This window comes from Bradyrhizobium elkanii USDA 76, from assembly GCF_023278185.1.
GTDB classification, from domain to species: domain Bacteria; phylum Pseudomonadota; class Alphaproteobacteria; order Rhizobiales; family Xanthobacteraceae; genus Bradyrhizobium; species Bradyrhizobium elkanii.
This window is the reverse complement of record NZ_CP066356.1, coordinates 627,034-850,074: the sequence shown is the minus strand read 5'-3', so window position 1 is coordinate 850,074 and position 223,041 is coordinate 627,034. Positions and strand designations below refer to the sequence as shown.

Genomic DNA, 223,041 nt, shown 5'->3' with positions numbered 1-223,041 from the left:
CCGGACCAACGCCATGAGCAATGTCCGCGGCATCGCGGCGGATGCGGCCGGCGCCATCGTCCAGCAACTCGCCGGCGTCACGCCGGACGCCAATGCGGTCAACAGCGCCGTCGACGCGTCGCTGAAGGGATAGACGATGTTTTACGAACCGGAAACCTGGGTTGCGATCGCCTTCGTCATTCTGCTGGTCGTGTTCGGCTATCTCGGCGTCCATCGCACCCTGCTGACGGCGCTCGACCACCGTGCCGAGCGCATCAAGGCCGAGCTGGAAGACGCCCGCCGCCTGAAGGACGAGGCCAATAAGCTGCTCGGCGAGTACAAGGCGCGCCGCGCCAGCGCGGAGCGCGAGGCCGAGGAGATCATCTCCAGCGCCAAGGCCGAAGCCGAGCGGATCGCGGCCGAAGCCAAGATCAAGATGGAAGATTTTGTCGCCCGGCGGACCAAGACCGCCGAGAGCAAGATCGCCCAGGCCGAGGCCCAGGCCGTGGCCGATGTCCGCGCCGCCGCGGCCAACGCCGCCGTGACCGCCGCCTCGACCATCCTGTCGCAATCGGTCAAGGGCTCGGTTGCCGACGACCTCGTCGGCAAGGGCATCGCCGAAGTCCGCTCCAAGCTGAACTGACGCGATCTCAACCCCTTCGACAAAAGGCCGGCGCGAGCTCATCGCGCCGGCCTTTTCGTTTGTCCAGATTCGTCCGTTTGACGCGTTTTCTTCACGCGAACCGGTATCCGCTTCGCTCGAAAACGCGCTGTTACTTCTTCTTGTGCGGCGCGCGGGCCTTGGGCTCCGGCTTCAGGGCCTGCGGGTCGAAGCCGATATAGAAGATGTAATTGTCGTTGTCGGCCGGCGACGGCGCTGGATAGACGACGTCCTCGGCAACCAGGCTGAACGGCACGCTGCCGCTCTCGTCCATCTGCACCGTGGTGGTGTAGGCCTTTGTCATGATCGTCTTCTCGCCGACGCCGCCCTGCACCACGGCGACGCGAAGCGGCACCTGGATACTCGGCGGCGCGCCCTGGGGACCGACAATGATCCGCCCCTGAATACCGATCTTGGCCGTGATCTGGCCGCTATTCAGATTGCATTGCCGCGCCGTGCGCGTGATCGAGGCCAGGAACTTGACGTCGTTGCCGACCGCTTCCTTGCCGTTCGCGGCCACGGAATAGGTCGAGGCCCCGGAGCGGATCTGCACCGGCGGGCAGGTCAGCTCGGCGTCGGCATCGTTGAGCTGCTGCGGCGCTGCGGGCGCGGCAGGCTTGTCCTGGTCGGACGAGCCGCCGCCGAACAGGCTCTTGAAGCGGTCGCTCAGCGACTGCGCGGAAGCTGCCGACGGCAGCAGGGTGGCACCGAGACCGATCGATACCGCCGCCGCGAGCGCGAACCTGATCACCCTGTCACCCATCAATTTCCTCAAATCTCCAAGCCCGGTTCCCCGTTTCGCGGGCGTTATAGCAAGGCAATGGCGGCGAACCCAAGGCATGGAATCGGTATCGCCATCAGCCAATAGGCTTATGATTCAGCCGCGGAAATCCTCGTGCAGCAGGCCGAACAGCAGGTGGTCCTGCCAGATCCCGTTGATGCAGAGATAGCGCCGCGCCAGGCCCTCGCGGGTGAAGCCGCACTTCTCCAGCACGCGGATCGACGAGGCATTGGAGGGAATGCAGGCGGCCTCGATGCGGTGCAGATTGAGCTCGCCGAACAGCGAGGGCAGCAAGACCCGCAGCGCCGTCGTCATGTAGCCGCGATGGGCGTGCGGCAGCCCGACCCAATAGCCGATCGTGCCGGCCTGCACGATGCCGCGGCGGACATTGGCGAGCGTGATGCCGCCGATCATCACCCCGTCCGATTCGCGGAAGATGATGAACGGATAGGACCGGTCGGCGGCGATATCCTCGGTGTAGCGGCGCAACCTCCGGCGGAAGCCCGCGCGGGTCAGGTCGTCGGAGGGCCAGATCGGCTCCCATGGCGTGAGATAGGCGCGGCTGAATTCGCGCAATTGCGCCCATTGCGGGAAATCCGACATCTGCGGCGCGCGCAGCAACAGCCCGTGACCGCGCGGCATCAGTGCAGCGGGTCCATTGGACGGCAAACGAAACAGGGCCATGGCCCAACACTCCCCCGCCCATTCGGGCGTGACACCCTGCCCCCGAGCCTCGCGGCCCCCTTAGTGCAGCAGCGTCTTTGCCTTCGACTTCGTCAATCCTTCCGCAAAAGCCACCGCCGTGTCCAGACCCCTGCCGCTGCCGAGCGCGACAACGGCGGGCCGGCTGCGCGCCAGCAGGGCACGGGCGGCGTTGCGGCTCGATTCGACGCTGACCGCGTCGATCCGCGCCACCAGCTCTTCCACCGTCTGCGGCCGGCCATAGGCTAGCACATGGCGTGCCAATTGTTCGGCCCGGGATGAACAGCTTTCCAGCGCCATCAACAGGCCGGCCTTCATCTGCGCCTTGGCGCGGGCGACCTCGGCCTCGGTCAGGGTTTCGACCGCGTCGCTGATGACGTCGACGATGACTTCCATCATTTCCGGCGCATCCGCCGGATCGGTCCCGGTATAGAGGCCGAAGAAGCCGGTGTCGGTGTAGGGTGCGTGGAAGGTGTAGATCGAGTAGCACAGCCCGCGCTTTTCGCGCACCTCCTGGAACAGCCGCGACGACATCCCGCCGCCGAGCGTGTTGGTGAAGACCTGCAGCGAGAACAGCGACGGGTCGGTCTGCGGCACGCCTTCGAGCGCCAGCGTCAGATGCGCCTGCTCGAGGTCGCGATGCACCACCCGCGAGCCGCCCTTGCCGAACATCGCGGCCTGCGGCTTCGGCGGCGGCGTGGCCTCGAAGCTTGCGAATTTCTGCACGACGTCCTCGACGATGCGCGCGTGATCGACCGCGCCGGCGGCCGCGACCACCATGTCGGGGGCGCGGTAATGCGTCGAGAGATAGCCGCGCAGCATGTCGCGATCGAAGGCCTTCAGCGTCTTGGCGGTGCCGAGCAGCGAGCGGCCCATCGGCTGCTCCGGATAGCAGAGCTCGTTGAGATGCTCGAACACGACGTCGTCGGGCGTATCCTGCGCCGCGCCGATCTCCTGCACGATGACGCTCTTCTCGCGCTCCAGCTCGTCCGGCACGAAGGAGGGGTTGGCGAGGATGTCCGAGAGCACGTCGAGCGCCAGCGGCACGTCCGCCTTCATCACCCGCGCATAATAGGCCGTGGTCTCGGTCGAGGTCCCGGCATTGAGGTCGCCGCCGACCGCCTCGATCTCCTCGACGATCTCGCGCGAGGAGCGCCGCGCCGTGCCCTTGAACGCCATGTGTTCGAGCAGATGCGAGATGCCGTGCTCGTTCGGCTTCTCGTCGCGCCCGCCGACGCCGGCCCAGACCCCGAGCGCCGCGGTTTCCAGATGCGGCATGGTGTCGGTGACGATCGTCAGGCCGCTCGGCAGCTTGGTGATTTCAACGCCCATCAGGCAACTCCCTGCTTGGCAGCACGGCTGACCGACAGCACGAAGCGCTCGACCTCGGCAGAATCATTCTTCATGACCGTGATGTGTTCGGATTTGCTCATCAGGCCTCCGAGCCAGACCGGCAGCTGCGGACGCACCCCGCAGGCGGCTTCCACCGCGTCGGGGAATTTGGCCGCGTGCGCGGTCGACAGCACGATGTTGGGAATCCTGGAATCGGAGGTGTCGCGGTCGGCGACCGCGAGCGCCACCGCGGTGTGGGGATCGACCAGATCGCCGGCCTCGCGCCACGCGGCGCGGATCGCCGCCGCCGTCTCGGTCTCGTCGGCGCGGCCGGCGTCGAAATCACGGCGCACGGCGGCCAGCGTCGCATCCGGCAGCACGAAGCGGCCGGACTGCTTCAGCGAGGCCATCAGGCGGCGGACCTGATCGGCGTCGCGGCCGCTCGCCTCGAACAGCAGCCGCTCGAAGTTCGACGACACCTGGATGTCCATCGACGGCGACGTCGTGGCGTGCACCTCGCGCACCTCGTAAATGCCGGTCTTCAGCGTGCGCGCCAGGATGTCGTTGACGTTGGCGGCGATGCGCAGGTTCCGGATCGGCAGCCCCATCCGCTTGGCGACGTAGCCCGCGAAGATGTCGCCGAAATTGCCGGTCGGCACCGTGAAGTCGACGGTGCGCTGCGGCGAGCCGAGCGCGACCGCCGAGGTGAAATAGTAGACCACCTGCGCGACGATGCGCGCCCAGTTGATCGAGTTGACGCCCGACAGCGCCACCGTGTCGCGGAAGCGATGGTTGTTGAACATCGCCTTCACCAGCGCCTGGCAATCGTCGAACGTGCCTTCGATCGCCAGCGCGTGGACGTTGGCGGCGCCGGTCGTGGTCATCATGCGGCGCTGCACCTCGGAGATGCGCCCGTTCGGGAACAGCACCACGAGGTCGACATTGTCGAGATTGGCAAAAGCCTCGACCGCGGCGCCGCCGGTATCGCCCGAGGTCGCGACGACGATGGTGGTGCGCTGCGCGCGCTTGGCCAGCACGTGATCCATCAGCCGCGAGATCAGCTGCATCGCGACGTCCTTGAACGCCAGGGTCGGCCCGTGGAACAGCTCGAGCAGGAACTGGTTCGGCCCGGCCTGATCGAGCGGCACCACCGCGGGATGGCGGAAGGTGGCATAGGCCTCGTTGGCCATGCGGCCGAGTTCGGCATCGGAAATCTCGCCGGCGACAAACGGCCGGATGATCTCGACCGCGACCTCCCAATAGGGACGGCCGAAGAAGGTGGCGATGGTCTCGGGCGACAGCTGCGGCCAGGTCTCGGGCACGTAAAGCCCGCCGTCACGGGCAAGCCCGGTCAGCATCACATCGCAGAAGCCAAGCACCGGGGCTTCACCCCTGGTCGAAATATACCGCGTCAAACCGCCCTCCAAAGGCTTCGATCCGAGCCTTAAGCCTTTGATATCGTGGAATTATCGAGTTCGCCTCGTGCGACCCGAACGGTTCACCATAGAAGATCGGACTGGCAATGGGTAGCCCGAAGCACGCGCTTCGGCGTCGCGGGGAGTGGTGAATGGCGCTGCGTGCGAATGACCACCGCCGTCGTCCCGGCGAAAGCCGGACCCATACGCCGCAGCGGACGTTGTGAGCGGGACTCGTCGTATCAGCATCGCACAATGATCGGCATTTAGGGTAATGGGTCCTGGCTTTCGCCAGGACGACGTTGAGTGTGTGGCGCGGTCCGTGAGTCACACATCCGCATTCTCGCGACATGTTTTGTCCGAGCTTTGCTCTTCGTTTCGCCCTCTCTTGGACAGAGGGCGCAGGGAAAGCCGGGTGCCGATCGCACCCATGGGCCCGTGCAAAGGATAGAAAGCACGGGGGTAGGACCACAGGTGTAACCGGAAACAACCCGGCTTTCCCTGCGCGATGGGTTACGGCTTACTTCGTGCTCTCAGTACTTCTTCCCTTCACTCCGGCTTCGCTTGTTCTTTTGTGCTACATCAAATGGTGATCCTGCCGATCGGGCTAGAGTTAAGTTGCATCCGAAATAGCCTGACTATTGAATGGGGCTCAAGCCCTAACACTCCGAGCCCCGATTCTTCCGAGGAGGCTCGCATGCCCATAAGCAGCCAAACAAATGATTTGCGTTCAGCCGTGCACTACGCGCTGGAAACGACGCGCGCCGTAGCAGTATGTCCTTTCCACCTTGATGTACTCGTGCGCGTCGGTGATGACGCCGCTGAAAACCACGCCTTTGCGCGCGCCAGAAAGCTTATCAAGTGCGACGGCACGACTTGGGAGGGAGAAGCGCTCCGAAAGGAGTTCGAGCGCCAACTCGGCAAAGCTGCTGATCGGTATTGTCCTCGCTGCGCTCTCTTCGGTGATCCGTATCATGGCTCGTCCGAGCACCGGCGAAACTGACGGCCTCATGCCATCGCGGTAACGCCATCCAAGTAGGTAGCCTTGGCTGTGAATGGCCCGGCTGATCTCCATTGAGAGCAAAAAACCCGGCAGCCAACGAAGGCCGCCGGGTGAACGTCAGTATGTCTCGGGGATGAAATGTGCCTCCCTTCTGCCCGGTTTTTGCCGGGCTGGCTATCCGGGCGACTACGTCCGGGAAACATACGTAGATCGTTGGTCCGAGCATGCTTGAAGTCTGGTCGCTGCGGCGTGTCATCTTACAATCCGGTACGCCTTCGCAGGCTTCTTGCGTGGCCCTGCGGTCGGCTTCTGGTGTAAGTCCACTGCCGGTCGTGGTTGTTGAAAATTCGGTAGGCAGCTAGAGTGCTGGTGGCGGGCTACGCCGGAACCCCCTCTTGATCAAAGACTAGATGGTTTTTGATCCTCCATCGATACGGCTGCCCTCTGACGCTTCATCGATCGCCAGCGCGGCCATCATTTGCGGGATCCATTCGTCCTCCATCAACCTTCGCAATGCCTGGAATTGCGGGGCATCGGGGCCGTGCATGATGCGCGGTCCGGGCTGGGCTTCCGGGGAATCCGGGCCTTGCCGTGGCGTATCGATGGGTGTCGGCGCCCCAGCCCAGATGACGCGTCCGGTACAGCACGTCCTTGACGCCCATCTTGAGGATGACGTCGGGATGTGCGCTGACCCACGGTCCCTTCGCCGCGACGTCGCGCAGCAGCGGATCGAGGGCCGCGCGCGTCTTGCCCTGATGGATCGGATCGACCCAGACGAGAACGCCGTCCATCGTCAGCAATTGGTCGCGGACCGTATCGACGAATGTCTCGTCATAGACGACGGGAACGGCTTCGATGCCGGTGGCAGCGAGCGCTTCGAAGACGCGGACGAAACGGCTGTTTTGCGCCGTCGCCTCCCGGCGCGACGTGGCGTCGCCACGCGACAGGATAGCGATTTTGCAACGACGATTTTCGGAACGAAGAAGTGTGTGTGGTTCGGTGTCCATGTGAAAGCTCCACGACGGTGAATGTCGCGCAGAGCTTGGACCGAGGTCTCACGGGGAGTCTGCCTTGTCCCCTTGAGGCAAATCTAGACCACCGCACGCAGGTTTCAAGATGGAAGTGGGGTGAAGCGGATCACGCCGTGATCCCATGCAACCCGAGCCAGCCCGTGTAGAGGCCGACGAGCACGATCAGCGCGGCCGACACGTAGGGAGCACGATGGGCAAAGCGGCTGAAGCCGGCCCAATGGCGCTCGACATGACGCAGGCTCAGCGCGGCCGCAACACCGGCGGAGACCATGGTGATCGCAAGCCCGATGCCGAAGCAAAGCACCAGCACGAAGCCGAGGCTGAACTGCTTGAGCTGGAGGCAGAGCAGCAGCACAGTGATCGCCGCCGGACACGGAATCAGCCCGCCGGTCAGGCCGAACAGGATGATCTGCCACGTCGTGACGGTGCGTCCGGCAAAGCGCTTGCGGATGTCGGCGGCGTGCGCGCGCGCATGCGCGTCGTCCTCGTCGCCGAGATCCATATGCGCATGATCATGCTCCTCGAACAGGACTTCCGCCATGTCCGCCCGCACCGAGACGCGCGCCTTGAACGCATGCGGCTCCGGAATTTCGTCGATGCTTTCCAGATAGCCGCCGTGGCCGGCGAAACGAAAGCGTTGCTCGCTGCCGTCGGGACGGATCGTCACGACGGCAACGTCGCCGGCCGCGGGCAGCACACCGGCCTCGCTGCGCAACCGCCAGCGCGGCGGCACGCCGTCCTCGAAGACCTCGAGCGAAAGCGATTGTCCGGCCAGGACCAGCCGGCGCGTTTCGTCGTGATGATGGTGATGATCGTGATCGTGTTCGGCAGTCTGCTCGCGCCAGGTGCGCCAGGCCATCCAGGCCGCGATCGCGATGATGATCACCGCCGACACCAGTTGCAGCCAGGCTTCGCTGCGTTCTCCGGACCATTGCTGGCCGAAGTGAAGCCCGGCGAGCGCGACCAGCCAGACGATGGCGGTGTGCGAGATCGTCGCCGACAGGCCGAGCAGCACCGCCTGCACCACGGTGCCGCGGATCGCGATGATGAAGGCCGCCATCATCGTCTTGGAGTGGCCGGGCTCGAGCCCGTGCAACGCACCGAGCAGGATCGCGCTGGGTACGAACAGCCATGCATGCGCGCTGCCCTGCTGGAGCAGCTGAGACAGATCGGTCATGGCATTCACTTCAAGTAGGTACGAACGACGTCGATCAGGTCCGCGGCGCCCTGCGCCTTCTCGGGATCCTTTTCCCGGGCAGGATCCACGACGTGGTGGCGGATGTGATCCTCGAGCAATTCCGCGGTGAGCCCGTTGATGGCGCCGCGAACCGAGGCCACCAGCATCAACACGTCGGCACAACCAATCTCGGACTCCAGCGCGCGCTCGACGGCCTCCAGCTGGCCCTTGATGCGGCGAACCCGGCCGACGAGCTTGGACTTGTGCTTGATGGTATGCGACATGATTGTAATATAGGGGGGTACCCTATATTAGTCAAGCGCGCCGTCGTCCAGCCGGGCGCGCATCAGAGATGGCGGGCGGGATGTCAGCGGCGGGTGTCAGCCCATGCTTCCAGGCATGAAGCAACGCGCCTTCGGATGACCGTCTATGTAGTAGGGCCACACGATGGGCCGGCCGGACAGGTTTGGCCCGGGCACGACGGCCTCGTTCGGAACATCAACCCACTCGCCATCGATGCGCACCCGATAGTGGCCGTTCCTGGTTTCCCAGTCGACGTCGTCGATGTGCTGCGCATCCGTGCCATCGCAGCAGGGGCCCTTGCTGCTATGCAAGCCCTCGTACCAACCGTTCAAATCGGGGTGCTGATGATCGTGGGCGAGAGCGCCGCCGGTTGTTGTGATGAGCAGCATAGCGACAAGAGCAACAGGCGTCGCATGCCAATAATGACTGTCCATCAATCGGCATTGCTCCAATGAGTGCAGGCGGGAGTGCGACATGTTCGCGGTGTCGGCATCTACCTGAGCTGGTCCCTGCCACCGCGCAACTCGGCAGCGAATTGTATGTTCCTATTCGCAACTCGCCGGAGATGGAGATGTGACCCATCGGCTCGAGCCGGCTTCGGTTGGCGATTGAAGGGGCAGCCTGCCGCTCCTGCAGCGGACGTTCGTTCCAAGCTGCGCGATGAAGTTTTCGTGACTGTCGATCGGCGATTGCTGCGGGATTTGGCAAAGCCCGGTTGACAGCCCGGGGATCAGGGCTTTTGATACGGCTCCGGGGATGTGCGATCTCCCCGCGAGGCGACACGCCCAAGAATCGCGTCCTGTCACCAAGGGCGCACCATGTCGTCATACACATCGATCTCATCCGAAAAATTGTCCCGTCTCATCGGCACGGCCAAGGCGCCGACGCTCGTCGACGTTCGCCTCGATGAAGATTTCGCCGCCGATCCGCGCCTGATTCCGGGCGCGGTCCGCTACTCCCATCTCGACGTCCAGGACTGGGCTTCCCGCCTCACCGGCCAGTCCGTGGTCGTGGTCTGCCAGAAGGGGCAGAAGCTTGCCGAAGGCACCGCCGCCTGGCTCCGCTGCAGCAACATCACGGCCGAGATTCTCGAGGGCGGCCACCTCGGCTGGCGGGAAGCGGAGCTACCGACCGTTCCCGCCGACAAGATTCCGAAACGCGACGGACGGGGCCGCACCGTCTGGGTGACGCGATCGCGGCCGAAGATCGATCGCATCGCCTGTCCATGGCTGATCCGCCGCTTCGTCGATCCCGCGGCGGTGTTCCTGTTCGTCACATCGGCAGAGGTCGAGGGGGTCGCCGAACGGTTCGACGCCACGCCGTTCGACATCGAGAACGTGTTCTGGAGCCATCGCGGCGAACTCTGCACCTTCGACGTGATGGTCAAGGAATTCGGCCTCGCGACGCCGGCGCTGGAGCGGCTCGCGACGATGGTGCGAGCGGCCGATACCGCGCGGCTCGAGCTTTCGCCGGAGGCGCCCGGGCTGCTCGCCGCCTCGCTCGGGCTGTCGCGCATGTTCGACGACGACCTCGAGCAGTTGAGCGCCGGGCTGCTGCTCTACGACGCGTTCTACCGATGGTGCCGCGACGCGACCAAGGAGACGCACAACTGGCCGACCAGCAAGGTGAAGCCATGACCGACGTCGCAACGACAGCGAAGGCGCGCGGGCATGAGCCCGCGCACGGCATCTCCTTCAACGAGGCGCTGCTGGTCTGGATGCGCGTCGCCATCCTGAGCTTTGGCGGACCGGCCGGCCAGATCGCGGTGATGCATCGCATCCTGGTCGAGGAGAAGAACTGGATCTCGGAGGGGCGTTTCCTGCACGCCCTCAACTACTGCATGCTGCTGCCGGGGCCGGAGGCGCAGCAGCTGGCGACCTATATCGGCTGGCTACTGCACCGCACGCTCGGCGGCATCGTGGCGGGCGGGCTGTTCATCCTGCCCGGCATCTTCGCCATCATGGGCCTCAGCTATATCTATGCGACATATGGCAATGTCGGGTTTGTCGAGGCGCTGTTCTTCGGCCTGAAGGCCGCGGTGCTGGCCATCGTGATCCAGGCCGTGGTGCGGGTCGGCAAGCGCGCGCTGCGCAACCGGGTGATGATCGCGCTCGCGGCGATCGCCTTCGTCGCCATCTTCTTCTTCGCCGTGCCGTTTCCGGTGATCATCGGAGCCGCCGCGGTCACAGGTCTGATCGGCGCACGCCTCGGCCGGAGCGAATTTGCGGCGATCGAGCATGGCGGCAAGAATTCCGCCGTGATCGACGGCATGCTCGGTGAAGCGGTGCCGGATCATGTCCGTCCCAACGCATCGCGCACCTTGCGGGTCGGCGCGATCTGGCTCGCGCTCTGGCTGGTGCCGGTGTTCGCCCTGCTCGTTGCGCTCGGGCCCGGCGACGTGTTCACGCAGATCGCGATCTTCTTCAGCAAGATGGCGATGGTGACGTTCGGCGGCGCCTACGCCGTGCTCGCCTATGTCGCGCAACAGGCCGCGGACTACTATCACTGGGTCAGCCCGCGCGAGATGCTGGACGGGCTCGGCATGGCCGAGACCACGCCCGGCCCGCTGATCATGGTGGTGCAGTTCGTGGGCTTCATGGCCGCGTTCCGCGAGGCAAGCGGGCTGTCGCCGATGCTTGCCGCCACGCTCGGCGGGTTGCTCGCGACCTGGGTGACGTTCACGCCGTGCTTCCTGTGGATCTTCGTCGGAGCGCCCTACATCGAGGCGCTGCGCGGCAACAAGGCGTTGGCGGGCGCGCTCTCGGCGATCACCGCCGCCGTGGTCGGCGTGATCCTCAACCTATCGATCTGGTTCGCGCTGCATACGCTGTTCCGGCAAACCTTCGCGGTGCACGGGTTTGGCCTGTCGTTCGACGCGCCGGTACCCGGCAGCGTCGACTGGCCGGCACTGGCGCTGTCCATCGCCGCCGCGATCGCGATCTTCCGCTTCAATGCGGGGATGCTCGGTGTCCTTGCCGCGTCCTGCATCACGGGCGTGCTGCTGCGCCTCGCCGGCGTCATCTGAGCGGAACGGCACGCATCGCAAGAACCTGGGGCAGCACACAACACAACCAGGAGAACAACCATGCATAAACGAAGACTCTCCCACTTGATTCTCGCACTGACGATCGCAGGTGCGGCCGTGCCGGCCCATGCCCTGACGCAGGACGAGCTGGTCGCGAAACTTCGCGCCGCCGGCTACGCCGAGATCAGCGAGGTCAAGTCGACGGCCGAGGGCACGACGGCGAAGGCGATGAAGAACGGCAAGCCGGTGCGGCTCGTGATCGACAGCAGCGGCCAGGTCAAGGAGCGTGACTGAGCTTGCGCGCGCGAAAGTCGTCGACCAATCGATGGAGTGACAATCATGATGAGAGCTATTGTGGCCCTGTGCATGGCCGTGCTGGGGCCGGGCGCAACCCTGGCAGTACCGGCCGCCCTCGACGAGCAGCAGGACGCGGCCGTCACATTGCAGGCGGCGATGGTCCATCCGCAGGCGAGCGAGACGCTGCGCGGCGTCGTCGATCGCGTCGATGAACGCAACGACGCGCTGTTGATACGGCTGTCTCCGGACCGGATCGAATCGTTCAAGGTTCAGGACGGCCTGATCTTCAATGCCGTCCGCTTCGGCGATCCCGTCGAAATCGCGGTGCAGAGCATCGCCGGATTCCGGACCATCGTCGGGCTCTCGAAGCAATAGAGCTACGATCCGAAGCATCGAAAGAGGTTCAAGGGAGCAATCCAATGCGACACACGATTTCGGCGCTGATCGGCATCGGTGCCTGTCTCTTCGCCACAGGCGGGAGCGCGCAAAAGATCGACTGGCAGGTGTTTGCCGAGCCGTTCGTCTCGTCGGCGCATGCGCAGGCGATCGACTGGCAGAAGGTCGACGACACGCTGGGCAGAAAACCCGCCGTTACCGGCGACGTGCATCGCTACGGCTTTCCGCGGAGCGACCTTGCGGTGACGCTCGACGGCGTCACCATCAAGCCGGCGCTGGCGCTCGGCGGCTGGGTCGCCTTCAAGCCAATGCACGACGGCGTCATGGCGATGGGCGACCTGGTGCTGCTCGAATCCGAGATCAACCCTGTGATGCTGAAGATGATCAGCAACGGTATGCAGATCACGGCCGTGCACAACCATTTGCTTGGCGCGAGCCCGGCCACCTTCTACATGCACGTCGCCGGCCACGGCGACCCGGTCAAGATCGCCGCCGCGATCCGGGATGGGCTCGCGGAAAGCAAGACACCGCTCACGGCCGCGGCGCCGGCCGCGCCGCCGCCGGCCATCGATCTCGATACCGCGCAGCTCGACCAGATCATCGGCGTCAAGGGCCAGGCCAATGGCGGCGTCTATCAGTTCAACGTGCCCCGCCGCGATCCGATCACTGAAGAGGGCATGGCATTGAGCCCGGTCGGTCCGTTGGGCGTCGCCATCGGCATCAACTTCCAACCGACCGGCGGCGGCAAGGCGGCGATCACCGGCGATTTCGTGCTGACCAATGACGAGGTCAACCCCGTCATCATGGCGCTGCGGACGCACGGCATCGACGTCACCGCGCTGCACAGCCACATGCTGGATGAACAGCCGCGCCTGTTCTTCATGCATTTCTGGGCCAATGACGACGCCGTCAAGCTCGCCAAGGGCCTGCGTGCCGCGCTGGACAAGACGGCCACGACAAAAAGCTGACTTTGGTCTTGGAGGGATCAACGATGCGAAGCCTCACGGTCATGTCCATGGTTGTCGTCGGAGTTCTTGTGGGCATGGACGCTGCGATCGGCCAGACCAGCTGCCAGGTCTGCGCCGATCAGCAAAAGGCGTGCATGAAGAACTATGCCGGGCCAACCTGCAAGTCTGAGTATCAGATGTGCAAGAAAGCCTGCAAGAAATGACAGGGGCGCTCTTGCAACCGGCGTGGGTGCTAGCCGGGCTGAAGTGAGATGCTGACGATGCGAACGCTGCTCAGGAGTGCCGAGGCGACGCTGCGCATTGCCGCCATATTGCTTGCGATCGCGCTGACATCGGCTCGGCCGGCGCCGGCGGACGATGGCAAGATCGTTGTCTTTGTTTGCCTGCACGGCGTGGTGAACAGCCAGATGGCGGCGGCCTATTTCAACAAGGCTGCCCAGGAGCGCGGATTGCGATTCAGGGCGGTCTCACGCGGCATCGACCTTTATCGGTCGGTTCCGGTCAGGGTCCAGGATGGCCTTGCACTCGATGGTCTGGAGGCAGCCAACACACCGCAACAGCTGACCATCGACGACATGGCCGCGGCAGACCAGGGGGTCGCGTTCGATCAGATCCCCGAGCGGCACGGACGGGCCGACGTGACCTACTGGTCCGGCATTCCCTTGGGTATCGATGATTATGAGTCGGCCCGGGATCAGATAGCCCGGCGCATCGACGCCCTCATTCCGACGCTGGCAGCGGCAACTGAACCGGCAGGAGACAAAACGCCCCTTCAGCTCGAAACGAAGATCCTGCTCGGCGATGTCCGCGGTCGGATTGATCACCTGGCGGTCGACCTGAAGCGGCAGCGACTGTTCGTGGCCGAGCTCGGCAATGACAGCGTCGGCGTCGTCGATCTGGCTGCGCGCAGTCTGCTTCGAACCATTACCGGATTGAACGAACCCCAAGGCGTCGGCTATGAGCCGTCGACCGACAGCCTCTACGTCGCCAACGCCCGCGACGGATCGGTACAACTGTACGAAGCCAATCAGTACAAGGCGACCGGGCGAATCGAACTCGGCAGCGACGCCGACAATATCCGGGTCGATGCGGCGGCCAAGCGCGTCATCGTCGGCTATGGCGATGGTGGCCTGGCAGTCGTCGACCCATCCACCCGGACGAAGGTCCGGAGCATACTCCTTAAGGCACATCCGGAAAGCTTCCAGCTTCAGCCCGATAGTGGGCGCATCTTTGTCAATCTGCCTGACGCGCGAGCCGTCGCGGTGGTGGACGTTGCTTCCGGGAAACAACTCACCAGCTGGCCGTTGGACAAGGGCGGTAATTTCGCGATGGCCATCGATCACGAACGAAGTCGCGTTCTCCTGGTGTATCGCAGCCCAGCCGAGCTTGCGGCCTTTTCGACCGACGGCAAGGCGATTGCAGCCATCGGCACTTGCGGCGATGCCGACGACCTCTTTGTAGATGCAAAGCGCGGACGCATTTATGTGAGCTGCGGCGGTGGATACGTCGATGTATTTGAGATTGATGGAGCGGCCTATCGACTGACCGCGCGGCTGCCGACGGCGACGGGCGCACGAACATCGCTCTTTGTGCCGGAGATGGACCGTCTGTTTGTTGCGGTTCGCGCGGGGCCTGCCGGACCGGCGGCAATCTGGGTGTTCAAGCCAATGCCTTGAGATCGACTTTGTGGGGAGACGGCGCATGTGGAAACGCAGCCGGAGCTTTTGCAGCTGTTCGAGATGCCTTGCGCCTCGCTTCATGATCGCTCTTGGACTGATCGCCTGGTCTGCCCCCGCCTCGGCCTATCGCCCCTTCGATGGCACCGATGCCGCCGTTGCCAAGAAGGGGGAAATGGAGGTCGAGCTCCAGCCGGCCGGACGTTTACGTGATGAGAGCGGAACAAGCCTGATCGCGCCGGCCTGGGTTCTCAACTACGGTCTGAGCGAGAGTTGGGAAGCCGTCTTCGAAGGCCAGGGACAAACGTCGCTCTCTCCGCCCGGGCCGACCAGCCTGACTGCAGCCGGAGCGTTTCTCAAGCACGTGGTCGTACCCGGTAGCCTGCAGGACAAGACCGGCCCGAGCATTGCGACCGAATTTGGCGTCCTTCTTCCTGACAGCACGGGCAATTCGGGCGCTGGCGTCAGCCTGGCCGGCATCGTCTCGCGGCGCTGGGATTGGGGCACCATTCACCTGAATGCCGAGACCGCTATCACCCGCGACCATCATGGCGACGTGTTCGTGGGTGCTATCGTCGAAGGACCGACGAGCTGGACGGTGCGCCCTGTCGCCGAAATCTTCTACGAGAACGAGTTTGGCAAAGAGGAGACTTTCTCGGGGTTGGTCGGGCTGATCTATCGTGTGCGCGACGACCTCAGCTTCGACATCGCGGTCCGGCACGCGCTCACAGGAGGCCATCCGGTAAACGAGATACGTGCGGGATTGACCTTCGGCTTTCCGCTTTCCTTCTTCGAAGGTCACGCCACGCACCAAGCGTCGCCAATTGCGCCTCGATAGCTACTGGCGGTCCCGGTTCTCTGGATGGGCTCGCCAGTCTCGACCGACAGTCTGACGGCTGTCGTCAGGTGTTGGCTGGCCGGCGTGGTCCTTCTCGCCGCCTTGAGCCTTCCAGTCACGCCCGATCTTGACGTCCTCGGCGCGACTGCGATCCTGCTCGCGGGATTGCTCCGACTGCTGAGGCGGCTGGGCCTGTTGGACAGGCGTAGACTGTGCTTTTGCATCGCTTCCGGCGAATGCGAAGGTCATTGCGACCGCGGAGATGAACGCAACCGATATAGAATTCTTCATGGTGTTGTCCCTTCCTCTTGCTCTGCACTAACGCTCCGTCATCGCCTTTGTTCGGAAACAAACGGGTTTCTGGCCCGGAACCGGGCGCTCTGCACGCGAACCGTGACGGTCAATATTTCGGCCGGTGCGAAGTAGCCCACTCGCGCGCGTGTTCGATCGGCACCCGCTGCACGGCGGCGCGAACTTTTTGCGTTGCGGACAGATTGTCCATGCGTTCCCGCCAGCGGCAGAATGCCGGGAATTTCGGATACATCGATTGCCCTTCGGCGGTGAGGCTGAAGGCGAACGTGCTCGGCAGCAGATAGAAATCCGCAATCGAGAGCTCGTCCCCGAGCAAGAAATCCTTGCCGTGCGCAAGCTGGCGCTCGGCCACCGCAAGCCCGGTCTCGACCTTGGGCAGCGCATGTGCCACGACCTTCTCGTCGGAGGCGATGCCGAGCTCCGGGAAAACCAGCCGCTCATGCGTCACGTGATAAATCATGTAGGGGTAGTAATAGTTGTTGACGGCGCTGATCCACTGGTTCATGCGCGCCCGCGCCTTGATGTCTTTCGGCGTCAGCGACACGCCGCCGAAGGCTTCGTCGACATAGGCGGCAATCGCACTCGTCTCGTAGACGGTGAGATCGCCGTGTTTCAGAATTGGGACACGGTTGAACGGGTGCAGCGCCAGGTGATCGGGCTTTCCCATGACCCGTTCAAGGTCGTGGAATTGGTAAGCTACGTCCTTGTGCGTGAGGATCAAGCGGACGATGTTGACAAAAGTGCTGCGTAGGAAACCGTAGACGATCGGATCGGACATCCGTTTCTCCTTTCTGATTTGGTCTCAGCGCCAGAACGGCTTGGAGGCCTCGCGCAGCGCCTCTTCGCGCGTCAGGCCGAGATCGCGAAGCAGGTGCGGGTCGTCGGCAATCGCGCGTAGCGCCATGCGCTGAAACGGCCGGTCAAGCAAGCTCCACCATCCGGGGCGCGGAGCGCCTGGCGACGTTCCTGAGCTGGATTGATGATGTGGAGCGGCCGGGTCGGCGGCGGGCACCGGCGGGATCGACCATGTATCGGTTAATAGGACGGACATGAGGGGGCTCCAAATTGCTTGAAAATGCTGCACTGGAGCTGTTCAATAATGGCGCAGGGCGGTTTCCCGCAAAGCATCGTTTCTCGTGCCTGCCCTAATTTTTCTCATGAAGTATTGCGATGCGCCCACGCCTGCCGCAACTGAACGCCCTGAAATCCTTCGAGGCCGCCGCGCGGCACGAGAGTTTTACGCGCGCCGCTGAAGAGCTTTGCGTTACGCAGGGCGCGGTGAGCCACCAGGTCAAGGCGTTGGAGGCGGAGCTCGCAATAAAGCTCTTCAACCGCGAACGTCAGCGACTGATCATCACAGAAGCCGGACGCGATTATCTGGCGGTCGTGCGCGACGCGCTCGATCGCATCGCGATCGGCACCGAGCGGCTGTTGCAGCGGCAGAATACCGGTGTGCTCACGGTTTCGACCTCGCCGGATTTTGCCGCGAAATGGCTGGTGCACCGACTTGGCCATTTTGCCGAGGCGCATAGCGGCATCGACCTGCGCGTCTCCGCCACGTTGCATCACGTTGACTTCGCGCGCGAGGAAGTGGATCTCGCGGTGCGCCATGGCGACGGCAACTGGCCGGGGCTTGACGCGGTGCGGCTGAGCCCGGAGCGGCTATTTGCCGTGTGCAGCCCAAAGCTATTGTCCGGCAAGCGACGCCTGAGCAACCCCGCTGACATCCTGAAATTTCCTCTGATCCATATGGACAGTCGCGCCGACTGGAAGAACTGGCTTCAGGAAGCGGGACTTGACGATGCTGCCGCCACCCATGGCCCGGTCCTCAATCGCGCCAGCATGGTGATTGATGCCGCCATCAATGGGCAAGGCATTGCGCTGGCGCGCACCACGCTGGCGGCATGGGACCTCATCAACGGCCATCTGGCGCGCCCGTTTCCGCAGTCGCTGCCGTTGTCGAAGACCTACTGGATCCTCTGCCCGAAGGCGACCGCAAACCTGCCGAAGATCGTGACGTTTCGCGATTGGTTGCTCTCGGAGGCCGCAAGCGACCTGCGCCGGCTGAGAAAGCTCGGCGGAACGTCTCGACTGAAGTGAGTGCCGGCAGGCTTCCAAATGCATGGAACGGCTTTGCTGTCCTCGCGATTGTCGTGGGACGCACGACCCACCATGCATGGAGCCCGATCATTGCTGAAGCTGTACAGGTCGGCGACCTCCGATTGGCGAAGCATCGGCGCGGAATTGCCGTCCGAGATCATCTGGATCGATCTGCTCGATCCCACCGAGGACGAAAAGCAGTTCGTCGAGCGCGTGCTCGACATCCGCGTCCCGTCCGAGCGATCGTTGAGCGAGATCGAGGCGTCGAGCCGCCTGATCACCGACCATGACCGGCTCTATCTGAGCTCGCCGGCGGTGCGGCTCGACGACAACGACGAAGCCGAGATCACCAATATCGGCTTCGTGATCGGTCCCAGGGTGCTGGTCACCGTGCGGTTTGCGCAGCTGACCACGTTCGACGACGTCATGAAGCGGATCGGCACCGACAAGAGCCTGCAGAACGGCATGTGCGTCTTCACCGCGCTGCTCGAGGCCATGATCGATCGCGGCGCCGACGTGCTGGAGCATCTCGGCGCCAAGACCGACAGGCTGTCGCGCGGTGTCTTCAAGGGCGGCCTGGTGCGGAGCAAGCGTCCGGTGCGCTCCAGCCGCAGGCTGCGCGAGGCGCTGGAGAGCATCGGCGAACTCGCCGATCGGCTGGCGAAGGCACGCGACGTGCTGCTCGGCGTCGGCCGGGTCGCGAGCTTCGCCGACGACGTCGGCAATGAATGGATCACTTCGGCATCGAAGCGCCGGCTCGAGGCCGTCACCAAGGACGTCGCCTCGCTCGGCGACTACGAGACCCGGCTGTCGGACAAGATCCAGCTGTTGCTGGACGCCGTGCTCGGCTTCATCAACATCCAGCAGAACGACCTGTTCAAGATCCTGACCATCGTGTCGGTGGTCGGCGTTCCCCCGACCATCCTGGTCGGGGTCTGGGGGATGAACTTCAAGGCGATGCCGGAGCTGAGCTGGACGTTTGGGTATCCCTTGGCCTGGGCCGCGATCATCGCCAGCGGCATCCTGCCGGTGCTCTGGTTCAAGCGGCACGGCTGGTTCGATTAGACAAGCGAAGTTGAAACGCCGCGGCTTTATCGGCGTTGAGAACCTGGCTGCGCGCCTATAAATCTGAAGCTGCCCCACCCGCCCCTGCGGCGCGGTCATCCCCCATCGAAGAGTTCAGCCTATGCGCCCCCACATCATCTGCCACATGGGCACGTCGATCGACGGCCGGCTGCATCCCAGCCGCTTCACCAAGGCCGCCGCCGGGATCCCGGCCGACGTGCTGCGCTCGCACTACGAACGGATCCATGACGGCTTCGATGCCGATGGATGGATCATCGGCCGCGTCACCATGAACGAGATGGCCAAGGGAACGGAGCGGCATATCGCCAACCCACCGAAGCTGCCGCGCGAGGCGCATCGCGGCAACCGTAACGGCCGCAAGCTTGCGATCGGCATCGATCCGTCGGGCCGCGTGCATTTCGGCAAGGACAATGTCGGCGGCGATCATGCCGTCGCGGTGCTGGGCAAACAGGTGTCCGACTCGCATCTCGCCGAACTGCGCGAGGACGGTGCGTCCTATCTGTTTGCCGGCGCGAAGGGCGACGATCTGCCGGGCGCGATGGCGCAGCTCGCGTCGCTGTTCGGCGCCAGGACGCTGCTGCTCGAAGGCGGCGGCGGGATCAACGGCGCCTTTCTCAAGCACGGGCTGATCGACGAGTTCAGCACATTGATCTTTCCGGCGGTCGACGGCGTCGCGGGATCGCAAAGCATCGTCGACTATCACGGCCCGGACGGCGACCGCCCCGGCGCCGGCCAGTCGCTCCGGCTCACCCATTGCGAGACGCTGGAAGGCGGCATGGTCTGGCTGCGTCACACCGTGGAGCGCGCGCCGGATTGAGCGCGCTTATGGCTTGGGATTCTCCACCCAGCCGGTCCGGCATGCAGCGACGAAAAACGCGACGCCGCGCGCGACATGGGCGTCGATCTCGGGATCAAGCGCCTTCAGATCCACCTCGAACAAGGCCCGCAGCAGCATCGGCACGGCGATGATGTCGAGAAACATCCGCGCCGTGGTCGGCAGCTGCTCGGGCGCGAAGGCCGGCAGCTTGCCGAGCTCGTCGGATTGCGTCAGGTCGCGCAGCAGGTGAATGCCGAGCTCGGTGCTGAGCGCGCGCGCCCTGCGGTTGACGTTGGCGGCGAGATCCGGGAAGCGGTGCGCCTCGGCGATGGCGAGCCGCATCAGGCCGATCCGGTCGGCATCGAAGCCCCAATGCAGCAAGGTCGAGGCAACGCTGGTGAGGCGCTCCTCGATGGTCGCGCCGACCGGCGGATCGGCCTTGAACTCGGCGATGCGTGAGAGGATGTCCCGCGTCACCACTTCGGTGAACAGCGCCCGCTTGTCGCGGAAGCGCGCGTAGATGGTGCGCTTGCCGGAGCGCGCGACTTCCGCGATCTCGTCGATGCTCGCGCCCTCGAACCCGCGCTGCAGGAACAGCTTGCGCGCGGCATCGAGAATGCGCGCATCGACCTCGCCGGCAAGCTCCTTCGGCGGCCGCCCGGCGCGCACCTCGACCGGCCTGGCTTTGGCTGCCCGCGGCTTCTTCAGGGTACTGGTGGTCATCGCATCGACCCAGGTTCGATGGGCCGGTCAGGCCGGCAATATCGACCAATATAGCCCTATCACATCTAGTTGTAAATAGAACGATACAGTTCCGTTCTTATTGACGCTGCGCCGCAGCGGGACTATTTGTCGCGTAGAATGGAACGGTACCGTTCCCTTTTGCGAAGGCCCTGCGGACCTCGCTCGTCAGCCAGGAGCAGCCATCATGTTCGAAGACACTGTTTTGGAGCGCGACCAACCGGGCATCGAGGGCGCCCCTTCGGCGCCGGCCTCGCATGAGCCCCATGTCACATCGGAGCGGCCGGAGATCACGACACGGGCTCCGGCGCAGGAGCACCCCGCGGGCAAGCAGCCCGCCCCGCCGGCAGCCGTCCCGCCCGAGGTCACCGGCACGGCGCCGAAGCGCGGCTTCCTGCGCCGCCGTCCGGTCATCTCCGCGATCGGCGCCGTGCTGCTCACGGCGGCAATCGGCGGCGGCTATCTCTACATGGACTACAGCGGGCATTTCGAATCCACCGACGACGCCTTCATCGCCGCGCGGCAGTCCGCGCTCGCGCCGAAGATCTCCGGCTACATCACCGCCGTCCCGGTCACCGACAACCAGCATGTCGCGGCCGGAGACGTGATCGCCCAGCTCGACGACCGCGACTATCGCGTCGCGCTGGCGCAGGCCGAGGCGCAGGTCGCAGCCGCCCGCGCCAGCATCGAGAATGTCGATGCGCAGCTCGACGTGCAGCAGGCGCAAATATCGGCCAACCAGGCCCAGGTCGACCAGGCGCAGGCGGCGCTGGTGTTCGCCCAGCAGCAGGCGACGCGCTACCAGCATCTGGAGCAATCCGGCTACGGCACGGTGCAGAATTCCGAGCAGTTCACCTCGCAGCTGCATCAGCAGCAGGCTGCGCTGCTGAGCGCGCAGGCGACGCTCAACCTCGCACAGCGCCAGGTCGAGTCGCTGAAGGCGCAGCGCAAGAGCGCGGTCGCCAACCTCGCCCAGGCCGAGGCGCAGCGCGACCAGGCCAAGCTCAATCTGTCCTATACGACGGTCACCGCCGCGCAGCCGGGCCGCGTCGTCAACCTGTCGGCCGCGGTCGGCCAGTTCGCGCAGGCCGGCACCAATCTCACGATGTTCGTGCCCGACCAGACCTGGGTCACCGCGAACTTCAAGGAGATCCAGCTCAACAAGATGCGGCCGGGCGAGAAGGTGACGATGAAGATCGACGCTTATCCCGGACGCACCATCCAGGGCCATGTCGAGAGCGTGCAGCCGGGCTCCGGCACCGCGTTCTCGCTGCTGCCGGCGCAGAACGCCACCGGCAACTACGTCAAGATCGTGCAGCGCGTGCCGGTGAAGATCGTGATGGACAACCCGCCGGCCGACGTCGCGCTCGGCCCTGGCATGTCCGTCGTCCCGACGGTGCGGATCGATGCCACGCCGTCCCTCGTCGAGCGCCTTGAGAAGTCGAGCTTCGGGAGGCTGTGATGAGTGCCGCCGCGATCGATGCCAAAGGCATCCCGGCTCCGAGCGTCACCGTCAATCCCTGGCTGATCGCCATCGTGGTTGCGCTCGCGAGCTTCATGGAGGTGCTCGACACCACCATTGCCAATGTGGCACTGCCCTATATCGCCGGCGGCATGGGCGTGAGCGAGGATGAATCCTCCTGGGTGGTCACCACCTATCTGGTGTCCAACGCCATCATCCTGACCGCCTCCGGCTTTCTCGCCCGCACGCTCGGGCGCAAGACCTTCTTCCTGATCTGCCTCGGCATCTTCACCGTCAGCTCGATCCTGTGCGGCTTCGCCCCCAATCTGAACGCGCTGCTGCTGTTCCGTATCCTGCAGGGTCTCGGCGGCGGCGGCATGGTGCCGGTTGCGCAATCTATTCTCGCCGACGCCTTCCCGCCGGCCAAGCGCGGGCAGGCGTTCGCGGTGTTCGGCATTGCCGTCGTGGTGGCGCCGGTGGTCGGGCCGACGCTCGGCGGCTGGCTGTCCGACAACCTCTCCTGGCACTGGTGCTTCCTGATCAACGCACCGGTCGGCGTGTTCGCGATCGCGCTGATCGCGGCCGTGCTGCAGGAGCCCGCGACCGCGAAAGCCAGGGGTGCGCAGCCCCAGGGCAACAGGTTCGACTTCATCGGCTTCGCGCTGGTCGCGACCTTCCTCGGCGCGCTCGAGGTGGTGCTCGACCGCGGCCTCGAGGACGACTGGTTCGCATCGCCCTTCATCATCACCTTTGCAGTGATCTGCGCTACGGCGTTCGTGCTGATGATCCCGTGGGAGATGACCCGGCGCAATCCGATGATCGACCTGCGCATGGTCGCAACCCGGCAGTTCGGCGCCTGCTTCCTGGTGATGCTGGCGACCGGCGCCATCCTGCTCGCGACCACGCAATTCTTGCCGCAGCTGGTGCAGCAGGATTTCGGCTACACCGCGACCTGGGCCGGCCTCGTGCTCTCGCCCGGCGGCGTCGTCACCATGATGATGATGTTCGCGGTCGGCCGGCTCGCCGCCCGGGTGCAGCCGAAATACCTGATCGTTGCCGGCGCGCTGGTGATCGCCGCCTCGATGTACAGCATGACCAACGTCTATGCCGATCTCGGGTTCTGGTTCATGGCGCGCTCGCGCATGCTGATCGGCGTCGGCCTGCCGCTGATCTTCGTGCCGATCATGGCGGCGTCCTATGACGGCATTCCGCCCGACAAGACCGACCAGGCCTCCGCGCTGATCAACGCGGCGCGCAACACCGGCGGCTCGATCGGCGTCTCGATCGTGTCCAACGTGCTGACGCATCGCCAGCAATTCCACCAGAGCCGGCTGGTCGAGCAAGTGACGCCCTCCAGCCCGCAATACCAGGACACGCTGCACCAGATCACCGACTTCTTCGTCGCCCAGGGCAGTTCGCTGGCGCAGGCACATCAACAGGCGATCCAGTGGATCGGCCAGCAGGTGCAAACCCAGGCTTCGTTCCTGTCCTACATGGACGCGTTCTGGGTGCTGATGCTGATCGCGCTGTCGGCGATCCCGCTGGCGCTGACCTTGCGCAAGGTCAAGCTCGGCGGCCCCGCCCCCATGGGTCATTGATCCCGGCGCGGACATGCATGAGCTACGGCGGAATGCAGGCGTGGCGAAGCCGCGCTATCGACCGGACGGGTCCGCGCGCCACGCGCGGGCCTTCACGGTCGTCTCCTCGACGAAGCGAGTTTTGCCGTTGCGATAGGCCGCGATGTCCTCTCTTGAGGAGGCAGCAAGGGCCTGCTTGATATCCGCGTAGGCGCGGGCCGCCTCGGGGTGCGCGCGAAGATAGTCGCGAAACACCAGCAGCGTTTCCCAGCGCGGATTGGATGGCTCCATCACATGCAGATGATGGGTCCACGGGCCCGGAGGGCCCTTGCGGAAGAACAACTCGCCAGGCAGCCACGCCGCGTATTCTGGTATGTAGGTGTAGCCGAGCGCCTCAATCGACTTGATGCAGCGTTCCCGTGCCTCCGCGAGGCTGGGGACACCGACCATCAGGTCGATGATCGGCTTCGACGGCAAGCCCGGAACCGCGGTGCTTCCGACATGCTCGATGGCCAGGACCAACGAGCCGAGCGCATGCTCGATCCTCGCGCGCTCCGTCTCGAACATGGCCGGCCAGTGGGGGTCATAGTCCAGGACAACGATTGGCCCGGCGCCGTATTTCTCCATGGCACACCCTGATTTGCTCGCCGCGAAGTCCCCTTCGCGGGCCAATCAAACCATGATGAGGCTAGGTTCGACCAGAGGCGCGCCGCCGATGGCCGCGCCACCACAGGCCGAAGGCGATCGTGACCGCGGCGGCCAGCGAGAACCAGGTGATGGCGTATTGCATGTGGTCGTCCTTGAGCCGCACCTTGAGCGGTCCGGGCTTCGGCGTGCCGCTGTCGGGCACCGGCGCCTCGAGATCGATGTAGAACGGCGCGACCTGGCCCCAGCCGAGCGCTTGCGCCATTGCGCGATGATCGCGCACGAACCACAGCCGCTTCGGTGGATCTTCCTTCGGCGTCAGCCGGCCCGGCGGCTCGGGAAAGCGGATATAGCCCGTCAGCTCAACCGGCGCGCCGGTGACGAGGCGGCCGACCACGCGATCCTCGAAGGCGCGATCCTGCATCGTGTTCTGGACAAAGCCGGTGTTGATCACGACGGTCTCGCCGCTCGCGAGCTTCGCCGGCAGCAAGGCCCAGGTGCCGGGACCCGCAATGTCGTCGCGCACCGCGGAGCCGGAGCTGAACACCATCGCGTCGGGCTGCTTCGCATAGGTCGCGGTCAGCGTGACGCGGCGGAACTCATCCTTGGCGGAGGTCAGCGTCGGCCATGCCGACGGCGGCGGTAGCGCCTCGGTCGGGGCGGCCAGCCGCGCGTCGAGTGCCGCGATCAGCGCATGCTTCTCGACCCGGCGCTGCAATTGCCAGAAGCCGAGGGCGATAAACACCGCGATCAGGATCAACGTGAAAATGCCGAAGCCGGCCGCGCTCGGCCGGCGCGTCGTCACATCATTCATTTCGGGTCGCGCTCGATCAATTGGCCTTCGGCGGCCTTGTGGTGGAATTGCAGCGCGATCAGAAGTGCCTTCATCGATCGTAGCGGCAGGATCGTGGTGACCAGGATCAACGGCAGCCACAGCGCAGCATGCACCCAGAACGGCGGCTGGTACTTCACCTCGACGATCAGCGCCGCCGCGACCACGATGGCGCCCGCCAGCATGATGACGAAGATCGCCGGCCCGTCGCCGGAATCGATGAAGGCGAAGTCGAGGCCGCAGGCCTGGCAGCGCGGCGCCAGCGTCAGGAAGCCGGAATAGAGCTTACCCTTGCCGCAGCGCGGGCAGCGGCAGGCGATGCCGCGCAGTGCACTCTCGGTCACAGTCGGGGGGGTATCGGTCATCTGTTCTCTTCAAAAGCAAAGGGGCGGCCATTCGGCCGCCCCCTCTTAGCACGTCGGCCGGCAATTAGTGTGCGCCGTGGGCCATCGTCTCGGCGCCGTGGCCCCAGACGTAGATGCAGATGAACAGGAACAGCCAGACCACGTCGACGAAGTGCCAGTACCAGGCGGCAAACTCGAAGCCGAGGTGCTGCTTCGGCGTGAAGTGGCCGGCATAGGCGCGGATCAGGCAGACCAGCAGGAAGATGGTGCCGACCAGCACGTGGAAACCGTGGAACCCGGTCGCCATGAAGAAGGTCGCGCCATAGACGTTGCCGCCGAACGAGAACGTCGCATGGGCGTACTCATAGGCCTGCACGCAGGTGAAGAGGGCGCCGAGGATCACGGTGAGGATCAGGCCCTGCTTGAGGCCCTGACGGTCGTTCTCGAGCAGCGCATGGTGCGCCCAGGTGACGGTGGTGCCCGAGGTCAGGAGCAGCAGCGTGTTGAGCAGCGGCAGATGCCAGGGATCGAAGGTCTCGATGCCCTTCGGCGGCCAGGTGCCGGGCACCGAGCAGGCGCCCATCGCCGTGCCGGCGCCGCAGCCGAACACCGCATCGCGCGTGGCGTGCACCGCGTCAGCCGGGAACAGCGCCGAGTTGAAGAAGGCCCAGAACCAGGCGACGAAGAACATCACCTCGGAGGCGATGAACAGGATCATGCCGTAGCGGTGGCTGATCTGCACCACGCGGGTGTGGTCGCCCTTGTACTGGGCTTCCCTGATCACGTCGCCCCACCAGCTCGCCATGGTGTAGAGCACGCCGATGGTGCCGACGCCGAACACGATCGGGGCCGCGGAGAACATGTGGTGCATCCAGCCGATCGCGCCGAACGCCATGATGAAGGCCGAGAACGAGCCGACCACCGGCCACGGGCTCGGGTCGACGAGATGATAGTCGTGATGCTTGACTTGCGCCTCAGCCATTGCCGTCTCTCCATTCGCGTGCCGCAAGGCACGTCTTAAATCTCAAATTCCAATCTCTACAGCATGATCTTCTCGGAAAATCGGTCTCCACTTTTCCGGATCATGCTCTAGCCGCCCTTGCGCTGCTCCGCCTCGCCGGCCGCCACGGGCTTCGGCGTGGCGTCGCGCACGGGGAAGAAGGTGTAGGACAAAGTGATCGTCTTCAGCGTATCGTTCTCGCTGTCCCTGGCCAGCGCCGGATCGACATAGAACACCACGGCCATCTCGCGCTTTTCGCCCGGCGCCATGGTCTGTTCGGTGAAGCAGAAGCAGTTGATCTTCTGGAAATAGGCGCCGACCGTCAGCGGCGCGACATTGTAGGACGCCTGGCCGGTCGTGGTGCGCGCCGACTGGTTGGTGACGGTGTAGTAGACCGTGACCACCTGGCCGATCTTGACGTCGATCGTGTTCTGCTCCGGCTCGAACTTCCAGGGCAGGCCCGGCGCGACGTTGGAATCGAAGCTGACCGCGATGGTGCGATCGAGCGGCGCATCCGAAGGCACCGAGGTCGCGACCTGGGTGGTGCCGTTGAAGCCGGTGGTGCGGCAGAACCAGTTGTAGAACGGCACGGCCGCGTAGGACGCGCCGACCATCAGCACCACGACGAAGCCGCAGATCGAGGCAACCACGGCGTCGCGCGTCAGCGTGCGGCGCGTGACCTTGGCGGCCTCACCCTGCTGCGGTCCCTGGTTCGCCATCTCACTCACAGCGGCCGCACCAGCACGGCCGGCCCCTTGACGAGGGTGACGGCGAAGAACAGTACGACCAGGATGCCGAGCGCGAGCGCGATAGCGATCGAGCGCTGGCGGCGGCTCCTGAGCTGCGCCTCGGTGAGGACGATTCCTTCTGGTTCGCGTTTCTCGTCCATTGATATCCCATGCGCCCCCATCTCGCCCCCGGCTCCCTATCCGATGAAGACAGGCGCAATGGCGCGGACCACGACCTCGGCGAGCAGGACGGCAAACAGCGCGAACAGATAGAGGATCGAGAAGGCGAACAGCCGGCGCGTGGCGCGGTTGGCAGCCGTGCCCTCGCGGCGGCGATAGACCTCGATGGCGAGCCCCAGCATGCCGGCGCCAAGCACCAGCGAGGTGACGCCGTAGATCGCGTCGAAATAGCCGAGCGGCCACGGCGCCAGCGCGATCGCGACCAGCACGATGGTGTAGAGCAGGATCTGCAGCCGGGTCGCGTCGGGTCCGGCGACGACCGGCAGCATCGGGATGCCGGCGCGCGCATAATCGTCGCTGCGGAACAGCGCCAGCGCCCAGAAATGCGGCGGGGTCCAGAAGAAGATGATCAGGAACAGCAGGATCGGCTCGACAGACAGCGATCCGGTCGCGGCGGCCCACGCCACCACCGGCGGCAAGGCACCGGCGGCGCCGCCGATCACGATGTTCTGCGCGGTCCAGCGCTTCAGCCACATCGTGTAGATCACGGCATAGAAGAAGATGGTGAAGGCAAGCAGCGCGCCCGCCACCCAGTTGACCAAAATGCCGAGCGTCATCACCGAGAAGAAGGCGAGCGTGATGCCGAACGCGGCCGCCTCGGTCTGCGTGATGCGGCCGCGCGGGATCGGCCGGTTGGCGGTGCGCGTCATCAGTGCGTCGACGTCGCCCTCATAGGCCATGTTGAGCGCGCCGGAAGCGCCGGCGCCGACCGCGATGCACAGGATCGAGGTGAATGCCAGCACCGGATGCACGTGCACCGGCGCAATCATCAGCCCGACCAGCGCGGTGAAGATCACCAGCGACATCACGCGCGGCTTCAACAGCGCGATGTAGTCGCCCACTTCGGCCTCGGAGATCCGGGGCAGCTCGATGGCGTTGTGATCGACAACCGACAAGATCAGGTCTCGCTTCTCTCAAAAGGCGCGGCGCACCCTTAAGTGCGCCGCGTTGTCGTGGACTTACTGCACGCGGGGCAGCACTTCGAACTGGTGGAACGGCGGCGGCGAGGTCAGCGTCCACTCCAGCGTGGTCGCACCGGCGCCCCACGGATTGTTCGCGGCCTGCTCCTTGCGGACGAAGGCATCGATCACGCCGTAGATGAAGATCAGGACGCCGATGCCCGAGATGTAGGAGCCCCAGGACGAGATCAGGTTCCAGCCGGCGAACGCATCCGGATAGTCGACATAGCGGCGCGGCATGCCCGACAGGCCGAGGAAGTGCTGCGGGAAGAACACCAGGTTGACGCCGACGAAGGTGAACCAGAAGTGCAGCTTGGCGATGCGCTCCGAGTACATGTAGCCGAACATCTTCGGGAACCAGTAGTACCAGCCGGCGAAGATGCCGAACACGGCGCCGAGCGACAGCACGTAGTGGAAGTGCGCCACCACGTAATAGGTGTCCTGCAGCACGCGGTCGACGCCGGCATTCGCCAGCACGACGCCGGTGACGCCGCCGACGGTGAACAGGAAGATGAAGCCGATCGCCCAGATCATCGGCGCCTTGAACTCGATCGAGCCGCCCCACATCGTGGCGATCCACGAGAAGATCTTCACGCCGGTCGGCACCGCGATCACCATCGTGGCGGCGACGAAATAGGCCTGCGTCGCCGAGGACATGCCGACGGTGTACATGTGGTGCGCCCACACCACGAAGCCGATGCCGCCGATCGCGACCATGGCGTAGGCCATGCCGAGATAGCCGAACACGGGCTTGCGCGAGAAGGTGGAGACGATCTGGCTGATCATGCCGAAGGCGGGCAGGATCAGGATGTACACTTCGGGGTGACCGAAGAACCAGAACAGATGCTGGAACAGCACCGGGTCGCCGCCGCCGTCGGCCGCAAAGAAGGTGGTGCCGAAATTGCGGTCGGTCAGCAGCATGGTGATCGCACCGGCGAGCACCGGCAGCGACAGCAGCAGCAGGAACACGGTGACCAGGATCGACCACACGAACAGCGGCATCTTGTGCAGGGTCATGCCCGGCGCGCGCATGTTGAAGATCGTGGTGATGAAGTTGATGGCGCCGAGGATCGACGAGGCACCCGCGAGATGGAGCGAGAGAATCGCGAAATCGACCGCCGGTCCCGGATGGCCCGAGGTCGACAGCGGCGCGTACATGGTCCAGCCCGCGCCGACGCCGTTGGCGCCCGGCTCACCCTCGACGAAGGTGGACATCACCAGCAGCGCGAACGAGGCCGGCAGCAGCCAGAACGAGATGTTGTTCATGCGCGGGAACGCCATGTCCGGCGCGCCGATCATCAGCGGCACCATCCAGTTGCCGAAGCCGCCGATCATCGCCGGCATGACCATGAAGAAGATCATGATCAGGCCGTGCGAGGTCACGAACACGTTATAGGTGTGCGTCTCGTGGAATATCTGGACGCCCGGATACATCAACTCGGCACGGATCGCGATCGACATCGCCGCGCCGATGATGCCCGCGATCACCGCAAAGACCAGGTACATCGTACCGATGTCCTTGTGGTTCGTGGAGTAGAGATAACGCCGCCATCCGGTCGGATGGTGGGCGTGATCATCATGGGCGTGATCGTCGTGTGTCGCTGCGCCTGTCGCCATGTTCAAAATCCTGCCTTGCAGTCCCTCTTGGACCTTGCGGTCCCGTCGCCCTTATTCCATCCGCGCCGTAAGCCGTGAGGCTTACTGCGCCGCCTGACCAGCCGAGGCGTAGGAATTCGCCGGGTTGGTCGCAAACTTCTTCTTCGCGCCTTCAACCCAGGTCGCGAATTCCTGGTCGCTGACGACCCGCACCGCGATCGGCATGAAGGCATGGTCCTTGCCGCACAGTTCCGAGCACTGGCCGTAGAACACGCCGGTCTTGGTGGCCTTGAACCAGCTCTCGTTGAGGCGGCCGGGGATCGAATCGATCTTCACGCCGAAGGCCGGCACCGCGAAGGAGTGGATCACGTCGGCGCCGGTGGTCTGGATCCGCACCACCTTGTTGACCGGGACCACCATCTCGTTGTCGACGCCGAGCAGGCGCGGCTGCTTGTCCTTGTCGAGCAGCGAGTCGAACTCGAACTTGCCGTTATCCGGGTAGGCGTAGGACCAGTACCACTGCTTGCCGGTGACCTTCACCGTGAGGTCCGGCTTCGGCACGTCGAGCTCCAGGAACAGCAAGCGGAACGACGGCACCGCGATGCCGACCAGAATCAGCACCGGGATCAGCGTCCAGGCCACCTCGATCAGGGTGTTGTGGGTGGTCCTGGAGGGGACCGGGTTGGCCCTGGCGTTGAACTTCACCACCACGATGATGAGCAGCGCGAGCACGAACAGCGTGATCAGGGTGATCAGCACCAGCAGGAAATTATGAAACCAGATGATGTTTTCCATCACCGGAGTCACGCCTTCCTGCAGCGTGTGCTCCCACGGCGCCGGCTGCCCCATTTCGGCGAAGGCCGATCCCGCGGCGACAGACGCCACACCCGCCACCGCCAACCCCAGCAATTGCCTGCCCAACCGGCCAATCGACATCTTCATGCCGCTCGCGCTCCCTTGCATTATTCCCCAAAGCACCCCCGGCATGTGGCCGAAAATGCAGCACGATCCGCCCTGACAAACGGCCTTCCGGACATACCCGTCTCTGAGTCAAGGTGGGTACGGGAGCCAGATCGCTAGAACGCGTCGAAATCCAGCCTCTCAAACCATAATTCTCCGGCGCTCGCAATGCAGTAGTGGGGCCGAAAGCCATGCGCCTGCGATGAAGCTGCCGCTTGCGATTTTTCCCGCAAAATCAAGCGAAAGCACTTGGACCAATTGTCCATGCCGCTTGACAGGGGGATTACCGGATGTACCCACAGGCGGGGTACCCTACAGAAACCTGATTCGCTGCGGGCTGCCGCAATCCGGCGCGAGAATGGCTTCAAGATCGCCTTCAAGGCGCCGTCATTGCGGTATCAGTCGACGCCTGAGCATGATCCGGAGAAGTGGAGACTGGTCTTCCGAAAGATCATGCTCAAACAAGAAGATGAGATCATGATTCGCTTCCGGGAAGCGCATCATGGCGCGCGTGCTGCCGGCGGCCGGACGGCCGGACCGACCGAACATCTATAAGGATCGACCCGGATGGGCGCTTCGAACATTCGTTTGACGATGGCCAGCCGGCTCGGCGGCCTCGCAATTCTGGCCCTTTGCCTTGGCCTTTCTCTTCTCCTTTCCCTTGGCCTGACCCAGCCGGCGAACGCGCAAGGCGCGGTGCGCTCGGTTCACGGCGACTGGCAGATCCGCTGCGACACCCCGCCCGGCGCCCAGGCCGAGCAATGCGCACTGATCCAGAGCGTGGTAGCAGAAGACCGCTCCAATGCCGGCCTGACCGTGATCGTGCTGAAGACCGCCGACCAGAAGAGCCGCCTGATGCGCGTGGTCGCCCCGCTCGGCGTGCTGCTGCCCTCCGGCCTCGGCCTGAAACTCGACAATCAGGACGTCGGCCGCGCCGGTTTCGTCCGCTGCCTGCCCAATGGCTGCGTCGCCGAGGTGGTGATGGACGACAAGCTGCTCGGCCAGCTCAAGAACGCCAAGACCGCGACCTTCATCATCTTCGAGACCCCGGAAGAAGGGATCGGCTTTCCGCTCAGCCTGAATGGCCTGTCGGAGGGGTATGACAAATTGCCCTAGGGGTTAAGGCTGGCGTCGCAAATACAGAGGCCGTAGCCCGAATTTCGCTTCGCTTCATCCGGGCTACGCCATCTCAGCGGACGCCCGCATAGTAGTCGAACAACCCGCCCGCCTCCGCGGACAGCCAGTCCGCCTCTCCCGTCATGTAACCTTCGACCTGGCCGGTGACGCCGATCAAAAATGAGATCGGCATGCCGTAGAGCGCGAACGGCGTGTCGACCTCGGCGGCGTCGACGCGCGAGACGAGACCGCCCGGATCGAAGCCGATCGCAAGGTGGCGCAGCTTGAGCTGCTTGACGTAGGGCGCGACCAGCGCGCGATTGCGATCGGTGCTAACAGCGACGACCACGAGATCGCTGCGGCCGCTGGCCGCAAGGCGATCAAGCATCGGCAACTCGGTCCGGCACGCCGCGCACCAGGTGGCCCAGAAGTTGACCAGCACCAGCTTGCCTTTAAGCGCGGTGAGATCGAGCGCGCCGCCGGCAAGCGCCGGAATCGCGACCGGCGGCACCGGGCGGGCGCCTTCGACCTGCGTGAACTGGTGCCGGATGGAGCCGAAGTGCGGCGGTCCCGACGCTGCGCGCACTCCGGCGGGCATTGTGAGCGAGGCGCCGACGCCGATCATGCCGGCGACGACGGCGCGGCGCGTCGGTGCGTGAGCTGACGTCATGACAAGTTCTCCGCTTGGCTTGATGGCCATATCGCTCAGGACCGGATGTAGGACCAGCCGGCTTCCTGCAATTCGATGATGCGCCCGGGCCCGTTCGGCACCAGGTCGACATTGTCGAGCAGGACGAGCGGATGTCCCTCGGCGCGCTCCATGCCGAGCTTGGTGGCTTCGCAGACCACGAAGCGGATGTCGGGCGTGAGCCCCCGCACCACCCGGAGCAGGTCCTTCACCGGCGAGGTATCGGCCCGCAGCATGTGGACGCCGGCATTGTAGGCGACGACCTCGATCTCGAACGGCTCGTTGCGCTCCCGATAATATTTCGGGAGGTTGAGCGCGGTCGAGATCAGCGCCCGCATCGTGGTCGGGTCGTCGCTGTTGATCGGCAGCACCAGACGGTGCATGCGCGGCTCCGGCTTGCTGGACTCAGGTTTCTTGGGCTCGGGTTTCGAGACCGCCGCGACCGAACCGGTGAGCAGCATTGTCGCGGCGAACGGCACCGCGAAGGCCAGCACCATACCGGTCACGACTGCCAGCTTGCAGCGAGAGACGCGCATCGCGCTCACCTCACGGCGCGCTCGAAAGCAGGGCGAACTGGCTGCGCTTGGCGTAGGCGACGATCGCGCTCAATGTCAGCAGCACGAGGGCGGGCACCGGCGAACCGCCGATCACGAACAGATGGCTGATGGTGGCACCGACCATGATGCAGCTGAGCAGCACGCCGCCGAACGCTGCGACCGGGGGCAGCAGGATCAGGATGGCGCCGAGCAGCTCCAGCGATCCGGTGAAATAGCGGAACCACTGGCCGAGCCCGATATGCTCGAATTCCTCGACCAGCATTGGCACGCCGTAGAGCTTGGCGGCGCCAGCGGCGGCAAAGGCCAAAGCGAGCAGCCCCCTGACGACCCAGAGGCTGACGGACTTCCAGCGCGACGGCGCCGCGGCAACTGCAACTGACATTGATGACTCCCGAGTTGTTCGTAAGGCCGGACCGCGCGGCCACCCGACCGATCGGCGGCTGGCCCGCGGCTTTCGGTGGTCTAAATTCGGGAGTAAGATGAAAAGAACAAGTAGGATGCTTTTTGTGAGGTAGTATGAAAAAACTGACCATTGAGCCTGCCGAGCCTCCGGCGGCGTCCGAGCCGTGCAACGGCGACCTGTCGGCGCAATTTCATCGCGCGCTGTCGGTGCTGGCCGGGAAATGGAAGGGCGACATCCTGTGGCAATTGGTCGAGCGCAAGCGGCGGTTCGGCGAGCTGCGCCAGTCGATCCCCGGCGTGACCCAGCACATGCTGACCACGCAGCTGCGCGATCTCGAAGCCAACGGCCTCGTCAAGCGCACGGTCTATCCCGAGGTGCCGCCACGGGTTGAGTACGAGATGACGCCGTCGGCCAAGGCGCTCAAGCCGGTGTTCGACGAACTGTACCGCTGGGCGCAGGAGCATGGCTTTCCGACCTCGGCGCAGGGCACCGCGCAGCCGAAGCCGCAATCGGGCGATATAGCCGAGCGCGAAGGCCGGCCGCGGAAGGCGGATCGGCGCTCAAGGTGATGACGACAAGGTGAGGACACCGACGGGGCACTGTGATCGACCGCATGGTCGCAGGCACTCCCGGTTTGCCACCCCAACCACTATCTTCGATGATCGCCGTCCGGGCCTGAACCGGGACCGGTACAGGTTTCCGGGTTGTAAGATGAGTTTTCCCCTCGTCTCTGCTTCAATCCCCCGAAATCCCTGCTGCGGGTTCCCCACTGGCAATCAGTTGCGCTTCAGGCAAGGATGACCAGGAATCGCCAAGCAATCGCATTGCGTCGGAGTGACCATGACCAATCCCGCCACCACCTCCCTGCTCGACCGCGCCAATCTGGACCGCGATGCCGTCCGCCGCGAGGTGGCGCGCGGACTTGAAGGCGCCGACGACGGCGAACTGTTCCTGGAGTTCGGGCAGACCGAGGCGCTGGTGTTTGACAATGGCCGGCTGAAGCAGGCAACCTATGACACCTCGCAGGGCTTCGGCCTGCGCGCGGTCAAGGACGACGCGGTCGGCTATGCACATTCCTCCGACGTCTCGATCCCGGCGCTGATCCGCGCCGCCGATGCGGTCGCGGCCGTGCGCGGCGGCTATGCCGGCACTTTCGCCGCGGCGCCGGCCCACACCAACATCAAGCTCTATGGCGACGAGAACCCGCTGGATGGCCCCGCGTTCGAGGCAAAAGTAAAACTGCTCGGCGAGATCGACGCCTATGTCAGGGACAAGGACCCGCGCGTGCGGCAGGTTTCCGCCAGCCTCACCGCGACCTGGCAGGTGGTCGAGATCCTGCGGCCCGACGGCGAGAGCTATCGCGACATCCGCCCGCTGGTGCGCGTCAACATCTCCGTGGTCGCCGGCCAGGGCGACCGGCAGGAAAGCGGCAGCAAGGGCTATGGCGGCCGCGAGGGCTATGCGCGCTTCATCGAGACCAAGGCCTGGCGCGACGCCGCCGACGGCGCGCTGCGCGAGGCGCTGGTCAATCTCGAATCGGTGCCGGCGCCCGCCGGCGAGATGGACGTGGTGCTCGGCGCCGGTTGGCCCGGCGTGATGCTGCATGAGGCCGTCGGCCATGGGCTCGAGGGCGATTTCAACCGCAAGCAGACCTCCGCCTTTGCCGGCCTGATGGGCCAGCAGGTCGCGGCCAAGGGCGTCACCGTGGTCGACGACGGCACCATGGCCTCGCGCCGCGGCTCGCTCTCGATCGACGACGAGGGCACGCCGACCAACCGCACCGTGCTGATCGAGGACGGCATTCTGGTCGGCTACATGCAGGACCGCCAGAACGCCCGGCTGATGGGCATGAAGCCGACCGGCAACGGCCGTCGGCAGAGCTATGCCCATGTGCCGATGCCGCGCATGACCAACACCTACATGCTGTCGGGCGACCGCGACCCGGCCGAGATCATCGCCTCGGTGAAGAACGGCATGTACGCCGCCAATTTCGGCGGCGGCCAGGTCGACATCACTTCGGGCAAATACGTGTTCCAGTGCACCGAGGCCTACAAGATCGAGAACGGCAAGCTCGGCGCGCCGGTGAAGGGCGCGATGCTGATCGGCAACGGACCGACCGATCTCCACAGGATCACCATGATCGGCAACGATCTTGCGCTGGATACGGGAATCGGCACCTGCGGCAAGAACGGCCAGGGCGTGCCGGTCGGCGTCGGCCAGCCGACGCTCAGGATGGAACGGATTACGGTCGGAGGAACGGGCTAGTGAGCAGCGGAAACGAAGTCGTGACGGCCAAGCCGACCAGCTGGCGCGGACAGGCCGTGCAACTGGCCGCGATCGTGGCCGTCGTGTTCCTCGCCAAGGGCGCGATCGCCGAGCCGTTCTACGTGCCGTCGGGATCGATGGAGCCGACGCTGCTGATCGGCGACGCGCTGGTCGCCTCGAAATATCCGTATGGCTACGGCGCGGCTTCGCTGCCGATCCAGATCACGCTGCCGGAAACCGGCCGCGTGTTCGGCGAGACGCCGAAGCGCGGCGACGTCGTGGTGTTCCGCTGGCCGGGCGACCGCTCGCAGGCCTGGGTCAAGCGCGTGGTCGGGCTGCCCGGCGACCGCATCCAGATGCGGCAGGGTCAGCTCTTCATCAACGATCATGCGGCGACGCTGAAGCCCGACGGCACCGGCTTCGCCGAAGACGATCGCGGCGGCGGCGAGGAGGCGTATCGCTATATCGAGACGCTGCCGAACGGCGTCAACCACGCGATCTTCAAGATCCGCGACAACGGCCGGCTCGACAACACCCAAGAGGTGACGGTGCCGCCCGGCAAACTGTTCGTGCTCGGCGACAACCGGGACAATTCCGCCGACAGCCGCGTGCCTGTGCGCGACGGCGGCGTCGGCCTGTTGCCGATCGACAATCTGATCGGCCGCGCCGACGCCGTGGTCGGCTCCTGGGACCTCGGCATCCGCAGCCAGCCGGTCTGGACCTGGCTCTCAGGCTTCCGCCTCGCGCGCTTCTTCACCTCGGTCCAGTAGACGCATAGCGCGTAGCCCGGATGAGCGCAGCGACATCCGGGGCATGTGTCGAGGCCGTCCCGGATATCGCTGCGCTCATCCGGGCTACATTCCCCGCGAGAGGTCAGTCGTGACCTTCGACGACATCAGACACATCGCGCTGGCGTGGCCGGAGGTCGAGGACGGTTCTTCCTACGGCACGCCGGCGCTGAAGGTGCGCAACAAGATGCTGGTGCGGCTCAAGGAGGACGGCGACAGTCTGGTGATGCCGGGCGTACCGCCGGATGAGCGCGACATGCTAGTCGAGCATCAGCCCAAGGTGTTCTACTTCACCGATCACTACCGCGACTACCCGACGGTCCTGATCCGCCTGTCGAAGGCCAAGCGCGCCGCCGTCGAGCCCTTGCTGCGCCGGCGCTGGCGCACGCTGGCATCGAGGAAGGCGGTCCGGGACACCGACGCGACCGCCTCGTCGTGACGCAGGACGAATTCCTCACGGCCGCGCTGCGCAACCCGGCCAATCAAGCCGTCGCTGACGAGCTGTACCGCTTTGCGCTGCCCGATGCATGGCTGGTCGCCGGCTGCCTGGTGCAGACCGTGTGGAACGTGCTGACCGCCGGCCGCTCGATTACGGCATCAGCGACCACGACATCTTCTATTTCGATCCGGATACCTCATGGGAGGCCGAGGACGCGGTGATCCGCGAGCTCAAGGCACGGCTTGGACATCTGGGTGTCGCGATCGAGGTACGCAACCAGGCCCGCGTCCATCTCTGGTATCCCGAAAAGCACGGCCTGCCCTACCCGGCGCTGTCGCGTTCGACCGACGGCATCGACCGCTTCCTCACCGAAAACACGCAGATCGGCATCCGCCGCACCACGCGCGGCTACGACGTCTATGCGCCGAACGGCTTCGATGATGTCGCCGGCATGATCGTGCGGCCGAACCGGACCCCCAATTTTTCGCCGGCGAACTATGCGACGAAGGCTGAGCGGTGGAAGGCGCTGTGGCCGGAGCTCACGGTGCTGGCGGCGGAGTAGCCTGTCGTCGCTTCGTAGCCCGGATGAAGCGCAGCGAAATCCGGGACTGGTCCATCCGCGGTGAGCGCGGCCCCGGATTGCGCTTCACTCCATCCGGGCTACGGAGTCACCGCACCACGCCCGACGTGAACCCCGCCTTGCGGCGCGGCGGCTTGATCTCTTTTTTCAGGAAGCAATGCGCGTCACGGCCGGCATAGCCGGGGCGGGCGTAGGTCCAGGCGCGGCACTTGTTGTCAGCGGTGCAGGCGGCCTGGCAGGCCTCGTCGCCGCCGTCGCTGCCCTTCAACTCGAAATTCTTGTAGTCGCCGCCGAGGCGGTCGATCGAGGTTTCGATGGCGCCGTTGCGCGGTTCGACCACGCCTGCGCCGCGCACCCCGGAGACGCAGCAGACGTTCTGCACCCGTGGCGGCACGGTGCTCTTCAGCCAGCACACCGCGCCGTTGTTGGCGTCGGTCGGATAGTTGAAGCTCCAGGCGCGGCAGCGGCGGTCGCGCTCGCAGGTCAGCGCGCAATCGGCCGGATCGCCCGTCGTCACCGGCGCGTTCAGATAGTCGCCGCCGGGACGGTCGAAATTGGTCTGCGCCAATGCCGGGCGCGCGACGACAGCGGCCGCAAGGACCGCAAACATCACCACACACGCCCTAAAGTGGCGGCCTATCCCCATGAGATTGCTTTCAAATTCGCGCAGTCCCGCGCGTTTAGCGGGGCGTCATTTGAACGCCATGAACCTGTACGGCGGATGAACGGCGGGTGCGACACCACCGCCGTTCACGCGCGTTTCGGGCTCGGATTGGGACCAAGCGGGGATTAGAACGCGTACTCCTGATAGGCCGGTTCCACCGAGCCCTTCCAGGGGCCGTTGAACTTCTCCAGCATCTCCTCCGCCGGCGAGCGGCCGGTCTCGATGATGCGCTCGAGCGGCTCGAGGAAACGGCTCTCGTCGCGTCCGAGATGATCGATCCGTCCGCGCCGCCGCAATCCGGCATGCGACAGGATCAGGCACTCCTTGGCGATCTCGAACAAATAGCGGTCCTTGATCCGCGACTTGAAGCCGAAACGCGGCACGTCGTCACGCAGCGCCTGCCGCTCCGGCGCGGTCCAGTGGCGGACGATGTCCCAGGCGGCATCGAGGTTGTCATTGTCGTAGAGCAGCCCGACCCAGAACGCCGGCAGCGCCGGCAGCCGGCCCCACGGCACGCCGTCGGCGCCGCGCATTTCGAGGTAGCGCTTCAGCCGCACCTCGGGGAAGATCGTCGAGAGGTGATTGGCCCAGTCCGACAAGGTCGGACGCTCGCCCGGGAGGGCGGCATTCTTGCCGGCGAAGAAATCCCGGAACGAGGAGCCCGAGACGTCGATATATTCCTCGCCGCGCTTGACGAAATACATCGGAACGTCGAGCGCGTAATCGACATAGCGCTCGAATCCCATGCCGTCCTCGAACGCGAACGGCACCATGCCGCTGCGCGCATTGTCGGTGTCGCGCCAGATCTCGGAACGGAACGACAGGAAGCCGTTGGGCTTGCCTTCGGTGAACGGCGAGTTGGCGAACAAGGCGGTCGCGATCGGCTGCAACGCCAGCGACACGCGCAGCTTCTTCACCATGTCGGCTTCGGAGGAGAAGTCGAGATTGGTCTGCACCGTGCAGGTCCGGAACATCATGTCGAGGCCGTATTTGCCGACCTTAGGCATGTAGTTTCGCATGATCTTGTAACGCCCCTTGGGCATCACGGGGATCTGCGCGCGCGACCAGGACGGCGTCATGCCGAGGCCGAGGAAGCCGATGCCGAGCGGGGTTGCGATCTCCCGCACCTGCGCCAGATGCGCCATCAATTCCGACTGCGTCTGATGCACGGTTTCGACCGGCGCGCCCGACAGTTCGAACTGCCCGCCCGGCTCGAGCGAAATCGCGCCGCCGCCGGTGACGTCATAGAGGCCGATGATGTTGCCGCGCTCCATGATCGGCTCCCAGCCGAGCAAGAGCTTCATGCCCTCGAGCAGCGCGCCGATGCCCTTGGCGCCCTCATAGGGCACGGGCTGATGGCCCTCGAGCGTGAACGGAGTCTTCTCGTGCTCGGTGCCGATCCGGAATTCGGACTCAGGCTTCACGCCGGCTTCAAGCCACGCCACGAGCTCGTCGCGCGACTGCAGCGGCGTCATATCGATCTGGTCACGCGCCATAGATAATCCAACTCAAGGGCGCTTCGATCGAAGGCGCGCGGTGGCAGGGACATCCGCGAGCCACAACGGCTGCGGATGATGGAATCAGCAATATCATCGGGCAGGCACGCCGTCTCGCGCAGGCGCAGCCTTGCTATCAGCCTTGGTCTCGTTCTTGACGTCGCCTTTGGCGTCGCCGCAGGCGCAGCCGAGCCGGTCGAGCAGACCGCACAGCCTGGTCGCGTCGGCGTCGGACAATTTGGAGCCGACATGCTTGTCGATCGCGGCCGAATAGGCATTCCACATCCGCTTCTGCAGCTCGCGTCCGGCCTCGGTGATCTCGACGAACTGGCCGCGCTTGTCGATCTTGCATTCGCGCCGGGCGGCGAGCCCCTCGTCGACCAGCTTGTCGATCAGCCGCGAGGTCGAATATTGCGGGATCAGCATCTGGCGCTCGAGCTCGACCGGGCGCAGTTCGCCCGACGGCGCGCGGGACAGCTCGAGCAAGGCGTCATACCAGGCGAGCGGCGGAAAACCGGCCTTCTTCAAATCCTGCTCGACGCAGTCCAGCACCCGGCTCGGCACCCGCATCAGGCGGATCCAGGCGGCCGTCGCTTCGCTCGATAGCTTGCGTTTCATGATCTAGCTCATAGGGGTCCGGCACCGACTGTACCGCACTGAATGCATCTGCATCAATCTTGACTATTTCATGCAGGCGCATGTAGGCAATCCCTCTCCGGACGCCAAGAACAAGGGAAGGAATACCCCCATGAAGCTTTATTACACCCCCGGTGCCTGCTCCCTCTCCCCCCATATCGCCCTGCTCGAGGCCGGGCTCCCGTACGACCTGGTCAAGGTCGATCTGCGCGCCAAGAAGCTCGAAAACGGCGACGATTTCCTCCAGGTGAACCCTAAGGGCCAGGTGCCGGCGCTGGCGCTGGATACCGGCGAGATGGTCACCGAAGGGCCGATCATCATCCAGATGATCGCCGACAAGGCCGCCGACAAGAAGCTGGCGCCGGCGAGGGACTCCAACGAGCGCTACAAGCTGCTCGAATGGCTGAACTACACCACGACCGAGCTGCACAAGAATCTCGGCCCGATGTTCTCGCCCGTGCTCGCCGACGACGCCAAGGCCTTCTTCAAGGACCGCGCCATGGGCAAGTTCAAATATGTCGAGAGCCAGCTCGCCGGACGCGACTATCTGATGGGCAACCAGTTCACGGTCGCCGACGGCTACCTCTTCACCATGATCATGTGGGCGCAGGACCGGCTCGGCTTCGATCTCTCCGGCCTGCCGCACGTGACCGCCTACAAGGCCCGCGTCGCGGCGCGCCCGAAGGTGCAGGAGGCGCTGAAGAAGGAAGGCCTGCTCAAGGCGGCCTGAGCTCGCTCACCACGACCGCGAAAGAGCCGGGTCGGCCGATCCGGCTCTTCTTTGTTGTGGATTCGCCGATCCCTTTTCTCGACACCGGCGGCGGAACGTCCCAATTTAACCTGCATTATACCGATTAATACTAAGTCGGTGTAGTTCCGGCTGAGGGCGTGGCCGTCCTTGTTCGAGCGATCCAACTGACCGACTATGACCTGCGGCGCGCCCTCCGCTCCAACTGGTCTAAAAATGTGACGATCGCCTTTACCCTTTTATTGACCAGCACCCTGGTTGGGCTGGCAACCAGTTTGTACTTTCGGGTTTGGACATTGATGCTGGAGTCGCCGCTGGTCGCGGTGCTCGCGGCGATCGTGCTCCAATCCGACGGCTTTTCCTTTGCCACCGGCGCTCCGATCGTCGTCGCCTGCCTCGCCTTCAACCAGTTCGCCTATCTCGCCGGCGCCTTGCTCTCGCCGGGGACCGACGGCTCAATGGCTGAAGAAATTGACGGCCTGCCAGACCGCCGCGGCGAGCACAATATCCGCGGCCAGAACGAGTAGCGCGAGGCCGGTCCATGACGGGCCCTTGCCCCGCAAACGCAGCGGCTTCCACCACCGCGACGGCGGCAACGAAGGCAACGGATCCTTCGCCACGACCTCCGCGGCATTTTCCCTGAGCGCAGAACTCATCGCACGACACCCTCACGCTGATCGTCGCCCCGGCGATCGACCAGCAAGAGTGATGCCAGCAGCGTGGTGCCAGTGGGGAACAAGCGTGGCGGGACTTTGACCGGCATGACCGTCGCACAACAGGATCAAGTCGGATCGATGACCGGCTTGATCCTGCGCGAGTTTGCCCCGGAAGTTTACGCCGCCTGTTTCTTCGGCGGGAAGCGGCCGTAGAAGGTTTCGCCCTTGGCGGCCATCTCCTCGAGCAGCTTCGGCGGCGTGAAGCGCGAGCCGTACTTCTTCTCGAAGCTGTGGCAGAGCGCTACGAAGTTCTTGGTGCCCATGAAGTCGATGTAGGACAGCGCACCGCCGGTGAACGGCGCGAAGCCGAAGCCGAGGATCGAGCCGACATCGGCCTCGCGCACGTCGGTGATGACGTGATCCTCGACGGTGCGCGCGGCCTCCACCGCCTGCACCACCAGGAAGCGCTGCTTCAATTCCTCGACGCTGAGCGTGTCGGGATCGAGCTGCTTCGGCTGCAGATTGGCGAGCCCCGGCCACAGGTTCTTCTGGCCCTTGCCCTTCTCGGGATAGTCGTAGAAGCCCTTGCCGTTCTTGCGGCCGAAGCGGCCCTGCTTCTCGACCATCTCGACCATCAGCTTCTTCTGCGCCTGGTCGATCGCGTTGGGGCCGAGATCGGCCTCGGTCGCCTTGGTGATCTTCAGGCCGAGATCAAGCGCAACCTCGTCCTGCAGCGACAGCGGCCCGACCGGCATGCCGGCCATCTTGGCGGTGTTCTCGATCATCGCCGGCGGCACGCCTTCGAGCAGCATCTCGTTGCCCTCGGAGATGTAGCGCATCACGCAACGGTTGGCGAAGAAGCCACGGGAGTCGTTCACCACGATGGGCGTCTTGCCGATGGCGCGCACATAGTCGAGTGCGGTCGCCAGCGCGACGTCGCCGGTGTTCTTGCCGAGGATGATCTCGACCAGCATCATCTTCTCGACCGGCGAGAAGAAGTGGATGCCGATGAACTTGCCCTGGTCCTTGAACTCCTCGGCCAGCGAATTGATCGGCAAGGTCGAGGTGTTGGAGGCGAAGATCGCGCCCTCCTTGAGCAGCGGCTGCGCCTTGGCATAGGTGTCAGCCTTGACCTTGCGGTCTTCGAACACGGCCTCGATGACGAGGTCGCAGTCTGCGATCACGTTGTAGTCGGCCGTTGCCGAGATCCGCGCCAGGATGGCGTCGGCCGCGTCCTGCTTCATCCGCCCCTTGGCGATCAGGCCGTCGACCACGGTCTTGGCGTGGCCCTTGCCCTTGTCGGCGCTCTCCTGGTCGCGATCGACCAGCACGACGTCGATGCCGGCCTGCGCCGAGACATAGCCGACGCTGGCGCCCATGAAGCCGGCGCCGATCACGGCGAGCTTCTTCACCTTGGTCGGCGGCACGCCCGCCGGGCGGCGGGCGCCCTTGTTCAGTTCCTGCATCGACAGGAACAGCGAGCGGATCATCGCCGCCGCTTCCTTCGAGCGCAGCACCTTGGTGAAGTAGCGCGACTCGACCCGCAGCGCAGCGTCGATCGGCAGCTGCAGGCCTTCATAGACGCAGCTCATGATGGCGCGAGCGGCCGGATAGTTGTCGTAGGTCTCGCGGCGGTAGATCGCGTTGCCGGCCGGGAACATCTGCATGCCCATCTTGGAGAAGACCGGGCCGCCGGGCAGTTTGAAGCCCTTCTCGTCCCACGGCGCGACCGCCTTGCCGCCGCCCTTGATCCAGTCCTTGGCGGCCTTGATCAGATCGGCCGCGGGCACCACGGCGTGAATCAAGTTGAGCGCCTTGGCGCGGGTGAGATTGACCGCCTCACCCTTGAGCAGCAATTGCATCGCGTCCGCCGGCTGCACGAGACGCGGCACGCGCTGGGTGCCGCCGGCGCCGGGGAACAGGCCGACCTTGATCTCGGGCAGGCCGAGCCGGGTCTTGGGGTTCTCAGCCGCGACGCGGTAGTGGCAGGCCAGCGTGATCTCGAAGCCGCCGCCGAGCGCAAGGCCGTTGATCGCGGCGACCCACGGCTTGCCCGAGGTCTCGATCGCGCGGAACGACTGCGACATCCGGCGGCTCTGCTCGAACAGCATCTGGTTCGCGGCTTCCTCGCCCTTCTCCTTCAGAAGCTGCGCGTAGCTGCGGTTCATGCCCTCGAGCATCGAAAGGTCGGCGCCGGCGCAGAACGCCTCCTTGGCCGAGGTGATCACGACGCCCTTGATCGCGGCATCGCCGGTCGTCTGCTTGATGATCTCGTCGATCTCCTGGGTCGAGAGCTCGTCGAACACGTTCATCGAACGATCAGGGATGTCCCAGGTGACGAGCGCAATGCCGTCGGCGTCGACTTCGAACTTGAAATTCTTGTAAGCCATGTTGCTCGCTCCCTCGCCTCAGACGCGCTCGATGATGGTGGCGGTGCCCATGCCGCCGCCGATGCACAGCGTCACCAGCGCGGTTTCCTTGTTGGTGCGCTCGAGCTCGTCGAGCACGGTGCCGAGGATCATCGCGCCGGTCGCCCCTAACGGATGGCCGAGCGCGATCGCGCCGCCATTGACGTTGATCTTGGCGTTGTCGATGTCGAACGCCTGGATGTAGCGCAGCACCACCGAGGCGAAGGCCTCGTTGAGCTCGAACAGGTCGATGTCCGACTTCTTCATGCCGGAGCGTTCGAACAGCTTTTCGGTGACGTCGACCGGGCCGGTCAGCATCATCGCGGGCTCCGAGCCGATATTGGCGAAGGCGCGGATTTTCGCCCGCGGCTTCAGGCCATACTTGGCGCCCGCCTCCTTGCTGCCGAGCAGTACGGCGCCGGCGCCGTCGACGATGCCGGAGGAATTGCCGGCGTGATGCACGTAATTGACCTTCTCGACCTCGGGATGCGACTGGATCGCCACCGCGTCGAACCCGGCCATCGCCGCCATCGCCGCAAATGACGGCTGCAGCTGCGCCAGCGACTGCATCGTCGTGGTCGGGCGCATGTGCTCGTCCTTGGCGAGAATGGTCAGGCCGTTGACGTCCTTGACCGGCACCACCGACTTGCCGAAGCGGCCCTCGTCCCAGGCCTTGGCCGCGCGCTGCTGGCTCTGCACTGCGTAGGCGTCGACGTCGTCGCGCGAGAAACCGTATTTGGTCGCGATCAGGTCGGCCGAGATGCCCTGCGGCATGAAATAGGCCGGCACCGCCATCGAGGGATCCATCGGCCAGGCGCCGCCGGAGGCGCCGATGCCGACGCGGCTCATCGATTCCGCGCCGCCGCCGATCACGAGCTCATGCTGGCCGCTCATGATCTGGGCTGCGGCAAAGTTCACGGCATCGAGGCCGGAGGCGCAGAAGCGGCTGATCTGCACGCCTGGCACCTTCTCGCCGAGGCCGGCGTTCAGCGCCGCGAAGCGGGCGATGTCGGATCCGGCCTCGCCGACCGGGTCGACCACGCCAAGCACGACGTCGTCGACGGAATCCGCGGGAAGATTGTTGCGCTCCTTGAGCGACTTCAGCGGCACCGTGGCGAGCGCCAGCGCGGTGACCTCGTGCAGCGCGCCGTCGGCCTTGCCGCGGCCGCGCGGGGTACGAACGTGATCGTAGATGTATGCCTCAGGCATGACGCCCTCCTTGATATGAGGATCATAATATATATGGAAGGACCCGCCGCCGCAGCGGTGCGGCGGCAATTTTCAAGGCTTTCTTGTTTGACGCATTTTCTTCACTCGAACCGGTCTCCACTTCGCTGGAAAACGCTTCAGAACGCTTCCGCGGCCAATTCCATCGTGGTGGCGCTGCCGCTCTGGATCCGGGCCAGATGCACGGCGGTCTCCGGCAGCAGCTTCTCCATGAAGAAGCGGCCGGTCACGAGCTTGGTGTTGAGGTAGGGCGTGGCGCCGGCGGCGGCCTTGTCCTGCGCCACCTTGGCCATCTTCGCCCACATGTAGCCGAGCGCGACCAGGCCGAACAATTTCATGTAATCGGTCGCGGCGGCGCCGGCATTGTCGGGCTTGGTCAGCGCGTTCTGCATCAGCCAGCCGGTGGCCTGCTGCAGATGGCCGAGCGCGGTGGAAAGCGGGGTGATGAACGGCTTCATCGCTTCGTCGGCGCCGTGCTCCTTGGCGAAGGCGCCGACCTCGCCGAAGAACGCCATCGCGGCGCGGCCGCCGTCGCGCGGCAGCTTGCGGCCGACCAGGTCGAGCGCCTGGATGCCGTTGGCGCCCTCATAGATCATCGCGATGCGCGCATCGCGCACGAACTGCTCCATGCCGTGCTCGGCGATGTAGCCGTGGCCACCGAACATCTGTTGCGCCGAGACCGTGTTGGCGAACCCGGTGTCGGTCAGGACGCCCTTCAGCACCGGCGTCATCAGGCCCATGTGATCGTCGGCGGCCTGGCGATCCCCAGCGTCGTTGGAGCGGTGCGCGACGTCGCTCTTCAGCGCGGTCCACACCACCATGGCGCGCGCCGCCTCGTTGAAGGCGCGGATGGTGAGCAGGGTGCGGCGAACGTCGGGATGCACGATGATCGGATCGGCCGGCTTCTCGGGCTCCTTGACACCGGTCAGCGAGCGGCCCTGCAGGCGCTCGCGGGCATAGGCGACCGCGTTCTGATAGGCGACCTCGGACTGCGCGAGGCCCTGCACGGCGACGCCGAGGCGAGCCTCGTTCATCATCACGAACATGCCCTGCATGCCCTTGTTCTCTTCGCCGATCAGCCAGCCGGTGGCGTTGTCGTAGTTCATCACACAGGTGGAATTGCCGTGGATGCCCATCTTGTGCTCGATCGAGCCGCAACTGACGCCGTTGCGCGCCCCGAGCGAGCCGTCGGCATTGACCAGCACCTTCGGCACCACGAACAGCGAGACGCCCTTGATGCCGGCCGGCGCGCCTTCGATGCGCGCCAGCACGAGATGGATGATGTTCTCAGTGAGGTCGTGCTCGCCGGCGGAGATGAAGATCTTGGTGCCGGTGATCTTGAAGCTGCCGTCGGCCTGGCGCACCGCCTTGGTGCGGAGCAGGCCGAGATCGGTGCCGCAATGCGGCTCGGTCAGGTTCATGGTGCCGGTCCACTCGCCGGCGACCATCTTCGGCACATAGGTCTGCTTCTGCTCGGGGGTGCCGTGCACCAGCAGCGCGGCGGTCGCGCCCATGGTCAGCCCGCCATACATCGAAAACGCCATGTTGGCGGAGATCTGGAATTCGTTGACCGCCTGCGAGAGCGTCACCGGCAGGCCCTGGCCGCCAAACTCCGTCGGCGCCGACAGGCCGAGCCAGCCGCCTTCAGCGACCTGCTTGAAGGCGTCCTTGAAGCCCTTCGGCGTGGAGACGCTGCCGTCGTCGTTGCGCTTGCAGCCTTCGAGATCGCCTGTGCGATTGAGCGGTTGCAGCACCTCTTCGCTGAGCTTGGCGGCCTCGCCGAGGATCGCCTCGCGCACATCGGCCGACGCATCGGTGAAGCCGGGAAGATTGCCGTAGCGGTCGATCTGGAAAACGTCGTTGAGCAGGAAGCTGACGTCTTCGACGGGGGCTTTGTAGGTTGGCATGCTGGTCTCCCGGCTGGCACGTGGCCGCATGTGCGACGGACGCTGCGCAGCGTGTCCTTGGGTTTGTTGGAGCGGACCTTATCCGGTTCCGGAGGTCCGCGGCAGATGCTATCGCGACTGTGATTGCGACGTTGCGCCGCTTTGCTTCATCAACTCCTCGCCCATCATCCGATGCAGCAGGTTGATCGCCTTGAGCGGACGCACCATCACCTTGAAATGCGTGATCCGGCCGTCACCATCGAACGTGATGATGTCGACGCCGTTGAGCTTGATGCCGTCGATCTCGTTCTCGAATTCGAGCACCGCGCCGGCGTCACTCTGCCACTCGCCGAGATACTTGAAGGTCGGGCCGCCGAGCACCTTGGCGGCGCTGGTGAGATATTTGAAGGTGATGTCACGGCCGCGCTGCGGCGTGTGCACGACCGGGCTTTCGAACACCGCGTCGGGATGCAGCAGATCCCACAGAGCGGCTGTGTCGTGGGACTTCATGTAGGCGTACCACTTGTCGAGGCCCGGCTTGCTCATTCGGACGTCTCCTGCGGCGGGGTTTAAGAAAAGCCTGAACCACCGGCGCGCGCGACAGGGCGGCACGCCGATCACCATATGCATATTGACGCATATGCACAGTAACGCATAAAGTCAAGCGGACTTCAGAATGGTCTTCCTGGGAACTGAGATGGAGGTGGGCGTTGGCACTCGGTGACGCAATCCTCGCCTGCCTCACGGAACGTCCGATGACGGGCTACGAGCTCGCCAAGACGTTCGACGCCTCGATCGGCTTCTTCTGGAAGGCCGACCACCAGCAGATCTACCGCGAGCTCTCGCGGCTGCGCGACAAGGGCCATGTCCAGGGCCGCGAGGTGGTGCAGTCGGGCAAGCCCAACAAGCTGGTCTACACGCTGACGGCCGAGGGCCGCGCGGCGCTGAAGCACTGGGCGGCGCGACCGAGCGTTCCGCCCTCTATCAAGGACGACCTTTTGGTCCGGCTCTATGCGCTCGATTGCGTCGACATCGAGCCGCTGCGCACCGACCTGATGGCGCGGCTGGAGCATCACCGCGACCGCTATGAGCGCTATGAGCGCCTGCTCAACAAGCGCTTTCCCGACGGCACCGCACCGCCGGCCGACGTCGGCAAGATGCTCAGCCTGCGCCTCGGGATGCGCCATGAGCGCATGGTGGTGGAATGGTGCGAGGAGGCGCTCGACGCGCTGTCGGCGATGTCCGGCCGCGGCAATGTGCTGCCGCTCGACGACGGCAAGCGCGAAAGCAACGGCTAGAAACAATCGCAAGCCTGCGGTTGTGCGTGCCGTCACACAAAGCGGAAATCGCACTGCCTGAAAACGATAGCCCTGTCCTGATCCGGCGCAACAGGTTCCCGGATTCCCTAACTTTAGAGCCCGTCGGCCGCATTCCTTAACCCGTTATTTACCGTGACGGGAAAAAGTCAGCAGCTGAGGCAGACGCCCGGCGCAGAATTCGATTGTCTCTTAACGGGAATGCGCGGGGAGGCTGCGGGCGCAGGGTGTAGCGCCGGAGTCGGGACCGGACGGAATCATGAATTCGCGCGTATCGTGGAGTGTTGACGGCATCGATCCCTCCGTCCGCGAAAGGGCCGAGGCGGCTGCGCGCCGCGCCGGCATGTCGCTCAACGACTGGCTCAACTCCACCGTCGGCGAACCGAGCCCGCCGGATTGGCGCATGGAGCAGCGGCAGCCGATGCCGAGCCGGGAAAGCCGCGAGGTCGCCGATATCCACCAGCGGCTCGACGCCATCACCCGCCAGATCGAACAGATTGCAAAGCCGTTGACGCGCGCCGAAGCGGTGCGCGCCGAAGTGCCGCGCGGCCAGCCCGCCGTCGCACGACAGCTGAACGACGCGATTTCGCGCCTCGATGCCCGGCTGTCGCAAATTTCGCGGCCGCAGCCGGCGCGCGAGCCGCAGCCGCAGCCGATGCGTGAATCGCAGATGCAGCGTGAGTCGCAGATGCATGACCGGCAACTGGAGGAGAGGCTGCGCCAGGCAGAGGCGGTCGAGCGCGCCGCGGCCCAGGTCTATCGCCCCTCGCCGCCGCTGAGCCCGGCCTCGTTCGATTCCGCGATCGCGGAGATCGCCGCGCGCCAGAACGAGCTCGATGTATCAGCACACCGCCAGATGCCGCCGCGCAGCGCGCCGCCGATGGCCGCCTATGCGCCGCCACCGCCGGCTGCGCCGGCCGGGCCCGACTTCTCCTCGCTCGAGCGTCACCTGCTCAAGATCACGAGCCAGATCGAGGCGCTGCAGCGGCCCGACCATATCGAACAGTCGATCGCGGCCTTCCGCGGCGAGCTTGCGGAGATCCGCCAGGCGATCACCGAGGCGATGCCGCGCCGGGCGATCGAGTCGATCGAGAACGAGATCCGCTCGCTGCATCACCGGATCGACGAGCTCCGCCAGGAGGGCCGCAACGGCCAGGGTCAGGCGATCGCCGGCATCGAACGCGCGCTGTCGGAAATCCGCGAGGCGCTGCGCACGCTGACGCCCGCCGAGCAGCTCACCGGCTACGACGAGGCGATCCGCAATCTCGGCGCCAAGCTCGACATGATCCTGCGCGCCAACGACGATCCGTCGACGGTGCATCAGCTCGAGAGCGCGATCGCCGCGCTGCGCGCCATCGTCTCCAACGTCGCCTCCAACGACGCGCTGCTGCAGCTCTCCGGGGACGTGCATGCGCTGGCCGCGAAGGTCGACCAGCTGTCGCAGATGTCGCGCGCCGAGAGCCATGGCGATGCCTTCGCCGGGATCGAGCAGCGCATTGCCGCATTGGCCTCGACGCTGGAGACCCGCGAGCGGCCGGCCGGCTACGACAACACCGACGCCATCGAAGGCGCGCTGCGCTCGCTGTCGGAGCGGATCGACCGCCTGCAGGTCGGCAACGACAGTTCGTCGGCATTCACCCATCTCGAGCAGCGCATCTCCTATCTGCTCGAGCGCCTGGGGTCCGCCGACCAGCGCTCCGGCAATCTCGGCCGGGTCGAGGAAGGTCTGCATGACATCATGCGGCACCTCGAGGCGCAGCACGCCCACATCGCCTCGCTGGCCGACGCCGCCCGCAACGTCAGCACCTCCTCGCCGCAGCCGATGATGGACAGCGGCATCGTCGACATGGTGAAGCGCGAGCTGTCCGACATCCGCTTCAGCCAGTCGGAGACCGACCGCCGCACCCAGGATTCGCTGGAGACCGTTCACAACACGCTCGGCCATGTCGTCGATCGTCTTGCGATGATCGAGAACGATCTGCGTACGGTGCGCACCGCGCCGCCTGCTCCCGCGCCGGCCGAACCGCGGATGGAAGCTCCGCGGATGGAGATGCCGCGCGCGGCGATGTCGCTGCCGATCGCGCAGCCCAAAGCTGAAGCGTACAAGCCTGAATCGTACAGGCCCGAATTGCCCAATCCTGCGCTGGCGCAGGAGCACTTCATGTCCGCGCCGCGCGAATTCCATGCCGCGCAGCCGGTCGAGAGCGCGCCGCCGCCGCTGCCGCCGCGCGCGATCAGCGAGATCCTCGAGCCGCATGCGGCGTCCGCACGCGCCGCGATCGCGCCGGAGCTGCCACCGGATCATCCGCTCGAACCGGGCACACGCCCCTCCGGCCGCGTCGCTTCGCCGTCGGAGCGGATCGCGGATTCCGAGCGCGCGATCAGCGATCTTCCCGCCGGCAAGAAGGAGCCGGTCTCGACATCGAGCTTCATCGCCGCCGCGCGCCGCGCCGCGCAGGCCGCTGCCGCGCAACCCGTCAACGAGAAGGCGGCGCGCGCCGCGAGCAAGGCTGCAGCCAAGGCCAAGGAGAAGGCCGACAAGGCCGCGAAGGCGGCTGCCGCCAAGGCCGGCACGGCCGCGGCCGGCGCGCCCGAAGCGCAGCCTTCGACCATCACCTCCAAGATTCGTTCGCTGCTGGTCGGCGCGAGCGTGGTCGTGATCCTGCTCTCGACCGCCAAGATGGCGATGAACCTGCTCGACACCAGCTCCGCGCCGCAGATGCCGGCGATCGAGCACAGCGAGCCGGCCACGCCGCCCATGCAGCCGCCCGCAGAGAATTCCGCAGCCCCCGCGCCGTCCGGCGTGCCCGGGCCGTCAGTGCCCGGATCGTCAGTGCCCGGACCGTCGATGACCTCGCCGACCCCGCTCGGCCGCCAGTCCAACAACACTCCGGCGCCGAACACGCTCGACAGCGCGCAGGTGACGATCCCACCGGCAACCGTGCCCGCACCCGCCGCCGCGCCTGAGCCGGCCGCGGTGCCAACAGCCGCTGCCAATGACGTGACCGGCACGATTCCGACCGCACCGCCGCTCGGCGGCAAGCTCGCCATGGTCCAGATCCCGGCGGGCGAGAAGCTGCCCGATGCGATCGGCGGTCCGGCGCTGCGCAGCGCCGCGATCAAGGGCGATGCGGCCGCGGCTTATGAAGTCGGCGTCCGCTTTGCAGAGGGCAAGGGCGTGACCGCCAATGTCGACGAAGCCGCCAAATGGTATGCCCGCGCGGCGCAGGCCGGCGTGGTGCCCGCGATGTTCCGGCTCGGCACCTTCTACGAGAAGGGCCTCAGCGTGAAGCGCGACTTCGATGTGGCGCGACGCTACTATGTGCAGGCCGCCGAGCGCGGCAACGCCAAGGCGATGCACAATCTCGCCGTGCTCGACGCCGATGGCGGCGGCAAGGGCGCCGACTACAAGAGCGCCGCGCAGTGGTTCCGCAAGGCGGCCGATCGCGGCGTTGCCGACAGCCAGGTCAATCTCGGCATCCTCTATGCCCGCGGCATCGGTGTCGAACAGAACCTCGCCGAGTCCTTCAAGTGGTTCAGCCTCGCGGCCGCGCAGGGCGACGCCGACGCCGGCCACAAGCGCGACGATATTGCCAAGCGGCTCGACCCGCAGTCGCTGGCCGCCGCGAAGCTGGCGATCCAGACCTTCACCGCCGAGCCGCAGCCGAGCGATGCGGTCAACGTGCCGGCCCCCGCCGGCGGCTGGGACGGCGCACCGGCGCAGCCCGCGGCGGCGAAGCCGGTCAAGCAACCCTCGAAGCGGACCGCGGCGCTCGCCGCTCCGGCTCACTAGGTTCGAGACGGCTGCGGCGCCTTGACGGCGCCGCTGTCCTATACCTCCGGCCTTCCGCCGTGTAGACAGGCGCGCAGTTCCGCGCCGTCGGCGTACGCGTTCCGGAGGGTCAGGCTTGTCTGTCGACGATCGCCAGGATGATGGAACGGGCCACCGTTCGTCGCCGACCGGTCCCCGCGTTGCGCCGCCGCGGCAGGCGCCGTCTCCATTTGCCCCGCGCCCCTCGGCCCCGCCTCCGCCGACGCCGCAAGGGAACGCGGCATCGCCGCCCCGCGCGTTCCGGTTCTCGCTCTGGTCCATCATCATCTTCGTGCTGCTGTTGTCGAGCGTTGCCATCCAGGCTTACCGGGACCTGTCGACGCCGGGCGCCTGGGACTTCTGGCGCGAGACCTATATCGCGGCCAGCATGACGTCGGCGGTGATTCCCGACGTCGACATCGACGGATCGGGCCGCGGCCGGCGGGCGCTTGCGATCAGCGGCAAGATCGGCTCAGCCAGCGCGAGCTGGTTCCGCGACCGGCTCAGCGAGGCGCGTCTCGCGCCAGGCGACGTCGTGCTGCTGTCGTCGCCGGGCGGCGCGCTGAACCAGGCCGCCATCATGGGCGAGGTCATCCGCACCCGCGGGCTGGTCACCGCGGTCGCCACCGCCGATGCCTCGGGCAAGCTCCGCCCCGCGTCCTGCGCCAGCGCTTGCGTGCTGGTCTATGCTGGCGGCCAGACGCGCTATGGCATCGCGGGCTCGCGGCTCGGCGTGCATCGCTTCACGACGAGCACGCCCGTCAGCGATCCCCTCGCCGAGGCACAACGCATCCAGGGCATGGTGCTGGGCTACATGACCAAGATGGGCGTCTCCTCCGGGATCGTCGAGGCGATGTCGCAAACCTCAGATATCCGCTGGCTGAACCCGAAGGAGGCGCTCGCGCTGAACCTGATCACCAGGCCTGCCGATCGGCCCTGAAGCATGATCGGGAAAAGTGCGGAACGGTTTTCCCTCGCGACAAACGCGGAACGCGTTTGCGCGGAGATCATGCTCAGACAAGCCGACACCGGCGCCATTAATCTGAATTATCAACCACGTCCGCAGACGGCGGCCAGGTGCGGCGAAAAATGCCCCCGGGAGCGGATTCTTTAGTCCCTCCCCCCGCCGAATTCGGTTATGCAAGACGCAGGCAATCGACCCGCGTTCGCCTGCGTCTTGCGCGCCGACCGGATTCGTTCAGCCGGAGAATGCCCGACCAGAACGACATCACGCCGTGATGCGGCCTTGCGCCGAACTCGCGGCGAACCGACAAGAAGCGACGCGCGTGCAGCTCTACCTCCCGATCGCCGACATTCCGGTCAATGTCTTCCTCATCCTGGCGATGGGCGCGGCGGTTGGATTCGTCTCCGGCATGTTCGGGATCGGCGGCGGCTTCCTGATGACGCCGCTGCTGATCTTCGTCGGCATCGCGCCCGCGGTCGCGGTCGCCTCCGTCGCCAGCCACATCGCGGCCTCCTCGTTCTCCGGTGCCATTTCCTATTGGCGCAGACGCGCGATCGACCCGCTGCTGGCGGCGGTGCTTCTGGTCGGAGGCACGCTCGGCACCACGCTCGGGGTGTGGACCTTCACCTTCCTGCGCTCGCTCGGCCAGCTCGACCTGATGATCGCGCTGTCCTACGTCATCCTGCTGACGACGGTCGGCGGGCTGATGTTCTGGGAAGGCCTGCGCGCGATGCTGCGCGCCCGCGGCGGCCGCCCCGTCACCCTGCGCAAGCCCGGCAGCCATGGCTGGATCCACGGCCTGCCGCTGAAGCTGCGCTTCAAGCGCTCCAAGATCTACCTCTCCGTCATCCCGGTCGTCGTGGTCGGGCTCGCGATCGGCTTCATCGGCGCGGTGATGGGAATCGGCGGCGGCTTCATCCTGGTGCCGCTGATGATCTATGTGCTGCGGGTGCCGACCTCGACCGTGATCGGCACCTCGATGGTGCTCACCCTCGTCACCATGGTGTTCGCGACCATGCTGCACGCCGTGACCAACCATCTGGTCGACGCCGTGCTGGCACTGATCCTGATGGTCGGTGGCGTCACCGGCGCGCAGTTCGGCGCCCGCGCCGGCCAGAAGATCCGCGGCGAGCATCTGCGCCTGCTGCTCGGCCTGCTCGTGCTCGCGGTCGGCATCCGCTTTGCGGTGGAGCTGGTGATCCGGCCGCAGGACCTGTTCAGCATCCGCGAAACCGGCGGAGCGCCGCCATGAGGCTGCGCACGGCGCTCGCGATCATCGGCCTTGCCGTCGCCAGCCTGGCGGCCGCGCCCGCTCATGCCGAGCGCCTGATTGTTTCGGTCTCCAATCACCGCGTCACGGTGACGCCGAACTATTCCGGCGGCGAGTTGGTGTTGTTCGGCTCGGTCGAGAAAGACGACAAGACGCCGTCAAACCGCACGAACTACGACCTCGTCGTCACAGTGTCCGGCCCGCGCGCCGACATGGTCACGCGGCGCAAGGAGCGCAAGTTCGGCATCTGGATCAACACCGACTCGCGCCAGTTCCTGCAGGTGCCGGGCTATCTCGCACTGTTCTCCAATCGCCCGTTCGACCAGATCGCCTCGCCCGAGGTGCAGCGGCGGCAACAGCTCGGGCTCAACAACGTGCTGCTGATGCAGCGGGTCGGGCCCGACTATGCCGACGTGGTGCCGAACGACCCGTTCCGCAGCGCCTTCGTGCGGCTGCGCTCCGAGCACGGGCTGTACCGTGAGGCGACCTCGGCGGTGACCTTCCTGACGCCGACCCTGTTCCGCACCGGCATTCCGCTGCCCGCGGAGGTGCCGATCGGCACGTATAATGTCGAGATCAAGCTGTTTTCCGACGGCGCGCTGGTGACCAAGGCCGAGACCGCGTTCGAGATCGTCAAGGTCGGCTTCGAGCAATTCGTCGCCACCACCGCGCGGCAGAACGGCTTTGTCTACGGGTTGATCACCGCGTTCATGGCGCTGATGACCGGCTGGATGGCCTCGATCGTGTTCCGCAAGGATTGATTTAGCCAGCCCTGCTTTGCAACGCGCCTTCGAACGCGTCGCCGAGGATCGCGAGGCCAAGGTCGATCTCGTCGTCGCTGATCGTCAGCGGCGGGGCGATGCGGAACACGCTGCCCATGCCGGGCAACTGAACGATGTTGGTGCTCAGTCCAAGCTGCATGCAGCGCTGAGAGACACGCGTTCCGAGCGCTTCGTCAGGCTCCTTGCTGTAACGGTCGCGCACGATCTCGATGCCCTGCATCAGCCCCCTGCCGCGCACATCACCGATGCATTCGAACCGGTTCTGAAGTGCGAGCAGCCCATCCCTCAGCCGCGCGCCCGCTATCCTGGCGCGCTCGACCAATCTGTCGCGCAGGATGATCTCGATGACCTTCAGCCCGACCGCGGCCGGCATCGGGTCCGACACATGCGTCGTGTAGAACAGGAAACCGCGTTCGTGACAGCGCTCTTCGATTTCGGCTGATGTAATGACCGCAGCCAGAGGCAGCCCGGCGCCGAGCGTCTTCGACAGCGTCAGAATGTCAGGCACGGCCCCGTCGCGCTCGAAAGCGAACATGGCGTCGGTTCGGCCGAGGCCGGTCTGTGCTTCGTCGACGATCAGCAGCATGCCGCGTGCCCGGCACAGTTCTTTCAGCTCAGCAAGGTAGCCTTCAGGCAGGTCGATCAGCCCTCCGGAGCTGAGGATCGGCTCGGCGATCATGCAGGCGAGCGAGCCGGTCGATTGGCGATCGATCAGATCGAAGGCGTAGGCCAGCTCGGCCCGCCAATCGGCCGCGTTGCCGAAGCGCGGGCGATAGGGGTTCGGCGTCGGGATCGCGAGCGAGCCGACCGGCGCGGGACCATAGCCCTTGCGGCCGGCCGAATAGGTCGTTCCGGCCGCACCAGACGTCATTCCGTGCCAGGACTGTGCGAACGCAACGGTCTCGAAGCCGCCGGTGGCGAGCTTGGCCATCTTGATCGCAGCCTCGTTCGACTCGCCGCCGGTGCTGAGCAGCATGACGCGATCAAGCCCCGGCGGCAGCAGGCCCGCGAGCTGTTCGGCCAGCGAGACGACCGGGCGCGTCAGCATGCCACTGAAGAGATGGTCGAGCCGTTCGGCATGCTCCCTGATGGTCTGGACGATCTCCGGGTGACCGTGACCGAGCACGGCGCTCATCTGCCCGGACGTGAAATCCAGGATGGCTCGACCATCGGCGTCATAGACGAAGGATCCGGAGGCGCGCTCGATGATGACGGGAGCGAACGTCCCGCCATAGCGAATGAGGTGCCGCCGCGCGCGATCCCAAAAGGATTTGTCGTCATTTCCGGCCATGCCCGCTCCTTGCTGCTCGGTCGCTGCGACCAAAGAACCTCGCACCACATCTTATGCGCGCGCGAGGGCAATGACATTGCGATTTGAGATGCATTTCATCCCCTCTTCTGCAATCAATTGCGCAAAAGATGGAAAATACGAAAGAAATGGGAACCGCGATCGTGATTGACGAGATCGACCGAAAAATCCTCGACGTGCTGCAGGTCGAGGGGCGCATCACGAATCTCGAGCTGGCCGAACGGATCGGCCTCTCGTCTGCCCCCTGCATGCGACGCGTTCGCACCCTCGAAGAGGCCGGCGTCATCAATCGCTATGTGGCGCTGGTGGACCCAACGCGGGTTGGACTCGGGTTCGACGTGATCGTCGAGGTCCGTCTCAAGCAACAGAACAGGGAATCCTTCGCGCGCTTCGAGAGGAAGGTGATCGACCTTCCGGAGGTCGTCGAATGTTGCATGATTGCCGGCGATTGGGATTACTCGCTACGGATCGTGTCCACCGACCTGGCGCGCTATCAATCCTTCATCCTCGACCGCCTCATGCATCCGGACACCGACATCGCGAGCTACCGCACGACGATCATCCTGCGAAAGGTCAAATCGACCACCAAGATCGATAGCTCGCTGTTCGGCGAGGGTTGAGGAGTTCGAACGAGCTACAGCAGGAAGCCGACCCCCATCGCGATCACGCTGAGCGCCATCGCGCCGGTCGAGAGCCAGCCGAGCCAGTACAGCCAGCCGCCGACCACAAAGCGGTCCATCACGTCCCGGCGGCGGGCCATGAACATCAGCAGCACCATCACGGGCACCGCGAGCACGCCGTTGACGACCGCGCTCCAGTACAACGCCGCGATCGGATCGATCGGCGTGAAGTTGAGCGCGATGCCGATGCCGCCCGACAGCGCCAGCACCGAATAGAACGCGATCGCCTCCTTCGGCCTGCGCGTCAGCCCAACCCGCCATCGCCGGCCCTCGCCGACCGCATAGGCCGTCGCGCCCGCGAGCACCGGGATCGCCAGAAGGCCGGTGCCGACGATGCCGAGCGCGAAGATCACCTCGGCAAACGGCCCGGCGATCGGGCGCAGCGCCTCGGCAGCCTGCGCCGAGGTCTGGATATCGGTCTTGCCGGCGGCATGCAGCGATGCGGCGGCGGTGACGATGATCGACAATGCGATCACGTTCGAGAATGCCATGCCGGTGATGGTGTCGGCACGGATGCGCGAGAATTCGCGCCGGGCGCCGTAATGCCGCTCGATCAGCGGATGCTTGGTGACATCGACCCGCTGCTCCTCCGCCTCCTGCGAGGCCTGCCAGAAGAACAGATAGGGCGAGATCGTGGTGCCGAGGATCGCAACGATGGTCGTGAAATAGTCGGCGCTCCAGCTGATGCGCGGCAGCAGCACGCCGGCCAGGGCTTCCGTCCACGACACCTTGGCAAAGGCGAGCGCCGCGACATAGGCGAACAGGCTGAGCGTCAGCCATTTCAGGATCGCGACGTAGCGCCGGTAGTTCATGAAGATCTGCGCGGCCACCGAGGTCACGCCGAACAGCACCACATAGAGAATGGCCGGACCGCCGATCAGGAGCTTTGCTGCGTCGGCCATGGCCGAGAGGTCGGCCGCGATGTTGATGGTGTTGGCAATCGACAGCAGCGTCACCACGACGGCGAGCAGCCAGCCCGGATAATGCCGGCATACATTGCCCGCGATGCCGTGCCCGGTGACGCGGCCGACCCGCGCCGAAATCTCCTGGATCGCACTCATCAGCGGAAACGTCAGCAGCATGGTCCAGCCAATGCCGTAGCCGAGCTGCGCGCCGGCCTGGCTGTAGGTGCCGATCCCCGAAGGGTCGTCGTCGGACGCGCCGGTGATCAGGCCGGGGCCGAGCGTCTTCAGGACGCGGTTGAAACCGAACGGCTGGCGCCGGGGCTTCGCCGCCGGCGCATCGTCATGTTTGTCGTCTGGTGGGATCGTCCCTTGCCGCGTCATGTCCGGTTCCAGCCGTCCGATAACGAGCCGGATACCGGCAAGGTTCCTGGGACGAAACCTACGGCTCGATGACCGTGGCGACGCCGGGTTCGAGGATGCGCAGACGGCGGCCGAAGCCGAGTGTATCGAAGCTCGCGCGCAGGTCGCTCGCGCTCTGCCGGAAATGCGCCCAGCCGTCGGTATGAACCGGCACGATCACCGCGTCCGCAAAGGCGCGCGCGGTCTCGATCGCGTCGTTGGTGTCCATGGTGAGATGGAAGGGGCCGCGGGTTTGCGCCGCGCCGGCGAACGGCAGCACCACGCCGCAGTCGAAGCGCCGCGCGACCTCCGCGACGCCGTCGAACCAGGTGGTGTCGCCGCTGACGTAGACCGGACGGCCGGGCTTGGCCGGCTCGACCACGAAACCGATGACGTCGCCGGACAACGGCTCGATCCCGGCCGGCCCGTGCCGCGCCGGCGTCGCGGTGATGGTGAGCGTCCGGCCGCCCTTCTGCAACTCGGTCGAGGCCCAGGGCGCAAAGCCCTCGGCGTTGCCGCCGAGCCGCCTCGCGCCGGCCTCCGTCGTCAGCACGCGCTTCGCGCTTTTAAGGAAATCCCGGCCCGAATGGTCGAGATTGTCGGAATGCTGGTCGTGGCTCAGCAGCACCGCATCGATCGCGCCGACATCGCGCGCGCCGAGCGCCGGACCCGTCAGTTTCTCCAGTTTCACATGCGGCAGTTGATACTCGCCGGGTGCATCGAAGGTGGGATCGGTGAGCAGGCGGAACCCGTCGATCTCGATCAGGGCGGTTGGGCCTCCGATCAGTGTGATGGTGATGCTCACGTCATACTCCTGCTGGTGGGGGCCGCCGGGCGGGTCACCAGGTAAATGCCGAGCGCGACCGGAACGATCCCGAGCAGGTCGCGAAATTCGACATGCTCGCCGAGCACGAGATAGGCGAACAGCATGCCGAGCGGCGGCATCAGGAAGTGATAGGCGCTGGCGGCGGTCGCGCCACACACTTTCAGGAGATGAAACCAGAGCAGATAGGCGAGGATCGAGCCGCCGAGCACGAGGAAGGTGAAGGCGCCGGCGAGACGGATGCTGGGCACGATGTCGCTGACGCTGGAGAGCGTGAAGGCGAACGGCATCACGGCAAGGCCGCCGGCGATGTTCTGGATGCCGTTGCCGATCCACAGGCTGCCCTTCGGCGCCAGCAGCTTGAACAGCACGGTGCCGGCCACGATCGAGGCGAGCGAGGCCAGCGTGAACAGGATGCCATGCGGGCTGTCCGATCCGACCGACATGCGATGCCAGACGATCAAGGCGACGCCGACGATGCCGAGCACGAGACCGATCACCTTGCGCAAGGTCATGCTCTCGCCGAGGAACAACGCCGCCAGCATGGCGGTGAACACCGGATTGGCCGAGACGATCAGTGCGCCGAGCCCGGCCGAGACGGTCTTCAGGCCGGTATAGCCGAGGCCGAGATAGAGCGCGTTGTTGGCGACGCCGAGCACGGCAAACACCGCCGCATCGCGCCAGCTAAGATCCCATTGGTCGCGGCGCAGCCAGGAGATGGCGAGGATCAGAACCCCGGCGAGCGAAAACCGCGCGGCGAGCAGGATCAGCGGCGGGCAATCGGTGACGCCGATCTTGCCGGCGACGAAGGCGTAGCTCCAGAGCAGGCAGAACAGGGCGATCAGCAGCGGCAGGGTGTTGAAGCGGGCGCGGGGCGCGGCCATCGAGGTTGCGGCGGACATGGGCGAATTCTCCTTCCGCCATGATCTAGGCCCGCGCCTTGATATTTGGAAATTAAATGATAAACTGACATGCAGTGGATTTATAAATGGAGACTGCGATGCTCGACCTGGAGCTGTTGCGCAGTTTCGTCTCGGTGGTCGATGCCGGCGGCTTCACCCGCGCCGGAGAGCGTGTCCACCGCACGCAGTCGACGGTGAGCCAGCAGATCAAGCGCCTGGAGGAGGATGTCGGCCAGCCGCTCTTGATCCGCAGCGGCAAGGATGTCAGCCCGACGGAAGCCGGCGAGCGGTTGTTGACCTACGCACGGCGGCTATTGTCACTCGCCGAAGAAGCCCGCGACGTGCTCTCGCGGCCTGGCAGCGAAGGCGCGATCCGGATCGGCATCACCGAGGATTTTGCCGCCTATCGGCTGACAAAGCTGCTCGCCACTTTCGCGCGCAGCCATCCGAACTTGCGGCTCGACGTGCGCTCCGGCCAGAGCCTGTTCCTGTACCGCGATCTTGAACGCGGCGAACTCGATCTCGCGCTGATCAAGCGCGCCGCCAATGAGAAGGGCGGCATCGCGGTGTGGCCTGAACGCGTGCATTGGGTCACCAGCAAGAGCCACCCGCGCGATACGACGGCCGGCTCGGTTCCGCTGATCGGCTTCGCCTCGGGCTGTCTCTACCGCGCCCGCGCCATCCATGCGCTGGAAAGCGCCGGCCGCAACTGGCACATGGCCTACACCTCCTCCAGCCTCGCCGGCATCCAGGCCGCGGTCGCCGCGGGCCTCGGGCTCAGCATCCTGTCGGAAATGTCGATCCAGGCGGAGCATCGCGTGCTGACCGCAAAGGACGGCTTTGCGCCGATCGATCGCACCGAGGTCGCCCTCGTCGCCGCCCCCGAAGCCAGCCCGGCAACACTGCGGCTGGCGGACAGGCTGGCGGAGTACTGCGAGAGCGTGCAGGCGAAGGCGGCTTAGGGCGAGGTCGCGCCGCTACTCCGCTGTCGTCCCTGCGAAAGCAGGGACTTATAACCATCGCATGCAGTTGTGATGCCGCGCTGGGGCCACAGCTTTGCGCAATCTCAAACAGTGGTAGTTATGGGTCCCGGGTCGCGCTGCGCTTGCCCGGGACGACGCCGAATGTGTGGTACGCGATCCTCAATAACACCGCGACGCCACGAACGCGTGGACGCGGTTGTCGCCGAGCACATGGGCCATGAAGCCGGGCGATCCGAAAATCCGTGTGAATGCGGCGTCGCGGATGCTCAAGCCGCCGGTGTAGGCGCCGAAGGCCGGCATCACCGCACGCTCGCCATCGGAAGCGAAACAACGGCGCTCGATCGAGCGGCCGCGGGTCGGCACGCGGGCCTTCGGGTGCAGATGGCCGGCGATCTCGCCGGCCGCGCCGGTCGGCTCATGGCGGAACGCGATCGGCCCGATCGCGACCTCGGTTGCGACCACGCCGCCGAGATCGGACGGCAGCGCCGGATCGTGGTTACCCGAGATCCAGATCCAGTTGCGCCGCAGCTGCAGCGCCGCGAGCGCCTCGCGATCCGGCTCCGACAGCCGCGCATGCGCATCGCGATCGTGAAAGCTGTCGCCGAGCGCGATCACCTGCCGTGGATCGTGCCGCGCGATCACAGCGGCGAGCCGGCTCAGTGTCGCGACCGTGTCGTAGGGCGGCAGCAGCACGCCGCGGCTGGCGAAGCTCGAGCCCTTTTCCAGATGCAGGTCGGATACCACCAGCAGGCTCTGCGCTTCCCAAAACAGCGCGCCGGAGAAATCGGCCACGAAGCCGACATCCGCCACCGTGACCCTCGAAACGCGCATATCGTCACCGTCTCGCAAAGCTAGCGCGTTTGCCGTCACGTCCTGTTCCCCACAGTGCCAGTATTACGTCGTCGCCTCCCGCACGAGTTCCTCGGCCGCCTCGGCCAGGAGCTCGTCGGATGCTTCGCCATAAACTGACTCGCGGCCGATTTCCAGCAGCGCGGGGACGGCAAGCGGAGAAACGTGGTCGAGGTCCTCGTGGGTGATTCGGCCGTCGATGCGCGAAAGCATGTCGCTGAGGCGGCGAAGATCGAGCAATCCCGTGGCGGCATCGCCGCGCGCGGCGCGCAGCAGCACGTGATCGGCCTGATGTTTTCGCAAAACGTCATAGATCAGGTCGGTCGAGAACAGCACCTGGCGACGCGACTTCTCCTCGTCGGTGAAGCGGCGCGCAATCAGCCCGGAGATGATGGCGCAGTTGCGGAAGGTGCGTTTCATCAGCGCGGATTCCGCGAGCCATGCCTCGAGATCGTCGCCGAGCATGTCGGGATCGAACAGCGCGTTGAGGTCGAGCTTGCCGTGCCGGATCATGAAGGAGAGATCGCCGACGCCCCAGACCGCGAGCGCATACTCGTTGGCGACGAAGCCAAGCGGACGGGCGCGGGCGCGCTCCAGCCGGCGCGTCAGCAGCATGCCGAGCGTCTGATGCGCGAGCCGGCCCTCGAAGGGATAGCAGACCAGATAATGGCTGCCGCCGCGCGGAAAGGTCTCGACCAAGAGCTCGCGCGCCGCAGGCACACGCGAGAATTTTCGCTGCAACGACAGCCAGTCGTGCACCTGGTCCGGCAGCGCGTTCCAGGCACGGCTGTTGTCGAGCAATTTGCGGACGCGTTCGGCGAGATAGGTCGACAGCGGAAACTTGCCGCCCATGTAGGACGGCACTTTTGCATCCTTATCATTGGCGCGGGAGACATAGACCTGATCTTCAACCAAGGCCTCGTAGCGCACCACCTCGCCGCCAAAGACAAAAGTGTCGCCCGGCACGAGACCCTCGATGAAGACCTCCTCGATCTCGCCGAGCATCCGGCCGCCGCGGGCGATCGCGCCGGTCGAACCGCCGCTTTTCCCCTGGCCGCCGGCGCGCGAGCGCACCAGCCGCACCTTCAGCATGGTCTCCTCGACGATGGTGCCGACGTTGAGGCGATAGCTCTGCCGCACCTTCGGATTGGTGACGCGCCAGCGGCCCTGCTTGTCCTGCTTGATGCGCGCGAAACGCTCATAGGTCTTCAGCGCGTAGCCGCCGGTGGCGACGAAATCGACGACATCGTCGAAATCGGTGCGTGCGAGCGATGCATAGGGCGCTGCGGTCCTGACCTCATCATAGAGTTCATCGGACAGGAACGGCTTGCCGCAGGCGCAGCCGAGCACGTGCTGGGCCAGCACATCGAGCGCGCCCGAGCGCAGCGGCGGCGTGTCCTGCGCATTCTCCGCGATGGCGTCGATCGCGACACGGCACTCCAGCACCTCGAAGCGGTTGGCCGGCACCAGCACGGCGCGCGAGGCCTCGTCGAAGCGGTGGTTGGCGCGGCCGATCCGCTGCATCAGCCGCGAGGAGCCTTTCGGCGCGCCGATATTGATGACGAGGTCGACATCGCCCCAGTCGACACCGAGATCGAGCGAGGAGGTGCAGACCACGCCGCGCAGCCTTCCGGCGGCCATCGCGTCCTCGACCTTGCGGCGCTGCGCGACGTCAAGCGAGCCGTGATGCAGCGCGATCGCCAGCCCGTCATCATTCATGCGCCAGAGATCCTGAAACAGCATCTCGGCCTGGCTGCGGGTGTTGACGAACACCAGCGTGGTCTTGTTGCGCTTGATCAGTTCGTAGACCTCGGGCAGCGCGTGGCGCGCGCTGTGGCCGGACCACGGCAGCCGCTCGCGCGTGTCGAGCATCTCGACCACCGGCGGCGCGGCGCCGCCGGCGGTGACGACGTCGGCGGACGCGTTTTCGCCGCCCGGCTGCGGCACCAGGAAACGCGCGAGTTGTTCGGGCTCGGCGACCGTCGCCGAGAGGCCAATGGCACGCATCTGCGGCGCGATGGTCCAGAGCCGCGCAAGACCGAGCGACAGCAGATCGCCGCGCTTGGAGGTGACGAGCGCATGCAGCTCGTCGAGCACGATGCGCTTCAGCGAAGAGAACAGGAACGGCGCGTCGTCGGAGGCCAGCAGCAGCGCCAACTGCTCCGGCGTGGTGAGCAGGATGTCCGGCGGATAGCGCCGCTGCCGCTGCCGCCGCGACACCGGCGTGTCGCCGGTGCGGGTCTCGATCCTGATCGGCAGCCCCATCTCGGCGACCGGCGTCTCCAGATTGCGCGCGATGTCGACCGCGAGCGCTTTCAGCGGCGAGATGTAGAGCGTGTGCAGCCCGCCGCTGCGGCGAACGCCGCGACCGGTGGAGATGAGGTTCTTTCTTGGCTCCGTAGCGCTCGCTGCCAGGGCTCCCTCCCCCCTTGCGGGGGAGGGTTGGGGAGAGGGGTAAGCCGTATCGTTCGGAGCAAGCGGCGTACCCCTCTCCCGCCATCCTTCGGACGTCGACCTCCTCCGCAAGGGGGGAGGTGGCGATCGAGGGTGCGGCACAAGCTTTCCGGCTCTGTCCTGCCCCTCTCCACTCAACTCCACCAGTGTCGGCAAGAACCCCGCCAGCGTCTTGCCCGCTCCGGTGGGTGCGATCAGCAGCGCCGAGCGTTGCTCGCGCGCTTTCGCCAGCAGCGCGAGCTGATGCTCGCGCGGCGACCAGCCGCGTGAGGCAAACCAGTCGCGAAACCGGCGCGGCAGGAGATCGGCCGTTTCCGACGGCGGAACGGAGAAGAGATCGAGCGTCGACACGCCCAAGAGGTAGGTGGTTCAGGCGGTTTCGTCGAGGGCGGACGGAAATGGCGGCAGATGGCACGGGGCCGGCGCCAGGACGCTTCGACTCCCTCTCCCCGTTCTTCACGGGGAGAGGGTTGGGGTGAGGGGCTGCTTCCGCGAGCGGCGAGTGCCGTGAGACCTGTATCCCCTCACCCGGATCGCATCCGACGATGCGACATAGCCGAAGCTCTGCTTCGGCGTTCTTAAGGACGGCCGCCGTAGGCGGCCTATGCCTCTCCCCGCAAGCAACAGGGCTATCGCATATGGGAGGAGATGGACTTGTCCGCACCGTCATGGCCGGGCTTGTCCCGGCCATCCACGTCTTTCTTCGCCTGGAAACAAAGACGTGGATGCCCGGGACAAGCCCGGGCATGACGAGTTTGTGGAGCGATCGAGCTCATATGCGATGGCCCTGCCGCACGCGGGGCGAGGTTAAGCAACAGCGCGCCCCACCCCTACTCCGTCATCGGCTCGCCGGAGAGCTCCCAATCCCTGCCGTTGAAGATCGAGACATAGAGCGTCTTCATCGGCGTGTAGTCGTCGGGCGTGTAGCTGTAATTGATGCCTTCAAGGAAATAGGGCGAGTGGAAACCGGCGAGCGTGGTGGCGTGCTTCAGCACGTTGGCGCGGGTCAGGTCGTCGCCGCAGCGGCGCAGGATTTCGCCCATCGTCGCCGCCTGCCCGTAGCCGGCGAAGGCGATGGTGTTGTCGGGGTCGATGTTCGGCAGGTACTTCTTGCGCAGTTCCTCGAACGCGACCACATCCGGATCCTTCTCGTAGCGCGGCACGCCGACTTCCTTGTTGTAGCGGATCGCGACGATGTCCTTGGCGTTCTCGAGGCCCGCGGCACTCAGGATCGAGCGACCGGTCGAGCCCGCCGACAGCAATTGCAGCGGCTTCCAGCCGAGCTCGGTGACCTTGCGGATCGACTGCGACGTCGCCTTGCCGGTGGTGATGTTGTAGAAGACGTCGGCGCCCGACTTCGAGAGATTGATGAGCTGCGAATCGACCGTCGGATCGGTGAGATCATAGGTCTGCTCCATGATCACCTGTGCCTTGCCGCCGGCATCGGCCAGCACCTTCTTGAACGGCCCCAGGAAGTCGCGACCGAAATCATCGTTCTGGTAGAGGATGCCGACCTTGGCGTTCGGCTTCACGCTGACGACGTGCTTGGCGAGGATGCGCGCCTCGGTCGGATAGAGCGGCAGGCCCGCCATGGTCCATTTGAAATTCTTCGGGTCGTTCCACTTCGAGGCGCCGGTGTTCAACAGCAATTGGGGAACGCCCTTGGAATTGAGGTATTTGTGCACGGAGGTCTGCGGCGCGGTGCCGAGCGAACCATAGAGCGCCAGCACCTCCTCCTGCTCGACCAGGCGGCGCGTCGCCTCGACGCATTTCGGCGCGCTGTAGGCATCGTCCATGGTGAGGAATTTCACCTTGCGGCCGTTGATGCCGCCCTTGTCGTTCAGCATCTGGAAATAGGCTTCGCCGACGCGCCCCAGCACACCATAAAGCGAGCCGGGGCCGGAATGCGGCACGGTCTGGCCAAGCTTGATCTCGGTATCGCTCGCACCCGGATCGTACTTTTTGTCGGCGGCCCGGACGAAGGGCGCAGGCAGCACGGACGCGGCGATCACGGACAATGCAGTGGCGCCAAACTCGCGCCGTGTATGTTTTTTCATTATTTCTCTCCCTGAGGCGAAAAGCTCTCGCATTCCGCCTCGCGCCGGGCAAGCGCGAAGTCATGACTTCGCGGCGCAATGCCGCGTCACGGCAAATGCGTAGCGTGTAGACTCAAGTTGGGAGCGTCACGCCTTGACCGCGACGGCGACGAGTCCGGGTGCCGGGATATTGTCTTCATTACGCGCCGAGAGATCGTCGAGCAGGGCCAGCGTCAGCCCCGCGGCAGCAACGGAGGCACGTACGTAAGCTGCGCTGTGCGCGTAGCGCAGTCCCTCGCCGATGATGACGTCTTCGCCGTCATGGGTCTCGGTCGTGAAGGCGAGCACGCCGCCCGCCACCAGCACACGGTTGGCCTCGGCGAGCACCGGCGCGAGATCGGCGACATAGACCATTGCATCCGCGGCCAGGATCAGTTCGGCGCTGGCCTCGCGCCTGGCCGAGATGGCCTTCAACATATCGTCGACCTCGAGCTCGGCATAGAGCCCGGTGGCGTGCGCCTTGTCGATCATGCGCGGCGACAGGTCGATGCCGATGAAGCGATCGACATGCCGGGCGAACGCGCCGGCCGCCAGCCCGGTGCCGCAGCCGAGATCGATCGCACGCTTGAAGAAGGCCGGCTGCTTTGCGCCCGCGCGCACCGACAGCACCGCCTTGAACAGCAGCGCCGGGCCGCGATAGCCGAGATCGCCGACCAGCGCGGCCTCGAAGCGCGGCGCATATTGATCGAACAGCGTCTGGACATAGCCCGGCGGCATCGCGCTGACGGCCTCGACGCCGAGCTGCATCAGGTGCAGGCCGGCGCCATGACGGTCTTCGGGATCGGCGTCGCGCGCGTCGCGGAACGCTGCGATCGCGGCCTCGCGCTGGCCGAGCTCCAGGCGGATCTTGCCCAGCGTGTACCAGGCCGACGGGAATTTCGGCACCAGCTCGATCGCCTGTTCGAGCAGCTCGGCGGCAGCCGGCAGATCGCCCTTCAATTGCAGGTCGCGCGCGAACTCGTAGCGGCGGTCGGCGACGAGGTCGCCGGAGGACAGAAACAGGCGGGGGGCCATTCGCTTTAAGGAACCAATCTCGGCCGGGTCCGGCCATCCATCAAAGCACGGACTTTTTCCGGAGATGGATGCACGGGTCAAGCCCGCGGATCCGGCTAAACATCGCGGATCGAGCGCCTATATAGGGACGATGCGCCCGCAAGACATCCTGATGCCCGTCCCGGCCGGGCTTTGCTGCAAGCCCGGCGGCTTCCACATCGATCCTGTCAGGCCGGTCGAGCGGGCGCTGATCACCCATGGCCATTCCGACCATGCGCGGGCAGGCCATGGCGCTGTGCTCGCGACCCAGGAAACGCTCGACATGATGCGGCTGCGCTATGGCGAGAATTTCGCCGGCTCTGTGCAGGCGATCGCGTACGGCGAGGAGATCAGGCTCGGCGACGCCACGGTGACGTTTCATCCCGCCGGTCACGTATTGGGCTCCGCCCAGATATCGGTCACCTGCAAGGACACCCGCATCGTCGCCTCCGGCGACTACAAGGATGCGCGCGACCCGACCTGCTCGCCGTTCGAGCTGGTGCCGTGCGACGTCTTCATATCAGAGGCGACGTTTGGATTGCCGGTGTTCCGCCATGGCGATGCCGCCGGCGAAGTGAACAGGCTGCTGGCGTCGGTCAAATTGTTTCCGGAGCGCGCGCATCTGGTCGGCGCCTACTCGCTCGGCAAGGCGCAGCGCGTGATCGCGCTGCTGCGCGAGGCCGGCTACGACGCGCCGATCTACCTGCATGGCGCGATGGAGAAGATCACCTATTACTATCAGGAGCGCGGCATTCCGCTCGGCGAGCTCCGGCCGGCGCGCGGCATGAAGAAAGCCGAGCTTGCCGGCACCATCACGCTGGCGCCGCCAAGCGCGACATCCGATGTCTGGACGCGCCGCTTCCCCGATCCGGTCACCGCATTCGCCTCGGGCTGGATGCGCGTGCGCGCCCGAGCCCGGCAAGGCGGCGTCGAGCTGCCGCTGGTGATATCGGATCATGCCGACTGGGACGGGCTGACGGCGACGATCGCCGCCACTGGTGCCGGCGAGATCTGGGTCACCCACGGCCAGGAAGATGCGCTGGTGCATTGGTGCAGGACCAAGGGCTTTGCCGCGCGGCCGCTCGATCTGGTCGGCTATGGCGACGAGGACGAAGGCGAGACGGCCGCACTGACCGGCGAGGCGGAGCCCGCCGGCGAGGCCCAGCCCGTCGGCGAGACCAAGAAGCCATGAACCGCTTTGCCGAGCTGCTCGACCGCCTCGCCTACGAGCCCGGCCGCAACAACAAGATCAAGCTGCTGGTCGCCTATTTCCGCGAGACCGAGGACCCCGACCGCGGCTACGCGCTGGCGGCGCTGACCGGCGCGCTGTCGTTCAAGCACGCCAAGCCTGGGCTGATCCGCGACCTGATCACCGAACGCGCCGACCCGGTGCTGTTCGGCTATTCCTATGACTATGTCGGCGACCTCTCGGAGACGGTCGCGCTGATGTGGCCGAAGGCTGGAGCAAATTACGCCGAGTCGTTGCTGGGCCACCCCTCTCCCCAGCCCTCCCCCGCAAGGGGGGAGGGAGCCCAACCGTCCTGCTCACCTCACGGCGATGTTGAAGGAATTGACGTCAGTGAGGGACGCATCGGTGGGCCGGCTCCCTCCCCCCTTGCGGGGGAGGGCTGGGGAGAGGGGTACCGCGGGCGAGATAGCAGTGAGATTCTCCGCAGCCACAACAACCCGCCTCCACCAACGCTCACCGACGTCGTCACCACATTGCGCACGCTCGGCAAGGCCGAGCTGCCGGCGCAGCTGGCGCGCTGGCTGGACGAGCTCGACGAGACCGGGCGCTGGGCGCTCTTGAAGCTCGTCACCGGCGCGATGCGGATCGGGATCTCGGCGCGGCTGGCGAAGACCGCGGCGGCGGCGCTCGGCGACAAGGACCCGCACGGGATCGAGCTGCTGTGGCCGGGCCTGTCGCCGCCCTATCTCGACCTGTTCGCCTGGCTCGAGGGCCGCGGCGACAAACCGGTCAACCGCGACCCGGCGCCGTTCCGCCCGGTGATGCTGGCGCATGCGATCGAGGATAGCGATTTCGCCAATCTCGCCGCCGCCGATTTCAGCGCGGAATGGAAATGGGACGGCATCCGGGTGCAGGCGGTGTCCGGCCGCGATGCGCGCGGCCACGTCCAGGCGCGGCTCTATTCACGCACCGGCGAGGACATCACCGGCAGCTTTCCGGATCTCGTGCCGTCGCTGCATCTGCCCGGCGCGATCGACGGGGAATTGCTGGTGCTGCGCGACGGCCGCGTGCAGACATTCAACGTGTTGCAGCAGCGGCTGAACCGCAAGGTCGTTTCGCCGAAGCTGATCAAGGAGTTTCCGATCCACCTGCGCGCCTACGACCTGCTCGGCGACGACGAGAACGATTTGCGCGAGCTGCCCTTCACCGAACGCCGCGCGCATCTCGAAGCCTTCGTCGCCAAGCTGAACGATCCGCGCATCGATCTGTCGCCAACCGTCCCGTTCGCGAGCTGGGAACAGCTGGCCGCGGCGCGCGCCGATCCCAAGAGCGCCGGTGCCGGCAACGATGCCGACGCGGTCGAAGGCGTGATGCTGAAGCGGCGCGACGCGTCCTATCTGCCCGGACGGCCGAAAGGTCCGTGGTGGAAGTGGAAGCGTGATCCGCACATCATCGACGCCGTCTTGATGTATGCCCAGCGCGGCCACGGCAAGCGCTCGTCCTATTACTCCGACTATACGTTCGGCGTCTGGACCCGCGGCGATGCCGGCGACGAGCTGGTGCCGGTCGGCAAGGCCTATTTCGGCTTCACCGACGAGGAGCTGTTGCAGATCGACCGCTTCGTCCGCCGCAACACCACCGAGAAGTTCGGCCCGGTCCGCCATGTCGTGCACGAGCCGGATCAGGGGCTGGTGCTGGAGGTCGCGTTCGAGGGCTTGCAGCGCTCGCCGCGTCACAAGTCCGGCGTCGCAATGCGCTTCCCCCGGATCAGCCGCCTGCGCTGGGACAAGCCGCCGCGCGAAGCGGACCGGCTGGAGACGCTTGAACGGATGTTAATCTCCATGACAGGAAGTTAAATCCGAAGCGCGCATGGCAGCCATTGATCGCGGCGCGCGGGTTTCCCATGTGCACCGCCGTGACCTATAATGCGGGCGATTCCGCGGGAGACAGCAATGCCAGACAATATCCGGGACTTGCCGGCCGGCCGGAGCGACGGCCTGTACCGCTTTCTCGGCGGATCGCCGCTCTCCGTGGCGTTCCGGTTGATTCTGCTGTCGATTCTGGTCGGTGTCGTGCTCGCCGCGATCGGCCTAGATCCATGGAACATCCTCACCAGCATCCGCCGGCTGTTCCAGAGCATCTGGGATTTCGGCTTCGACGCGATCAACTGGGCCTGGCGCTACTTCCTGCTCGGCGCTGTCATCGTGATTCCGATCTGGCTGTTGTCGCGGCTGTTCGGCGCGCCGCGCGGCCGCTGATCCCAGGGAGAGTGCGCAGCCGATGCAATTGCGATTTGTCGGCTGCGGCGATGCATTCGGCTCCGGCGGCCGCTTCAACACCTGTTTCCACGTCTGCGGCGCGCGCAGCAATTTTCTGATCGATTGCGGCGCCTCGTCGCTGCCGACGATGAAGCGGCTCGAGATCGACCGCGACGCAATCGACCTGATCCTGATCACGCATTTCCATGGCGATCATTTTGCCGGCCTGCCGTTCTTCCTGCTCGACGCGCAGTTCTCCCGTCGCACCCGGCCGCTGGTGATCGCGGGGCCGCAAGGCATCGAAACGAAACTGCCGGCGGTGATGGAGGTGATGTTCGAGCATTCCTCCAAAACCAAACAACGCTTCGATCTGTCCGTCGTCACGCTCGCGCCGCGCGAAACGCGCAGCTTCGGCGAGGTGACCGTGACGCCCTACCCTGTCGTGCATGGCGAATCCGGCGGGCCGTTCCTCGCCTACCGCGTCGGGGCGGAAGGCCGCATCATCAGCTACAGCGCCGACACCGAATGGACCGACGCGCTGATCCCGGCGGCGCAGGATGCCGACCTCTTCATCGCCGAAGCCTACATGTACGAAAAAACGGTCAAGAACCATCTCAGCCTGAAGACGCTGGAAGCGCATTTGCCCGCCATCAACGCCAAGCGCGTGGTGCTGACCCACATGAGCGACGACGTGCTCGGCCGCATCGATGACCTGCCCTACACGGCAGCGAGTGACGGCATGGTCGTGGAGCTCTGACCATGCAATGCCTTGCCCGCCGACCTTCCGCCACTGCATTGCTCTGAGAACAATTCCGGCATGGTCGCGCGACGGATGTCGCGATAGAAACGTATATTCCTTGCAATTGTAGCCATGCACGCACCCATCCACCCGAAGATCACGACGCGCCAGGTGTTCGCCATCGCCGGCCCCGCGATGGTCGCCAACCTGACTACGCCGCTGATCGGCATCGTCTCGACCACCGCGATCGGCCGCCTCGACGACGCCGCGCTGCTCGGCGGGGTGGCGATGGCCTCGGTGATCTTCGACTGCCTGTTCTGGCTGTTCGCCTTCCTGCGCATGAGCACGCTGGCCTTCACCGCGCAGGCGCAGGGCGCCGGCGAGATCAAGGAATATGCCGCGATCCTGGTGCGCGGCTTCATCGTCGCCGGCCTGATCGGCGCGGCGCTGATCGCGCTGCAGGTGCCGCTCGCCGCGGTCACGTTCCAGCTGATGGGCGGCAGCGAGGGCGTCACCCGCGCGGCCAAGAGCTATTTCATGATCCGGATCTGGTCGGCGCCGCTGGCGCTCGCCAATTACGTCATCCTGGGCTGGCTGGTCGGCCAGGCCCGCGCCAATCTGGCGCTAGCGCTGCAGATCGTGATCAATTTGATCAACATGGCCGCGACCGTGCTGCTGGTGCAGGTCTACGGCGCCGGCATTGCCGGTGCCGCGATCGCCGCCGTGCTCGCCGAGACCGCCGGTTTCGCCGTCGGCATCGTGGTGGCGTGGCGGATCTCGCAAGGCGGCTTTGCCGTTCCCGCGGCCACGCTGTTCGACCGCGCCAAGCTGATGCGCATGCTGGCGGTCAATCGCGACATCATGGTCCGCACCGCGGCGCTGATCGTCGTGTTCCTGTTTTTCACCGCCAAGGGCGCGCGCGAAGGCGACGTGACGCTGGCGGCGAATTCGGTGCTGAACAATTTCCTGCTGGTCAGCGCCTTCTTCCTCGACGGTCTCGCCAACGCCGCCCAGCAGCTGTGCGGCCGCGCCTTCGGCGCGCGCGACGCCCGCGGCTTTTCCGATTCGACCCGGCTGGTGCTGCTGTGGGGCATCGGCTTTGCGCTGGTCGTATCGGTGCTGTTCGCGCTGTTCGGACCGGCGCTGATCAATCTGATGACGACCAGCGACGACGTGCGCCGCTATGCGCGCGCGTTCCTGCCCTTCGTGATCCTGGCACCTCTGCCCGGCGTGTTCGCGTTCGGCTTCGACGGCATCTATGTCGGCGCCACCTGGGCACGCGAGATGCGCAATCTGATGCTGGCCTCGCTCGCGATCTTCCTCGCCACCTGGTGGGCGCTCAGCTCGTTTGGCAACACCGGACTGTGGATCGCGCTGCTCGGCTTCTACGTCGCACGCGGCGGCCTGCAAGGCCTGCGCTATCCGGCGCTGCTCAGGAAGACATTCAAGACGGCGTAAGTCCGTAGCCCGGATGCAGCGAAGCGAAATCCGGGGTCTGTATCCGCAGCGATACTGTCTCGGATTGCGCTTCGCTGCATCCGGGCTACGAAGTTCTCTTCCCCTTCCCCCTGAAAGGGGGAAGGTCGGGATGGGGTCCAGCCGCAGGCGACGCAGCTCATGGAGAGAGCTGATCCCCACCCGCTTTGCTCTGGCGAGCAAAGCGACCTCCCCTTTTCAAGGGGAGGTTAGAGCGCAGCCGGATTTCGCTTCATCCGGGCTACACGCACCTACCTCACCGGCCAGTCCTCGGCGGTAATCGTCGCCGCATCGGCGCCGACGATTTCCGACAGCGAGTCGCGGCCGGTGCGCAGCAGGGTCGAGGACAGATCGCGCTTGATGTCGTCGACGAGGCCAAGGCCCTTGTAGACCAGCGAGGAATAGAGCTGGATCAGGCTGGCCCCGGCGCGGATCTTGGTCAGTGCGGCGCCGCCGCTATCGATGCCGCCGACGCCGATCAGCGGAAACGCGCCTTCGACGCGGACATAGGTCTCGGCCACCATCCGCGTCGACAGCCGGAACAGCGGACGGCCCGACAGGCCGCCCTGCTCCTTGGCGCGATTCTCCTCGCGCAAGGTCGAGGGCCGCGCCAGCGTGGTGTTGGCGACGATCATGCCGTCGACGCGCCGCGAGCGGGCGATGTGCACGACGTCGTCGAGCTCGGCAAGGCTGAGGTCCGGCGCGATCTTGAGCAGGACCGGCGAGTCGCCGGCGTTCTTGCGCACGCGCTCGCGGGTGTCGATGACCCGCGCCAGCAAATCGTCGAGCGCGGCCGATTGCTGCAGATTGCGCAAGCCGGGCGTGTTCGGCGAAGAGACGTTGACGGTGAAATAGCTCGCGACCGGCGCAAAGGTCTCGATCAGCTTCACATAGTCGGCGGCGCGGTCGGGCGAATCCTTGTTGGCCCCGACATTGACCCCGACAATGCCGCCGGCGCTGGCACGCGCGGCGAGCCGCCGCAGCACGGCCTCCGCGCCGTCATTGTTGAAGCCCATGCGGTTGATGACGGCCTCGTCGCGCTCGAGGCGAAACAGCCGCGGCCGCGGGTTGCCGCCTTGCGGCTTCGGCGTGACCGAGCCGATCTCGACAAAGCCGAAGCCGAGCCGGAGCAGCGCGTCGGGCACCTCGGCGCTCTTGTCGAACCCCGCCGCCATGCCGATCGGGTTTGGAAAGTTGAGTCCGAAGGCGCGCACCGCGAGCTTGGGGTCATCCGGCCGCTGCCGGATCGGCGGCAGCAGCTTCAGGCCTTGGATCGCCATGCGATGGGCATCCTCGGGATCGAACCAGCGCAGCAGCGGCAGCGAGAAGGCGTCGAAGGCACGGATCACGGCTTGAGCTCCGGAACGTCGTGGCCACCGTCGGAGCGCGCGCGCAGGTCGAGGATCTCGGTGACCGCGCCGAGGTCGAGTTCGCCATAGAGATGCGGGAACAGCTCGTCATTGCGCGACCGCTCCCAGCGCAGGGCATCGCCCAGCGCATCGGCATCGACCGCGACCAGGAACAGGCCGGTCTGCCCGTGGTAGTGCTTGCGCGCGGTCTCGGCCACCTGGGAGGCGGTGGAAAAATGGATGAAGCCGTCGCGTTGGTCGTCGGCACTGCCCCGGTACACGCCCTGCCGCTCGGCCTCGCGCCAAGCCGAAGCGGGGGTGATTTTGTAGATCATCGGCACGGGCCGGCCTTCCCTTTTGTCCTTGAGTCTCTTGGGGTTTTATCCGGATTTGAGGGGAAATGCCCCAGACGCCATCTGGCGAGCGAGGGACCGTATCGACGGCGGCGGCGCAACTCAAGCGGTGCCGGGACACATCGGCCGACAGATTTGCGAAAACGCCAAGTTTCAGGCAATAATTCCTACCATCCGGGATACCCTCGATGGCCAAACAGCCCAAAGCCACCCGACCGCTGACCCACGCGCAGGTCTGGGCCGCGCTCGACCGGCTCGCCGAACGTGCCGGGCTGTCGCCGTCCGGCCTTGCCAAGCAGTCCGGACTCGACCCCACCACCTTCAACAAGTCGAAGCGCGTGACGGGCGACGGGCGCGAGCGCTGGCCCTCGACCGAATCGCTCTCCAAGGCGCTGGCGGCGAGCAATGCCAGCATGGAGACCTTCGTGCAGTTGCTCGGCGATGGCGCACGCGGCGGACAGTCGGTGCCGCTGATCGGCTTCGCGCAGGCCGGTGCCGGCGGCTATTTCGACGACAGCGGCTTTCCCGCCGGCAAGGGCTGGGACGAAGTGGCGCTGCCGGCGACATCAGACGAGCACGCCTATGCGCTGGAGATCGAGGGCGACTCGATGAAGCCGGCCTATCGCGAAGGTGACATCATCGTGGTGTCACCCGCGACCGCGATCCGCCGCGGCGACCGCGTGGTGGTGCGCACGACCGGCGGCGAGGTGATGGTGAAGGAATTGAGACGCCGTACCGCCAAGATGCTGGAACTCGCGTCGCTCAATCCGGAGCACCCCGACCGCATGCTCGATGCCGAAGAAGTCGCGTGGATCGCACGCGTGGTGTGGGCGAGCCAGTAGCCGGGCACGTCGATCACCACATAACCAGTGTCGTCCCGGCGAAAGCCGGGACCCATAGCCACCGAAGATTATTGCTACACCACGCTGGGGCCGCAGCGCGCTTCCACAACTCGACCCTGTGGTAATGGGTCCCGGCTTTCGCCGGGACGACGGTGAAATTTGCGGCGCTGCCGGCCCTACGTCGCGTAGTCCGGCTCCTTGCGATCCAGCATCCGCTTCAGCGCATCGAAATGCCGCTGCGCCGGGGACGGGCCGTTGTAGAGATGGTCGTCGCGGAAATCGCGCTTGGTCTTCTCCACCACATGCTGCGGCAATTGCTTGAGCGGCTGCTGCGTCCACATTGCGTAGATCTGCACCTGCGCGGCGCGTTCGATGTAATAGAGCCGGTCATAAGCATCGGCGACCGTCTCGCCGACGGTCGAGATGCCATGATTGGCCATGAACAGGATGGTCTTGTTGCCGATCACCCTTGCGAGCCGTGCGCCTTCCTCGGGATCGAGCGCGGGGCCGGTGTAGAGATCGTCATAGGCAATCGCTTCCGACAGACCGACCTCGGTCTGCCCGATCTCCTTGATGCGCGGATCCTCGAGCCGCGTCAGCGCGCTCGCATACGGCATGTGGGTGTGGAACACGGCCTTGGCCTGCGGCAGCGCCTTGTGGATCGGCGCATGGATGCAATAGCAGGAGCGCTCGACCTCGCCCTCGCCGCGCTTCACCTCGGCATCGTCAATGCCGACCTCCATGAAGGACGATGCTGTCACCTCCGACCAATGCATGCCGAACGGGATCTGGTAGTAGCGGTCGGTGCGGCCGGGCACCACCAAGGTGAGATGGTTGAAGATGCCTTCCGAAAAGCCGTGGATGTAGGCGAGCCGATGCGCCGCCGCGAGATCGACCCGCGCCTGCCATTCCTCGGCGCTCGAACTGTCCTGCAGCGATGTCGGCGAAACCCTGAACTGCATGCGCATGCTCCCATCTGTGCCGGCCTCTCGGCGGAGGCCGTGCTGATTTTATGGATGCAACTGTAGCGCAATCCGGCGCCAGGCTCCGGTGAAATTGCCGATGGCCTGCTATCCGAATTTTGCGGGCTTGGCGTCATTATGTGATGATGCATCGCAAAGCCAACGACAGCGGACCGACTGCAATGACCGACGACGCCAGGCCAAAACTGCCGGCTTTTGATCCGGAGACGGTAGCCGAGACCAACGCCACCAGCATCCCGCCGCGGCACCGTGCCACCAACCAGATGCGTTACAACCGCCGGCTCGGCGATCATGCCGGCTTGACGAACTTCGGTGTCATTTTGACGCGGATCGTTCCGGGCGGCCAATCGTCCTTTCGCCACGCCCATTCGCGCCAGGACGAGTTCGTCTATGTGCTGGATGGCGAAGTGGTGCTGGAGACCAATGGCGGCGCACAGGTCCTGACGGCAGGAATGTGTGCCGGCTTCCCCGCGGGCACCGGGGACGCGCACCGTTTCATCAACCGCACCGAGAGGGACGTCAAGCTGCTGGTGATCGGTGACCGCAGCGCCGGCGACGAGATCAGCTATCCCGACGTCGACATGCACGCCGTCCTCGGCACGGACGGCGCGTACAAGTTCACGACCAAGAAGGGCGAGCCGCTGTAGGCGCCGCAACTTCCGCTGTCGTCCCGGCCTTGAGCCGGGACCCATATGTGGACGGCCCCCGTGGCACAAGAGCTTTTTGGTGAGATCGGATCGCTTGCATCCATATGTCCGGCCTGTTGAGTGCGATCGGTCGATCGCTGGCCAAGATGGGTTGCGCGATGCGAGTTCCAAACAACCAGGCGACCTGTTGACGGCCGATGGGTCCCACGGATTGTCTCGCATCGTTGCTCGATCGATCGCTCCATCTGCTCCTGCAGCTCCGGGTCGACCGGCGAGCGAGCCCGCCGGCCGGCCAATCGATTAGGCGGCGGCTGTCATGGGCTTGATCCGTGCCGCCTCGTAACTCTCGCCCGTCGCCATCAACTTCCAGGCGATACGGGCTACTTTGTTGGCAAGCGCCACGGCCGCAAGCTTCGGCGGCTTGCGCTGGATCAGGGCCAGCAGCCAGCGCGAGTGATGACCGCGTCCGCGCCTGGCCTGCTGGATCACCGCCGTGGCCCCGATGACCAGCAGACGGCGCAGGTCCTCATCGCCCGCCCGCGTGATCTTGCCAAGCCTGGTCCTGCCGGCGGTAGAGTGGTCCTTGGGTGTCAATCCCAGCCAGGCCGCAAAATGACGACCAGAACGGAACGCGTGCGGATCAGGTGTCTTCATCACCAGCGCGGTTGCAACGATCGGACCGACCGAGGGGATCTCAGCCAGGCGCCGGCCCGTGGCATCGCCGCGGTGCCAGGCCATCAGCTTGGCCTCAACCGCCTTCAACTCACCCTCGAGCCTGGCGCGCTCCCGGCCCAGCACCACAAACAGCTCGCGTGCCAGGGCGGGAAGCGTCTCGTCCTGCGCAATCCGCGCCAGCAGTGGCTCGATCGCGTCCAGTCCTTTGGGTGCGATCAGGCCATACTCCGCCGCATGGCCGCGGATCGTATTGGTCAGCTGGGTGCGCCGGACGATCAATCCGTCGCGGACGCCCATCAGCATCAGCGCAGCCTGCTGCTCGGCCGTCTTCACCGGCACGAAGCGCATGCTCCGCCGGCTCATCGCTTCACACAGACCTTCTGCATCCCGCCCGTCATTCTTGTTCCGCATCACGTAGGGTTTAACCAATTGCGGTGCCATCAGCTTCACTTCGTGACCGAGCTTGGAAAGCTCCCGCGCCCAATGTTGCGAAGCCCCGCAGGCCTCCATCCCGATCACGGTCGGCGGCAATTTGGCGAAGAACTCCAGCACCTGTTTGCGCGACAGCTTCTTGCGCAGCACCACCTGCTCCGCCGCATCAACCCCATGCAGCACAAAAATATACTTCGACGTATCAATCCCAATGCGGATAATCTGGTTCACGGACGGCTCCCATGTATGAGATCTAGACAACCTCATTCTGGCACACTGATGCCGTAGGGGGCCGTCCACACCATCAACCACCAACGGTCGTATGTCGCGACGCTGGAGCCACAGCTCGCTTCAGCGACTAAGGCCTGTGATTATGGGTCCCTGCTTTCGCAGGGACGACAACAGTCAGAGTGCACCCATCTACGACGACCGCGCCAGCGCCCCGTCGATCATGTTGACCGCGTTCTGCACGCCGTAGACCGCGACGAAGGAGCCGAAGCGCGGGCCCTTCTCCTGGCCGAGCAGCACCTGGTAGAGCATGTTGAACCAGTCGAGCGAGACGCCGGGACGGCCGTCCTTGCCCTTCCTGACCATGTCGAGGAACGGCTCGCGGCGGCCGATCTCATAGACCACGTTCTGGATGTCTTCCGCGCTCGCGTTCGCCGGCATGTTGGCAAGCGCATCGCGCAGGTCCTGCAGCGCGGCCCGCTCGCCGTCGGTCGGCTCGCGGAACTGCTTGGTCGGCGCCACGAAGTCGCGATAGTAGTTGATGGCGTAGCCGACCATCGCATCTAACTTCGGATGGGTCTGCGGCGTCACGCCCGGCCGGTAACGGCCGATGAAGCCCCACAGCGTCTCGGCATTCTCCGCGTTCGACGACGACACCAGCGTCAGCAAGAGCTGGAAGGTGACCGGCATGTCGGCGTGCGGCGGCTTGCCGGAATGGATGTGCCAGACCGGATTTTGCAGCTGCTGCCGCGCTTCCTGCCGCCTGAAGCCGTCGAGGAATTGCTGGTAGTCGTCGACATTGCGCGGGATGACGTCGAAATACAGCCGCTTCGCCGCCTTGGGCTCGCGATACATGAACAGCGACAGCGACTCCGGCGAGGCGTAGCGCAGCCACTCGTCGATCGTCAGGCCGTTGCCCTTCGACTTCGAGATCTTCTGGCCCTTCTCGTCGAGGAACAGTTCGTAGTTGAAGCCTTCCGGCGGCGTGCCGCCGAGCGCCGAGCAGATCTTGCCCGACAGCTTCACCGAGTCGATCAAATCCTTGCCGGCCATTTCATAGTCGACGCCGAGGGCGTACCAGCGCATCGCCCAGTCCGGCTTCCATTGCAGCTTGCAGCGGCCGCCGGTGACGGGAACCGTGACGCTCTCCTTGGTCTCGGGATCTTCATACGAGATCGTGCCGGCCTTGGCGTCGTGCGCCGTCACCGGCACGTAGAGCACGAGGCCGGTGCGCGGGCAGATCGGCAGGAACGGCGAGTAGCTCGCCGCCCGCTCCTCGCGCAGCGACGGCAGCATGATCGCCATCACCTTCTCGATCCGCTCCAGCATGCGCAGCAGCGCGGCATCGAAGCGGCCGGAGGTGTAGTACTCGGTCGAGCTCGCGAACTCGTAATCGAAGCCGAACTGGTCGAGGAAGGCGCGCAACCGCGCATTGTTGTGCTGGCCGAAGCTCGGATGGGTGCCGAACGGATCGGGCACCTTGGTCAGCGGCTTGCCGAGATGCTGCTCCAGCAGTTCCTTGTTCGGCACGTTGTCCGGCACCTTGCGCAGGCCGTCCATGTCGTCGGAGAAGGCGAGCAGGCGGGTCTTGATCTTGTCCTCGGTGAGCACGCGGAAGGCGTGGCGCACCATCGTGGTGCGCGCGACCTCGCCGAAAGTGCCGATATGCGGCAGGCCCGACGGGCCGTAACCGGTCTCGAACAGCACCTCGTCCTTGGGATTTTTCTTCAGCCGCGCCACAATCGCTTTCGCCTGCTCGAACGGCCAGGCGTTGGATTGTTCGGCGAGCGCCCGCAGGTCGCTCGGGCTGGCAGCAAGATCAATCACGGACATTCCTCAGGCTCTCTCCAAAAAGGCCGCGAAAACTAACGCTTTCGCGGCAAAATGCAAAACGACGCTCCCTCGCCCCGCTCTCTTGTCCGCCGAAGCCCGCCTTCGGGCGAAGGCGGATGCGGGGAGAGGTGAAGACCACAGCGTCAGAACGGACTGACCGAGAAATAGCGCAGCCACAGATCGGTGAAGCGGCCTTTTTCCCAGATCCGGAACAGCGCCCAGTTCAGCGACTGCCGGAGCAGATCGTTGCCCTTGCGGACGGCGATGCCGACGCCCTCGCCGAAATAGCGGCTCTCGACAAAGGGACCGCCGGAGAAGGCGCAGCATTCGGCGGAATCGGTGCCGTTGATCCAGAACGCGAGCGAGATCGCATCGCCGAAGATGAAGTCGACCTCGCCGCGGCGCAGCGCCGCGCGCAGCGCGTCGTTATCCGGATAGGAATGGATTTCAGCGTCGGTGAACATCGCCTTGAGGTAGGCCTCGTGCGAGGTCCCGCCGATGACGCCGACCTTCTTGCCCTCGAGATATTCCGGGCGGATTTCCGGCATCACGTTGTCGCGGCGCGACACGAAGCGTGCCGGCGCGCGGTAATAGGGATCGGTGAAATCGACCTTGGCGCGCAGCTGCGGCGTCACGGCCATCGAGGCGATGATGGCATCGCCACGGTTGGTCGCCAAGGCATCGATCAGGGTCTCGAAGCGGCGCATCTGGATGGTGCAGGTGACCTTGATCTCGTCGCAGAGCGAACGCGCCAGGTCGACGTTGAACCCGGCCGGATTGCCGTCGGGACCGGTGAAATTGAACGGCGGATAGTCGGTCTCGGTCAGGAAGCGGATCACGGTGAGGCGCGACAGGTCCGGGCGGTCCGGCCGGCGCCGCGGGTCCCAGAAGCCCGGCACCGCCTGCGGCGCGGCCTCGGCGGCGGCCTTGGGCGGCAGGGTCGGGGCCGACGGGGCAGCAGGCGCCGAAGGTGTCGCGGGCGCCGCTTGTGCGGGGGCCGTCTTCGCCGCCGGTGGTTGCGCTGCAGGCGTCTGCCCGATTGCAGGACCCGCCAGGGCCAGCAAGGCAGCCGCGATCATGCCCGCGGCCAGGCGACGCTGGCGCGAACGGACGGCAAAGGGCTGGACAGGGGGATTTGGCATAACCGGCAATTTCAGGAAATTGAACGGCTTATAGCCGAATCGGCGCCTGAAGCGAGCGCCGATTGGGTTAATTCTGAACCGGAATTGGCGATCAGAGATACCGTTTGAGATCGGCCGCCGCCTCTTCCGGCGTCCGTTTCAGATTGAACGGCGCGACGAAATGACCGTCGCGATCCATCAGATAGATCAGCGCGGTGTGGTCCATCGTGTAGTCGCCATCCTTCAGCGGCACTTTCTTGGCGTAGACACGATAGCTCGACAGCACCTTGGCGATCGCAGCAGGATCGCCGGTCAGGCCCTTGAGGTGCGGATCGAAGCTCGACAGGTAATCCTTCATCGCGGTGGCGGTGTCGCGTTCCGGATCGACCGAGACGAAATAGGCATTCACCCGATCGGCGTCCTTGCCCATCGCCTTCAGGACCTCCGAGATCTCGAACAGCGAGGTCGGACAGATGTCCGGGCAATGGGTGAAGCCGAAGAAAATCAAGGTCGGCTTACCCTGGAGATTCTTGTCGGTAATGGTCTGGCCGGACTGGTCAGTGAGCTGGAACGGCCCGCCGATCGCGGCCGGCGCGGCAACGGTGCGCAAGCCCCCGATCGCCCACAGCATGAGGAACAAGCCGACCGCCAGACTGCCCGCGAAGGCAGCGAAGATCACCAATGGGCGCGTGGTCCGGGGCATGATGCGAGGACGTCCTTGTCAGAAGCAGGCAGAGATGCCGGCCGTGATCATTTCGAAAAACACCGCGGTCCCGTAGTGGAACCAGAGCGCGGCGGCGGCAAGCAGGGCCAATCCGCCGATACCGGCCGCACCCCACAGGATCGCAGACGCTACCCGGCCCTGCGGAGCCGTTACGAGCTCGGATCGGGTGGAGATCGGCTGAACCATGGGGCTGAGATAAGCCCGGTTCCGGCAGGCAGCAAGCGCAATGGCGGTCGCAGGCCGTCAAATGATGGCGAGCGATTCCGGGGCTTGCTGGTCCATGGCCCCGGCGCATGCCAGGCCAATGGCCGACGAGGGTCAAACAGAGAAGCAGCCGGAGCTTAGTGCGCGGGCTTCGGCGCCGAGGCCTGAGCGTTGAGGTAGCACGGCCTGTACAGCGCCTGCAGTTGCTTGCCGCGCAGGAAGATCATGCGTCGGGTCAGGCCACCACGCTCCGAAATCCATCTGCGTACCGCCGGCGGATACATCAGGTACAGCATATGGGTGGCTTCGGGATTGGGGACCGGGCGGCCGTTGTCGCCGTAGTCCCAGGCGGCATGGAAGCCGAGACTGGCGTGCGAGGTCACACAAATCCGGTCGTGAGGAACCTTGCCGAGCACGATGGTGCAGGCCGAGGCGCACAGCCCGTCGATGATGACCGTTTCGCCCGATGTCCGCAGGTCCTGATACCTGTCGACATAGACGCCGATCTTGCCGCCGCGATCGTCGGCGATCCTGACTACAGCTTGAGACACCCCCATTCCCGCCAGCAGGAGAACCGCAGCGAGCAACCCCGTCATCAACTTCATTTTGGCCAGCCCCAGTCGAAACCGAATCTGTTTGGTCTGTGATGCAAGACAATCGTGAGCGTGTTGCGCGCGCGTATTTTTGTCCAGACGAGCGAAGCCGGTCAAAACAAATTCAAATTGGGTGTTGCGCGCACGCTGCAGTAGGACTGGGGAAAGGTCCCAAACTGGAACAGCGTGGCGCACGTGCTTGGTGCTCCGCCGCCACAGGCAAGGTCCATTTGGCGTTGACCACGCGCAATGAGGCGGTCTTGAATCCCGGTGGGACCGGGGGACTCAAACATGGCTGAGGAAGCAGATGTGATCGTGATTGGCGCGGGGCTTGCCGGCCTCGTCGCCGCAACCGAGATTGCCGACGCAGGCAAGCGCGTCATCGTGCTCGATCAGGAAGGGGAACAGAGCATCGGCGGCCAGGCCTTCTGGTCGTTTGGCGGCCTGTTCCTGGTCGATTCGCCGGAGCAGCGCCGGCTCGGCATCAAGGATTCCGCAGACCTCGCTCTGCAGGACTGGATGGGCGCCGCCGGTTTCGATCGCGAAGAGGATTACTGGCCGCGCAAATGGGCTGAAGCCTATGTCGCATTCGCGGCCGGAGAGAAACGCGACTGGCTGCGCGCCATGGGCCATCGCATCTTCCCGGTGGTCGGCTGGGCCGAGCGCGGCGGATACGACGCGATGGGCCATGGCAATTCGGTGCCGCGCTTCCACGTCACCTGGGGCACGGGACCCGGCATCGTCGAGCCGTTCGAGCGCCGCGCGCGCGAGGCCGCGAACAGCGGACGGCTGATATTCAAGTTCCGCCACCGCGTCGATGCGCTCAGCGTCACCAACGGTGTGGTCGACGGCGTCAGCGGCGTGATCCTGGAACCGACCTCGGTCGAGCGCGGCAAGAGTTCCTCGCGCAACGTCGTCGGCGATTTTTCCTTCCGCGCGCAGGCCGTGATCGTCGCGTCCGGCGGCATCGGCGGCAATCATGACCTGGTGCGGCAGAACTGGCCGAAGCGGCTCGGCGAGCCGCCCAAATTCATGATCTCCGGCGTGCCCGAGCATGTCGACGGCCGCATGATCGGCATCACCGAGGCGGCGGGCGGGCGGCTGATCAACCGCGATCGCATGTGGCACTATGTCGAGGGCATCCGGAACTGGAACCCGATCTGGCCGCGTCACGGCATCCGGATCCTGCCGGGACCGTCGTCGCTGTGGTTCGACGCGTCAGGCAAGCGGCTGCCGGCGCCGCTGTTCCCGGGCTCCGACACGCTCGGGCAACTGCACTACATCATGGGCACCGGCTACGATTATTCGTGGTTCATCCTGACCCAGAGTATCATCAAGAAGGAGTTCGCGCTGTCGGGCTCGGAGCAGAACCCCGACCTCACCGGCAAGAGCTGGCGCATGACGATCAAGCGCGCCACCAACAAGGGCGCGCCGGCGCCGGTGGAGGCGTTCAAGCAGCACGGCGCCGACTTCATCGTGCGCGACAATCTCGCCGATCTCATCAGTGCCATGAACAAGCTCGCAGGCAACGACCTGTTGCAGCTCGACGCCATCAAGGCGCAGATCGAGGCGCGCGACCGCGAGATCACCAACCCCTACGTCAAGGATGCGCAGGTGATGAACCTGCACAATGCGCGGCGCTACATCGGCGACAGGCTGATCCGCACCGCGAAGCCGCACCGCATCCTCGATCCCGAGCACGGCCCGCTGATCGCGGTGAAGCTCAACATTCTCACCCGCAAGACGCTCGGCGGGTTCGAGACCGACCTCGATTCGCGCGTGTTCGGCAACGACCACCAGATCATTCGCGGGCTCTACGCGGCCGGCGAGGCCGCCGGCTTCGGCGGCGGCGGCGTGCACGGCTATCGCTCGCTGGAAGGCACGTTCCTCGGCGGCTGCCTGTTCTCGGGCCGCAACGCAGGGCGCGCGGCGGCGAAGGCGGTGAACTAGGCGCGCCTTTCCCTGATGCGGGCGTTGAGGCCCGCCGGCCAGAACCGGCGGGCCTCGATTTGCTGAGTCCGAATTTGTTCAGGCCGTCTTGGTGAAAAGCGTCAGGATGCCGTTGGTGAGATTGACCGCGACAACTTGTGCCGAGCTGAGGCCCTTCGCCTTCAGCGCGGATACGGCTTCTTCAGAGGCGTCGATGGAACCGCGAAGGTTCCGCAGGTCCTCTTCGCTTGCCTTTGCGACGACAGCCTCGACCTTCGACCGGGCGTCGGGCTTGAGTTCCTTGATGTCCACGACCTGGATGCTCCGGATGGCGGTGGGCTGATCAGATTGAGCCTGCGGCATCGCCTTCGGTTGCGTTCCCTGCACCTGCGCCCAAGCAGGTGTTCCGAGCGAGAGCGCCGCAACGATGACGGACGCCGTAGAGATGCGGATGCGCATGACTATTCCTTGTGTTGATTACCCCCAACGTCCCGCGACAACGGGCTTTCCTTGCCTAAGGTTCCGCCGGAAATCCGCTCTCTGGACCAGTGCTTATGCGACCATCGCCGGGGGCGGCGCCAAAATATCGAAAACAACCCCATGCAAAGGAGCCGGCGGTGGCCGGCGTTCGACCAAGCAACTTGACACGTCGGGCAACTCAGACGTATTCTTCTAATATTCAGAAATTGCGCATCTTGCCCTGGTCCGCCTCCGCGCCGAGGAAGCGGACGCCGAAGGTGTCGGCGTTGGCCTCGCCCCAATCGTAGAGTGCCTGCAGCATCGGCTTCAGCATCTCGCCGCGTTTGGTCAGGCAGTAGCACGCGGAGCCGCCGCCGCGCTCTTGCCTGACGAAGCCTGAATTGCAGAGATCGCGCAGGCGCTCGGTCAACACCTTGTCGCTGAGCTGCGGGATGTCGTGGCGCAATTCGCCGTAGCGCATGGGCCGGATCTTGAGCCGGCTCAGGATCACCGTCTTCCATTTGCCGCTGAGCTGATCGATCAAGAACTCGACCGGGCAACCATATTTGCGCTTGGTCTTGCGGATCATCGCAACTCTCCCGCGGCACTTTCCATCTGGTTCGTTGAGAGCCGCCATCGATCCATCTAAGCACGCTTGGCACGGGTTGGGCGAGTTCAGGGATCATTGCAAGGCATGACAGACGACAATTCCGCCCAGGGTCCAAGCGACAAGCAACAGCCGCGCAAGCACATCGTCGTCAGACGCAACGGGCCCTACGAACCCGACCCTGACATTTCGATCGTCGATCATCTCGGCGTGCCGATCGCAGCCGCGGCGCCGGCGCGACTCTGCCGCTGCGGACAGTCGCAGAGCCAGCCATTCTGCGACGACAGCCACGTCGCGCGCGGCTTCACCGACGCCAGGGATCCGCGGCGCGTGCCGGACAGGCTCGACGTCTATGCCGGGCAGCAGGCCTATGTGTTCGACAATCGCGGCACCTGCGCGCATTCCGGCTTCTGCACCGACCGGCTCGCCTCCGTGTTTCGTCTCGACGAAGAGCCGTTCATTGCGCCGAGCGGCGCGCGCTTGGACGATCTCATCAACGCGGTGCGCAGGTGCCCGTCGGGGGCGCTCGGCATCGGCATTGGCCCGGAGCGTGACGACAACCTGTCTGACGTCAACCGGCCGCCGCAGATCGAAGTGTCGAAGGACGGGCCCTATCGCGTCACCGGCCATGTCGAACTGGTCGATGAGGACGGCGCATCGATCGCGCGGAACGCGGGCGCGTCGCAGGAGCATGTCAGCCTGTGCCGCTGCGGCGCGTCGCTGAACAAGCCGTTTTGCAGCGGCATGCACTGGAGCGTTGCGTTTCGCGATCCCATTCCCGATCCGATGCGCGAGCCGACATTGTTCGAATGGGCCGGCGGCTATCCCGCGCTGCTCGACATGACGCGCATCTTCTACAGCCGTTACGTGCCTGAGGATCCGCTGCTCGGGCCGCTCTTCGCCGAGATGTCGCCGGACCATCCCGAACGGGTGGCGGCGTGGCTGAGCGAAGTGTTCGGCGGCCCGCGCTTCTACACCGAGCGCTATGGCGGCTATCGGCGGATGGTGTCGCAGCACATCGGCAAGGAGATCCGGCCGGAGCAGCGCGCATTGTGGGCCGCCTACATGGTGCAGAGCGCCGACGATGCCGGCTTGCCGAGCGATCCGGAATTCCGCGCCGCCTTCGTCGCCTATATCGAATGGGGCTCGCGGATCGCGGTCGAGAACTCCGGCGCCGGCGCAACACCGCCGCCGAACATGCCGGTGCCGCGATGGTGGTGGGTCTGCAACGCAACGCCGGCCGCACGGCCGTCCGCAATCGCAGGCGATGCGCAGGCCACGAACGATGACATCGAGGCACCGCCCGGTTCAGACGAGACCGTGCAATTCGAGCAGCACATCCGGCCGCTGTTCCGGCCGATGGATCGCAGTTCGATGCTGTTCACCTTCGATCTCTGGAAGGAGGAGGATGTCGCCAGGCACGGTCAACAAATCCTGGCACGGCTCAAGGCCGGGACCATGCCCTGCGACGGCGCCTGGCCGGCCGCGCGAGTGGCGCTGTTCGCCCGCTGGGCGAACGGGCAGACTCCGCCGACCTGATTGCGCCGAGCCGATCTCGGAGCAATTTCGGGCGATTTCGGTGAACGGCGCTGCAAATTGTGCAGTGGCGGCGCTCGCTCTGGCAGGTTAGAGGTTTGGTTCTGATCAAATCAGAACCAAACCTGTCGATCTCTTGTTTTGACGCGTTTTCTTCACGCGAAGCGGTAGCCACTTCGCTTGAAAACGCTATAGACATGCCCGCCATTCAGTGGAGACCCAAATGAGCATTCAGCGTTTCGAAACCGGCCCGCGCATGAGCCAGGCCGTCGTGCACGGCAACACCGTCTATCTCGCCGGCGTCGTCGCCGGCAAGGCTGCGGGCGGCAGCGTCACCGACCAGACCAAGGACATCCTGACGATCATCGACGGCCACCTCGCCAAGGCCGGCACCGACAAGTCGAAGCTGCTCAGCGCGACGATCTACATCACCGACATGAAGACCTTCGCGGAGATGAACGCGGTGTGGGACGGCTGGGTCTCGGAGGGTAACACCCCGGCCCGCGCCACCGTCGAGGCCAAGCTGGCGGCGCCGCAGTACAATGTCGAGATCATGGTTGTCGCGGCCAAGTAAGCACGACGAGCAAGCGCGCCGCACGCTGTCGCGATAGATGTCGGATGCCCCGGATTGCAAAATCGCAGTTCGGGGCATTTCACATCACACCTCACACGCTGATACGCGATCGCTCGTTCGCGGTCTCGCCGAGATCAGACTGAAGCCAGCGTGCAATCCGACGCCACGAACCGGCCAGAGCCCTGCGGCCCATGAACAGGCCGAGGTGACTACACGGCTCGGTCTCTCGTTGCAGCCACGCCGGCCGCGTGCCCAACAGCCGCATCGTCGCAAACGCCTGGTCGGGCGGAACGACGATGTCGTTCTCCGCTGCGAGCAGGAAGACCGGCAGCTTCACCGCAGCAAGATCGATCTTGCGGCCAAGCGCGACGAAGTGCCCGGCCGCAATCCGGTTCTGGCGAAAGATCCAGTCGGTCACTTCAAGGTAGTAGGTACCCGGCAGATCGAGGGGATCGCTGTCCCAGTGCGTGAAACGGTCGAGCAGCGCCCGTGCATCCTCCGACGTACCGTCGAGCCGTCGCTGCAGCGCCGCTTCCACGTCAAGCAGACTGAACGGGATACTCCAGACCTTCAGCATCTGCTTGCCACTGACAATCCCATCCCCCTGACGCACCAGCGCCTCGAAGCCTTGCTGCGGCAGCGAGGCAACCATCCTGGAAAGCTCTGACGGCACCGAAACGTCGACCGGGCTGCCGGCAAGCACAAGCCGCCGCACCTTGCCGGGAAAGCGCGCCGCATAGAGCAAGGACAGCCAGCCGCCCTGACAGAGACCTGCAAGGTCGACCGGCGGCCCGATCGTGTCGACGGCCACGTTTAGATCGGACAGAAAGGTGTCGATCGAGAAATATCGCATCTCGGGTGCCGCCGACCGCCAATCCGTGAGATAGAGACGCGCAACGCCAGCCTTCTGCAACGCCTCCATCAAGCTGTAGCCGGGGGCGAGATCCGCAATCTGCGCGCGATGCAGCGCATAGGGCGCGCAGACCAGCAACGGCCGGCCTTCGGCCGCTCTTGAGAAATCCAGCAAGCACATCGACGGCAGCTGAAGCGCGACCGAATGGGCTGTCGTCCAGGGCAGCGACGCCACTTCACCCGGCGAATCTGTGGGCTCGGGCGCACGATTGGGGTACCACTGCGAGTAGACGTCCAGCGCCAATCGCGCGGCTTCAAACGGCCATAGCCAAGCGTCCTGCGCCCAACTAGCGCTCGCACTTCGATCCGATGGATCCGTCTTTTCGGGCAAGCTCATTCACCATTCGATCGCCAGCGAGATAGTCAGGCCGGCGCGGGTCGCCACCTTGACCCTGATCAAGAATCGACGAATTCAGGTTGACCACCTTACGCCAACCTTATTGGAACGGCAGCCACGCCGGGACGTCACGATATCGCGATCCCGGCGCCGAGTGGTGACAGCCATCGTTTCAGCGGACTAGGCGGCGCGCGCCGTGCTCTTCTCCGCCTCGAGCTTGCGCGCGAACAGCCAGCGGAAATAGGTCAGCGGGGCATCGGCGCCGATCGCGAGCAGCTGATAGTCCGGATCGGCGTCGAACACGCGCTGCTGCGCCTCGATGATGTCCTTGTCCTCGTTGAACCCTTCCTCGAGGCTGTGCCGCAGCGACAGTGCGATGTTCGGGTTGTCGATGTCGAAATCGTGCAGGTAGTTCCAGAAGAAGTGTGTGGTCGAGCGCGTCTCCGGCGTCATGAACTGCGCGTTGCGATATGACCGCGTGCCCGGAACCTGGACGCCTTTCTCGACGCCCTGCCCCGCCGGCGCAAACGTCGTGTCGAGCGTGAAGATGCCGGGCACGATCATGCGGCCGATATTGCGGCGATCGATCTTGTCGGTTTTGTTCGGGATCACCTTCTTGTGGTAGGGCGGCGGCTCGGCGGCCATGTGCCAGCGCTCGACGCGGAAGCCGTCGTCCAGCTTCTCGATCGCGACCGGCTTGGTCTTGTAGGCGTACTCCTCCGAACCGCCGAGCGTGTTGGTGTGCACGAAGGCGAGATGCGCGAAGTCGCTGAGGTTGTCGACGATCAGGAGCCAGTTGGCCTTGTAGTGCATGTAACCCGGCAAGCCGCGCCATCTGGGATCCTCGAGCGGCGGATAGTCGAGGATCAGTTTCGGATCGGCCTTCTCCGGGTCGCCGGTCCAGATGAAGATCAGATTGTAGCGCTCGACCACGGGATAGCTGCGCACGCCGAGCTTGGCGGGGATCGTGTCCTGACCGGGAATCTGGATGCATTTGCCGTCGGCCGCGAACTTCATGCCGTGGTACATGCACCTGATGTCGTCGCCCTCGATGCGCCCCATCGAAAGCGGTGCGGCGCGATGGCAGCAGCGATCGTCCAGCGCGACGACTTTCCCGCTCGAGCCGCGATAGAGCACGATCGGCCGTTCCAGGATGGTGCGCGCGACCATCTTGCCGTCGATCAATTCGTGATTCCACGCCGCCACGTACCAGGTGTTGCGCAGGAAAATTCCGTCGTCAGCCATCTCACCCTCCCGATGCAAGATTTGGTTGCGACGAGGTTAGGTGATTGCGGTCATCGGGATAATCCGATTTGGCTGGACACACTGTACCGGTGGATGGACAATCGGCCATGGAGTGGCGCGACTGGGAGCTGTTTTGCGAGGTTGTCGAGCATGGCGGCTTCACGGCGGCCGCGCGCGTGCTTGGACATCCCAAATCGAGCCTCAGTGCTGCGGTGCAGCGTCTCGAAGCAAATCTCGGGCTGCGGTTGATCGAGCGCACCACCCGCCACCTGCGGCTGACCGATTCCGGCGAGACCATCTATCGCAAGGTGCGCCCGCTGTTCGCCGCGCTGCACGACACCCACAGCGAGGCGCTGGCGATGTCGAGCGCGGTCGCGGGCACGCTGCGGATCAAGGCGCCTTATGAATTCGGCGCGCATCACGCGGGGCCGGTCGCCTGCGCGGTGATGGGCCGCTACCCCGAACTCGCGATCCGGATCGATGTCGAGCATGACATCGTCAACCCGATCGCCGAGAACTACGACATCGTGTTTGCGATGCTGGAGGCGCCGCTGCCGTCGGCCGGCATCGTGATCCGCCGCGTCTTCACGCTCGAGCGCGGCCTGTTCGCAGCCCCCGCGCTGCTGGAGAAATTCGGCGAACCACGCACGCTGGATGATCTGCGAAAGCTGCCGCTGTTGACCGGTCCCAGCGACCCGCCATGGGCGATCACCGCCCCCGGCGGCGCGGTCGAGCATCTTGCGGTCGACCGCGCGCGCCTGACCAGTTCGAATGCCCATGTCCGCCTGCAGGCAGCGCTCGCCGGCCATGGCGTGCTTCGGGTCACCGCCAGCTACACCCGCGCCGCCGTCGCGGCCGGGCAGTTGCGGCGGCTGCTGCCCGATCACGCCTGCGAACCGCTCAACGTGCACGCGCTGTTGCCGGCGCGGCAATTTGTCCCGGCGAAGGTGCGCTGCTTCCTCGACGCGATGGAGGCGCATGCGCGCGGCGATCCGGAGGCCTATATCAGGCCGTAGCGGTCTTTTTGGCCGATCGCCACTTTCCGGGGAACCTGTACGGCCGGTTGGCATCCAATGGTATTATTCCGCCAACAGTGAGGGCGATCCCGCCATGCGCCAGGCCCATGTAACGTCCCTGCCGCCGACCAGCTCGGGCGATGCCGAGCTCGTGCAACGCGCGCTCGCCCGCGACGAGGCCGCAATCCGCGCCATCATGCAGGCGAATAATCGCCGGCTGTTCCGGCTGGCGCGCGGCATCCTGCGCAACGACCACGAGGCCGAGGACGTGGTTCAGGACGCCTATGTGCGCGCCTTTACCCATCTCGACCAGTTCCGCGGCGAGTCCAGCCTTTCGACCTGGCTGTCGCGGATCGCAATGAACGAGGCGCTCGGCCGCCTGCGCCGCAGGCACAGCAGCGTCGAATGGTCCGATCTGCCGAAAGGTGCTCCTGAAGCCCAGATCATCCAGTTCCCCCTGTCGTCAACAGACGATCCGGAAAAATCCATGGCCCAGCGTGAGATCCAGCACGTCGTCGAGCACGCGATCGACGAGCTGCCCGAGGCGTTCCGCCTCGTCTTCATCACCCGCGTGATCGAGGGCATGAATGTCGAGGAGACCGCTGAGATCCTCGGCCTCAAGCCGGAAACCGTGAAGACCCGCCTGCACCGCGCCCGCACCATGCTGCGCGACAATGTCGAGCGGAAGATCGGCCCCGTCGTCATGGAGGCCTTTCCCTTCGCGGGCAAGCGCTGCGAGCGATTGACCGAGGCGGTTCTGAAACGGCTCCGCGCCACGGCCTGAATTTTTCGGGAACCTCTGCTCGTCCGCGCCATCCAACTCCTGTGCAAGCAACGACGCGCCGCGCGCTACGCCCGGCTCAACAGGAGTTTCAAACCATGTTCGTTCGATTGAGTATCGCGGTCGCCGCGCTCAGCCTTCTCAACTGCGCTGCGCTGGCGCAGGGCGCAAAGCCGACCGATCCGCAGATCGCACATATCGCCTATACGGCAGGTGTGATCGACATCAATGCCGCCAAGCAGGCGGAAGAGAAGGCTTCCAACAAGGAGATCAAGGCGTTCGCCAAGGACATGGCGCGCGACCACGAGGCGGTGAACAAGCAGGCGCTCGACCTCGTCAAGAAGCTGAAAGTGACGCCGGAAGACAACGACACCAGCAAGGCGCTCTCGAAGCAGGCGGCCGACAAGCTCGCCGAGCTCGGCAAGCTGAAGGGCGCCGCCTACGACAAGGCCTATATCGACAACGAGGTCGCCTACCACAAGGCCGTCAACACCGCGCTGGAGACGCAGCTGATTCCCTCGGCCAGCAATCCCGAGCTGAAGAGCCTGCTGCAGACCGGCCTGAAGATCTTCCAGGGCCACCAGCAGCATGCCGAACACGTCGCGGCCGGCCTGAAGTGAGGAGGCGCGTGATGTTGTCAGGACGCTGTCTCGCAACGCTGGCCTTGCTCGCGCTCGGCGCGATGGCCGTCCCGGCGCATGCGGCCACCATCCAGATCGTGATGGAAAACCTGGTGATCTCGCCGGCCGAGGTGTCGGCCAAGGCCGGCGACACCATCGAATGGGTCAACAAGGACGTGTTCGCCCACACCGCCACCGCGAAGAACGGCGACTTCGACGTGACCATCGCGCCGAAGAAGACGGTCAAGTCGGTTCTGACCAAGGCCGGCACGGTCGACTATTACTGCCGCTACCATCCCAACATGAAGGCGGTGCTGACGATCGCACCATAGCCTGCGCGATGACCTCCGAGGTAATCGATCGGCGCGCGCGAACCTTCGATAGTCCGGACCGCCGCACAGTCCGGCACTATCGAAGGAGAGCACCATGACCGACCATGCCACCATCGCCCGCCGCTATATCGATCTCTGGAACGAGCGGACGCCGAGCCGGCGCCGCGAGATGCTGAGCGAGAACTGGACCGCCGATGCGCGCTATATCGATCCGCTGATGAGCGGCGACGGCCATGAGGGCGTCGACGCGCTGATCGCGGGCGTGCAGCAGAAGTTTCCGGACTTCAGCTTCAAGCTGATCGGGGAGCCGAACGGCTTCGGCGACCATGTCCGGTTCTCCTGGGGCCTCGGCCCTGACGGCGTCGACAGCCCGATCAAGGGCACCGACTTCGCCACGCTGAAGGACGGCCGGATCAGGAGCATCACCGGCTTCCTCGACCAGGTGCCGGGCGCCTGAGGCGCCGCTTCCACGCCGGCGATGTCGCTGCCGGAGCGTATTCGAGCGAAGTGGGTACCGGTTCGCGTCAAGAAAACGCGTCAAAAACAAGGAATCGAGAGCCCCGTTCCGATTCCATCGGAACGGAAAAGGCTCTAGTCTTCCCGAAACACAGGGAGGACGCCATGAAGGCAGATTACGCCTTCAAGACTTCTGTCGTCAGCGACATCACGCCGGCGCTGCTGGCGATCGGCCGCCACACCTTTCCAGAGGCCCTGATCGGCGCGCTCCGCCGCGTCGCCGGTGTCGGTCATTGCATGGTGTTCTCGTTCACCGGCCCGCGGACCGCCGCGTGCCTGCTGGATGTCGGCAACATCCCGACCGGGCGCGACCTCGGGATCGCCTATTCCGAACATTTCCATCAGGCCGACCCGAACCGCGATGCGGTGTTCGAGGGGCGGATGCAGGCCGCGCCGATCGTGCTGCCGAACTTTGCCCGCCGCATGTACAGCGACGGCTACCGCAAGATCTTCTTCGACGACTCCGACATTGTCGACAAGTTCGCTTCCGCGATCTGGACCGGCGACACCTGCTTCTATGTCAACTTCTACCAGATCACCGCGCAAGGCCGCTTCAGCCGCGAGCAGATCGCGCGCCTGGCCGCGGTCGCGCCGGCGCTGACGGCGGCGGTGGCGCGGCATTTCCAGCCCGACCCGGCAGCGGATGTTGATCCGATCGAGCGGTTGAAGATCCTGTTTGCAACCGCCGAGCCGCTCGCCAGGCTGACCGGGCGCGAGAAGGAGGTCTGCCTGCGCATCCTCTCCGGTCTCAGCTCGGAAGCGATCGCCGCGGAGCTCGGCATCGGGCTGCACTCCGCCCTCACCTATCGCAAGCGTGCCTATGACAAGCTCGGCATCTCCTCGCAGAACGAGCTGTTCGCGATCGCGCTGCGCCTGATGGCCTCGGCGCGCCAGCTGAACTGAGCGCGCTCCGGGCGGTGGTCTCTAGCTGTCCCCAGCGCTGGGGACAGACGGGCCGCGCCCGCCGGCCTATGCTCGGCTCGCAAACCTGAGGCCAAACCGAGATCACGTCGTGAGCACCGCGCCCCATTTCGACATCGACGTCCCCGCCTTCTGGCAGGATCCCTATCCGGCGCTGAAGCGCATGCGCAAGGAGGCGCCGATCGCCTTCGTGCCGCAGCTCGGCAGCACGCTGCTGTGCAGCCGCGACGACATCTTCATCTCGGAAAAGCAGATCGACGTGTTCTCGTCGCACCAGCCCGAGGGGCTGATGAACAAACTGATGGGCCACAACATGATGCGCAAGGACGGCGATGCGCACATGAACGAGCGCAAGGCGATCTTTCCGGCGATCTCGCCCAAGACCGTCAGATCGCACTGGACCGCGCAGTTCGCAGCACACGCGACGCGCATCCTCGATGAGCTGAAGCCGGACGGCGTGGTCGATTTCGTGCAGGCCTTCGCGCTGCCATTCTCGGCCGAATGCCTGAAGTCGATCACCGGCCTCACCAATATGCGCTTCCAGGACATGAATGCGTGGTCGCAGGGCATGATCGACGGTATCGCCAATTATGTCGGCGATCCCGCGATCGAGGCGCGCTGCCATGCTGCAACCTCCGGGATCGATGCCGCGATCGACGACATGGTCCCCAGGCTGCGCAAGACGCCCGACCTCAGCCTGCTCGGCGTGATGCTGCAGACCGACATGCCGATGGAGAGCGTGCGCGCCAATATCAAGCTTGCGATCTCGGGCGGCCAGAACGAGCCGCGCGATGCGATCGCCGGCACGGTATGGGCGCTGCTGACCCATCCCGACCAGCTGGCGCTGGCGACGAGCGGCACGATCCCGTGGCTGCAGGTGTTCGAGGAATATGCGCGCTGGATCTCGCCGATCGGGATGTCGCCGCGGCGGATCGCAAAGCCGTGGACGATCAGGGACGTCGCGTTCGAGACCAATGAGCGCGTGTTCCTGATGTTCGGCTCGGCGAACCGCGATGAGAAGCATTTCGACCGGCCCGACGCGTTCGACGTGCGCCGCGACGCCGGCAAGAGCATCGCGTTCGGTGCCGGCCCCCATTTCTGCGCCGGCGCCTGGGCCTCGCGCGCCATGGTCGCCGACGTCGCGCTGCCCGCGATCTTCAACCGGCTGACGAATCTGCGCCTGATCGAGCACAAGCCGGCGCGGATCGGCGGCTGGGCGTTCCGCGGCCTGCTGGATCTGCCGGTGACGTGGGACGCCTAATCGCCGTTAGCGTCCCCAGCGCAGCACCACCGGATCGAGCGTGCGCGCGATCTCGATCAGGCCCGCGCGCGTTGCCGGATGCAGCGGTTGCAGCGGGTGGCGCACCGCATCGGACTTGATGACGCCGCCTTCGCGCATCAGCACCTTGCAGGCCTGCAGCCCGCATTGCCGATTCTCGTAATTGATCAGCGGCAGCCAGCGCGCATAGGTCTGCACCGCCTCGTCGCGCCGGCCGGCGAAGAACGGATCGATGATCTGGCGGATGCCGTCGGGATAGCCGCCGCCGGTCATCGCACCGGTGGCGCCGGCATCGAGATCGGCCATCAGCGTGATCGCCTCCTCGCCGTCCCACGGCCCCTCGATCTCGGCGCCGCCCTTCTCGATCAGACCGCGCAGCTTGTTCGCGGCCATCGGCACCTCGATCTTGAAGTATCTGATGTTGGCGAGCTCCTTTGCCATCCGTGCCAGGAAGTCGACCGAGAGTGGCGTGCCCGCGACCGGCGCGTCCTGGATCATGATCGGGATGTTGATGGCATCCGACACGACCCGATAAAATTCATGGATGCCCGGCTCGCCGACGCGGAAGGTGGCGCCGTGATAGGGCGGCATGATCATCACCATGGCAGCCCCGGCGGTTTCCGCCTGACGGCTGCGCGCCGCACAGACCGCCGAGGAGAAATGTGTCGTGGTGACGATGACGGGAATGCGGCCGGCGACATGCTCGAGCACCGCATGCATCACGGTCTCGCGCTCGGCGTCGGTCAGCACGAACTGTTCGGAGAAATTGGCGAGGATGCAGATGCCGTGGGAGCCGGCGTCGATCATGAAGTCGACGCAGCGCCGTTGTCCGTCGAGGTCGAGATTGCCATTGGCGTCAAAGATGGTCGGCGCCACGGGGAAGACGCCGCGATAGGGGCGCTTTGCGACTGCTGTCATGATAACGACCTCCCAGGTTGTTGTCGGATTTTCTTGTCAGCTCTGGCGGAACGGCAGCGGCGGGCCATCGAGCCGGCGCAGGCCCGGCTCGCGCCGCTCCAGCCACCAACCGTACTGCTTCGGCCAGGACGCGAACACCTCGCCGCCTCCAGTGCCAAGCGCAAGCTCGGCATGCAGCGGCCAGTTCGGATCGAACAGCGCCTCGCGGCCGATCGCGACCAGATCGGCATGGCCTTTGGCGAGAACGTCTTCGGCCTGCTGCGGGTGCAGGATGAGGCCGACCGCGATGGTCGCAATGTCGGCGGCGCGGCGGATCTCATCGGCATAGGGCACCTGAAAGCCGTAGCCGCGCGGAATCCGCGCCGCGGTCGCCGAGCCGAGCAGGCCGCCCGACGAGCAATCGATCAAATCGACGCCGCGCGCCCTGGCTTCGCGGGCGAACGCGACCTGGTCCTCGAGCGTCAGGCCGCCGTCGATACCGTCGACCGAGGAGATCCGCACCGACAGCGGCCGCTCCGCCGGCCAGGCCGCGCGCACGGTCTCGATGATCTCGAGCGGATAGCGCATCCGCCCGGCGCGATCGCCGCCATAGGCGTCGGTGCGGCGGTTCGACAATGGCGAGAGGAATTCGTGCAGCAGATAGCCATGCGCGCAATGCACCTCGACGAATTCGAAGCCGGCCTCCACCGCGCGCAAGGTGGCGCGCCGCCATTGCTCGCGCAGCGCGGCGAGCTCGGCCATATCGAGCGCGTGCGGCATCAACCAGCCTTCCTCCATCGGGACCGCGCTCGGCGCCACCGTCCGCCACGGCAAATCGCCGCGGGCGCGATCGGCCGCATCGAGAGCGGCATTGCCGTACCAGGGACGCTGCATGCTGGCCTTGCGGCCGGCATGCGCAAGCTGGATCGAGGGCACCGCGCCATTGTCCTTGAGGAAGGCGGCGATCCGCTCGAGCGGCGCGATCTGCTCGTCGTTCCAGATGCCGACATCGCCATGGGTGATGCGGCCCTCCGCGGTCACCGCCGCGGCCTCGACCATCACGAGCCCGGCACCGCCCTGAGCGAACTTGCCGAGATGCACGAGATGCCAATCATTGGCCAAGCCGTCGGTTGCCGAATACTGGCACATCGGCGAGATCAGGATGCGGTTTCGGGAGGTCACGCCGCGAAGCGTGATCGGCTGAAACAGAAGCGGCTGCGACATCGGGACCTGCGGGAAGGTGTTGGCGGGAGAAATCGTGGCGGAAAGCTAGGCGGCGCGCCCCGAGATCGCAAGTCATGCCGCGGCGCAGGCGGCAAGACCTGCACGCATGCAGCACTCGCGCAACGGCGCGATCTGCAAAACCCGCAACATCTGCCGCAGAAAAATCTCCCGGCTGGTAAACACTTTCGGTCATCCTTGGGGTCACATCGCGGATCGCAATTCGTCGCGGACATCCCTACATTGCCGGCATGAAGAAGATCGGATTCCTTTCGTTCGGGCACTGGACGCCCTCGCCGCAGTCGCAGGCCCGCTCAGCCGCGGATGTGCTGCTGCAATCCATCGACCTCGCGGTCGCCGCCGAAGAACTCGGCGCGGACGGCGCGTATTTTCGCGTCCATCACTTCGCCCGCCAACTGGCCTCGCCGTTCCCGCTGCTGGCGGCGGTCGGCGCCAGGACCAGCCGGATCGAAATCGGCACCGCCGTGATCGACATGCGCTACGAAAATCCGCTCTACATGATCGAGGACGCCGGCGCGGCCGACCTGATCGCGAGGGGACGCCTGCAACTCGGCATCAGCCGCGGCTCGCCCGAGCAGGTGATCGATGGCTGGCGCTATTTCGGCTATCAGCCCGGCGAGGGCGAGACCGACGCCGACATGGGCCGGCGTCACGCCGAGATCTTCCTCGACATGCTGCGCGGCCAGGGATTTGCGCAGCCCAATCCACGGCCGATGTTTCCCAATCCTCCCGGACTGCTGCGGCTCGAACCGCTCTCGGAAGGCCTGCGCGAGCGCATCTGGTGGGGCGCCGGCTCGAACGCCACCGCGGTGTGGGCGGCGAAGCTCGGGATGAACCTGCAGAGCTCGACGCTGAAGAGCGACGAGACCGGAGAGGCTTTCCACATCCAGCAGGCGGCCCAGATCCGGGCCTATCGCGCCGCCTGGAAGGAGGCCGGGCACACGCGCGAGCCGCGGGTCTCGGTGAGCCGCAGCATCTTCGCGCTGGTCGACGATCGCGACCGCGCCTATTTCGGCAACGGGCAGGAGGAAGACCAGATCGGCTTCATCGACGAGAGGACGCGCGCGATCTTCGGCCGCGGCTACGCCGCCGAGCCGGACAGGCTGATCGAGCAGCTCAAGACCGATGAGGCGATCGCGGAGGCCGATACCTTGCTCCTGACCGTCCCCAATCAGCTCGGCGTCGCCTACAACGCGCATGTGATCGAGACGATCCTGACCCAGATCGCGCCCGCTTTGGGCTGGCGCTGAATCCATCGCGCAACGTCAGCGATACTCGACCGGCGCGCAGGCTCGTCACATCGGGCAGAACCGGGATAAGGACCCGCGCCGACCGTCTTCTAGGGGGCTGTTGAGAGGGAAACGGCCCGGCGCGGGCTTGAACCGACCGTTCTCGCCGGAGGTCGGTCGGCTCTGTTCGACCAATGCCGGAACCCGCGACATCGTTCCGGTGGAACTTCGTTCTCAAACGCGGAGAACTACGGAAACATAACTGCGCGTTGTGAGAAGAACAGGTCGAGTACGGTTCGTTAGGCGCGCACGTTGCGTGAACAGATCGCCGTAATATCCCGGGATAATGGCGAAGGCCGTCTGCGGATCGCCCGGGTCAGGAATCCCTGTCGCGATTGCGCCGGGGGAGATCGAGCCGATCGACGCGCTCGTCAATCCGCCGGTTCAGCTCCTCGTCTTCTCGCGTATTGCTGCCGCGACGGGCGCGGACCACCAATGCACAACATCCGACCAGAACGATCGCAAAGAGCGCGAAGTACCACCATGCCATGCACTGATCTCAAATGACGCTCGCCGATACGAGCGGAAAGGTCATCGTTCAGGCCGGTAAGGACGCGCCGACCTCGGCGCATAATAGGGGTTCACCAGACAGGTCGCCGGCAGCCCCACAGCGCCGGCCTGGCACTGATCCAGCGACGTGAAGATGCAGTCCATGCGTTCGCCGACCAACTCACCGTAAACATGCATGCAGACGGGATAGCGCGGATCATACATTTGCGCGGATGCCGGCCTTGTCATCCAAAGCACACCCAGCGCAAGCAGCAGCGCTCCAAGCAACCTCACGTCACGTCTCCTGCTGTCGTCAAATACATTGCCTTGCCGACAACCTGTCCCGCGACATTCGCCTGAAGGCTGGAGCGGGCGAAGGGAATCGAACCCTCGTATGCAGCTTGGGAAGCTGCCGTTCTACCATTGAACTACGCCCGCGATCTCAATTGCTTGAGGTCGCCCCTGACGGCCACGACCGGCCGGACCATAGCCCGGGCGGAGGCAGCGGATCAAGCGCGCATTGGAGCCGATCGCCGCACCGCCCCCGCTAGTGGCCCATCCTCACGAGCACGTCATTGATGACAAAAGCCGCGGCGGCGGATGCGTCGCAGCTGCCGCTTCGTGCATAGATGCAGGCCTCGGCGATGCCGACGCGGGCACAGCTTTGCCTTGAATAATCCGCCGGCAGATCACCGGCCGCCGCGGGCCGCGCGAGGATGCGGTTGAAGGCCGGCCTGGTCGCCTGCAACAGCGGCGGCAGGATCAGCTCGGCGAGCGGATCGGCGGGCTCGAGCGCATAGAGCGGCACTGGGCCGACCAATCGTTCCCGCCCCGGCAACAGCTGGAAACGGACATTGTAAAGTGCGAGGCCGCACATCTGCGGATCGCTGCGCAGGTCGGCGGCAAGCCGCGCCGCGCCGACACCGCGCGTCCAGTAGTCGCGCATCCCCTCGCTGGCGCCGGCGAGCGTCACCGAGAGCAAGGCCCAGCCGCCGGTGACGATCGGCAACGCCCAGCGTCGCCAACCGGGTTTTGCGCGCAGCCATTGCACCCAATCGGCCGATCCCAGCGCCGCGACGATGATGAACAGCACAACCGACAGGAAGACGAAGCGGTATTCCTTGTGCGCGATCAGGCTATGGAAGACGAGGTTGACCAGCGCCACGGCCAGCAGCAGCGGCGCATGGCGCGCGCCGCGCCAGATCGCAGCGAGCGGCAACACGATCGCCGCCGACCACACGATCAGGAAGTTGACGAGATAGGCCGAAGCCGGCGTCACGCCGAACTCGGTCGCGCGATCGTGCAGCAGGTTTTCCTTGATGTTGCCGATCAGCCAGGCGAACGGCACGGCGCCATGCGCAAGGTCGATCGCGGCGGTGAGCACCAGCGCGGCGAGACCGCCCGCGATCAGCGGAATCAGGCTTCGCCAACGCATCCAGCAGGCGCCGAGGGCAAGCATGGCGATGGCCGGCGCGTACTGAAAGCGACAGACAAAGGCGAAAGCGAGCAACGCGCCGCCGATCGCGAGATGCCGCGGCGACGGACGACCGGTCACCAGCAGCGCCGCCGGTACGATGAGCGCCGTCGCCAGCGGCTCGCCCAATGTGTGCGGCGCGAGCAGGATCAACTCGAACCAGACCGCAGCCGCGAACGCCGCGACGATGGCATGGGTTCGCGAGATGCGTGCACCGAAGTACCAGGCGCTGACCACGATCGACAGCGACGCCGTTGCGGCGACCAGGCGCGGCACCAGGAAAGCGCCCTCGCCGCCCGGCGCAATCAAGCGGCCCACCGCGACCGGCCCGGCCAGCAATGTCGGCAGGAACCAGCCGCGAATGCCTTCGCGCCACTCCCACGTCAAAATGCCGTCATGGCCGAGCATCCGCCACGCCGGCTCGAGATATTGAAAGATCTCGTCGGGATACATCACGTTGGGCCAGAGCGCGGCCGCAAGGCGCGGGACCAAGGCCAGCAACAGCAATGCGAACAGCGGATGTCGACGCCCGGCCGATGTCCCGGCCGCGGCGGTGCCGCCGCGCGCGATATCCGCGCCGGTGCTGGTCATCGTTCCGATCGTACCGTGGAGCAGCATGCTGACGACCAGATAGCGGGCAAAGCCTTTAAGATGCGTGACTGATAAATTGGCGAGGTCACACAGAGGGGGCCGCGACATGGTTAGCTAAACGTCAAGATTCAAGATGCGCACGCCGGCGACGATGTTAAGATCGCGCGCATGGGGGCTGGTGGCGTCATGGCGGGGCGTGGGTATACCATTTTCGACCCGGCGATCGGCCGATGCGGTATCGCGTGGGGTGAGCTCGGCGTGGCCGGCGTGCAGCTTCCCGAGCTGCGCGAGATCGAGACCCGCAAGCGGCTATTCAAGCTTTATCCGGATGCACGCGAGATGCGGCCTCCCGAGGAGATCGCTGTCGCGATCGAGGGCATCGCCGCGACCTTGCGCGGCGGCATTGAGGACCTTGCCGGTGTTGCGCTCGACATGAGCGGCATCCCGGCGTTCAACGCGCGCGTCTACCAGTTTGTCCGCACCATTCCCCGCGGCGAAACCCGAACCTATGACGAGGTGGCGAGCGCCTTGCGGGCGTCCGGTGCGGTCTATTCGGTGGCACAGGCGCTCGGCCGCAATCCCTTCATGATCATGGTGCCCTGCCACCGCGTGCTCGAGGCGGGCCATTATGCCGACCGGATCTCGCCGAACGGCGGCAGCATCTCGAAGCGGCGGCTGCTCTCGATCGAGGGCGCCCAGCCGACCACCAGCAAGACCCTTTTTGATGTGCTGCTGCCCGTTGCACGACTCCGGCCGCAAGCTTAAATCCCGAGTATGGTCCGAACCACGCTGCTGCAGCGCGATCGCATCACGGTGAACGAGTTCCGCTGCACGGCGGAACCCGGCGACAAGCCGTTCGCCGAGCAGTTCGCCTCCCACTCGGTGTCCTATGTGCGCAGCGGCAGCTTCGGCTGCCATTGCCGCGGCCGCTTCCATGAGCTGGTGGCAGGCTCGATCCTGGTCGGCCATCCCGGCGATGAATACACCTGCACGCACGACCACGTGGTCGGCGACGAATGCCTGTCGTTCTTCCTGGACCCGGAGCTGGTCGAGACCATCGGCGACCGCGCGACGGTCTGGCAGGTCGGCTCGGTGCCGCCGCTGTCGGAACTGATGGTGATCGGCGAGCTCGCGCAAACGGCGGCAGATGGCAACAGCGACGTCGGCCTCGACGAGATCGGCCACCTCCTCACCAGCCGCCTTGTCGAGTTGGTGTCCGACCGCAAGGCAAAGCCCCTCACCGCAGGCTTGCGCGATCGCCGCCGCGCCGTCGAGGCCGCGCTGTGGATCGACGCCAATTCACATCATCAGATCGACCTCGACGATGCCGCGGAGCAAGCCGGCTTGAGCACCTTCCATTTCCTGCGGCTGTTTTCCGCGGTGCTCGGCGTCACCCCGCATCAATATCTCGTGCGCTCGCGGCTGCGCCATGCGGCGCGGCGGCTCGCGGATGACGACAGCCCGATCACCGACATCGCCTATGACGTCGGTTTCGGCGACCTGTCCAATTTCGTGCGCAGCTTCCACCGCGCCGCCGGCGCCTCGCCGCTGAAGTTCCGCCAGGCCTCGCGCGGCGACCGCAAGATTTTCCAAGAACGTCTCGCGCTGCAATAGCTAGGCTGCTCCAGTCCGCGCGTCTTTCGATGCGCCCAACGACTGGAGATTCCTCATGTACGATCATATCGGATTGCGCGTTGCCGACCTCGACGCCAGCGTGCGCTTCTACACCGCGGTGCTGGCGCCGCTCGGCTTCGTGCTCTGCTCGCGCGACGACAGCGGCGCCGGTTTCGGCCCGAAGGGCGAGCCCGCGCTCTGGCTGCATTTGCACAAGGGCAAGGCCCAAGGCGGCGCGCACGTTGCGTTCCGTGCCCCGAGCCATGACGCGATCAAGACATTCCATACCGAAGGCCTGAAAGCCGGCGGCAAGGACAATGGCGCGGCGGGCCATCGCAAGGATTACAGCCCGACCTATTACGCGGCGTTCCTGCTCGACCCCGACGGCAACAATGTCGAGGCGGTGTCGACCTGACAAAGAGCCGCGCATTCCAACGTCATCCTGAGAGCCTGCTTTAAAAAGAAAGTTGAGTGATTTCAGCCCGTTGTGATTCCTTCGTGTTTGCGAAGACTCGAGGGAGCACAACATGTGTTGGACCGAAATCACCCGACAACAATATCGACGCGACGGACTTCGTTATGCAAGCGACATGACGGATGCGGAGTGGGAACTGATCGAGCCGTTGATGCCTGCGCAATGCCGGCGCGGCCGTCCGCGCGAGATCAGCCTGCGCGTGATCATGAATGCAATTCTCTACATTGGAGCCAGCGGCTGCCAATGGCGCGCGCTGCCAAAGGACTTCCCACCATGCTCGACGGTTCAGTACTATTTTTACAAATGGCGCGGTTCTGGATTGTGGCGCAGGGTCAATGATGCCCTGGTCCGACGCATGCGCGAACGGCAAGGACGCAACCCCACTCCAACGGCTGGGATCATCGACAGCCAGAGCGTGAAGACCGCGGAAAATGGCGGTCCAAGCGGGTTTGACATGGCCAAGCGGGTCAAGGGACGCAAGCGTCATATCGTCACCGACACCGAGGGCTCCTTGCTGGCTGTGCAGGTGCATCCCGCCAACCTTCAAGACAATCACGGTGCAGTCCCGCTGTTGCGGCTCATCGGCCGCCTGTTCCCCAACCTGCGCCACATCTTCGCCGATCGCGTCTACCGTGGCCCTAAGCTGCTCGATGCCATCGCTGATTTGGGCCAATGGACGATTGAAATCGTCACCCGCTCGCAGAGCGTTGGAACGTTCAAGGCCGAGCCTCGACGTTGGGTCGTCGAGCGTACCTTTGCCTGGTTCGGCCGCAATCGACGACTTGCCAAAGACTTCGAGGCAACCATCGCCAGCGCGGAGGCTTGGGTTCTCATTGCAAGCATCCGCCTGCTCTCCCGCCGATTGGCCAGAGCATGAGATCTCAATGACTTGTTTTGAGTCAGACTCTGAGGAGCCGCGCAACGCGCGGCGTCTCGAAGGATGGCCCCGAGCGAGATCCGGTCATCCTTCGAGGCTCGCTCAGGAACGCGATGCCGGGGCATCGCGCCGCTCGCACCTCCAGCGACAAAGGCGAAGTCTTTGCGCGGGAATGACAACCACCCGAAAGGTTACAAAGATGGCTTCCATTCACAAGGACATCCCGATCGACGCGCCGGCAGATCATGTCTGGGACGCGTTGCGCGATTTCGGCGCGCTGCATACGCGGCTGGTGCCGGGCTTCGTGACCGACACGCAACTGGACGGCGACGTCCGCACTGTCACTTTCGCCAACGGCACGGTGGCGCGCGAGACGCTGGTCGATTGCGACGACAACCGAAAGCGGCTGGTCTATGCGATCACCAGCGAGCGGTTGAAGCAGCATTCCGCCTCGGTGCAGGTGTTCGCCGAGGGCGACGCGCGCTGCCGCGTGGTGTGGATCGCCGACGTGCTGCCGCACGAGGTCGCGCCCTACATGGACGCGCAGATGGACCTCGGCGCGGCGGCGATGCAGGCGGCGATGGCCAAGTCGGCCAGGGAGAAGAGCGCGGCGTGATCCGCAACGTTGCGCGACCGGCCGCGCATTTAAACCGTGACCGTCACCCTGAGGAGGCCGCGAAGCGGCCGTCTCGAAGGGCGACAGCCCGGCTGTTTCCAGAAGCGGACGCCGAAGCATCGGGGCCGTCGATCCTTCGAGACGCGGCCAAGAGGCCGCTCCTCAGGATGACGGATTGAGAAATGCTACGACAGCGCCGGCTGCGCCTCGGCGACCGGCGCTGATTTGCCCCAGCGCGTCAGGATCACGCTGAGGCAGGACAGCACGCCGAGCACGCCCATCGAGGCGGCGGCGAGTGCGAAGAAGTTCTGCGCGCTCGCCTCATGCGTCGACAGCCACCAGCCGCCGGCGCCGATGAAGATCAGCCGCGCGGTCTGCGCCAGCACCGGACCCAGCACCTTCGCGGCGCCCTGCGAGGAGAAATACATCGACATCGCAAGGCCGATGAACGCGTACATCGGCGCGGCGGTCGAGAGATATTGATGGCTGGTCGCCCGCACGTGCGGATCACTGGTGAACAGATTGACCCAGAGGTCGGGGAAGACGGCGATGAAGCTGCCGACGACGCCGACCGCAAGGAACGACACCGTGCCTGCGGTCCAGGCGATGCGCCGGGCCCGCGCGACGCGCTCGGCGCCGACCGCCATGCCGATCATCGGCACCGAGGCGATGCCGACCGCGAAGGCGACCGAGGTCAGCATGAATTCGAGCCGTGCGCCGATGCCGTAGCCGGCGAGCACCGCGGTGCCGAACTGCGCCAGCATGTGGGTGAAGATCGAGATCGTCAGCACCGATTGCAGCGGCGAGAAGCAGGAGATGGCACCGACCTTGAGGATGTCGATGAACATCGCCCATTGCACGCGCAGCCCCTTGAGCTTCGGCCTCACGCGGGCGCGGCCCGAGAACAGATACCAGCCCATCACGCTGATGCTGATCGAATAGGCGATCAGCGAACCTGCGGCGACGCCACGCATGCCGAATTGCGGCACCGGACCGAGACCGAGCCCGAGCGTGCCGCCGAGAATGATCTGCCACACCGCCGACGACAGGATCATGGTCGACGGCAGCTTCATGTTGCCGGTGCCGCGCAGGATGCCGGCCATGGTGTTCATCAGCCAGGGCAGGATCGCGCCGCCGAAGAACACCTGCGAATAGGCGATCGCCTGCGCCAGCACATTGCCGCGGCCGCCGAGCAGTTCGAGCAGGCGCGGACCGAAGGTCAGCATGCCCAGCATGAAGGTGGCACCAAACGTCAATCCGATCAGCAGCGCATGCATGGCCAGTGTCGAAGCCCGCTCGATCTCGCCGGCGCCGAGCGCGCGCGCGATCGCGGATGCGACGCCGCCGCCCATCGCGCCGCCGGACATCGTCATGGTGAGGATCACGCAGGGAAACACCAGCGCCATCGCCGCAAGCGACTCGACGCCGAGCCGGCCGATATACGAAGTCTCCGCGATGACGACGCAGGTGCCGGCGGAGAGCGCGATCACATTCGGCCACGCCAGCCAGAGCAACGTGCGCAGGATCGGCCCGTCGAGCAGCGCATTGCGCGCCGGCTTGGTCACCGGCGGCGGCAGCGGCCGCTCTTGTTCGTCGACAGGTATTTCGGCGAGGCCGAGATCGGACATTTCTACTCCCACGCGCGATCTGGGGAGCCGCGCCATGGTGTTTCCCTACCATGGCAATGGCGGAATCCACGTGCGCGGGACGCAAGGGGGGCCTGCGCGATTGCAGGTGAACCCGGATGAACCTTGGCGCTAGCCGATCGACCACACGTACGGTGCGCCGGCGGCACCATTCGGCTTCAGATGCACCGGAATATGCCGCCCGCAGCCGGCGGCCAGCCCTTCGAACAGGCCCGTCAGCACGCTGGCGCAGGCCGGATGATAGTCGGCGACATCGGCCATCAGCTTCCAGCCCTGCTGGCGGATCTCGAACTGGCCCTCGGACTCGGTGATGTCAGCGACATCGTCCTGCGACTCGAAGAGAGTGCGCAGGAATGCGGCAAATTCCGTGGCGCGGCCACGGCTGCCGCCGAGCGCCTGCGCGACCTCGTCGTAATATTGCATGCCGATCAGTCTGCCGGTGAGATGCAGCAGATAGCTCGCATCCTCCGGGCCGAACACCTGCACGATGACCGGCGCGGCCGTCTTCACATATTCCATCGCGTAGTTGCGATAGGCCTTCTCCAGCCGCGGCCTCGGCCAGCTGTCGACCGGCAGCGCCGGCGCGGTGTTCGGATCGAATAGCGGCGCCTCGAGATGGCGCGCGAACACGAGGCGCTGGTCGAGCTCGAGCGGATGATCGTACTCGCAGTAATAGCCCTCGAGCCCGTCCTGGCCGTCGACGCTCTGCTTGGTGCAGACGAAGCCGAGCCGCAAATCCCCGAGCGCGACGCCGTTGTTGGCGTGCCAGCCGCGCAGCATCGCGCGCGAGACTTCGCCGGGCACGCCGCAGATCGCCGTGCCCTTCCAGATCCAGCGCGGCGGCGGATAGCGGATCCAGGCCTTGCGGTCGGTCTCGTGCATGTATTCGACATGCACGCCGCCGATCCAGTTGGAGAGGTAATGATACTGCGCGGCCGCGACCGCCGGCGGCAGGCCGTCGAGGCCGAGCTTCTTCAAGCCGGGGAGAAAGCGTTCCTGCTGCTGGCGGCGAAACACGCGGAAGACGAATTCCGCTGCATCAGCCGTGCCGCGCCGCGTGACGACGGTGAGGATCAGCCCGGTGAAGAAGGCGTGATAGAGATCGGCGACGCTGCGCCATTTCTGCCACTGCGCTTCTTGCTGCGCTGAATCTGTTGCGGCGCTCATGTTTACTCCCGATCTCTTATTTTGGTGGAGTGTGTCATCGTCAGCATGACGACGCAACCAAACCCAAGCGCAGTGTCATCGCCCGACTTGATCGGGCGATCCAGTATTCCAGAGACAGTCGTTGTCGATGGAGGGGCCGCGGCGTACTGGATTCCCCGCTTTCGCGGGGAATGACAGCGGAGAATGACGCAAAGTCCGACTCGCGGAATTACACGCGAAAATGCTTGGAGAGCTTCAGGCCCTGCGCCTGATAGTTCGAGCCGATGCGCTGACCGTACAGCGCGTCGGGGCGCTCGAGCATCCGTTCATAGACGAGGCGGCCGACGATCTGGCCATGCTCGAGAATGAACGGCACCTCGCGCGAGCGCACTTCGAGCACGGCGCGCGCGCCCTTGCCGCCGGCGCCGGCATAGCCGAAACCGGGATCGAAGAAGCCGGCATAGTGGACGCGGAATTCGCCGACCAGCGGATCGAACGGCACCATCTCCGCGGCGTAGTCCGGCGGCACCTGCACCGCCTCTTTCGAAGCCAGGATGTAGAACTCGCCGGGATCGAGAATGAGGCTGCCGTCGGGCCGGGCCTTGATCGGCTCCCAGAAATCGTCGACCGCATAACCGCCGCGGCGATCGACATCGACCACGCCGGTGTGGCGCTTGGCGCGATAGCCGACGAAGCCGCCCGAGCTCTCGCCGGAGAGATCGACGGAAAGCGCGACGCCATGGGTGAGATCGGCATCGTCGATATCGACCAGCCGCTCGGCGGCATGCAGCACATCGAGCTCGTCGGCGGAGAGCGTCGCCTCGCCGATCCGGAAGCGGACCTGGCTGAGCCGCGACCCCTCGCGCAGCAGCACGGGAAACGTCTTCGGGCTGATCTCGGCGTAGAGCGGGCCGTGATAGCCGGCGCCGATCATGTCGAAGCGGCGGGTGCCGTCGGCGATCACGCGGGTGAAGACGTCGAGCCGTCCGGTCGAGCTCTTCGGGTTGGCCGCGGCGACGATCTCCGGCGGCAGCGCCAGGCTCTCCAGCAGCGGCACGATGTAGACGCAGTTGGTCTCCAGCACCGCGCCGTCGGACAGATCGATCTCGTGCAGCTTCAGCTGGTCGATCCGCTCGGCGACGGTGGCATCGGGTCCCGGCAGGAAGCTGGCGCGGACCCGGTAGGCGATGTCGCCAAGGCGCAGATCGAGGCTGGCTGGCTGGATCTGGCTCTCGACGAAGTCGTAGGCGGGCAGAATGAGGCCGGCCTCCGCCATCTCCGCGATCATGCGGTCGGGCAGAATTCCGTTGGATTCTTCTTCCAGCGTGAACGACACGGCGCGGTCCCTCGGCGATCCCTCGAGATGGCCCAAAAATCATACTCCAGGCGGCCATCAAGCCCCAAAATATGGGCTTTTACGGGTTATCCGATGACCGTCTTGACGGAAAGGGCGCGAGGGAATATCAGCTGCACTTATCCCGTGGTGATTTGAGCCGGCCGGCTTGCAGCCACGTTAAATAAGTCGCTAAACAGGCCGGGGACAGTGTGATCCCGGCTTGTGGAGGTTGCTCCAGGCCGGTTTTTTTGTGGCCATTCTCCAGGAGAAATGGCCACTTCGGAGGTCACATGTCTGAATCTGAAGGTACCGCCCGCTTTCGTCCCGAAACCCGCCTCGTCCATGGCGGCACGCTGCGCTCGCAATTCGGGGAAACGTCGGAAGGGCTGTTTCTCACCCAGGGCTACGTCTACGACACCGCCGAGCAATGCGAGGCGCGCTTCAAGGGCCAGGATCCCGGCTTCATCTATTCGCGCTATTCCAATCCGACGATTGCGATGTTCGAGCGCCGCATGATCGAGCTCGAGGGCGCGGAAGCCGCGCGCTCGACCGCGACCGGCATGGCCGCGGTGACCACGGCGATCCTCGCGCCGCTGAAGGCCGGCGATCACGTGGTGGCGTCGAAGGCGCTGTTCGGCTCCTGCCTCTACGTGGTGCAGGACCTGTTGCCGCGCTACGGCATCGAGACGACCCTGGTCGACGGCCTCGATCTCGACCAGTGGCAGCGCGCATTGCGGCCGAACACCAAGACCTTCTTCCTGGAGAGCCCGACCAATCCGACGCTCGACGTGCTCGACATCGGCGCGATCGCCAGGATAGCGCATAGCGGCGGCGCCCGGCTGATCGTCGACAATGTGTTCGCGACGCCGATCTGGCAGAGCCCGCTGTCGCTCGGCGCCGACGTCGTGGTCTATTCCGCGACCAAGCATATCGACGGCCAGGGCCGCTGCCTCGGCGGCGTCATCCTGTCGTCGGAAGCCTTCATCGCCGAGCACATCCATAATTTCATGCGCCAGACCGGTCCGTCGCTGTCGCCGTTCAACGCCTGGGTGCTGCTGAAGGGACTGGAGACGCTCGGCGTCCGCGTCCGCGCCCAGACCGAGAACGCAGCGAAGATCGCCGAGGCGCTGGCCAGGCATCCGAAGATCACGCGGCTGGTCTATCCGGGGCGCCCCGATCATCCGCAGGCCGAGACGGTGAAGAAGCAGATGGGCGCCGGCTCGACGCTGGTCGGCTTCGAGGTGAAGGACGGCAAGGCCGGCGCCTTCCGCTGCCTCAACGCGCTGAAGATCTCGCGCATCTCCAACAATCTCGGCGATGCCAAGAGCCTGGTCACGCATCCCGCGACCACGACGCACCAGCGCCTGGCGCCGGAGGCCCGCGCCGAGCTCGGCATCAGCGAAGGTTTCATTCGCTTCTCGGCCGGGCTCGAGCATCCCGACGACCTGATCGAGGATTTCGAGCGGGCGCTGGAGCGGGTTTAGGGCGAACAGATAGGCTTGGAGAGCTCGGCGCCCTCTCCCGCTTGCGGGCAGGGCTATCGCATATGCCCCTTGGCGACCGCGCAAGTGCTTGGCCTCGTGGTTCGAGACGCGCCGCAAGCGGCGCTCCTCACCATGAGGGTCTACTATTGTGCCGCAAAACAAGACCTCATCCTGAGAGTCTGACTCAAAACAAGTCATTGAGATCTCATGCTCTGGCCAATCGGCGGGAGAGCAGGCGGATGCTTGCAATGAGAACCCAAGCCTCCGCGCTGGCGATGGTTGCCTCGAAGTCTTTGGCAAGTCGTCGATTGCGGCCGAACCAGGCAAAGGTACGCTCGACGACCCAACGTCGAGGCTCGGCCTTGAACGTTCCAACGCTCTGCGAGCGGGTGACGATTTCAATCGTCCATTGGCCCAAATCAGCGATGGCATCGAGCAGCTTAGGGCCACGGTAGACGCGATCGGCGAAGATGTGGCGCAGGTTGGGGAACAGGCGGCCGATGAGCCGCAACAGCGGGACTGCACCGTGATTGTCTTGAAGGTTGGCGGGATGCACCTGCACAGCCAGCAAGGAGCCCTCGGTGTCGGTGACGATATGACGCTTGCGTCCCTTGACCCGCTTGGCCATGTCAAACCCGCTTGGACCGCCATTTTCCGCGGTCTTCACGCTCTGGCTGTCGATGATCCCAGCCGTTGGAGTGGGGTTGCGTCCTTGCCGTTCGCGCATGCGTCGGACCAGGGCATCATTGACCCTGCGCCACAATCCAGAACCGCGCCATTTGTAAAAATAGTACTGAACCGTCGAGCATGGTGGGAAGTCCTTTGGCAGCGCGCGCCATTGGCAGCCGCTGGCTCCAATGTAGAGAATTGCATTCATGATCACGCGCAGGCTGATCTCGCGCGGACGGCCGCGCCGGCATTGCGCAGGCATCAACGGCTCGATCAGTTCCCACTCCGCATCCGTCATGTCGCTTGCATAACGAAGTCCGTCGCGTCGATATTGTTGTCGGGTGATTTCGGTCCAACACATGTTGTGCTCCCTCGAGTCTTCGCAAACACGAAGGAATCACAACGGGCTGAAATCACTCAACTTTCTTTTTAAAGCAGGCTCTGAGGAGCCCGCCGAAGGCGGGCGTCTCGAAGGATGGCCACGAGGGCACCGCCACGAAATGCGATAGCCCTCGCGCGCGGGGGAGGCGAAGGAACGGCCCTTACGTCGCCGCCGTGGTGACGCCGCCGTCGACCACGATGGTCTGGCCGGTCATGAAGGTCGAGGCGTCGGAGGCGAGATAGGCAACGGCGCCGGCGATCTCGTCGGGCTCGCCGATGCGGCGGAGCGGCGTCGATGCGGTGCGGCGCTTCAGATTATCCGGATCCTCCCACAGCGCGCGGGCGAAGTCGGTCTTCACCAGGCCGGGCGCCACGCAGTTGACGCGCACACCCTTCGGGCCCCACTCGCCGGCGAGGCTGCGGCACAGCGCGAAGTCGGCGGCCTTGGAGATGCCGTAGGCGCCGATCACGGTCGAGCCGCGCAGGCCGCCGATCGAGGAGATGATCACGACCGAGCCCTTGCCGCGCTCGGCCATCTGCGGGATCGCCAGCGCGGACAACCAGATGTTGCTCTTGACGTTCGAGCCCATGATCTTGTCGAAGGCCTCGTCCGTGATGTCGAGCAGCGGGCCGTAATACGGGTTCACCGCGGCATTGCAGACCAGGATGTCGATCTTGCCGTAGTGCTTGATCGTGCCCGAGACCAGCGCCTCGACCTCGTTGCGGCGCGCGATGTTGCAGGCGATGACGAGCGCATCGCCGCCCGCCTGCTTGATGCCGTCGGCGACTTCCTGGCAGGCATCCGCCTTGCGCGAGGAGATCACGACCTTGGCGCCGAGTTTTGCCAGAAGCTCCGCCGAGGCGCGGCCGATGCCGCGGCTCGAGCCGGTGATGACCGCGACCTGGCCGGTGAGATCGAACGGGGTGTTCTTCATTGCGAGCGCTCCCTCTTCTTTCTTGGCTTGCTCTTTTTGTCCGTCATGGCCGGGCTCGTCCCGGCCATCCACGTCTTGCTTTGCCGCCAAGACGTGGATGCCCGGCACGAGGCCGGGCATGACGATCTTGGCGCGGATGCAACCTCGCGCGGCTTAAGCCAGCAGTCCGCCGCCCTCGCTGACGCGACGGAGGTGGTAGTCGGTGTCGCCGAGCGTGTTCTCGATCATGGTCAGTCGCTTGAAGTAGTGGCCGATCTTGGCCTCCATGGTCATGCCGATGCCGCCATGAAGCTGGATCGACTGCTGGCCGACGAACTTCAAGGACTTGCCGACCTGCACCTTGGCGGCTGCGACCGCTGACGAACGCTCCTTGGCATCGTCGAAGTCCGACGCCATGGTGGCGAACATCGACATGCTGCGGGCCTGCTCCAGCGCCACGAACATGTCGGCGGCACGGTGCTGCAGGCTCTGGAACGAGCCGATCGCAACGCCGAACTGCTTGCGGGTCTTGATGTACTCGACGGTCTCCTTCAGCGACTCGTCCATCGCGCCGACGGCTTCCGCGCACAGCGCAATGCGGGCTTCGTCGGCGACGCGCTCGATCAGGGGCAGGCCGTTCTCGGGATCGCCGATCGCAGCGTCAGCGCCGACCTCGACATTGGTGAAGGTGATGTCGGCCGCGTGCAGGCCGTCCTGGGTGGGATAGCCCTTCCTGGTAACGCCCTTGGCATCCGCCGGAACCAGGAACACGCCGATGCCGGTCTTGTCGCGCTGGCCGCCCTTGGTGCGCGCGGTCACGATCAGCGTGTCGGCGTTCTCGCCGTTGAGCACGACGAACTTCTCGCCGTCGATCACCCAGCCGGCGCCCTTCTTCTTGGCCGTGGTCACGACGTCGAAGAGATCGTAGCGCGAATTCTTCTCGAGCTGGGCAAAGCCGAAGGTCCTGCTGCCGTCGATGATGCCGGGAATGTACTTGGCCTTCTGCTCGGCCGAGCCGCCATGGCGCAGGAAACCGCCGGCGACCACGACGGTGGCCAGATAAGGCTCGACCACCAGCGCCTTGCCGAGCGCTTCCATCACGATCATGGTCTCGACCGCGCCGGCGCCGAAGCCGCCGTCGGTCTCCGCGAAGGGCAGACCAAGCAGGCCCTGCTCGGCGAGCTTGCCCCAGAGCGCTTTGCTCCAGCCGCCCTTCTCCTTCATGTACTTCTTGCGCGCATCGAAGTCGTAGGCATCCGCCAGCAACCCGTCGACGCTTTCCTTGAGAAGGCGCTGCTCCTCGGACAGATCAAAATCCATTTTACCATCTCTCCAAAATCACGCGGGCGCTTGCCCTGATCTCCACTCGTCATCCCCGCGAAGGCGGGGCATGCGCGGAGGACGACATCGAACTTGTGGCTTACAGCCCCAGCACGGCCTTGCTGATGATGTTGCGCTGGATCTCGTTGGAGCCGCCGTAGATCGAAACCTTGCGGTTGTTGAAGTAGCTCGGCGCGATCTGCGCGGTCCAATCCATGCTCTCGTTGGAGCCGGCGTCGCCGTGCTCGTCATAGGGCGCGGCGAACGGACCGATGATCTCCATCAGCAGCTCGGTCGTGGTCTGCTGGATCTCCGAGCCCTTGATCTTGAGCACCGAGGAGGCCGGATTGGGCTTGCCCTTGCCGTGCTTGCCCTCGTCGGCGACGACGCGGAGCTGGGTCAGCTCGAGCGCCTTCAGCTCGATCTCGCAGGCCGTGAGCTTCTCGCGGAACGCCGGATCCTCGATCACCGGACGGCCGCCGGACTCGACCTTGGAGGCCAGCGCGCGGATGCGGCGCAGCCGCTCCTTCGACACGCCGACCCGGGCGATGCCGGTGCGCTCATTGCCGAGCAGGAACTTGGCGTAATCCCAGCCCTTGTTCTCCTCGCCGATCAGGTTCTCGTAGGGCACCTCGACGTCGTCGAAGAACACCTCGTTGACCTCGTGGCCGCCGTCGATGGTCTGGATCGGGCGCACGGTGACGCCCTTCGACTTCATGCTGAACACGATGAAGGAGATGCCCATCTGCTTCTTCGCGGCCGGATCGGTGCGGCAGAGGCAGAAGATCATGTCGGCGTGCTGGGCGAGCGTGGTCCAGGTCTTCTGGCCGTTGATGATCCACTTGTCGCCACGGCGCTCGGCCTTGGTCTTCAGCGACGCGAGGTCCGAACCCGAGCCCGGCTCCGAGAAGCCCTGGCACCACCAGTCGTCGACATTGGCGATCCGCGGCAGATATTCCTTCTTCTGCTTCTCGTTGCCGAAGGTGTAGATGACCGGGCCGACCATGCTGACGCCGAAGGCGAGCGGCTGCGGCGCGGGATAGGACTGCAGCTCCTCGTTGAAGATGTAGTGCTGCACGGTGCTCCAGCCGGTGCCGCCATATTCCTTCGGCCAGTGGGTGACGCCCCAGCCCTTCTTGTTGAGGATGCGCCACCAGGTGACCATCTCGTCCTTCGACAGATGGCGGCCTTCCTGCAGCTTGCGCCGGGTCTCCGGCGGCACGTTGTTCTTGAAGAACTCCCGTACCTCCTCGCGAAACGCTATCTCTTCCTTGGTGAAAGCGAGATCCATCGGATCCTCCTTTTGAGCGAAACCTAACGTCTTGTTTCGTTGTCGTCCTGGCGAAAGCCAGGACCCATTACCACCGGCCTTCGTTGTCCTGCGAAGGCGACTGCCGTCCGTGCCCCTTACCCCGGCCGCGGGGTATGGGTCCTGGCTTTCGCCAGGACGACGGTGAGTTACTGCAGCACCTCGAACAGGCCGGCCGCGCCCATGCCGCCACCGACGCACATGGTGACGACGGCGTATTTGGCCTTGCGGCGGCGGCCCTCGATCAGCGCGTGGCCGGTGAGCCGCGCACCCGACATGCCGTAGGGATGGCCGACCGAGATCGCGCCGCCATTGACGTTGATCTTCTCCGGATCGATGCCGAGCTTGTCGCGGCAATAGAGCACCTGCACCGCGAACGCCTCGTTGAGCTCCCAGAGATCGATGTCGTCGACCTTGAGGCCATGGCGCTTCAGCAGCCGCGGCACCGCGAACACCGGGCCGATGCCCATCTCGTCCGGCTCGCAGCCGGCGGAGACGAAGCCGCGGAAGATGCCGAGCGGCTTCAGCCCGCGCTTGGCGGCTTCCTTGTCGCTCATGATCACGGAGGCGCTGGCGCCGTCCGAGAGCTGGCTGGCATTGCCGGCGGTAATGGTGAAGCCCTCGCCGCGCACCGGCTTGAGGCTGGCAAGCCCTTCGGCCGTGGTCTCCGGCCGCGGACCTTCGTCCTGCGACAGCGTTACCTCCTTCATCGTGACGGCACCGGTCGCCTTGTCGGTGACCGCCATCATGGTGGTGATCGGCGCGAGCTCTTCCTTGAACTTGCCGCCCTGCTGCGCAGCCGCGGTGCGGCGCTGGCTTTCGAGCCCATACTCGTCCTGCTTCTCGCGCGAGATGTTGTAGCGCTTGGCGACGATCTCGGCGGTGTCGATCATCGGCATGTAGACCTCGCCCTTGATCTTGAGCAGCGCCGGATCCTGGGCGTGGAACGAGTTCATCTTGTCATTCTGCACCAGCGAGATCGACTCGCCGCCGCCGCCGACCGCGATCTCGACGCCGTCGAAGATCACCGAGCGCGCGGCAAGCGCGATCGCCTGCAGGCCGGAGGCGCACTGACGGTCGATCGTGGTGCCGGCAACGCTCACCGGCAGCCCGGCGCGGAGCAGCGCCTTGCGCGCGATGTTGCCGCCGGTCGCGCCCTGCTGCATCGCCGCGCCCATCACCACGTCCTCGATCTCCTTCGGATCGACCTTGGCGCGCGCCACCGCTTCGCCGATCGCGTGCCCGAGCAAGGTCGCGCCCTCGGTGACGTTGAGCGCGCCGCGATAGGCCTTGCCGATCGGCGTGCGGGCGGTGGAGACGATAACGGCGTCGGTCATGAGCGGGATCCTGATGCAGTCTGCTGTGGTTTGGATTGAGATGTTTTGGGCTGTTGCTGGCGCAATTCGTGACGCGACAGCTTCCCGACCGGGGTGCGCGGCAGCTCATCGACGAACTCGACCGCCGCCGGCAGTTCGTGCTTGCCGACCTTGCCGGTGAGGAACGCGCGCAACTCGTCGATCGAGAACGCCGGCTGCCCGTCGCGCAGCTTGATGAAGGCCTTTGCCGCCTCGCCGCGGTAATCGTCGGGAATGCCGATCACGATCACCTCTTGCACGGCGGGATGGGTGTAGATCGCCTGCTCGATCATCTGCGGATAGACGTTGAAGCCGCCGGAGATGATCATGTCCTTCTTGCGGTCGACCAGATAGAAATAGCCGTCGGCATCCATGTAGCCGATGTCGCCGGTGAGGAAGCGGTCGCCGACGAAGGCCTCCGCGGTCTCCGCCGGCCTGTTCCAGTAGCCCTTGGTGACGTTCGGACCGCGGATGCGGATTTCACCGACCTCGCCGACCGGCATCACCCTGGTGGTATCCTCCAGCGACACCACGTCCATCTCGATGCCGGGCAGCATCAGCCCGATCGAGCCCGGCTTCTCCGGCCCCTCCTTGGGATGGCCGGTGCCCGGCGAGCAGGTCTCGGTCATGCCCCAGCCGCTCTTCAGCTTCATGCCGACGCGGCGCTCGAAGATCTTCGCGACCTCGACCGGCAGCGGCGCGCCGCCGGAGCCGGCGACCACCAGCGAAGAGAGATCGCGCTTGTCGAGATCGGGCAGCGAGGCGATCGCGATCCACATCGTCGGCACGCCGGGAAACACCGTCGCGCGCTTGACCTCGATGTCGCGCATCACGGCTTCGACATCGAAGCGCTGGTGCAGCGAGATCAGATGGCCGCGCCGGATCGCCGACAGCAGCACGACGGTCAGCGCGTAGATGTGAAACAGCGGCAGCACGCAGATCACGCGCTCGATCGCATTGCGTTCGAGCCGCCCGGGCTTGCCCCAGACGTCGTAGATCGACACCGCCGCGGTGAGATTGCCGTGGCTGAGCATGGCGCCCTTGGGCAGGCCCGTGGTGCCGCCGGTATATTGCAGCAGCGCGACGTCCTCGACGTCGACCACCGGCCATTGCGACGGCCTGGTCGCGCCGTCGATGAACTGGCGGTGCGTGATGATGGCAGGATCGTCGGGCAGCGCGGTTTGCGGCGTGCCGACCTTGCCCCAATTGTCGTCCTCGCAGACGATCAGACGGTCGAGCAGACCCTTGGCTAGGAATTTCAGCGCGGTCGGCAACAGCGCCGAGAGATTGCTGGTGACCAGCACCCGCGCGCCGGAGTCGGAGAGTTTGTGCGACAGCGCAATCTCGCCGTCGAGCGGCGACAGATGCACGACGCGGGCGCCCGCTTTCAGCGCGCCGAAGAAATTGATCGGATGGTCAGGCGAATTGCCGAGGAACAGCGCGACCGACGTGCCCTTGCCGTAGCCGGCCCGCATGAAGGCCGCAGCAGCGGTCTCGACCAGGGCCTCCAGCTCGGCGTAGCTGATCGGCCGGTCGCGGAATTCGAGCACCGCGCGCGCGCCGAACTCGGCGGCGGCGCTCGAGAGCAGATCCGGCAGCGTGCCGCGCGTGATCTCGTCGCTCCACCGCACGCCGTTGGGATAATATTGTTCGCCGGGATAGGTCATGGAAACGTTCAACACCTGTTAGGTGAGCACCGGCGTGTGGGCTCCCCTCCCCCTTGTGGGGAGGGGTTGGGGAAGGGGGTCCACACGGGAAGTCCCGATGCGGCCACCCCTCTCCCTAACCCTCTCCCACAAGGGGAGAGGGAACCCGAACACCGAGCCAGCGGCCCCAAGAAAGATCACGCCGCCTTCGACGGCGCGGCGAGCGAGGCGAAGGTCTTGCCCTCGTCGGCGAGCTTCTTGAGCAGCGGCGCCGGCTCGAGCGAGGGATCGTTGGTCTCCTTGGCGTAGAAGGCCAGGCGATCGGCGATGTGCTTGAGGCCGACGGTGTCGGCCCAGAACATCGGACCGCCGCGATAGATCGGCCAGCCATAGCCATAGAGCCAGACCACGTCGATATCCGACGGACGCGCCGCAATGCCCTCGGCGAGGATCTTCGCGCCTTCGTTGATCATCGGGTACATCATGCGCTCGAGGATCTCGTCATCGCTGACGACGCGCTTCTTGCGACCGAGGCGCGCCAGCGTTTCGTCGATCAGTTTCTCGACCTCGGGATCCGGCAGCGCCGCGCGCGAGCCGGGCTCGTACTTGTAGTAGCCCTTGCCGGTCTTCTGGCCGAAGCGGCCGGCCTCGCAGAGCGCGTCGGCGATCTCCGACTTGATGCCGCGGTCCTTGCGCGAGCGCCAGCCGATATCAAGACCGGCGAGATCGCCCATCGCGAACGGGCCCATCGGCATGCCGAACTTCGTCACCACGGCGTCCACCTGCTGCGGCAGGGCGCCCTCGAACAGCAGCTTCTCGGACTGCTTGCCACGCTGCGCCAGCATGCGGTTGCCGACGAAGCCGTCGCAGACGCCGACCACGGCCGGCACCTTGGCGATCTTGCGGGCGATCGAGACGGCGGTGACCAGCGCGTCCGGCGCGGTCTTGTCGGCGCGCACGATCTCGCAGAGCTTCATGACGTTGGCCGGCGAGAAGAAGTGCATGCCGAGCACGTCCTGCGGACGCTTGGTCGACTTCGCGATCTCGTCGATGTTGAGATAGGAGGTGTTGGAGGCCAGCACCGCGCCCGGCTTGGCATACTGGTCGAGCTTGCCGAACACTTCCTTCTTGACCGCCATGGTCTCGAACACCGCCTCGATCACGAGATCGGCGTCGCCGACGTTCTCGATGCCGACGACGCCGTTGATCAGCGCCATGCGCTTGGCGGGCGCGTCCGCCGGGATGCCACCGCGCGCGGCGGTCGCCTCGTAGTTCTTCTGCATGATGCCCATGCCGCGCTTGAGCTGCTCCTCGCCGGTCTCGATCAGGGTGACCGGGATGCCGGCATTGGCGAACGACATCGCGATGCCGCCGCCCATGGTGCCGGCACCGAGAATGGCGACGCGTGCCACGTTGCGGCCCTTGGTGCCCTCGGGGACACCGGAGATCTTGGCGGCTTCGCGCTCGGCGAAGAAGGCGTAGCGCTGCGCCTTGGACTGGTCGCCGTTCATCAGCTTGAGGAAGCCCTCGCGCTCCTTCTTCAGGCCCTCATCGAACGGCAGGTCGATCGCGGCGCCGACGGCGTCGGCCGCGGCGAACGGCGCCTCGAGACCGCGCGACTTCTTGGTCAGCGCAGCGACGGCATTGGTGAAGATCGAACGATCGGCCTTGGCCGCAGCGAGCTTGCTGTCGTCATCGCGCAGCTTGCGCAGCGGACGCTTCTCGGCGAGCACCTTGCGTGCAAATGCCTCACCGCCCGAGGCCGGTCCCTCGACGATCTCTTCGATCAGCCCGGCCTTCAGCGCCGCGTCCGCGCCGATCGGATCGCCGCCGACGATCATCTTGACCGCAAGCTCGGGGCCGACCGCGCGCGGCAGGCGCTGGGTGCCGCCGGCGCCCGGCAGCAGGCCGAGCTTCACCTCGGGCAGACCGAGCTTGGCGTCCTTGGTGGCGACACGATAATGACAGGCCAGCGCGACCTCGAGGCCACCGCCGAGCGCGGTGCCGTGGATCGCGGCAACGATCGGCTTCGGCGAACTCTCCATCAGGCTCAGCACTTCGGCGAGCCCGGGCGGCTTCGGCGGCTTGCCGAATTCGGTGATGTCGGCGCCGGCGATGAAGGTGCGGCCGGCGCAGGTCAGCACGATGCCCTGAACCTGCGCGTCATCGATCGCGCTCTTGATGCATTCGAAGATGCCGCCGCGCACCGCGGCGCTCAGGGCATTCACAGGCGGACTGTTAACCGTGACGACGGCAATATTGTCATGACGTTCGAGCTTGACGACTTCACTCACCGGGACTCTCCCTGGATGCTTGTTCTTGGACTTGCGTTGAGTAGCTGCACGACTTGCGTTGAGCCGCTACGTTTAGACCAATTTCGCACTGCGAAATTTAATTCCACATCTTGACATGGAGGGTTATTTTGAAGCACGTGCCTTGTCAACGAGCATGACAAGGGCAGGGAATGAAGCGCGCTAGCAAGAAAGCAGCGACCGATCGCAATTTCGTCGTCGCGCTTTCCCGCGGACTGGACGTCCTGCGCGCATTCCAGCCCAATGACGGGCTGCTCGGCAATCAGGAGATTGCAGCCCGCACCAAGTTACCGAAGCCAACCATTTCCCGACTGACCTACACGCTCACCAAGCTGGGATACCTTACACCTGTACCGAAGTTCGAGAAGTACCAGCTCGCGCCGTCGGCGATGGCACTCGGCTACGCCGCACTCGCCAATCTCGGCGTTCGGCATTTGTCCGAGCCCTATCGAGAAGAAGTGATGCGCGCGACCGGCGGCGCGGTCGCCGTCGGCGGCCGCGACCGCCACAGCATGATCTATTTCGGCCAGAGCCGGAACGGCCTGGCGCTCGGCGTGCAACTCGACGTCGGCTCGCGGGTGCCGATCGCAACCACCGCGATGGGACGTGCCTATATTTGGGCGTTGCCGCCCGACGAACGCGCGGCTTTACTGCGCGAGCTGCGCGATCACTACGGCAGCCGCTGGGCCAAGATGCGCGACGGCATCGAGCGCTCCGGCGAGACGGTCGCGAAGCACGGCTTCACGATGTCCGCAGGCGACTGGCAGAACGACGTCGCCGCAGTCGGCGTTGCATTGAGATTGAACGACGGAACCGGTCCGTATGCCTTCAATTGCGGCGCGCCGGCATTCCGCTTCACGGAAGACAGATTGCTCAACGACATTGGACCTCGTCTTGTGGCGATGGTAAGGAACATCGAGCAGGCGCTCGGTGGAATGGCGCCGCAATCCAAAAAAGAAGAACGCAAAAAGACCAGAGTAGGAGGGAAAGTTGCACGTTTGGCCGAGGGGATCAGATAGCCTCCATCACGTCCAGCGAAACGCATCGCAGGGCCGCTCGCACCGCTCGATGATGGCGGGCGAGACGAGATGACGCAGGCACAGCTCGCGCAAGGGAATGATCCCTTGCTCGCGGTTCGCGACGTCAGCGTCGTGTTCGGCGGCATCATCGCACTGAACGGCGTGTCGTTCGACATGCGCCACGGACAGATCCTCGGGCTGATCGGGCCGAACGGCGCCGGCAAGACGACGCTGTTCAATTGCCTGTCGCGGCTCTATCAGCCGTCGTCCGGCGACATCCTGATGGAAGGCAAGAGCATCCTGTCGCGCCCGCCGCACCGGATCGCCGAGATCGGCATCGGCCGCACCTTCCAGAACGTCGCGCTGTTTCCCAACCTGTCCGTGATCGACAATGTGCGCGTCGGCGCGCATGCGCGCACCTCGAGCGACATCGTCAGCGACTCGCTGCGCCTCGCCTGGGTCCGCCGCGGCGAGACCGACATGAACAAGAAGGTGCACGACATCCTCGGCTATCTCGATCTCGAGGACGTCGCCCACACCGTGGTCTCCGGACTTCCGTTCGGCACACAGAAGCGCGTCGAACTGGCGCGCGCCCTGGCCGCGGACCCGAAGATCCTGCTGCTCGACGAGCCGGCCGGCGGCCTCAATCACGAGGAAGTCTATGTGCTCGGCGACCTGATCCGCAAAATCCGCGACGACCGCAAGATCACCGTGCTGCTGGTCGAGCATCACATGGGTCTCGTGATGTCGATCGCCGACCACGTCGTCGCGCTCAATTTCGGCCGCAAGCTTGCCGAAGGCACACCGGCCCAGGTCCAGGCCGACCCCGACGTCATCAAGGCCTATCTGGGGAGCAAGGACCAATGACCACGATGCTCAACGTCAAGGACCTGCGCGCCTATTACGGCCAGGTCCAGGCCCTGCACGGCCTCAACTTCTCGCTCAACGAGGGCTCGCTGACCACCCTGCTCGGCGCCAACGGCGCCGGCAAGACCACGACGCTGCGGGCGATCTGCAACATGGTGCGTTCGACCGGCGCGATCGAGTTCGAGGGCAAGCCGATCGGCACGCGCTCGACCGAGAACGTGGTCCGCCTCGGCATCGCCCATGTGCCGCAGGGCCGCGGCACCTTCACCAACATGACGGTGGAGGAGAACCTGCAGCTCGGCGCCATCAGCCGCGCCGACAAGAAGGCGATCGGCGCCGACATCGAGCGGATGTACGAGCATTTCCCGGTGCTGAAGCAGCGCTACACCCAGCAGGCCGGCACGCTGTCCGGCGGCGAGCAGCAGATGCTCGCTGTGGCGCGCGCGCTGATGCTGCGGCCGCGCCTGATGCTGCTCGACGAGCCGTCGTTCGGCCTTGCGCCGCTGATCGTGCGCGACCTGTTCCGCATCCTCGGCAAGATCAATCGCGAGGAAAAGGTGACCATCCTGGTGGTCGAGCAGAATGCGCAGCTCGCGCTCGAGCTCGCCGACCAGGCCTATGTGATCGAAACCGGACGGATCGTGATGTCGGGCAATGCCAAGGACATCGCGAACAACGAAGACGTCCGCAAATCCTATCTCGGCTACTGAGGGAGCTGGCACAATGGAGCTTTTTGCCAACCAGGTCCTGGCCGGCATCGCCACCGGCGCGATCTATGCCTGCATGGCGCTCGCGGTGGTCATGATCTACCAGGCCATCGACCATCTGAATTTCGCCCAGGGCGAAATGGCGATGTTCTCGACCTTCGTGTCCTGGCAGCTGATGCAATGGGGCGTGCCGTACTGGGGCGCCTTCGTGCTCACCGTCGCGTTCTCGTTCCTCGCCGGCATCGTCATCGAGCGGCTGCTGTTCAAGCCGCTGGCGAAGGCGCCGATCCTGACCAACGTCGCCGGCTTCATCGCACTCTACGCGATCATCAACTCGGTCGCCGGCCTGATCTGGGACTTCACCATCAAGCAGTATCCGACGCCGTTCGGCTCCTCGCCGTTCCTCGGCAGCCAGCTGATCTCGACCCACCAGGCCGGCATGATCGGCATCACGCTGTTGATGCTGCTCCTGCTGTTCTTCTTCTTCCGCTTCACCCGGGTGGGTTTGGCGATGCGCGCCGCAGCCTCGCTGCCGGAATCGGCGCGCCTCGTCGGCATCAACACCTCGTGGATGATCGCGCTGGGCTGGGGCATGGCATCCGCGATCGGCTCGATCGCCGGCATGATGATCGCACCGGTGGTGTTCCTCGAGCCGAACATGATGCTCGGCGTACTGATCTACGGGTTTGCCGCGGCCGTGCTCGGCGGCCTGTCGAGCCCGTTCGGCGCCGTCATGGGCGGCTTCCTGGTCGGCGTCTTCGAGAACCTCGTCGGCACCTACATCCCCGGCGTCGGCAATGAGCTGAAACTTCCGATCGCGCTTGCGCTGATCATCGTCGTCCTGGTCGTGAAACCGGCAGGCCTGTTCGGCCGCGCCATCGTGAAGCGAGTTTGATCATGAGCGCCGCTGAAGAAGTCGAAGTCGTCACCGAAGGCCAGGCCGTAGAGGCGGTTCCGAAGCGTGCCATGACGCTCGGCTATGGCACGTCGCTTGTGGTGCTTGCCGCGCTGGTCCTGATCCCGCTGTTCGTGAAGAACTTCATCATCTTCCAGATGACGATGCTTCTGATCTACGGCCTTGCGGTGCTGGCGCTCAACATCCTGACCGGCGGAAGCGGCCAGTTCTCGCTCGGCCAGAGCGCGTTCTATGCCGTCGGCGCCTATACCTCGGCGATCCTGATGGAGCATGCGGGCATGAACTATGCCCTCACGCTGCCGATCGCCGGCGTCATCTGCTTCGGCTTCGGCTTCCTGTTCGGCCAGCCGGCGCTGCGGCTTTCCGGCGTCTACCTGGCGCTCGCGACCTTCGCCCTCGCCACCGCGATGCCGCAGCTGCTCAAGCTCGGCTATTTCGAGCACTGGACCGGCGGCGTGCAGGGCCTCGTGGTCACCAAGCCGGACGCCCCGTTCGGCCTGCCGCTGTCGCAGGACATGTGGCTGTATTACTTCACGCTGGTCGTCACCATCGCGATCTACGTCGCCTCGGTGAACCTGCTGCGCTCGCGCTCCGGCCGCGCCTTCATGGCGATCCGCGACAACGAGATCGCGGCCTCCGCGATGGGTGTCGACGTCGCGCTGTACAAGACGCTGGCATTCGGCGTCTCGGCCGGCATCACCGGCGTTGCCGGCGGTCTCGGCGCCATCGCGGTGCAGTTCGTGGCGCCCGACGGCTACACCATCCAGCTCGCGATCTCGCTGTTCCTCGGCATGGTGGTCGGCGGCGTCGGCTGGCTGCCCGGCTCGATCGTGGGCTCCGCCTTCATCATCTTCGTGCCCAACATCGCCGAGGGTATTTCGAAGGGCCTTTCGGGCGCGGTGTTCGGCGTGCTGCTGTTCCTCGTCATCTTCCTCGTGCCGCACGGCGCCAGGCAGGTTGCGATCGTTGCCCACCAACTGGCCGCAAAGTTCAAGAAAAACTGACAGCCTATAGAAGCAAACCAGGAGATATTATGCTTTCTACCGTTCGGATCGCCGCGATTTCCGCGGCGATCGTCGCTGTTGCCGCGACGTCCACTGCCGCATTCGCCCAAAAGAAATACGACACCGGCGCAAGCGATACCGAGATCAAGGTCGGCAACATCATCCCCTATTCGGGACCGGCCTCCGCCTACGGCGTGATCGGCAAGACCGAAGAAGCCTACTTCAAGATGATCAACGATCGCGGCGGCATCAACGGCCGCAAGGTCAATTTCGTCAGCTATGACGACGCCTATTCGCCGCCGAAAGCGGTCGAGCAGGTGCGCAAGCTGGTCGAGAGCGACGAGGTGTTGCTCGTCTTCAACCCGCTCGGCACCCCGTCCAACACCGCGATCCAGAAATACCTGAATTCCAAGAAGATCCCGCAGCTGTTCGTCGCGACCGGCGCCACCAAGTGGAACGACCCGAAGAACTTCCCGTGGACCATGGGCTGGCAGCCGAGCTATCAGAGCGAAGCGCAGATCTACGCCAAGTGGCTGATGAAGGAGAAGCCCGACGCCAAGATCGCGATCCTCTATCAGAACGACGATTTCGGCAAAGACTACCTCAAGGGCACCAAGGACGGCTTTGGCGCCAAGGCGGCCTCCAGCATCATCATGGAGGAGAGCTATGAGATTTCGGAGCCGTCGATCGACGGCCACATCGTCAAGATCAAGGCCGCCAATCCCGACGTGCTGCTGATCTACACCACGCCGAAGTTCGGCGCGCAGACCATCAAGAAGACCGCCGAACTCGGCTGGAAGCCGCTGCAGATCATCACCAACGTGTCGGCCTCGGTCGGCAGCGTGATGCAGCCGGCCGGCTTCGACAACGCGCAAGGCGTGTTGTCGGCGGCCTATGCCAAGGACGGCGCCGACACACAGTGGACCAACGACCCCGGCATGAAGAAGTGGGCCGAGTTTCTCGACAAGTACATGCCGGGCGCCGACAAGACCGACGGCGGCTATGTGTACGGCTATGGCGCCGCACAGACGCTCGCCAAGGTGCTCGAAATGTGCGGCGACGATCTCACCCGCGCCAACGTCATGAAGCAGGCGGCGAGCCTGAAGGACTTTACGCCCGACACCCTGCTGCCCGGCGTCAAGATCAACACCTCGGCCACCGACTTCGCCCCGATCGCCCAGTTGCAGATGCAGCGTTTCAAGGGTCAGAAATGGGAACTGTTCGGTGACATCATTTCCGGCGACGTCCCCTCCGAGTGACGTTGCACTGCGGGAATAGAACACAGCCTCCGCGATATCCGTCGCGGGGGCTTTTTGTTGACGCCCTGCGCCGATGGTATTGAATACCCGAAACAAGAGCCCGAGGTGGGGGAAACCATGACTGCCGTACGCCCGTCCCTGGCGGCGCTGCTGTCCGCATTCGCTCTGATCCTGACGAACTGCAGTGTCGCGCAGGCGCAGAAGAGATACGACACCGGGGCCAGCGACACCGAGATCAAGATCGGCAACACCATGCCCTACAGCGGTCCCGCGTCGGCCTACGGGGTGATCGGCAAGACCGAGGCGGCCTACTTCAGGATGATCAACGATGCCGGCGGCATCCACGGCCGCAAGATCAAGTTCATCTCCTACGATGATGGCTACTCGCCGCCCAAGACGGTGGAGCAGGCGCGCAAGCTGGTCGAGAACGACGAGGTGCTGCTGCTGTTCGGCTCGGTCGGCACCGCGAGCAACGCGGCGATCCGGAAATACATGAACGAGAAGCAGGTGCCGCAGCTGTTCATCGCTTCCGGCGCCTCGAAGTGGAACGACCCGAAAGATTATCCGTGGACCATGGGCTGGCAACCGTCCTACCAGGACGAGGCGCGGGTCTACGCAAAATACATCATGAAGCACAAGCCCGACGCCAAGGTCGCCGTGCTCTACCAGAACGACGATTTCGGCAAGGACTACCTCAAGGGCCTGAAGGACGCCTTCGGCGACAAGGCATCGATGATCGTCGCCGAGGAGGCCTACGAGACATCCGAGCCCACGATCGACAGTCACATCGTCAAGCTGAAGGCCGCCGGTGCCGACACCTTCGTCAGCATCACGACACCGAAATTCGCGGCACAGGCGATCAAGAAGGCCGCCGAGATCGCGTGGACGCCATTGCAGATCGTCGCCAATGTCTCGGCCTCCGTCGGCGGCGTGATGCAGCCGGCGGGCTTCGAGAATGCGCAGGGTATCCTGTCGGCGTCCTATCTCAAGGACGGCGCCGATCCGCAGTGGGACAAGGATCCCGGCATGGAGAAATTCCTCGCCTTCCTCAAGAAGAATTATCCGGACGCCAACAAGCTCGACGGCGCCACCGCCTTCGGTTACGCCGCCGCGCAGACCATGGTGAAGGTGCTGGAGATGTGCGGTGACGACCTCACCCGCGCCAATGTCATGAAGCAGGCCACAAGCCTGAAGGATTATGTCCCCGATACGCTGCTGCCGGGTATCAGCATCAACACGTCGGCCACCGATTTCGCGCCGATCAAGCAACTGCGCTTGATGCGGTTCAAGGGCGAAAAATGGGAGCTGTTCGGGGACATCATTTCGAGCAATCTGAGCAACTGATCGGCACGCCGGTCTGTTCGATCCGCGCTCAACTCAACGGCGCCGCTTTACCCGACCGCAATCTCTGCGGTTGGCGCGGCGCACAAGCCAGCGCGTTGGCGGATTTTTGAGCAGCGGCCCGCCTTGAGGGTGATCGACTAAAGACGCAGCCCCTGCGGCAACGCCGCAGGGGCTTTTCATTGAGACACCCCAGGTAAGATGATAGTTTTTACGACCAACAATGAGCTCTCGAAACAGGGGGCCACGACACATCATCTGCAATCAGGGAGAGAAACGGCATGTCTGGAATACGACAATTGACGGCATTTGCTGCTGCGCTTGCGCTCGTCGCCGCATCCGGCAGCGCTGCGCTTGCCCAGAAGAAATACGACACCGGCGCCAGCGATACCGAGATCAAGATCGGCAACATCATGCCTTACAGCGGGGCGGCCTCCGCCTATGGCGTGATCGGCAAGACCGAGGAGGCCTATTTCCGGAAGATCAACGCCGAGGGCGGCATCAACGGCCGCAAGATCAACTTCATCAGCTACGACGACGCGTACACGCCGCCGAAGACCGTCGAGCAGGCGCGCAAACTCGTCGAGAGCGACGAAGTGCTGCTGATCTTCAATTCGCTCGGCACACCGCCGAACTCGGCGATCCAGAAATACATGAACCAGAAGAAGGTGCCGCAACTGTTCGTCGCCACAGGCGCCACCAAGTGGAACGACCCGAAGGAATTCCCCTGGACGATGGGCTGGCAGCCCAACTACCAGAGCGAGTCCATCATCTATGCAAAGTACATCCTGAAGAACAAGCCGGACGCCAAAATCGCGGTGCTCTACCAGAACGACGACTACGGCAAGGACTATCTGAAGGGATTCAAGGACGGGCTCGGCGCCAAGGCAGCGTCAATGATCGTCGCCGAGGACAGCTACGAGGTAACGGAGCCAACCATCGATTCCCACATCGTGAGGCTGAAGGCCTCCGGCGCCGACGTGTTCTTCAACATCACGACGCCGAAATTCGCGGCGCAGGCGATCAAGAAGAACGCCGAGCTCAACTGGAAGCCGCTGCACTTCCTCAACAACGTCTCCGGATCGATCGGCAGCGTGATCAAGCCGGCAGGCTTCGAGAACGCCCAGGACATCATCTCGTCGCAATACTTCAAGGATCCGACCGACGCGCAGTGGAAGACCGACAAGGCGATGATCGCCTGGAACGAATTCCTCGATAAGTACTATCCGGAAGCGAACCGCGCCGATGCCTCGGTGATGTACGCCTATATCGTCTCGCAGGGACTGGTCCACGTGCTCAAGGCCTGCGGCGACAATCTGACCCGCGAGAACATCATGAAGCAGGCGGCCAGCATTCGCGATTACGAGCCCGGCGGCCTGCTGCCCGGCGTCAAGGTCAACACCTCGGCGACCGATTTCGCGCCGCTCTCGCAACTGCAATTGATCCGCTTCAAGGGCGAGACCTGGGAGCGCTTCGGCGAGGTCTTGAGCGCCGACGTCGGCGGCTAGGCCGGAAAGGTCGACCAAAGATACGGCCCCTGCGGCATTGTCGCAGGGGCTTCTCATTGAGGCGAACCGCCCAAAATGATAATCACTGCAGCCAAATAAAGAGCTCTCCAGGCAAGGGGGCCGAGACACATGCGTCTGACAAACAGGGAGAGAGACATAGATGTCCGCCACCAAAAGACTTGCGGTCCTCGGGGCCGCGCTCGCGCTCGTCGCGACATCCGGCAGCGCTGCGCTTGCCCAGAAGAAATACGACAGCGGCGCCAACGACACCGAGATCAAGATCGGCAACATCATGCCCTACAGCGGCCCCGCGTCCGCCTATGGCATCATCGGCCGCACCGAGGCCGCCTATTTCAAGAAGATCAACGACGCCGGCGGCATCAATGGCCGCAAGATCAACTTCATCTCCTACGATGACGCCTACTCGCCGCCGAAGGCCGTCGAACAGGCCCGCAAGCTGGTCGAGAGCGACGAGGTGCTGCTGATCTTCAACTCGCTCGGCACACCGTCGAACTCGGCGATCCAGAAATACATGAACTCCAAGAAGGTGCCGCAGCTGTTCGTCGCCACCGGCGCCACCAAGTGGAACGACCCGAAGGATTTTCCCTGGACCATGGGCTGGCAGCCCAACTACCAGAGCGAGACCCAGATCTACGCAAAATACATCCTGAAGAACATGCCGAACGCCAAGATCGCCGTGCTCTACCAGAATGACGATTACGGCAAGGACTATCTGAAGGGCCTGAAGGACGGGCTCGGCCAGAAAGCCGCCAGCATGATCGTCGCCGAAGAAAGCTTCGAGACTTCGCAGCCGACCATCGACAGCAACATCGTCAAGCTGAAGGCGAGCAACGCCGACGTCTTCATCGACATCGCGACGCCGAAATTCGCGGCCCAGGCGATCAAGAAGGTCGCCGAGATCGGCTGGAAGCCGACCCACTTCCTCAACAACGTGTCGGCCTCGGTCGGCAGCGTGATCAAGCCGGCCGGCTTCGAGAACGCGCAGGACATCATCTCCGCCGCCTACCTGAAGGACGCTTCCGACAAGCAATGGGACAATGACCCCGGCATGAAGGAGTTCTACGCCTTCATGGCCAAGGACTTCCCCGAAGGCGACAAGCTCGACGGCGGCACCGTGGTCGGCTTCGGCGTGGCGCAGACGCTGGTCCAGGTGCTGAAGCAGTGCGGCGACAACCTGACCCGCGAGAACATCATGAAGCAGGCCGCAAGCCTGAAGGACTTCCGCACCGAGGTGCTGCTGCCTGGCGTCAAGATCAACACCGCGGCAAACGATTTCGCGCCGATCAGCCAGCTGCAGCTGATGAAGTTCAAGGGCGAGAAATGGGAACTGTTCGGCGACGTCATCAGCGCCGACGTCGGCGGCTGATTTCCCGCCGCCCCTCGACCGGGAATGGCCCCCTGCGATACCGTCGCGGGGGGCTTTTTGTTGGCGCGTTCTCGGGCGAAGCGGGTATCGGTTCGTGCGAAGAAAACGCGTCAGAAACCAGAATTTAAAGCCACGGCCCTGCTCGCAGGCCGGCCCGGGCAATGCCTGCTTACACTTTGCCCGGCAATACGCTAGGTAAGCCGGCAAGACCCCGACAAGAAACCGGCGCCCTTGCGCGACGGCAACAACAAGGAGATTTCGGGAAATGCCGATGCCGATCCGACACCGTGTCGCAACTGCCCTGCTCGGCCTCGCCGTCGCCGCCGCGACCGGCAATGCCGCATGGGCGCAGAAGAAGTACGACACCGGTGCGAGCGACACCGAGATCAAGATCGGCAACATCGTGCCCTATAGCGGCCCGGCGTCGGCCTATGGCGTGGTCGGCAAGGCGATGGCCGCGGTGTTCAGGAAGGTCAACGACGACGGCGGCATCAACGGGCGCAAGATCGCTTTCGTCTCCTATGACGACGCCTACTCGCCGCCGAAGGCCGTCGAGCAGGCCCGCAAGCTGGTCGAGAGCGACGAGGTGCTGTTCCTGTTCGGCACCCTCGGCACCGCCTCCAACACCGCGATCCAGAAATATCTCAACGCCAAGAAGGTGCCGCAGCTGTTCGTCGCCACCGGCGCGACCAAGTGGAACGACCCGAAGGCCTTCCCGTGGACCATGGGCTGGCTGCCCAGCTACCAGAGCGAGTCGCGGATCTACGCGAAATATCTGCTCAAGGAAAAGCCCGCCGCCAAGGTCGCGGTGCTCTACCAGAACGACGACATGGGCAAGGACTACCTCAAGGGCCTGGAAGACGGCTTCGCCAGCGACCCCGCGCGCGTCGTCGCCAAGGAGAGCTATGAAGTCGCCGAGCCGACGATCGATTCCCATGTGGTGCGGCTGAAATCCTCCAATCCCGACGTCATCGTCTTCTTCACCACGCCGAAATTCGGCGCCCAGGCGATCAAGAAGCTCGGCGAGATGAACTGGAAGCCGGTGACCATCGTCTCCAACGTCTCGGCCTCCACCGCGACCGTGATGCGTCCGGCCGGGCTCGACAATGCGCAGGGCGTGATCTCGGCCGCCTACGCCAAGGACGCCAGCGATCCGCAATGGAAGGATGATGCCGGCATGAAGGCGTTCGACGAACTGCTCGCCAAATACATGCCCGACACCAACCGCGTCGATGCCTCGGCGATGACCGGCTACAACATGGCGACCACGATGGTCGAGGTGCTGCGCCGCTGCGGCGACGACCTCACCCGCGCCAATGTGATGAAGCAGGCGGCGAGCCTGAAGCAATTCGCGCAGGGCGGCCTGCTGCCCGGCGTGACGCTGTCGACCGGGCCTGCCGACTTCCAGCCGATCGAGCAACTGCAGCTGATGCAGTTCAAGGGCGAGCGCTGGCAATTGTTCGGCGACGTCATCAGCGGCGAAGTCGGCGGAAACTAGAGGCAGCAGCTTTTTGATTCGATCCGCGCCCTGCGCTCTTACTTCACCTCTCCCGCTTGCGGGGGAGGTCGGATCGCATCAAAGATGCGATCCGGGTGGGGACTCTTCCCACAATACGATTCGCGGCGACACCCCCACCCTAACCCTCCCCCGCAAGCGGGAGAGGGAAATGCAATCCCATCGTGGCGCCTCCCCTCTCACGAAAGCACAGCCATGACCGACCGTCGTCCCTTCCTGCGTTCGATCTTCGATGCCGCGGTGGCGGCTGCGCATCCCGATGTCGTGCTGGCGTCGCGGCTGCGGCCGGTGCCGAAGGGCCGCGTGATCTGCCTCTGCGCAGGCAAGGGCGCCGCGGCGATGGCCGCGGCGGCCGAGCGGCATTATCTCGACGCGCTCGAGCTCGATCCGTCGCGGCTGGTCGGCATCGCCACCACCCGTCATGGCCATGGCGTGCCGACCCGCCGCATCAAGGTCGTCGAGGCCGGTCATCCCGTGCCCGACGAGGCCGGGCTCAGGGCGGCGGACGACACGCTGCAGCTCGCCGCGACAGCGACCCCGGACGATCTCCTGCTGGTGCTGCTGACCGGCGGCGGTTCGGCGAACTGGATCGCGCCCGTCGAGGGCGTGAGCTTTACCCAGAAGCAGCAGGTCAACCGCGCGCTGCTGCGCTCCGGCGCGCCGATCGGCGAAATGAATACCGTGCGCAAGCATCTGTCGCGCATCAAGGGCGGACGGCTGGCGCGCGCCGGCCAGCACGCCGCCGAGATCGTGACGCTGGCGATATCGGACGTGCCGCATGACGATCCATCCGCGATCGCCTCGGGGCCGACGGTGCCGGATCCGACCACGCTGGCGGATGCCCGCGCGCTGGTCGCCAGATACAATCTCTCGATCGACGACGCGGTCCGTCGCGCGCTCGACGACCCCGCGAACGAAAGCTGCAAGCCCGGCGATGCCGCCTTCGCGCGGGCGACATTCGAACTGCTGGCAAAGCCGAAGGCCTCGATCGACGCCGCCGTGAAGGTCGCGCAGGACGCCGGCTACGAGACCATCGCGCTCGGCGCCGATCTCGAAGGCGAGGCCCGCGACGTCGCGGCCGAGCATGCGCGGCTTGCGCTGAAGGCGCGCAGCGAAGGCAAGCGGGTTGCGATCATCTCCGGCGGCGAGCTCACGGTGACGGTGCGCGGCAGCGGCCGCGGCGGCCCCAACCAGGAATACGCGCTGGCGCTGGCCGGCCTGCTGAAGGATACGCCCGACGTCGCGGCGCTGGCCGCCGATACCGACGGCGCCGACGGCGGCGCCGGCAGCGCGACCGATCCGGCCGGCGCCGTGATCGACCAGGCGACATTCGCGAAGATGAAATCGATCGGCCTCGATCCGAAGGCCTATCTCGAGAACAACGATGCGACGGGGTTCTTCGCGCAGACCGGGGATTTGCTCCTGACCGGGCCGACGCTGACCAACGTCAATGACGTGCGGGTGATTTTGGTGGATTAGGCCGTGTCCTCGACGGACCCAAGGCCAGTCTCGGGCTGCGCCCAAAGCTCCTGATAGTTACGAAACTTCGCAAGCGTCTGGTCATATCGCGTCGGCTCGAGCACCGGCAAAATGCGCTTCAACACCGAGTTGACCGGCGCGGAGGTGTGCCGGACGTATAAGTCGATCGGGTCAAGCAAGTGCCTCAGGTGCAGCTTTGGATCATAGTTCAGCCCGCTGCTGCGAAACCATTTGTACCCGTTGGCGATTGCCCAGCTCACCATGTCGCGAAACACATAATGATAGAGGTGCAGGTCTAAGGCGACATCGTAGTCGAGACCTATGTACTCCGCATAAATCGCGTCACCGTGTACCATGCATGCGGCAAACGCGACGATCCGCTCGTTCTGACGCCAGAGGAAGAAGCGGACCTTGTCCCCCATCCGCCGCCCCAAGTCGCAGAAGTATTGTTCCGTCAGCTTCTCGAAGTGCAGTTTCGAACGCTGATAGACTTGGAAATACAATGGATAGATCTGCGCGATCACCGGCGTCGCGTCGTTGACGACGTTCATCTCGACGGATGGAGAGGCCCGCGCTGTCGCCTCAAACTTCTTGCGAAGTTTCTTACGGGTTGCGCTGTTGAGCGCATGATTCATATAGTCATCGAAATTGGCGTAATCGATGCAAAGCCTGGTCATGGGCAGGCTGGGGATGCGGGTGAAGCCGTGAGCGATCAGGCAGTCGAGGATTGGTCGGTATCGCGCCGGAAACTCCTTGAGCACGATCAGCCGCGCCCCGAGCCTGCGAGCATGTATTGCAATCGTAGAGGCCAGCAGTTCCGCGCAGCCCCGATGGCAGGCCTCGTTCCCGTCAAGATGACCTTCCCCGGCGACGCACCCCACCATGAGCGCACGGGCGCGCATCAAACCTGGCCACATCCGGCGAATGGCGTCGATGAGTACGCCAAACCGCGGGCTCGCACCGGCCAGCATATCCAGGTCCATTAGGAAGAATGGCTGTACAGCACAAACCTGGTCAACCGCATCCTTGATGAGGAAATACCGGTAATCGACCTCGGGGTGAAGGGTATCCTCGACCAACTCATAGTATCGATGATCCTTGCGCTCGCTCGCGAAGGCGAACTGCCAGCGCGGACAATGCTCCAAATCGCTCCGCACAATGACCTGGAGATGCGGCGGACATTGCATCGGCTCGCGTCCCGTGAGGTCGCCGATTTGGCTCGTCAAGTGCGCTGTTGCAGCTTCCGGCACGATCTCACGCTCGCCACGGATCCCGGCCCTAGGGCAGCATTTATCACGGCGCCAAAACAAAGCAGCTAACATATCCGTCAGAAACTAACTCGTTAGTCATTTGCGATTTGGCGTTGGAGCAGAACACTCCTGATACGACCCGCATGTGCGGACACCCGCCGTCCAGCGCGGCATCCCTGGAGCGGACTCATGGCATCGGTGATTGGAGTCACGGGACTTGCATTTGAGGCGCGGATCGCTGCAGACCTGCATACGCAGGCGATCTGCAGTGGCGATGGCAGCACGCTCGCGGAGTCTCTCGCGTCGGCAATTGCTGAGGATTGCTACGGTCTCATCAGCTTTGGCGTCGCGGGCGGCCTTTCGCCCGACCTCCCGGCAGGCGCATGCGTCGTAGCATCGGCGATCGTTTCGGAAACGATTCAGCTCTTCACTGATCGGGACTGGTCGCAAGCCTTGCTTCGACTCATCCCCGGTTCGATTTATGGCCCTATTGCCGGTGTGGCCACCGTCGCCATGCATCCAGAAGCGAAGCGCTCGCTGCATATGAGTACAGGCGCGCTGGCGGTCGATAACGAATCCCATGTGGCGGCGAGTGTCGCTGCAGCGCGCGGCCTCCCGATGACTGCCGTCCGCGTGATCATGGATCCGGCCGGTCGGCAGCTTCCTGCCGCCGCCCTGGCCGCAGTGCGTGCAAACGGGACAATCGATCTCGCCGCGCTGACCCGTGCGACAATGAAACAGCCGAGCGAGTTACCGATGCTGCTTCGGACCGGTCTCGACGCACTGTTCGGATTTGCGGCGCTGCTTCGCTGCCGTCAATTGCTTGGCCCTGGATTAGGACTGCCTTCCTTGCAAGCAGATGAGTCGGAGCCAAGCTCAAGTATCGTAGCGGAAGATCGTATGATCGCCCTCTAGTCGCTTCTTTAGCCGAACGGGCTGCTATACCTGCCGACTGCGCGACCTCAACGCGCACTGAAGGTGAGGCCGGCGCGCTCCTTTAGACGGTTGCGCAAGGCCGGCCCCATCAGCGCGCCCGGCGTCCAGATGCCGCCCTCGCCCTGCACGTCGCGCACGACGCAGAGAGCGCTTTCGGTGATCATCTTGCTGGTCGAGCCATAGCCCGGATCGCGGTCGCCGGTGACAACGGCTTCGACCCGTCCGCCATCCGGCACCTCGCCCAGAAAGAAGATGTCGTAGAAGCCCCTCTCGCGCGCTTCCCGGGTCGGGCCTGCGCCGCGTTTGAGACCGCCGGTCCCGAACAAGGACACCACCGTGGCGAAGGTCTCCGTCGTCACGCTCGCGATGTCCCCAAGTCCCGGCGCCACCATCATCTCGTCATAAACGAAGTCCCTGCCGTAGGGATGGCCCAACAGGAAGTTCGTGCGGTGCACGTTCTTGGTGTTGATCGGCGCCATCGGGAACGGCACGAGCCACGCGTGCATGCTCGTGTCATATTCGGGGACGAGGCCCGACGGCTGAGACGGCCCAGTGAAGCCCGGCGTCAACGCGAAGGGATCGGTCAGCAGCCGGATCAGGGCCGGGTCGCGCGCCGCGGCGGCCAGCGTCGCCTGAGCGCTCGCCGCGGTGCCGCCAGACATGCCACCCCTCACCTTGCGTAGACGGGCCTTCACCCGCCGCGCCGGGCGTCCGAATTTCTCGCGCGCCTTCTCCTGCAACGTGAGCACACCGAGATCGAACGGGATGGAATCGAAGCCACAGGAGAAGACGATGCGCGCGCCGGTCCGTTTTGCCTCTTCGTGATGGGCGTCGATCATACCCCGCATCCAGCCCGGTTCGCCGCAAAGATCAACATAGGCCGTGCCGGTGGCCGCGCATGCCGCCACTAGCTCGGAACCGTGAAGCTGATAGGGCCCGACCGTGGTGACGACCACGGCCGCGCGCTCGCACATCGAACGCAGGCTGGCCGGCTCGGCGGCATCCGCCTTCACCAACGGCAAATCGTCCGGTGCGCCGATGTCGGCACGCACTTTCTGGAGTTTGTCGGTCGAGCGTCCCGCAATTGCCCAGGACGGAGCATCGTCGCCGCGATAGGATGTCGCCAGATATTCGGCGATGAGACCCCCGGTGTAACCCGTCGCGCCATAGACGATGAGGTCGAAGTCCCGCTTCACGGCGTTGATCCTCCTCGAGCCCCGGAAGCGCTCCCTTCAGATCCTTAGCGACGGTCGGTACGCTTCGCGGCGTTTTGCGAGGGGCCGCAACATACGGGCCATCGCGCTTGACGGAAGATACCACAATTGCCGCCCTTCGGCGCGCAACCTCCCGGCGATTTCCGGTCCCCCTTGAGAGCCGTCGTGAGTACGGACGCTGGGTCTGGTCGGCGTGGGCCGAAGGCAGACAGCCGGCACATTTGAGCGCCTGTGGCCGCTTGCAAACGCCCTCCGACGGCCTACCATGGATTGGGGAGTTCGCGTGCAGGAGCGAAGCCATGGAACTCACCGTGGTGCCCATCGTCAAGCCGGATGAGACCAACTTCATCTTCGGCCAGTCGCATTTCATCAAGACCGTGGAAGACCTTCACGAAGCGCTGGTGGGCGCGGTTCCGCGCATCCGCTTCGGGGTGGCTTTCTGCGAGGCCTCCGGCAAGCGGTTGGTGCGCTGCTCCGGTAACGACGACGCCTCGCTCGCCCTGGCTCGCGACAACGCATTGGCGATCGGCGCCGGTCACACCTTCCTGATTTTCCTCGGCGACGGGTTCTTTCCCGTCAACGTGCTGCCGGCGGTGCGCGCAGTGCCGGAGGTCTGCCGCATCTATTGCTCGACGGCCAATCCAACACAGGTGATCGTCGCGCAGACGGAGCTCGGGCGCGGCGTGCTCGGCGTGGTGGATGGCGCCTCGCCGCTGGGTGTCGAAACCGACGCCGACATTACGTGGCGGAAGGATCTGCTGCGGAACATCGGCTACAAGCTTTAGACCGCGATGGTTCGCCGCCTGGCGGCGCCCGCATGCCGGATATCTATCAACCCAACGCGTCATTGCGAGCGGACGGGCCGTCACGCCCCCTCAAAACTCCTGCGCGAGCTTCGCCAGCATCTCCAGCAGCGCGGCGTGGTTGGCCGGACCGAGCACCTCGATCAGCCGCGCCTCGTGCTTGTTGGCAACCAGCTTCTTGGCGCGCGCCAGCACGGCGCGGCCCTTGTCGGTCAGGACCAGGATGTGGGACCGGCGGTCGTTGGTGGAGCGCATCCGCGCGCAAAGGTCGCGGCTCTCCAGCGCGTCGAGCATCGCGACGAAATTCGGCCTGAGGATGCCGAGCGTGTTGGCGATCTCGGTCTGGTTGCGGCCCGGATTCTTGTCGAGCAGCAGCAGCACCGAGAACTGCGCCGGCGTCAGCTGCAGCGGCGCGACGCAACGCAGGAAGTCCTCGAATACCCTGAGCTGCGCGCGCTTCAACGAATAGCCGAGCAATCCGGACAGTTCGCCCAGTTGCAGCATGCCGTCGTCCCCGGCAGGATCGGCCGGTTCCCTGCGCAGGGCCCGCGACGAACGGAGGGCATCGGTGGCGGTCTTGGAAACAGTCATCGCTCCAGGCTCGCAATCCCGGTACAAGAATCCCCGCACGACGCGCGGGGACCTTGAGATTATATCCGATAATTGTTATGGACTATATCAAATATCGGCAGCTTTCAACAGCCGATATCGGCCGACCTGACCGGCACAACCGGTTGAGGCGGTCCGACGCTTGAGGGGGAGCGCTCGGCCTTGAACACAACGATCATGCTGTTCCTGCTGCAGGACGGCATCACCAATGGCGCGATCTACGCACTGCTCGGGCTGGCCCTGGTGCTGGTGTTCGCGGTCACGCGGGTGATCCTGATCCCGCAGGGCGAATTCGTCACCTACGGCGCGCTGAGCTACGCCATGCTGGCGACCGGCCAGGTGCCCGGCACGGCGCGGCTTGCCGTCGCGATGGGCCTCGTCGCCTTCGCCCTCGACCTGTTCTTCGCCCGCAACGCGCTGCATGCGCGGCTGGTGATCCGCTCGGTCGCGCTCAACATCGCCTTTCCCGTCGCGCTGCTCGGTCTGGTTTACGCGCTGGTCGGCCCCGGCACGCCGGTCGCCGTCAACATCGCGCTCGCGCTCCTGATCGTGGCGGCGATCGGGCTGTTCCTCTACCGCATCGCGTTCCAGCCGATCGCGCACACCTCCGTGCTGGTGTTGCTGATCGCCTCGGTCGGCTGCCATCTGGCACTGCAGGGCCTCGGCCTGGTGTTCTTCGGCGCCGAAGGCCTGCGCGCGCCTGCGCTGTCGAATGCCGCGGTGACCGCCGGCCCGCTGCGCTTCACCGGGCAGAGCCTTGCGGTCTACGGCCTGACGATCGGCTTCATCGTCGCCCTGTGGCTGTTCTTCGGCTACACCAAGACCGGCAAGGCGCTGCGCGCCACCGCGGTCAACCGCCTCGGCGCCCGCCTGGTCGGCATCCGCACCACGCTGTCCGGCCAGATCGCGTTCCTGCTCGCCTCCGTCATCGGCGCGATTTCCGGCATCCTGATCGTGCCGATCACCACGCTCTACTACGACACCGGCTTCCTGATCGGCCTGAAGGGCTTCATCGCCGCCATCATCGGCGGCCTGGTCAGCTATCCCCTGACCGCGGTCGCCGCCATCGTGGTCGGCATCGTCGAGGCCTTCTCATCGTTCTACGCCAGCAATTTCAAGGAAGTCATCGTGTTCACGCTGATCCTCCCCGTGCTCGTGTTGCGCTCGCTCGCGGCGCCCGAGGTCGAAGAAGAGAAGGATTGAGCGCGATGACGCAGCGCCTTCCCCTCATCATCTTCGCGCTCGTGATGGCGGTGATTCCGCTTGTCCCGGGCATCCCCCCGTTCTGGATCGTGCTGCTCGACAATATCGGCCTCGCCGCGCTGGTCGCGATGGGCCTCGTGCTGCTCACCGGCGTCGGCGGCCTGACCTCGTTCGGGCAGGCCGCGTTCTGCGGCTTCGGCGCCTACACCACGGCGGTGCTGACCACCGCCTACGGCGTCTCGCCCTGGCTGACGCTGCCGGCTTCGCTCTTGGTCAGCGGCATCGCGGCCGTGCTGCTCGGCATCGTCACGGTGCGGCTATCCGGCCATTATCTGCCGCTCGGCACCATCGCCTGGGGCATCGGGCTGTTCTATCTGTTCAGCAAGCTCGAATTCCTCGGCCGCAACGACGGCATCTCCGGCATTCCGCCGCTGTCGATCGGCTCGTTCAGGATGCTGAGCCCGGATGCGATCTACTACGCGATCTGGGTCGCGGTGCTGCTCTCCGCTCTGCTGACCATGAACCTCCTGGACTCCCGCACGGGGCGCGCGATCCGCGCCTTACGGCGCGGTCATGTCGCGGCCGAGGCGTTCGGCGTGCAGACGCCCCGAGCCAAGCTGTTGGTGTTCATCTATGCCGCGGTGCTGGCCGGCCTGTCCGGCTGGCTCTATGCGCATTTCCAGCGCGCCGCCAACCCGACGCCGTTCGGCGCGCAGGCCGGCATCGAGTATCTGTTCATCGCCGTGGTCGGCGGCGCGGGCTACGTCTGGGGCGGCGTGCTCGGCGCCGGCATCGTCGTGATCCTCAAGGAGGTGCTGCAGAGCTACCTGCCCTACATCTTCGGCGGCCAGAGCCAGCTCGAGACCATCGTGTTCGGCATCATGCTGGTGCTGCTGCTGCAGCTCGCGCCGCAGGGCGTCTGGCCCTGGCTGATGTCGCGGCTGCCGTTCAAGCCCGCCCGCAAGACCCCGGACGCGGCCGTGAAGCTGGAGCACCGCGAACGGGCGCCAGGAACGTCTCCGATCCTTCTGCACATCGACAAGGCGCGCAAGCAGTTCGGCGGCGTGCTCGCGGTCAACGACGTCTCGTTCGACGTCAACGCCCGCGAGATCGTCGCGCTGATCGGCCCGAACGGCGCCGGCAAGAGCACCACCTTCAATTTGATCACCGGCGTTCTGACCGCAACCAGCGGCAAGATCTCCGTGCTCGGCAAGGAAGTCGAGAACGCCCCGCCGCAGGAGGTCGTCAAGCTCGGCGTTTCCAGGACTTTCCAGCACGTCAAGCTGGTGCCCGACATGACCGTGCTGGAAAATGTCGCGATCGGGGCGCATCTGCGCGGCAATTCCGGCGCGATCTCCAGCATGCTGCGGCTCGACCGCACTGATGAGGCGAAGCTGCTGGCGGAGGCCGCGCGGCAGATCGCGCGCGTCGGCCTGTCCGACCAGATCGACCAGCTCGCGGGCTCGCTGTCGCTCGGGCAGCAACGCATCGTCGAGATCGCCCGCGCGCTGTGCGTCGATCCGATGCTGCTGCTGCTCGACGAGCCGGCCGCCGGCCTGCGCCACATGGAGAAGCAGCGGCTGGCCGCGCTGCTCCGGCAATTGCGCGACGGCGGCATGTCCGTGCTCCTGGTCGAGCACGACATGGGGTTCGTGATGGATCTCGCCGACCGCATCGTGGTGCTGGATTTCGGAACCAAGATCGCCGAGGGCACGCCGGCCGCGATCAAGCGCAACCCCGACGTGATCAAGGCCTATCTCGGAGCCGCCGCATGACTGCGCTGCTATCGGTGACCGACGTCCACATCTCCTACGGCAAGGTCGAGGCGGTGCGCGGCGTTTCGCTCGACGTCGCCCCGAACGAGATCGTCACCATCATCGGTGCCAACGGCGCCGGCAAGACCACACTGCTCAACGCCATCATGGGCGTGCTGCCGCTGAAGGGCCGCACGACGTTCGCGGGCGTCGACATGGCGCCGCTCGATATCGAGGACCGCGTCGCAACCGGCCTCAGCCTGGTGCCCGAGCATCGCGAACTGTTCGGCACCATGAATGTCGAGGACAATCTCGAGCTCGGCGCCTTCCGGATCGCGAAGGCCGTCGCGGCAGCCTCGCTGGAGCGGGTCTACACGCTGTTCCCGCGGCTCAAGGAGCGGCGCAAGCAACTTGCCGGCACGCTGTCCGGCGGCGAGCAGCAGATGCTGGCGATGGGCCGCGCGCTGATGGGCGCGCCGAAGCTCCTGATGCTGGACGAGCCGAGCCTCGGCCTCGCCCCGATCATCGTCGCCGACATCTTCCGCATCGTCGGCGAGCTCCGCGCCGCCGGCGTCTCGGTGCTGCTGGTCGAGCAGAACGCGCAGGCCGCTTTGCAGATCGCCGACCGCGCCTATGTCATGGAGCTCGGCGAGTTCGTGCTCGCTGGCCCCGCGACGGAGATCGCCGCCAACAAGGGCGTCGCCGCGAGCTATCTCGGCTTCCAGCACGAAGGCGAGAGCGCGATCTAGATTTGCCCTTGTTGTGCGTCGGTTGCCAGTGGTGATTGAGGTACTATCGACGCGGATAGACCGTCACCCCACCCCGCTTCGCATCGCTATTTGCGATGCAAAGCGACCCTCCCCCTCCAGGGGAGGGTAAGAGCCGTCCATCGACTTGCATTCGCGCGAAGATTGCGCTCCACTTTACCCTCCCCTGGAGGGGGAGGGTCGATTGCGCGCGCGATGCGCAGCATCGTCGGGCGCAATCGGGGTGGGGTGAAGCCGCACAAATGGTCTCAGCATCAATCCGAGAGCAACTGCGAAGAAGCTGCGAGCGAATACCACACCGCATGAACGAATACTGTGGCGCGCGCTGAGAGAGCTGCCAACGGACGGAACGCATTTTCGAAGACAGGCACCGATTGGCCCTTACGTCGTCGATTTCTTCTGCCCGGCCAAACGACTCGTCGTCGAGCTCGACGGCGGACACCACAACGAAGACGAGACCGCGAAACACGATCGCGAACGGCAGCATTGGCTCGAGAAAGAAGGCTACCGCGTCATCCGGTTCTGGAATTCGGAGATCGCGGCTGACCTCAACGCCGTGCTGGAGCGGATCTATGTCGAGATCTACGGTGCGCGCGGAGCGGTAGCCGTGCCACTGAAGCACCACCGACGACGATAGAGCGTCACCCCACCCCGCGTCGCATCGCTGACGCGATGCGACGCGACCCTCCCCCTCCAGGGCAGGGTAAGAAAAAAGCCGGCCCGTTATCGAGGCCGGCTTTCTCACCTCACTGATTCAGACCGGCTCACATCGCCGGGACGTATTTGCCGCCCTTGACCGTCAGCAGGATACGCGAGCGGTCGTCGAGGCCGTAGCGATCCTTCTCCGTCCAGTTGTAGACGCCCTGGCTCGCGACGATCTCCTTCTCGGAGATGAAGGCCTTGCGGATCGCCTCGCGGAATTCCGGCGTGCCGGGCTTGGCGGTCTTCAGCGCCACCGGGATGACGCGCTTCATCACCTCGAAGGCGTCGTACGAGTGGCCGGCGAACTGGCTGCGGCTGTTGGCGCCGTACTTGGCTTCATAGGCCGTATTCAACGCAAGACCGGGCTTCTTGGTCAGCGCGCTGTCGGGCTGGGTTTCCGGCGACATGATCGGGCCGGCCGACATGATGACGCCTTCCGCGGCCGCACCGGCGATGCGGATGAAGTCCATGCTGGCGGCGCCGTGGGTCTGGTAGATCAGACCCTTGTAGCCGCGCTCGCGCAGCGCGGTCTGCGGCAGCGCCGCGGCGGTGCCGGAGGCGCCGACCAGGATGGCGTCGGGATTGGCGGCGACGAGCTTCAGCACCTGGCCCGCAACCGACGTATCCGGACGCGCGAAGCGCTCCTCGTCGGTCATGGTCAAGCCCATCGGCACGGCCTGCGCCTTGAAGTCATTGACCCAGAGGTCGCCGTAGGAATCCGAATAGCCGATATAGCCGACGGTCTTGATGTTGTGCGCCTTCATGTGCTCGTAGAGCACCTTGCCCATGATCGGAATCGACTGCGGCAGGTCGACCGACCACTTCGCGCGGGCGTCGTTGATCGGGAACGGCGCGAGGCCGAGATGCGGGATGCCGGCCTCGTTGGCGACCGTCGACACCGCGATCGTCGTCGGCGTGATGCAGGAGCCCATGATGATGTCGGCCTTGGACTCCGTGACGAAGCGCCGGGTATTGGTGGTCGCAGCCGTCGGGTCGCCGCCGTCGTCGAGCACGATCAGCTTCAGCGGCACCCCGCCGATCTCCTTCGGCACGAAATCGAGCGCGTTGCGCTCGGGAATGCCGAGCGCCGCGGCGGGCCCCGTGGTCGAGATCGTGATGCCGATGGTGATTTCATTGGTCTGCGCCTGTGCGGGCGCGCCCGGCAGCGCGATGGCTGCTGCGAGCGCCGCGGCGGCGAGAGTGGCCTTCCTCATTCATTCCTCCCTGCAGTTAAGTTTTTTGGGTTTAAAACGGTCTTGCGGGCCAATTCAGCCCCTTCTTTAGAGCATGATCCGGAAAAGTGGAAACCGGTTTTCCGAGAGGATCATGCTCCGAAAGTCGTGTCATGAGGGGTGCGAGTCAGCCCTTCATGAAGCGGTCAATGATCTCCTGCGGAAACGGCGCCGATTTCAGCCTGGCGGGATCGTCCGGGTGGCGGCCGACCAGCACCCTGGTCTCGAACGCCTCGATCGCCAACGCCTCGCCCTTGAACACGCGGTGCACCACCTCGAAGCTCGAGCGCTTGATGCTCTCGATCCGGCTCTCGATGGTAATCCAGTCGCCATGGGTCGACGGGATGTGAAATTTCGCCCGCGTGTCGACCATGGGAATGCCGACCAGACCGTATTTGTGGACGAGGTCCTGCTTCGAATAGCCGGCGGCTTCGAACATGATCGAGGTCGAGTCGTCGAACATCGCGAAGTAGCGTGGGTAGTAGACGATGTTGGCGGGGTCGCAATCGCCCCACTGGATCTGCACGTCGCGCCGATTGACGAACATGGTTTACCCTCGATCGAGCATGAGCGATCCAGAAGGGCGTTCATGCTCTTCCGGATCATGCTTCAGCGCGGCGCCATCCGGAGCGCGGCATCGAGCCGCACCACTTCGCCGTTCAGATAGGGATTGTCGATCATGTGCAGCGCCAGCGAGGCGAACTCGTCGGCCTGGCCGAGCCGGCGCGGGAACGGGATCGCGGCGGCGAGCGAATCCTGCGCTTCCTGCGGCAGGCCGGCCAGCAAGGGCGTCATGAACAGGCCGGGCGCGATGGTCAGCACGCGGATGCCGAACTGCGCGAGCTCGCGCGCGATCGGCAGCGTCATCGCGACGATGCCGCCCTTCGAGGCCGAATAGGCCGCCTGCCCGATCTGGCCGTCATAGGCCGCGACCGAGGCTGTCGAGATCACGACGCCGCGCTCGCCGGTTGCGAGCGGCTCGAGCTTGGCCATGTCAGCGGTCGCAAGCCGCAGCATGTTGAACGAGCCGATCAGATTGACCTTGATCACCTTGTCGAAGTCGGCCAGCGCCATCGGCCCTTCGCGGCCGATCACGCGCTTTGCCACCCCGATGCCGGCGCAGTTCACCAGCACGCGCGCCGGGCCGTGCGCCTTGGCGGCGGCCGCGACGGCAGCTTCGGCCGCCGCAGCATCGGCGACGTCGCAGACCACCGGAATGCCGCCGATCTCGGCCGCGACGCTTTCGGCGAGCTTGGCGTTGAGGTCGCAGACCGCGACCCTGGCGCCCTGCGCGGCGAGACGGCGCGCGGTCGCAGCGCCCAATCCCGATGCGCCTCCGGTGACGATGGCGGCCTGGTCCTTCAACTGCATGGCTTTCTCCTGTTCGAGAACTAGACGAGTGTGATCACCGATGCCGGCGGCACCGGCGCATAGAGCGCTTCGATGATGTCCGTGCGATGCTCCAGCACGGCGCGCTGGTTGATCGAACCCTTGTCGGTGACCTCGCCGCGATCGATCGACAGCGGCGTGTCGAGCAGGAGCGCGCGCGCGATCCGGTTCGACGAGCCGGTGGCGCCGGCCAAGACACGCGCGAAGCGCTCGCGGAAAGCCGCTCGCACCAGCGGATCATTGGCCGCGGCCGCAATATCATTGCCGGCGAGCGCCGGATTGATCAGGCGGCAGCCATCGAGATCGAGGATCACGATTGCCGCAAGCTCGTCGCGGTTGAGCCCCGCGATCACGACGTCGCGCACCAGCGGCGCGCAGGTGCCGACGAAGCGCGCCCGCAACGGGCCGACGCTGACCCAGGTGCCGCTCGCCAGCTTGAAATCCTCGGCGATGCGGCCATCGAAATCGAAACCGGCATCGAGATCGCCAGCGTCGGCGGGCTTCAGCGCGTCGCCGAACTTGTAAAACCCTTCCTCGTCGAACGCCTTGGCGGTCAGCTCGGGCTGCCGCCAGTAGCCCGGCGTCACGTTCGGGCCCCTGGCGCGGACCTCGAGCTTGCCGTTGTTCGGAACGAGCTTCGCATCATTGCCGGACACCGGAAGCCCGACATGGCCGGAGCGGCTGGTATCGGGGCGCACCGACATGAAGAACGGCGAGGTCTCGGTGGCGCCGAGGCCGGTCAGGACAGGCACACGATAGCCCTTCTCCTGCACGGCGAGCGCATCGAGGCTGTTCCAGATGAACGGCGACAGCGCGGCGCCCGAGAAGAACATCGCATGCAGCCGGTCGAAGAATTTTGCCCGCAGACCGGCATCGTCGCGCAGATAGGGCAGCAGCGATTCATAGCCCTTGGGCACGTTGAAATAGACCGTCGGCGAAATCTCACGCAGGTTTCGCACGGTCTCCTCGATGCCGCCGGGCATCGGCTTGCCCTCGTCGAGATACATCGAGCCGCCGTTATAGAGCGTCAGCCCGACATTGTGATTGCCGCCGAAGGTGTGATTCCACGGCAACCAGTCGACGATGACCGGCGGCTCGTCCTTGAGGAACGCCAGCGTCTCGCGCAGCATCACCTGGTTGGCGCAGATCATGCGCTGGGTGTTGATGACGGCCTTGGGATTGCCGGTCGACCCCGACGTCAGCAGGAATTTCGCGATCGTGTCCGGACCGATTGCCGCATGGGTCGCATCGAGGCGCGGGTCTTCCGGCGTCGCCATGAGGCCGGCGAGGCGCGTCACGTCACGGCCGGGCACGGTGCCGCGGCTCGCGGCAATCTCGACATCGGGTTCGACATTGGCGCGCAGCGCGTCGGCGAATTTGTCGGCATCGTCGACGAAGATGAGGCCTGGCGTCAGAAGCTTGATGACGAAGCTGAGCTTGCCATAGTCGCGCGACACCAGCGAATAGGCCGGCGACACCGGGCAGAACGGAACGCCGGCATAGAGCGCGCCGAGTGCCATCAGGGCATGATCGATCGAATTGCCCGACAGAATCACGATCGGCCGCTCGGCCGACAATCCGCGCGCGATCAACGCGGAGGCGATGCGCCGCGCCGTCTCGAGCAATTGCACGTAGGTGATCTGCCGCCAGCCGCCACCGGCTGCACGTTCGGCCATGAACACGCGGTTCGGCTCGGCCTTCGCCCAGTGGTGCAGGCGATCGGTGAGGCGAACCGGAAAATCCGCGAGGCTGAGCTTCGGACGGAGATAGATCGTGCCGTCGGCGCGGCGCTCGACGCTGACGTCGGGATTGCCGAACGAGATCGGGCGCAGCGGATGCGCGGTGCTGGCGGTTGCAGACGGCGCGGCGCTCATGTCGGCTTCACCTTGGCGGTCTTGCGATCAAGAAACGCACGGATGCGTTTCTTGGCTTCCTTGTCGCTCTGCGCCACGGTCGCCATCAGCGATTCCATCAAGAGGCCGGTCTGCGGATTGGCCTCGGCGATCATCGGCAACGCCTGCAACACGGCGAAGTTGGTCAGCGGCGCGTTGGCGGCGACGCGCTCGGCAAGCTCCAGCGCTTTCGACAGCGCGCCGTCTGCCTCGGTGAGGTATTGCGAGAAGCCGTAGGCGGCGCCCTCGGTCGCCGAATAGACCCGGCCGGTCAGCATCATGTCCGCCATCCTGGGCACGCCGATCAGGCGCGGCAGCCGCACCGATCCGCCGCCGCCGACGAAGATGCCGCGCTGGCCCTCGGGCAGCGCGAAATAGGCCGACGGCTCGGCAACCCGGATATGCGCGGCGCAGGCCAGTTCCAGCCCGCCGCCGATCACGGCGCCCTTCAGCGCGGCGATGACCGGCACGCGGCAATACTGGATGCGGTCGAACACGCGGTGCCACATCTGGGAATGCACCAGGCCCTCGGTGGCGTCGCGCTCGGTCAGTTCGGAAAGGTCGAGGCCGGACGAGAAGTGATCGCCGATACCATGGATGACGACGGCGCCGACCGCATCCGGTATCGCGGAGAAGCAATCCCGCAGCGCCAGGATGATGCCGTCGTTCAGCGCGTTGCGCTTGGCGGGACGGTTCAGCCCGACCGTCAGCACCGCCCCTCGTGTCTCGATCCTGAGCAGCGAGGCGTCTCCCCCGCCGGCAGCGTTTCCCATGGCGTTATTGCTTCCTGTTCAGAATAGTTATGTTTTATAACTATCATCGCAGGAGTCAATACACGCGTGACGGCTTGACCCTCCCCTGGAGGGGGAGGGTCGGCTCACATGAAGCGTAGCGGAATGTGAGACGGGGTGGGGTGATCTCTCAACACGGGCAGCGCTTGAATGGAAAGACTGTCACCCCACCTCGGTTCGCATTGCGCTCCGCTTCATGCGAACCGATCCTCCCCCTCCAGGGGAGGATGGGAGCCCCTACAGCACCTGATGCACGTCGATCACGACGCGATCGACGTGGCGGGCGGCGGAGCCGACGAAGATGTGCTGCATCAGCCAGCGGTAGTTTTCGGCGCCGGTTTCGAATTTCGGCACGGTGCGGAAATAGATCAGCTTCGGGTCGACCGGCTCGCCGCGCTTCAGCTTCTGCAACAACTCGCCCGGCCCGAAGCGGATGCCCTTGTTCTCGACATAGACGACGGCGCCGTCGTCGGTCTCGAACGCATATTTCGCCTCCAGCTCGATCAGCTCATCGGGCCGGATGATCTGGAAGTCGGCGCCGAACGACAGCACCTTGCCGTTGACCTTCTCGCCCCTCACCTCGCCGCCGATGATCGGAATGATGCGGCGGACGCCGCTGCCGATGTCGCCGGCGGAGGTCACCTCGGCGATCCGGGCAGTGATGGTGAAGACGTATCTGGTCTCGAGCTCGGGTTTCATAGGCCTAACCAATCATGCGCTGCGGCAGCCAGGTCGCAAGCAGCGGGAACAGGATCAGGATCACCAGCCGGATCAGATCGGTGATGACGAACGGCAGCACGCCGACAAAGATCGTCGACATGTTGACGTCCTTGATGACGCTCTTGATCACGAACACGTTCATGCCGACCGGCGGATGGATCAGGCCGAGCTCGACCGTCATGACGATGATGATGCCGAACCAGATCGGATCGAAGCCGAGCGCGGTCACCACCGGAAACACGATCGGCACGGTGAGGATCACCATCGCCATCGCGTCCATCAGGCAGCCGAGCACCAGATACATCAGGAGGATCAGCGCCAGAACGCCATAGGGGCCGATGCCGAGCCCGGTGAGGAACTCGGTGACGTGCTGCGGCGTCTGGGTGATGGTGAGAAAATAGCCGAAGCAGAGCGCGCCGATCAGCACCGTGAACACGGCGGCCGCGGTGCGCGTCGCCTGCAGCAGCGATTGCAGGATGCCTTCCCTGGTCAGCTTGCCACGGAGGATACCGATGATGAAGGCGCCGACCGCGCCGACCGCCCCGGCTTCGGTCGGAACAAAGAAGCCGCCATAGAGCCCGCCGATCACGAACAGGAACAGCAGCAGCGGCGACCAGACGTCGCGCAGCGCAACGAAGCGCTCGTGCCACGACGCCTTCTTTCCCGCCGGCAGGAAGCCGGGCCGCGTCACGCCGATGATGCCGATCGTGATCATGTGCATCACGATCGCGAGCAGGCCCGGCACCACGCCCGCGATGAACAGCTTGCCGATGTCCTGCTGGGTGATGATGCCGTAGACCGCGAGCACGGTGGACGGCGGCAGCATCGCCCCGAGCGTGCCGCCGACCGCGATCACGCCGGCGGCGAATGACTGCGGATAGCCGAAGCGGCGCATCTCGGGATAGGCGACGGCGGAGAAGGTCGCGGCGGTCGCGACCGACGAGCCCGAGATCGCGGCAAAGCCGCCGCAGGCGGCGATCGTCGCAATGCCGAGCCCGCCCTTCCAGTGGCCGACGAAGGTGTTGGCGGCGCGGAACAGCTCGCGGCTGATGCCCGAGACGGACACAAAGGCGCCCATCAACAAGAACATCGGGATCACGCCGAAGGAATAATCCGTCACCGTGCGCATCGTGGTCTGGCCGACCAGCTTGAGCGCCGGTGCGAAGCCGGTGAGATAGCCGAAGCCGGTGATGCCGACGAGGCCCATCGCCATGCCGACGGGGACACGAAGCAGCATCAGCACGAACAGGCTGACAAAGCCGATGACGGCGACGGTCTCGGGACTGAGGTCGAGACTCATGGCCGTCTACTCCGCGGTCTTGATCTTGGCATCATGGATATCTTCCGGATGGAAGATCAGGCGGTAGGTGCGGATCGCGATCAGCAGCACCGCGGAGACATCGCCGATCCACGACACCAGGAAGAACGGCCAGACCGGAACGCCGAGATCCATGGTGACGATATGGCTGTTCCTGGTGTCGATCACCTTGTCGACCAGCGTGTAGGTCTGCACGCTCACCACGAACAGCAGCACCAGCGTCGCAAAGATGTCGATCCAGCGCTGGTAGCGCGGCGAGGCGTTGGCCCAGACCAGATCCACGGTGATGTGGGTGCCGCGATAGCTGGTCGCCGCGATGCCCCAGAAGATCAGGATGCCGAGCAGGAACTGGCCGAAATTGTAATAGTCGGGGATCGTCACCGCGAAGAATTTTCGCATGAACACCGCGGTGAAGGTGTTGAGCGCCACGACGCCGACGAAGAAGGCCGCGACCCATTCGATCGAATCGATGAAGCGATCCATGAAATTCTTGCGCGCCGGCTCGGGTGGGCCGGTGATCGCGCCGTCTGGGGAAACTTCGGAATTGGCAGCCATGGTTCGAGATCCCACCCCGCGTCATGGCCGGGCTCGTCCCGGCCATCCACGTCTTCGTTTCCGTTGAGAAGTAAGGCGTGGATGCCCGGGTCATCTGCGCGAAGACGCGCTTCGCGCTTTAGCCCGGGCATGACGACCTCATTTGCCTCGGCGGCTCGTCTAGATCCCCGCCTCGTACTTCTTCAGCGTGGCCTGCAGATCGGCGTCGATCTTTGCCGCATCGCCGCCCGCCTTCTTCACCGCCTCGGCCCAGCTGTCGCGCAGCGGCTTGACCGCCTTCTTCCACTCGGCGAGCTGATCCGATGTCAGCGGATAGACCTCGTGGCCTTCCAGCGCCTTCATCTTGGTGCGGCCGTTGGCTTCGAAATCGGTCCAGGGATCGGTGACCTTCGATGCCCATTCCGGCGTGCAGTGATCGTCGATCACCTTCTTCTGGGCAGCCGACATCGAATTATACTTGGCGAGGTTCATGTTGTAGGTGAACACCGTCGAATAAAGCGGCACGTCCATGTGGTACTTCACCACCTTGTCGATGCCGAACAGGAAGATCGAGCCCCAGGGGAAGGTGATCTCGTCGGCCACGCCGCGCTCGATCGCGTCGCGCGATTCCGGCGCGGAGGCCTGCACATTGGTGCCGCCGAACATCTTCACCATCTCGCCGATGGTACTCTGCGCGGGCCGCACCTTGACGCCGGAGAGGTCGCTCGGCAGCACGATCTTCTTCTTGCCATGCAGCGCGCCCGGATCGTGGATGAAGGCGAAGCACAGCTTGGTGTCCTTCATCTCGGTCGGCGCATATTTGTGGTACCACTCGTTCAGCGCCAGCGTGCCCTTCTTGCCGTCGGAAAAGGTGAACGGAAGCTGGCCGGCGGCCGCGATCGGGAAACGGCCGGGCTGATAGCCGGGATTGACATAGGTGACGTCGGCGATGCCGTCGCGCGCCATGTCGTAATGGTCGAACGCCTTGCCGAGCTGCTCGGACGGAAACACGGTGACCTTGATGGTGCCGCCCGATGCCTTCTCGATGTCGGCGGCCCAGGCCTGGGTCGCCGGCACCAGCGGATGCGCCGGCGGCACCCATAGCGACACTTTGAGATTGACGGTCTTGTCCTGCGCGACAGCAGGTCCTGCGGCCGGTACGATGGCGGCGGCCATCAACACCGCCAACACTGTTTTCCTCATCACGTCTCCTCCTCTCCAGGGCGGGCTTGGTGCCCGGTCTCATTACTTAACATGTTATCTAATTCGCGCGGATATTCAAGACGAAATCCGCCGGGCGGACGCCTCGTCGCACCCTCCGCCGGTCCCGCCCCGCCGCATCTTGCGCTGCGGTGAACGCGCGTCCCGCGCAAATCCGCCTTGCCAAAACCGTTATATGATATAGTTGCCTTGGCAAGTTGACGGCGCGGGCACCGGCCAAAAGCCTATCCGATCGGGAGGACAAGGTATTGCGGACAAAAGTAGCAATCATTGGCGCAGGTCCGGCCGGACTGTTGCTTGGGCAACTACTTCATACTTTCGGCGTAGACAACATCATTCTTGAGCGACAGACCCCGGACTATGTGCTGGGGCGGATTCGCGCCGGGCTGCTCGAGGAAGGCACCGTGTCGCTGCTCGAGAGCGTCGGCGCCGCGGCCCGGCTGCACCAGGAGGGCCTGGTCCACCACGGTCTCGAGCTGGCGTTCGGCGGCGCACGGCACCGCATCGACCTGCATGGCTCGACCGGCAAGACCGTGACCATCTACGGCCAGACCGAAGTCACGCTCGACCTGATGAATGCCCGCAAGGCTGCCGGCCTGACCTCGATCTACTCGGCCGCCGACGTCAAGCCGCTTGATTCCGACACCGAACATCCGCGCGTCAGCTACGTCAAGGACGGCGTCACCCGCGAAATCGCCTGCGATTTCATCGCCGGCTGCGACGGCTTCCACGGCATCAGCCGCGCCAGCGTGCCGGCTTCGGCGATCACCAGCTACGAGCGGGTGTATCCGTTCGGCTGGCTCGGCATCCTCTCGGAGACGCCGCCGGTCTCGCCGGAGCTGATCTACAACAACCATGAGCGCGGCTTTGCGCTGTGCACGATGCGCTCGTCGCACCGCAGCCGCTATTACGTGCAATGCCCGCTCGACGATCATGTCGACCAATGGTCGGACGAGCGGTTCTGGGACGAATTGAAGCGGCGGCTCGACCAGAAGGCCGCCGACGAGATCGTCACCGGCCCCTCGATCGAAAAGAGCATCGCGCCGCTGCGCAGCTTCGTCGCCGAACCGATGCGGTTCGGCCGCATGTTCCTGGCCGGCGACGCCTCGCACATCGTGCCGCCGACCGGCGCCAAGGGCCTCAACCTTGCCGCCAGCGACGTGCATTATCTGTCGCAGGCGCTGCGCGAATATTACCACGAGAAATCCTCCGCCGGCCTCGATGGCTATTCGGCGAAAGCACTGGCGCGGGTCTGGAAGGCGGTGCGCTTCTCCTGGTGGATGACCTCGATGCTGCACAAATTCCCCGACGAGGGCGAATTCGCCGCGCGCATCCAGATCGCCGAGCTCGACTATCTCGTCAGCTCGAAGGCGGCCTCGACCTCGCTGTCGGAGAATTATGTGGGGCTGCCGTTCTAGATAAGTCGCGAATGCTTTTGTAGAGCAGCATCCTCTTCGCAATGTCCGTCGTCATACCCCGCGCATGCGGGGTATCCAGTACGCCGCAGCTTCTCGATTCATGCGGTGCGGTCTCTGGAATACTGGATCGCCCGGTCCCGTCTACGCCAAGGCTTCGACGAGGCTCCGGATCCTTGGCGCGCCGAAGCTTTAGCGAAGGCGGCAAGCCGTGCGATGACAGCGGGAGATGTGGCGACAGGCCCGCGCTACATTCAAACATTCACGCAAATCCCGTTTAAAACTTTGTAGGCGGTGAAACCGTCATCGACATCGCGTTCAATGGCGTCAACCCAACGCCATATGCGAGCTTTCAGATGAGCACCGATACGCAAGTCGTCCCCGATAATCCCCAGGACGTCCCTCAAGGCTTCGAGCCGCTGTTCCGCAAGAGCCCGCTCACCGAGCCCTGGGAGCCGCTTTACCAGAAGAAGACCGAGCAGGCCGTCATCATCGGCCTGCGGCTGGCGAGGCCGCACACCAACGGCCGCGGCCTGATCCATGGCGGCCTGATCGCCGCGCTTGCCGACAACGCGATGGGCTATAGCTGCGGCCAGGCGACCGACTGGACCACCTCGTTCGTCACGATCTCGCTGGCGGTCGATTTCGTCGGCTCCGCCAATGTCGGACAATGGCTCGCGATCGAGAGCGACGTGATCAAGACCGGCAGCACGATCTGCTTCGCGCAGAGCCTGATCAAGGCCGACGGGGTGACGATCGCGCGCGCCAACGGCACCTTCCGCGTGGTGCCGAAGAAGCCGCCGGTGAGCTAAAGCATGATCCGGAAAAGTGCGGAGCGGTTTTCCGGAAAGATCATGCTCAAACAAGGAGCTAAAGCGCGATGACGATTCAACCTAATCACATCGCGCTTTAGTCGAAATACCAGTCGGTGATCTCGGTGACGAGATCGATGAAGGTCCGCACCTTGGCCGACAATAGCCGCGTCGTCGGATAGACGACGTGGATCGGCACCGCCGGCTGCTCGAACTCGGCGAGCACGATTTGGAGCCGCCGCGCCTTCAGCGATTCGGCAGCCTGATAGGCCATCACCCGCGTCAGTCCGCCGTCCTGCTCGGCATACTGGATGGCGGCATCCGAACTGTTGCTGGTGAAGCGCGGCGTAGGGGTAATGCGGATTTCGCGGCCATCCTCCATGAAGCGCCAATCCGGCGTCGCGGTCATGGCGCCGAACTGGATCGTGTCATGGGCGGTGAGGTCTGCCGGCCGCTTCGGCCGGCCGCGAAGCTTGAGATAGCCGGCCGACGCCACCACGATGCGGCGCATCCGGCCGACATGCCGCGCCACCAGCGTCGAGTCCGGCAGGTGCCCGATCCGGACCGCCAGGTCGACGCCGTCCTCGACCAGATTGATTCGTCGGTCCGACAGCCGCAGGTCGACGCCGACATCGGGATAGCGCTTCAGGTAGGCGCTCACGACCGGACTGACATGCAGCCTCCCGAAGCCGAACGGCGCCGAGATCACGAGGCGCCCCTCGGGGCGGGTGCGCTCGCTCTCCACCGCGTCCTCGGCTTCCTCGACGTCGGCGAGGATCCGGCGCGCCCGCTCCAGATAGCGCGAGCCGGCGTCGGTCAGCGTCACCTGCCGCGTGGTCCGCTGCAGCAGCCGCGCGCCGAGCCGCTCCTCCAGCGCCGCAATCAGCCGCGTGATGGCGGACGGCGACAGGCCGAGCTTGCGGGCGGCGGGGGCAAAACCCTCAAGGTCCGCCACCGCGACGAAGGCCTGCATGGCGTCGATCCGGTCCATGAGCACTATTGCATAATCGGCAACAGTGAAGTGTCAATGCACAAGATTGCTTACGATCTGGGAATGCCCATTTTAAACGGCGAGGACAACCGCTTAAGGCGCCCGTGACGGGAGGCTCCGATGTCAGATGGTCACAGCTATGCGAGCGACGTCGCATTCAGTCCGGCGGTGAAGGCGATCCAGACCCGCAAGGGTTCGCGCGCCACCTACGCGGAGGCCGAGGCACATGGCGGCTGGCGCAGCGAGATCGACGAGAACCTCGCCGGCTTCCTCGGCGAGGTGAACAGCTTCTATCTCGCGACCGCCTCGGCCGACGGCCAGCCCTACATCCAGCATCGCGGCGGGCCGAAGGGCTTTCTCAAGGTGCTCGACAAGCACACCATCGCGTTCGCCGATTACAGCGGCAACCGCCAGTTCATCACGCAGGGCAATCTGTCGGAGAACGCCAAGGCGTATATCTTCGTGATGGATTATGCGCACCGCCGCCGCGTCAAGCTGTGGGGCGAGGCGAAGGTGGTGGAGGACGATCCGGCGCTGACGCGCGCGCTGATGCCGCAGGGCTACCGGGCGCGGCCGGAGCAGGTGATCCTGTTCAAGGTCGCGGCGTGGGACACCAACTGCCCGCAGCATATTCCGCAGAAGTTCGACGCGGCCGATGTGGCGGCAGCGCTGGCCTCGCGCGACCAGCGCATCGCCGAGCTCGAGGCGGAGCTCGCCGCATTGAAGGGCCAGCCCGCTGCTGTGGCGCCGGCTTAAGCCGCTTGCTGTTGCAGCGGCGCCCAGCTGAATTCCGGATAATATTGCCGCATCATCCGGCCGACATAGGCGGCGAGATTGTCGAACTTCTCGGTGCGCTCGCGCAGCGGCGAATCGAAGAACGGGGTGAGGATTCCCGCCAGCGCGCCGAACGCGGTGGCATCGGTGCCGCACGGCGCATCGCCCATCAGATACGGCTTGTCGCCGAGCTGCACCGACAGTGCGAACAGCGAGCGGATCGCGAGATCGACGTCTTCGTCCGGTCCGTGACGGCCGAGCCCGCTCAGCAGGTAGTTCTCGGCAACGCGGAACTGGGCGTCCTCGCGCAGCTTGTCGCGCATATGGTCGGGCGCGCCGTCGAAGAAATGCGCGGGCCCCTTGGCGAAATTGGTGTCGTCGACCCAGCGCGCGCCGACCAGCGCCCAGTAGACGTGATGCTCGATCATGCGCTCGAAGGCCCAGGCCTGGGCGCGCGCCTGCAGGCTGAGCGGCGCGTCGAAATCGAAGCCGTATTTGCCCTCGATATGGGCGCGGATGAAGGTCGAATCGGCGATCGTCTCGCCGTCGTCGGCGATGAACGGCAGCTGCCCCTTGGGAGAGGCCGGCGGCATCGCCTTCTCCTTGCGATAGTCGAGCCCGGCCATCTTGAGCTGGACCTCGGTTTTGGTCACGAAGGGGCTGATTTCCGGCAAGCCGAAGCCCGTGCCAAAGCCAAAAAGCGTAATCATATGAAGCTCCCGATCGCCTGTGGTCGTGAATTGAAGCTAGCCGTCCCCTGCTGCCAGCATGGTGTCAGCAGTAGTGGCATTCACTGTCGAACGGGCCGACGGGTGCGAGGCGGCGAACCGCCTCGCGAACGCGCTTGACCAGCCGTGCCCGCCCGTAGGACCAAACCGTGCCGATCGACTGCGCGATCAGCGCGATCAGGGCCCAGCGCAGGTCGCCGGAGGTGGAGTAGACCGTGACCAGCTGTTCCAGCGCAAAGCCTTGCGCCTGCCGGAAACCGAGTTCGTCAAGATTCGTCATGGACAAATTCCCTTCACTTGAGGTGTTGTCCTGATATAGCCCCCACCTGCTGCCAACATGCTGTCAGCAGCAGCCGGACGGGACCCAGAAAAGTCTGCGCACCGAGAGGCGACGAGACCTGTCAAGACACTCGTCAAGACGGCTGCCAAAACAGCTACCGAGACACTCGACAAGACACGTGCCAAGAGAGCGATCGAGAGAGTTGCCATGAGACGCGCCGACCGGCTGTTTCAGATCATCCAGGTGCTCCGACGCACCCGTAAGCCTTTGACCGCCGATGCCATCGCCGCCGAGCTCGAGACATCGAAGCGGACGATCTATCGCGACATCGCCAGCCTGATCGAGCAGCGGGTGCCGATCCGCGGCGAGGCCGGCATGGGCTACATCCTGGAGAAGGGATTCGACCTGCCGCCCTTGATGCTGACACCCGACGAGATCGAGGCCTGCGTGCTCGGCGCGCAATGGGTGGTCGGCCACGCCGATCCGGCGCTGGCACGCGCGGCCGAGGACCTGATGGCCAAGATCGCCGAGACCGTGCCCGACCGGCTGCGGCCGTTCGTGCTGGAGCCGGCAAGCCGGGCCCGCTCGGCCTGGAACCGGGAGCCCGACCGCATCGACATGGTCAGGACCCGCAGCCAGATCCATGAGGGCAAGAAGATCACGCTGAACTATCGCGATGAGCATGGCCGCGATAGCGAGCGCACGATCTGGCCGATCGCGGTCGGCTATCACGAGGCGGTGCGGCTGCTCGCCGCCTGGTGCGAGCTGCGCAGGGATTTCCGCAGCTTCCGCACCGACCGCGTGGTCACGGCGGTCTATCACGACGAGAAATATCCGGAGCGGCGCGACCTGCTCAGGGCGCGCTGGCGGCGCAGCCTGGTCTGGGAAGCGCCGAGGGACACCTGATGGCCGACAACGCGATCGACGCAGCCGACGCAAGCCCCTGCCAATCCTGCGGTGCCTGCTGCAGCTATTCGGAGAACTGGCCGCGCTTCACCATCGAGGACGACGCGCAGCTCGATCTGATCCCACCGCAATTCGTCAATGCGCGACAATCAGGCATGCGCTGCGAGGGCGACCGCTGCTCGGCGCTAGCGGGCCGGGTCGGAGAAGCAACGCGCTGCGAAGTCTATGCGGTGCGGCCGGAAGTATGCCGGACCTGCCAGCCGGGCGACGCGGAATGCGCGATGGCGCGGCGCCGGCACGGGCTGCCGCTCATCGCGAGCGCGCAGCCGATCTAACGGACGTTACGCCGTGACCCTGTCGCTGACGTCCTCGTCGTCGAGCTCGTCATCGACGATCGGCGCGAAGGTCGTCAGCGGCTTGGTCGACAGCGTGATCGGCTTGCGACCGCCATGCGAAACGGTCGCGGCGCGGGCCGGCTCACGCGACAGCGCGTAGAGCGTCGAGCCGACACGGCCACCCGAATTCGCCAGCTCCCACTCGCTGCAGCTCGACGCGATCGCCACCGCGAGCGCGTGCAGATGGCTGCGGCGATAGCAGAACAGCGCGAGCCTCGCCCTGACATCGGGCGCGACATTGGCAACCAGCAACGAGAGCCCGTTCGGATTGGCGCGATACATCTGGCCGAGCAGGTCGTCGGCCACCGGGCAGGCATCGTTCTCGAAGGCGTCGCGGCTTGAAAACATTTGCAAATCCCCCTCGATCGGGAAGATGCCGCGTAATCCTCTAACGAAAGGTTAACCACGGCCTCCGGTCGCTTCCGGAGGGTCTTGCCCGTTGCGCGCGAATCACATCCGCCCGCGCCGCGGCGGCTGGATTCGTGGTTCAGGACGGGAGGAAAGGCGCGCGCGAGCCGCTCAGTTCGCGGCCATGTAGATCGACAGCGCGAAGCCGGTGAGGTGGTGCAGCGCCTGGTCGACCCCGATCAGGGTCCAGAACCAGGGATGGCCGGATTCCAGCGTCACGCCGAAATGCGAGGCGCAGATGCCCTTGGCCCGATCGACGATGATGTGGATCACGAAGTCGATGAAGGCGACGTACCAGAACCGCGGCGCCACCACCAGGATCAGCGCCAGCGCGACCGCGAGATGGACCAGGCAGTGCGCCAGCAGCGGCAGCGCCCAGCCGGTTTTCTGGTCCTTGCCGATCGCCATCCAGGCGTTCTGCAGCATGAAGTCGGCGATGATGTGCTTTGCGGTGAGAAGCAACATCCATCCCACCAGGGCACCAACCGACACCGACGATGACATGGAGGGAAACAACAAGCTGACGCCCTTTTACTTCGATGAATGTGATTGCAAGAAATCCGGGTCAGGCCGTCAGCACAATTCCGCAAACCGAAGCGTGTCTCATTTATGACATCTCCGGCGCCAGAATGCACCTGCGCCTCCTCGAAAATCACATCTCGGTCCGACCGTCGATAGTGGCAATGGTCATGTGGCATCGCGGCGCAGGCCGGCCGAGATTAAGGTTACGGCCGGCGGCCGGTTTGCATTCCCCCCGGGGAGGTATATCGTCGGCAACATAGGAAATTTTCTTTCTTTTATAGCCATTTACGGATTCACCGGGCAGCGCCGCGCCGATCGGGTTGCGGCAACGGGCCGTCCCGGACGGGTGATGAGCCAGGTAATCAGCCATGAGTGCCGAAGCCCCCTCGCCTGCGCCGATGCCGCCGCGCCCACCGGTCGCCAAACCGGTCGTCAAGACCAACCGCGCGCAGATCATCGTCTTCACCCTGCTGACGCTGCTCCTGAGCGCGATCACCGTGATCGGCGGCCGGCTCTGGCTGCGCAATTCCGAAACGCTGGTGTTCGCGGTCGGCGATGCCAAGGGCCCGGAGGCGAAATTCGCCGCCAAGCTCGCCATCGTGCTGAAGAACAATTCGTCGCGGCTGCGGCTGAAGATCGCGCCGAACCCCGACAACGCCAAGGCGCTGGCGCAATTCGATCGCCGCGACGCCTCGCTTGCCATCCTGCGCACTGACGCAAGGGTGCCGCCGCGTGCCCGCGCCATCGCGATCCTCGAGCATGACGTGGTGCTGGTGCTCAGCCCCGGCGGCAAGAAGATCAAATCTCTGAGCGAGCTCAAGAAGAAGCGGATCGCGGTCGTCGGCGACGGCGAAAACAGCGTCAATTTCGTCCGCAGCGCGCTCGAGATTGCCGACAGCCCCGACGCGGCGCAGCGGGTACAGCAGGCGCCGCCGAACACACCTTTCGACAAGCTGTTCGCCTCCGGCTTTGCCGCTGTGATCGCGATCGAGCATGCCTCGAAGATCGTGAAGGACAAGACCTACGAGCAATATGCCAAGCGCGCCGGCGGCTTCACGCTGAATGCGATCGACGCGGCCAAGGCGCTGGCGCGCAAATACCCGGCGATTTCGGAGGAGACGGTCTCGACCGGCATGCTGTCGTCCTCGCCGGCGATCCCCGATGACGAGGTCGATACCATCGGGCTGGAATGGCTGCTGGTCGCGCAATCCTCGATGTCCACGACGACAGCCGCCGAGCTCGCGCGCATCATCTACGAGAACAAGGCGGAACTTGCGCTCGACGACGGCTTCGCCTCCAAGATCGAGCCGGCGGCGACCGACAAGGACGCCTTCATCGTCGCCCATCAGGGCGCCGCCGAATACATCAACGACGATACCAAGTCGTTCATGGATCGCTACAGCGACCTGATGTATCTCGGTGCCGCCGCGCTCAGCATCATCGGCTCGATCTTCGCCGCGATCTACACCAAGATCACCCGCGTCGCACCGGAGAAGGCCAGCGAGCTGGCGGGCAGGATCCTCGACATCGGCGAGCGCGTCGAGCACGCCACCTGCGCCGAGCATCTCGACGAATTGCAGGACGAGCTCGAGGCGATCCTGCGCGGCGCGGTGACCGGCCTGCGCGACGGCACCGTTTCCGGCGACGGAATGGACACGTTCAAGCTCGGCTACGAATTGGTCCGCGACGAGATCGCACTGCGCCGCGATCACCTCAAGCGCCACCCTGCGACGCCGGACGAGAACCTCGTGGTGGTGAAGGCGGCCAACGGGTGAAACCAAGCCGTTGGTCACGCCACAGATACAACTGTCGTCCCTGCGGTCGCGCCACATGCACCACTGTCGTCCTGGCGAATGCCAGGACCCATTACCACCGCTTTCGCTGATGAACGGGATCGCGACCCCAGCATCGCGCAACAATTGGGACTTGAGGTAATGGGTCCTGGCTTTCGCCAGGACGACATCGCGTATTTTGAACGGCCGGGTGAACCATACATCCGCGCTCTCGCGACATGCAGCGGAGCGCGCTTCTCACCCGACCGCCGCGTCCGTCGGCGTCGCAGCGGCGTCGAGCTGCCGTCCCTCGTGATCCATATGCAGGTAGTTCGGGTTGAACAGGCCGGCCTGCATCAGCCGCTCGAGATTGGGGACGACCAGGGTCTTTCCCTTGAGTACGATCAGGCCGCCGGCGCGCAATTCCTGCAGCGTTCGGTTGACGTGAACCTTGGAGAGCCCGGTGGCATCGGCGAGATCGCCCTGGGTCAGCGGGAAATCACAGCTGTCGCCCTGGGTCAGGCCTGCAGCACGTAGCCGGAGCCAGATCTCGCACAGCAGATGGGCCATCCGCTCCAGCGCCGTTCGCTGGCCGAGGCTCATGGTCCATTCGCGCTGGATCGCCGCGTTGACCAGGGTTTCCCACCAGAACGCGGTCACGATGCGCGGATGTCCGGCCGCGACCTTGTCGAAGAATTCGCGGGAGAGGTCGGCGATCGACACTGCCGTGACGGTACCGATCGAATGATCCATCTCGCGCAGGATGAAGACGTTCACGTCGCAAATGTCGCCGGGCAGAAAGAAGGCCACGATCTGACGCCGACCGTCCTCGAGCTGCTTATAGCGATAGGCCCAGCCGGACAGGATCAGATGGACGTCCTTCGGCTTCTCGCCCTCGCGGACGATGTCGACCCGCGGACCAAAATGGCGGACGCGCTCGGTAGACGCGCGATTGAGAAGGACCTGGTCTACCGGCGAAAGCCGTGCAAACTGCTCCAATTTCCGGATTAGCGACGCCAACGATTGGTCTCCCGCATGTTTAATCGGGCAACTGCAGGACCGACTTCAATTACGTATGTTACCTTGCACAGCTATTGACGTATGTTCACTAGTGTACAGACGTCCCAAGGATGCGACGGTTACATCCCGAGCATCACGCACACCTCGGCTCCCGGTGGGTACCACCGGTGAAATACGGGTCCCCCGGCTCGGGGGGGACGTCTAAGGGACGTTCAGACGAACGGCACGCCGTAGTAGTCGTTCACCGCGCGCGTGGTGCCGATATCGGACCAATTCCACTCGCGCTCGCTGCCGTATTTCGGCGCGCCGCGCAGCTGGCTCTCGGTGACGCCGGTGACATAGCCGCCCAGCCTCGTGTCGTATTTGAGCGACTGCCAGGGCAGCGGATAATGGTCGTTGCCGAGACCGAGAATGCCGCCGAAGCCGAGCACGGCGTAAGACACCCGCCCGCTCTTCTTGTCGATCATCACCCGTTCGATCGAGCCGATCTTGCGCTCGTCGGAGCCATAGACCGCGGTGCCCTCGACCTTGTCGCTGCCGATCAGGTTTCCGACCTCCTTCTCGTCCATCGCCATGTCAGTTCTCCATTGATCCCTCGACGCCAACGGTCGGCCCGGGTCATCGTTCCTGCCGCATTGCCGCGATTGCTGCAGAGCGGAACGTCGTTCAGCCCGTTGGAGGATCGCCGCGGTCGTCCGATGTCATGCCGGATCCCGGCGTCTTGTCGGCATCGTTCAATTTCGGATCACGCGTCGCTTCGCGCGCATTCGACTTTCGCGGGTCGGTCTTATGCGCGGCCTGCGCGCGCTGCTTGTCGGCCGGCTGCTCCTGCCCCTTGTTGTCTTTCACGATGCCCTGATTGGAATGTGCCACTGCTTATGTCCTTCTTGTTGCCTTGGCTGCTTTGCCTGAAGACATGCGGGCCCCGGCGATCAAATTCGCCGAGGCCCGTCACCGGAGTGGTCCACCGCCTTTCGGGGAGCAAAGCAGCGAACGCACGGGTGTTACGCGGAGCGCCGAAGATCGTTCCTGCGATCTTCGCGATCCCAGGTCGCGATCTCAGGTCGCGATTTTGGGTCGCCAATTTCCGGCGCGCGTTTTTTTTCAATTCGACCGATGTCATGGGTTAACGACGGCATCCGGGGAACAAGCCTAGTATTGCTGGTTCCAGCTCGGAGACGGCATGATCAAGAAGAAGCGCAACAGGTCGCGGCCTCCCGGATCGTTCGAAAACCGCTTGCAAAAATTCGCCGAAGATTCGCGCATTGCGGCACGCAAGCTGCCGCCGGGACGGGAACGCGAAATGCTGATGAAGAAGGCCAGACAGACCGAGACTGTGATGGAAGTCAGCGAATGGCTGACGTTCCGCAAGTAGCCGCGAGTCGCAAAGGAGAGCTGCGATGATCGAGGAACGGTTTGACTCACGCACGCTCTTCGCCATGAACGTTGCGCTCGATCGCGTTTGCGCAGACGCACCGCACGGCGAGGAACATGACACCCGCCGCCGTGTTGCCCGATACATCATCAAATGCGCCAAGAGCGGCAGGACGACGCTTTCCGAGCTGACCGAAGCCGGACGGCAGGCGTTGGCCAAGGCCACCGCCGCGGCGTGAAAACCGGCGTAAGTGCCTGTTGCCCTCGGCCCTCAGCAGAGGCAGCTACGCATGCGCATTGCAATCAGCATCGGCCTGCTGGCCTTTTTGGCCGCCGTCGGCGCCTACGCCTATGAAGGCCTGACCGTGGATGCTCCGGTGCCGACCTACGGCATCGTGGTGTTTACGATCGGCATTGCGCTTCTGGCCGCGGTCTGCATCGGCCTGATGGGCCTGTTGTTTTATTCCAGCCGTCGCGGCTACGACGAGCCGCCGCACATCAAGCGGTAGATGGCTTCGGCAGATTCCCGCGGCATTGCGAGCGAAGCGAAGCAATCCACAGCGCCGCAAGCGGGGAACTGGATTGCTTCGTCGCTTCGCTCCTCGCAATGACGGCGAAGGTTCTTACGACACCGCCGGCGCCCGGGCGCGGATCTCCGCGATCTTGCGCTTCAGCGCTGCCTGCCGCGGATCGGGCATGGTGGCAGCGCGCGCTTCCGCAATGGCGCCGGCAAGGTCGGGGAGCACGAGCACGCCGTCGAAGGTCGGCTTGGCGAGCCCGTCGATGATCACGTGCCAGTCCGCGATGCCCTGGCGGTAGGGATCGCCGTAACCCTGGATCATGGTCGCGGTCTGCACGACCGCCGGGGCGGCGCTCGGCTGCTTGGTCAGGCTGCGGTCGATCATGTGCAGCCAGCGCTCGACCCAGACGCGCTCCCTGGCATAGCGTCCCGAGAACAGCCGCCAGCGCTTCAGGCCCGCCTCGATCCTGAGCCGGCGAACGCTGAAGCGGTTGTTGGCGCTGAAGCGAATCGAGACCCGGCGACGCCGCCAGCCGAACTGATCCAGCACGCCGAGCACCGGATCGGCGACCACGGCCGGCAGGGCGTCGATCAACTCGTCCAGGCGAAACTTCTTGACGTCGTCGGCCGAGCGCGCCGCAAGGCCGCCCACCGCATTGACTTCGCCAAGCTTGAGCTGCGCGATGCGGATCGCGTCCTCATAGGCCATGCGCTCCGCCATCAGGCGGGCGATCTCGGCAAGCAAGGCGTCGTCGACGCCGCGGCGGCCGACGAAGCGCTTGAGCCGGTCGATATAGAGCTGGGCGTAGCTCGTGCTCTGATAGGCGATCAACAGATCGATGGCCTTGGTGACGGCCGGCCCGAGATGGTCCGGGCAGGCGTCGGGCAGCACCGGCGGCCCCTCGTCCTCATCGCCGATGATATCGGCAAAGAGGTAACGGAGCGAAGCCAGGAGACCGTCGTCATCCGCCACTGCGGCGCCTCCAGAACTCGTCACGGGGCTCATGCAGGTTTGGGCTCCGCGACCTGTGGGGTGGCGTGCTGCGCGAGCTGCTGCTCGAGCGTCGAGATATTCTGGAACAGGCGGGCGCTGGCGAGGCGCAGGAAGTAGAAGCCGAACGCCGGGTTCTGGACGTAGAGCTGCTCGACCTGGTCATAGGTCACCGACAGCACCATGCCGGTCTCGACGCACTCCAGCGTCTGGGTTCGCGTGTTCGACGGCGACAGCATGCCGAACTCGCCGACGAGGGCGCCGACCGGCAGCTCGATGCCGGATTCGACCAGGCGGAAGCGGCCGCTGACAATGTAGAACATGCTGTCGGCCTTCTCGTCCTTGTAGAACAGGACTTCGCCCGCGGTGCATTTGCGTTCCGTCGTGAACGGCTTCAGCCATTCCATCGACAGATCGCTGTTGACCGATTTCTTCACGTTGCGGACCAGTTGCAGCATCTGGTGCAGCCGATAGGTATTCACCGGCAACAGCACGGCATGCAGGATCAGCGTCGCGTAATTGTGGGTCGGGACGGCGGTCGCGATCAGGATGATGTTGGTCAGGATGGCGAAGACGCGCAACGGGATCATGGTCCGCATCGACAGCGTGGCAACCACGAAGATCGATGCGAAGAAACTGCCGGCGGCGCCGGCGTGCTCCGCGAGATGTGAGGTATCCATCGGAAACCAACCAATTTCTCAAGAAGTGAATAAGATCGCCTTATTAGTCGCTTCATTCCGGCCAAGGTCGCATCGGCGAACCAGCATCCCTGATATACGGGGAAAAAGCGACGTTTTGTCCGATTTCTCACATTCGCGGGCGCAAAATCGGGCCAACATGGTTAGGCCTTTCGTCCAACTGATGGGTCTTCCGCCGCGAGCATCCCGCCATGGCCTGCGCGTTGACGGCCTCAACCCGGAGAGGCACGTTGTGACATCGGCTCTGCCGTTCGCAGGGCCTCAATTCCAGCAATTCATCGACAGGCAAGCTCCGTTCCGATGTCCAAGCGGCTCGTCCTTCCGGCCTTGACGCGCTTCGTTTCCGCCACCGCCGGCCGCAACATGACCACGGCGGCCTATGTCGCCGTCGCGGCCGGTGTCGCCATGATGACGCTGCTGACGGTCGCGCCGGCCCATGACGCGGCGCCGCGCTGGGTGGATGCGCTGCTATGGGCCTGCCTTGCCTATTTCGTATTCGAATGGCTGGTGCGGCTGCGCCACATGGGGCGGCAGGGCAAATTCTGGTTCTACGCGCTGTCCAGCGCCGGCGTGGTCGACGCGATCGGCGCGCTGGCCGTGCCGGTGGCCTTGCTGTCCGGCGTCGAGCCGAAAACCGCCTGGCTGCTCGGCGTGCTCTGGGTGCTCAAGGTGGTGCCGGGCATTCCCGGCCTGCGCCAGCTCCGGCGCGTGCTGGTCGTGGAATCCGGGCCGCTGCTCAGCGTGCTCGTGATCTTCCTGATGGTGGTGTTCCTGGCCTCCGTTGCGGAATATTTCCTGGAGCGGGACGTCCAGCCGCAGACCTTCGGCAGCGTGCCGGCGGCGCTGTGGTGGGCGGTGGTGACGCTGACCACGACCGGCTACGGCGACGTGGTGCCGATCACCCCGCTCGGCCGCGTGGTCGCCGCCATGGTGATGATCTCGGGCCTCGGCGTGTTCGGGCTGTGGACCGGTATCCTGGCGACCGGCTTTGCCGCCGAAACCCGCCGCGACAATTTCTTGCGAACCTGGGAGACCGTCAGCAAGGTGCCGTTCTTCGCGCACCTCGGCCCGGCCGCGATCGCCGACGTCACCCAAATGCTGCGGACCATGGACCTGCCGCCGCGCACCATGATCATCCGCAAGGACACCAATGGCGACTGCATGTATTTCGTCGCCGCCGGCGAGGTCGAGGTCGACCTGCCCGGGCGCAAGGTGAAGCTTGGCGAAGGCGAGTTCTTCGGCGAGATGGCATTGCTCGGCAACGCCAAGCGCGGCGCCAGCGTCTCGACCAGCAAGGTGACCAGGCTGTTGGTGCTTGACCTGGTCGATTTCCGCCTGTTGATGGCAAGGCATCCCGATCTCGCCGAGACCATCGACGCCGAGGCCAAGCGGCGCGAACGTGAGAATCAATAATGATGGAGACCAAGATGGCTGACGCGGCCGACACCGCCAGCGGACCCGTGCTCGAAATCGCGGGCGCGCGCGCAACGATCCGTCTCAACCGGCCGAAGCATCTCAACCGCCTGCAGGCCGAGGATCTCGGCGAGCTGCTGGCATTGTTCGACCGGATCGAGGCCGATCCCGCGATCCGCGTGCTGGTGCTGACCGGAACCGGCCGCGCGTTCTCCGCCGGCTACGACCTCAACTCCGTCGCCGAGCGCGCGGTGAGCGCGAGCGAGCAGCAGAGCGCGGGCTCGGCGTTCGAGGTCGTGGTCAACCGGCTCGAGGATCTCAGCGTGCCGACAATCTGCCGGCTCAATGGCGGGGTCTATGGCGGCTCGACCGACCTCGCGCTCGCCTGCGACTTCCGCATCGGCGTCGATACCGCGGAGATGTTCATGCCGGCGGCGCGGCTCGGGCTGCACTATTACAAGAGCGGCATCCAGCGCTACGTTACCCGGCTCGGCGTTGACAACGCCAAGATGCTGTTCCTGACCGCTCAGAAGATATCGGCGCCCGAGATGCTGCGGATCGGCTACCTCACCGCGATGGTATCGCTCGACCTGCTCGACGAGGAGGTCGACAAGCTCGCGACGATCCTGGCCGGCAATGCGCCAAAGGCAATGGCCGGCATGAAGCGCGCGGTCAACGAATTCGCCCGCGGCGCGCTGGATGAAGCCGCCGCCGACGCCCGTCACCGCGACAGCATGCGCGGCGACGAGATCAAGGAAGGCATCAAGGCCTTCGCCGAGAAGCGTGCGCCGAGGTTTTAGCTCGGCGGCCCGCCTCCTTTATCCCGTCACCCTGAGGAGCCGCGTAGCGGCGTCTCGAAGGGTCGACGGCCCGGCTGGTGGCCGATTCATCCTTCGAGGCTCGCTCCGCTCGCACCTCCAGCGACAAAGTCGAAGCCTTTGCGCGGGGATGACGGGTCTAATGGTGCGCTCAGCCTTTGAGACGTCATTGCGAGCGAAGCGAAGCAATCCATTTCAGCGCGAACGCGGTGGCATGGATTGCTCGTCGCTATCGCTCCTCGCAGTGACGGCCGTATCAGCCTCCCCTCACGCCCGCTTGTTCCGCATCGCGCGGACTTGCGCGATGTCGGGGTCTGCGGCAAGTGCCTGGTAGCGCTTGCTGTCGACGGCGTAGAGCGCGATGCGGCCCTCGGCGTCGGCATGGACACCCCAGCCGAACCGCTTGCCGAGCGGCGAGGCGCGCATGCAAGCCTGGCCGCGCGAGAAGAAAGTCTCGCGGACGAGGCTGCGCGCCTTCTTCGCCGCTTTCGCATCGAGCGCGCGGCCGGCCGCCGACGTCGCGAACACGACGTCGTCGGAGGTGTACTTGTATGGCGCGCCCGCGATCATCTGGTATTGCAGCACGGCAACCGTCGGCTGGCCGCCGCGCGGCTGCGGCTCCTCGCCGCGCTGCGCCGGACAATCCTCGGCAACGCGGATCAGGGTGTTGAAGCAGTTGGTGCTGTGCAGGACTTTCGCCATCGGCCCGATCCGTATCACACTCCGGCGGCCGCCGCATGCTGCGCCGCCATCTCGTCGTCGGCCTTCGATATCCGCTGGAAGGCCGGGCGCGCGGCGATGCGTTCGGCATAGCGGACGAACACGTCCCTTTTCGGCACGATGCCGAACATCATGGTCCAAGAGAGCGCGATGCCCCAGAGGATGTCCGCCGCCGTGAACTGTTCGCCGAGCAGATAGGGCCCCTTAGCCAGCTGCGCCTCCAGCGCGCCCAGCATGGTGTCGTAATCGGCATAGGGCGACTGCGTGATCGGCGCGGGCTCGCGCTTCATGAAATGGTCGATCACGGCCGGCTCGAACGAGGAGCCGTAATAGGCGATCCAGCGCAGATACGGGCCGCGGCACGGGTCGTTCAGCGCCGGCGTCAGGCCGGCCTGCGGAAACAGATCGGCGAGATAGATGAAGATCGCGACCTGTTCGGTCACCAGCGCGTCGCCAAGGCGGATCGCCGGCACCTTGCCGAGCGGATTGATGGCGAGATAGGCCTCCTTGCGCTGCTCGCCCGCCTTCATGTTGAGAACGTGCAGATCATAGGGCGCGCCGAGCTCCTCCAGCAGCACGCGGGTGCCGGTGGCGCGGCTCTGCGGCGAATAATACAGCGTGACGCGGTCGGTGGTGGTCATGGGCGGGTCTCCTTGCGCCGTCAGGGCGTGGTCTCGTTATGTCCGCCTATACCTGACATCTTGTGTCAGGTATGATTTGGCCATGCGCGCGAGCCGGCTGTTTTCCATCCTCACCACCCTGCAGGCGCGGGGGCAGGTCACCGCGCCTGAGCTGGCGGAAGCCTGCGAGGTTTCGGTGCGCACGATTTATCGTGACATCGACGCGCTCGCCGCAGCCGGCGTTCCCGTCTATGCCGACCGCGGCGCCGAGGGCGGCTATCGCCTGCTCGACGGCTATCGCGTGCGGCTCAACGGCCTGTCGCAGGGCGAAGCCGAGGCGCTGTTCATGGCCGGTCTCCCGGGGCCCGCCGCCGCGCTTGGCCTCGATGCCGCGATGGTGGCGGCGCAAACCAAACTGATGGCGGCGCTGCCGGAGAACCTGCGGCCCAACGCAAGAGGGATGCAGCAGCGCTTCCATCTCGACGCACCCGGCTGGTTCGGCGAGACCGAGGAGCCGGAGCATCTGCGCGCCATCGCCGGCGCCGTGCTGCGCGAGACCATGCTCGAGATCCGCTACCAGAGCTGGAAAGCCGAGAAGCGGCGGCGCGTGGCGCCGCTCGGCCTCGTGCTGAAGGGCGGCAGCTGGTACCTCGCCGGCCTCGTCGACGGCAATGTGCGCACCTATCGCGTCGCACGCGTGCTGGACTGCGTGACGCTGGAGACGCCGTTCGCGCGGCCCGCGGAGTTCGACCTCGCCGCCTATTGGCGCGCCTCGATCGAGCGGCTGGAGGCCGAGCTGCATCCGAACGAGGCCACGGTGCGGCTGTCGCCGCTCGGGCTGAAACTGTTCGATGCGCTGGCCCACCCTTACGTGAAGGCGCGGATGCGGCTCACTGATGGCACTGACGCCGACGGCTGGCGGCTCGCCACCATGCCGGTCGGCAAGACGGTGTGGCACGCGGCGACCGAATTGCTGCGGCTCGGGGCCGAGGCCGAGGTGGTCGCGCCGTTAGAGTTGCGCGAGAAGATGGCCGAGCTGACGAGCGCGATGGCCGCGCGCTATGCCGACGCGCCGGCCCGCCGCGCGGTGGCGGGACGCTGAAGCGTAATGAGATTGGGTTGAATGGAGCCGCAGGAGCAGTGCGCTCCCTCGCCCCGTTCTTACGGGGAGAGGGTTGAGGTGAGGGGCTGTCTCCGCGCATACGGTGATAGCTGCGCTTGCTGAGACTCCCCCTCACCCGGAACGCATCTAACGATGCGTTCCGACCTCTCCCCGCGCGCGGGGCGAGGTGGAGCAGAGTCTGCGGTTCGCTGCTTGCTAGTAGCGGCTGTCGGAGCTGATCACGAAGCGGTCGAAAAAATTGACCGGCAGGATCTCGAACCGCTCCAGCGTCAGCGTAATCCCGGTCACGAAGTCGACGCCCTTGATCGTGCCCTCAAGATCGATCCGGCGGCCGCGGCGCAGGCCGCGGGTTTCCGGATGTTCCTCGATGTCGATATAGGCATAGATCGGATTGTCGAGCCGCGAATGGCGATGCCAGCCGCGCTGCAGGAAGCTGAATTGCAGCACCGAGGCCGCGCCCCAATCGATCGCGTCGAAGAAGCGGGTCTTCCAGGCAACGGGCCGTCCCAGATAATGCGCGGCGATGAACGCGTCGCGCTCGAGTGCAGGCAGACGGTGCAGCTGCCAGCTGATCTCAGCCGGCGTCAGGGAGGCGTTATTCGCCATTTTTGTTCTTGTCGTTTCTTCGTAGCTTTTCTTGTCCTCGGCGGGGGGTGAACCGACCTTCCCGCCTTGAGGAAATTATACATCGACGAATGTGACAGTGTCTTCCACGGTCGCACGCGACGTGCGGTAGCTGTTCACCTTTTGCGCGTGATCGGCATAGCCGAACGAGATACCGCAGACAACCCGGCGATCGTCGGCCAGGTTGAAATGACGGCGGATCAGCCCGGAATGGCGCGCGATCGCCGCCTGCGGGATGGTGCCGAGCCCGAGCGCCTGCGCCGCCAGCATGAAATTCGAGACATAGCCGCCGCAGTCGATCGCACCATAGATGCCGAGCGGCTCATTGGTGTGGATCACGGCAATGTGCGGCGCGCCGAAGAAATTGTAGTTCTCCAGCGCCTGTTTTGCGTAGGCTGCCTTGTCGCCGCGCGCGATGCCGAGCGTGTTGTAGAGCTGGAAGCCGCTTTCGCGGCGGCGCTCCAGGTAGACCCCGACATATTCGCGCGGCGGCGTGAAGTCGTAATCCTCGGCGAGGCCGCGCGAGGCCTCGGCATAGATCGCCTTGCGAAACCGCTCCTTGGCCTCGCCGGAGACGATGAGCACCTGCCAGGGCTGGCTGTTGCACCAGGACGCGGTGCGCTGCGCCGTCGACAGAATGTGCTCGATGACTTCGCGCGGCACCTCGCGCGGCTGGAACGCGCGCACCGAGTAGCGCTCGTTGAGCAATTCCTCGAGCGCGCCGATGCGGTCCTCGGTCGCGTAGCGCGGGTTCGGTGTCTTCGCGTCCATGATATATCCTCCTTTTTCGTCATTCCGGGGCACGCGAAGCGTGAACCCGGAATCTCGAGATTCCGGGTTCGATGCTTCGCATCGCCCCGGAATGACGACTAACCACCCCGCCCCTTGGTCGGGATCTTGTTGTAGGGCACATCCTTGTCGACGCGAATGTCGCCGGGCAGGCCCAGCACGCGCTCGGCGATGATGTTGCGCAGGATCTCGTCGGTGCCGCCGGCGATGCGCATCGAGGGCGACGACAGCAGCATCTGCTGGAACTGGCCGTTGGCCTGCTCCTCGTCGGTGCCGGTGAGGCTGCCTGCCGCGCCTTCCAGGTCCATCGCATAGGTCGCGATATCCTGCAGCATCAGGCCGGAGACGAGCTTGCCGATGGAGTTTTCCGGCCCCGGTCGCTCGCCCTTCGACAGCGCCGAGATGGCGCGGTAGCTGGTGTATTTCAGCCCGCTCGCCTTCACCGCCCAGTTCGCAAGTCTGGAGCGCACCGCCGGATCGTCGATCGCAAGACCTTCCTCCAGCATCAAATTGGAGCAGAACTCGAACATCTCGGGCACGCCGGTGGCGAGCCGCGCGCCGATCGACATGCGCTCGTTCATCAGCGTGGTCAGCGACACGCTCCAGCCCTCGCCGACCGCCCCTAACCGCTGGCTGTCCGGGATTACGACGTCGGTGAAATAGACCTCGTTGAACTCCTGCATGCCGTTGGCCTGCTTGATCGGCCGCACCTCGACGCCGGGGCTCTTCATGTCGAGGAAGAACATCGTGAGGCCCTTATGCTTCGGGACATTCGGATCGGTGCGCGCGATCAACAGGCCGTAGTCGGAGTAATGCGCGCCGGACGTCCAGATCTTCTGGCCGTTGACGACCCAATTGTCGCCCTTCTTCTCGGCGCGGGTGCGCAGCCCCGCGACGTCGGAGCCGGCCGACGGCTCGGAGAACAGCTGGCACCAGATCTCCTCGCCGGAGGCGAGTTTCGGCAGATAGCGGCGCTTGGCCTCTTCGCTGCCCCAGGCCATCACCGTCGGGCCGCACATGCCCTCGCCGATCTGGAACGGCTGGGTCAATTTGCCGTAGACGCCCTCTTCCTGCTGCCAGATCACGCGCTCGATCGGGGTGGCGCCGCGGCCGCCATATTCCTTCGGCCAGTGCAGGCAGGCCCAGCCGCCCTCCGCCTTCTTCTTCTGCCAAGCCTTGCCGACCTCGACCATGTCGTGCCTGGCAAGCCGGATGCGGCCGAGCGAGGACTTCGAGAGCTCCTCTTCGAACTCCTTCGGCGCGTTGGCCGCGATCCACTTGCGGGCGATGGCGCGGAACTCGGCTTCCCGCGGGGTGTCATCGAAATTCATGGCGAACCTCTTTTACGATCCTAGTGTCACTGTTTCCCCTCATGGTGAGGAGGCGCTTGCGCCGTCTCGAACCATGCGGCCCGACTGGGGCCTCATCCTTCGAGACGCCGCTGCGCGGCTCCTCAGGATGAGGTCATGAAGCTCTTCCCTTGGTCGGGATCTTGTTGAAGGGAACGTCCTTGTCGACCCTGATGTCGCCGGGCAGGCCCAGCACGCGTTCGGCGATGATGTTGCGCATGATCTCGTCGGTGCCGCCCTCGACGCGGGTGCCCGGCGCGCGCAGCAGCATCGCCTGGAATTTGCCGGCGACCTCGGCATCTTCAATCCCGTTCAGCGCGCCGGCCGCGCCCTGCAGATCGAGCGCATAGGTCGCGACGTCCTGGATCATCGAACCGGCGACCAGCTTGCCGATCGAATTCTCCGGTCCGGGACGCTCGCCCTTCGACAGCGCCGAGATCGCGCGCATGCTGGTGTATTTCAGCCCGCTCGCCTTCACCGCCCAGTTCGCGAGCTTGGAGCGCACCGCGCGGTTCTCGATCGCGGGGCCATCCTCCAGCATCAGGCTGCTGCAATAGTCGAACAGCTCGGGGAAGCCGGTGGCGACGCCGGCGCCGATCGACATGCGCTCGTTCATCAGCGTGGTCAGCGACACGTTCCAGCCGTCATTGACATTGCCGAGCCGCTGCGCGTCCGGAATGCGCACGTCGGTGAAATAGACTTCGTTGAAGTCCGACGCCCCGCTCGCCTGCTTGATCGGCCTGACCTCGACGCCCGGGCTCTTCATGTCCAGGAAGAACATGGTGAGGCCCTTGTGCTTGGGCACGGTCGGATCGGTGCGGGTGAGCAGGATGCCGTAGTCGGAATAATGCGCGCCCGAGGTCCAGATCTTCTGTCCGTTGATCACCCATTCGTCGCCGTGCTTCTCGGCGCGGGTGCGCAGGCCGGCGACGTCGGAGCCGCCGGCCGGCTCGGAGAACAGCTGGCACCAGATCTTCTCGCCGGAGGCGAGCGGCGGCAGATATTTGCGCTTCTGCTCCTCGCCGGCGAACGCCATCATGGTCGGGCCGCACATGCCGTGGCCGATGATGAACATCGAGCTGAGGCGGCCGAACGGGCCCTCCTCCTGCTGCCAGATCACGCGTTCGATCGGCGATGCGCCGCGGCCGCCATACTCCTTCGGCCAGTGCAGGCAGGCCCAGCCGGCGTCCGCCTTTTTCTTCTGCCAGGCCTTGGCGACCTCGAGGATGTTTGCGCCCTTGAGCGCAACGCGGCCGAGCGAGGCCTTGCGGAGCTCGTCCTCATATTGCTTGGGCGCATTGGCCGCGATCCAGGCTTTCGCCTCGGCGCGGAATGCGGCCTCCTGCGGGGTGTCGTCGAAATTCATGACGGTCCCTCGCTTACGCCGCGTTCTTCTTGCGCATGCGATCGATCAGCGCGTCTTCCCAATAGGACAGGCTGCCGAGACCGAGCGCCACCGCATTGGCGCGGCGGTAGTACATGTGGCAGTCGAACTCCCAGGTGAAGCCCATGCCGCCATGGACCTGGATATTGTTCTTGGCGCAGTGCTGGAACGCCTGCGTCGCGCTGATGCGCGCGGCGGCGGCGGCTTCCGGCAATTCGCCGGCATTGGTCGAGAGCGCCCAGGCCCCGTAATAGCAGTTCGAGCGCGCCAAGGTCGCCGACACATACATGTCGGCCAGCATGTGCTTGACCGCCTGGAACGAGCCGATCGGACGGCCGAACGCGATACGGTCGAGCGCATAGTCGCGGCCCATCTCCAGCGCGCGGTCGGCGCCGCCGACCTGCTCGAACGCCGTCAACACGGCCGCGCGATCGAGCACCTGGGTGATCACGCTCCAGCCCTCGCTGGTAGCGCCGAGCGGCTCGGCCTTCGCATCCTTGAAGGTGAACTCGGCCTGGCCGCGGGTCAGGTCGATGTTGGTGAGCGACTTGACCTCGACGCCGCCGGCCTTGAGATCGACGATGAACAGCGAGATATCGGACTCGCGTCCGCTCGAGCCGGTGCGCGCGGCGACAACGGCGAAATCGGCGATCGCGCCATCCGGCACCGGCTTCTTGACGCCGTTGAGCACGCCGCCATTGGCCGTGAGCTTGATCGCCTTCGGCGACGGGTTGCCCTTGCCCTCGAACAGCGCCAGCGTGCCGATGGCTTCGCCCGCGGCGATCTTCGGCAGCCACTTCTGCTTCTGCGCGTCACTGCCTGCGATCAGGATCGCTTCGGCGGCGAGATAGACCGTGGAGGAGAACGGCACCGGCGCCAGCGCGCGGCCCATTTCCTCCGCGATCACGCAGAGCTCGAGATGGCCAGCGCCCGCACCGCCGAACTGTTCCGGGATCGCGACGCCGAGGAAGCCCATCTCGGCGAGGCCCTTCCACAACGCATTGTCGTAAGGCGCCTTGCCGTCGAGCACCTCGCGCACGGCTTTCGGCGGGCACTGTTCGCTGAGGAATTTCCGCGCCTCATCGCGCATCTGCTTCTGTTCGTCGGAGAAATCGAAATTCATGGCGCTTACCCGCGTTGCTGTTGTTGTTCACAGGATGGGTGGAGCGAAGCGATACCCATCGAATGCCTGGTTGGAGATGATGGGTTTCGCTGCGCTTGACCCATCCTACGGTCAGTTCAAGATGATCACGTCGTCGCCGGGCTCGCCGGCATACAGCTTCTCGACCAGTGCGGCGCGGCGTTCGAGGCCGGCGCGCTGGTTGATGTAGCCCTTGTCGGTGAGTTCGTTGCCATCGATCGACGGCGGCTCGACCATCAGCATCGCACGCGCAATGCGCATGCTGCTGCCGGTGGTGGACGCGTTGTGCGCCTGCAAGCCCTTCTTCAGGCACGCGACCACCTCGGGATGCCGGATCACGTCCTCATAGCTTGCATCGGCGTTGCCGACGAGCTGGCGGCAGGCATGCAGGTTCGGCCAGCACAACAGGCCGATGAACTCACGGTCCTGCCCCGCAACCAGCGCGTCATGTACGACCGGCGTCGCGGCCGCGATCGCATCGGTGCGCAGCGAGCCGACATGGACGAAGGTGCCGGTGGTCAGCTTGAAATCCTCCACCACGCGGCCGGCAAAGATGATGCCCTGCAGCGGGTCTTCGGGGTTCACGAACACGCCGGCATCGCCAATGCAGTAGAAGCCCTCCTCGTCGAACATCTTCGCCGTCAGGTCCGGCTGGCCGAAATAGCCGGGCGTGACGTTGACGCCGCGCAGCCGCAATTCGTATTTCGAGCCGCACGGCACCATCTTCAGCTCGACGCCGGGGAACGGCAGGCCGATCAGGCCGACGCGCTCGGTGTCCCAATAGGTGCCGGTCGAGGTCGGCGCGGTCTCGGTCGAGCCCCAGCCGGTGTAGAACACGATGCGCTCGCCCGTGGTCTTCACCGCCAGCGCCTGCATCCGGTCATAGAGATCGTCGGGCAGCCGCGCACCGCCATAGGCCATGATCGAGAGGTTCCTGAAGAAGCTCCGGCACAGCGCCGCGTCCTTCTCCATCGCGGCGGCGAGCGCGGCGTAGCCGGCCGGCACGTTGGCGTAATAGGTCGGCGACACCTCGCGCAGGTTCCTGATGGTCTCCTCGAGCTGGCCCGGCATCGGCCGGCCGTCGTCGATATAGAGCGTGCCGCCATCGACCAGCACCGGATTGAACGCGGCGTTGCCGCCCATGGTGTGATTCCACGGCATCCAGTCGAGCACGGTCGGGATCGGGCCCTCCGTTTCACGCGGGCGCACCTGCATCATCATCGCCGCGTTGGCGCACATCATCTCCTGGGTGTTGATGACGGCCTTGGGCATGCCGGTCGAGCCCGAGGTGAACAGCAGCTTGCCGACGGTCCGGGGCGTGATCTTCGCGATCGACTCGCCGACCGCAGCCGTCACCGGCGTTGCCGCGAGGTCGGCAAAGGCCATGCTCTTGATCCCCTCGCAGGGACGCAGGACGTGGACGACCGTGATGCCGGTGAGGTCGATCGCCTTCAGCGCCTTCTCGAAGGTCGGGCCGTCCTGCACCATCACGACGGCGGGCTTGATCAGGTTGAAGAGGTATTTGAGCTTGAGATGATCCTGGCTCATCAGCGAATAGGCCGGCGACACCGGCGCGGCCGGCAGCCTCGCCTGCATCGCGGCCTGCGTCATCAGCGCGTGCTCGATCGAATTGCCCGAGAGGATCGCGACCGGCCGGCCGTCGCCAACGCCGAGATCGAGCAGGCCTTGCGTCAGCGCATCGACGGTGCGCTTGGCTTCACCATAGGAGACCTTGCGCCACTGCCGGTCGGGACCGCCGCGCTGCGCGAGCCAGATGCGCTCCGGCGCCCGCGCCGCCCATTTGGCGAGATAGGCCGGGATATGCATCTCGTAGGCCTGGAGCGGAATCCGCGACTTCAGGACGACGGTGCCGTCACCGCGCCGCTCGACCGCGATGTCACGTGCGAGCCAATCCACCTTGCGAAAGGCAGGTTTCGTCAGCATCGCCGCGCCTCCATCCATTTTGCGTCTCCCGGAATTCTTGTCCCTTAGAGGATCTGTTCTCAGCGCCTGATATAGACAGGCTTTCGTTTCTCGAGAAAGGCCCTGATGCCTTCCTGGAAATCCTCGGAGCGGCTGCACAGCACCTGATTGCGATCCTCCATCGCAATCACGGCCTCGATCGAGCCGGCATCGACGCTCATGTTGATGCATTCCTTCGACAGGCGGAGACCGACCGGCGAGGCCATCATCATCGCCTCGACATAAGCATTGGCCGCAGCATCGAGATCGGCGGCGGCCTCGACCACCTCGGACACCATGCCGACCGCAAGCGCGCGGTCGGCATGGATGAAGCGTCCGGTGAGGATCAGTTCGGAAGCAACCGACACGCCGACGAGGCGCGGCAGGAAATAGCTGGTGCCGATGTCGCAGCCGCCGAGACCGAGCTTGATGAAAGCGCAATTCATCCGCGCGTTCTTCGCCGCGATGCGGATGTCGGCGGCAAGCGCCAGCGCGAAGCCGCCGCCGGCGGCCGCGCCCTGCACCAGCGCGATGATCGGCTGCGGCGCGCGCCGCATCAGCATCACGATGTCGGCAATGCGGCGCTGCGAGTCCAGCGCCTCCGTGACACCGGGCGGCTCGGCCTGCCCGCCGCGGCGGGCCATCGCGTGCTTGAGGTCGAGCCCGGCGCAGAAATTCGCACCGGCGCCCTTCAGCACCACGACGCGGGTGTCGCGATTGCGCTGCAAGCCCTGGAAGTAGACGTTGAGCGCATCGATCAGCGAAGGATCGAGCGCGTTGAGGCTCTCGGGGCGATTGAGCGTGACCCAATCGACCCCGTCGTGATGTTCGATCAGCAGCGGTTGAGACACGCGTTACTCCTGCATTTGCGGATGCGGTGCCTGTTATTGCGCCCTCTCCCCTTGCGGGAGAGGGCAAGCGCGGCGGTGCCACGTCCTCGCTTCGGAGAGGGGTGGCCTCGGAGAGAACCCCTCTCCCGGCAGCCTTCGCTGCCGCCCTCCCCCGCAAGGGGGGAGGGTAAGCAGGCGGAATTCGCCGCTACCGCGGGGCCATACGGATGGCGCCGTCGAGGCGGATGGTTTCGCCGTTGAGCATCGGGTTCTCGACGATGTGGACGGCGAGGTTGCCGTACTCCGAGGCATCGCCGAGGCGGGCCGGATGCGGCACCTGGGCGCCGAGGCTCTTGCGCGCTTCCTCGTTGAGACCCATCAGCAGCGGCGTCAGGAACAGGCCGGGCGCGATGGTGTTGACGCGGATCTTCAGGCTGGCGAGGTCGCGCGCCGCCGGCAGCGTGAGGCCGACGACGCCGCCCTTCGAGGCCGAATAGGCGATCTGGCCGATCTGGCCTTCATAGGCCGCGACCGACGCGGTGTTGATCGCGACGCCGCGCTCCTCGCCGATCGGGGCCTCGGTCGCCAGCCGCTCGGCGAACAGGCGCAGCACGTTGAAGGTGCCGATCAAATTGACGTTGATGATGCGGACGAACTTGGCAAGCGGATAGACGCCGTCCTTGCCGACGATGCGCTGCGAACCGCCGATGCCGGCGCAGTTCATCAGCACGCGCGCGATGCCGTGCGCGGCCTCGGCCTTGGCGATCGCTGCCTTGATCGCATCCTCGTCGGTGACGTCGGCATGCAGGGCAACGCCCTTCACCTCGGCGGCGACCTTCTCGGCGTTTTCCTTGTTCTGGTCGATCACGCCGATCTTGGCGCCCTTCGCGGCCATGGCGCGCGCGGTTGCGGCACCAAGGCCGGAGCCACCGCCGGTGATGAGAACGGCAACGTCTTTCAACTGCATGGATACAACCTTTCCTTGGGCGTTTCTTCTCTAGACTTCGAACTTGTTATCCGGCGGCAACCGCTGCCGTTTCCTTGTCGGGATTGAGCACGCCGCCGAAGATCAAGGCTTCCATATGCTTGATGTACTCGCGGCAGACCTCGTCGGTGACCGGACCGACGCCGACCGCGCGCGACATCGCGTGGCGGCCGAAGAACAGGTGATCGCAGGCGCCGATCAGGCTGGTGTAGAACAGCACCGGATCGATCTTGCGGAATTCGCCGGCCTTGATGCCTTCGGCGAGCAGCCGGCGGTGAAAATCCAACAGCGGCGCGACGAAGAATTTCGACACCTCGTTCGCGGCGGCCGGCGAGCTTTCGTGCAGCAGATAATGGATCAGCCGGTTCATATAGGGGAACTGGTGATAGGCGCGGATGATGCCGCCGATATGCAGCCGCAACTTCGCGGACGGTGTGATCGGCTGGCTGATGAGATATTCGAGCTGCGATATCTCGGTGGCGGCGTCACGCGCCAGCAGCGCGAGCAGCAGCCCGTCCTTGTTGCCGAAATGATATTTCACCAGCGCGGCGTTGACGCCCGACTTCTGCGCGATGTCGGACAGCGACACCTCGATCGAGGCGCGCTCGATCATCAGCTCGCTGGCTGCGACCAATAGCTTGTCGGCGGTGGCATTTTTGCCGGCCGGAAGTTTCGTCGGTACGCTGGTATTCAACTGCGCTCTGGTCCCGCTCAGTGTCAGGGTTCGACGGTAAATCGAGGCCGCACATAAGCCCATGGCGGGGCCGCACTCAAGAGTTAATTGATTGATTGACTAAATGCTGAGCCGCCCCTTAAATCCGGCCCAACTTTCAGACCACCCAATCCGGAAACATCAGGGAGATCAGACATGGCCGAGGCATATATCGTCGCCGCCGCTCGCACCGCGGGCGGCCGCAAGGGAGGGCGTCTCGCCGGCTGGCATCCGGCCGATCTGGCCGCGACCGTGCTCGATGCGCTGGTCGAGCGCACCGGTGCCGACCCCGCGCAGGTCGAGGACGTGATCATGGGCTGCGTGATGCAGACCGGCGAGCAGTCCACCAACATCGCGCGCAACGCGGTGATGGCCTCCAAGCTGCCGGAGAGCGTGCCGGCCACCTCGATCGACCGCCAGTGCGGCTCCTCGCAGCAGGCGCTGCACTTCGCGGCGCAGGCCGTGATGTCTGGCACGATGGACTGCGTGATCGCCGCCGGCGTGGAATCGATGACCCGCGTGCCGATGGGCCTCGCCTCCTCGCTGCCCGCCAAGAACGGCTTCGGCCACTACAAGAGCCCGGGCATCGAGGCGAAGTATCCCAACATCGTCTTCAGCCAGTTCACCGGCGCGGAGATGATGGCCGAGAAGTACGGCCTGTCCAAGGATGAGCTCGACGAATACTCCTATAACAGCCATCAGCGCGCGATCGCGGCAACGCAAGCCGGCCATTTCAAGGACGAGATCGTGCCGGTCAAGATCACCCGCGCCGACGGCTCGACCGACACCCACCACATCGACGAAGGCATCCGCTTCGACGCCAGCCTCGAGGGCATCAAGGGCGTCAAGCTGATCGCCGAGAACGGCAAGCTCACCGCGGCGAGCGCCAGCCAGATCTGCGACGGCGCCTCCGGCGTCATGGTCGTCAACGAGAAGGGCCTGAAGGCGCTCGGCGTCAAGCCGATGGCGCGCATCCATCACCTCACGATGATGGGCGGCGACCCCGTGATCATGCTGGAAGCGCCGCTGCCGGCAACCCAGCGCGCGCTGCAGAAGGCCGGCATGAAGATCGACGACATCGATCTGTTCGAGGTCAACGAGGCCTTCGCCTCGGTGCCGACCGCGTGGCTGAAGACCACCGGCGCCGATCCGGCCCGGCTCAACGTCAATGGCGGCGCGATCGCGCTCGGCCATCCGCTCGGCGGCAGCGGCACCAAGCTGATGACGACGCTGCTGCATGCCCTCAAGCAGCGCAACAAACGCTACGGCCTGCAGACCATGTGCGAAGGCGGCGGCATGGCGAATGTGACGATTGTCGAGCGGCTGTAACGTCGCGAGAAACGAGGCACGCAGCCTCCACATAATAGGTGTCGTCCCTGCGAAAGCACTAGGGCATGCACATATCTCTGAGGCTCCATCCTGCTGCGACGGCCAGGAAGTATTCGAGGCCATTTTTGAAGGTGATGGGGCCTGGAGGTTTAGACGACGGGTAGCCGTCCCAACCGCCAAGGCGGCCGATGATCCAGGCTGCCCAGGTGAGGCTGTCGGGCGGATGTGGGTTTTTCAGTCGCTTGCTCCTGGCCTCGAGTTGCCGGTTGAGGGCGGCAAGCGCGTTGATCTCGTTGTCGTTGAAGGCAACGCGAATGGGCTGCTGACCGCCATCGCGCGCTTGCAGAAGCTGGATGGTGATGACGGCTGCCTTGGCGGCGATAGCGACCAGTTTGAGGAGACGATCGGCGGTTCCGATCTGGCTGTCTTCGAGCTTGAGGCCCTGCGTCTTCAGGACGCGGAAGAACTGCTCGATGATCCAGCGCTGCTTGTACCATTCGACGATACGCCAGGCGTCGTCGACGGTGGCGATCTCGTGAGAGGTGATCAGACGCCAGTGCAGCGGCTCTGCGCCGGGCCCGGCATTGATCTCGCACACGTCGACCACCGCCAGCGGCAAGCTTTTCGGCAAATGGCGCAGGAACTTGCTCTGCGGGCGGGCAAGCTCGATTGCGCCAAAGCGGAGTTCGAGATGGGCCTGACGTGCCGGTCGCGCCGCGCGCGCAGGCAGTTGGATCGCCCTCCGATCCACCACAGGCATGGCGTCGGTGGCCTCATACAGGCCGGTGCGGTCGGCAAGCTTGCGATCATGCATGCTGCGCGCGATGACATGGAAGTGCTGCTCGGCCGAGCTGGCATAAAGGGCAAAGATATCGCTCTCGCGATCACCGAGGACCGTCACCGTTCCGGCAGCGGTGAGCAGCGGCTTGGCCGCAATGGCGGTGGATATCCAGCGTTGCGATTCCTTGTCAGACAAGTCACGTGCGTCATGCGTCGTGGTGCGACGCCCCTGGCGCGTCCATACCTGCCCACTCAAAAGTCCAAGACAGCTGCCATCGTCGGCATCCACGGCCAGCAGCGGATGCAGCAGCACGCCGTGGTTATTGCCCTTGCCGATTTCGCCGAGCCCGCGCCGGCGTTGCGGCGTGGTGTTGAAGTGGATCTCGCTGGTGTCCTGGATCGCCAGCACATGGCGGCCCTCTACCGCGGCAACCGTGCTGTCGCCCCAGCTTTCGATGATCCGCTCCGCCGTCACCTTGTCGTGGCCGAGAAAGCGGTTGAACCGCACCTCCAGCGCACGATCACCCCTGGAAAGCCGCCGCAGGCAGACCGTCTTGCCCGCAACCATGCGTTCGACGAGCGCCGCCCCCCTTTATCGAGACGACGATCCCCGAACCGTCCTAACGTCCAGTCAATTCGTAACAACACCCGACACCCCCGTCCAACCTGGAGCGTCGCAATAGAAATCACACGGATCGCCGATTCTGGAATCCCCTGTCTCCATCCCGAGTCAATCCGCCGCACCAAATATGTGCATGCCCTAGTGCGAAAGCAGGGACCCATAACCACAAATGCCCGTGGTTAGGCGCGGCTGGGGCCACAACTCAGTCCAACAAGAAAAATTGGTGGTTGATGGTGTGGACGGCCCCCTACGGCATCAGTGTGCCAGAATGAGGTTGTCTAGATCTCATACATGGGAGCCGTCCGTGAACCAGATTATCCGCATTGGGATTGATACGTCGAAGTATATTTTTGTGCTGCATGGGGTTGATGCGGCGGAGCAGGTGGTGCTGCGCAAGAAGCTGTCGCGCAAACAGGTGCTGGAGTTCTTCGCCAAATTGCCGCCGACCGTGATCGGGATGGAGGCCTGCGGGGCTTCGCAACATTGGGCGCGGGAGCTTTCCAAGCTCGGTCACGAAGTGAAGCTGATGGCACCGCAATTGGTTAAACCCTACGTGATGCGGAACAAGAATGACGGGCGGGATGCAGAAGGTCTGTGTGAAGCGATGAGCCGGCGGAGCATGCGCTTCGTGCCGGTGAAGACGGCCGAGCAGCAGGCTGCGCTGATGCTGATGGGCGTCCGCGACGGATTGATCGTCCGGCGCACCCAGCTGACCAATACGATCCGCGGCCATGCGGCGGAGTATGGCCTGATCGCACCCAAAGGACTGGACGCGATCGAGCCACTGCTGGCGCGGATTGCGCAGGACGAGACGCTTCCCGCCCTGGCACGCGAGCTGTTTGTGGTGCTGGGCCGGGAGCGCGCCAGGCTCGAGGGTGAGTTGAAGGCGGTTGAGGCCAAGCTGATGGCCTGGCACCGCGGCGATGCCACGGGCCGGCGCCTGGCTGAGATCCCCTCGGTCGGTCCGATCGTTGCAACCGCGCTGGTGATGAAGACACCTGATCCGCACGCGTTCCGTTCTGGTCGTCATTTTGCGGCCTGGCTGGGATTGACACCCAAGGACCACTCTACCGCCGGCAGGACCAGGCTTGGCAAGATCACGCGGGCGGGCGATGAGGACCTGCGCCGTCTGCTGGTCATCGGGGCCACGGCGGTGATCCAGCAGGCCAGGCGCGGACGCGGTCATCACTCGCGCTGGCTGCTGGCCCTGATCCAGCGCAAGCCGCCGAAGCTTGCGGCCGTGGCGCTTGCCAACAAAGTAGCCCGTATCGCCTGGAAGTTGATGGCGACGGGCGAGAGTTACGAGGCGGCACGGATCAAGCCCATGACAGCCGCCGCCTAATCGATTGGCCGGCCGGCGGGCTCGCTCGCCGGTCGACCCGGAGCTGCAGGAGCAGATGGAGCGATCGATCGAGCAACGATGCGAGACAATCCGTGGGACCCATCGGCCGTCAACAGGTCGCCTGGTTGTTTGGAACTCGCATCGCGCAACCCATCTTGGCCAGCGATCGACCGATCGCACTCAACAGGCCGGACATATGGATGCAAGCGATCCGATCTCACCAAAAAGCTCTTGTGCCACGGGGGCCGTCCACATATGGGTCCCGGCCTTCGCCGGGACGACCACTTTTGATGCCTTGAGGAAACACAATGACCCATCCGTCGATCCACGCGCGCACCCATCCGAACAAGATCGCCTATCAGATGGCGGGCAGCGGCAAGGCCATCACCTATCGCGAGCTCGACGAGCTTTCGAACCAGGGCGCCCATCTGTTCCGCTCGCTCGGCCTGAAGGCCGGCGACCACATCGCGCTGCTGATGGAAAACCGGCTCGCCTTCATGGAGATCTGCTGGGCCGCGCAGCGCTCGGGTCTCTATTACACCGCGATCAGCCGCTACCTGACGGAAGAGGAGATCGCCTACATCATCAAGGATTGCGGCGCGAAGGTGTTCATCACCACGCCGCAATGCGCCGACAAGGTGAAGGGCCTGATCAAGGGCGAACCAGGCGAGCCGCTGTTCTACATGATGGACGAGCCCGCACCGGGCTTCCGCTCCTATGACAAGGAGGCCGGCGCGCAGCCGACCACGCCGGTTGCCCACGAAGTTGCGGGCTACGACATGCTGTACTCTTCCGGCACCACCGGCCGGCCCAAAGGCATCAAGAGGGAGTTCGAAGGCAACCGGATCGACGTGCCGAACCCGTTCCTGCGGATCCTCACCGCCGACATGTGCGGCATGAATGCGGACAGCATCTATCTGTCGCCGGCGCCGCTCTATCACGCGGCCCCGCTGCGCTTCAACATGATGGCGATCGTGCTCGGGGGCACCTCCGTCATCATGGAGCATTTCGACGCCGAGGAATTTCTGAAGCAGGTCGAGAAGCACAAGGTGACGCAGTCGCAGCTGGTGCCGACCATGTTCGTGCGCATGCTGAAGCTGCCCGACGAAGTGCGCGCCCGCTACAAGGTCTCGTCGCTGAAGGGCGCGATCCACGCCGCGGCGCCCTGCCCGGTCGACGTCAAGGCCAAGATGATCGAATGGTGGGGACCGATCCTGATCGAGTATTACGCCGGCTCCGAAGGCAACGGCGTCACCGTCTCGACCTCGCAGCAATGGCTGACCCACCGCGGCACGGTCGGCCGCGCCGTGGTCGGCAAGGTCAAGATCCTCGACGAGAACGACGAGGAGGCGCCGACCGGGCAGATCGGCCAAGTCTATTTCGCCGACGCCCCGGCGTTCTCCTATCACAACGATCCGGAGAAGACGAAGAGGGCCTATAACGCCAAGGGCTGGTCGACGCTCGGCGATGTCGGCTACCTCGACGAAGAGGGCTTCCTCTATCTCACCGACCGCAAGAGCTACATGATCATCTCCGGCGGCGTGAACATCTATCCGCAGGAGACCGAGGACGTGCTGATCACGCATCCCGCGGTCTCCGACGTCGCGGTGTTCGGCGTGCCGAACGAGGAGATGGGCGAAGAGGTCAAGGCCGTGGTGCAGCCGCACGACATCGCCAGGGCCGGCAAGGAGCTCGAGGCCGAGCTGATCGCCTTCTGCCGGCAGCATCTGTCGCCGATCAAATGCCCGAAGAGCATCGACTTCGAGCAAGATCTGCCGCGCACGCCGACCGGCAAACTGGTGAAGCGCCATCTGCGCGACCGCTATTGGCCGAAGGCGCCTGCCAGGGCGTGACCGCGGTTCGCCCCTCCCCGGAGGGGCCGCCGCCGCGCGCGGCCAAAATATCGAAAACAACCCCATGCAAAGGAGCTGGCCGCTGGCGGCGTTCGACAAGGCAGCTTGACACGTCGGGCAACTAAGGGATAGATTTCCAATATTCAGAAATGGCGCAAACGAGCCGCACCCGCCCTCCAGGGGAGAATGAAGAGCGCATGCGGGACGCCGCTTGCGCCCAGCCCACCGACCTACAACTCCTCCGCCGGCTCGCAGGCAGCCGACGCCGCGGCGCGCAGGTGCAGCTGCCCGTGCTTGCCTGATGCCGTAGTGGTCCACTGCGCATCGATCTGCTGAAAATCCTCCGACAGCTTGCCGCGGTGGCTGCCGCCGGTTTCGAACGCCCCGTTGCCATCGGGCGATCGTTCGAAGATCTCGATCTCGAGATCGGACAGCCGGATGAACATCTGCACGCCGATCTTGGTCACGTGGCGACCGACCTCATATGAACCGCAGCCCCGCGCTTCCGCATTCTGCTCGTTCAGGGCCTGCACTTTGTCGAAGGTAATGACGACGTTCTGCACCGCGTTGTCGCCGTCCCACAGGAATTCGCCGACATAGGCGCGCGGCAGTTTCTCGGTGAACTGCTTGATGTCGGCGGCCCGCACCGCCGACATCAGCACCAGACTTGCCGCCACGATCGTCACGCCGAGACGCGACATCCAGCCGGGCAGCTCTGCAATCCTCGCGTGGCGCATGCGGTATGCATCCCGTGGCCAAAGTTGCTATCGTCAATCAATGGCCGCCAGCATACAGCCAAATGGTTCTGCGGCGATGCCCAACAGGTGATCTGCACAATGGAAGCCCTCCCCGACGTCCCGCTCCCCTCCACCATCCGCTCGCGTTATGTCGACGGGATCAACGGCCTGCGCATGCATGTGCTGGAAGCGGGCTTTGAAACAGCCGGCCGGCCCTGCCTGTTGCTGCTGCACGGTTTTCCGGAGCTGGCGTTTTCCTGGCGCAAGGTGATGCCGAAGCTCGCCGCTGCCGGCTATCACGTCATCGCGCCGGACCAGCGCGGCTATGGCCGCACCACCGGCTGGAGTGCGGAGTATAACGGTGATCTCGCGTCGTTCCGCCTGCCCAATCTGGTGCGCGATGCGCTCGGGCTGGTCGCAGCGTTCGGCAACAAGCACGTCGATGCGGTGATCGGACACGATTTCGGCTCGTCGGTTGCGGCGTGGTGCGCGCTGATCCGGCCCGACGTGTTCCGCGCGGTCGTGATGATGAGCGCGCCGTTTTCGGGTCCGCCGTCGCTGCCGTTCAACATCGCGAGCGCGCCGGCAAAGCCCGCGAGCGAAGACCCCGTGCATCGCGCGCTCGCCACGCTGCCGCGGCCGCGCAAGCATTACCAATGGTACTATTCGACGCGCCCGGCCAATGACGACATGCATCGCGCGCCGCAGGGCGTGCACGACTTCCTGCGCGCCTATTACCACCACAAAAGCGCGGACTGGAAAGACAACAAGCCGTATCCGCTACAATCCTGGTCGGCGGGCGAATTGGCAAAACTGCCGACCTATTACGTGATGGATCTCGCCAAGGACATGGCCGCTACCGTCGCCGAGGAGATGCCGTCACGCGAGGCGATCGCCGCCAACACATGGCTGCCCGATAGCGAGCTCGCCTATTACAGCGCCGAATACCAGCGCACGGGATTCCAGGGCGGGCTGCAATGGTATCGCTGCGGCACCTCGGGCGCGTTCACCCCGGAACTACAGACCTGGAGCGGCCGCACGATCGACCAGCCGTCCGCCTTCATCTCGGGCAAGCAGGATTGGGGCACCTATCAGCGACCCGGTGTGTTCGAGGCGATGCAGACCAAAGCCTGCACCAACATGATCGGCTGCCATCTAGTCGACGGCGCCGGCCATTGGGTGCAGCAGGAGCAGCCGGATGAGGTGAGCCGGCTGCTGCTCACATTCCTGCGAGAGGCCGGCGCGCAGCGCTAGAGCTTTTCCCGTTCCGATGGAATCGGAACGGGGCTCTAGATTCTTGTTTTGACGCGTTTTCTTCACGCGAACCGGTACTTCGCTCGAAAACGCTCTAGACGCCCGTTCGGCCGTCGCGTCGCATCCCGTTGATCTCAGTCGTTTTCTTCGCTCAACCCGCGCGGCTTGCCGGTGCTGCGGCAGCGAATCCCGGCCAATCCGGATTTGACCCAGCGCCGATGCAACTCTATATTTTAGAACTATTCTAATTCTAAACTCAGTGAGCAAGGCGTTGCCGTGAAGAACTTTGCCGATCTGACCGAGCGCGAGGTGCTGGCGGTCGCGATCGCCTCCGAGGAGGAGGACAGCCGCATCTACATGACGTTCGCGGAAGATCTCGCCGGGCGCTATCCCGACACCGCCAAGATTTTCGAGGAGATGGCCGAGGAGGAGCGCGGCCATCGCCACCGGCTGCTCGAAACCTACGAGCAACGCTTCGGGGCGCATCTGCCGCCGATCCGGCGCGAGGACGTCAAAGGCTTCCTGCGCCGGCGGCCGATCTGGCTCACCAAGAACCTGCCGCTCGACACCATCCGCAAGGAAGTCGAGACCATGGAGCTGGAGGCCGAGCGCTTCTATTCCAAAGCCGCCGAGAAGGCCGAGGATGTCGGCGTGCGACGGCTGCTCGGCGACCTCGCCGAGGAGGAGAAGGGCCACGAGAAGCTCGCGGTGAAGCTGACCGGCGAGATCCTCAAGCCCGACGTGCGCGCCGAGGAAGACCGCACCCGGCGGCGGATGTTCGTGCTGCAATATGTGCAGCCTGGCCTCGCCGGATTGATGGACGGCTCGGTCTCGACCCTGGCGCCGCTGTTCGCCGCCGCCTTCGCCACGCATCACAACTGGCAAACCTTCCTGGTCGGGCTTGCCGCCTCGATCGGCGCCGGCATCAGCATGGGCTTTGCCGAGGCGCTGTCCGACGACGGCTCGCTGACCGGCCGCGGCTCACCTTGGCTGCGCGGCCTGACCTGCGGCTTGATGACGACGCTCGGCGGGCTCGGCCACACCATTCCCTATCTGGTGCCCGACGCCTGGCCGAACGCATTCTGGATCGCGACCGCGATCGCCGGGATCGTGGTGTTCTTCGAATTGTGGGCGATCGCCTTCATCCGCGCGCGCTACATGGACACGCCGTTCCTGCAGGCGGTGTTCCAGATCGTGCTCGGCGGCGCGATCGTGCTCGCGGTCGGCATCCTGATCGGCGCGGCGTAGCCGCTTGAGGCAAAGATGCGACCGCACCGGCACCTCGCCAGCATAGTGCTTCTTGCAGCGCCGCCGCTGCTCGGCTGGAGCGGACGCGCGCATGCGACCGACGAGATCCAGGTCTACAATGCCGGCATCGCGGAGGTCGGCCAGTTCACCATCCAGCAGCATCTCAACTATGTCGGGATCGGCCAGAAGGATCCGCCCTTCCCCGGTGGCTTCGCCTCCAACCACAGCCTCAACGGCACGCCGGAGTTTGCCTATGGCATGACGGACTGGTGGGAACTCGGACTCTATCTGCCGTTTGCCGTGCAGGACCGGCAGTTCCTGTCCGACGGCTTCAAGCTGCGCACGCTGTTCGTGTCGCCCAACGCAGACAAGCGCAACCTGTTCTACGGCATCAATTTCGAGTTCAGCTACGAAACGCCGAAATTTGCGCAGACCCGGTTCGGCATGGAGATCCGCCCGATCATCGGCATGCGCAACGCGGATTACGAGTTCATCGTCAATCCGATCGTCGACATCGGCTTCGGCAAACATGGCGAGGCGGATTTCGCGCCGGCCGCGCGCGTCGCTCGCAAGCTGAAGGACGATCTGTTCGTGGGATTGGAGTATTACGCCGACTTTGGCGAGATCGGCGCCTTCAGTCCGCTCGCCGAGCAGCAACACACGCTGTTCGCGGTGACCGACTTCAAGCTCGGCGAGTTCGACGTCAATTTCGGCGTCGGTTACGGCCTCACGCCGGCGTCGGACCGTCTCGTCGTCAAGACGATCATCGGATATGCCTTCCCGGTACCGGGCGCCAAGGGAACGGAGCGGGCAAGCGCGAACGGCGCCATCAATCCGCTGGCGCATCTGGTCCGCACGCAGCACGCCGTTCTAGATTGAGCCGACGACCTCAATGCGGATTGAAAGTCCATGACCGACCGTCTGCACTACGGCGCAACCGCCAAGCTGCTGCATTGGGTGATCGTCGTCCTGCTCGCCGTGCAATACCCGATCGGCTGGCTGATGCCGGACATTCATCGCGGCCAGTCTCCGGGTGCCGCGATGACGTTCCATATCTCGTTCGGCATCGTCATCCTTGGTCTCATTGTGCTGCGGTTTGTCTGGCGATTGACGCACCCGGTTGCGCCGGAAAGCTCGCTCCCGCCGTGGCAGCGGCGGAGCTCGGAAGCCGTGCACTGGATGCTCTATGTCCTCGTGCTGGCGACGACGGTCAGCGGCTGGCTGTTTGCATCGTTTCGCGGCTGGAGCGTCTCGTTCTTCTACATGATGCCGCTGCCCATGCTGGCCTCCGACAATGCCGCGGCAGGCAAGGCGATCGATGGCCTGCATCAGGCCGCGGAATGGTCGCTGCTGGTGCTGATCGGCCTCCACGTCACGACAGCGCTGGTCCATCTGCTGATCTACCGTGATCGCATCATGCAGCGCATGCTTCCGAGCTAGGCGTCAGCGCAATTGCGATCAAGCCGGTCTTGCCCGCCTGCCCCATTCTGCGCATGATCGCCGCCAAAATCAGGGGAGCACGCCGTGGCCAAATCGCAATACAGTTTCAAGACCGCCGTCGAACTGTCGAAGGCGCTGCGCAACAAGCAGGTCTCGGCGGTCGAGCTCGCACAGGACGCGATCGGCCGCATCGAGCGCCATGACGGCAAGGTCAACGCGGTCTGCGTGCGCGATTTCGAGCGCGGCCTCGCCGCCGCCCGCGCCGCCGATGCCGCGATCGCGCGCGGCGAGCACAGGCCGCTGCTCGGCATCCCCATGACGGTGAAGGAATCCTACAACGTCGCCGGCTTGCCGACGACCTGGGGCTTCCTGCCGCACAAGGACTTCGTCGCGACCGAGGACGCGCTGTCGATTCAGCGGGTGAAGGACGCCGGTGGCGTCATCCTCGGCAAGACCAATGTGCCGGTCGGGCTCGCCGACTGGCAGAGCTACAACGAGATCTACGGCACCACCAACAATCCCTACGACCTTGGCCGCACGCCGGGCGGCTCGTCCGGCGGATCGTCGGCGGCGCTCGCCGCGGGCTACGGCGCGCTGTCGCTCGGCTCCGACATTGGCGGCTCGCTCCGCGTCCCGGCGTTTCATTGCGGCGTCTATGCGCACAAGCCGACCTTCGCGCTGCTGCCGTCGCGCGGCCACACCGCGCCGCCGGCGCCGCCCATCATCTATGAGCGCGACCTTGCGGTGACCGGCCCGATGGCGCGCGGCGCAGCCGACCTGTCGCTGCTGTTCGACGTGATGGCGGTTCCCGATCCGCTCGATGCCGGCAAGGCCTATCGCCTCGACTTGCCGGCGGCGCGCCATGCCAGCCTGAAGGATTTCCGCATCCTCGTCATCGATACCGATCCGGTGTTGCCGACCGACAAGGCGGTTCGCGGCAGCATCGACAAGCTCGCGAGCCATCTCGACAAGGCCGGCGCGAAGATATCGCGTTCGAGCCCGCTGCTGCCGGATTTCGCGGCGTCCTCGCGGCTCTATATGCGGATGCTGCTGTCGTTCCTCGCCGCGACCTTCCCGCCGGAGGTCTATGCCGGCGCCTGCGCGGCGGCGGCCGCGCTGCCCGCCGGCGACACCAGCCTGCAGGCCGAGCGGCTGCGCGGCATCGCGCTCAGCCACCGCGACTGGGTGCAGGCGACGGTCGCCCGATCGCGGCTGCGCGCGCAATGGCGCGAGCTGTTCAAATCGTTCGACGCGGTGATCTGCCCGATCATGCCGACGCCGGCCTATCCGCACGATCATGAGCCCGACCAGGAGCAGCGGCGAATCCTGATCGACGGCGAGCCTTACATCTACACCGACCAGCTCGCCTGGCCCGGCATCGCGACCCTGCCCGGCCTGCCTTCGACTGCGATCCCGACCGGATTTGCGCCCGACGGATTGCCGGTCGGCGTGCAGATCGTCGGCCCCTGGCTCGAGGACCGCACGCCGCTGAAACTCGCCGAGCTGATCGAGCGCGAATTCGGCGGCTTCGTGCCGCCGAAGATGTTTGATGATTGATACTTGCCATCGTCATTGCGAGCGAAGCGAAGCAATCCATATATCCGTCTGCGCGGAGGCGTGGATTGCGTCGTCGCTTCGCTCCTCGCAATGACGGGGGGAAACCGGGAGAAAACCAATGAGCAACGATCTCGAGGAGCTGACAAAGCTCAACAAGGATTACGTCGATTCAGTTCAGAACTGCGACGTCAAGCGCTTCGATGAGATCCTGGCGCAGGACTTCTACTGCACCAATCCCGACAAGAGCCTGGTCGACCGCGCTGCCTTCCTGAAGCAGACGGCGATCCCGGTGAAGATCAAGGGCCTGAAGGCCGAGGACGTCAAAATCCGCATCCTCGGCGATTTCGCCATCATCCACGCGAAGACCAGCTACACCAACGCGGACGGCGAGCCGGCACACGGCCGCTACACCGATTGCTGGGCGCGGCAGAACGGAAAATGGCTCGCGGTATCCGCGCATGTCGCGCGGTGAGGGATTGAGATGTCGTCCCGGCGCAGGCCGGGGCCCAACCACCGCAGCTTGTGGTGAGTAAGGAAAGTCGTCCACCACGTGCCCAAAGCGAGGCCGCGGCGTATGGGTCCCGGCCTACGCCGGGACGACACACGGTCAGCTGTCGAACATGATCACGCTGCGCAGCGTCTTGCCGGCTTTCATGTTGGCAAAGCCCTCGTTGATCTCGGAGAGCTTCAGCTTGGCCGAGATCCAGTCCTCCAGATGCAGCTTGCCGCGCATGTAGAAGTCGACGAGGCGCGGCATGTCGACACGGAAGTGGTTGGAGCCCATCGACGAGCCCTGGATGCGGCGCTCGCGCAGGAAGTCGAAGCCGTGCAGCTCGATCTTCTGGCCGAACGGGATCATGCCGACGATGGTCGCGGTGCCGCCCGCCGCCAGCATGGCGAAAGCCTGCTCGGCGGTGTCCTTGCGGCCGAGCACCTCGAACGAATGCTGCACGCCGCCGCCGGTGAGTTCGCGTACCTGCTGGACCACGTCGCCGCGGGCAGGATCGACGATGTCGGTGGCGCCGAGCTTGGTCGCAAGCTGCAGCTTGGCCGGATTGGTGTCGATCGCGATGATGCGGCCGGCGCCGGCGATCTGCGCGCCGTTGATCGCGGCCATGCCGACGCCGCCGCAGCCGATCACAGCCACCGTCTCGCCGGCAGTCACCTTCGCGGTGTTCACCACGGCGCCATAACCGGTGATGACGCCGCAGCCGATCAGCGCGGCGAGATCGAGCGGCATCTCCTTCTTGATCTTCACGATGGCGTTCTCGTGCACCAGCATCTGCTCGGCGAACGACGACAGATTGAGGAACTGGTTGAGCTTCTCCTTCCTGCCCCACGACAGGCGGTTGGAGGCGCCGGGCAGCATCTTCACCGTGGTGTCGGTGCACAGCACGGTGCGGCCGGTGGTGCAATTGTCGCACGTGCCGCAGAACACCGACAGGCAGGTGACGACGTGATCGCCGGGCTTCACGTAATTGACGTCGGAGCCGACCTTCTCGACCACGCCGGCCGATTCATGGCCGAGCACCGCCGGCAGCGGATGCGGATACAGGCCCTCCATGAAGTGCAGGTCGGAATGACACAGGCCCGCGACCGCGGTGCGGATCAGGACCTCGCGCGGCCCCGGATTGGGCACGCTGACATCCTCGATCACCAGCGGCTGATTGACTTCATGCAGAACGGCGGCCTTCATCGGAATTTCCTCTCATGTTTGTTCTTGTGCACGCTCTCCACCTCTCCCAAAGGGAGAGGTCGGAGCGCATCGAAGATGCGGTCCGGGTGAGGGGTCGAGATCATCGATAGAGCGACACCCCTCACCCGAATCGCTGGCGCGATCCGACCTCTCCCCGATGGGAGAGGTGAGACTGCGCAAGCGGCCACAGTGAGCCTACGCTGCGTCAAGCAATTCGCCAACCTCGGCCATGCCGACGGCGCGATCGCCGAGCAGGTGCTCGGTCATCCTGCGCTGAACGGTATTTTCCGCAAGCCGGAACGGATCGCTCGGCATCACACGGTGATCGATCACCATCCGCGACAGCAGCAGCCGGCGCGCGTCGCCGCGCATCTCGTGGATGCGCCCGCCTTCCCACGCCAGCGCGATCGCGCTTGCAACGTGATAGAGCAGGCTGGTGGCGCGCCGTGCATCGCCTTCATTGTCGACGCGGCTCGCCACCTCGCGCGCAAGCGCGACCGCACGATCGCTGAGATCGCGCAGCCGGTTGCGCCAGGCCTGCGGCACATTCGGGCTGTCATCGAGCCGCGCATGCAGATCGGCGGCGAGCGCATTGTCGGCGCCATGGCGGCCGACCGCGCGCTTCAGCGCATCGATCGCGACGATGTTGCCGGTGCCCTCCCAGATCGAGCCGAGATGCGCGTCGCGCAGCAGCCGCGGCGTGACGAATTCCTCGATGTAGCCGATGCCGCCGCGCATCTCCATCGCATCGCCGCAGACTTTTCGGGCGTCGCGGGTGGCACGGAATTTCAGCGTCGGCGTCAGGATGCGCAGCAGCGCCGCGGCGTCCTGGCTGCCGGCCTCGGCGCGGTCGAGCGCGTCGGCTGTCAAAAAGCTCATCGACAGCGCCTGCTCGGTCGGCAGCATGATCTTCATCAGTTGGCGCCGCGCCAGCGGCAGGTCGATGATGCGCTGGCCGAACACCACGCGGCCCTTCGCCACGGTGATCGCGTCGTGCCAGGCGCGGCGCATCAACGCGGTCGATTTCACGCCGTTGGAGAGCCGCGACGAGTTCACCATCTCGGCCATCTGCACGAAGCCGCGGTCGAGCTTGCCGACGGCGTAGGCGATCGCGCCCTCGAGCTTGATCTCGCCCGAAGCCATCGAGCGGGTGCCGAGCTTGTCCTTCAACCGCACGATCCGGTAATGGTTCTGCGAGCCGTCATCGAGGAAGCGCGGCATCAGGAACAGGCCGACGCCGCGGGTGCCCGCCCCGGCGCCTTCCGGCCGCGCCAGCAGCATCACCACCTTGGCATCGGCGTTGGAGCAGAACCACTTCTCGCCATAGAGCCGCCAGTGATCGCCCTCCTGCACGGCGCGCGTGGTCAGCGTGCCGACATCGGAGCCGCCCTCCTTCTCGGTCATGAACTGGCCGCCCTGCGTCAGTCTGCTCATGTCGGTCTGGGTCAGGCCGTCGAGATATTTCGCCTTCAACGCCTCGCTGCCGAAATTCGTCAGCAGCTTTGCACACCCGTCGGTGACGTTGATCGGGCAGCCCATGCCGAATTCGGTCTGGTTGAACAGGAAGGTGAAGGCGTGCTTGGCCACCACAGGATACTTGTCGGGCCAACCCATGATGCCCTTGCGGAGCGACAGGGCATGAATGCCGAACTCGCCGAACGCGGCCTTCTCGATCTCGCGATAGGCCGGATGATATTCGATGTGCTGCACGTCACGCCCGAACTTGTCGCGCTGATGCAGCACCGGCGTATGCCGGTCGGCAAGCCGCGCGCATTCGTCGAGATAACCTCCGGCCAACCCGCCGAGGCGATCGAGATGCGGCTCGATATGGCGGAACAATGCGTCGGGCAGATGCAGCTTCAGAAGGTCGGTCAGCGCCGGATCGGCCCGGTAGAAATTCATTCCCGTCGTGTCGGGCGCCAGCAGCCCCGGCTGGTTGGTGGCGGCTGACGTTTTAGGATCCTGCTTGTGCGGCTGCATTGAATTCCCGGCATCTAGGCTCATTTGTTTGGGCACGACTATCCTCCTCCGGCCGAGCAAAGGAAAGCCCAATGGATATTCCAAAGTACAAGATCGCCCTGATCGTCGGTGCCGGCGCGGGCCTCAGCGCCTCGTTGACGCGACTATTTTCGCGAGAGGGAATTCGCGTGGCGCTGGGCGCCCGCAGCATCGAGAAACTCGGCGCGCTCTGCACCGAAACCGGCGCGCGCGCCTATGCCTGCGATACCACCAAGGCCGAGGATGTCGAACGGCTTTTTGGTCTGGTCGAGCGCGAGATCGGAACACCTGATCTCGTGGTCTATAACGCCTCCGGCCGCTCGCGCGGCCCCTTCGTTGAACTCGTCCTCTCAGAGGTCGAGCAGGCGATTGCGGTCTCGGCATTCGGCGGCTTCCTGGTGGCGCAGGAGGCGGCGAAGCGCATGCTGCCCAACAAGAAGGGCGCGATTCTGTTCACCGGCGCCTCCGCCAGCGTGAAGGGCTATGCGCAGTCGGCGCCGTTCGCGATGGGCAAGTTCGCGTTGCGCGGCCTCGCGCAGAGCATGGCACGCGAATTGTCGCCGCAGGGCATCCACGTCGCGCATTTCGTGATCGACGGCGGCATCCGCAGCGCCGCCCGCACCGAGCCCGCCGACCGGCCGGACTCGATGCTCGATCCCGATGCGATCGCACTGAGCTACTGGAACGTGCTGCAACAGCCGCGCAGCGCCTGGACCTGGGAGCTGGAATTGCGGCCCTGGGTTGAGAAGTTTTGAGATGACGTAGATCATGTAAGCGGCGTAGGCTGGACGCAAACCGCCGCTACATTCGTCATTGCGAGGAGCGAAGCGACGAAGCAATTCATTCCTCCACTTGTAGCGGCATGAATTGCTTCGCGGAGTCTGTCATCCGGCGGCGCTGCGCGCCGACCGGGTGGCTCGCAATGACGGATGGAACTGGGGAAGGAAAACATGTCGAACGAAATCAAGATCGAGACCGGCACCGACGAACTGCTCTGCGTGATCCGCGATCGCGTCGCCGTCATCACGCTGAACCGCCCGGACGCCCGCAATTCGCTGTCGGATACGCTGACGCCGGCGCTGCGCACGATGATCAGGACCTGCGGCGAGAACCCCGAGGTCGGCGTGCTGCTCGTCACCGGCGCCGGCAAGGCGTTCTGCGCCGGCGGCAACGTCAAGGGCATGGGCGCGCATCGCGACAAGAAGAAGCTCGAAATGTCCTATGAGGACAAGGTCGCGGATTTGCAGGAGCGTCAGCGCCTGCTCACCGGTGCGCTCGCCTCGGTGCGCAAGCCGACGATTGCCGCCCTTCCCGGCCCCGCGGTCGGCGCCGGCCTCGCGATCGCGATGGCCTGCGACATCCGGATCGCCGCACAATCCGCTTTCATCTCGACCGGTTACTTGCGCGTGGCGCTGAGCGGCGATTACGGCATGGCCTGGCTGTTGACGCGGCTGGTCGGCACCTCGCGCGCCCGCGAATTGATGTTCACCTCGGAGAAGGTCGACGCCGCAAGATGCGAGCAGATCGGCCTCGTCAACCGCGTGGTGCCGGATGAGACGCTGCAGGACGAAGCCTTCGCGCTGGCGAAGTCGATCGCCGAGGGCCCGACGCTGGCGCTGCGCTACATGAAGGACAATCTCGACGAGGCGCTGCAGTTCGACTTCGCCACCGCGCGCGACCACGAGGCCGAGCGGCTGATCCGCCTCACCACGACGGCCGATCACAAGGAGGCGGTGCAGGCCTTCATCGAGAAGCGCAAGCCGGTGTTCCGGGGGAGTTGATCCCAGATCAGTGTCCCGTCATTGCCGGGCTTGACCCGGCAATCCATCGCAAAGGAATGCCTTTGTTTGATGGATGCGCGGGTCAAGCCCGCGCATGACGAGCGGAAATCGCGGCAAAGGCACGGGCTGAAGAAAAGGGCCCGGTTCTGGAGGGGCCAGAACCGGGCCAGTCAGTCAAACCGCAAGCGAGGACATCACGGCCGAGCGGGAAGTGGCGGCAAGCCGCCAGCTGGCACAGGGAATGTCTTGCGGCTCGACGTGGATCTCTTTCACGAAGCGCACCAGCTTCCAGTCGCCGGGGCTCTGGGTGAAGGCGTAGCCCGACTTGCGGGCGAGGCCGATCATCGTCGCATTGGAACGCAGCGTGTCGCCGAAGATGCGCTCGGCTCCGAAGGACGCCGCGCGGCATTCGAGATTCTTCAGCAGCGCCTTGCCGATGCCGTGGCCCTGCCACCGGTCATCGATCGACAGGCCGAACTCGACGCTCGACGTATCGGCATGGAAGGCGTAGCGGGCTTCACCGACGATGGTCTCAAAGCCATCGACCAGCATCGTCGCGACCACCGTGAACCGGTCAGCCTCGCCGACATGGATGAAACGCTCGAGCTCCGTCTTCGGCAGCTCGCTCAACGCGCCCAGGAAGCGATTGTAGCGGGATCCCGCAGAGAGCGAGCGGATGTAGCTCTGCAGCTCCTCGCGGTCGCGCGGCTCGACGAAGCGAACCTTGACCTCGCTGCCGTTCTTGGCGCGCAGCACGTCAGAGTATTGCTTGAGATCGTCGAGATGCAGCGCAACCATGACACGCTCCTCGGGTGAAGAAATTGGCCGGCGCCCCTCATCGAGGCGGCGCCAGCGGTGGCGTCCTTCTCAGGCCCGCCAGAACGGCTTCTCGGTCTCGAAAACGATGTCGCTGCGGGACATGCCGATGTCGTGCAGGTCGCGCTCGGTCCACTGCGACAGCTCGCGGCGGCGCTCGTAGCGCTCCCACCAGACATGCAGGGTCTCGCCGACCTGGTTCAACAATCCGGGCGTATGATGATTTGTCATCGATTCATGGGTAGAAATGGACATCTGCGGCTCCTATCGGTAACCTATTGGCCGCAATATCTGAGCAATTCGGTCCACTCACAAACGACACTTTGTACCGTTTCGCATGAATTAAAGTCATGCATTTGGAGACGCGCCGGAGATGACCAGCCGCCTGCCTTCGCTAAATGGCCTGAGGGCGTTCGAGGCCGCCGCACGACATATGAGCTTCACCCTGGCGGCGTCCGAACTGAACGTGACGCAGACCGCGATCAGCCATCAGATCCGGCGGCTCGAGGAGGAGCTCGGCGTCCGCCTGTTCATCCGCCAGAACCGTTCGCTGAGCCTGACGCCGGAGGCTACGGAATACCTTCCCGGCGTCCGCGCCGCCTTCAACGACCTCAGGCTCGCCGCCGACCGCCTGCTGCGCCGGGACGACGATCACGTGCTGACCGTCTCGACGCTGGCATCGCTTGCCGCCAAATGGCTGCTGCCCAGGCTGTCGGCCTTCCAGGAGGCGCATTCCGGCATCGACGTTCGCATAACCACCTCGACCAGCCTGGTCGACTTCCAGCGCGACAAGGTCGACGCCGCGATCCGCTACGGCCGCGGCCAATGGGCCGGCCTGCGCGCCGACTGGTTGATGGCGGATGAGCTGTTTCCGGTGTGCAGCCCGTCGCTGCTGCAGGGAACCAAGCCGCTGAAATGCCCTGAGGACCTCAGGGATCACACGCTCCTGCACACCAGCAACGCCAACAGCGATGACTGGCGGCTGTGGCTGACCGCGGCGGGATTGCCGACGGATATTTCCAAGCAGCCCGGCGTCACCTTCGACCTGCTGTTCGTGACGATCCAGGCCGCGATCGACGGCATCGGCATCGCGATGGGCCGCACCTCCTATGTGCAAGACGACATCGCCAAGGGCCGCCTCGTGGTTCCCTTCAAGATCGCACTGCCGGCCGACGCCGGCTTCTACCTGGTTTCGCCGCAGGGACGCGCCGATACGCCAAAGCTCTCCGCGTTCCGGAGCTGGCTCGGTACTACGGCGCACGCCGCGCCTTGATGTGGCGCATGCGACGGCCGGAGCTTCGGTCCTGATTGAACCAGGGCTGAGGTGCTAGATCATTGTTTTGACGCGCTTTCTTCGCGCGAACCGGTATCCCGTTCGCTCGAGACGCTCCCTGCGATGTCCACCTACGGCTTTTTTCCCATAGGCCCCCGCGTGATTTCGGGTTGGTCGCGCCGGACAGGCGTGCCAAATTGCCGCACATGGCAGTTAACTGCTTCGGCCGGCGAGACAATTTGCGCCGGCCGTTTCGTCATGGGGAGGAAAGGGCGTTATGTCGCAGTCGAGTTCATCGCAAGTCCCGCAGATCAAATCGCGTCTTGGCGCCATCCTGCGCGCGACCAGCGGCAATTTCCTCGAGCAGTTCGACTTCTTCCTGTTCGGTTTCTATGCCCAGGCGATTGCGAAGGCCTTCTTCCCCTCCGAGAACGAGACCGCGGCGCTGCTCAACGCGTTCGGCGTGTTCTGGCTCGGCGCCTTGATGCGCCCGGTCGGCGCCGTCGTGCTCGGCGCCTATATCGACCGCATCGGCCGCCGCAAGGGCCTGATCGTGACGCTGTCGATCATGGCTATCGGCACCGTGGTGATCGCGCTCTGCCCGAGCTATGCGACCATCGGCATTGCGGCGCCGATCATCGTGCTGATCGCGCGCCTGCTGCAGGGCTTCTCCGCCGGCGTCGAGCTCGGCGGCGTCTCGGTCTATCTCGCGGAGATCGCCACGCCCGGCAATCGCGGCTTCTACACCTCGTTCCAGTCGGCGAGCCAGCAGGTCGCGATCTTCGTCGCCTCGATCCTCGGCTTCGTCCTCAGCGAGAGCATGCCGGCCGCGACCGTTGCCTCCTGGGGCTGGCGCATCCCGTTCTTCGTCGGCTGCCTGATCATCCCGGTGATCTTCTTCCTGCGCCGGACGCTGGAGGAGACCCCGGCGTTCCTCGCGATGAAGAAGCATCCGACCGCGAGCGAGGTGTTTGCCTCGGCGATCGCGAACTGGCGCATCGTCGTGCTCGGCATGATGATCGCGGTGCTCACCACCACCACCTTCTACTTCGTCACCGTCTACACGCCGACCTTTGGCAAGACCGTGCTGAAGCTCTCGACCCAGGATGCGCTGCTGGTGACGCTGCTGGTTGCGGTGACCAACTTCATCTGGAATCCGGTCGGCGGCGCGGTGTCCGACCGGATCGGCCGCAAGCCGGTGCTGCTGGCGATCGCCGGCCTGTCCCTCATCACGGCCTATCCGGCGCTGCACTGGCTGGTGACCAATCCGTCGTTCGGCAAGATGCTGGCGGTCGAGATGATGTTCTCGTTCTATTTCGGCGTCTACAGCGGCACCATGCTGGGCTGCCTGGTCGAGATCGTGCCGGCGCATGTCCGCACCACCTGCTTCTCGCTGGCCTTTGCACTGGCGGCCGGGCTGTTCGGCACCTTCACGCCGTTCGCCTCGACCTGGCTGATCCAGCAGACCGGTGACAAGGCTTCGCCCGGCTACTGGCTGATGTGCGCCGCAGCGCTCGGCATCGTCGCCGCGCTGATCGTCTATCGTGGCGGCCAGACCATCGAGCAGCGCGAGACGGTTGCGGCCTGATATTCCACTTCGCGGCCGGGCGGGCTCGCTGGGCATGACTTCTCCGGAAAATCGCGACACGCTTTTCCGGATCATGCTCATGCGCCCGGCCGTGTTGCTTTCCATGCCAACAACGATAACAAGAACGCATGGTTGATCTGACGCGCAGGTTCGAGGTCCTGGTGATCGGCGGCGGCAACGCCGCGCTGTGCGCTGCGATCAGCGCACGGCGCGCCGGCGCCTCGGTGCTGGTGCTGGAAGGCGCCCCGAAATTCTATCGCGGCGGCAACACCCGCCACACCCGCAACATGCGCTGCGCCCATGACGCGGCGACCGAGATCCTCACCGGCCCCTACACCGAGGAGGAATTCTGGAACGATTTGCTGCTGGTGACCGGCGGCCAGACCGACGAGGAACTGGCCCGCTTCATGATCCACGAATCCAAGGACATCCTGAACTGGATCGTCGAGCAGGGTGTGCGCTGGCAGCCGTCACTCGGCGGCACGCTGAGCCTTGGCCGCACCAACTCGTTCTTCCTCGGCGGCGGCCGCGCGATGCTGAACGCGCTCTATCGCACCGCCGAGGAACTCGGCGTCGACATCCTCTACGATGCCGAAGTCATCGACCTCACGGTCGAGGACGGCATGTTCCTTTCGGCGCAGCTGAAGCAGCCGGTCGGCGGCAAGACCGAAGTCCGCGCCTCGACCCTGGTCGCGGCCGCCGGCGGCTTCGAGGCCAACATCGAATGGCTGAAGGAATCCTGGGGTGATGCGGCCGACAATTTCCTGATCCGCGGCACGCCCTATAATCGCGGAGCTATCCTCAAGATGCTGCTCGCCAAGGGCGTGCAGGAGATCGGCGATCCGACGCAATGCCATGCGGTGGCGATCGACGCGCGCGCGCCGAAATTCGACGGCGGCATCATTACGCGCCACGACTCGGTCGTGTTCGGCATCGTCGTCAACAAGCACGCCGAGCGCTTCTACGACGAGGGCGAGGACATCTGGCCGAAGCGCTATGCGATCTGGGGGCGGCTGGTCGCCGCGCAGCCGGACCAGATCGCCTACATCATCTTCGACTCGACCGTGGTGACGAGCTTCATGCCGACGCTGTTTCCGCCGATTGCGGGCGCGACGATTGCCGAGCTCGCCGGCAAGCTCGAGCTCGACGCGGCCGCGCTGGAAAAGACCATCACCGCGTTCAACGCCGCAGTGCAGCCCGGCACCTTCGACCACACCATCCTCGACGACTGCGCTACCCAAGGCATCACGCCACCGAAGACGCATTGGGCGCGCCGGATCGAGACGCCGCCCTATCTTGCCTATCCGGTGCGGCCGGGCATCACCTTCACCTATCTCGGCACCCGCGTGAACCGAGAGGCGCGGATGCTGATGAAGGACGGCAAGCCGTCCGCCAACATGTTCGCCGCCGGCGAGATCATGGCCGGCAACGTGCTCGGCAAGGGCTATGCCGCCGGCATCGGCATGACCATCGGCAGCGTGTTCGGCCGCGTCGCCGGCCGGGAAGCAGCCAGGAATGCGCGGAACTGAAGGCGGGACTGACGCGATGCACGGGACGAGGATCTTGCAGGAAGCCGACCGTCTGATGACGGTATGCAATTCCTGCCGCTATTGCGAGGGCCTGTGCGCGGTGTTTCCCGCGATGGAGATGCGCCGCGCCTTCTCCGACGGCGATCTCAACTACCTCGCCAACCTCTGCCATGGCTGCGGCGCCTGCTACACCGACTGCCAGTTCTCGCCGCCGCACGAATTCAACGTCAATGTACCGAAGACGCTCGCGGTCGCGCGCGCCGAATCCTATGCCGCCTATGCCTGGCCCCGCGCCTTTGCCGGCGCGTTCGCGCGCAACGGCCTCGTCATCAGCCTGATCGCAGCGCTCAGCGTCGCCGCCTTCATCTTCGGCTTCGCCGCGGTCAATGATCGCGGCGAGCTCACCGGCATCCACACCGGTCCCGGCGCGTTCTACAAACTGATGCCGCACAATGCGATGGCGCTGCTGTTCGGCGCCGCCCTGCTCTACGCGATCCTGGCGCTGGTGATGGGCGTGCGCGCGTTCTGGCGCGACATCGGCGAGCCGGTCGGCATGACGACGGATGCGAAGGCGTTGTTGCAGGCGGTCCGCGACGCCGGCGAGCTGCGCTATCTCGACGGCGGCGGTGTCGGCTGCTTCAACGAGGACGACCAGCCGACCGACCGCCGCAAGCTGTATCACCACTTCACCTTCTATGGCTTCGCGCTGTGCTTCGCCGCGACCTGCGTCGGCACGCTGTATCATTACCTCCTGGCGCGCGAGGCGCCCTATGCGTGGTGGGACCTGCCCGTGGTGCTCGGCACGCTCGGCGGCGTCGGGCTCGTGGTCGGCCCGCTCGGACTCCTGTCGGAGAAATGGAAGCGCGACCGCGTGCTGGTCGACGAGCAGCGCATGGGCATGGACACCGCGTTCATCCTGATGCTGTTCCTGACCAGCATTACCGGCCTCGCCCTGCTGCTGTGGCGCGAGACCGCCGCGATGGGCCCGCTGCTGGCGCTGCATCTCGGCGTGGTGTTCGCGCTGTTCATCACCATGCCCTACGGAAAATTCGTGCACGGCATCTACCGCTTCGTCGCGCTGGTGCGCTATGCGCGGGAACGGCAGATGATGACGGAATGAATGGCGGAGGGTTAGCGCAGCGTAGCCCGGCTTGCGAACTCATCCTGCATCGGGCTTTGTCGCCAGAGCGCAGAACCACTCATCTGTCTCGACCAGCCGAGCCTGCGAGAAGCCGGCTGCTGCCAACTTTTCCGCCACCCCTTCCTTGGGCTGTCCGGAGTAGCGCGTAAAGCCGAGTGCGATCCTGCCGCTCGGCTTCATCACGCGCCGGACCTCCCGTAGCCCGGCGACGGCGTCCGGCCAGACTTGCATCGAGTTGATCGCCAGCACCTTGTCGAAGCTATCCGCATCGAATGGCATGCGCTCAACGGAGCCAAGCCGAAGCTCGACACGACCATCCTCGATCGCGGCCACGTTCCGGGCGCGAGCTTGCCCGACCATCTCCTGCGACGGATCGATGCCCGCGATGCGTCCCGCCGGCACCAATATCGACAGGCGATGAATGACGGCGCCCGGACCAAACCCGATCTCGAGCACGCTGTCATCAGGTCCGACCTCGAGGCGATCTGCGACCCACGCGCCGCAATCGGCATTGGTGCGCGCCATGATCATGCCGCCGAGCCTGCCCAGGAGACCCCGAGGACGGCCAAACGCCCGCAAGAGTATGCTTTGCATGACGCTCACCGATTGCCATCTCCGGTGAACAGGGTTTCGGGACGGTCGCGGCTACAAATCCACCACCACGTAGTCGCTCTCCACCGCGACCTTGATGGTCTCGGCGACATACGGCCCCTTCACCACATTGGTGCCCGGCTCGACGCTGACCGGATAGGCGCGCACGCGGAAGCGGCGCGGGTCGCAATAGGACTGGCCGGTGCGGATATCGAATTCCCAGCCGTGCCAGGGGCAGCGCAGGATTTCGCCGAGCTTCGTATATTCGATCTCGCCGGGGTCGGACGATGAGGCGAGCCCGATCAGCGGCCCCTCGCACAGCGCCGCGCCCTGATGCGGGCAGCGGTTCAGCAGGCCGAAAAACTCGCCCTTGACGTTGAAGACCGCGATCGGCCGTCCGTCGATCTCGAGGAATTTTCGCGAGCCCGGCGGCAGCTCGTCCACCGGGGCGATCACATGACGCGCCATCAATCGTTCTCACGCATGATCTGATTCGAAAAACCGGTTCCCACTTTTTCGGATCATGCGATACCGTACAGCTGCCTGGCGTTGTCGAGATAGAACGCCTGGCGATTGGCATCGCTGACGCCGGCCGGCAGCACGCGCGACGGCTCGTCGTAATCCCAATGCGGATAATCGGTCGCGAACAACAGTCTGTCCCAGCCGATCCACTCGATGGTCTGGAACAGATGGTCGCGGCTCTCCGGATCCTCCATCGGCTGCGTCGTCCACCAGATGTGGTCGCGGATATATTCCGACGGCTTGCGCTTCAGATGCGGCACTTCGGCATGCAGCCGCGAAAACACCTTGTCGAGCCGCCAGGCCAGCGACGGGGCCCAGCCGAACCCGGCCTCGACCATCACCATCTTCAATTTCGGGAAGCGTTCGAACACGCCCTCGAGCACGAGGCTCGCCAGCGCGGTCTGCTGGCACTGCGAATGCCCGACCATCTCCTCGATATAGTAGCTCGGCCATCCCGACGCGGTAATCGGGTTGCCGCCGAAGCCGAAGGCGTGCACGCCGATCGGAAGGCCGGCGTCCTGCGCCGCCTCATAGATCGGCCAGTAACGGCGCTGGCCGAGCGGCTCGACATTGCGGCTCAGCAGCAGCACCTGGACGAAATTCTTGTCGCCCGCGCGCTTGCGAATTTCGGCGGCGGCCGACATGCCATCCTCATTGGCGACGACGACCGAGCCTTTCAGCCGCGAGTCCTTGCTGGTCCACTTCTCAATCTGCCAATCGTTGATGGCGGAGCAGATCGCGCCGGCGAGATCCTGGTTGCGGATGCCCTGCCCGGTGTTGAGCGGGTTGAGCACGCCGAGCGCGACATTGTTGGGATCGAGGTGCTGCTTCTGCATGAAGGACAGCGACGAGCCCTGCGGGCCGCCTTCCGGCGGATAGGCATCGCGGCGCGACGCATTCGGCTGCGCCTTCGGATAGGGTGGGCCTTCCATCATGCCCTGATAGGCATGGACGCCGAAGGTCTCGAGATGCGCGTGCCAGCGTTTTTCGAGATACGGATACAGCTCGTCCTTGGTGGCGCGGGCCGGATGGATGTCGCAGTCGGCGATCGCGGTCTTGACGCCGGTCGGCGATGCGGTTTCGGGACGCTCGCGGAGCTGGATGTTCATGGCGTCATCTCCTTCACCTTGAGCCGGCCATAGGTCGCATGCGGATTATCGATCATGATCTTGCGTACCAGATCCTGCGACAACCCCTGCGGCAGCACCTCGTCACCGTCGAACTGCCAATGCGGATAATCTGATGAGAATAGGATCAATTCGTCCGACTGCATATGGTCGAACAAGCGGTTCAGCGTGTCTCCGTCCGGCGGCGCATCGACCGGCTGCAGCGAGAAGCGGATGTTGCTGCGCACAATCTCCAGCGGCGCGCGGTCGACCCACGGGGTCTCCATGCGCACGCCGCGCCAGAACTTGTGCAGCCGCCACAGGAATGGCGGCAGCCAGGTGAAGCCGGACTCCAGCATCACCATTTTCAGGTTCGGATGGCGCGCGAACACGCCCTCGACGATCAGGCTGGTGAGCTGGGTCTGGAACGCCTGCGCCTGCGCGACATAATCCTCGATGTGATAGGAGCCCCAGCCGACCGAGGTCGGCGGATTGTGATAGGCGCTGCCGGCATGGATGCCGACCGGCAGGCCGAGCCGTTCCGCCGCGGCGTAGATCGGCCAATAGTGGCGCTTGCCGAGCGGCATGTCGCCCATCACGAGCATCAGCACCTGTACGAAGCGCTTGTCCTGCGCACAGCGCTCGATCTCGGCGACCGCCTTCTCGATGCTCTGCACCGGGATCACGATCGAGCCGCGCAGGCGATCGTCCTTGTCGAGCCATTCCTTGACCAGCCAGTCGTTCAGCGCGCGGCAGAACGCATCGGCCATGTCCTCGGAGAACACCATCTGCACGCCGTAGAGCGGATTGCAGATGCCGTAGGCCGTGCCGAACCTGTCGAGCGCCTGGCGCTGCATGTCCGCAAGGCTCGAGCCCGGCTTGCCCTGCGCGGGACGCCAGTCCGGCCGCGACGAGATCGGCGAATTGGTCGGATAGGATTGCGAGATCAGGTCGGTCATGCCGCGCGTCGTCACCTGGTCGCGCCAGTAGTCGTTCATGTACGGCAGCAGGCTGGTGAGGTGAGGTACGGCGGGATGCAGATCGCAATCCACGCCGCCCGCGATCGGCGACGTCATGATGTTTCCTCCGCGCACGCTCTCACGACAAGCTTGTCGGGCGGCGCTTGGTTCTTGGCTCGCATTCAAGCAGGCCATGCCGCGGCCTGCAACTCGGCAAGGGCCTGCGTGCTGTGCTAGGAAGGCAGAACGCCCCACGGGATTTTCATGGCAAGCAACGAGGAAGAAGGCCGATGAACGCGCTCACATCCATCGCCGAACAGGTCGCCGCAAAACTGATCGCGAACAAGCAGACGATCGCGGTCGCGGAATCCTCGACCGGCGGACTGATCTCCGCATCGCTGCTCGCGGTTCCCGGCGCGTCGGCCTATTTCCTCGGCGGCGGCGTGATCTACACCCGCGGCGCGCGGCGCGCGCTGATGGATATTTCCGACGATGCCATGCGCGGGCTCCGTTCGTCGTCGGAACCCTACGCGCAATTGCTGGCGCGGCAGATCCGCGAGCGCCTCGCAACCGACTGGGGATTGTCGGAGACCGGTGCCGCCGGCCCGACCGGCAACCGCTACGGCGATGCCGCCGGCCACAGCTGCATGGCGGTCGCAGGCCCCCGGCAGCAGGTAATCACGCTGGAGACCGCGAGCGGCGACCGGCAGGCGAACATGCAGGCATTTGCCAAGGCGGCGCTGGAGCTGTTGTTGAAGAATCTGGAACAGTAATCGCTCACGCGGACGCACCCGACGATGCCGGATCGGCGCCTAAGAGCTCAATCTCTCCCCGTCATCCTGAGGAGCGCGAAGCGCGTCTCGAAGGATCGACGGCCACCACGGGGCCGTGCATCCTTCGAGACGCCTGCTGCGCAGGCTCCTCAGGATGACGGGTCAACTCCGGATAGCGCGCGGCTCACTTCTCGCGGAACGAGCGCATGAACTGGTCGCTCATCGGCTTCATCAGATAGGACAGCATGGTGCGGTCGCCGGTCTGCACGAAGGCTTCCACCGGCATGCCCGGGATGATCTTCACCTCGCTGCCGAGGCGCGCGACTTCTTCCGGCGGCATCGAGACGCGGATGGTGTAATAGCTCTGCCCGGTGCGCTGGTCGGTGGTGACGTCGGCGGAGACGCGGGTGACGACGCCGTTCAGCTCCGGCGTGGTGCGCTGGTTGAACGCGGAGAGCCGCAGCACGGTCTTCTGTCCGACCTGCAGCTTGTCGATGTCCTGCGGATTTACCTTGGCCTCGACCGACAGATCGTCGGCCTTCGGCACGATCATCATGATGGCGTCGCCCGCCGTGATGACGCCGCCGACGGTGTGCACGGTCGACTGCAGCACCACGCCGTCCTGCGGCGCGCGGATATCGATGCGGCGGAGCTGGTCCTCGGCGGTCACCTTGCGCTCGACGAACTCGCCGATTTTGTCATTGGTCTCGCGCAGGTCCTTCGAGACCTCCGACAGCATGTCCTTGTCGACCTGGATGATCTGCAACTCGGTCTCGGTGATCTTGCCCTTGGCCTGCGCGCGCGAGGCGATGTACTGCGCGCGCTCGCCGGAGAGCCGCGCCGCGTCGCGCTCGAGCGTGGTCAGGCGGGTCAGCTGCACCAGATGCTGCTCATAGAGCTGGCGGACGCCGACCAGCTCCTGCTGCACCAGCGCGATCTCCTTGTCCTTGGCGCTCTCCTGCGCCTGCAGGCCGGAGATCTCCTCGTTGAGCTGGGTGACGCGCTCGCGCAGCTGCGCCTTCTGGCCGGTGCGGCCGTTGACGCGGACCTCGAACAGCTTGGTTTCGCTCGCCATGATGTCGCGAACGTCCGGCTCCTTGGCCTGCTCGAGCAGCTGCGGCGGGAAAGCGATCTTGTCGCGGCCCTGCTGCTCGGCCTCGAGCCGGGCCGCGCGCGCATAAAGACCGTTCAGCGTCTTGACCACGATCGCGAGGCTGGCCTTCACGACGGTCTCGTCGAGGCGCACGACGATGTCGCCCGCCTTGACCACGTCGCCGTCGCGCACCCGCACCTCGCCGACCACGCCGCCGGTCGGATGCTGCACCTTCTTGACGTTGGATTCGACCACCACCGAGCCCGGCGCGATCAGCGCGCCCGAGATCGGCACCGTTGCCGCCCAGCCGCCGACGCCGCCACCGAGAACCAGAACCACGGCGAGGCCGACGATCAGATGCTTGCGGATCGAGCGATGTGCGTTGCGCGGTTGATCGGTCATGACTTGGCGGCTCCCGCATCCGCGACGATCTTGATCGGCGTCGGCACCGGCGGCGCGGCACGCTGCAGCACCTGCGCAAGCACGGCCTCCTTCGGCCCGAAGGTCTGCATGCGTCCGTCCTTCAGTACCAGCAGATGGTCGACGCCCTCGATGCCGATCGGCCGGTGCGCAACCACGATGACGACCGCGCCGCGCTCGCGGGCGCCGCGCACCGCGCGGGTCAGGGCCTCGTCGCCTTCGCTGTCGAGATTGGAGTTCGGCTCATCCAGCACGATCAGGAACGGATTGCCGTACAGCGCACGCGCCAGCGCCACGCGTTGCGCCTGGCCGGCGGAGAGCGCGGTGCCCTGCTCGCCGACCTGGGTGTCGTAGCCCTCGCGCATCTTGATGATCATCTCATGCACGCCGGCCTCCTTGGCCGCCGCGATGATGCCGTCCGACTTGGCCTCGGGATCGAACCGGCAGATGTTCTGCGCGACCGTACCGGCGAACAGTTCGACGTCCTGCGGCAAATAGCCGACATGACGGCCGAGCTGGTCCGACGACCACTGGTCGAGCGCGGCGCCGTCGAGCCGTACCTTGCCCCGCGCCGGCATCCAGACGCCGACCAGCGCCCGGATCAGCGACGACTTGCCGGAGCCGCTCGGGCCGATCACGCCGACGCCGCTGCCGGCCTCGACGGCGAAGGTGATATCCTGCACGATGGCGCGCTGGTCGCCCGGCGCGACCATGGTCACGGCTTCGACCGAAAGCTTCTTCTCCGGTGCCTGCAACAGCGTCTGCTCGGGGCGTGCCGGCATCTGCTGCAGCAGACGGTTGAGCCGCTGCCAGCTCTGCCGCGCGGCGACGAAGCCCTTCCAATGCGCGATCGCGAGATCGACCGGCGCCAGCGCCCGCGCGCTCAGGATCGAGCCGGCGATGATGATGCCGCCGGTGGCCTCCTGATGGATCACGAGATAGGCGCCGACCGCCAGCACGGCGGACTGCAGCATCATGCGCAGCACCTTGGCGACCGCACCGAGCCCGCCGGTGACGTCACTCGCACGCTGGTTGCCGGACAGGTATTCCTCGTTGGCCTCGTTCCAGCGCTTGTTCATGCGGCCGGCCATGCCCATCGCCACCAGCACCTCGGCATTGCGGCGGCTGGAGGCGGCAAGATCGTTGCGCCGCGCCGCGAGCGTCATCGCTTCCTTGGCCGGCGTGCGCGACAAGTATTCGGTGATCAGCGTCAGCGTCACCAGGATGATCGCGCCGACCAGCGCCGTGACGCCAAGCAGCCAATGGAAAGCAAAGCAGATCACCATGTAGAACGGCAGCCAGGGCAGATCGAAGAAGGCGCCGGGACCCATGCTGCCGAGGAAGGAGCGCACATTGTCGAGGTCGCGCAGCGGCTGCAGGCCTTCGCTGCGATTGCCCGCCATCAGCGGCAGCCGCACGACGGTGTCGAACACCCGTGCGTTGAGCGCTTCGTCGAGTGAGGTGCCGACGCGGCCGAGGATTCGTCCACGCAGCAGATCGAGCACGCCCTGGGCGATGTAGAGGACCGCGGCGATGGCCACGAGGCCGACCAGGGTGGGAACGCTGCGGCTCGGCAGCACCCGGTCGTAGACTTGCAGCATGAACATCGAACCTGTCAGGTACAGCAGGTTGATCATGCAACTGATGAGGCCGACGCCGATAAAGGCGCTGCGGCAAGCGCGCAGCGCCTCAGCCAGTTCGGAACGCCGGACAGCGGGCGCGGCTGCCATAAAAACTGATCTCTGCAAAACAAAAGAGTTACGTGATCACCACGTTGTATAGACGTTTGCGACCACCGTCCATTTTAAGTCGCGCGAACCAAAGCATGGTTCGCGGCCCATTTTTGTGATCGCACCGACAGTTGACGGAATAAATTAGGGTTAACCGGCCGCGGAACCCTGGCCGCGCGCGGGCGCGCTTCCCGGAAACGGCACGAGAATGACCGACATCGAGACCCGGCCGATCTCGCCATCGACATCGAGCAAGACCCCGCTGCCGACGCCGAGCCCGGCCTCCGGTCGCCAGCGCGCCTCGGCGCGAACGCCGATCCACGCGCCCCGCGGCGGCCTGAACAGCTGCACCGCGAGGTTCGGATTGGGGTCGGCCACCGCGTTCTGGACCGGGCGCGCGATGCCGTGGGTCCAGTCAGCCGGGCCGAGCACCCGCGCCAATGGGCCGGCGTCCGCAATTACGGCGTGATGCAAGCGAAACCAGGCGACATCGCCCCCGGCACGGGCTTCCATCGCATCCATGAACCAGCTGCGGCCATGGACGGCACGCAGGTTGCGCAACGGAAATGCCGTGGGATCCACCGGATCGGCCGCGCTCCCGCAAAACCCCGGGACCTCGACGGCACGCTCGCGCGACAGCGTCACGCGCACCGTCGCGCAGGGTTGCTCCTCACCGGCCGGCCAGAGCGTGTTGTCGACGACGCTGACCCGGCCGCCCTCGGTCACCACGGTAACCTGCGTGCGCAGTTCCGCCATTGGCGTCGGCCGCAGGAACCAGGCCGCCGCCGAGATCGCGGTGCCCCAGTTGCGCGCGCCGGCCATGGCCTCGACCTCGCCGGTCAGCAGGCTTGCGACCGCCCCGCCCTGGAGGCCCGTGAACGGCCCGGCCGCCAGCGCCGCGGGCTTCCAGTGATGGGGCGTGGCGAGCGGTTCGAAAATGGCCAAGGCGAATGATCCCCTGAGATGAGCAGGATTGAGCGTTCGGCCAATCTGATCCAAGAATAGCGGCCATGACAAAAGGCCATTCATCACTTCAGGTGAGCAGGATTCACCCATTGGATGCCCCCGATCCGCGGGTGATCCCGCCGCTGCCGGCGCTGCTCGCCTTCGAGCGCGCGGCCACGCAACTCAGCTTCCGGCGCGCCGCGCGAGACCTGTCGCTGAGCCCGTCGGCGATCAGCCACCAGATCCGCGGGCTGGAGGAGCAGTTCGGCACCAAGCTGTTCGTCCGCGGCGCGCGCCAGGTGCGGTTGACCGCCGACGGCGAGCGCTACCTTGCAAAAGTGTCGGCCGCGCTGGCGACGCTGCAGGAGGCGAGCCGGGACATGCTGCGGCAACGCGGCGAGGCCAGCGGCGAGCTCTGGATCAGCTCATTGCCGTTCTTCACCAGCGCCGTGCTGCTGCCGGCGCTGCCGGAGTTCAAGCGGCGCCATCCGCAACTGACGCTGCGGATCGAGGCCACCCACCAATATGCCGACTTCAACGGATCGCGCGTCGATGTGGCGATCCGCTACGGGCGGGAACACGCCGCCGGGCTGAAGGTCGAGCCGCTGGTGCAGGTCAAAGGAATGCCGGTCTGTACGCCGGCACTGGTCAAGGCAGGTCTTCGGACCCCTGCGGACCTGTCGCGCGAGGTGCTGATCCATGTCACGACGCAGCCGCGGGCGTGGCCGGCCTGGCTGAAGGAGGCCGGGCTGCCGAATCTCGCTCCGCGCGGACATCTGTGGCTCGACAGCGTGCCGGCGATGCTGGAGGCCGCCGAACACGGGCTCGGCGTCGCGATTGCGATCGCGCCCCTGATCAAGGTACGGCCGGGCTTCGGCAAGCGGCTGGTGGCGCCGTTTGCGTTCGAGGCCGCATACAGCGAGACGATCTACCTGGTCTCCCGCACCGAGCAGGCGCGGGACCGCCGCATCGCCGCGGTGCGGCGCTGGATCACGGACGCGGTCGCCCGCGCGAGCTAAACCGTGGCGGACGCCGGCTCGGCCAGGATGCACCGTGCCAAACGGCCGGGAGCGACCTGCACGACCGGCGGCAAGCGCTCGCTGCAGCGCGGCTCGGCGAACTTGCAGCGCGGTGCAAAGGAGCAACTGGCCGGCGCGTGATCGAGCGAGGGCGGCGTGCCCGGGATCGTCTCCAGCCGCTGGCCGCGCATCGCGCCGTGAATGGTCGAGGCCAGCAAACCCTTTGCATAGGGATGCACCGGCGAGCGCACGATGTCGCGCAGGGCGCCCTGCTCGACGATCTGGCCGGCATACATCACCGCGACGCGATCACAGATCTCGATCGCGACGCCAATGTCGTGGGTGACGAAGATCACCGACATGCCGAACTCGCGCTGCAGCTCGCGCAGCAGCAGCAGGATCTGGATCTGGACGGTGGCATCGAGCGCCGTGGTCGGCTCGTCCGCGAGCAGGATCTTCGGCTTGCAGGCCAGCGCCAGCGCGATCATCGCACGCTGGCGCATGCCGCCCGACATTTCGTGCGGATAGGAGTCCAGCCGCCGTTTCGCGGAGGGGATCCGCACCACCTCGAGCATTTCAAGCGCGCGGGCCGTCGCCTCGCGCTCGCTCTTGCCCTCGTGGCGCATCACCGTCTCCGCGATCTGGCGGCCGATGGTGTAGACCGGATCGAGCGCCAGCGCCGGCTCCTGGAAGATCATCGAGACGGTCTGGCCGCGGAATGCGGACAGCGCCTCGTCGTCCATCGCCAGCACCTGCTGGCCCAGCACCTTGACGCTGCCGGAGATCTGCGTGCGCTTCTTCGGCAGCAGCCGCATCAACGCGCGCAGCGTCACGCTCTTGCCCGAGCCGGACTCGCCCAGCAGCCCCAACACCTCGCCCTCGCCGAGCTGTAGGCTGAGATCGTTCACGGCATGGACCGTGCGATCGCCGGTGAAGCGGATGTTGAGGTTGTCGATCTCGACGAGGTTGGTCATGCGAGCTTGGGCACCCTGGCGTGGAAATCGGTCGCGCGCTGGAACGCGGCGCCGATCCGGAGCAGAACCGCTTCCTCGAAGGAGCGGCCGATCAGCTGCATGCCGACCGGCAGACCCGTCTTGGTGAAGCCGGAGGGAATCGACAGCGACGGCAGGCCGAGATAGTTGACCGGGCGGGTGAACCGCGTCAGGCGCTGCAGCACCGCGTCGGCGCCCGGTCCATTGCCGACATCGCTCTCCGCGATCGTCGGCGCCGGCACCGGCGACGACGGCGCAATGACCGCATCGACCCCGTTGACCGCCGCGTTGTGCGCGGCGAGCGCGGGGCCGCGCCAGCGCATCGCCTCGAGATAGGTGACCGCCGGAATGGTCAGCCCGTTCTGCAGCCGCATCAAGACCTGCGCGCCGTAATCCTGTGGCCGCTCGATCATCCAGCGCTTGTGGAAGGCGGCGGCCTCGACCGCGAGCACCAGTTGCGATGCCGAAGAGAGCTGGCGCTGATCGGGCAGCTCGACCTTGACGATCTCGGCGCCCTCTTTCTTCAAGGTGGCGACGGTCTCGTCGAGGATACGCGCCACCTCAGGATCGAGGTCGTCGACATAGAACGCCGTCGGCACGCCGATCTTCAGGCCCTTCAGCGACTGCTTGGTCGCCGCCAAGTAGTCCGGCACCGGCTGCGTCGACGCTGTCAGGTCCTCAGGGTCCGCGCCGGCCATCAGGCCGAGCAGCAGCGCGCAGTCCTCCGCGGTCTGCGCCAGCGGGCCGACCGTATCGAGCGACTGCGACAGCGGCATCGCGCCGGCGCGGCTGACGCGGCCGACCGTCGTCTTCAGGCCGGTGACGCCGCAGAAATGCGCGGGCATGCGCACCGAGCCGCCGGTGTCGGAGCCGAGCGCCGCGAAGGTCAGCCGCGCGGCAACCGCCGAGCCCGAACCCGACGACGAGCCGCCGGTGATGTGCTCGGTGTTCCAGGGATTGCGCACCGCGCCGTAATGCACGTTGTGGCCGGTCGGCCCATAGGCGAACTCGACCATCTGCAACGAGCCGAGGCGGACCTGTCCGGCATCCTTCAGCCGCTGCAGGGCTGTCGCAGTCGTCTTCGGCACGAAGTCGCGGCGAATCAGCGAGCCGCAGGTCACGACCTTGCCGGCGTCATAATACATGTCCTTGTGCGCCAGCGGCACGCCGTGCAGCGCACCGCGACTATTGCCCTTGGCGAGCGCGGCATCGGCCTCGGTGGCGGCGGCCAGCGCCTGCTCGGATTCAACAGCCATATAGGCGTTGAGGCGCGGCTGCCATTCCGCAATGCGATGCAGCACGGCGCGCGTCACCTCATGCGAGGAAACTTTCTTGTCGGCGATCGCCTTGGCGACCGCGGTCAGCGTCATCAGGGCCGGTTCAGAGCTCATTTCGACACCTTCTCGATCTTCTGCGCGATCTGCGCCAGCAGGAAGCTCGCGGGTTCGAGATCGAAGGGCAGCGTGCCGGAGATCGGTGCGAAGCCGTCGAATGCCGGCCCGATCGAATTGGCGATCCGGGTGGCGACGTCGTCGTCGGCGGGCACGTCGGCGACGTGCGCGATCACCTTGACATCCTTGGCCGTGGGTCTGGTCATGCCGCGTTTTCTCCTTTTGCTTTTGCCGGCGCGCGGCTGTGCCCCGAGCCAGGAATGGCCATGTAGCACGCCGCTTGATGGCCCATTGTATCGAGATCGCTGAGTTTTGGCGTGCCGTTTGCGCAGAGCGGCTCCGCAAACGGACAACGGGTGTGAAACCGGCAGCCCGATGGCGGATCGATCGGATTGGGCGGATCGCCCGAGATCGGCGGCACCTCGGTGCGCTTGTCGGGATCGGATGACGGCATCGCCGCCAGCAGCGCGCGGGTATAGGGATGCGCCGGCGCGTCCCAGACCGCATCGACCGGGCCGAGTTCGACGACCTCGCCGAGATACATCACCAGCACGCGGTCGGAGATGTAGCGAACGACGTTGAGATCGTGGCTGATGAAGAGATAGGTCAGGCCGAATTCGCGTTTGAGGTCGGCGAGCAGATTGAGCACCTGCGCCTCGACCGATTTGTCGAGCGCGGAGACCGCCTCATCGAGGATCACGAGCCGCGGCGACAGCGCGAGCGCGCGCGCGATATTGACGCGCTGGCGCTGGCCGCCGGACACCTCGTGCGGATAGCGGTTGGCAAAAATCTCCGGCCGCAAGCCGACCTTGCCGAGCAGCTCGCGCGCCAGCGTCCGTGCCGTGTCGTCGGCCATGCCGTGGACCTTTGGCCCGAAGGCGATCGATTCCTCGATGGTAAGGCGGGGGTTGAGCGAGGCGTAGCTGTCCTGGAACACCATCTGCACGCCGCGCCGCAAATCGCGCAGCGAGAGCGACGGGCCGACCTGCCTTCCGTCATAGATGATGTCGCCGGCATCGCGTGCCATCAGGTGCATCAACAGCCGCGCGGTGGTCGATTTGCCGCAGCCGGATTCGCCGACGATGCCGACGGTCTCGCCCTTCATGACCGCGAAGGTGACGTCGTCGACGGCGCGCACGGTCTTGCGCGGACTGAACAGCCCGCCGCGCACCGGGAAGTGCTTGGTCAGTCCCTTGACCTGCAGCAGCGGCTGCGCGGCGCCGCCGATGTCGGCGACCGGCTCCAGCATATCGACGGAGAGATTGGCGTCGCTCATGCTTTAATTCCTGATGTCCATGGCGCTGCGCATGCCGTCGCTCAGCAGATTGAAGCAGATCGAGACCGCGAAGATCATCGCGCCCGGCAGCGCCGCGACCCACGGATTGACGTAGATCGCTGTGCGCAGCGTGTTCAGCATCAAGCCCCATTCCGGCTCCGGCGGCTTGGTGCCGAGCCCGAGGAACGACAGACCGGCCGCGAGGATCATCGACACCGAGATCAGGCCGGTGGCGTAGACGAAGATCGGGCCGAGCACGTTGCCGAGCATGTGCACGCGCATGATGGTGAAGGGCCCGGCGCCGGACGCGCGCGCCGCCTCGACGAAATCCATGTTGCGGACGCCGGTGGTGACGCTTTCGGCGACGCGGGTGATCTGCGGCACGAACACGATGGTCAGCGACACGATCGAATTGGTGATGCCGGCGCCGAGCGCACCCGAGATCGCGATCGCCAGCAGCACCGACGGGAAGGCGTAGAACACGTCGACGGTGCGCATGATCGCGGTATTGAGCTTGCCGCCGACATAGCCGGCGACGAGGCCGAGCGACGTGCCGATCACGAAGGCGAAGATCACCGGCAGGATGCCGATGACCAGCGACAGCCGTCCGCCATAGATCAACCGCGCCAGCATGTCGCGGCCGAGTTCGTCGGTGCCGAGAAGATAGCCCGGCGTGCCGATATGGCGGAGACGGCGGATCATCGAGCCCTGATAGGGATCGGCGAGATGCAGCCATGGCGCCAGCAGCGCCGACGCAAAGATCAGCACCAGGATGATGGCACAGGCCATGCTGACCTTGTCGCGCCTGATGCGGCGGGCAACCGTCGCCCAATAGCCGCGCGCCTTGGTGGTCGGGGCAGCCTGCAACGCAGTATCGCTCATTGCGCTCATGCTCTAGCTCCGCTTGATGCGCGGATCGATCGCGGCCTGCGCGATGTCGACCAGGAGGTTGAGCAGCACGAAGAACAGCGCCAGCACCAGGATGGTGCCCTGCAGCAGCGGCAGATCGCGCTGGAAGATCGCCGAGTTCAACAGCAGGCCCGATCCCGGCCAGGAGAACACGGTCTCGATCAGGATCGAGCCGCCCAGCATATAGCCGAGCTGCAGGCCCATGACCGCGAGCGCGGTCGGCGCCGCATTCTTGACGACGTGGCGGAACACCTCGGTCTCGCGCAGGCCCTTGGCGCGCAGCGCCTCGACAAAGTCCTGGCTCAGGATGTCGCCGGTCAACGCGCGCACCGTACGGGTGATGATGCCCATCGGGATCACCGAGGTGGTGATCGCCGGCAGCACCAGATAGCGCAGATGCTCCCAGTCCCACGCCCAGGCGCCGGAGCCGCCGGGACCTGCGCCGACCGCGGGTAGCCAGTTGAGCTGCACCGAGAAGATGATGACCAGCACCATGCCGAGCCAATAATGCGGCAGCGACACGCCGGCTATCGCAACCGAGGTCGCGACCTTGTCGACCCAGGTGTCGCGGAAATAGCCGGCGATCAGCCCGAACAGCAGGCCGAGCGTAAAGCCGATCATCGCCGCCGCGATCGCCAGCATCACGGTGTTGCCGACGGCGCGCATCACCTCGGTCAGGACGGGCCGCCCGGTCGCGATCGAATTGCCGAGATCGCCATGGATCGCGCGCCACAGCCACAGGCCGAATTGCACCGGCAACGGACGATCGAAGCCGTAGGCCGTGCGCAATTGCGCGGCGAGTTCCTGCGAGGCATCAGCCGGCAGCACCGCGACCAGGGGGTCGCCGGGCGTAATGTGCACCAGGAGGAAGCACACCAGCGCCACGCTGAGCACGATCGGAATGACGTAGACGATCCGTCTGGACGTATAGGCGAACACGTTGCGTTCTTTCTTCCTGCTCCCTTGCGGGAGAAGGTGGCGCGCGGAGCGCGCCGGATGAGGGTTTCCATCCGCGGATGCAATCAGTTCATCTCGGGGAGGAGTGTCCGCGGCGACAACCCCTCACCCGGCTTCGCTCTCGCGAAGCCACCCTCTCCCACAAGGGGAGAGGGTGCACCTGTTGCGCGACTAGCGCCTCACGGCGCGACCGTGACCGGCGAGAAGTCGACGAACCAGCTCTTCGGCTGCACAAAGCCCTTGACCTTCGGGCTCATCGCGCGCGGTGCGACGTCGTGGGCGACATAGAGGAAGGCCGCGTCGTCGACCGAGGCCGCATGCAGCTCGGCGAGCGCGGCGTCGCGCGCGGCCGGCTCGAAGGTCTGGCGGGCCTTCTTCACCAGCTCGTCGAACTTCGGATTGTTGTTGAAACCCCAATTGTTCGACACCGGCGGCGCCATGCCGGACTGCAGGAAGCGCACCAGTGCGAAGAACGGATCCATCGCCGCATAGGTGACGTTGATGGCGTTCGAGCCGTTGGCGGTCGGATCCTTGGTGCCGCGCCGCCAATTGGTGAACAGCGTGTTCCACTCGATGACGTCGAGCTGCACATCGAAGTAGCACTCGGCCAACGCCTGTTGCAGATACTCGTTCATCGGCAGCGGCAGCATCTGGCCCGACCCCGATGCCGAGGTCTGGATCTTGACCGTCAGCTTCTTGTTCGGACCGAAGCCCGCCTCCTGCATCAGCTTCTGCGCGGCCGGCTTGTCGTACTTGATCTGGAAGGTCGGGTTGCCGCGCCAGGGATGGCCCGGCTCGAACGTGCCGGTCGCCGGCACCATCAGGCCGGCAAGCAGGCCGTCACGCAGCCCTTCGCGATCGACGCAGAGATTGGCAGCCTTGCGGACGCGGATGTCGTTCCACGGCGAACCCTCGACGCGCGAAAACTGCCACGGCCAGACATGCGGCTCCTCGTTGGAATAGAGGTTGAAACCTCGCTGCTTGATCTCGGGCAGCGCGTCCGGCGCCGGCGCCTCGATCCAGTTGACCTGCCCCGACAGCAGCGCCGCGGTGCGGGCATTGGCCTCCGGCATCGGCAACAGCACCATCTTGTCGACCTTCGGCACCCGCGCCTTGTCCCAGTAATTTTCGTTCTTCACCAGCTCGAGCCGCTCGCGCGGGGTGAAGCTCGACATCTTCCAGGGCCCGGTGCCCGACGCGTCCTTGGCGAACGCGGCCCACGCGGCCTGCGACTTCGCCTTGGCGTCGGCGCCTTCGGCCTTGTCGTAGAATTGCTGCCACTTGGCCGGACTCGCCATGAACAGATTGGTGAGGTTGATCGGCAGGAAGCTGTCCGGCTCCTTGGTGGTCAGCCCCACCGTCATGTCGTCGATCTTGCGCGCCGAGACCAGCGTCGGCATGCGTGAGGCGGTGACGCCGACCTGGCTCGCATCGTATTGCGGCGCGTCCTGCTTCAAGACCTTGTCGACATTCCAGACCACGGCGTCGGCATTGAACGGCGAGCCGTCATGAAAGGTGACGTCGGGGCGCAGCTTGAAAATCCATTTGGTCTTGTCGGCATCGTCGACCTTCCACTCGGTGGCAAGGCCTGGAATCATCGCGCTCGCCTTGTCCGACGAGGACAGGTCCCACATCGTCAGCGCGTCATACATCGTCAGCCCGGTGAAGCGATTGCCCTCAAACCCTTGGTCGGGCTGACCGAGCGTGCGCGGAATATCGGCAGCGGTCATGCCAATGCGCAGCACGGTCTCGGCGCCGGCGATCGCCGGGACGCCAGTGGCTATCGCAAGCGCCAGCATGATCGCCGTCGCATTGGTTTTCCTGTTACGCATCTGAGCAGCCCCTTCGAGTCTGGTGACGTTTTGGTGATTATTTCTTGGGCAAGCGTATGCAATGCCTGTGCCAAGGGGAATAGTTCATCAGCAAATAACCGCCGGGCGCGTCATTTCTTCCCACCTCGCGCCCGAACGGAGCGAAGATGCCTATTCTGGCATCATGCTTGCAGGATTTGGCTCCGACGTCTTTCCAACGGAGCCTTCATATGCGTGCGCGCAATTCGATCCTGATGGCGGCAATGGCGCTTGCCTTGACCGCGGGCTGGCCGGCCATGTCGGCACAAGCAGAGTCCATTGTGCGCTACGGCATTTCGATGGCCGACATTCCGCTGACCACCGGCCAGCCCGATCGCGGCGCGGGCGCCTATCAGTTCACCGCCTACACGATCTACGATCCGCTGGTTGCCTGGGAGATGGATGTTGCCGACCGGCCGGGCAAACTGGTGCCGGGGCTTGCGACCGAATGGAAGGTCGACGACAACGACAAGACCAAATGGCGCTTCACGCTGCGTAAGGGCGTGAAATTCCATGACGGCAGCGACTTCAATGCCGACGCGGTGATCTGGAATCTCGACAAGGTGCTGAACGACAAGGCACCGCAATTCGACAAGCGGCAGAGCGCGCAGGTCAAGACCCGCCTGCCCTCGGTCGCGAGCTACGCCAAGATCGACGATTTCACCATCGAGATCACCACCAAGACCGTCGACTCCTTCTTCCCCTACCAGATGCTCTGGTTCCTGGTCTCGAGCCCCGCGCAATATGAAAAGCTCGGCAAGGACTGGGACAAATTCGCCAGTCAGCCCTCCGGCACCGGTCCGTTCAAGCTGACCAAGCTGGTGCCGCGCGAGCTCGCCGAGCTGACGAAGAACCCGGACTATTGGGACAAGAAGCGGCTTGCGAAGGTCGACAAGATGATCCTGATTCCGATGCCGGAAGCGCTGACCCGCACCAACGCGCTGCTGGCCGGCCAGGTCGACCTGATCGAAACGCCGGCGCCCGACGCGGTGCCGCAGCTCAAGGCCGCCGGCATGAGGATCGTCGACAACGTGACACCGCATGTCTGGAACTATCACTTGAGCGTGCTGCCGGGCTCGCCATGGACCGACATCCGCCTGCGCAAGGCGCTCAACCTCGCGATCGACCGCGAGGCGGTGGTTGGCCTGATGAACGGCCTCGCCAAGCCCGCCAAGGGCCAGGTCGATCCGTCGAGCCCATGGT

At 65.1% G+C, this 223,041-nt stretch carries 221 protein-coding genes, 1 tRNA gene, 1 pseudogene and 1 riboswitch (2 of these 224 cut by a window edge); of the genes and pseudogenes, 102 read left to right on the top strand and 121 right to left on the bottom strand.

From position 1 onward, the window contains the following. Both JEY66_RS03955 and JEY66_RS03950 read left to right on the top strand, forming a co-directional pair. Nucleotides 1-133: the end of a F0F1 ATP synthase subunit B gene (locus tag JEY66_RS03955; protein WP_016847055.1), read on the top strand. It extends 434 nt beyond the left edge of the window; only the last 133 of its 567 coding nucleotides appear in the window; its start codon lies off the left edge, out of view; it ends in the stop codon at nucleotides 131-133. A gap of 3 nt (nucleotides 134-136) precedes the next feature. Continuing rightward, nucleotides 137-622: a F0F1 ATP synthase subunit B family protein gene (locus JEY66_RS03950; RefSeq protein ID WP_016847056.1), complete on the top strand. Its 486-nt coding sequence runs from the start codon at nucleotides 137-139 to the stop codon at nucleotides 620-622. 130 nt (nucleotides 623-752) lie between these two features. Here JEY66_RS03950 and JEY66_RS03945 read toward each other — a convergent pair whose 3' ends face one another. From JEY66_RS03945 to JEY66_RS03905, 9 genes are all read right to left on the bottom strand, one after another. Beyond that, a complete protein-coding gene (locus JEY66_RS03945; protein WP_016847057.1) occupies nucleotides 753-1,403 on the bottom strand; it encodes a hypothetical protein in 651 nt (216 codons plus the stop codon). Nucleotides 1,404-1,517: 114 nt separating this feature from the next. Continuing rightward, the gene (locus JEY66_RS03940) at nucleotides 1,518-2,105 is read right to left on the bottom strand and encodes a GNAT family N-acetyltransferase (RefSeq protein ID WP_026191927.1); all 588 of its coding nucleotides are present in this window, start codon (nucleotides 2,103-2,105) and stop codon (nucleotides 1,518-1,520) included. Between the two features lie 60 nt (nucleotides 2,106-2,165). After that, nucleotides 2,166-3,455, bottom strand: coding sequence for a M16 family metallopeptidase (locus tag JEY66_RS03935; protein ID WP_016847059.1), 1,290 nt, complete (start codon nucleotides 3,453-3,455; stop codon nucleotides 2,166-2,168). After that, nucleotides 3,455-4,870, bottom strand: coding sequence for a threonine synthase (gene thrC, locus JEY66_RS03930; RefSeq protein ID WP_026191928.1), 1,416 nt, complete (start codon nucleotides 4,868-4,870; stop codon nucleotides 3,455-3,457). Before thrC ends, JEY66_RS03935 begins: the two co-directional genes overlap by 1 nt. Nucleotides 4,871-5,600: 730 nt before the next feature. Continuing rightward, nucleotides 5,601-5,846, bottom strand: a complete 246-nt coding sequence (locus tag JEY66_RS03925; protein WP_157183404.1) for a hypothetical protein — start codon at nucleotides 5,844-5,846, stop codon at nucleotides 5,601-5,603. A 479-nt stretch (nucleotides 5,847-6,325) separates the two neighbouring features. Further along, nucleotides 6,326-6,880 carry a hypothetical protein gene (locus JEY66_RS03920; protein ID WP_050994284.1) on the bottom strand — a complete coding sequence of 185 codons (555 nt, stop codon included), beginning with the start codon at nucleotides 6,878-6,880 and terminating at the stop codon, nucleotides 6,326-6,328. A gap of 130 nt (nucleotides 6,881-7,010) precedes the next feature. Continuing rightward, the gene (locus JEY66_RS03915; RefSeq protein ID WP_026191929.1) at nucleotides 7,011-8,081 is read right to left on the bottom strand and encodes a nickel/cobalt efflux transporter; all 1,071 of its coding nucleotides are present in this window, start codon (nucleotides 8,079-8,081) and stop codon (nucleotides 7,011-7,013) included. Nucleotides 8,082-8,086: 5 nt separating this feature from the next. After that, nucleotides 8,087-8,365: a metal/formaldehyde-sensitive transcriptional repressor gene (locus JEY66_RS03910; protein WP_016847064.1), complete on the bottom strand. Its 279-nt coding sequence runs from the start codon at nucleotides 8,363-8,365 to the stop codon at nucleotides 8,087-8,089. 96 nt (nucleotides 8,366-8,461) lie between these two features. Further along, complete coding sequence (locus JEY66_RS03905; protein ID WP_240536796.1) at nucleotides 8,462-8,818, bottom strand: hypothetical protein; 357 nt, start codon at nucleotides 8,816-8,818, stop codon at nucleotides 8,462-8,464. 384 nt (nucleotides 8,819-9,202) lie between these two features. Here JEY66_RS03905 and JEY66_RS03900 point away from each other — a divergent pair, with 384 nt between their 5' ends. The 8 genes from JEY66_RS03900 (at nucleotide 9,203) to JEY66_RS03865 (ending at nucleotide 15,584) form a co-directional block, all read left to right on the top strand. After that, nucleotides 9,203-10,021, top strand: coding sequence for a chromate resistance protein ChrB domain-containing protein (locus JEY66_RS03900; protein WP_016847066.1), 819 nt, complete (start codon nucleotides 9,203-9,205; stop codon nucleotides 10,019-10,021). Then, nucleotides 10,018-11,409 (top strand): chromate efflux transporter, encoded by a 1,392-nt coding sequence (chrA, locus tag JEY66_RS03895; protein ID WP_018269054.1) that lies wholly within the window; start codon nucleotides 10,018-10,020, stop codon nucleotides 11,407-11,409. Before JEY66_RS03900 ends, chrA begins: the two co-directional genes overlap by 4 nt. A 60-nt stretch (nucleotides 11,410-11,469) precedes the next feature. After that, nucleotides 11,470-11,703 (top strand): hypothetical protein, encoded by a 234-nt coding sequence (locus tag JEY66_RS03890; protein ID WP_026191930.1) that lies wholly within the window; start codon nucleotides 11,470-11,472, stop codon nucleotides 11,701-11,703. A gap of 72 nt (nucleotides 11,704-11,775) precedes the next feature. Beyond that, nucleotides 11,776-12,081: a hypothetical protein gene (locus JEY66_RS03885; protein WP_016847068.1), complete on the top strand. Its 306-nt coding sequence runs from the start codon at nucleotides 11,776-11,778 to the stop codon at nucleotides 12,079-12,081. A 44-nt stretch (nucleotides 12,082-12,125) separates the two neighbouring features. Next, a complete protein-coding gene (locus tag JEY66_RS03880) occupies nucleotides 12,126-13,070 on the top strand; it encodes a DUF1259 domain-containing protein (RefSeq protein WP_016847069.1) in 945 nt (314 codons plus the stop codon). Nucleotides 13,071-13,093: 23 nt separating this feature from the next. Then, the gene (locus JEY66_RS03875; RefSeq protein ID WP_016847070.1) at nucleotides 13,094-13,273 is read left to right on the top strand and encodes a hypothetical protein; all 180 of its coding nucleotides are present in this window, start codon (nucleotides 13,094-13,096) and stop codon (nucleotides 13,271-13,273) included. Nucleotides 13,274-13,330: 57 nt separating this feature from the next. Then, complete coding sequence (locus JEY66_RS03870) at nucleotides 13,331-14,746, top strand: arsenate reductase/protein-tyrosine-phosphatase family protein (protein WP_244620902.1); 1,416 nt, start codon at nucleotides 13,331-13,333, stop codon at nucleotides 14,744-14,746. Nucleotides 14,747-14,828: 82 nt separating this feature from the next. After that, nucleotides 14,829-15,584, top strand: coding sequence for a hypothetical protein (locus JEY66_RS03865; protein ID WP_016847072.1), 756 nt, complete (start codon nucleotides 14,829-14,831; stop codon nucleotides 15,582-15,584). Between the two features lie 400 nt (nucleotides 15,585-15,984). On the opposite strand, the gene JEY66_RS03860 is transcribed toward JEY66_RS03865, so the two are convergent. Together JEY66_RS03860 and JEY66_RS45025 are read right to left on the bottom strand one after the other, a co-directional pair. Further along, a complete protein-coding gene (locus JEY66_RS03860) occupies nucleotides 15,985-16,674 on the bottom strand; it encodes a glutathione S-transferase family protein (RefSeq protein ID WP_016847074.1) in 690 nt (229 codons plus the stop codon). A gap of 24 nt (nucleotides 16,675-16,698) precedes the next feature. Further along, nucleotides 16,699-16,824 carry a DUF1127 domain-containing protein gene (locus JEY66_RS45025; RefSeq protein WP_256438804.1) on the bottom strand — a complete coding sequence of 42 codons (126 nt, stop codon included), beginning with the start codon at nucleotides 16,822-16,824 and terminating at the stop codon, nucleotides 16,699-16,701. 242 nt (nucleotides 16,825-17,066) lie between these two features. Between JEY66_RS45025 and JEY66_RS03855 the strand changes: the two genes are divergently transcribed. The 3 genes from JEY66_RS03855 (at nucleotide 17,067) to JEY66_RS03845 (ending at nucleotide 19,899) form a co-directional block, all read left to right on the top strand. Next, nucleotides 17,067-17,996, top strand: a complete 930-nt coding sequence (locus tag JEY66_RS03855; RefSeq protein WP_016847076.1) for a transcriptional regulator GcvA — start codon at nucleotides 17,067-17,069, stop codon at nucleotides 17,994-17,996. A 90-nt stretch (nucleotides 17,997-18,086) separates the two neighbouring features. After that, nucleotides 18,087-19,061 (top strand): magnesium transporter CorA family protein, encoded by a 975-nt coding sequence (locus JEY66_RS03850; protein ID WP_026191931.1) that lies wholly within the window; start codon nucleotides 18,087-18,089, stop codon nucleotides 19,059-19,061. Between the two features lie 121 nt (nucleotides 19,062-19,182). After that, a complete protein-coding gene (locus JEY66_RS03845) occupies nucleotides 19,183-19,899 on the top strand; it encodes a dihydrofolate reductase family protein (RefSeq protein ID WP_026191932.1) in 717 nt (238 codons plus the stop codon). Between the two features lie 6 nt (nucleotides 19,900-19,905). On the opposite strand, the gene JEY66_RS03840 is transcribed toward JEY66_RS03845, so the two are convergent. Beyond that, complete coding sequence (locus JEY66_RS03840; RefSeq protein ID WP_018269056.1) at nucleotides 19,906-20,622, bottom strand: TetR/AcrR family transcriptional regulator; 717 nt, start codon at nucleotides 20,620-20,622, stop codon at nucleotides 19,906-19,908. A 205-nt stretch (nucleotides 20,623-20,827) separates the two neighbouring features. Between JEY66_RS03840 and JEY66_RS03835 the strand changes: the two genes are divergently transcribed. Together JEY66_RS03835 and JEY66_RS03830 are read left to right on the top strand one after the other, a co-directional pair. Then, nucleotides 20,828-22,102, top strand: coding sequence for an HlyD family secretion protein (locus JEY66_RS03835; protein ID WP_370176414.1), 1,275 nt, complete (start codon nucleotides 20,828-20,830; stop codon nucleotides 22,100-22,102). After that, entirely contained in the window at nucleotides 22,102-23,700 is a 1,599-nt protein-coding gene (locus JEY66_RS03830; protein ID WP_018269057.1) for a DHA2 family efflux MFS transporter permease subunit, read from the top strand. Before JEY66_RS03835 ends, JEY66_RS03830 begins: the two co-directional genes overlap by 1 nt. A 54-nt stretch (nucleotides 23,701-23,754) precedes the next feature. On the opposite strand, the gene JEY66_RS03825 is transcribed toward JEY66_RS03830, so the two are convergent. From JEY66_RS03825 to coxB, 9 genes are all read right to left on the bottom strand, one after another. Then, nucleotides 23,755-24,306, bottom strand: a complete 552-nt coding sequence (locus JEY66_RS03825; RefSeq protein ID WP_016847082.1) for a GrpB family protein — start codon at nucleotides 24,304-24,306, stop codon at nucleotides 23,755-23,757. A gap of 61 nt (nucleotides 24,307-24,367) precedes the next feature. Further along, nucleotides 24,368-25,138 carry an SURF1 family protein gene (locus tag JEY66_RS03820; RefSeq protein WP_018269058.1) on the bottom strand — a complete coding sequence of 257 codons (771 nt, stop codon included), beginning with the start codon at nucleotides 25,136-25,138 and terminating at the stop codon, nucleotides 24,368-24,370. Continuing rightward, nucleotides 25,135-25,521, bottom strand: a complete 387-nt coding sequence (locus tag JEY66_RS03815) for a DUF983 domain-containing protein (protein WP_026191934.1) — start codon at nucleotides 25,519-25,521, stop codon at nucleotides 25,135-25,137. The genes JEY66_RS03820 and JEY66_RS03815 overlap by 4 nt, the downstream gene beginning before the upstream one ends. 64 nt (nucleotides 25,522-25,585) lie before the next feature. Beyond that, nucleotides 25,586-26,482: a cytochrome c oxidase subunit 3 gene (locus tag JEY66_RS03810; RefSeq protein ID WP_016847085.1), complete on the bottom strand. Its 897-nt coding sequence runs from the start codon at nucleotides 26,480-26,482 to the stop codon at nucleotides 25,586-25,588. Between the two features lie 107 nt (nucleotides 26,483-26,589). After that, complete coding sequence (locus tag JEY66_RS03805) at nucleotides 26,590-27,219, bottom strand: cytochrome c oxidase assembly protein (protein WP_016847086.1); 630 nt, start codon at nucleotides 27,217-27,219, stop codon at nucleotides 26,590-26,592. A gap of 5 nt (nucleotides 27,220-27,224) precedes the next feature. Further along, complete coding sequence (locus tag JEY66_RS03800; RefSeq protein ID WP_018269059.1) at nucleotides 27,225-27,389, bottom strand: hypothetical protein; 165 nt, start codon at nucleotides 27,387-27,389, stop codon at nucleotides 27,225-27,227. Between the two features lie 36 nt (nucleotides 27,390-27,425). Continuing rightward, a complete protein-coding gene (locus JEY66_RS03795; protein WP_018269060.1) occupies nucleotides 27,426-28,364 on the bottom strand; it encodes a heme o synthase in 939 nt (312 codons plus the stop codon). Nucleotides 28,365-28,427: 63 nt separating this feature from the next. Beyond that, complete coding sequence (gene ctaD / locus JEY66_RS03790; protein WP_018269061.1) at nucleotides 28,428-30,044, bottom strand: cytochrome c oxidase subunit I; 1,617 nt, start codon at nucleotides 30,042-30,044, stop codon at nucleotides 28,428-28,430. Nucleotides 30,045-30,125: 81 nt separating this feature from the next. Then, on the bottom strand, nucleotides 30,126-30,965 hold the full coding sequence (gene coxB, locus JEY66_RS03785; RefSeq protein WP_026191935.1) for a cytochrome c oxidase subunit II: 840 nt from the start codon (nucleotides 30,963-30,965) through the stop codon (nucleotides 30,126-30,128). Between the two features lie 282 nt (nucleotides 30,966-31,247). Between coxB and JEY66_RS03780 the strand changes: the two genes are divergently transcribed. Beyond that, a complete protein-coding gene (locus JEY66_RS03780; protein ID WP_026191936.1) occupies nucleotides 31,248-31,538 on the top strand; it encodes a hypothetical protein in 291 nt (96 codons plus the stop codon). Between the two features lie 12 nt (nucleotides 31,539-31,550). Beyond that, complete coding sequence (locus JEY66_RS03775; RefSeq protein WP_016847093.1) at nucleotides 31,551-32,099, top strand: invasion associated locus B family protein; 549 nt, start codon at nucleotides 31,551-31,553, stop codon at nucleotides 32,097-32,099. 73 nt (nucleotides 32,100-32,172) lie between these two features. Here the strand turns inward: JEY66_RS03775 and JEY66_RS03770 are convergent, their stop codons facing one another. Genes JEY66_RS03770 through JEY66_RS03760 form a run of 3 tightly spaced genes read right to left on the bottom strand, consistent with a single transcriptional unit; the run spans nucleotide 32,173 to nucleotide 33,726 of the window. Then, nucleotides 32,173-32,769, bottom strand: coding sequence for a TlpA family protein disulfide reductase (locus tag JEY66_RS03770; protein ID WP_240536795.1), 597 nt, complete (start codon nucleotides 32,767-32,769; stop codon nucleotides 32,173-32,175). Nucleotides 32,770-32,804: 35 nt separating this feature from the next. Continuing rightward, the gene (locus JEY66_RS03765; RefSeq protein ID WP_016847095.1) at nucleotides 32,805-33,323 is read right to left on the bottom strand and encodes a DsrE family protein; all 519 of its coding nucleotides are present in this window, start codon (nucleotides 33,321-33,323) and stop codon (nucleotides 32,805-32,807) included. A 10-nt stretch (nucleotides 33,324-33,333) separates the two neighbouring features. Next, nucleotides 33,334-33,726 (bottom strand): DoxX family protein, encoded by a 393-nt coding sequence (locus tag JEY66_RS03760; protein ID WP_016847096.1) that lies wholly within the window; start codon nucleotides 33,724-33,726, stop codon nucleotides 33,334-33,336. Nucleotides 33,727-33,860: 134 nt separating this feature from the next. On the opposite strand from JEY66_RS03760, the gene JEY66_RS03755 reads away from it, so the two are divergent. The 5 genes and pseudogenes from JEY66_RS03755 to JEY66_RS03735 all read left to right on the top strand — a co-directional run bounded on the left by JEY66_RS03755 (nucleotide 33,861) and on the right by JEY66_RS03735 (nucleotide 37,801). Continuing rightward, nucleotides 33,861-34,316, top strand: a complete 456-nt coding sequence (locus tag JEY66_RS03755) for a winged helix-turn-helix transcriptional regulator (RefSeq protein ID WP_018269064.1) — start codon at nucleotides 33,861-33,863, stop codon at nucleotides 34,314-34,316. Nucleotides 34,317-34,587: 271 nt separating this feature from the next. Next, nucleotides 34,588-36,012, top strand: coding sequence for a metalloprotease TldD (gene tldD / locus JEY66_RS03750; RefSeq protein ID WP_016847098.1), 1,425 nt, complete (start codon nucleotides 34,588-34,590; stop codon nucleotides 36,010-36,012). Further along, entirely contained in the window at nucleotides 36,012-36,782 is a 771-nt protein-coding gene (gene lepB / locus JEY66_RS03745; RefSeq protein ID WP_016847099.1) for a signal peptidase I, read from the top strand. The genes tldD and lepB overlap by 1 nt, the downstream gene beginning before the upstream one ends. Nucleotides 36,783-36,891: 109 nt before the next feature. Continuing rightward, nucleotides 36,892-37,239 carry an MmcQ/YjbR family DNA-binding protein gene (locus JEY66_RS03740; protein WP_016847100.1) on the top strand — a complete coding sequence of 116 codons (348 nt, stop codon included), beginning with the start codon at nucleotides 36,892-36,894 and terminating at the stop codon, nucleotides 37,237-37,239. Continuing rightward, nucleotides 37,236-37,801 (top strand): annotated as a pseudogene (locus tag JEY66_RS03735) (nucleotidyltransferase family protein). The gene JEY66_RS03740 and the pseudogene JEY66_RS03735 overlap by 4 nt, the downstream one beginning before the upstream one ends. Before the next feature lie 106 nt (nucleotides 37,802-37,907). Here the strand turns inward: JEY66_RS03735 and JEY66_RS03730 are convergent. The 3 genes from JEY66_RS03730 to JEY66_RS03720 all read right to left on the bottom strand — a co-directional run bounded on the left by JEY66_RS03730 (nucleotide 37,908) and on the right by JEY66_RS03720 (nucleotide 40,597). After that, nucleotides 37,908-38,465, bottom strand: a complete 558-nt coding sequence (locus JEY66_RS03730) for a PAN domain-containing protein (protein WP_026191937.1) — start codon at nucleotides 38,463-38,465, stop codon at nucleotides 37,908-37,910. A gap of 143 nt (nucleotides 38,466-38,608) precedes the next feature. Then, nucleotides 38,609-39,979: a glutamate--cysteine ligase gene (locus JEY66_RS03725; RefSeq protein ID WP_016847102.1), complete on the bottom strand. Its 1,371-nt coding sequence runs from the start codon at nucleotides 39,977-39,979 to the stop codon at nucleotides 38,609-38,611. A 93-nt stretch (nucleotides 39,980-40,072) separates the two neighbouring features. Further along, nucleotides 40,073-40,597 (bottom strand): MarR family winged helix-turn-helix transcriptional regulator, encoded by a 525-nt coding sequence (locus tag JEY66_RS03720; protein WP_016847103.1) that lies wholly within the window; start codon nucleotides 40,595-40,597, stop codon nucleotides 40,073-40,075. 130 nt (nucleotides 40,598-40,727) lie between these two features. On the opposite strand from JEY66_RS03720, the gene gstA reads away from it, so the two are divergent. Together gstA and JEY66_RS03710 are read left to right on the top strand one after the other, a co-directional pair. Continuing rightward, nucleotides 40,728-41,345, top strand: a complete 618-nt coding sequence (gstA, locus tag JEY66_RS03715; RefSeq protein WP_016847104.1) for a glutathione transferase GstA — start codon at nucleotides 40,728-40,730, stop codon at nucleotides 41,343-41,345. 158 nt (nucleotides 41,346-41,503) lie between these two features. Continuing rightward, the gene (locus tag JEY66_RS03710; RefSeq protein WP_240536793.1) at nucleotides 41,504-41,890 is read left to right on the top strand and encodes a hypothetical protein; all 387 of its coding nucleotides are present in this window, start codon (nucleotides 41,504-41,506) and stop codon (nucleotides 41,888-41,890) included. Between the two features lie 305 nt (nucleotides 41,891-42,195). Here JEY66_RS03710 and JEY66_RS03705 read toward each other — a convergent pair whose 3' ends face one another. The 4 genes from JEY66_RS03705 to JEY66_RS03690 all read right to left on the bottom strand — a co-directional run bounded on the left by JEY66_RS03705 (nucleotide 42,196) and on the right by JEY66_RS03690 (nucleotide 48,086). Then, nucleotides 42,196-44,409 carry a 3-hydroxyacyl-CoA dehydrogenase NAD-binding domain-containing protein gene (locus JEY66_RS03705; RefSeq protein ID WP_016847106.1) on the bottom strand — a complete coding sequence of 738 codons (2,214 nt, stop codon included), beginning with the start codon at nucleotides 44,407-44,409 and terminating at the stop codon, nucleotides 42,196-42,198. Nucleotides 44,410-44,427: 18 nt separating this feature from the next. Then, nucleotides 44,428-45,636 carry an acetyl-CoA C-acetyltransferase gene (locus tag JEY66_RS03700; RefSeq protein ID WP_018269065.1) on the bottom strand — a complete coding sequence of 403 codons (1,209 nt, stop codon included), beginning with the start codon at nucleotides 45,634-45,636 and terminating at the stop codon, nucleotides 44,428-44,430. 137 nt (nucleotides 45,637-45,773) lie between these two features. Continuing rightward, nucleotides 45,774-47,561 (bottom strand): acyl-CoA dehydrogenase C-terminal domain-containing protein, encoded by a 1,788-nt coding sequence (locus JEY66_RS03695; protein WP_016847108.1) that lies wholly within the window; start codon nucleotides 47,559-47,561, stop codon nucleotides 45,774-45,776. 108 nt (nucleotides 47,562-47,669) lie between these two features. Then, nucleotides 47,670-48,086, bottom strand: coding sequence for a nuclear transport factor 2 family protein (locus JEY66_RS03690; RefSeq protein WP_016847109.1), 417 nt, complete (start codon nucleotides 48,084-48,086; stop codon nucleotides 47,670-47,672). Between the two features lie 164 nt (nucleotides 48,087-48,250). Between JEY66_RS03690 and JEY66_RS03685 the strand changes: the two genes are divergently transcribed. From JEY66_RS03685 to JEY66_RS03665, 5 genes are all read left to right on the top strand, one after another. Next, nucleotides 48,251-48,838 carry a PadR family transcriptional regulator gene (locus JEY66_RS03685; protein ID WP_026191938.1) on the top strand — a complete coding sequence of 196 codons (588 nt, stop codon included), beginning with the start codon at nucleotides 48,251-48,253 and terminating at the stop codon, nucleotides 48,836-48,838. Between the two features lie 277 nt (nucleotides 48,839-49,115). Further along, entirely contained in the window at nucleotides 49,116-52,649 is a 3,534-nt protein-coding gene (locus tag JEY66_RS03680) for a tetratricopeptide repeat protein (protein ID WP_018269066.1), read from the top strand. 115 nt (nucleotides 52,650-52,764) lie between these two features. Continuing rightward, a complete protein-coding gene (locus tag JEY66_RS03675) occupies nucleotides 52,765-53,607 on the top strand; it encodes a COG3904 family protein (protein ID WP_016842722.1) in 843 nt (280 codons plus the stop codon). 346 nt (nucleotides 53,608-53,953) lie between these two features. Further along, complete coding sequence (locus JEY66_RS03670) at nucleotides 53,954-54,883, top strand: sulfite exporter TauE/SafE family protein (RefSeq protein ID WP_026191939.1); 930 nt, start codon at nucleotides 53,954-53,956, stop codon at nucleotides 54,881-54,883. Next, complete coding sequence (locus JEY66_RS03665; RefSeq protein WP_016847593.1) at nucleotides 54,880-55,662, top strand: TIGR02186 family protein; 783 nt, start codon at nucleotides 54,880-54,882, stop codon at nucleotides 55,660-55,662. The genes JEY66_RS03670 and JEY66_RS03665 overlap by 4 nt, the downstream gene beginning before the upstream one ends. A 1-nt stretch (nucleotide 55,663) precedes the next feature. Here the strand turns inward: JEY66_RS03665 and JEY66_RS03660 are convergent, their stop codons facing one another. Then, a complete protein-coding gene (locus JEY66_RS03660; protein WP_038376653.1) occupies nucleotides 55,664-56,974 on the bottom strand; it encodes an aspartate aminotransferase family protein in 1,311 nt (436 codons plus the stop codon). A gap of 128 nt (nucleotides 56,975-57,102) precedes the next feature. Here JEY66_RS03660 and JEY66_RS03655 point away from each other — a divergent pair, with 128 nt between their 5' ends. Beyond that, complete coding sequence (locus JEY66_RS03655; protein WP_240536792.1) at nucleotides 57,103-57,612, top strand: Lrp/AsnC family transcriptional regulator; 510 nt, start codon at nucleotides 57,103-57,105, stop codon at nucleotides 57,610-57,612. Between the two features lie 14 nt (nucleotides 57,613-57,626). Here the strand turns inward: JEY66_RS03655 and JEY66_RS03650 are convergent, their stop codons facing one another. The 3 genes from JEY66_RS03650 to JEY66_RS03640 are packed head-to-tail and all read right to left on the bottom strand — an operon-like array spanning nucleotide 57,627 to nucleotide 60,701. Continuing rightward, nucleotides 57,627-58,958 carry an NRAMP family divalent metal transporter gene (locus JEY66_RS03650; protein WP_016847596.1) on the bottom strand — a complete coding sequence of 444 codons (1,332 nt, stop codon included), beginning with the start codon at nucleotides 58,956-58,958 and terminating at the stop codon, nucleotides 57,627-57,629. 58 nt (nucleotides 58,959-59,016) lie between these two features. Next, nucleotides 59,017-59,781, bottom strand: coding sequence for an MBL fold metallo-hydrolase (locus JEY66_RS03645; RefSeq protein ID WP_018269068.1), 765 nt, complete (start codon nucleotides 59,779-59,781; stop codon nucleotides 59,017-59,019). Then, entirely contained in the window at nucleotides 59,778-60,701 is a 924-nt protein-coding gene (locus JEY66_RS03640) for a DMT family transporter (protein WP_016847598.1), read from the bottom strand. The genes JEY66_RS03645 and JEY66_RS03640 overlap by 4 nt, the downstream gene beginning before the upstream one ends. A 98-nt stretch (nucleotides 60,702-60,799) precedes the next feature. Here JEY66_RS03640 and JEY66_RS03635 point away from each other — a divergent pair, with 98 nt between their 5' ends. After that, nucleotides 60,800-61,663: a LysR family transcriptional regulator gene (locus JEY66_RS03635; protein WP_026191940.1), complete on the top strand. Its 864-nt coding sequence runs from the start codon at nucleotides 60,800-60,802 to the stop codon at nucleotides 61,661-61,663. A 180-nt stretch (nucleotides 61,664-61,843) separates the two neighbouring features. Here JEY66_RS03635 and pdeM read toward each other — a convergent pair whose 3' ends face one another. From pdeM to JEY66_RS03615, 4 genes are all read right to left on the bottom strand, one after another. Beyond that, the gene (gene pdeM / locus JEY66_RS03630; RefSeq protein WP_018269069.1) at nucleotides 61,844-62,515 is read right to left on the bottom strand and encodes a ligase-associated DNA damage response endonuclease PdeM; all 672 of its coding nucleotides are present in this window, start codon (nucleotides 62,513-62,515) and stop codon (nucleotides 61,844-61,846) included. Nucleotides 62,516-62,578: 63 nt separating this feature from the next. Beyond that, the gene (locus JEY66_RS03625; protein WP_041482703.1) at nucleotides 62,579-65,338 is read right to left on the bottom strand and encodes a ligase-associated DNA damage response DEXH box helicase; all 2,760 of its coding nucleotides are present in this window, start codon (nucleotides 65,336-65,338) and stop codon (nucleotides 62,579-62,581) included. A gap of 479 nt (nucleotides 65,339-65,817) precedes the next feature. Beyond that, nucleotides 65,818-67,044 carry an ABC transporter substrate-binding protein gene (locus tag JEY66_RS03620; RefSeq protein WP_026191942.1) on the bottom strand — a complete coding sequence of 409 codons (1,227 nt, stop codon included), beginning with the start codon at nucleotides 67,042-67,044 and terminating at the stop codon, nucleotides 65,818-65,820. 126 nt (nucleotides 67,045-67,170) lie between these two features. Continuing rightward, nucleotides 67,171-68,097 carry a class I SAM-dependent DNA methyltransferase gene (locus JEY66_RS03615; protein ID WP_016844846.1) on the bottom strand — a complete coding sequence of 309 codons (927 nt, stop codon included), beginning with the start codon at nucleotides 68,095-68,097 and terminating at the stop codon, nucleotides 67,171-67,173. 130 nt (nucleotides 68,098-68,227) lie between these two features. On the opposite strand from JEY66_RS03615, the gene JEY66_RS03610 reads away from it, so the two are divergent. The 5 genes from JEY66_RS03610 (at nucleotide 68,228) to JEY66_RS03590 (ending at nucleotide 73,759) form a co-directional block, all read left to right on the top strand. Continuing rightward, on the top strand, nucleotides 68,228-69,307 hold the full coding sequence (locus JEY66_RS03610) for a ligase-associated DNA damage response exonuclease (RefSeq protein WP_016844847.1): 1,080 nt from the start codon (nucleotides 68,228-68,230) through the stop codon (nucleotides 69,305-69,307). Further along, nucleotides 69,304-71,160, top strand: a complete 1,857-nt coding sequence (locus JEY66_RS03605; protein ID WP_018269072.1) for a cisplatin damage response ATP-dependent DNA ligase — start codon at nucleotides 69,304-69,306, stop codon at nucleotides 71,158-71,160. Before JEY66_RS03610 ends, JEY66_RS03605 begins: the two co-directional genes overlap by 4 nt. Before the next feature lie 96 nt (nucleotides 71,161-71,256). Next, nucleotides 71,257-71,562 (top strand): DUF6460 domain-containing protein, encoded by a 306-nt coding sequence (locus tag JEY66_RS03600; RefSeq protein ID WP_016844848.1) that lies wholly within the window; start codon nucleotides 71,257-71,259, stop codon nucleotides 71,560-71,562. Nucleotides 71,563-71,584: 22 nt separating this feature from the next. Beyond that, entirely contained in the window at nucleotides 71,585-72,319 is a 735-nt protein-coding gene (locus JEY66_RS03595) for an MBL fold metallo-hydrolase (protein WP_016844849.1), read from the top strand. Between the two features lie 114 nt (nucleotides 72,320-72,433). After that, nucleotides 72,434-73,759 (top strand): MATE family efflux transporter, encoded by a 1,326-nt coding sequence (locus JEY66_RS03590; RefSeq protein WP_016844850.1) that lies wholly within the window; start codon nucleotides 72,434-72,436, stop codon nucleotides 73,757-73,759. A gap of 269 nt (nucleotides 73,760-74,028) precedes the next feature. Here the strand turns inward: JEY66_RS03590 and JEY66_RS03585 are convergent, their stop codons facing one another. Both JEY66_RS03585 and JEY66_RS03580 read right to left on the bottom strand, forming a co-directional pair. Then, a complete protein-coding gene (locus JEY66_RS03585; protein WP_016844851.1) occupies nucleotides 74,029-75,126 on the bottom strand; it encodes a quinone-dependent dihydroorotate dehydrogenase in 1,098 nt (365 codons plus the stop codon). Continuing rightward, on the bottom strand, nucleotides 75,123-75,467 hold the full coding sequence (locus tag JEY66_RS03580) for a DUF952 domain-containing protein (RefSeq protein WP_026191943.1): 345 nt from the start codon (nucleotides 75,465-75,467) through the stop codon (nucleotides 75,123-75,125). Before JEY66_RS03580 ends, JEY66_RS03585 begins: the two co-directional genes overlap by 4 nt. 200 nt (nucleotides 75,468-75,667) lie before the next feature. On the opposite strand from JEY66_RS03580, the gene JEY66_RS03575 reads away from it, so the two are divergent. Then, a complete protein-coding gene (locus JEY66_RS03575; RefSeq protein ID WP_016844853.1) occupies nucleotides 75,668-76,321 on the top strand; it encodes a S24 family peptidase in 654 nt (217 codons plus the stop codon). Nucleotides 76,322-76,497: 176 nt separating this feature from the next. Here JEY66_RS03575 and JEY66_RS03570 read toward each other — a convergent pair whose 3' ends face one another. After that, nucleotides 76,498-77,283 (bottom strand): class II aldolase/adducin family protein, encoded by a 786-nt coding sequence (locus tag JEY66_RS03570; protein WP_225642150.1) that lies wholly within the window; start codon nucleotides 77,281-77,283, stop codon nucleotides 76,498-76,500. A 182-nt stretch (nucleotides 77,284-77,465) separates the two neighbouring features. Between JEY66_RS03570 and JEY66_RS03565 the strand changes: the two genes are divergently transcribed. Next, the gene (locus JEY66_RS03565; protein ID WP_085964877.1) at nucleotides 77,466-77,951 is read left to right on the top strand and encodes a cupin domain-containing protein; all 486 of its coding nucleotides are present in this window, start codon (nucleotides 77,466-77,468) and stop codon (nucleotides 77,949-77,951) included. A 300-nt stretch (nucleotides 77,952-78,251) separates the two neighbouring features. On the opposite strand, the gene JEY66_RS03560 is transcribed toward JEY66_RS03565, so the two are convergent. The 6 genes from JEY66_RS03560 to JEY66_RS03535 all read right to left on the bottom strand — a co-directional run bounded on the left by JEY66_RS03560 (nucleotide 78,252) and on the right by JEY66_RS03535 (nucleotide 83,773). Further along, entirely contained in the window at nucleotides 78,252-79,289 is a 1,038-nt protein-coding gene (locus JEY66_RS03560) for an IS110 family RNA-guided transposase (RefSeq protein ID WP_018269073.1), read from the bottom strand. A 189-nt stretch (nucleotides 79,290-79,478) separates the two neighbouring features. Then, nucleotides 79,479-81,119 (bottom strand): lysine--tRNA ligase, encoded by a 1,641-nt coding sequence (locus JEY66_RS03555; protein ID WP_018269074.1) that lies wholly within the window; start codon nucleotides 81,117-81,119, stop codon nucleotides 79,479-79,481. Nucleotides 81,120-81,262: 143 nt separating this feature from the next. After that, nucleotides 81,263-82,261: a transporter substrate-binding domain-containing protein gene (locus tag JEY66_RS03550; protein ID WP_018269075.1), complete on the bottom strand. Its 999-nt coding sequence runs from the start codon at nucleotides 82,259-82,261 to the stop codon at nucleotides 81,263-81,265. A 91-nt stretch (nucleotides 82,262-82,352) separates the two neighbouring features. Beyond that, nucleotides 82,353-82,943 (bottom strand): SCO family protein, encoded by a 591-nt coding sequence (locus JEY66_RS03545; protein ID WP_026191944.1) that lies wholly within the window; start codon nucleotides 82,941-82,943, stop codon nucleotides 82,353-82,355. A gap of 18 nt (nucleotides 82,944-82,961) precedes the next feature. Then, nucleotides 82,962-83,150: a hypothetical protein gene (locus JEY66_RS03540; RefSeq protein WP_018269077.1), complete on the bottom strand. Its 189-nt coding sequence runs from the start codon at nucleotides 83,148-83,150 to the stop codon at nucleotides 82,962-82,964. A 155-nt stretch (nucleotides 83,151-83,305) separates the two neighbouring features. Then, nucleotides 83,306-83,773, bottom strand: a complete 468-nt coding sequence (locus JEY66_RS03535) for a hypothetical protein (RefSeq protein WP_018269078.1) — start codon at nucleotides 83,771-83,773, stop codon at nucleotides 83,306-83,308. 279 nt (nucleotides 83,774-84,052) lie between these two features. Between JEY66_RS03535 and JEY66_RS03530 the strand changes: the two genes are divergently transcribed. Then, complete coding sequence (locus JEY66_RS03530; protein ID WP_018269079.1) at nucleotides 84,053-85,711, top strand: FAD-binding dehydrogenase; 1,659 nt, start codon at nucleotides 84,053-84,055, stop codon at nucleotides 85,709-85,711. Between the two features lie 78 nt (nucleotides 85,712-85,789). Here JEY66_RS03530 and JEY66_RS03525 read toward each other — a convergent pair whose 3' ends face one another. Beyond that, complete coding sequence (locus JEY66_RS03525) at nucleotides 85,790-86,149, bottom strand: hypothetical protein (protein WP_016843700.1); 360 nt, start codon at nucleotides 86,147-86,149, stop codon at nucleotides 85,790-85,792. A gap of 220 nt (nucleotides 86,150-86,369) precedes the next feature. Further along, nucleotides 86,370-86,738: a winged helix-turn-helix transcriptional regulator gene (locus JEY66_RS03520; RefSeq protein WP_016843701.1), complete on the bottom strand. Its 369-nt coding sequence runs from the start codon at nucleotides 86,736-86,738 to the stop codon at nucleotides 86,370-86,372. A gap of 105 nt (nucleotides 86,739-86,843) precedes the next feature. Here JEY66_RS03520 and JEY66_RS03515 point away from each other — a divergent pair, with 105 nt between their 5' ends. Continuing rightward, nucleotides 86,844-88,295, top strand: coding sequence for a CDGSH iron-sulfur domain-containing protein (locus JEY66_RS03515; RefSeq protein WP_018269080.1), 1,452 nt, complete (start codon nucleotides 86,844-86,846; stop codon nucleotides 88,293-88,295). Nucleotides 88,296-88,515: 220 nt separating this feature from the next. Beyond that, entirely contained in the window at nucleotides 88,516-88,866 is a 351-nt protein-coding gene (locus tag JEY66_RS03510; RefSeq protein ID WP_016843703.1) for a RidA family protein, read from the top strand. Nucleotides 88,867-88,957: 91 nt separating this feature from the next. Here JEY66_RS03510 and JEY66_RS03505 read toward each other — a convergent pair whose 3' ends face one another. Both JEY66_RS03505 and JEY66_RS03500 read right to left on the bottom strand, forming a co-directional pair. After that, nucleotides 88,958-89,953 (bottom strand): alpha/beta fold hydrolase, encoded by a 996-nt coding sequence (locus JEY66_RS03505; RefSeq protein ID WP_016843704.1) that lies wholly within the window; start codon nucleotides 89,951-89,953, stop codon nucleotides 88,958-88,960. Between the two features lie 342 nt (nucleotides 89,954-90,295). Further along, nucleotides 90,296-91,360: an aromatic ring-hydroxylating dioxygenase subunit alpha gene (locus JEY66_RS03500; protein WP_016843705.1), complete on the bottom strand. Its 1,065-nt coding sequence runs from the start codon at nucleotides 91,358-91,360 to the stop codon at nucleotides 90,296-90,298. A gap of 107 nt (nucleotides 91,361-91,467) precedes the next feature. Between JEY66_RS03500 and JEY66_RS03495 the strand changes: the two genes are divergently transcribed. The 7 genes from JEY66_RS03495 to JEY66_RS03465 all read left to right on the top strand — a co-directional run bounded on the left by JEY66_RS03495 (nucleotide 91,468) and on the right by JEY66_RS03465 (nucleotide 96,807). After that, complete coding sequence (locus tag JEY66_RS03495) at nucleotides 91,468-92,376, top strand: LysR family transcriptional regulator (protein WP_016843706.1); 909 nt, start codon at nucleotides 91,468-91,470, stop codon at nucleotides 92,374-92,376. Between the two features lie 94 nt (nucleotides 92,377-92,470). Beyond that, the gene (locus JEY66_RS03490) at nucleotides 92,471-93,160 is read left to right on the top strand and encodes an RNA polymerase sigma factor (RefSeq protein WP_016843707.1); all 690 of its coding nucleotides are present in this window, start codon (nucleotides 92,471-92,473) and stop codon (nucleotides 93,158-93,160) included. 95 nt (nucleotides 93,161-93,255) lie between these two features. Next, on the top strand, nucleotides 93,256-93,777 hold the full coding sequence (locus tag JEY66_RS03485) for a DUF4142 domain-containing protein (protein WP_016843708.1): 522 nt from the start codon (nucleotides 93,256-93,258) through the stop codon (nucleotides 93,775-93,777). 11 nt (nucleotides 93,778-93,788) lie between these two features. Beyond that, a complete protein-coding gene (locus JEY66_RS03480) occupies nucleotides 93,789-94,109 on the top strand; it encodes a cupredoxin domain-containing protein (protein WP_026191945.1) in 321 nt (106 codons plus the stop codon). Between the two features lie 94 nt (nucleotides 94,110-94,203). Then, nucleotides 94,204-94,566, top strand: coding sequence for a nuclear transport factor 2 family protein (locus JEY66_RS03475; RefSeq protein WP_016843710.1), 363 nt, complete (start codon nucleotides 94,204-94,206; stop codon nucleotides 94,564-94,566). A gap of 164 nt (nucleotides 94,567-94,730) precedes the next feature. Then, nucleotides 94,731-95,528: a helix-turn-helix transcriptional regulator gene (locus JEY66_RS03470; RefSeq protein ID WP_016843711.1), complete on the top strand. Its 798-nt coding sequence runs from the start codon at nucleotides 94,731-94,733 to the stop codon at nucleotides 95,526-95,528. Between the two features lie 109 nt (nucleotides 95,529-95,637). Then, nucleotides 95,638-96,807: a cytochrome P450 gene (locus JEY66_RS03465; protein WP_016843712.1), complete on the top strand. Its 1,170-nt coding sequence runs from the start codon at nucleotides 95,638-95,640 to the stop codon at nucleotides 96,805-96,807. A gap of 6 nt (nucleotides 96,808-96,813) precedes the next feature. Here JEY66_RS03465 and JEY66_RS03460 read toward each other — a convergent pair whose 3' ends face one another. Next, nucleotides 96,814-97,743 carry a dihydrodipicolinate synthase family protein gene (locus tag JEY66_RS03460; RefSeq protein WP_018269081.1) on the bottom strand — a complete coding sequence of 310 codons (930 nt, stop codon included), beginning with the start codon at nucleotides 97,741-97,743 and terminating at the stop codon, nucleotides 96,814-96,816. A gap of 36 nt (nucleotides 97,744-97,779) precedes the next feature. Then, complete coding sequence (locus JEY66_RS03455) at nucleotides 97,780-98,946, bottom strand: NADH:flavin oxidoreductase/NADH oxidase (protein ID WP_016843714.1); 1,167 nt, start codon at nucleotides 98,944-98,946, stop codon at nucleotides 97,780-97,782. A gap of 248 nt (nucleotides 98,947-99,194) precedes the next feature. Between JEY66_RS03455 and JEY66_RS03450 the strand changes: the two genes are divergently transcribed. After that, nucleotides 99,195-100,214 carry an LLM class flavin-dependent oxidoreductase gene (locus tag JEY66_RS03450; RefSeq protein WP_018269082.1) on the top strand — a complete coding sequence of 340 codons (1,020 nt, stop codon included), beginning with the start codon at nucleotides 99,195-99,197 and terminating at the stop codon, nucleotides 100,212-100,214. A 570-nt stretch (nucleotides 100,215-100,784) separates the two neighbouring features. Here the strand turns inward: JEY66_RS03450 and JEY66_RS03445 are convergent. From JEY66_RS03445 to JEY66_RS03435, 3 genes are all read right to left on the bottom strand, one after another. After that, nucleotides 100,785-101,036, bottom strand: coding sequence for a DUF3551 domain-containing protein (locus JEY66_RS03445; protein ID WP_026191946.1), 252 nt, complete (start codon nucleotides 101,034-101,036; stop codon nucleotides 100,785-100,787). A 70-nt stretch (nucleotides 101,037-101,106) separates the two neighbouring features. Continuing rightward, nucleotides 101,107-101,180: transfer RNA gene (locus JEY66_RS03440), tRNA-Gly, on the bottom strand. Nucleotides 101,181-101,289: 109 nt separating this feature from the next. After that, nucleotides 101,290-102,807 (bottom strand): glycosyltransferase family protein, encoded by a 1,518-nt coding sequence (locus tag JEY66_RS03435; protein ID WP_050999332.1) that lies wholly within the window; start codon nucleotides 102,805-102,807, stop codon nucleotides 101,290-101,292. Nucleotides 102,808-102,993: 186 nt separating this feature from the next. Here JEY66_RS03435 and JEY66_RS03430 point away from each other — a divergent pair, with 186 nt between their 5' ends. The 5 genes from JEY66_RS03430 to JEY66_RS03410 all read left to right on the top strand — a co-directional run bounded on the left by JEY66_RS03430 (nucleotide 102,994) and on the right by JEY66_RS03410 (nucleotide 106,389). Further along, nucleotides 102,994-103,572 carry a methylated-DNA--[protein]-cysteine S-methyltransferase gene (locus JEY66_RS03430; RefSeq protein ID WP_018269085.1) on the top strand — a complete coding sequence of 193 codons (579 nt, stop codon included), beginning with the start codon at nucleotides 102,994-102,996 and terminating at the stop codon, nucleotides 103,570-103,572. Nucleotides 103,573-103,581: 9 nt separating this feature from the next. After that, on the top strand, nucleotides 103,582-104,421 hold the full coding sequence (locus tag JEY66_RS03425; RefSeq protein ID WP_016843720.1) for a helix-turn-helix transcriptional regulator: 840 nt from the start codon (nucleotides 103,582-103,584) through the stop codon (nucleotides 104,419-104,421). 55 nt (nucleotides 104,422-104,476) lie between these two features. After that, entirely contained in the window at nucleotides 104,477-104,836 is a 360-nt protein-coding gene (locus tag JEY66_RS03420; RefSeq protein WP_016843721.1) for a VOC family protein, read from the top strand. A gap of 112 nt (nucleotides 104,837-104,948) precedes the next feature. Further along, nucleotides 104,949-105,773: an IS5 family transposase gene (locus tag JEY66_RS03415; RefSeq protein WP_026191947.1), complete on the top strand. Its 825-nt coding sequence runs from the start codon at nucleotides 104,949-104,951 to the stop codon at nucleotides 105,771-105,773. A 199-nt stretch (nucleotides 105,774-105,972) separates the two neighbouring features. After that, the gene (locus JEY66_RS03410; RefSeq protein WP_016842929.1) at nucleotides 105,973-106,389 is read left to right on the top strand and encodes an SRPBCC family protein; all 417 of its coding nucleotides are present in this window, start codon (nucleotides 105,973-105,975) and stop codon (nucleotides 106,387-106,389) included. 185 nt (nucleotides 106,390-106,574) lie between these two features. Here the strand turns inward: JEY66_RS03410 and JEY66_RS03405 are convergent, their stop codons facing one another. The 3 genes from JEY66_RS03405 to JEY66_RS03395 all read right to left on the bottom strand — a co-directional run bounded on the left by JEY66_RS03405 (nucleotide 106,575) and on the right by JEY66_RS03395 (nucleotide 110,517). After that, nucleotides 106,575-108,017, bottom strand: a complete 1,443-nt coding sequence (locus JEY66_RS03405) for an MATE family efflux transporter (RefSeq protein ID WP_018269087.1) — start codon at nucleotides 108,015-108,017, stop codon at nucleotides 106,575-106,577. A gap of 129 nt (nucleotides 108,018-108,146) precedes the next feature. Further along, nucleotides 108,147-109,202, bottom strand: coding sequence for a hypothetical protein (locus JEY66_RS03400; protein WP_016842931.1), 1,056 nt, complete (start codon nucleotides 109,200-109,202; stop codon nucleotides 108,147-108,149). Nucleotides 109,203-109,410: 208 nt separating this feature from the next. Continuing rightward, nucleotides 109,411-110,517, bottom strand: coding sequence for a 2'-deoxycytidine 5'-triphosphate deaminase (locus JEY66_RS03395; protein ID WP_026191948.1), 1,107 nt, complete (start codon nucleotides 110,515-110,517; stop codon nucleotides 109,411-109,413). A 134-nt stretch (nucleotides 110,518-110,651) separates the two neighbouring features. Further along, nucleotides 110,652-110,731, top strand: a riboswitch (SAM riboswitch). 76 nt (nucleotides 110,732-110,807) lie between these two features. Between JEY66_RS03395 and JEY66_RS03390 the strand changes: the two genes are divergently transcribed. Further along, nucleotides 110,808-112,001, top strand: coding sequence for an O-succinylhomoserine sulfhydrylase (locus JEY66_RS03390; RefSeq protein WP_018269089.1), 1,194 nt, complete (start codon nucleotides 110,808-110,810; stop codon nucleotides 111,999-112,001). A gap of 205 nt (nucleotides 112,002-112,206) precedes the next feature. Here JEY66_RS03390 and JEY66_RS03385 read toward each other — a convergent pair whose 3' ends face one another. The 7 genes from JEY66_RS03385 to JEY66_RS03355 form a co-directional block, all read right to left on the bottom strand. Next, a complete protein-coding gene (locus JEY66_RS03385; RefSeq protein ID WP_026191947.1) occupies nucleotides 112,207-113,031 on the bottom strand; it encodes an IS5 family transposase in 825 nt (274 codons plus the stop codon). A gap of 181 nt (nucleotides 113,032-113,212) precedes the next feature. Further along, complete coding sequence (locus JEY66_RS03380; protein WP_026191949.1) at nucleotides 113,213-113,986, bottom strand: SDR family NAD(P)-dependent oxidoreductase; 774 nt, start codon at nucleotides 113,984-113,986, stop codon at nucleotides 113,213-113,215. 153 nt (nucleotides 113,987-114,139) lie between these two features. Next, entirely contained in the window at nucleotides 114,140-115,285 is a 1,146-nt protein-coding gene (gene pimD, locus JEY66_RS03375) for a pimeloyl-CoA dehydrogenase small subunit (protein WP_016847568.1), read from the bottom strand. Between the two features lie 100 nt (nucleotides 115,286-115,385). Then, nucleotides 115,386-116,576 carry a pimeloyl-CoA dehydrogenase large subunit gene (gene pimC / locus JEY66_RS03370; protein WP_018269091.1) on the bottom strand — a complete coding sequence of 397 codons (1,191 nt, stop codon included), beginning with the start codon at nucleotides 116,574-116,576 and terminating at the stop codon, nucleotides 115,386-115,388. A 167-nt stretch (nucleotides 116,577-116,743) separates the two neighbouring features. Continuing rightward, nucleotides 116,744-117,931: an acetyl-CoA C-acyltransferase gene (locus JEY66_RS03365; RefSeq protein WP_016847570.1), complete on the bottom strand. Its 1,188-nt coding sequence runs from the start codon at nucleotides 117,929-117,931 to the stop codon at nucleotides 116,744-116,746. Next, nucleotides 117,928-119,616, bottom strand: a complete 1,689-nt coding sequence (pimA, locus tag JEY66_RS03360; protein ID WP_016847571.1) for a dicarboxylate--CoA ligase PimA — start codon at nucleotides 119,614-119,616, stop codon at nucleotides 117,928-117,930. Before pimA ends, JEY66_RS03365 begins: the two co-directional genes overlap by 4 nt. A 176-nt stretch (nucleotides 119,617-119,792) precedes the next feature. Beyond that, complete coding sequence (locus JEY66_RS03355; protein WP_018269092.1) at nucleotides 119,793-121,889, bottom strand: 3-hydroxyacyl-CoA dehydrogenase NAD-binding domain-containing protein; 2,097 nt, start codon at nucleotides 121,887-121,889, stop codon at nucleotides 119,793-119,795. A gap of 170 nt (nucleotides 121,890-122,059) precedes the next feature. Between JEY66_RS03355 and JEY66_RS03350 the strand changes: the two genes are divergently transcribed. The 11 genes from JEY66_RS03350 (at nucleotide 122,060) to JEY66_RS03300 (ending at nucleotide 134,910) form a co-directional block, all read left to right on the top strand. Then, the gene (locus JEY66_RS03350) at nucleotides 122,060-122,926 is read left to right on the top strand and encodes an IclR family transcriptional regulator (RefSeq protein ID WP_018269093.1); all 867 of its coding nucleotides are present in this window, start codon (nucleotides 122,060-122,062) and stop codon (nucleotides 122,924-122,926) included. A 69-nt stretch (nucleotides 122,927-122,995) separates the two neighbouring features. Continuing rightward, a complete protein-coding gene (locus tag JEY66_RS03345) occupies nucleotides 122,996-123,793 on the top strand; it encodes an ABC transporter ATP-binding protein (protein WP_016847575.1) in 798 nt (265 codons plus the stop codon). After that, nucleotides 123,790-124,503: an ABC transporter ATP-binding protein gene (locus JEY66_RS03340; RefSeq protein WP_018269094.1), complete on the top strand. Its 714-nt coding sequence runs from the start codon at nucleotides 123,790-123,792 to the stop codon at nucleotides 124,501-124,503. The genes JEY66_RS03345 and JEY66_RS03340 overlap by 4 nt, the downstream gene beginning before the upstream one ends. A gap of 13 nt (nucleotides 124,504-124,516) precedes the next feature. Continuing rightward, entirely contained in the window at nucleotides 124,517-125,395 is an 879-nt protein-coding gene (locus tag JEY66_RS03335; protein ID WP_016847577.1) for a branched-chain amino acid ABC transporter permease, read from the top strand. Nucleotides 125,396-125,397: 2 nt separating this feature from the next. After that, a complete protein-coding gene (locus JEY66_RS03330; protein WP_026191950.1) occupies nucleotides 125,398-126,420 on the top strand; it encodes a branched-chain amino acid ABC transporter permease in 1,023 nt (340 codons plus the stop codon). Nucleotides 126,421-126,449: 29 nt separating this feature from the next. Continuing rightward, a complete protein-coding gene (locus JEY66_RS03325; RefSeq protein WP_018269096.1) occupies nucleotides 126,450-127,679 on the top strand; it encodes an ABC transporter substrate-binding protein in 1,230 nt (409 codons plus the stop codon). A 117-nt stretch (nucleotides 127,680-127,796) separates the two neighbouring features. Next, nucleotides 127,797-129,023 carry an ABC transporter substrate-binding protein gene (locus JEY66_RS03320; protein WP_018269097.1) on the top strand — a complete coding sequence of 409 codons (1,227 nt, stop codon included), beginning with the start codon at nucleotides 127,797-127,799 and terminating at the stop codon, nucleotides 129,021-129,023. Between the two features lie 278 nt (nucleotides 129,024-129,301). Then, nucleotides 129,302-130,528, top strand: a complete 1,227-nt coding sequence (locus tag JEY66_RS03315) for an ABC transporter substrate-binding protein (RefSeq protein ID WP_026191951.1) — start codon at nucleotides 129,302-129,304, stop codon at nucleotides 130,526-130,528. Between the two features lie 160 nt (nucleotides 130,529-130,688). Next, a complete protein-coding gene (locus JEY66_RS03310; RefSeq protein ID WP_018269099.1) occupies nucleotides 130,689-131,915 on the top strand; it encodes an ABC transporter substrate-binding protein in 1,227 nt (408 codons plus the stop codon). Between the two features lie 265 nt (nucleotides 131,916-132,180). Continuing rightward, nucleotides 132,181-133,413: an ABC transporter substrate-binding protein gene (locus tag JEY66_RS03305; RefSeq protein WP_018269100.1), complete on the top strand. Its 1,233-nt coding sequence runs from the start codon at nucleotides 132,181-132,183 to the stop codon at nucleotides 133,411-133,413. 213 nt (nucleotides 133,414-133,626) lie between these two features. After that, nucleotides 133,627-134,910, top strand: a complete 1,284-nt coding sequence (locus tag JEY66_RS03300) for a glycerate kinase type-2 family protein (protein ID WP_016840945.1) — start codon at nucleotides 133,627-133,629, stop codon at nucleotides 134,908-134,910. Here JEY66_RS03300 and JEY66_RS03295 read toward each other — a convergent pair. Further along, on the bottom strand, nucleotides 134,907-136,136 hold the full coding sequence (locus JEY66_RS03295; protein WP_016840944.1) for a GNAT family N-acetyltransferase: 1,230 nt from the start codon (nucleotides 136,134-136,136) through the stop codon (nucleotides 134,907-134,909). The genes JEY66_RS03300 and JEY66_RS03295 overlap by 4 nt on opposite strands. A 213-nt stretch (nucleotides 136,137-136,349) precedes the next feature. Between JEY66_RS03295 and JEY66_RS03290 the strand changes: the two genes are divergently transcribed. After that, the gene (locus JEY66_RS03290; protein WP_016840943.1) at nucleotides 136,350-137,075 is read left to right on the top strand and encodes a phosphorylase family protein; all 726 of its coding nucleotides are present in this window, start codon (nucleotides 136,350-136,352) and stop codon (nucleotides 137,073-137,075) included. Nucleotides 137,076-137,122: 47 nt separating this feature from the next. Here JEY66_RS03290 and JEY66_RS03285 read toward each other — a convergent pair whose 3' ends face one another. After that, nucleotides 137,123-138,292 (bottom strand): saccharopine dehydrogenase family protein, encoded by a 1,170-nt coding sequence (locus JEY66_RS03285; RefSeq protein WP_016840942.1) that lies wholly within the window; start codon nucleotides 138,290-138,292, stop codon nucleotides 137,123-137,125. A gap of 317 nt (nucleotides 138,293-138,609) precedes the next feature. Between JEY66_RS03285 and JEY66_RS03280 the strand changes: the two genes are divergently transcribed. Then, a complete protein-coding gene (locus JEY66_RS03280; protein WP_016840941.1) occupies nucleotides 138,610-139,095 on the top strand; it encodes an adenosine-specific kinase in 486 nt (161 codons plus the stop codon). Nucleotides 139,096-139,185: 90 nt separating this feature from the next. On the opposite strand, the gene JEY66_RS03275 is transcribed toward JEY66_RS03280, so the two are convergent. After that, complete coding sequence (locus tag JEY66_RS03275) at nucleotides 139,186-139,704, bottom strand: MarR family winged helix-turn-helix transcriptional regulator (RefSeq protein WP_016840940.1); 519 nt, start codon at nucleotides 139,702-139,704, stop codon at nucleotides 139,186-139,188. A gap of 180 nt (nucleotides 139,705-139,884) precedes the next feature. On the opposite strand from JEY66_RS03275, the gene JEY66_RS03270 reads away from it, so the two are divergent. From JEY66_RS03270 to JEY66_RS03255, 4 genes are all read left to right on the top strand, one after another. Further along, on the top strand, nucleotides 139,885-140,925 hold the full coding sequence (locus tag JEY66_RS03270) for a branched-chain amino acid ABC transporter permease (protein WP_016840939.1): 1,041 nt from the start codon (nucleotides 139,885-139,887) through the stop codon (nucleotides 140,923-140,925). Nucleotides 140,926-140,930: 5 nt separating this feature from the next. Further along, nucleotides 140,931-142,700: a branched-chain amino acid ABC transporter ATP-binding protein/permease gene (locus JEY66_RS03265; RefSeq protein ID WP_016840938.1), complete on the top strand. Its 1,770-nt coding sequence runs from the start codon at nucleotides 140,931-140,933 to the stop codon at nucleotides 142,698-142,700. Continuing rightward, nucleotides 142,697-143,428, top strand: coding sequence for an ABC transporter ATP-binding protein (locus JEY66_RS03260; RefSeq protein WP_018269101.1), 732 nt, complete (start codon nucleotides 142,697-142,699; stop codon nucleotides 143,426-143,428). Before JEY66_RS03265 ends, JEY66_RS03260 begins: the two co-directional genes overlap by 4 nt. A 271-nt stretch (nucleotides 143,429-143,699) precedes the next feature. Further along, nucleotides 143,700-144,083 (top strand): endonuclease domain-containing protein, encoded by a 384-nt coding sequence (locus tag JEY66_RS03255; protein WP_075969043.1) that lies wholly within the window; start codon nucleotides 143,700-143,702, stop codon nucleotides 144,081-144,083. A 127-nt stretch (nucleotides 144,084-144,210) separates the two neighbouring features. Here the strand turns inward: JEY66_RS03255 and JEY66_RS03250 are convergent, their stop codons facing one another. From JEY66_RS03250 to JEY66_RS03210, 9 genes are all read right to left on the bottom strand, one after another. Next, nucleotides 144,211-145,362, bottom strand: coding sequence for an ABC transporter substrate-binding protein (locus tag JEY66_RS03250; RefSeq protein WP_018269102.1), 1,152 nt, complete (start codon nucleotides 145,360-145,362; stop codon nucleotides 144,211-144,213). 145 nt (nucleotides 145,363-145,507) lie between these two features. Next, nucleotides 145,508-145,927 (bottom strand): acyl-CoA thioesterase, encoded by a 420-nt coding sequence (locus tag JEY66_RS03245; protein WP_016840935.1) that lies wholly within the window; start codon nucleotides 145,925-145,927, stop codon nucleotides 145,508-145,510. 62 nt (nucleotides 145,928-145,989) lie between these two features. Next, complete coding sequence (locus tag JEY66_RS03240) at nucleotides 145,990-146,751, bottom strand: SDR family NAD(P)-dependent oxidoreductase (RefSeq protein WP_018269103.1); 762 nt, start codon at nucleotides 146,749-146,751, stop codon at nucleotides 145,990-145,992. A gap of 20 nt (nucleotides 146,752-146,771) precedes the next feature. After that, nucleotides 146,772-148,643, bottom strand: a complete 1,872-nt coding sequence (locus JEY66_RS03235; protein WP_018269104.1) for a feruloyl-CoA synthase — start codon at nucleotides 148,641-148,643, stop codon at nucleotides 146,772-146,774. Next, nucleotides 148,640-149,434 (bottom strand): crotonase/enoyl-CoA hydratase family protein, encoded by a 795-nt coding sequence (locus JEY66_RS03230; RefSeq protein ID WP_026191952.1) that lies wholly within the window; start codon nucleotides 149,432-149,434, stop codon nucleotides 148,640-148,642. The genes JEY66_RS03235 and JEY66_RS03230 overlap by 4 nt, the downstream gene beginning before the upstream one ends. A gap of 255 nt (nucleotides 149,435-149,689) precedes the next feature. After that, nucleotides 149,690-150,151 (bottom strand): DUF3237 domain-containing protein, encoded by a 462-nt coding sequence (locus JEY66_RS03225; protein WP_018269106.1) that lies wholly within the window; start codon nucleotides 150,149-150,151, stop codon nucleotides 149,690-149,692. 4 nt (nucleotides 150,152-150,155) lie between these two features. Beyond that, nucleotides 150,156-151,472, bottom strand: a complete 1,317-nt coding sequence (locus JEY66_RS03220; RefSeq protein WP_016847481.1) for a TRAP transporter large permease — start codon at nucleotides 151,470-151,472, stop codon at nucleotides 150,156-150,158. Nucleotides 151,473-151,478: 6 nt separating this feature from the next. After that, nucleotides 151,479-152,045: a TRAP transporter small permease gene (locus JEY66_RS03215; protein ID WP_016847480.1), complete on the bottom strand. Its 567-nt coding sequence runs from the start codon at nucleotides 152,043-152,045 to the stop codon at nucleotides 151,479-151,481. Nucleotides 152,046-152,204: 159 nt separating this feature from the next. Then, the gene (locus JEY66_RS03210; protein WP_026191954.1) at nucleotides 152,205-153,227 is read right to left on the bottom strand and encodes a TRAP transporter substrate-binding protein; all 1,023 of its coding nucleotides are present in this window, start codon (nucleotides 153,225-153,227) and stop codon (nucleotides 152,205-152,207) included. A 266-nt stretch (nucleotides 153,228-153,493) separates the two neighbouring features. Between JEY66_RS03210 and pobA the strand changes: the two genes are divergently transcribed. Together pobA and JEY66_RS03200 are read left to right on the top strand one after the other, a co-directional pair. Further along, complete coding sequence (gene pobA, locus JEY66_RS03205; protein ID WP_026191955.1) at nucleotides 153,494-154,663, top strand: 4-hydroxybenzoate 3-monooxygenase; 1,170 nt, start codon at nucleotides 153,494-153,496, stop codon at nucleotides 154,661-154,663. 353 nt (nucleotides 154,664-155,016) lie between these two features. Then, nucleotides 155,017-155,472 carry a PaaI family thioesterase gene (locus JEY66_RS03200; protein WP_016847477.1) on the top strand — a complete coding sequence of 152 codons (456 nt, stop codon included), beginning with the start codon at nucleotides 155,017-155,019 and terminating at the stop codon, nucleotides 155,470-155,472. A 97-nt stretch (nucleotides 155,473-155,569) separates the two neighbouring features. On the opposite strand, the gene JEY66_RS03195 is transcribed toward JEY66_RS03200, so the two are convergent. Next, on the bottom strand, nucleotides 155,570-156,463 hold the full coding sequence (locus JEY66_RS03195; protein WP_016847476.1) for a LysR family transcriptional regulator: 894 nt from the start codon (nucleotides 156,461-156,463) through the stop codon (nucleotides 155,570-155,572). Nucleotides 156,464-156,583: 120 nt separating this feature from the next. Here JEY66_RS03195 and JEY66_RS03190 point away from each other — a divergent pair, with 120 nt between their 5' ends. Next, the gene (locus JEY66_RS03190; RefSeq protein WP_016847475.1) at nucleotides 156,584-157,219 is read left to right on the top strand and encodes a pyridoxamine 5'-phosphate oxidase family protein; all 636 of its coding nucleotides are present in this window, start codon (nucleotides 156,584-156,586) and stop codon (nucleotides 157,217-157,219) included. Here JEY66_RS03190 and JEY66_RS03185 read toward each other — a convergent pair. Together JEY66_RS03185 and JEY66_RS03180 are read right to left on the bottom strand one after the other, a co-directional pair. Then, on the bottom strand, nucleotides 157,216-157,947 hold the full coding sequence (locus JEY66_RS03185; protein WP_016847474.1) for a glutathione S-transferase family protein: 732 nt from the start codon (nucleotides 157,945-157,947) through the stop codon (nucleotides 157,216-157,218). The genes JEY66_RS03190 and JEY66_RS03185 overlap by 4 nt on opposite strands. Before the next feature lie 64 nt (nucleotides 157,948-158,011). Further along, nucleotides 158,012-158,245, bottom strand: coding sequence for a hypothetical protein (locus JEY66_RS03180; RefSeq protein ID WP_016847473.1), 234 nt, complete (start codon nucleotides 158,243-158,245; stop codon nucleotides 158,012-158,014). 207 nt (nucleotides 158,246-158,452) lie between these two features. Here JEY66_RS03180 and JEY66_RS03175 point away from each other — a divergent pair, with 207 nt between their 5' ends. Both JEY66_RS03175 and JEY66_RS03170 read left to right on the top strand, forming a co-directional pair. Beyond that, nucleotides 158,453-159,151: a helix-turn-helix transcriptional regulator gene (locus tag JEY66_RS03175; protein WP_016847472.1), complete on the top strand. Its 699-nt coding sequence runs from the start codon at nucleotides 158,453-158,455 to the stop codon at nucleotides 159,149-159,151. Beyond that, nucleotides 159,151-159,486, top strand: coding sequence for a YkgJ family cysteine cluster protein (locus JEY66_RS03170; RefSeq protein WP_016847471.1), 336 nt, complete (start codon nucleotides 159,151-159,153; stop codon nucleotides 159,484-159,486). Before JEY66_RS03175 ends, JEY66_RS03170 begins: the two co-directional genes overlap by 1 nt. A gap of 6 nt (nucleotides 159,487-159,492) precedes the next feature. On the opposite strand, the gene JEY66_RS03165 is transcribed toward JEY66_RS03170, so the two are convergent. From JEY66_RS03165 to JEY66_RS03155, 3 genes are all read right to left on the bottom strand, one after another. Then, nucleotides 159,493-159,894 (bottom strand): hypothetical protein, encoded by a 402-nt coding sequence (locus JEY66_RS03165; RefSeq protein ID WP_016847470.1) that lies wholly within the window; start codon nucleotides 159,892-159,894, stop codon nucleotides 159,493-159,495. A 171-nt stretch (nucleotides 159,895-160,065) separates the two neighbouring features. Continuing rightward, nucleotides 160,066-160,419, bottom strand: coding sequence for a DUF3307 domain-containing protein (locus JEY66_RS03160; RefSeq protein ID WP_016847469.1), 354 nt, complete (start codon nucleotides 160,417-160,419; stop codon nucleotides 160,066-160,068). 187 nt (nucleotides 160,420-160,606) lie between these two features. Beyond that, a complete protein-coding gene (locus JEY66_RS03155) occupies nucleotides 160,607-160,846 on the bottom strand; it encodes a hypothetical protein (protein ID WP_125459242.1) in 240 nt (79 codons plus the stop codon). On the opposite strand from JEY66_RS03155, the gene JEY66_RS03150 reads away from it, so the two are divergent. After that, the gene (locus JEY66_RS03150) at nucleotides 160,845-162,251 is read left to right on the top strand and encodes a TAXI family TRAP transporter solute-binding subunit (RefSeq protein WP_026191957.1); all 1,407 of its coding nucleotides are present in this window, start codon (nucleotides 160,845-160,847) and stop codon (nucleotides 162,249-162,251) included. The two genes, JEY66_RS03155 and JEY66_RS03150, sit on opposite strands and share 2 nt — an antisense overlap. Nucleotides 162,252-162,506: 255 nt before the next feature. Here JEY66_RS03150 and JEY66_RS03145 read toward each other — a convergent pair whose 3' ends face one another. The 3 genes from JEY66_RS03145 to JEY66_RS03135 all read right to left on the bottom strand — a co-directional run bounded on the left by JEY66_RS03145 (nucleotide 162,507) and on the right by JEY66_RS03135 (nucleotide 164,141). Then, complete coding sequence (locus tag JEY66_RS03145) at nucleotides 162,507-163,268, bottom strand: Crp/Fnr family transcriptional regulator (RefSeq protein ID WP_026191958.1); 762 nt, start codon at nucleotides 163,266-163,268, stop codon at nucleotides 162,507-162,509. A gap of 212 nt (nucleotides 163,269-163,480) precedes the next feature. After that, the gene (locus JEY66_RS03140) at nucleotides 163,481-163,843 is read right to left on the bottom strand and encodes a PRC-barrel domain-containing protein (RefSeq protein WP_016847466.1); all 363 of its coding nucleotides are present in this window, start codon (nucleotides 163,841-163,843) and stop codon (nucleotides 163,481-163,483) included. A 91-nt stretch (nucleotides 163,844-163,934) separates the two neighbouring features. Beyond that, complete coding sequence (locus JEY66_RS03135; protein WP_016847465.1) at nucleotides 163,935-164,141, bottom strand: hypothetical protein; 207 nt, start codon at nucleotides 164,139-164,141, stop codon at nucleotides 163,935-163,937. A 310-nt stretch (nucleotides 164,142-164,451) separates the two neighbouring features. Between JEY66_RS03135 and JEY66_RS03130 the strand changes: the two genes are divergently transcribed. From JEY66_RS03130 to JEY66_RS03120, 3 genes are read left to right on the top strand one after another with little or no spacing between them, the layout of a single operon-like run. Then, nucleotides 164,452-164,643: a hypothetical protein gene (locus JEY66_RS03130; RefSeq protein ID WP_016847464.1), complete on the top strand. Its 192-nt coding sequence runs from the start codon at nucleotides 164,452-164,454 to the stop codon at nucleotides 164,641-164,643. Nucleotides 164,644-164,668: 25 nt separating this feature from the next. Next, complete coding sequence (locus JEY66_RS03125; protein ID WP_016847463.1) at nucleotides 164,669-164,881, top strand: hypothetical protein; 213 nt, start codon at nucleotides 164,669-164,671, stop codon at nucleotides 164,879-164,881. A gap of 51 nt (nucleotides 164,882-164,932) precedes the next feature. Continuing rightward, nucleotides 164,933-165,151 (top strand): hypothetical protein, encoded by a 219-nt coding sequence (locus tag JEY66_RS03120; RefSeq protein ID WP_016847462.1) that lies wholly within the window; start codon nucleotides 164,933-164,935, stop codon nucleotides 165,149-165,151. Nucleotides 165,152-165,265: 114 nt separating this feature from the next. On the opposite strand, the gene JEY66_RS03115 is transcribed toward JEY66_RS03120, so the two are convergent. Together JEY66_RS03115 and JEY66_RS03110 are read right to left on the bottom strand one after the other, a co-directional pair. Beyond that, complete coding sequence (locus tag JEY66_RS03115; protein ID WP_016847461.1) at nucleotides 165,266-166,135, bottom strand: DUF6537 domain-containing protein; 870 nt, start codon at nucleotides 166,133-166,135, stop codon at nucleotides 165,266-165,268. 29 nt (nucleotides 166,136-166,164) lie between these two features. Further along, nucleotides 166,165-166,833: a Crp/Fnr family transcriptional regulator gene (locus tag JEY66_RS03110; RefSeq protein ID WP_016847460.1), complete on the bottom strand. Its 669-nt coding sequence runs from the start codon at nucleotides 166,831-166,833 to the stop codon at nucleotides 166,165-166,167. Nucleotides 166,834-167,151: 318 nt separating this feature from the next. On the opposite strand from JEY66_RS03110, the gene JEY66_RS03105 reads away from it, so the two are divergent. Together JEY66_RS03105 and JEY66_RS03100 are read left to right on the top strand one after the other, a co-directional pair. Continuing rightward, complete coding sequence (locus JEY66_RS03105; protein ID WP_016847459.1) at nucleotides 167,152-168,264, top strand: cyclic nucleotide-gated ion channel; 1,113 nt, start codon at nucleotides 167,152-167,154, stop codon at nucleotides 168,262-168,264. A 14-nt stretch (nucleotides 168,265-168,278) separates the two neighbouring features. Next, nucleotides 168,279-169,064, top strand: a complete 786-nt coding sequence (locus tag JEY66_RS03100; RefSeq protein WP_026191959.1) for an enoyl-CoA hydratase/isomerase family protein — start codon at nucleotides 168,279-168,281, stop codon at nucleotides 169,062-169,064. A 285-nt stretch (nucleotides 169,065-169,349) separates the two neighbouring features. Here JEY66_RS03100 and JEY66_RS03095 read toward each other — a convergent pair whose 3' ends face one another. Both JEY66_RS03095 and JEY66_RS03090 read right to left on the bottom strand, forming a co-directional pair. After that, on the bottom strand, nucleotides 169,350-169,784 hold the full coding sequence (locus tag JEY66_RS03095) for a DUF6157 family protein (RefSeq protein ID WP_018269108.1): 435 nt from the start codon (nucleotides 169,782-169,784) through the stop codon (nucleotides 169,350-169,352). A 14-nt stretch (nucleotides 169,785-169,798) separates the two neighbouring features. Continuing rightward, on the bottom strand, nucleotides 169,799-170,443 hold the full coding sequence (locus JEY66_RS03090; protein ID WP_016847456.1) for a glutathione S-transferase family protein: 645 nt from the start codon (nucleotides 170,441-170,443) through the stop codon (nucleotides 169,799-169,801). Nucleotides 170,444-170,525: 82 nt separating this feature from the next. Here JEY66_RS03090 and JEY66_RS03085 point away from each other — a divergent pair, with 82 nt between their 5' ends. Beyond that, on the top strand, nucleotides 170,526-171,524 hold the full coding sequence (locus tag JEY66_RS03085) for a helix-turn-helix transcriptional regulator (RefSeq protein WP_016847455.1): 999 nt from the start codon (nucleotides 170,526-170,528) through the stop codon (nucleotides 171,522-171,524). Nucleotides 171,525-171,740: 216 nt separating this feature from the next. Here JEY66_RS03085 and JEY66_RS03080 read toward each other — a convergent pair whose 3' ends face one another. The 9 genes from JEY66_RS03080 to JEY66_RS03040 form a co-directional block, all read right to left on the bottom strand. Beyond that, nucleotides 171,741-172,151 (bottom strand): hypothetical protein, encoded by a 411-nt coding sequence (locus tag JEY66_RS03080; RefSeq protein ID WP_016847454.1) that lies wholly within the window; start codon nucleotides 172,149-172,151, stop codon nucleotides 171,741-171,743. A 75-nt stretch (nucleotides 172,152-172,226) separates the two neighbouring features. Further along, complete coding sequence (locus JEY66_RS03075; protein WP_016847453.1) at nucleotides 172,227-172,940, bottom strand: nitroreductase; 714 nt, start codon at nucleotides 172,938-172,940, stop codon at nucleotides 172,227-172,229. Nucleotides 172,941-173,038: 98 nt separating this feature from the next. Beyond that, the gene (locus tag JEY66_RS03070) at nucleotides 173,039-174,289 is read right to left on the bottom strand and encodes an acyl-CoA dehydrogenase (protein ID WP_016847452.1); all 1,251 of its coding nucleotides are present in this window, start codon (nucleotides 174,287-174,289) and stop codon (nucleotides 173,039-173,041) included. A 133-nt stretch (nucleotides 174,290-174,422) separates the two neighbouring features. Beyond that, nucleotides 174,423-175,673 (bottom strand): acyl-CoA dehydrogenase, encoded by a 1,251-nt coding sequence (locus JEY66_RS03065; protein WP_018269109.1) that lies wholly within the window; start codon nucleotides 175,671-175,673, stop codon nucleotides 174,423-174,425. Nucleotides 175,674-175,686: 13 nt separating this feature from the next. Beyond that, nucleotides 175,687-176,814 carry an acyl-CoA dehydrogenase family protein gene (locus JEY66_RS03060; protein ID WP_016847450.1) on the bottom strand — a complete coding sequence of 376 codons (1,128 nt, stop codon included), beginning with the start codon at nucleotides 176,812-176,814 and terminating at the stop codon, nucleotides 175,687-175,689. A gap of 111 nt (nucleotides 176,815-176,925) precedes the next feature. After that, entirely contained in the window at nucleotides 176,926-178,794 is a 1,869-nt protein-coding gene (locus tag JEY66_RS03055; protein WP_018269110.1) for an AMP-binding protein, read from the bottom strand. Nucleotides 178,795-178,835: 41 nt separating this feature from the next. Further along, nucleotides 178,836-179,645: an enoyl-CoA hydratase/isomerase family protein gene (locus JEY66_RS03050; protein ID WP_016847448.1), complete on the bottom strand. Its 810-nt coding sequence runs from the start codon at nucleotides 179,643-179,645 to the stop codon at nucleotides 178,836-178,838. Between the two features lie 187 nt (nucleotides 179,646-179,832). Then, a complete protein-coding gene (locus tag JEY66_RS03045; protein WP_016847447.1) occupies nucleotides 179,833-180,591 on the bottom strand; it encodes an SDR family NAD(P)-dependent oxidoreductase in 759 nt (252 codons plus the stop codon). Between the two features lie 46 nt (nucleotides 180,592-180,637). After that, a complete protein-coding gene (locus JEY66_RS03040) occupies nucleotides 180,638-181,366 on the bottom strand; it encodes a TetR family transcriptional regulator (protein WP_035631022.1) in 729 nt (242 codons plus the stop codon). A 111-nt stretch (nucleotides 181,367-181,477) separates the two neighbouring features. Between JEY66_RS03040 and JEY66_RS03035 the strand changes: the two genes are divergently transcribed. Further along, nucleotides 181,478-182,650, top strand: coding sequence for an acetyl-CoA C-acetyltransferase (locus JEY66_RS03035; protein WP_018269111.1), 1,173 nt, complete (start codon nucleotides 181,478-181,480; stop codon nucleotides 182,648-182,650). A gap of 58 nt (nucleotides 182,651-182,708) precedes the next feature. Here JEY66_RS03035 and JEY66_RS03030 read toward each other — a convergent pair whose 3' ends face one another. Beyond that, nucleotides 182,709-183,998 (bottom strand): IS4 family transposase, encoded by a 1,290-nt coding sequence (locus JEY66_RS03030; protein ID WP_018269112.1) that lies wholly within the window; start codon nucleotides 183,996-183,998, stop codon nucleotides 182,709-182,711. Between the two features lie 358 nt (nucleotides 183,999-184,356). On the opposite strand from JEY66_RS03030, the gene JEY66_RS03025 reads away from it, so the two are divergent. Together JEY66_RS03025 and JEY66_RS03020 are read left to right on the top strand one after the other, a co-directional pair. After that, nucleotides 184,357-185,394, top strand: coding sequence for an IS110 family RNA-guided transposase (locus JEY66_RS03025; RefSeq protein WP_018269073.1), 1,038 nt, complete (start codon nucleotides 184,357-184,359; stop codon nucleotides 185,392-185,394). Nucleotides 185,395-185,702: 308 nt separating this feature from the next. After that, entirely contained in the window at nucleotides 185,703-187,247 is a 1,545-nt protein-coding gene (locus tag JEY66_RS03020) for an acyl-CoA synthetase (RefSeq protein WP_018269113.1), read from the top strand. A 230-nt stretch (nucleotides 187,248-187,477) separates the two neighbouring features. Here JEY66_RS03020 and JEY66_RS03015 read toward each other — a convergent pair whose 3' ends face one another. Beyond that, the gene (locus JEY66_RS03015) at nucleotides 187,478-187,984 is read right to left on the bottom strand and encodes a hypothetical protein (protein ID WP_016840873.1); all 507 of its coding nucleotides are present in this window, start codon (nucleotides 187,982-187,984) and stop codon (nucleotides 187,478-187,480) included. A 99-nt stretch (nucleotides 187,985-188,083) separates the two neighbouring features. On the opposite strand from JEY66_RS03015, the gene JEY66_RS03010 reads away from it, so the two are divergent. The 6 genes from JEY66_RS03010 to JEY66_RS02985 all read left to right on the top strand — a co-directional run bounded on the left by JEY66_RS03010 (nucleotide 188,084) and on the right by JEY66_RS02985 (nucleotide 193,955). Further along, nucleotides 188,084-189,238, top strand: coding sequence for an alpha/beta hydrolase (locus tag JEY66_RS03010; RefSeq protein ID WP_016840874.1), 1,155 nt, complete (start codon nucleotides 188,084-188,086; stop codon nucleotides 189,236-189,238). Between the two features lie 276 nt (nucleotides 189,239-189,514). Next, the gene (gene mbfA / locus JEY66_RS03005) at nucleotides 189,515-190,486 is read left to right on the top strand and encodes an iron exporter MbfA (protein ID WP_018269114.1); all 972 of its coding nucleotides are present in this window, start codon (nucleotides 189,515-189,517) and stop codon (nucleotides 190,484-190,486) included. 15 nt (nucleotides 190,487-190,501) lie between these two features. After that, entirely contained in the window at nucleotides 190,502-191,365 is an 864-nt protein-coding gene (locus JEY66_RS03000; protein WP_016846792.1) for a hypothetical protein, read from the top strand. 30 nt (nucleotides 191,366-191,395) lie between these two features. Next, nucleotides 191,396-191,926: a cytochrome b gene (locus JEY66_RS02995; RefSeq protein WP_016846793.1), complete on the top strand. Its 531-nt coding sequence runs from the start codon at nucleotides 191,396-191,398 to the stop codon at nucleotides 191,924-191,926. 84 nt (nucleotides 191,927-192,010) lie between these two features. After that, nucleotides 192,011-193,483, top strand: a complete 1,473-nt coding sequence (locus JEY66_RS02990; protein ID WP_018269115.1) for an amidase — start codon at nucleotides 192,011-192,013, stop codon at nucleotides 193,481-193,483. A 118-nt stretch (nucleotides 193,484-193,601) separates the two neighbouring features. Beyond that, nucleotides 193,602-193,955, top strand: a complete 354-nt coding sequence (locus tag JEY66_RS02985) for a nuclear transport factor 2 family protein (protein WP_016846796.1) — start codon at nucleotides 193,602-193,604, stop codon at nucleotides 193,953-193,955. A 135-nt stretch (nucleotides 193,956-194,090) separates the two neighbouring features. Here JEY66_RS02985 and JEY66_RS02980 read toward each other — a convergent pair whose 3' ends face one another. Then, nucleotides 194,091-195,179 carry a Zn-dependent alcohol dehydrogenase gene (locus tag JEY66_RS02980; protein ID WP_018269116.1) on the bottom strand — a complete coding sequence of 363 codons (1,089 nt, stop codon included), beginning with the start codon at nucleotides 195,177-195,179 and terminating at the stop codon, nucleotides 194,091-194,093. Between the two features lie 195 nt (nucleotides 195,180-195,374). Then, nucleotides 195,375-197,159 carry an acyl-CoA dehydrogenase family protein gene (locus JEY66_RS02975; protein ID WP_016846798.1) on the bottom strand — a complete coding sequence of 595 codons (1,785 nt, stop codon included), beginning with the start codon at nucleotides 197,157-197,159 and terminating at the stop codon, nucleotides 195,375-195,377. Between the two features lie 71 nt (nucleotides 197,160-197,230). Between JEY66_RS02975 and JEY66_RS02970 the strand changes: the two genes are divergently transcribed. Together JEY66_RS02970 and JEY66_RS02965 are read left to right on the top strand one after the other, a co-directional pair. Beyond that, complete coding sequence (locus JEY66_RS02970) at nucleotides 197,231-197,932, top strand: SDR family NAD(P)-dependent oxidoreductase (RefSeq protein ID WP_016846799.1); 702 nt, start codon at nucleotides 197,231-197,233, stop codon at nucleotides 197,930-197,932. Nucleotides 197,933-198,127: 195 nt separating this feature from the next. Further along, nucleotides 198,128-198,958, top strand: a complete 831-nt coding sequence (locus JEY66_RS02965; RefSeq protein WP_026191961.1) for an enoyl-CoA hydratase — start codon at nucleotides 198,128-198,130, stop codon at nucleotides 198,956-198,958. Nucleotides 198,959-199,132: 174 nt separating this feature from the next. Here the strand turns inward: JEY66_RS02965 and JEY66_RS02960 are convergent, their stop codons facing one another. Both JEY66_RS02960 and JEY66_RS02955 read right to left on the bottom strand, forming a co-directional pair. Further along, a complete protein-coding gene (locus JEY66_RS02960; protein ID WP_016846801.1) occupies nucleotides 199,133-199,756 on the bottom strand; it encodes a GNAT family N-acetyltransferase in 624 nt (207 codons plus the stop codon). Nucleotides 199,757-199,825: 69 nt separating this feature from the next. Beyond that, nucleotides 199,826-200,029 (bottom strand): DUF1127 domain-containing protein, encoded by a 204-nt coding sequence (locus JEY66_RS02955; RefSeq protein WP_026191962.1) that lies wholly within the window; start codon nucleotides 200,027-200,029, stop codon nucleotides 199,826-199,828. 118 nt (nucleotides 200,030-200,147) lie between these two features. On the opposite strand from JEY66_RS02955, the gene JEY66_RS02950 reads away from it, so the two are divergent. From JEY66_RS02950 to tcuB, 4 genes are all read left to right on the top strand, one after another. Then, nucleotides 200,148-201,047 (top strand): transcriptional regulator GcvA, encoded by a 900-nt coding sequence (locus tag JEY66_RS02950; RefSeq protein ID WP_016846803.1) that lies wholly within the window; start codon nucleotides 200,148-200,150, stop codon nucleotides 201,045-201,047. Nucleotides 201,048-201,324: 277 nt separating this feature from the next. After that, nucleotides 201,325-202,635 (top strand): MFS transporter, encoded by a 1,311-nt coding sequence (tcuC, locus tag JEY66_RS02945; RefSeq protein WP_016846804.1) that lies wholly within the window; start codon nucleotides 201,325-201,327, stop codon nucleotides 202,633-202,635. 128 nt (nucleotides 202,636-202,763) lie between these two features. Further along, the gene (gene tcuA / locus JEY66_RS02940; RefSeq protein ID WP_016846805.1) at nucleotides 202,764-204,164 is read left to right on the top strand and encodes an FAD-dependent tricarballylate dehydrogenase TcuA; all 1,401 of its coding nucleotides are present in this window, start codon (nucleotides 202,764-202,766) and stop codon (nucleotides 204,162-204,164) included. Between the two features lie 16 nt (nucleotides 204,165-204,180). Beyond that, nucleotides 204,181-205,284, top strand: a complete 1,104-nt coding sequence (tcuB, locus tag JEY66_RS02935; RefSeq protein ID WP_016846806.1) for a tricarballylate utilization 4Fe-4S protein TcuB — start codon at nucleotides 204,181-204,183, stop codon at nucleotides 205,282-205,284. 39 nt (nucleotides 205,285-205,323) lie between these two features. Here tcuB and JEY66_RS02930 read toward each other — a convergent pair whose 3' ends face one another. From JEY66_RS02930 to JEY66_RS02915, 4 genes are all read right to left on the bottom strand, one after another. After that, a complete protein-coding gene (locus JEY66_RS02930) occupies nucleotides 205,324-205,830 on the bottom strand; it encodes a class I SAM-dependent methyltransferase (protein WP_210215182.1) in 507 nt (168 codons plus the stop codon). 120 nt (nucleotides 205,831-205,950) lie between these two features. Next, on the bottom strand, nucleotides 205,951-206,364 hold the full coding sequence (locus JEY66_RS02925; RefSeq protein WP_016846808.1) for a Rieske (2Fe-2S) protein: 414 nt from the start codon (nucleotides 206,362-206,364) through the stop codon (nucleotides 205,951-205,953). A gap of 53 nt (nucleotides 206,365-206,417) precedes the next feature. After that, nucleotides 206,418-207,527: an amidohydrolase family protein gene (locus JEY66_RS02920; protein WP_016846809.1), complete on the bottom strand. Its 1,110-nt coding sequence runs from the start codon at nucleotides 207,525-207,527 to the stop codon at nucleotides 206,418-206,420. Further along, nucleotides 207,524-208,600: an amidohydrolase family protein gene (locus tag JEY66_RS02915; protein ID WP_018269118.1), complete on the bottom strand. Its 1,077-nt coding sequence runs from the start codon at nucleotides 208,598-208,600 to the stop codon at nucleotides 207,524-207,526. The genes JEY66_RS02920 and JEY66_RS02915 overlap by 4 nt, the downstream gene beginning before the upstream one ends. Nucleotides 208,601-208,773: 173 nt before the next feature. On the opposite strand from JEY66_RS02915, the gene JEY66_RS02910 reads away from it, so the two are divergent. After that, complete coding sequence (locus JEY66_RS02910; protein ID WP_016846811.1) at nucleotides 208,774-209,256, top strand: CinA family protein; 483 nt, start codon at nucleotides 208,774-208,776, stop codon at nucleotides 209,254-209,256. A 184-nt stretch (nucleotides 209,257-209,440) separates the two neighbouring features. Here JEY66_RS02910 and JEY66_RS02905 read toward each other — a convergent pair whose 3' ends face one another. The 3 genes from JEY66_RS02905 to JEY66_RS02895 form a co-directional block, all read right to left on the bottom strand. Next, a complete protein-coding gene (locus tag JEY66_RS02905; protein ID WP_018269119.1) occupies nucleotides 209,441-210,751 on the bottom strand; it encodes an HlyD family type I secretion periplasmic adaptor subunit in 1,311 nt (436 codons plus the stop codon). Then, on the bottom strand, nucleotides 210,748-212,499 hold the full coding sequence (locus JEY66_RS02900) for a type I secretion system permease/ATPase (protein WP_016846813.1): 1,752 nt from the start codon (nucleotides 212,497-212,499) through the stop codon (nucleotides 210,748-210,750). The genes JEY66_RS02905 and JEY66_RS02900 overlap by 4 nt, the downstream gene beginning before the upstream one ends. Before the next feature lie 150 nt (nucleotides 212,500-212,649). Continuing rightward, nucleotides 212,650-213,444, bottom strand: a complete 795-nt coding sequence (locus JEY66_RS02895; protein WP_016846814.1) for an acyl-CoA thioesterase domain-containing protein — start codon at nucleotides 213,442-213,444, stop codon at nucleotides 212,650-212,652. 110 nt (nucleotides 213,445-213,554) lie between these two features. Between JEY66_RS02895 and JEY66_RS02890 the strand changes: the two genes are divergently transcribed. Then, complete coding sequence (locus tag JEY66_RS02890; RefSeq protein ID WP_016846815.1) at nucleotides 213,555-214,463, top strand: LysR substrate-binding domain-containing protein; 909 nt, start codon at nucleotides 213,555-213,557, stop codon at nucleotides 214,461-214,463. On the opposite strand, the gene JEY66_RS02885 is transcribed toward JEY66_RS02890, so the two are convergent. From JEY66_RS02885 to JEY66_RS02855, 7 genes are all read right to left on the bottom strand, one after another. Next, entirely contained in the window at nucleotides 214,460-215,437 is a 978-nt protein-coding gene (locus JEY66_RS02885; protein ID WP_018269120.1) for an ABC transporter ATP-binding protein, read from the bottom strand. The genes JEY66_RS02890 and JEY66_RS02885 overlap by 4 nt on opposite strands. After that, entirely contained in the window at nucleotides 215,434-216,846 is a 1,413-nt protein-coding gene (locus JEY66_RS02880; RefSeq protein WP_016846816.1) for an Asp-tRNA(Asn)/Glu-tRNA(Gln) amidotransferase GatCAB subunit A, read from the bottom strand. Before JEY66_RS02880 ends, JEY66_RS02885 begins: the two co-directional genes overlap by 4 nt. Beyond that, complete coding sequence (locus JEY66_RS02875) at nucleotides 216,843-217,052, bottom strand: hypothetical protein (RefSeq protein ID WP_016846817.1); 210 nt, start codon at nucleotides 217,050-217,052, stop codon at nucleotides 216,843-216,845. The genes JEY66_RS02880 and JEY66_RS02875 overlap by 4 nt, the downstream gene beginning before the upstream one ends. Continuing rightward, nucleotides 217,049-218,122: an ABC transporter ATP-binding protein gene (locus JEY66_RS02870; RefSeq protein ID WP_018269121.1), complete on the bottom strand. Its 1,074-nt coding sequence runs from the start codon at nucleotides 218,120-218,122 to the stop codon at nucleotides 217,049-217,051. The genes JEY66_RS02875 and JEY66_RS02870 overlap by 4 nt, the downstream gene beginning before the upstream one ends. A gap of 3 nt (nucleotides 218,123-218,125) precedes the next feature. Next, nucleotides 218,126-219,013: an ABC transporter permease gene (locus JEY66_RS02865; RefSeq protein ID WP_026191964.1), complete on the bottom strand. Its 888-nt coding sequence runs from the start codon at nucleotides 219,011-219,013 to the stop codon at nucleotides 218,126-218,128. A 3-nt stretch (nucleotides 219,014-219,016) separates the two neighbouring features. Then, nucleotides 219,017-219,970 carry an ABC transporter permease gene (locus JEY66_RS02860; RefSeq protein WP_016846820.1) on the bottom strand — a complete coding sequence of 318 codons (954 nt, stop codon included), beginning with the start codon at nucleotides 219,968-219,970 and terminating at the stop codon, nucleotides 219,017-219,019. 197 nt (nucleotides 219,971-220,167) lie between these two features. Continuing rightward, complete coding sequence (locus tag JEY66_RS02855; protein ID WP_016846821.1) at nucleotides 220,168-221,820, bottom strand: ABC transporter substrate-binding protein; 1,653 nt, start codon at nucleotides 221,818-221,820, stop codon at nucleotides 220,168-220,170. A 209-nt stretch (nucleotides 221,821-222,029) separates the two neighbouring features. Between JEY66_RS02855 and JEY66_RS02850 the strand changes: the two genes are divergently transcribed. Next, nucleotides 222,030-223,041, top strand: partial view of an ABC transporter substrate-binding protein gene (locus JEY66_RS02850; protein WP_016846822.1) — the 5' portion only. The gene runs 596 nt beyond the window's last position; only the first 1,012 of its 1,608 coding nucleotides appear in the window; it begins with the start codon at nucleotides 222,030-222,032; the stop codon falls past the right edge of the window.

Bases quoted from the DNA above. Each gene is read 5' to 3' on its own strand.
- JEY66_RS02955 (WP_026191962.1), bottom strand. From the start codon at position 200,029: ATGTCCATTTCTACCCATGAATCGATGACAAATCATCATACGCCCGGA.
- JEY66_RS03755 (WP_018269064.1), top strand. From the start codon at position 33,861: ATGAAAAAACTGACCATTGAGCCTGCCGAGCCTCCGGCGGCGTCCGAG.
- JEY66_RS03315 (WP_026191951.1), top strand. From the start codon at position 129,302: ATGTCTGGAATACGACAATTGACGGCATTTGCTGCTGCGCTTGCGCTC.
- JEY66_RS03600 (WP_016844848.1), top strand. From the start codon at position 71,257: ATGCCAGACAATATCCGGGACTTGCCGGCCGGCCGGAGCGACGGCCTG.
- JEY66_RS03760 (WP_016847096.1), bottom strand. From the start codon at position 33,726: ATGTCAGTTGCAGTTGCCGCGGCGCCGTCGCGCTGGAAGTCCGTCAGC.
- JEY66_RS03055 (WP_018269110.1), bottom strand. From the start codon at position 178,794: ATGGATGGAGGCGCGGCGATGCTGACGAAACCTGCCTTTCGCAAGGTG.
- JEY66_RS03835 (WP_370176414.1), top strand. From the start codon at position 20,828: ATGTTCGAAGACACTGTTTTGGAGCGCGACCAACCGGGCATCGAGGGC.
- JEY66_RS03945 (WP_016847057.1), bottom strand. From the start codon at position 1,403: ATGGGTGACAGGGTGATCAGGTTCGCGCTCGCGGCGGCGGTATCGATC.
- JEY66_RS03500 (WP_016843705.1), bottom strand. From the start codon at position 91,360: ATGGCTGACGACGGAATTTTCCTGCGCAACACCTGGTACGTGGCGGCG.
- JEY66_RS03900 (WP_016847066.1), top strand. From the start codon at position 9,203: ATGTCGTCATACACATCGATCTCATCCGAAAAATTGTCCCGTCTCATC.
- JEY66_RS03820 (WP_018269058.1), bottom strand. From the start codon at position 25,138: ATGAATGATGTGACGACGCGCCGGCCGAGCGCGGCCGGCTTCGGCATT.
- JEY66_RS03915 (WP_026191929.1), bottom strand. From the start codon at position 8,081: ATGACCGATCTGTCTCAGCTGCTCCAGCAGGGCAGCGCGCATGCATGG.
- JEY66_RS03155 (WP_125459242.1), bottom strand. From the start codon at position 160,846: ATGGCTGATTACCTGGCTCATCACCCGTCCGGGACGGCCCGTTGCCGC.
- JEY66_RS03825 (WP_016847082.1), bottom strand. From the start codon at position 24,306: ATGGAGAAATACGGCGCCGGGCCAATCGTTGTCCTGGACTATGACCCC.
- JEY66_RS03665 (WP_016847593.1), top strand. From the start codon at position 54,880: ATGAGGCTGCGCACGGCGCTCGCGATCATCGGCCTTGCCGTCGCCAGC.
- JEY66_RS03860 (WP_016847074.1), bottom strand. From the start codon at position 16,674: ATGTCCGATCCGATCGTCTACGGTTTCCTACGCAGCACTTTTGTCAAC.
- JEY66_RS03885 (WP_016847068.1), top strand. From the start codon at position 11,776: ATGGCCGTGCTGGGGCCGGGCGCAACCCTGGCAGTACCGGCCGCCCTC.
- JEY66_RS03200 (WP_016847477.1), top strand. From the start codon at position 155,017: ATGAGCACCGATACGCAAGTCGTCCCCGATAATCCCCAGGACGTCCCT.
- JEY66_RS03210 (WP_026191954.1), bottom strand. From the start codon at position 153,227: ATGAGGAAAACAGTGTTGGCGGTGTTGATGGCCGCCGCCATCGTACCG.
- JEY66_RS03920 (WP_050994284.1), bottom strand. From the start codon at position 6,880: ATGGACACCGAACCACACACACTTCTTCGTTCCGAAAATCGTCGTTGC.
- JEY66_RS03010 (WP_016840874.1), top strand. From the start codon at position 188,084: ATGGAAGCCCTCCCCGACGTCCCGCTCCCCTCCACCATCCGCTCGCGT.
- JEY66_RS02985 (WP_016846796.1), top strand. From the start codon at position 193,602: ATGAGCAACGATCTCGAGGAGCTGACAAAGCTCAACAAGGATTACGTC.
- JEY66_RS03335 (WP_016847577.1), top strand. From the start codon at position 124,517: ATGGAGCTTTTTGCCAACCAGGTCCTGGCCGGCATCGCCACCGGCGCG.
- JEY66_RS03110 (WP_016847460.1), bottom strand. From the start codon at position 166,833: ATGGATACCTCACATCTCGCGGAGCACGCCGGCGCCGCCGGCAGTTTC.
- gstA (WP_016847104.1), top strand. From the start codon at position 40,728: ATGAAGCTTTATTACACCCCCGGTGCCTGCTCCCTCTCCCCCCATATC.
- JEY66_RS03815 (WP_026191934.1), bottom strand. From the start codon at position 25,521: ATGACCGATACCCCCCCGACTGTGACCGAGAGTGCACTGCGCGGCATC.
- JEY66_RS03310 (WP_018269099.1), top strand. From the start codon at position 130,689: ATGTCCGCCACCAAAAGACTTGCGGTCCTCGGGGCCGCGCTCGCGCTC.
- JEY66_RS03535 (WP_018269078.1), bottom strand. From the start codon at position 83,773: ATGAAGTTGATGACGGGGTTGCTCGCTGCGGTTCTCCTGCTGGCGGGA.
- JEY66_RS03415 (WP_026191947.1), top strand. From the start codon at position 104,949: ATGTGTTGGACCGAAATCACCCGACAACAATATCGACGCGACGGACTT.
- JEY66_RS03490 (WP_016843707.1), top strand. From the start codon at position 92,471: ATGCGCCAGGCCCATGTAACGTCCCTGCCGCCGACCAGCTCGGGCGAT.
- JEY66_RS03070 (WP_016847452.1), bottom strand. From the start codon at position 174,289: ATGAATTTCGATGACACCCCGCGGGAAGCCGAGTTCCGCGCCATCGCC.
- JEY66_RS03345 (WP_016847575.1), top strand. From the start codon at position 122,996: ATGACGCAGGCACAGCTCGCGCAAGGGAATGATCCCTTGCTCGCGGTT.
- JEY66_RS03455 (WP_016843714.1), bottom strand. From the start codon at position 98,946: ATGTCGCAGCCGCTTCTGTTTCAGCCGATCACGCTTCGCGGCGTGACC.
- JEY66_RS03770 (WP_240536795.1), bottom strand. From the start codon at position 32,769: ATGACGTCAGCTCACGCACCGACGCGCCGCGCCGTCGTCGCCGGCATG.
- JEY66_RS02925 (WP_016846808.1), bottom strand. From the start codon at position 206,364: ATGGCGCGTCATGTGATCGCCCCGGTGGACGAGCTGCCGCCGGGCTCG.
- JEY66_RS03405 (WP_018269087.1), bottom strand. From the start codon at position 108,017: ATGTCCGATCTCGGCCTCGCCGAAATACCTGTCGACGAACAAGAGCGG.
- JEY66_RS02930 (WP_210215182.1), bottom strand. From the start codon at position 205,830: ATGGCGCGCACCAATGCCGATTGCGGCGCGTGGGTCGCAGATCGCCTC.
- JEY66_RS03890 (WP_026191930.1), top strand. From the start codon at position 11,470: ATGCATAAACGAAGACTCTCCCACTTGATTCTCGCACTGACGATCGCA.
- JEY66_RS03880 (WP_016847069.1), top strand. From the start codon at position 12,126: ATGCGACACACGATTTCGGCGCTGATCGGCATCGGTGCCTGTCTCTTC.
- JEY66_RS03105 (WP_016847459.1), top strand. From the start codon at position 167,152: ATGTCCAAGCGGCTCGTCCTTCCGGCCTTGACGCGCTTCGTTTCCGCC.
- JEY66_RS03450 (WP_018269082.1), top strand. From the start codon at position 99,195: ATGAAGAAGATCGGATTCCTTTCGTTCGGGCACTGGACGCCCTCGCCG.
- JEY66_RS03380 (WP_026191949.1), bottom strand. From the start codon at position 113,986: ATGAAGAACACCCCGTTCGATCTCACCGGCCAGGTCGCGGTCATCACC.
- JEY66_RS03225 (WP_018269106.1), bottom strand. From the start codon at position 150,151: ATGAAACCCGAGCTCGAGACCAGATACGTCTTCACCATCACTGCCCGG.
- ctaD (WP_018269061.1), bottom strand. From the start codon at position 30,044: ATGGCGACAGGCGCAGCGACACACGACGATCACGCCCATGATGATCAC.
- JEY66_RS03085 (WP_016847455.1), top strand. From the start codon at position 170,526: ATGCGCGCGAGCCGGCTGTTTTCCATCCTCACCACCCTGCAGGCGCGG.
- coxB (WP_026191935.1), bottom strand. From the start codon at position 30,965: ATGAAGATGTCGATTGGCCGGTTGGGCAGGCAATTGCTGGGGTTGGCG.
- JEY66_RS03240 (WP_018269103.1), bottom strand. From the start codon at position 146,751: ATGCAGTTGAAGGACCAGGCCGCCATCGTCACCGGAGGCGCATCGGGA.
- JEY66_RS03910 (WP_016847064.1), bottom strand. From the start codon at position 8,365: ATGTCGCATACCATCAAGCACAAGTCCAAGCTCGTCGGCCGGGTTCGC.
- JEY66_RS03595 (WP_016844849.1), top strand. From the start codon at position 71,585: ATGCAATTGCGATTTGTCGGCTGCGGCGATGCATTCGGCTCCGGCGGC.
- JEY66_RS03575 (WP_016844853.1), top strand. From the start codon at position 75,668: ATGGCCAAACAGCCCAAAGCCACCCGACCGCTGACCCACGCGCAGGTC.
- JEY66_RS03870 (WP_244620902.1), top strand. From the start codon at position 13,331: ATGCGAACGCTGCTCAGGAGTGCCGAGGCGACGCTGCGCATTGCCGCC.
- JEY66_RS02870 (WP_018269121.1), bottom strand. From the start codon at position 218,122: ATGAGCGACGCCAATCTCTCCGTCGATATGCTGGAGCCGGTCGCCGAC.
- JEY66_RS02875 (WP_016846817.1), bottom strand. From the start codon at position 217,052: ATGACCAGACCCACGGCCAAGGATGTCAAGGTGATCGCGCACGTCGCC.
- JEY66_RS03150 (WP_026191957.1), top strand. From the start codon at position 160,845: ATGAGTGCCGAAGCCCCCTCGCCTGCGCCGATGCCGCCGCGCCCACCG.
- JEY66_RS03065 (WP_018269109.1), bottom strand. From the start codon at position 175,673: ATGAATTTCGACGACACCCCGCAGGAGGCCGCATTCCGCGCCGAGGCG.
- JEY66_RS03125 (WP_016847463.1), top strand. From the start codon at position 164,669: ATGATCGAGGAACGGTTTGACTCACGCACGCTCTTCGCCATGAACGTT.
- JEY66_RS02880 (WP_016846816.1), bottom strand. From the start codon at position 216,846: ATGAGCTCTGAACCGGCCCTGATGACGCTGACCGCGGTCGCCAAGGCG.
- JEY66_RS03420 (WP_016843721.1), top strand. From the start codon at position 104,477: ATGTACGATCATATCGGATTGCGCGTTGCCGACCTCGACGCCAGCGTG.
- JEY66_RS02950 (WP_016846803.1), top strand. From the start codon at position 200,148: ATGACCAGCCGCCTGCCTTCGCTAAATGGCCTGAGGGCGTTCGAGGCC.
- JEY66_RS03725 (WP_016847102.1), bottom strand. From the start codon at position 39,979: ATGGCGCGTGACCAGATCGATATGACGCCGCTGCAGTCGCGCGACGAG.
- JEY66_RS03480 (WP_026191945.1), top strand. From the start codon at position 93,789: ATGTTGTCAGGACGCTGTCTCGCAACGCTGGCCTTGCTCGCGCTCGGC.
- JEY66_RS03705 (WP_016847106.1), bottom strand. From the start codon at position 44,409: ATGGCTTACAAGAATTTCAAGTTCGAAGTCGACGCCGACGGCATTGCG.
- tldD (WP_016847098.1), top strand. From the start codon at position 34,588: ATGACCAATCCCGCCACCACCTCCCTGCTCGACCGCGCCAATCTGGAC.
- JEY66_RS02920 (WP_016846809.1), bottom strand. From the start codon at position 207,527: ATGAACATCCAGCTCCGCGAGCGTCCCGAAACCGCATCGCCGACCGGC.
- JEY66_RS03690 (WP_016847109.1), bottom strand. From the start codon at position 48,086: ATGAGCAAGCCGGGCCTCGACAAGTGGTACGCCTACATGAAGTCCCAC.
- JEY66_RS03935 (WP_016847059.1), bottom strand. From the start codon at position 3,455: ATGGGCGTTGAAATCACCAAGCTGCCGAGCGGCCTGACGATCGTCACC.
- JEY66_RS03570 (WP_225642150.1), bottom strand. From the start codon at position 77,283: ATGCAGTTCAGGGTTTCGCCGACATCGCTGCAGGACAGTTCGAGCGCC.
- JEY66_RS03700 (WP_018269065.1), bottom strand. From the start codon at position 45,636: ATGCCTGAGGCATACATCTACGATCACGTTCGTACCCCGCGCGGCCGC.
- JEY66_RS03460 (WP_018269081.1), bottom strand. From the start codon at position 97,743: ATGACAGCAGTCGCAAAGCGCCCCTATCGCGGCGTCTTCCCCGTGGCG.
- JEY66_RS03875 (WP_016847070.1), top strand. From the start codon at position 13,094: ATGCGAAGCCTCACGGTCATGTCCATGGTTGTCGTCGGAGTTCTTGTG.
- JEY66_RS03190 (WP_016847475.1), top strand. From the start codon at position 156,584: ATGTCAGATGGTCACAGCTATGCGAGCGACGTCGCATTCAGTCCGGCG.
- JEY66_RS03130 (WP_016847464.1), top strand. From the start codon at position 164,452: ATGATCAAGAAGAAGCGCAACAGGTCGCGGCCTCCCGGATCGTTCGAA.
- JEY66_RS02995 (WP_016846793.1), top strand. From the start codon at position 191,396: ATGACCGACCGTCTGCACTACGGCGCAACCGCCAAGCTGCTGCATTGG.
- JEY66_RS03780 (WP_026191936.1), top strand. From the start codon at position 31,248: ATGCCGCTTGACAGGGGGATTACCGGATGTACCCACAGGCGGGGTACC.
- JEY66_RS03545 (WP_026191944.1), bottom strand. From the start codon at position 82,943: ATGCCCCGGACCACGCGCCCATTGGTGATCTTCGCTGCCTTCGCGGGC.
- JEY66_RS03730 (WP_026191937.1), bottom strand. From the start codon at position 38,465: ATGGGGATAGGCCGCCACTTTAGGGCGTGTGTGGTGATGTTTGCGGTC.
- JEY66_RS03000 (WP_016846792.1), top strand. From the start codon at position 190,502: ATGCGACCGCACCGGCACCTCGCCAGCATAGTGCTTCTTGCAGCGCCG.
- JEY66_RS03430 (WP_018269085.1), top strand. From the start codon at position 102,994: ATGGCGGGGCGTGGGTATACCATTTTCGACCCGGCGATCGGCCGATGC.
- JEY66_RS03525 (WP_016843700.1), bottom strand. From the start codon at position 86,149: ATGCGCATCCGCATCTCTACGGCGTCCGTCATCGTTGCGGCGCTCTCG.
- JEY66_RS03410 (WP_016842929.1), top strand. From the start codon at position 105,973: ATGGCTTCCATTCACAAGGACATCCCGATCGACGCGCCGGCAGATCAT.
- JEY66_RS03280 (WP_016840941.1), top strand. From the start codon at position 138,610: ATGGAACTCACCGTGGTGCCCATCGTCAAGCCGGATGAGACCAACTTC.
- JEY66_RS02900 (WP_016846813.1), bottom strand. From the start codon at position 212,499: ATGGCAGCCGCGCCCGCTGTCCGGCGTTCCGAACTGGCTGAGGCGCTG.
- JEY66_RS03275 (WP_016840940.1), bottom strand. From the start codon at position 139,704: ATGACTGTTTCCAAGACCGCCACCGATGCCCTCCGTTCGTCGCGGGCC.
- JEY66_RS03390 (WP_018269089.1), top strand. From the start codon at position 110,808: ATGTCTGAATCTGAAGGTACCGCCCGCTTTCGTCCCGAAACCCGCCTC.
- JEY66_RS03340 (WP_018269094.1), top strand. From the start codon at position 123,790: ATGACCACGATGCTCAACGTCAAGGACCTGCGCGCCTATTACGGCCAG.
- JEY66_RS03195 (WP_016847476.1), bottom strand. From the start codon at position 156,463: ATGGACCGGATCGACGCCATGCAGGCCTTCGTCGCGGTGGCGGACCTT.
- JEY66_RS03320 (WP_018269097.1), top strand. From the start codon at position 127,797: ATGACTGCCGTACGCCCGTCCCTGGCGGCGCTGCTGTCCGCATTCGCT.
- JEY66_RS03475 (WP_016843710.1), top strand. From the start codon at position 94,204: ATGACCGACCATGCCACCATCGCCCGCCGCTATATCGATCTCTGGAAC.
- JEY66_RS03845 (WP_026191932.1), top strand. From the start codon at position 19,183: ATGCGCCCCCACATCATCTGCCACATGGGCACGTCGATCGACGGCCGG.
- JEY66_RS03805 (WP_016847086.1), bottom strand. From the start codon at position 27,219: ATGGCGAACCAGGGACCGCAGCAGGGTGAGGCCGCCAAGGTCACGCGC.
- JEY66_RS03695 (WP_016847108.1), bottom strand. From the start codon at position 47,561: ATGCCAACCTACAAAGCCCCCGTCGAAGACGTCAGCTTCCTGCTCAAC.
- JEY66_RS03940 (WP_026191927.1), bottom strand. From the start codon at position 2,105: ATGGCCCTGTTTCGTTTGCCGTCCAATGGACCCGCTGCACTGATGCCG.
- JEY66_RS03840 (WP_018269056.1), bottom strand. From the start codon at position 20,622: ATGACCACCAGTACCCTGAAGAAGCCGCGGGCAGCCAAAGCCAGGCCG.
- JEY66_RS03250 (WP_018269102.1), bottom strand. From the start codon at position 145,362: ATGAGGAAGGCCACTCTCGCCGCCGCGGCGCTCGCAGCAGCCATCGCG.
- JEY66_RS03590 (WP_016844850.1), top strand. From the start codon at position 72,434: ATGCACGCACCCATCCACCCGAAGATCACGACGCGCCAGGTGTTCGCC.
- JEY66_RS02885 (WP_018269120.1), bottom strand. From the start codon at position 215,437: ATGACCAACCTCGTCGAGATCGACAACCTCAACATCCGCTTCACCGGC.
- JEY66_RS03035 (WP_018269111.1), top strand. From the start codon at position 181,478: ATGGCCGAGGCATATATCGTCGCCGCCGCTCGCACCGCGGGCGGCCGC.
- JEY66_RS03800 (WP_018269059.1), bottom strand. From the start codon at position 27,389: ATGGACGAGAAACGCGAACCAGAAGGAATCGTCCTCACCGAGGCGCAG.
- JEY66_RS03175 (WP_016847472.1), top strand. From the start codon at position 158,453: ATGAGACGCGCCGACCGGCTGTTTCAGATCATCCAGGTGCTCCGACGC.
- JEY66_RS03260 (WP_018269101.1), top strand. From the start codon at position 142,697: ATGACTGCGCTGCTATCGGTGACCGACGTCCACATCTCCTACGGCAAG.
- JEY66_RS03350 (WP_018269093.1), top strand. From the start codon at position 122,060: ATGAAGCGCGCTAGCAAGAAAGCAGCGACCGATCGCAATTTCGTCGTC.
- chrA (WP_018269054.1), top strand. From the start codon at position 10,018: ATGACCGACGTCGCAACGACAGCGAAGGCGCGCGGGCATGAGCCCGCG.
- JEY66_RS03925 (WP_157183404.1), bottom strand. From the start codon at position 5,846: ATGATACGGATCACCGAAGAGAGCGCAGCGAGGACAATACCGATCAGC.
- JEY66_RS03080 (WP_016847454.1), bottom strand. From the start codon at position 172,151: ATGGCGAATAACGCCTCCCTGACGCCGGCTGAGATCAGCTGGCAGCTG.
- JEY66_RS03550 (WP_018269075.1), bottom strand. From the start codon at position 82,261: ATGCCAAATCCCCCTGTCCAGCCCTTTGCCGTCCGTTCGCGCCAGCGT.
- JEY66_RS03075 (WP_016847453.1), bottom strand. From the start codon at position 172,940: ATGGACGCGAAGACACCGAACCCGCGCTACGCGACCGAGGACCGCATC.
- JEY66_RS03330 (WP_026191950.1), top strand. From the start codon at position 125,398: ATGAGCGCCGCTGAAGAAGTCGAAGTCGTCACCGAAGGCCAGGCCGTA.
- JEY66_RS03950 (WP_016847056.1), top strand. From the start codon at position 137: ATGTTTTACGAACCGGAAACCTGGGTTGCGATCGCCTTCGTCATTCTG.
- JEY66_RS03045 (WP_016847447.1), bottom strand. From the start codon at position 180,591: ATGCAGTTGAAAGACGTTGCCGTTCTCATCACCGGCGGTGGCTCCGGC.
- JEY66_RS02960 (WP_016846801.1), bottom strand. From the start codon at position 199,756: ATGGTTGCGCTGCATCTCGACGATCTCAAGCAATACTCTGACGTGCTG.
- pimA (WP_016847571.1), bottom strand. From the start codon at position 119,616: ATGACCTATCCCGGCGAACAATATTATCCCAACGGCGTGCGGTGGAGC.
- JEY66_RS03385 (WP_026191947.1), bottom strand. From the start codon at position 113,031: ATGTGTTGGACCGAAATCACCCGACAACAATATCGACGCGACGGACTT.
- JEY66_RS03635 (WP_026191940.1), top strand. From the start codon at position 60,800: ATGCTCGACCTGGAGCTGTTGCGCAGTTTCGTCTCGGTGGTCGATGCC.
- JEY66_RS03170 (WP_016847471.1), top strand. From the start codon at position 159,151: ATGGCCGACAACGCGATCGACGCAGCCGACGCAAGCCCCTGCCAATCC.
- JEY66_RS03180 (WP_016847473.1), bottom strand. From the start codon at position 158,245: ATGACGAATCTTGACGAACTCGGTTTCCGGCAGGCGCAAGGCTTTGCG.
- JEY66_RS03610 (WP_016844847.1), top strand. From the start codon at position 68,228: ATGCGCCCGCAAGACATCCTGATGCCCGTCCCGGCCGGGCTTTGCTGC.
- JEY66_RS02980 (WP_018269116.1), bottom strand. From the start codon at position 195,179: ATGAAGGCCGCCGTTCTGCATGAAGTCAATCAGCCGCTGGTGATCGAG.
- JEY66_RS02965 (WP_026191961.1), top strand. From the start codon at position 198,128: ATGTCGAACGAAATCAAGATCGAGACCGGCACCGACGAACTGCTCTGC.
- JEY66_RS03775 (WP_016847093.1), top strand. From the start codon at position 31,551: ATGGGCGCTTCGAACATTCGTTTGACGATGGCCAGCCGGCTCGGCGGC.
- JEY66_RS03325 (WP_018269096.1), top strand. From the start codon at position 126,450: ATGCTTTCTACCGTTCGGATCGCCGCGATTTCCGCGGCGATCGTCGCT.
- JEY66_RS03365 (WP_016847570.1), bottom strand. From the start codon at position 117,931: ATGACCGACGCCGTTATCGTCTCCACCGCCCGCACGCCGATCGGCAAG.
- JEY66_RS03235 (WP_018269104.1), bottom strand. From the start codon at position 148,643: ATGAGCGCCGCGCCGTCTGCAACCGCCAGCACCGCGCATCCGCTGCGC.
- tcuC (WP_016846804.1), top strand. From the start codon at position 201,325: ATGTCGCAGTCGAGTTCATCGCAAGTCCCGCAGATCAAATCGCGTCTT.
- JEY66_RS03040 (WP_035631022.1), bottom strand. From the start codon at position 181,366: ATGGGCTTATGTGCGGCCTCGATTTACCGTCGAACCCTGACACTGAGC.
- pimC (WP_018269091.1), bottom strand. From the start codon at position 116,576: ATGGATCTCGCTTTCACCAAGGAAGAGATAGCGTTTCGCGAGGAGGTA.
- JEY66_RS03605 (WP_018269072.1), top strand. From the start codon at position 69,304: ATGAACCGCTTTGCCGAGCTGCTCGACCGCCTCGCCTACGAGCCCGGC.
- JEY66_RS03400 (WP_016842931.1), bottom strand. From the start codon at position 109,202: ATGAGCGCCGCAACAGATTCAGCGCAGCAAGAAGCGCAGTGGCAGAAA.
- JEY66_RS02865 (WP_026191964.1), bottom strand. From the start codon at position 219,013: ATGAGCGCAATGAGCGATACTGCGTTGCAGGCTGCCCCGACCACCAAG.
- JEY66_RS02970 (WP_016846799.1), top strand. From the start codon at position 197,231: ATGGATATTCCAAAGTACAAGATCGCCCTGATCGTCGGTGCCGGCGCG.
- pdeM (WP_018269069.1), bottom strand. From the start codon at position 62,515: ATGCGCGTTTCGAGGGTCACGGTGGCGGATGTCGGCTTCGTGGCCGAT.
- JEY66_RS03215 (WP_016847480.1), bottom strand. From the start codon at position 152,045: ATGGCTGCCAATTCCGAAGTTTCCCCAGACGGCGCGATCACCGGCCCA.
- tcuB (WP_016846806.1), top strand. From the start codon at position 204,181: ATGCACGGGACGAGGATCTTGCAGGAAGCCGACCGTCTGATGACGGTA.
- JEY66_RS03510 (WP_016843703.1), top strand. From the start codon at position 88,516: ATGAGCATTCAGCGTTTCGAAACCGGCCCGCGCATGAGCCAGGCCGTC.
- JEY66_RS03230 (WP_026191952.1), bottom strand. From the start codon at position 149,434: ATGGGAAACGCTGCCGGCGGGGGAGACGCCTCGCTGCTCAGGATCGAG.
- JEY66_RS03060 (WP_016847450.1), bottom strand. From the start codon at position 176,814: ATGAATTTCGATTTCTCCGACGAACAGAAGCAGATGCGCGATGAGGCG.
- JEY66_RS03655 (WP_240536792.1), top strand. From the start codon at position 57,103: ATGGAAAATACGAAAGAAATGGGAACCGCGATCGTGATTGACGAGATC.
- JEY66_RS03620 (WP_026191942.1), bottom strand. From the start codon at position 67,044: ATGAAAAAACATACACGGCGCGAGTTTGGCGCCACTGCATTGTCCGTG.
- JEY66_RS02905 (WP_018269119.1), bottom strand. From the start codon at position 210,751: ATGACCGATCAACCGCGCAACGCACATCGCTCGATCCGCAAGCATCTG.
- tcuA (WP_016846805.1), top strand. From the start codon at position 202,764: ATGGTTGATCTGACGCGCAGGTTCGAGGTCCTGGTGATCGGCGGCGGC.
- JEY66_RS03265 (WP_016840938.1), top strand. From the start codon at position 140,931: ATGACGCAGCGCCTTCCCCTCATCATCTTCGCGCTCGTGATGGCGGTG.
- JEY66_RS03090 (WP_016847456.1), bottom strand. From the start codon at position 170,443: ATGACCACCACCGACCGCGTCACGCTGTATTATTCGCCGCAGAGCCGC.
- JEY66_RS03095 (WP_018269108.1), bottom strand. From the start codon at position 169,784: ATGGCGAAAGTCCTGCACAGCACCAACTGCTTCAACACCCTGATCCGC.
- JEY66_RS03640 (WP_016847598.1), bottom strand. From the start codon at position 60,701: ATGTCCGCCGCAACCTCGATGGCCGCGCCCCGCGCCCGCTTCAACACC.
- JEY66_RS03020 (WP_018269113.1), top strand. From the start codon at position 185,703: ATGACCCATCCGTCGATCCACGCGCGCACCCATCCGAACAAGATCGCC.
- JEY66_RS03030 (WP_018269112.1), bottom strand. From the start codon at position 183,998: ATGGTTGCGGGCAAGACGGTCTGCCTGCGGCGGCTTTCCAGGGGTGAT.
- JEY66_RS03185 (WP_016847474.1), bottom strand. From the start codon at position 157,947: ATGATTACGCTTTTTGGCTTTGGCACGGGCTTCGGCTTGCCGGAAATC.
- JEY66_RS03220 (WP_016847481.1), bottom strand. From the start codon at position 151,472: ATGAGTCTCGACCTCAGTCCCGAGACCGTCGCCGTCATCGGCTTTGTC.
- JEY66_RS02915 (WP_018269118.1), bottom strand. From the start codon at position 208,600: ATGACGTCGCCGATCGCGGGCGGCGTGGATTGCGATCTGCATCCCGCC.
- JEY66_RS03530 (WP_018269079.1), top strand. From the start codon at position 84,053: ATGGCTGAGGAAGCAGATGTGATCGTGATTGGCGCGGGGCTTGCCGGC.
- JEY66_RS03300 (WP_016840945.1), top strand. From the start codon at position 133,627: ATGACCGACCGTCGTCCCTTCCTGCGTTCGATCTTCGATGCCGCGGTG.
- JEY66_RS03680 (WP_018269066.1), top strand. From the start codon at position 49,116: ATGAATTCGCGCGTATCGTGGAGTGTTGACGGCATCGATCCCTCCGTC.
- JEY66_RS03470 (WP_016843711.1), top strand. From the start codon at position 94,731: ATGAAGGCAGATTACGCCTTCAAGACTTCTGTCGTCAGCGACATCACG.
- JEY66_RS03495 (WP_016843706.1), top strand. From the start codon at position 91,468: ATGGAGTGGCGCGACTGGGAGCTGTTTTGCGAGGTTGTCGAGCATGGC.
- JEY66_RS03290 (WP_016840943.1), top strand. From the start codon at position 136,350: ATGGCATCGGTGATTGGAGTCACGGGACTTGCATTTGAGGCGCGGATC.
- JEY66_RS03520 (WP_016843701.1), bottom strand. From the start codon at position 86,738: ATGATCCGCAAGACCAAGCGCAAATATGGTTGCCCGGTCGAGTTCTTG.
- JEY66_RS03540 (WP_018269077.1), bottom strand. From the start codon at position 83,150: ATGGTTCAGCCGATCTCCACCCGATCCGAGCTCGTAACGGCTCCGCAG.
- JEY66_RS03855 (WP_016847076.1), top strand. From the start codon at position 17,067: ATGCGCCCACGCCTGCCGCAACTGAACGCCCTGAAATCCTTCGAGGCC.
- JEY66_RS03830 (WP_018269057.1), top strand. From the start codon at position 22,102: ATGAGTGCCGCCGCGATCGATGCCAAAGGCATCCCGGCTCCGAGCGTC.
- JEY66_RS03165 (WP_016847470.1), bottom strand. From the start codon at position 159,894: ATGTTTTCAAGCCGCGACGCCTTCGAGAACGATGCCTGCCCGGTGGCC.
- JEY66_RS03485 (WP_016843708.1), top strand. From the start codon at position 93,256: ATGTTCGTTCGATTGAGTATCGCGGTCGCCGCGCTCAGCCTTCTCAAC.
- JEY66_RS03425 (WP_016843720.1), top strand. From the start codon at position 103,582: ATGGTCCGAACCACGCTGCTGCAGCGCGATCGCATCACGGTGAACGAG.
- JEY66_RS03100 (WP_026191959.1), top strand. From the start codon at position 168,279: ATGGCTGACGCGGCCGACACCGCCAGCGGACCCGTGCTCGAAATCGCG.
- JEY66_RS03435 (WP_050999332.1), bottom strand. From the start codon at position 102,807: ATGACCAGCACCGGCGCGGATATCGCGCGCGGCGGCACCGCCGCGGCC.
- JEY66_RS03140 (WP_016847466.1), bottom strand. From the start codon at position 163,843: ATGGCGATGGACGAGAAGGAGGTCGGAAACCTGATCGGCAGCGACAAG.
- JEY66_RS03555 (WP_018269074.1), bottom strand. From the start codon at position 81,119: ATGTCCGTGATTGATCTTGCTGCCAGCCCGAGCGACCTGCGGGCGCTC.
- JEY66_RS03160 (WP_016847469.1), bottom strand. From the start codon at position 160,419: ATGTTGCTTCTCACCGCAAAGCACATCATCGCCGACTTCATGCTGCAG.
- JEY66_RS03650 (WP_016847596.1), bottom strand. From the start codon at position 58,958: ATGACGCGGCAAGGGACGATCCCACCAGACGACAAACATGACGATGCG.
- JEY66_RS03245 (WP_016840935.1), bottom strand. From the start codon at position 145,927: ATGTTCGTCAATCGGCGCGACGTGCAGATCCAGTGGGGCGATTGCGAC.
- JEY66_RS03865 (WP_016847072.1), top strand. From the start codon at position 14,829: ATGATCGCTCTTGGACTGATCGCCTGGTCTGCCCCCGCCTCGGCCTAT.
- JEY66_RS02910 (WP_016846811.1), top strand. From the start codon at position 208,774: ATGAACGCGCTCACATCCATCGCCGAACAGGTCGCCGCAAAACTGATC.
- JEY66_RS02855 (WP_016846821.1), bottom strand. From the start codon at position 221,820: ATGCGTAACAGGAAAACCAATGCGACGGCGATCATGCTGGCGCTTGCG.
- JEY66_RS03305 (WP_018269100.1), top strand. From the start codon at position 132,181: ATGCCGATGCCGATCCGACACCGTGTCGCAACTGCCCTGCTCGGCCTC.
- JEY66_RS03810 (WP_016847085.1), bottom strand. From the start codon at position 26,482: ATGGCTGAGGCGCAAGTCAAGCATCACGACTATCATCTCGTCGACCCG.
- JEY66_RS03765 (WP_016847095.1), bottom strand. From the start codon at position 33,323: ATGCGCGTCTCTCGCTGCAAGCTGGCAGTCGTGACCGGTATGGTGCTG.
- JEY66_RS03615 (WP_016844846.1), bottom strand. From the start codon at position 68,097: ATGGCCCCCCGCCTGTTTCTGTCCTCCGGCGACCTCGTCGCCGACCGC.
- JEY66_RS03660 (WP_038376653.1), bottom strand. From the start codon at position 56,974: ATGGCCGGAAATGACGACAAATCCTTTTGGGATCGCGCGCGGCGGCAC.
- pimD (WP_016847568.1), bottom strand. From the start codon at position 115,285: ATGGATTTTGATCTGTCCGAGGAGCAGCGCCTTCTCAAGGAAAGCGTC.
- JEY66_RS03515 (WP_018269080.1), top strand. From the start codon at position 86,844: ATGACAGACGACAATTCCGCCCAGGGTCCAAGCGACAAGCAACAGCCG.
- JEY66_RS03015 (WP_016840873.1), bottom strand. From the start codon at position 187,984: ATGCGCCACGCGAGGATTGCAGAGCTGCCCGGCTGGATGTCGCGTCTC.
- JEY66_RS03120 (WP_016847462.1), top strand. From the start codon at position 164,933: ATGCGCATTGCAATCAGCATCGGCCTGCTGGCCTTTTTGGCCGCCGTC.
- JEY66_RS03565 (WP_085964877.1), top strand. From the start codon at position 77,466: ATGACCGACGACGCCAGGCCAAAACTGCCGGCTTTTGATCCGGAGACG.
- JEY66_RS03905 (WP_240536796.1), bottom strand. From the start codon at position 8,818: ATGGACAGTCATTATTGGCATGCGACGCCTGTTGCTCTTGTCGCTATG.
- JEY66_RS03720 (WP_016847103.1), bottom strand. From the start codon at position 40,597: ATGAAACGCAAGCTATCGAGCGAAGCGACGGCCGCCTGGATCCGCCTG.
- JEY66_RS02975 (WP_016846798.1), bottom strand. From the start codon at position 197,159: ATGCAGCCGCACAAGCAGGATCCTAAAACGTCAGCCGCCACCAACCAG.